The sequence below is a fragment of the Acidipila sp. EB88 genome (assembly GCF_003858395.1).
Taxonomy (GTDB): domain Bacteria; phylum Acidobacteriota; class Terriglobia; order Terriglobales; family Acidobacteriaceae; genus EB88.
This window is the reverse complement of the sequence record NZ_QWEV01000005.1, coordinates 2,247,461-2,478,146: the sequence shown is the minus strand read 5'-3', so window position 1 is coordinate 2,478,146 and position 230,686 is coordinate 2,247,461. Positions and strand designations below refer to the sequence as shown.

General features: G+C 63.9%; 177 protein-coding genes, 3 tRNA genes and 1 pseudogene (2 of these 181 cut by a window edge). 107 read left to right on the top strand and 74 right to left on the bottom strand.

Annotated elements, in window-relative coordinates:
• Positions 1-1,141: the 3' portion of a phosphoglucosamine mutase gene (gene glmM / locus D1Y84_RS10865; RefSeq protein ID WP_124848520.1), read on the top strand. Its footprint begins 215 nt before the window's first position; only the last 1,141 of its 1,356 coding nucleotides appear in the window; its start codon lies off the left edge, out of view; the stop codon is at positions 1,139-1,141.
• Between the two features lie 59 nt (positions 1,142-1,200).
• Here the strand turns inward: glmM and polA are convergent, their stop codons facing one another.
• The 3 genes from polA to D1Y84_RS10850 are packed head-to-tail and all read right to left on the bottom strand — an operon-like array spanning position 1,201 to position 5,872.
• A complete protein-coding gene (polA, locus tag D1Y84_RS10860; protein WP_124848519.1) occupies positions 1,201-3,978 on the bottom strand; it encodes a DNA polymerase I in 2,778 nt (925 codons plus the stop codon).
• Positions 3,979-4,022: 44 nt separating this feature from the next.
• Complete coding sequence (gene queA, locus D1Y84_RS10855; protein WP_124848518.1) at positions 4,023-5,135, bottom strand: tRNA preQ1(34) S-adenosylmethionine ribosyltransferase-isomerase QueA; 1,113 nt, start codon at positions 5,133-5,135, stop codon at positions 4,023-4,025.
• A gap of 5 nt (positions 5,136-5,140) precedes the next feature.
• The gene (locus tag D1Y84_RS10850; protein WP_124848517.1) at positions 5,141-5,872 is read right to left on the bottom strand and encodes a lysophospholipid acyltransferase family protein; all 732 of its coding nucleotides are present in this window, start codon (positions 5,870-5,872) and stop codon (positions 5,141-5,143) included.
• 146 nt (positions 5,873-6,018) lie between these two features.
• On the opposite strand from D1Y84_RS10850, the gene recG reads away from it, so the two are divergent.
• Positions 6,019-8,397, top strand: coding sequence for an ATP-dependent DNA helicase RecG (gene recG / locus D1Y84_RS10845; protein ID WP_124848516.1), 2,379 nt, complete (start codon positions 6,019-6,021; stop codon positions 8,395-8,397).
• Between the two features lie 112 nt (positions 8,398-8,509).
• On the opposite strand, the gene D1Y84_RS10840 is transcribed toward recG, so the two are convergent.
• Positions 8,510-8,818 (bottom strand): hypothetical protein, encoded by a 309-nt coding sequence (locus D1Y84_RS10840; protein ID WP_124848515.1) that lies wholly within the window; start codon positions 8,816-8,818, stop codon positions 8,510-8,512.
• Between the two features lie 386 nt (positions 8,819-9,204).
• Between D1Y84_RS10840 and D1Y84_RS10835 the strand changes: the two genes are divergently transcribed.
• The 6 genes from D1Y84_RS10835 (at position 9,205) to D1Y84_RS10810 (ending at position 16,915) form a co-directional block, all read left to right on the top strand.
• Complete coding sequence (locus D1Y84_RS10835; protein WP_124848514.1) at positions 9,205-9,654, top strand: glyoxalase/bleomycin resistance/extradiol dioxygenase family protein; 450 nt, start codon at positions 9,205-9,207, stop codon at positions 9,652-9,654.
• A 231-nt stretch (positions 9,655-9,885) separates the two neighbouring features.
• Positions 9,886-10,272: a holo-ACP synthase gene (acpS, locus tag D1Y84_RS10830; protein WP_124848513.1), complete on the top strand. Its 387-nt coding sequence runs from the start codon at positions 9,886-9,888 to the stop codon at positions 10,270-10,272.
• 168 nt (positions 10,273-10,440) lie between these two features.
• A complete protein-coding gene (locus D1Y84_RS10825; protein ID WP_199726390.1) occupies positions 10,441-11,517 on the top strand; it encodes an MlaD family protein in 1,077 nt (358 codons plus the stop codon).
• 306 nt (positions 11,518-11,823) lie between these two features.
• Positions 11,824-13,899, top strand: a complete 2,076-nt coding sequence (locus D1Y84_RS10820) for a M13 family metallopeptidase (RefSeq protein ID WP_124848512.1) — start codon at positions 11,824-11,826, stop codon at positions 13,897-13,899.
• 175 nt (positions 13,900-14,074) lie between these two features.
• A complete protein-coding gene (locus D1Y84_RS10815) occupies positions 14,075-15,469 on the top strand; it encodes a hypothetical protein (RefSeq protein WP_124848511.1) in 1,395 nt (464 codons plus the stop codon).
• Positions 15,470-15,619: 150 nt separating this feature from the next.
• A complete protein-coding gene (locus D1Y84_RS10810) occupies positions 15,620-16,915 on the top strand; it encodes a beta-propeller fold lactonase family protein (protein ID WP_124848510.1) in 1,296 nt (431 codons plus the stop codon).
• A 218-nt stretch (positions 16,916-17,133) separates the two neighbouring features.
• Here the strand turns inward: D1Y84_RS10810 and D1Y84_RS10805 are convergent, their stop codons facing one another.
• Complete coding sequence (locus D1Y84_RS10805; protein ID WP_233581344.1) at positions 17,134-18,336, bottom strand: acyltransferase; 1,203 nt, start codon at positions 18,334-18,336, stop codon at positions 17,134-17,136.
• Between the two features lie 121 nt (positions 18,337-18,457).
• Positions 18,458-19,162, bottom strand: a complete 705-nt coding sequence (gene pyrH, locus D1Y84_RS10800) for a UMP kinase (RefSeq protein WP_124848509.1) — start codon at positions 19,160-19,162, stop codon at positions 18,458-18,460.
• 111 nt (positions 19,163-19,273) lie between these two features.
• Here pyrH and D1Y84_RS10795 point away from each other — a divergent pair, with 111 nt between their 5' ends.
• Positions 19,274-19,987 (top strand): methyltransferase domain-containing protein, encoded by a 714-nt coding sequence (locus D1Y84_RS10795; protein ID WP_124848508.1) that lies wholly within the window; start codon positions 19,274-19,276, stop codon positions 19,985-19,987.
• A 67-nt stretch (positions 19,988-20,054) separates the two neighbouring features.
• The gene (locus D1Y84_RS10790; protein WP_124848507.1) at positions 20,055-21,116 is read left to right on the top strand and encodes a type III polyketide synthase; all 1,062 of its coding nucleotides are present in this window, start codon (positions 20,055-20,057) and stop codon (positions 21,114-21,116) included.
• Positions 21,117-21,140: 24 nt separating this feature from the next.
• On the opposite strand, the gene D1Y84_RS10785 is transcribed toward D1Y84_RS10790, so the two are convergent.
• From D1Y84_RS10785 to D1Y84_RS10745, 9 genes are all read right to left on the bottom strand, one after another.
• Complete coding sequence (locus D1Y84_RS10785) at positions 21,141-22,541, bottom strand: MFS transporter (RefSeq protein WP_233581343.1); 1,401 nt, start codon at positions 22,539-22,541, stop codon at positions 21,141-21,143.
• A gap of 34 nt (positions 22,542-22,575) precedes the next feature.
• Positions 22,576-23,082 carry a DUF421 domain-containing protein gene (locus D1Y84_RS10780; protein ID WP_124848505.1) on the bottom strand — a complete coding sequence of 169 codons (507 nt, stop codon included), beginning with the start codon at positions 23,080-23,082 and terminating at the stop codon, positions 22,576-22,578.
• Between the two features lie 2 nt (positions 23,083-23,084).
• Complete coding sequence (locus D1Y84_RS10775) at positions 23,085-23,642, bottom strand: hypothetical protein (protein ID WP_124848504.1); 558 nt, start codon at positions 23,640-23,642, stop codon at positions 23,085-23,087.
• Positions 23,643-23,667: 25 nt separating this feature from the next.
• Positions 23,668-24,111, bottom strand: coding sequence for a DUF421 domain-containing protein (locus D1Y84_RS10770; RefSeq protein ID WP_124848503.1), 444 nt, complete (start codon positions 24,109-24,111; stop codon positions 23,668-23,670).
• Positions 24,112-24,254: 143 nt separating this feature from the next.
• Entirely contained in the window at positions 24,255-24,851 is a 597-nt protein-coding gene (gene tsf, locus D1Y84_RS10765; RefSeq protein ID WP_124850072.1) for a translation elongation factor Ts, read from the bottom strand.
• A 205-nt stretch (positions 24,852-25,056) separates the two neighbouring features.
• The gene (rpsB, locus tag D1Y84_RS10760; protein ID WP_124848502.1) at positions 25,057-25,983 is read right to left on the bottom strand and encodes a 30S ribosomal protein S2; all 927 of its coding nucleotides are present in this window, start codon (positions 25,981-25,983) and stop codon (positions 25,057-25,059) included.
• Positions 25,984-26,138: 155 nt separating this feature from the next.
• Entirely contained in the window at positions 26,139-26,534 is a 396-nt protein-coding gene (gene rpsI, locus D1Y84_RS10755; protein WP_124848501.1) for a 30S ribosomal protein S9, read from the bottom strand.
• Positions 26,535-26,542: 8 nt separating this feature from the next.
• Complete coding sequence (gene rplM / locus D1Y84_RS10750; protein ID WP_124848500.1) at positions 26,543-26,995, bottom strand: 50S ribosomal protein L13; 453 nt, start codon at positions 26,993-26,995, stop codon at positions 26,543-26,545.
• Positions 26,996-27,367: 372 nt separating this feature from the next.
• Entirely contained in the window at positions 27,368-27,595 is a 228-nt protein-coding gene (locus D1Y84_RS10745; protein WP_124848499.1) for a hypothetical protein, read from the bottom strand.
• 369 nt (positions 27,596-27,964) lie between these two features.
• On the opposite strand from D1Y84_RS10745, the gene D1Y84_RS10740 reads away from it, so the two are divergent.
• The 5 genes from D1Y84_RS10740 to D1Y84_RS10720 all read left to right on the top strand — a co-directional run bounded on the left by D1Y84_RS10740 (position 27,965) and on the right by D1Y84_RS10720 (position 34,360).
• Positions 27,965-28,237, top strand: coding sequence for a hypothetical protein (locus D1Y84_RS10740; RefSeq protein ID WP_124848498.1), 273 nt, complete (start codon positions 27,965-27,967; stop codon positions 28,235-28,237).
• 263 nt (positions 28,238-28,500) lie between these two features.
• Positions 28,501-28,587 (top strand) — tRNA-Leu (locus D1Y84_RS10735).
• 553 nt (positions 28,588-29,140) lie between these two features.
• A complete protein-coding gene (locus D1Y84_RS10730) occupies positions 29,141-30,589 on the top strand; it encodes an MATE family efflux transporter (protein WP_124848497.1) in 1,449 nt (482 codons plus the stop codon).
• Positions 30,590-30,755: 166 nt separating this feature from the next.
• Positions 30,756-31,103 (top strand): carboxypeptidase-like regulatory domain-containing protein, encoded by a 348-nt coding sequence (locus D1Y84_RS10725; RefSeq protein WP_124848496.1) that lies wholly within the window; start codon positions 30,756-30,758, stop codon positions 31,101-31,103.
• A 14-nt stretch (positions 31,104-31,117) separates the two neighbouring features.
• Positions 31,118-34,360, top strand: a complete 3,243-nt coding sequence (locus D1Y84_RS10720) for a TonB-dependent receptor (protein ID WP_124848495.1) — start codon at positions 31,118-31,120, stop codon at positions 34,358-34,360.
• Between the two features lie 100 nt (positions 34,361-34,460).
• Here the strand turns inward: D1Y84_RS10720 and D1Y84_RS10715 are convergent, their stop codons facing one another.
• Entirely contained in the window at positions 34,461-36,047 is a 1,587-nt protein-coding gene (locus D1Y84_RS10715; RefSeq protein ID WP_124848494.1) for a glycosyl hydrolase family 39, read from the bottom strand.
• A 99-nt stretch (positions 36,048-36,146) separates the two neighbouring features.
• Positions 36,147-39,677 carry a carboxypeptidase regulatory-like domain-containing protein gene (locus D1Y84_RS10710; protein WP_124848493.1) on the bottom strand — a complete coding sequence of 1,177 codons (3,531 nt, stop codon included), beginning with the start codon at positions 39,675-39,677 and terminating at the stop codon, positions 36,147-36,149.
• Positions 39,678-40,087: 410 nt separating this feature from the next.
• Between D1Y84_RS10710 and D1Y84_RS10705 the strand changes: the two genes are divergently transcribed.
• The 10 genes from D1Y84_RS10705 (at position 40,088) to kdpC (ending at position 55,035) form a co-directional block, all read left to right on the top strand.
• Complete coding sequence (locus D1Y84_RS10705) at positions 40,088-42,271, top strand: glucoamylase family protein (RefSeq protein WP_124848492.1); 2,184 nt, start codon at positions 40,088-40,090, stop codon at positions 42,269-42,271.
• Positions 42,272-42,611: 340 nt separating this feature from the next.
• A complete protein-coding gene (locus D1Y84_RS10700; RefSeq protein WP_124848491.1) occupies positions 42,612-44,636 on the top strand; it encodes a DUF3857 domain-containing protein in 2,025 nt (674 codons plus the stop codon).
• On the top strand, positions 44,620-46,587 hold the full coding sequence (locus tag D1Y84_RS10695; protein ID WP_124848490.1) for a transglutaminase family protein: 1,968 nt from the start codon (positions 44,620-44,622) through the stop codon (positions 46,585-46,587). The genes D1Y84_RS10700 and D1Y84_RS10695 overlap by 17 nt, the downstream gene beginning before the upstream one ends.
• A gap of 186 nt (positions 46,588-46,773) precedes the next feature.
• On the top strand, positions 46,774-48,318 hold the full coding sequence (locus tag D1Y84_RS10690) for a YdiU family protein (RefSeq protein ID WP_124848489.1): 1,545 nt from the start codon (positions 46,774-46,776) through the stop codon (positions 48,316-48,318).
• A gap of 147 nt (positions 48,319-48,465) precedes the next feature.
• Positions 48,466-48,861, top strand: coding sequence for an MGMT family protein (locus D1Y84_RS10685; RefSeq protein ID WP_233581341.1), 396 nt, complete (start codon positions 48,466-48,468; stop codon positions 48,859-48,861).
• A 113-nt stretch (positions 48,862-48,974) separates the two neighbouring features.
• On the top strand, positions 48,975-50,420 hold the full coding sequence (locus D1Y84_RS10680) for an outer membrane beta-barrel protein (RefSeq protein ID WP_233581340.1): 1,446 nt from the start codon (positions 48,975-48,977) through the stop codon (positions 50,418-50,420).
• A 115-nt stretch (positions 50,421-50,535) separates the two neighbouring features.
• The gene (kdpF, locus tag D1Y84_RS18930) at positions 50,536-50,622 is read left to right on the top strand and encodes a K(+)-transporting ATPase subunit F (protein WP_124850070.1); all 87 of its coding nucleotides are present in this window, start codon (positions 50,536-50,538) and stop codon (positions 50,620-50,622) included.
• Complete coding sequence (kdpA, locus tag D1Y84_RS10670; RefSeq protein WP_124848487.1) at positions 50,622-52,385, top strand: potassium-transporting ATPase subunit KdpA; 1,764 nt, start codon at positions 50,622-50,624, stop codon at positions 52,383-52,385. Before kdpF ends, kdpA begins: the two co-directional genes overlap by 1 nt.
• 17 nt (positions 52,386-52,402) lie before the next feature.
• Positions 52,403-54,448: a potassium-transporting ATPase subunit KdpB gene (gene kdpB, locus D1Y84_RS10665; RefSeq protein ID WP_124848486.1), complete on the top strand. Its 2,046-nt coding sequence runs from the start codon at positions 52,403-52,405 to the stop codon at positions 54,446-54,448.
• Between the two features lie 8 nt (positions 54,449-54,456).
• Positions 54,457-55,035, top strand: a complete 579-nt coding sequence (kdpC, locus tag D1Y84_RS10660; RefSeq protein ID WP_124848485.1) for a potassium-transporting ATPase subunit KdpC — start codon at positions 54,457-54,459, stop codon at positions 55,033-55,035.
• Positions 55,036-55,116: 81 nt separating this feature from the next.
• Here kdpC and D1Y84_RS10655 read toward each other — a convergent pair whose 3' ends face one another.
• Entirely contained in the window at positions 55,117-55,632 is a 516-nt protein-coding gene (locus D1Y84_RS10655; protein WP_124848484.1) for a transposase, read from the bottom strand.
• Between the two features lie 105 nt (positions 55,633-55,737).
• Here D1Y84_RS10655 and D1Y84_RS10650 point away from each other — a divergent pair, with 105 nt between their 5' ends.
• The 3 genes from D1Y84_RS10650 (at position 55,738) to D1Y84_RS10640 (ending at position 59,453) form a co-directional block, all read left to right on the top strand.
• The gene (locus tag D1Y84_RS10650) at positions 55,738-56,124 is read left to right on the top strand and encodes a hypothetical protein (RefSeq protein WP_124848483.1); all 387 of its coding nucleotides are present in this window, start codon (positions 55,738-55,740) and stop codon (positions 56,122-56,124) included.
• Between the two features lie 86 nt (positions 56,125-56,210).
• Positions 56,211-58,505, top strand: a complete 2,295-nt coding sequence (locus D1Y84_RS10645) for a TonB-dependent receptor (RefSeq protein ID WP_124848482.1) — start codon at positions 56,211-56,213, stop codon at positions 58,503-58,505.
• A 144-nt stretch (positions 58,506-58,649) separates the two neighbouring features.
• Entirely contained in the window at positions 58,650-59,453 is an 804-nt protein-coding gene (locus D1Y84_RS10640; protein WP_124850069.1) for a ZIP family metal transporter, read from the top strand.
• 13 nt (positions 59,454-59,466) lie between these two features.
• On the opposite strand, the gene D1Y84_RS10635 is transcribed toward D1Y84_RS10640, so the two are convergent.
• Positions 59,467-59,856, bottom strand: a complete 390-nt coding sequence (locus D1Y84_RS10635) for a Fur family transcriptional regulator (protein WP_124848481.1) — start codon at positions 59,854-59,856, stop codon at positions 59,467-59,469.
• A 107-nt stretch (positions 59,857-59,963) separates the two neighbouring features.
• Between D1Y84_RS10635 and D1Y84_RS10630 the strand changes: the two genes are divergently transcribed.
• Positions 59,964-60,251, top strand: coding sequence for a hypothetical protein (locus D1Y84_RS10630; protein ID WP_124848480.1), 288 nt, complete (start codon positions 59,964-59,966; stop codon positions 60,249-60,251).
• A 92-nt stretch (positions 60,252-60,343) separates the two neighbouring features.
• A complete protein-coding gene (locus D1Y84_RS10625; protein WP_124848479.1) occupies positions 60,344-63,115 on the top strand; it encodes a TonB-dependent receptor in 2,772 nt (923 codons plus the stop codon).
• A gap of 75 nt (positions 63,116-63,190) precedes the next feature.
• On the opposite strand, the gene D1Y84_RS10620 is transcribed toward D1Y84_RS10625, so the two are convergent.
• Genes D1Y84_RS10620 through ribH form a run of 3 tightly spaced genes read right to left on the bottom strand, consistent with a single transcriptional unit; the run spans position 63,191 to position 65,213 of the window.
• Positions 63,191-63,820 (bottom strand): hypothetical protein, encoded by a 630-nt coding sequence (locus D1Y84_RS10620; protein WP_124848478.1) that lies wholly within the window; start codon positions 63,818-63,820, stop codon positions 63,191-63,193.
• Between the two features lie 35 nt (positions 63,821-63,855).
• A complete protein-coding gene (gene nusB / locus D1Y84_RS10615; RefSeq protein WP_124848477.1) occupies positions 63,856-64,308 on the bottom strand; it encodes a transcription antitermination factor NusB in 453 nt (150 codons plus the stop codon).
• The gene (gene ribH, locus D1Y84_RS18715) at positions 64,305-65,213 is read right to left on the bottom strand and encodes a 6,7-dimethyl-8-ribityllumazine synthase (RefSeq protein WP_124848476.1); all 909 of its coding nucleotides are present in this window, start codon (positions 65,211-65,213) and stop codon (positions 64,305-64,307) included. The genes nusB and ribH overlap by 4 nt, the downstream gene beginning before the upstream one ends.
• 145 nt (positions 65,214-65,358) lie before the next feature.
• Here ribH and D1Y84_RS10605 point away from each other — a divergent pair, with 145 nt between their 5' ends.
• From D1Y84_RS10605 to cmk, 6 genes are all read left to right on the top strand, one after another.
• Positions 65,359-66,288, top strand: coding sequence for a YihY/virulence factor BrkB family protein (locus tag D1Y84_RS10605; RefSeq protein WP_124848475.1), 930 nt, complete (start codon positions 65,359-65,361; stop codon positions 66,286-66,288).
• Positions 66,289-66,335: 47 nt separating this feature from the next.
• Positions 66,336-67,847 carry a pyruvate kinase gene (pyk, locus tag D1Y84_RS10600; RefSeq protein ID WP_124848474.1) on the top strand — a complete coding sequence of 504 codons (1,512 nt, stop codon included), beginning with the start codon at positions 66,336-66,338 and terminating at the stop codon, positions 67,845-67,847.
• 35 nt (positions 67,848-67,882) lie between these two features.
• Positions 67,883-68,134 carry a hypothetical protein gene (locus tag D1Y84_RS10595; RefSeq protein WP_124848473.1) on the top strand — a complete coding sequence of 84 codons (252 nt, stop codon included), beginning with the start codon at positions 67,883-67,885 and terminating at the stop codon, positions 68,132-68,134.
• Positions 68,135-68,255: 121 nt separating this feature from the next.
• Positions 68,256-70,256: a DNA mismatch repair endonuclease MutL gene (gene mutL / locus D1Y84_RS10590; protein ID WP_124848472.1), complete on the top strand. Its 2,001-nt coding sequence runs from the start codon at positions 68,256-68,258 to the stop codon at positions 70,254-70,256.
• Positions 70,257-70,335: 79 nt separating this feature from the next.
• A complete protein-coding gene (locus D1Y84_RS10585) occupies positions 70,336-72,975 on the top strand; it encodes a hypothetical protein (RefSeq protein ID WP_124848471.1) in 2,640 nt (879 codons plus the stop codon).
• Positions 72,972-73,751, top strand: a complete 780-nt coding sequence (gene cmk / locus D1Y84_RS10580) for a (d)CMP kinase (protein WP_124848470.1) — start codon at positions 72,972-72,974, stop codon at positions 73,749-73,751. The genes D1Y84_RS10585 and cmk overlap by 4 nt, the downstream gene beginning before the upstream one ends.
• An 8-nt stretch (positions 73,752-73,759) precedes the next feature.
• Here cmk and D1Y84_RS10575 read toward each other — a convergent pair whose 3' ends face one another.
• The 6 genes from D1Y84_RS10575 to nadA all read right to left on the bottom strand — a co-directional run bounded on the left by D1Y84_RS10575 (position 73,760) and on the right by nadA (position 80,304).
• Positions 73,760-75,475: a DUF4097 family beta strand repeat-containing protein gene (locus D1Y84_RS10575; RefSeq protein ID WP_124848469.1), complete on the bottom strand. Its 1,716-nt coding sequence runs from the start codon at positions 75,473-75,475 to the stop codon at positions 73,760-73,762.
• Complete coding sequence (locus D1Y84_RS10570; RefSeq protein WP_124848468.1) at positions 75,472-76,671, bottom strand: B-box zinc finger protein; 1,200 nt, start codon at positions 76,669-76,671, stop codon at positions 75,472-75,474. Before D1Y84_RS10570 ends, D1Y84_RS10575 begins: the two co-directional genes overlap by 4 nt.
• A complete protein-coding gene (locus D1Y84_RS10565; protein WP_124848467.1) occupies positions 76,668-77,447 on the bottom strand; it encodes an anti-sigma factor in 780 nt (259 codons plus the stop codon). The genes D1Y84_RS10570 and D1Y84_RS10565 overlap by 4 nt, the downstream gene beginning before the upstream one ends.
• A complete protein-coding gene (locus D1Y84_RS10560) occupies positions 77,447-78,313 on the bottom strand; it encodes an RNA polymerase sigma factor (RefSeq protein ID WP_233581339.1) in 867 nt (288 codons plus the stop codon). Before D1Y84_RS10560 ends, D1Y84_RS10565 begins: the two co-directional genes overlap by 1 nt.
• A gap of 124 nt (positions 78,314-78,437) precedes the next feature.
• The gene (locus D1Y84_RS10555) at positions 78,438-78,905 is read right to left on the bottom strand and encodes a Fur family transcriptional regulator (RefSeq protein ID WP_124848466.1); all 468 of its coding nucleotides are present in this window, start codon (positions 78,903-78,905) and stop codon (positions 78,438-78,440) included.
• 181 nt (positions 78,906-79,086) lie between these two features.
• Complete coding sequence (gene nadA / locus D1Y84_RS10550) at positions 79,087-80,304, bottom strand: quinolinate synthase NadA (RefSeq protein ID WP_124848465.1); 1,218 nt, start codon at positions 80,302-80,304, stop codon at positions 79,087-79,089.
• A gap of 252 nt (positions 80,305-80,556) precedes the next feature.
• Here nadA and D1Y84_RS17940 point away from each other — a divergent pair, with 252 nt between their 5' ends.
• From D1Y84_RS17940 to D1Y84_RS10530, 4 genes are read left to right on the top strand one after another with little or no spacing between them, the layout of a single operon-like run.
• Positions 80,557-81,069 (top strand): twin-arginine translocase TatA/TatE family subunit, encoded by a 513-nt coding sequence (locus D1Y84_RS17940; RefSeq protein WP_158615425.1) that lies wholly within the window; start codon positions 80,557-80,559, stop codon positions 81,067-81,069.
• Positions 81,062-81,874, top strand: coding sequence for a twin-arginine translocase subunit TatC (tatC, locus tag D1Y84_RS10540; protein WP_124848463.1), 813 nt, complete (start codon positions 81,062-81,064; stop codon positions 81,872-81,874). Before D1Y84_RS17940 ends, tatC begins: the two co-directional genes overlap by 8 nt.
• 27 nt (positions 81,875-81,901) lie before the next feature.
• The gene (locus D1Y84_RS10535) at positions 81,902-82,870 is read left to right on the top strand and encodes a M28 family peptidase (protein ID WP_124848462.1); all 969 of its coding nucleotides are present in this window, start codon (positions 81,902-81,904) and stop codon (positions 82,868-82,870) included.
• On the top strand, positions 82,870-83,799 hold the full coding sequence (locus tag D1Y84_RS10530) for a TerC/Alx family metal homeostasis membrane protein (protein ID WP_233581338.1): 930 nt from the start codon (positions 82,870-82,872) through the stop codon (positions 83,797-83,799). Before D1Y84_RS10535 ends, D1Y84_RS10530 begins: the two co-directional genes overlap by 1 nt.
• Before the next feature lie 106 nt (positions 83,800-83,905).
• Here the strand turns inward: D1Y84_RS10530 and D1Y84_RS17935 are convergent, their stop codons facing one another.
• Together D1Y84_RS17935 and nadB are read right to left on the bottom strand one after the other, a co-directional pair.
• On the bottom strand, positions 83,906-84,061 hold the full coding sequence (locus D1Y84_RS17935) for a hypothetical protein (RefSeq protein ID WP_158615424.1): 156 nt from the start codon (positions 84,059-84,061) through the stop codon (positions 83,906-83,908).
• A gap of 101 nt (positions 84,062-84,162) precedes the next feature.
• Positions 84,163-85,902, bottom strand: coding sequence for an L-aspartate oxidase (gene nadB / locus D1Y84_RS10525; RefSeq protein ID WP_370245756.1), 1,740 nt, complete (start codon positions 85,900-85,902; stop codon positions 84,163-84,165).
• Positions 85,903-85,955: 53 nt separating this feature from the next.
• On the opposite strand from nadB, the gene aroB reads away from it, so the two are divergent.
• The 5 genes from aroB to D1Y84_RS10500 all read left to right on the top strand — a co-directional run bounded on the left by aroB (position 85,956) and on the right by D1Y84_RS10500 (position 90,860).
• Positions 85,956-87,197, top strand: a complete 1,242-nt coding sequence (gene aroB, locus D1Y84_RS10520) for a 3-dehydroquinate synthase (protein WP_124848461.1) — start codon at positions 85,956-85,958, stop codon at positions 87,195-87,197.
• A gap of 8 nt (positions 87,198-87,205) precedes the next feature.
• Positions 87,206-87,964, top strand: a complete 759-nt coding sequence (locus D1Y84_RS10515) for a ubiquinone/menaquinone biosynthesis methyltransferase (RefSeq protein WP_370245755.1) — start codon at positions 87,206-87,208, stop codon at positions 87,962-87,964.
• Between the two features lie 138 nt (positions 87,965-88,102).
• Positions 88,103-89,563 carry a cation-efflux pump gene (locus D1Y84_RS10510; protein WP_124848459.1) on the top strand — a complete coding sequence of 487 codons (1,461 nt, stop codon included), beginning with the start codon at positions 88,103-88,105 and terminating at the stop codon, positions 89,561-89,563.
• A 23-nt stretch (positions 89,564-89,586) separates the two neighbouring features.
• Complete coding sequence (locus D1Y84_RS10505; protein WP_124848458.1) at positions 89,587-90,060, top strand: OsmC family protein; 474 nt, start codon at positions 89,587-89,589, stop codon at positions 90,058-90,060.
• Positions 90,057-90,860: a PASTA domain-containing protein gene (locus tag D1Y84_RS10500; RefSeq protein ID WP_124848457.1), complete on the top strand. Its 804-nt coding sequence runs from the start codon at positions 90,057-90,059 to the stop codon at positions 90,858-90,860. Before D1Y84_RS10505 ends, D1Y84_RS10500 begins: the two co-directional genes overlap by 4 nt.
• 41 nt (positions 90,861-90,901) lie before the next feature.
• Here D1Y84_RS10500 and D1Y84_RS10495 read toward each other — a convergent pair whose 3' ends face one another.
• The 4 genes from D1Y84_RS10495 to aroC form a co-directional block, all read right to left on the bottom strand.
• A complete protein-coding gene (locus tag D1Y84_RS10495) occupies positions 90,902-92,437 on the bottom strand; it encodes a transcription antitermination factor NusB (protein WP_158615423.1) in 1,536 nt (511 codons plus the stop codon).
• A 98-nt stretch (positions 92,438-92,535) separates the two neighbouring features.
• Positions 92,536-93,507 carry a methionyl-tRNA formyltransferase gene (gene fmt / locus D1Y84_RS10490; protein WP_370245754.1) on the bottom strand — a complete coding sequence of 324 codons (972 nt, stop codon included), beginning with the start codon at positions 93,505-93,507 and terminating at the stop codon, positions 92,536-92,538.
• Between the two features lie 32 nt (positions 93,508-93,539).
• The gene (gene def, locus D1Y84_RS10485; protein ID WP_124848455.1) at positions 93,540-94,049 is read right to left on the bottom strand and encodes a peptide deformylase; all 510 of its coding nucleotides are present in this window, start codon (positions 94,047-94,049) and stop codon (positions 93,540-93,542) included.
• A 56-nt stretch (positions 94,050-94,105) separates the two neighbouring features.
• Positions 94,106-95,302: a chorismate synthase gene (gene aroC / locus D1Y84_RS10480; protein WP_124848454.1), complete on the bottom strand. Its 1,197-nt coding sequence runs from the start codon at positions 95,300-95,302 to the stop codon at positions 94,106-94,108.
• Between the two features lie 22 nt (positions 95,303-95,324).
• On the opposite strand from aroC, the gene D1Y84_RS10475 reads away from it, so the two are divergent.
• The gene (locus D1Y84_RS10475) at positions 95,325-95,852 is read left to right on the top strand and encodes an MmcQ/YjbR family DNA-binding protein (RefSeq protein ID WP_370245753.1); all 528 of its coding nucleotides are present in this window, start codon (positions 95,325-95,327) and stop codon (positions 95,850-95,852) included.
• A 36-nt stretch (positions 95,853-95,888) separates the two neighbouring features.
• Here D1Y84_RS10475 and D1Y84_RS10470 read toward each other — a convergent pair whose 3' ends face one another.
• Both D1Y84_RS10470 and D1Y84_RS10465 read right to left on the bottom strand, forming a co-directional pair.
• Positions 95,889-96,890: a 3'-5' exoribonuclease YhaM family protein gene (locus D1Y84_RS10470; RefSeq protein WP_124848452.1), complete on the bottom strand. Its 1,002-nt coding sequence runs from the start codon at positions 96,888-96,890 to the stop codon at positions 95,889-95,891.
• A gap of 1 nt (position 96,891) precedes the next feature.
• Positions 96,892-99,012, bottom strand: a complete 2,121-nt coding sequence (locus tag D1Y84_RS10465; protein WP_124848451.1) for a peptidyl-prolyl cis-trans isomerase — start codon at positions 99,010-99,012, stop codon at positions 96,892-96,894.
• A 306-nt stretch (positions 99,013-99,318) separates the two neighbouring features.
• Here D1Y84_RS10465 and D1Y84_RS10460 point away from each other — a divergent pair, with 306 nt between their 5' ends.
• The 3 genes from D1Y84_RS10460 to D1Y84_RS10450 all read left to right on the top strand — a co-directional run bounded on the left by D1Y84_RS10460 (position 99,319) and on the right by D1Y84_RS10450 (position 102,861).
• On the top strand, positions 99,319-100,443 hold the full coding sequence (locus D1Y84_RS10460; protein ID WP_124848450.1) for a catalase family protein: 1,125 nt from the start codon (positions 99,319-99,321) through the stop codon (positions 100,441-100,443).
• 149 nt (positions 100,444-100,592) lie between these two features.
• Positions 100,593-102,242 (top strand): S41 family peptidase, encoded by a 1,650-nt coding sequence (locus tag D1Y84_RS10455; protein WP_233581336.1) that lies wholly within the window; start codon positions 100,593-100,595, stop codon positions 102,240-102,242.
• Between the two features lie 70 nt (positions 102,243-102,312).
• Complete coding sequence (locus D1Y84_RS10450; protein ID WP_124848449.1) at positions 102,313-102,861, top strand: GNAT family N-acetyltransferase; 549 nt, start codon at positions 102,313-102,315, stop codon at positions 102,859-102,861.
• Positions 102,862-102,915: 54 nt separating this feature from the next.
• On the opposite strand, the gene D1Y84_RS10445 is transcribed toward D1Y84_RS10450, so the two are convergent.
• The 4 genes from D1Y84_RS10445 to D1Y84_RS10430 all read right to left on the bottom strand — a co-directional run bounded on the left by D1Y84_RS10445 (position 102,916) and on the right by D1Y84_RS10430 (position 104,992).
• Positions 102,916-103,503: a superoxide dismutase family protein gene (locus tag D1Y84_RS10445; RefSeq protein ID WP_124848448.1), complete on the bottom strand. Its 588-nt coding sequence runs from the start codon at positions 103,501-103,503 to the stop codon at positions 102,916-102,918.
• A gap of 127 nt (positions 103,504-103,630) precedes the next feature.
• The gene (locus tag D1Y84_RS10440; RefSeq protein WP_124848447.1) at positions 103,631-104,230 is read right to left on the bottom strand and encodes a YceI family protein; all 600 of its coding nucleotides are present in this window, start codon (positions 104,228-104,230) and stop codon (positions 103,631-103,633) included.
• Positions 104,231-104,399: 169 nt separating this feature from the next.
• Positions 104,400-104,885, bottom strand: coding sequence for a MarR family winged helix-turn-helix transcriptional regulator (locus D1Y84_RS10435; RefSeq protein WP_124848446.1), 486 nt, complete (start codon positions 104,883-104,885; stop codon positions 104,400-104,402).
• A gap of 31 nt (positions 104,886-104,916) precedes the next feature.
• Positions 104,917-104,992 (bottom strand) — tRNA-Ala (locus tag D1Y84_RS10430).
• A gap of 499 nt (positions 104,993-105,491) precedes the next feature.
• Between D1Y84_RS10430 and D1Y84_RS10425 the strand changes: the two genes are divergently transcribed.
• From D1Y84_RS10425 to D1Y84_RS10410, 4 genes are all read left to right on the top strand, one after another.
• Positions 105,492-105,710: a DNA-directed RNA polymerase subunit omega gene (locus D1Y84_RS10425; RefSeq protein WP_124848445.1), complete on the top strand. Its 219-nt coding sequence runs from the start codon at positions 105,492-105,494 to the stop codon at positions 105,708-105,710.
• A gap of 114 nt (positions 105,711-105,824) precedes the next feature.
• Positions 105,825-107,075, top strand: a complete 1,251-nt coding sequence (gene rho, locus D1Y84_RS10420) for a transcription termination factor Rho (protein ID WP_124848444.1) — start codon at positions 105,825-105,827, stop codon at positions 107,073-107,075.
• Between the two features lie 879 nt (positions 107,076-107,954).
• A complete protein-coding gene (locus tag D1Y84_RS10415; RefSeq protein WP_124848443.1) occupies positions 107,955-109,085 on the top strand; it encodes a hypothetical protein in 1,131 nt (376 codons plus the stop codon).
• An 80-nt stretch (positions 109,086-109,165) separates the two neighbouring features.
• The gene (locus D1Y84_RS10410) at positions 109,166-110,410 is read left to right on the top strand and encodes a hypothetical protein (RefSeq protein WP_124848442.1); all 1,245 of its coding nucleotides are present in this window, start codon (positions 109,166-109,168) and stop codon (positions 110,408-110,410) included.
• Positions 110,411-110,435: 25 nt separating this feature from the next.
• On the opposite strand, the gene D1Y84_RS10405 is transcribed toward D1Y84_RS10410, so the two are convergent.
• Entirely contained in the window at positions 110,436-110,828 is a 393-nt protein-coding gene (locus D1Y84_RS10405) for a YciI family protein (protein ID WP_124848441.1), read from the bottom strand.
• A 94-nt stretch (positions 110,829-110,922) separates the two neighbouring features.
• Between D1Y84_RS10405 and D1Y84_RS10400 the strand changes: the two genes are divergently transcribed.
• The gene (locus D1Y84_RS10400; RefSeq protein ID WP_124848440.1) at positions 110,923-112,290 is read left to right on the top strand and encodes an alanyl-tRNA editing protein; all 1,368 of its coding nucleotides are present in this window, start codon (positions 110,923-110,925) and stop codon (positions 112,288-112,290) included.
• A gap of 9 nt (positions 112,291-112,299) precedes the next feature.
• Here D1Y84_RS10400 and D1Y84_RS10395 read toward each other — a convergent pair whose 3' ends face one another.
• Positions 112,300-112,926, bottom strand: coding sequence for a hypothetical protein (locus tag D1Y84_RS10395; RefSeq protein WP_124848439.1), 627 nt, complete (start codon positions 112,924-112,926; stop codon positions 112,300-112,302).
• 303 nt (positions 112,927-113,229) lie between these two features.
• Here D1Y84_RS10395 and D1Y84_RS10390 point away from each other — a divergent pair, with 303 nt between their 5' ends.
• Positions 113,230-114,471, top strand: a complete 1,242-nt coding sequence (locus D1Y84_RS10390; protein ID WP_148092689.1) for a hypothetical protein — start codon at positions 113,230-113,232, stop codon at positions 114,469-114,471.
• Between the two features lie 48 nt (positions 114,472-114,519).
• Here D1Y84_RS10390 and D1Y84_RS10385 read toward each other — a convergent pair whose 3' ends face one another.
• Positions 114,520-115,347: a GAF domain-containing protein gene (locus D1Y84_RS10385; RefSeq protein WP_233581335.1), complete on the bottom strand. Its 828-nt coding sequence runs from the start codon at positions 115,345-115,347 to the stop codon at positions 114,520-114,522.
• A gap of 258 nt (positions 115,348-115,605) precedes the next feature.
• On the opposite strand from D1Y84_RS10385, the gene D1Y84_RS10380 reads away from it, so the two are divergent.
• A complete protein-coding gene (locus D1Y84_RS10380; RefSeq protein WP_233581334.1) occupies positions 115,606-117,201 on the top strand; it encodes a PAS domain-containing sensor histidine kinase in 1,596 nt (531 codons plus the stop codon).
• 25 nt (positions 117,202-117,226) lie between these two features.
• On the opposite strand, the gene D1Y84_RS10375 is transcribed toward D1Y84_RS10380, so the two are convergent.
• Both D1Y84_RS10375 and D1Y84_RS10370 read right to left on the bottom strand, forming a co-directional pair.
• Positions 117,227-118,786, bottom strand: a complete 1,560-nt coding sequence (locus D1Y84_RS10375) for a YifB family Mg chelatase-like AAA ATPase (protein WP_124848436.1) — start codon at positions 118,784-118,786, stop codon at positions 117,227-117,229.
• Between the two features lie 316 nt (positions 118,787-119,102).
• Positions 119,103-120,974 carry a M61 family metallopeptidase gene (locus D1Y84_RS10370; RefSeq protein ID WP_158615422.1) on the bottom strand — a complete coding sequence of 624 codons (1,872 nt, stop codon included), beginning with the start codon at positions 120,972-120,974 and terminating at the stop codon, positions 119,103-119,105.
• A gap of 356 nt (positions 120,975-121,330) precedes the next feature.
• Here D1Y84_RS10370 and D1Y84_RS10365 point away from each other — a divergent pair, with 356 nt between their 5' ends.
• The 4 genes from D1Y84_RS10365 (at position 121,331) to D1Y84_RS10350 (ending at position 128,290) form a co-directional block, all read left to right on the top strand.
• Positions 121,331-124,540, top strand: a complete 3,210-nt coding sequence (locus D1Y84_RS10365; RefSeq protein ID WP_124848434.1) for a hypothetical protein — start codon at positions 121,331-121,333, stop codon at positions 124,538-124,540.
• A 77-nt stretch (positions 124,541-124,617) separates the two neighbouring features.
• Positions 124,618-125,799 carry a sulfatase-like hydrolase/transferase gene (locus tag D1Y84_RS10360; RefSeq protein WP_124848433.1) on the top strand — a complete coding sequence of 394 codons (1,182 nt, stop codon included), beginning with the start codon at positions 124,618-124,620 and terminating at the stop codon, positions 125,797-125,799.
• A 75-nt stretch (positions 125,800-125,874) separates the two neighbouring features.
• On the top strand, positions 125,875-127,272 hold the full coding sequence (locus tag D1Y84_RS10355) for an L-serine ammonia-lyase (RefSeq protein ID WP_124848432.1): 1,398 nt from the start codon (positions 125,875-125,877) through the stop codon (positions 127,270-127,272).
• A 292-nt stretch (positions 127,273-127,564) separates the two neighbouring features.
• A complete protein-coding gene (locus tag D1Y84_RS10350; RefSeq protein WP_124848431.1) occupies positions 127,565-128,290 on the top strand; it encodes a 16S rRNA (uracil(1498)-N(3))-methyltransferase in 726 nt (241 codons plus the stop codon).
• A 208-nt stretch (positions 128,291-128,498) separates the two neighbouring features.
• Here D1Y84_RS10350 and dnaJ read toward each other — a convergent pair whose 3' ends face one another.
• The 6 genes from dnaJ to D1Y84_RS10320 form a co-directional block, all read right to left on the bottom strand.
• Positions 128,499-129,629 (bottom strand): molecular chaperone DnaJ, encoded by a 1,131-nt coding sequence (gene dnaJ, locus D1Y84_RS10345; protein WP_124848430.1) that lies wholly within the window; start codon positions 129,627-129,629, stop codon positions 128,499-128,501.
• Between the two features lie 2 nt (positions 129,630-129,631).
• Positions 129,632-130,252 (bottom strand): nucleotide exchange factor GrpE, encoded by a 621-nt coding sequence (locus D1Y84_RS10340; protein ID WP_124848429.1) that lies wholly within the window; start codon positions 130,250-130,252, stop codon positions 129,632-129,634.
• 234 nt (positions 130,253-130,486) lie between these two features.
• Complete coding sequence (gene hrcA, locus D1Y84_RS10335) at positions 130,487-131,563, bottom strand: heat-inducible transcriptional repressor HrcA (protein ID WP_124848428.1); 1,077 nt, start codon at positions 131,561-131,563, stop codon at positions 130,487-130,489.
• A 403-nt stretch (positions 131,564-131,966) separates the two neighbouring features.
• Positions 131,967-132,830: a TIGR03435 family protein gene (locus D1Y84_RS10330; protein WP_124848427.1), complete on the bottom strand. Its 864-nt coding sequence runs from the start codon at positions 132,828-132,830 to the stop codon at positions 131,967-131,969.
• A gap of 220 nt (positions 132,831-133,050) precedes the next feature.
• The gene (locus D1Y84_RS10325; RefSeq protein ID WP_124848426.1) at positions 133,051-133,518 is read right to left on the bottom strand and encodes a DoxX family membrane protein; all 468 of its coding nucleotides are present in this window, start codon (positions 133,516-133,518) and stop codon (positions 133,051-133,053) included.
• A 278-nt stretch (positions 133,519-133,796) separates the two neighbouring features.
• Positions 133,797-135,119, bottom strand: coding sequence for a hypothetical protein (locus D1Y84_RS10320; protein ID WP_124848425.1), 1,323 nt, complete (start codon positions 135,117-135,119; stop codon positions 133,797-133,799).
• 383 nt (positions 135,120-135,502) lie between these two features.
• Here D1Y84_RS10320 and D1Y84_RS10315 point away from each other — a divergent pair, with 383 nt between their 5' ends.
• Positions 135,503-137,746, top strand: coding sequence for a M13 family metallopeptidase (locus D1Y84_RS10315; RefSeq protein ID WP_158615421.1), 2,244 nt, complete (start codon positions 135,503-135,505; stop codon positions 137,744-137,746).
• A gap of 168 nt (positions 137,747-137,914) precedes the next feature.
• Here the strand turns inward: D1Y84_RS10315 and D1Y84_RS10310 are convergent, their stop codons facing one another.
• A complete protein-coding gene (locus tag D1Y84_RS10310; protein WP_124848423.1) occupies positions 137,915-138,895 on the bottom strand; it encodes a hypothetical protein in 981 nt (326 codons plus the stop codon).
• Between the two features lie 559 nt (positions 138,896-139,454).
• Between D1Y84_RS10310 and D1Y84_RS10305 the strand changes: the two genes are divergently transcribed.
• Positions 139,455-140,426 carry a DMT family transporter gene (locus D1Y84_RS10305; RefSeq protein WP_233581333.1) on the top strand — a complete coding sequence of 324 codons (972 nt, stop codon included), beginning with the start codon at positions 139,455-139,457 and terminating at the stop codon, positions 140,424-140,426.
• A gap of 105 nt (positions 140,427-140,531) precedes the next feature.
• Here D1Y84_RS10305 and D1Y84_RS10300 read toward each other — a convergent pair whose 3' ends face one another.
• The 3 genes from D1Y84_RS10300 to lptE are packed head-to-tail and all read right to left on the bottom strand — an operon-like array spanning position 140,532 to position 143,146.
• Positions 140,532-141,407 carry a transporter gene (locus D1Y84_RS10300; RefSeq protein ID WP_233581332.1) on the bottom strand — a complete coding sequence of 292 codons (876 nt, stop codon included), beginning with the start codon at positions 141,405-141,407 and terminating at the stop codon, positions 140,532-140,534.
• A 32-nt stretch (positions 141,408-141,439) separates the two neighbouring features.
• Positions 141,440-142,606 (bottom strand): DNA polymerase III subunit delta, encoded by a 1,167-nt coding sequence (holA, locus tag D1Y84_RS10295; protein WP_124848422.1) that lies wholly within the window; start codon positions 142,604-142,606, stop codon positions 141,440-141,442.
• A gap of 3 nt (positions 142,607-142,609) precedes the next feature.
• The gene (gene lptE, locus D1Y84_RS10290) at positions 142,610-143,146 is read right to left on the bottom strand and encodes an LptE family protein (RefSeq protein ID WP_124848421.1); all 537 of its coding nucleotides are present in this window, start codon (positions 143,144-143,146) and stop codon (positions 142,610-142,612) included.
• Between the two features lie 117 nt (positions 143,147-143,263).
• Between lptE and rpe the strand changes: the two genes are divergently transcribed.
• The 11 genes from rpe (at position 143,264) to D1Y84_RS10235 (ending at position 159,006) form a co-directional block, all read left to right on the top strand.
• Positions 143,264-143,971: a ribulose-phosphate 3-epimerase gene (rpe, locus tag D1Y84_RS10285; protein ID WP_233581331.1), complete on the top strand. Its 708-nt coding sequence runs from the start codon at positions 143,264-143,266 to the stop codon at positions 143,969-143,971.
• A 252-nt stretch (positions 143,972-144,223) separates the two neighbouring features.
• Positions 144,224-145,939 carry an outer membrane protein assembly factor BamD gene (gene bamD / locus D1Y84_RS10280; RefSeq protein WP_158615420.1) on the top strand — a complete coding sequence of 572 codons (1,716 nt, stop codon included), beginning with the start codon at positions 144,224-144,226 and terminating at the stop codon, positions 145,937-145,939.
• A gap of 87 nt (positions 145,940-146,026) precedes the next feature.
• Positions 146,027-147,970 (top strand): aminodeoxychorismate synthase component I, encoded by a 1,944-nt coding sequence (gene pabB / locus D1Y84_RS10275; protein ID WP_158615419.1) that lies wholly within the window; start codon positions 146,027-146,029, stop codon positions 147,968-147,970.
• Positions 147,971-148,159: 189 nt separating this feature from the next.
• A complete protein-coding gene (locus D1Y84_RS10270) occupies positions 148,160-150,931 on the top strand; it encodes a valine--tRNA ligase (protein ID WP_124848418.1) in 2,772 nt (923 codons plus the stop codon).
• 14 nt (positions 150,932-150,945) lie between these two features.
• A complete protein-coding gene (gene nadC, locus D1Y84_RS10265; protein ID WP_124848417.1) occupies positions 150,946-151,830 on the top strand; it encodes a carboxylating nicotinate-nucleotide diphosphorylase in 885 nt (294 codons plus the stop codon).
• 7 nt (positions 151,831-151,837) lie between these two features.
• On the top strand, positions 151,838-152,710 hold the full coding sequence (locus tag D1Y84_RS10260) for a biotin--[acetyl-CoA-carboxylase] ligase (protein ID WP_233581330.1): 873 nt from the start codon (positions 151,838-151,840) through the stop codon (positions 152,708-152,710).
• A 3-nt stretch (positions 152,711-152,713) separates the two neighbouring features.
• The gene (locus D1Y84_RS10255) at positions 152,714-153,598 is read left to right on the top strand and encodes a type III pantothenate kinase (protein WP_124848416.1); all 885 of its coding nucleotides are present in this window, start codon (positions 152,714-152,716) and stop codon (positions 153,596-153,598) included.
• A gap of 3 nt (positions 153,599-153,601) precedes the next feature.
• Positions 153,602-154,327, top strand: a complete 726-nt coding sequence (locus D1Y84_RS10250) for a hypothetical protein (RefSeq protein WP_124848415.1) — start codon at positions 153,602-153,604, stop codon at positions 154,325-154,327.
• Complete coding sequence (locus D1Y84_RS10245) at positions 154,324-155,760, top strand: class I SAM-dependent RNA methyltransferase (protein WP_124848414.1); 1,437 nt, start codon at positions 154,324-154,326, stop codon at positions 155,758-155,760. Before D1Y84_RS10250 ends, D1Y84_RS10245 begins: the two co-directional genes overlap by 4 nt.
• Before the next feature lie 19 nt (positions 155,761-155,779).
• Positions 155,780-158,515, top strand: coding sequence for a ComEC/Rec2 family competence protein (locus D1Y84_RS10240; protein WP_233581568.1), 2,736 nt, complete (start codon positions 155,780-155,782; stop codon positions 158,513-158,515).
• Between the two features lie 191 nt (positions 158,516-158,706).
• On the top strand, positions 158,707-159,006 hold the full coding sequence (locus D1Y84_RS10235) for a hypothetical protein (RefSeq protein ID WP_233581329.1): 300 nt from the start codon (positions 158,707-158,709) through the stop codon (positions 159,004-159,006).
• Positions 159,007-159,049: 43 nt separating this feature from the next.
• Here D1Y84_RS10235 and D1Y84_RS10230 read toward each other — a convergent pair whose 3' ends face one another.
• The 5 genes from D1Y84_RS10230 to D1Y84_RS10210 form a co-directional block, all read right to left on the bottom strand.
• On the bottom strand, positions 159,050-159,949 hold the full coding sequence (locus tag D1Y84_RS10230) for a DUF3108 domain-containing protein (protein WP_124848412.1): 900 nt from the start codon (positions 159,947-159,949) through the stop codon (positions 159,050-159,052).
• 31 nt (positions 159,950-159,980) lie between these two features.
• The gene (locus D1Y84_RS10225; RefSeq protein WP_124848411.1) at positions 159,981-160,559 is read right to left on the bottom strand and encodes an isoprenylcysteine carboxylmethyltransferase family protein; all 579 of its coding nucleotides are present in this window, start codon (positions 160,557-160,559) and stop codon (positions 159,981-159,983) included.
• Positions 160,556-161,761 (bottom strand): glycosyltransferase family 9 protein, encoded by a 1,206-nt coding sequence (locus D1Y84_RS10220; protein WP_233581328.1) that lies wholly within the window; start codon positions 161,759-161,761, stop codon positions 160,556-160,558. The genes D1Y84_RS10225 and D1Y84_RS10220 overlap by 4 nt, the downstream gene beginning before the upstream one ends.
• A 68-nt stretch (positions 161,762-161,829) precedes the next feature.
• Positions 161,830-162,897: a tetraacyldisaccharide 4'-kinase gene (gene lpxK, locus D1Y84_RS10215; RefSeq protein WP_124848410.1), complete on the bottom strand. Its 1,068-nt coding sequence runs from the start codon at positions 162,895-162,897 to the stop codon at positions 161,830-161,832.
• Positions 162,894-164,225: a 3-deoxy-D-manno-octulosonic acid transferase gene (locus D1Y84_RS10210; protein WP_233581327.1), complete on the bottom strand. Its 1,332-nt coding sequence runs from the start codon at positions 164,223-164,225 to the stop codon at positions 162,894-162,896. The genes lpxK and D1Y84_RS10210 overlap by 4 nt, the downstream gene beginning before the upstream one ends.
• Positions 164,226-164,352: 127 nt before the next feature.
• Between D1Y84_RS10210 and D1Y84_RS10205 the strand changes: the two genes are divergently transcribed.
• On the top strand, positions 164,353-164,979 hold the full coding sequence (locus D1Y84_RS10205; protein WP_124848408.1) for a hypothetical protein: 627 nt from the start codon (positions 164,353-164,355) through the stop codon (positions 164,977-164,979).
• 164 nt (positions 164,980-165,143) lie between these two features.
• Here D1Y84_RS10205 and D1Y84_RS10200 read toward each other — a convergent pair whose 3' ends face one another.
• The 5 genes from D1Y84_RS10200 to D1Y84_RS10180 all read right to left on the bottom strand — a co-directional run bounded on the left by D1Y84_RS10200 (position 165,144) and on the right by D1Y84_RS10180 (position 171,293).
• A complete protein-coding gene (locus tag D1Y84_RS10200) occupies positions 165,144-165,824 on the bottom strand; it encodes a radical SAM protein (protein WP_124848407.1) in 681 nt (226 codons plus the stop codon).
• Between the two features lie 51 nt (positions 165,825-165,875).
• Positions 165,876-166,253, bottom strand: a complete 378-nt coding sequence (queD, locus tag D1Y84_RS10195; RefSeq protein WP_124850056.1) for a 6-carboxytetrahydropterin synthase QueD — start codon at positions 166,251-166,253, stop codon at positions 165,876-165,878.
• Positions 166,254-166,357: 104 nt separating this feature from the next.
• Positions 166,358-168,040: an esterase-like activity of phytase family protein gene (locus D1Y84_RS10190; RefSeq protein ID WP_158615418.1), complete on the bottom strand. Its 1,683-nt coding sequence runs from the start codon at positions 168,038-168,040 to the stop codon at positions 166,358-166,360.
• A gap of 271 nt (positions 168,041-168,311) precedes the next feature.
• Complete coding sequence (locus D1Y84_RS10185; RefSeq protein ID WP_124848405.1) at positions 168,312-169,193, bottom strand: alpha/beta fold hydrolase; 882 nt, start codon at positions 169,191-169,193, stop codon at positions 168,312-168,314.
• Between the two features lie 117 nt (positions 169,194-169,310).
• Positions 169,311-171,293, bottom strand: a complete 1,983-nt coding sequence (locus D1Y84_RS10180) for an ATP-dependent DNA helicase (protein WP_233581326.1) — start codon at positions 171,291-171,293, stop codon at positions 169,311-169,313.
• 143 nt (positions 171,294-171,436) lie between these two features.
• Between D1Y84_RS10180 and der the strand changes: the two genes are divergently transcribed.
• The 11 genes and pseudogenes from der (at position 171,437) to D1Y84_RS10125 (ending at position 182,281) form a co-directional block, all read left to right on the top strand.
• On the top strand, positions 171,437-172,930 hold the full coding sequence (gene der, locus D1Y84_RS10175) for a ribosome biogenesis GTPase Der (RefSeq protein ID WP_124848404.1): 1,494 nt from the start codon (positions 171,437-171,439) through the stop codon (positions 172,928-172,930).
• The gene (locus D1Y84_RS10170) at positions 172,931-173,248 is read left to right on the top strand and encodes a helix-turn-helix transcriptional regulator (protein ID WP_124848403.1); all 318 of its coding nucleotides are present in this window, start codon (positions 172,931-172,933) and stop codon (positions 173,246-173,248) included.
• A gap of 135 nt (positions 173,249-173,383) precedes the next feature.
• Positions 173,384-174,133 carry an SDR family NAD(P)-dependent oxidoreductase gene (locus D1Y84_RS10165; protein WP_124848402.1) on the top strand — a complete coding sequence of 250 codons (750 nt, stop codon included), beginning with the start codon at positions 173,384-173,386 and terminating at the stop codon, positions 174,131-174,133.
• Positions 174,134-174,330: 197 nt separating this feature from the next.
• Positions 174,331-175,080 (top strand): SDR family NAD(P)-dependent oxidoreductase, encoded by a 750-nt coding sequence (locus tag D1Y84_RS10160; protein WP_124848401.1) that lies wholly within the window; start codon positions 174,331-174,333, stop codon positions 175,078-175,080.
• A gap of 223 nt (positions 175,081-175,303) precedes the next feature.
• Positions 175,304-175,897 (top strand): GNAT family N-acetyltransferase, encoded by a 594-nt coding sequence (locus D1Y84_RS10155; RefSeq protein ID WP_233581325.1) that lies wholly within the window; start codon positions 175,304-175,306, stop codon positions 175,895-175,897.
• 85 nt (positions 175,898-175,982) lie between these two features.
• The gene (gene trmFO, locus D1Y84_RS10150; protein ID WP_233581324.1) at positions 175,983-177,368 is read left to right on the top strand and encodes a methylenetetrahydrofolate--tRNA-(uracil(54)-C(5))-methyltransferase (FADH(2)-oxidizing) TrmFO; all 1,386 of its coding nucleotides are present in this window, start codon (positions 175,983-175,985) and stop codon (positions 177,366-177,368) included.
• Positions 177,365-178,071, top strand: a pseudogene (gene queC / locus D1Y84_RS10145) (7-cyano-7-deazaguanine synthase QueC). The gene trmFO and the pseudogene queC overlap by 4 nt, the downstream one beginning before the upstream one ends.
• A gap of 69 nt (positions 178,072-178,140) precedes the next feature.
• A complete protein-coding gene (locus D1Y84_RS10140) occupies positions 178,141-179,238 on the top strand; it encodes a carboxypeptidase-like regulatory domain-containing protein (RefSeq protein ID WP_124848400.1) in 1,098 nt (365 codons plus the stop codon).
• Between the two features lie 76 nt (positions 179,239-179,314).
• A complete protein-coding gene (gene glp, locus D1Y84_RS10135; protein WP_124848399.1) occupies positions 179,315-180,577 on the top strand; it encodes a gephyrin-like molybdotransferase Glp in 1,263 nt (420 codons plus the stop codon).
• Between the two features lie 37 nt (positions 180,578-180,614).
• Positions 180,615-181,142, top strand: coding sequence for a cyclic pyranopterin monophosphate synthase MoaC (gene moaC, locus D1Y84_RS10130; protein WP_233581323.1), 528 nt, complete (start codon positions 180,615-180,617; stop codon positions 181,140-181,142).
• Complete coding sequence (locus tag D1Y84_RS10125; RefSeq protein ID WP_233581322.1) at positions 181,139-182,281, top strand: mechanosensitive ion channel family protein; 1,143 nt, start codon at positions 181,139-181,141, stop codon at positions 182,279-182,281. Before moaC ends, D1Y84_RS10125 begins: the two co-directional genes overlap by 4 nt.
• A 122-nt stretch (positions 182,282-182,403) precedes the next feature.
• Here the strand turns inward: D1Y84_RS10125 and egtD are convergent, their stop codons facing one another.
• Together egtD and egtB are read right to left on the bottom strand one after the other, a co-directional pair.
• Positions 182,404-183,402 carry an L-histidine N(alpha)-methyltransferase gene (gene egtD / locus D1Y84_RS10120; RefSeq protein ID WP_124848398.1) on the bottom strand — a complete coding sequence of 333 codons (999 nt, stop codon included), beginning with the start codon at positions 183,400-183,402 and terminating at the stop codon, positions 182,404-182,406.
• 12 nt (positions 183,403-183,414) lie between these two features.
• Entirely contained in the window at positions 183,415-184,755 is a 1,341-nt protein-coding gene (egtB, locus tag D1Y84_RS10115; RefSeq protein ID WP_124848397.1) for an ergothioneine biosynthesis protein EgtB, read from the bottom strand.
• Positions 184,756-185,172: 417 nt separating this feature from the next.
• On the opposite strand from egtB, the gene D1Y84_RS10110 reads away from it, so the two are divergent.
• From D1Y84_RS10110 to D1Y84_RS10095, 4 genes are all read left to right on the top strand, one after another.
• Positions 185,173-185,787: a hypothetical protein gene (locus D1Y84_RS10110; protein WP_124848396.1), complete on the top strand. Its 615-nt coding sequence runs from the start codon at positions 185,173-185,175 to the stop codon at positions 185,785-185,787.
• A 346-nt stretch (positions 185,788-186,133) separates the two neighbouring features.
• A complete protein-coding gene (locus D1Y84_RS18155) occupies positions 186,134-189,436 on the top strand; it encodes a TonB-dependent receptor (RefSeq protein WP_199726388.1) in 3,303 nt (1,100 codons plus the stop codon).
• Between the two features lie 59 nt (positions 189,437-189,495).
• Complete coding sequence (locus D1Y84_RS10100) at positions 189,496-191,640, top strand: VWA domain-containing protein (protein ID WP_124848394.1); 2,145 nt, start codon at positions 189,496-189,498, stop codon at positions 191,638-191,640.
• A 166-nt stretch (positions 191,641-191,806) separates the two neighbouring features.
• Entirely contained in the window at positions 191,807-192,574 is a 768-nt protein-coding gene (locus D1Y84_RS10095; RefSeq protein ID WP_233581567.1) for a TIGR03435 family protein, read from the top strand.
• A gap of 92 nt (positions 192,575-192,666) precedes the next feature.
• On the opposite strand, the gene D1Y84_RS10090 is transcribed toward D1Y84_RS10095, so the two are convergent.
• Together D1Y84_RS10090 and D1Y84_RS10085 are read right to left on the bottom strand one after the other, a co-directional pair.
• Positions 192,667-192,849 carry a DUF5522 domain-containing protein gene (locus D1Y84_RS10090; RefSeq protein ID WP_124848392.1) on the bottom strand — a complete coding sequence of 61 codons (183 nt, stop codon included), beginning with the start codon at positions 192,847-192,849 and terminating at the stop codon, positions 192,667-192,669.
• Entirely contained in the window at positions 192,846-197,417 is a 4,572-nt protein-coding gene (locus tag D1Y84_RS10085; RefSeq protein ID WP_124848391.1) for a DEAD/DEAH box helicase, read from the bottom strand. The genes D1Y84_RS10090 and D1Y84_RS10085 overlap by 4 nt, the downstream gene beginning before the upstream one ends.
• A gap of 87 nt (positions 197,418-197,504) precedes the next feature.
• Here D1Y84_RS10085 and D1Y84_RS10080 point away from each other — a divergent pair, with 87 nt between their 5' ends.
• Entirely contained in the window at positions 197,505-198,149 is a 645-nt protein-coding gene (locus tag D1Y84_RS10080; protein ID WP_124848390.1) for an HAD family hydrolase, read from the top strand.
• Positions 198,150-198,259: 110 nt separating this feature from the next.
• Positions 198,260-198,335 (top strand) — tRNA-Ala (locus tag D1Y84_RS10075).
• 394 nt (positions 198,336-198,729) lie between these two features.
• Here the strand turns inward: D1Y84_RS10075 and D1Y84_RS10070 are convergent.
• Positions 198,730-199,491 carry a hypothetical protein gene (locus D1Y84_RS10070; RefSeq protein ID WP_124848389.1) on the bottom strand — a complete coding sequence of 254 codons (762 nt, stop codon included), beginning with the start codon at positions 199,489-199,491 and terminating at the stop codon, positions 198,730-198,732.
• Positions 199,492-199,753: 262 nt separating this feature from the next.
• A complete protein-coding gene (locus tag D1Y84_RS10065; RefSeq protein WP_124848388.1) occupies positions 199,754-201,256 on the bottom strand; it encodes a beta-glycosidase in 1,503 nt (500 codons plus the stop codon).
• 284 nt (positions 201,257-201,540) lie between these two features.
• On the opposite strand from D1Y84_RS10065, the gene D1Y84_RS10060 reads away from it, so the two are divergent.
• Positions 201,541-203,421, top strand: a complete 1,881-nt coding sequence (locus tag D1Y84_RS10060) for an alpha-L-arabinofuranosidase C-terminal domain-containing protein (protein WP_124848387.1) — start codon at positions 201,541-201,543, stop codon at positions 203,419-203,421.
• A gap of 431 nt (positions 203,422-203,852) precedes the next feature.
• Complete coding sequence (locus D1Y84_RS10055) at positions 203,853-207,281, top strand: carboxypeptidase-like regulatory domain-containing protein (protein WP_124848386.1); 3,429 nt, start codon at positions 203,853-203,855, stop codon at positions 207,279-207,281.
• 64 nt (positions 207,282-207,345) lie between these two features.
• Here the strand turns inward: D1Y84_RS10055 and D1Y84_RS10050 are convergent, their stop codons facing one another.
• A complete protein-coding gene (locus tag D1Y84_RS10050) occupies positions 207,346-209,136 on the bottom strand; it encodes a CRTAC1 family protein (protein WP_124848385.1) in 1,791 nt (596 codons plus the stop codon).
• Positions 209,133-210,332, bottom strand: a complete 1,200-nt coding sequence (locus D1Y84_RS10045) for a tetratricopeptide repeat protein (protein WP_124848384.1) — start codon at positions 210,330-210,332, stop codon at positions 209,133-209,135. Before D1Y84_RS10045 ends, D1Y84_RS10050 begins: the two co-directional genes overlap by 4 nt.
• A 140-nt stretch (positions 210,333-210,472) precedes the next feature.
• On the opposite strand from D1Y84_RS10045, the gene D1Y84_RS10040 reads away from it, so the two are divergent.
• The 7 genes from D1Y84_RS10040 (at position 210,473) to D1Y84_RS10010 (ending at position 222,788) form a co-directional block, all read left to right on the top strand.
• A complete protein-coding gene (locus D1Y84_RS10040) occupies positions 210,473-213,463 on the top strand; it encodes a VWA domain-containing protein (protein WP_124848383.1) in 2,991 nt (996 codons plus the stop codon).
• A 190-nt stretch (positions 213,464-213,653) separates the two neighbouring features.
• Complete coding sequence (locus tag D1Y84_RS10035) at positions 213,654-216,359, top strand: glycoside hydrolase family 3 C-terminal domain-containing protein (protein WP_124848382.1); 2,706 nt, start codon at positions 213,654-213,656, stop codon at positions 216,357-216,359.
• A gap of 202 nt (positions 216,360-216,561) precedes the next feature.
• Complete coding sequence (locus tag D1Y84_RS10030) at positions 216,562-218,373, top strand: MFS transporter (RefSeq protein ID WP_124848381.1); 1,812 nt, start codon at positions 216,562-216,564, stop codon at positions 218,371-218,373.
• Between the two features lie 110 nt (positions 218,374-218,483).
• Positions 218,484-220,415 (top strand): alpha-L-arabinofuranosidase C-terminal domain-containing protein, encoded by a 1,932-nt coding sequence (locus tag D1Y84_RS10025; protein ID WP_124848380.1) that lies wholly within the window; start codon positions 218,484-218,486, stop codon positions 220,413-220,415.
• Positions 220,416-220,548: 133 nt separating this feature from the next.
• Positions 220,549-221,196 carry a hypothetical protein gene (locus D1Y84_RS10020; protein WP_124848379.1) on the top strand — a complete coding sequence of 216 codons (648 nt, stop codon included), beginning with the start codon at positions 220,549-220,551 and terminating at the stop codon, positions 221,194-221,196.
• A 204-nt stretch (positions 221,197-221,400) separates the two neighbouring features.
• Positions 221,401-222,105: a sigma-70 family RNA polymerase sigma factor gene (locus D1Y84_RS10015; RefSeq protein WP_233581321.1), complete on the top strand. Its 705-nt coding sequence runs from the start codon at positions 221,401-221,403 to the stop codon at positions 222,103-222,105.
• Positions 222,102-222,788 carry a zf-HC2 domain-containing protein gene (locus tag D1Y84_RS10010; RefSeq protein WP_124848377.1) on the top strand — a complete coding sequence of 229 codons (687 nt, stop codon included), beginning with the start codon at positions 222,102-222,104 and terminating at the stop codon, positions 222,786-222,788. Before D1Y84_RS10015 ends, D1Y84_RS10010 begins: the two co-directional genes overlap by 4 nt.
• 17 nt (positions 222,789-222,805) lie before the next feature.
• Here the strand turns inward: D1Y84_RS10010 and D1Y84_RS10005 are convergent, their stop codons facing one another.
• Entirely contained in the window at positions 222,806-223,447 is a 642-nt protein-coding gene (locus D1Y84_RS10005) for an FKBP-type peptidyl-prolyl cis-trans isomerase (protein WP_233581320.1), read from the bottom strand.
• 108 nt (positions 223,448-223,555) lie between these two features.
• Between D1Y84_RS10005 and D1Y84_RS10000 the strand changes: the two genes are divergently transcribed.
• The 7 genes from D1Y84_RS10000 to D1Y84_RS09970 form a co-directional block, all read left to right on the top strand.
• A complete protein-coding gene (locus tag D1Y84_RS10000) occupies positions 223,556-224,008 on the top strand; it encodes a DUF1569 domain-containing protein (RefSeq protein ID WP_124848376.1) in 453 nt (150 codons plus the stop codon).
• 168 nt (positions 224,009-224,176) lie between these two features.
• Complete coding sequence (locus D1Y84_RS09995; protein ID WP_124848375.1) at positions 224,177-224,590, top strand: hypothetical protein; 414 nt, start codon at positions 224,177-224,179, stop codon at positions 224,588-224,590.
• Between the two features lie 53 nt (positions 224,591-224,643).
• Positions 224,644-226,338 (top strand): lipopolysaccharide assembly protein LapB, encoded by a 1,695-nt coding sequence (locus D1Y84_RS09990; RefSeq protein ID WP_124848374.1) that lies wholly within the window; start codon positions 224,644-224,646, stop codon positions 226,336-226,338.
• Between the two features lie 283 nt (positions 226,339-226,621).
• Positions 226,622-227,470: a ribonuclease III gene (rnc, locus tag D1Y84_RS09985; RefSeq protein WP_124850049.1), complete on the top strand. Its 849-nt coding sequence runs from the start codon at positions 226,622-226,624 to the stop codon at positions 227,468-227,470.
• Positions 227,467-228,363, top strand: a complete 897-nt coding sequence (gene lepB, locus D1Y84_RS09980; protein ID WP_124848373.1) for a signal peptidase I — start codon at positions 227,467-227,469, stop codon at positions 228,361-228,363. Before rnc ends, lepB (D1Y84_RS09980) begins: the two co-directional genes overlap by 4 nt.
• 59 nt (positions 228,364-228,422) lie before the next feature.
• On the top strand, positions 228,423-229,205 hold the full coding sequence (gene lepB, locus D1Y84_RS09975; RefSeq protein ID WP_124848372.1) for a signal peptidase I: 783 nt from the start codon (positions 228,423-228,425) through the stop codon (positions 229,203-229,205).
• Between the two features lie 58 nt (positions 229,206-229,263).
• Positions 229,264-230,686, top strand: the 5' portion of a protein-coding gene (locus tag D1Y84_RS09970; RefSeq protein WP_124848371.1) for an AsmA family protein. Its footprint extends 1,292 nt past the window's final position; 1,423 of the gene's 2,715 nt are visible here — the first part of the coding sequence; its start codon is at positions 229,264-229,266; its stop codon lies beyond the right edge, outside the window.

Here is a 230,686-nt window from a genome sequence, read left to right as displayed (position 1 = left end):
TCACAATGCCGGGATTATCACGACGCCCGCCATTGCGTATCTCGCTCGCAAGTTCGGCTTCTCCGCCGGCGTGGTGATCTCTGCGTCGCACAATCCATGGCAGGACAACGGCATCAAGATCTTCGGAGGCAACGGCTACAAACTGCCGGACGCGCAGGAACTTGCTATCGAGGCAGAGATCTTCGCGCGCCTTGCCGCCGGAAGCAGCATGGAAAACGCGCCGGACGGTCGCGACCTGCCGCCCACCGATGTTGTCTACCGGCACGACTACGAGGCATTTCTGCGCTCCGTGGTTCCGGGGCTCACGCTCGATGGTATGCACATCGTGCTGGATTGCGCGAATGGAGCTGCCTCGGCGATTGCCCCCGAGCTATTTGCCACCATGGGTGGCACAGTTTCGCTGACACACGCCGACCCTTCTGGCCGCAACATCAACGAGCAGTGCGGTGCGCTGCACCCGGCCGTGGTGGCGCGCGAGGCGCACGAGCGGCAGGCAACGCTGGGCATCACGCTCGATGGCGATGCGGATCGCTCGCTCTTCTCCGATGGCAGCGGCAATGTGTTAAATGGCGACGCGGTGCTGCTGGTCGCGGCGCGGGCCCTACAGGCGGAGGGCCGACTGGCCGGAAACGTGGTGGTCGCCACCACGATGTCGAACATGGGACTGGAGGCCGCGCTGGCACGCAGCGGCATTCGCATGCTGCGGGCACCGGTTGGGGATAAGTACGTTCTCGAGATGATGCAGCAGCACCAGGCGGCACTCGGCGGTGAGCAGTCGGGGCATATTCTCTTCCCGCACCTCGCGACCACGGGAGACGGTCTGCTCACGTCACTCGTGCTGCTCGATACCATCCAGCGCAGCGGCAAGACGATCGAGGCACTGGTGGCGGACCTGAAGACGTTTCCGCAGGTGATTGTGAATGTGCGCGTGCGCGAGAAGAAGCCACTTGACGGGATCCAGAGCGTGGCCGCAGCCATTCGCGAGGCAGAAGAGGCTTTGGCTGCCAACGGTCGCGTCGTGATTCGCTACTCCGGCACGGAAGCGCTGGCGCGCGTGATGATCGAGGCGGAGTCCGAAACGCTGATGCGCACGCATGCGGAAGCGATTGCGTCCGCGATCCGCACGGAGCTCGGCGTATAGCGGGTGTACTGAGCACAAGCGCTGCGTGTGCTCAGTACAAAAGTGCGACCACGCAACACCTACAGGTCGCGCCAGTTCGTTCCCAACTCCGCGTCGGCGACGAGGGGCACGCTCAATTCGATGACGTTCTCCATCTCGTGCTTGACCATGGCCCGGAGTTCTTGGGCTTCGTCCTCGGGCACATCGAAGAGCAGTTCGTCGTGGACCTGCAGGGTCATGCGCGCCTTGCGGTGCTCTGCGGCGAGTCGCTGATCGATGCGGATCATGGCGATCTTGATCAGGTCGGCGGCGGTGCCCTGCAACGGCGTGTTCACCGCAGTGCGTTCGGCAAAGCCTCGCAGGTTCGCGTTGCGACTTTGGATATCGGGAATCGGCCGTGAGCGCCCGAACAAAGTACGTACCAGCTGCTCTGCGCGCGTTTCCTCAAGTACCCGATCGATGTAGGCGCGTACGCCGGCGTATCGCTCAAAGTAGCGATCGATGTAGGTGCGCGCTTCCTTCTGATCGATGTTGAGGTTGGCGGCGAGACCGAACGGCGAGATGCCGTACACAATGCCGAAGTTCACGGCCTTGGCACGGTTGCGCGTTTCCTTGCTCATGGCTTCCGCCGGCACGCCAAAGACTTCGCTCGCGGTGAGCGTGTGGATGTCCTGATCGTTGCGGTAGGCATGCAGCAGCAAAGGGTCCTGCGAGAAGTGCGCCATGAGCCGCAGTTCGATCTGCGAGTAGTCCGCCGACAGGAGCAGGTTGCCGGGCGCCGCGATGAAGGCAGCGCGAATCTCGCGGCCCAGCTCCGTCTTAATCGGGATGTTCTGCAGGTTCGGGTTGGTGGAGGAAAGCCGCCCGGTTGCCGTGCCCACCTGGTTAAAGGTGGTGTGCACGCGGCCTTCGCTGTCGGCAAGCAGCGGCAGTGAGTCCACGTAGTTTGACTTGAGCTTGGCAAGCTGCCGGTACTCGAGCACGAGGCGCGGCACGGCATTGTGCTCTGCCAGCTCTTCGAGCACATCCTGCGCGGTCGAGATGACCTTGCCCTTGCCGTACTTCAGCGGCTTGGGCAGCTCCATCTTGTTGAACAACACATCGCCAAGCTGCTTGGGAGAGTTGATGTTGAAGCGATGGCCGGACTGCGCGAAGATCTCTTCGCCGACACGGTGCATCTCGCTCGAAAGCTTGCTGTCCATCGTGCGCAGTACATCGAGATCGATGCGCACACCGGCATGTTCCATCCTGAGCAGTACCGGCACGAGTGGACGATCGATGGTCTCGTAGATGTTCCTGAGGTTGGCCTGCTCCACGCCTTCTCGCAGCGTTGCCGCCAGTGTGTGGATCGCATGTGCTTGTTCCGGAAGTGCGGCGTCGCCTTGCTCCTGCAGCGGTCGCGGGCTGAACCGCGCTGCGACATCGGCCATGCGATGCGTGGAGTGCGTCGGATTGACCAGATAAGAGAACAGCATCAGGTCATCATCCGCACCGCGCAGCGTGATGCCGTGTTGCTCAAGAGTGCGCAAAGCGCCCTTAAGGTCATGCACTTGCTTCGGCACAGAAGGGTCTTCAAGCAGCGGGCGCACCGCATCGAGTGGAAGCAGCAGCCCCTGGTTTGCACCGGCCGATACCCCGACCCTGACTACCTTCGCCGCTACTGCGGGAGCCTGCTCGTCTTTCTCGGTGACCGCGTCAGGCGCTGCGGAAAAGTCGAACATCATGGTGCGCAGTTCGGGTTCGCGTTCCTCGGCGGCTTCTGTCTCGGCTTCGCTTACCTGCTCCGAGACCTGCTCCAGTTCACTGGCTTGCACAGCGAAGGCGAAACCGTGGGCGCGTGCCTCCGCGTCAAACGCGGCGATTTGCCCGGCGGTCGGCTCGAGCACGTACGCAACCGGGACGAGCGGCGCTTCCGGCGCGAGTTCCTTCAACAGCGTGGTGAACTCAAGCTCCGAAAACAGAGCTCTGCAGGCGGCCAGGTCGGGCGTTGTTGTGCGCATGCGATCGAGCTCGAGCTCCACCGGGACCTCGGTGTGAATCGTGACCAGTTCCTTCGAGAGCAGCACGGCTTCGCGGTTGTTCTCGAGCGACTCGCGGTAGGTCTTGCGCTTCACTTCACCTGCGCGATCGAGCGCAGCCTCGACGGTGCCGAACTGCAGGATGAGGTCAACCGAACCCTTGTCGCCAATGCCGGGAGCGCCAGGGATGTTATCGATCGCGTCGCCGCGCAGTGCCATCACATCGATCACGCGCTCGGGCGGAACACCAAGTGTCTCCTCCACCTTGGCCCGGTCCAGGATGAGGTTCTCCTTCATCGGGTTCAGCATTTTCACGTGGTCGTTGACGAGCTGCATCATGTCCTTGTCGCTCGACACGATGAACGCGGGAATGCCTGCTGCCGCCGCCTTGGAAGAGAGCGTGCCGATCACGTCGTCGGCTTCAAAGCCCTCGTACTGCAGGATAGGGATATGAAACGCCTCGAGTGCGCGGCGAATATAAGGCAACTGCTGCGCAAGGTCAGCGGGCATGGCTTCACGGTTTGCCTTGTAGCCGCCGTAATCGACCTCGTCGAACTGCTGCGTCTTGATGTTCCATTTGCGGATGGTCTTCATGGTGCTCGCGCGCTCATCGCGGAACACGGGCGCGCTCACGTCGAAGACCGCTGCGAAGTACTCCGGCGCGAAGTCCCGGCGCAGTTTGTTGATCATGTTCACAAACACGTAGGTCGCTGCCGTGGGCACGCCGTTGCGCGTCGACATGGGGCGTTGCCGCTGCATGACGTGGTAGGCGCGAAAAATGAAGGACATCGTGTCCAGCAGGTAGATCGGCGGCTTCGAGGCTGCGTCAGAGGGGCTCACAGTGCCAAGTCTACCGCTTTGCCGGGCCGGTTTTCGCGCGCGGCTTAGCTGAGGAACATGCAGTCGCCGTAGGAGAAGAAGCGGTATCGCTCGGCAACGGCGTGCCGGTATGCGGCCAGCACCGGCTTGCGCCCGGCGAAGGCGCACACCAGCATCAGCAGGGTGCTTGCGGGCAGGTGAAAGTTGGTAAGCAGCGCATCCACAATCTGAAACCGGTGCCCGGGCGAGAGGAAGATGTCGGTGGCGCCGGCGTGCGCGGCGAGCGGCGCGCCGTCGGCAACGCGAGCGCAGTGTTCCAGGGTGCGCACGGTGGTGGTTCCGGCTGCCACCACGCGCCGCCCGTCCTGCTTTGTGCGGTTGATGGCCTGCGCGGTTGGTGCGGGCAGCGTGTAGCGCTCAGAGTGCAGTTTGATTGCATCCAGTCGATCCACGCGCACCGGCTGAAAGGTTCCCAGCCCGACATGCAGCGTTACGTACACAATCTCGACCCCGCGCGCGCGGATCTGCTCCAGCACTTCGGGAGTGAAGTGCAGCCCTGCGGTAGGCGCAGCCACGGAGCCGCGCTCGGCCGCGTATACCGTCTGGTAACGCTCCCGGTCGGCCGCGGTCGTGACGCTCTGCTCGCGATGGATGTAGGGCGGCAGGGGCATCTGCCCGAGCGTGTCCAGCGCCGCGTAGAAGTCTGAGCCGGCGCCCGGCGAGACAGCAAAGCGCAGCACGCGCTCGCCGAACTCGCCATGCTCGAGCACCTCGGCCTCGAGCACCGGCGCGCCTTCAAACGGAAACACGAGGCGCTCCCCCCGCAGCACCTTGCGCCCGGGCCGGACCAAGGCTGTCCACTCGCCGGGGCCCTGCTCCGCGATGAGCAGGACCTCGATGCGCGCGGGCTGCTGGCCGGACTGCGCATGGCCTTTGAGCCTGCGGCCAAACAGGCGTGCCGGCAGTACGCGGCTGTTGTTCAGCACCAGCAGGTCGCCGGGCGCCAGTTGCTGCGGCAGATCGGTAAACTGCCGGTCGGCCACGCTGCCGGTCATGCGATCCAGCGTGAGCATGCGTGCCCCGGATCGCTCGGCCGGCGGCGCCTGCGCGATCAACTCCGGGGGCAGCGCAAAGTCATAGTCGCTGACCAGTGCCGGTTGCTCTGTATCGAGGCGCATGCTGCTCATCGTGCCCCCGCCGGGCCCAGGTTACCTGCGACCTCTGCCGGGTTCGCCAGCCAGAGCAAGGCCTGGGCACGTGCACGCTCCAGGGCTGCATCGAGCGAGGCGCGTGTTGCTTCGAGCGCAGCCACATCGGCTGTTTGTGCAGGCGCGGGTACGCTGCGCGCCCAGCTTACCGCCACCCGGCTGAAGGGCCGAGGGATTGCAAATCGGTCCCAGGAGCGCAGTCGCCAGGCGTACTCCGGCTCGAGATGGAAGCAGCCGATGGGGACGCCCGTGCGCTGGGCGAGCTTTACGGGGCCAAGTTTCGATGTGTGGATCGGCCCACGCGGACCGTCCGCGGTGAAGATGGCGAGGCCACCCTGCACCACCTCCTGCCGCAATGCCAGCAAGCCGGCCACCGCGCCGCGCGAACTCGAACCGCGCACGCTGCGAAAGCCAAGCCGGCCAAGGGTGCGCGCAATCAGTTCGCCGTCGAACGAGCGGCTGATCAGGATGCACGCGTTGTAACGGCGGAAGTACCAGCCGGCGCTGAAGGTGCACTGGTGCCAGAAGCAGTAAATGCCCTGCGCGGGGCATGGCGCGGGGCTGGCGCCTTCTTCGGCGATCACGTGAAAGCGCAGTGTCACGCCGATGAGCGCGATCCACCCGGCGACGAGGCGCGAAACCACGGCGAGCGCCAGGCGGTCGCGCAGCGAGAAGAACCGGGTATCGGCTTTGGGCGAGGGGCTCACCGGTTCATTCTAATTTCCAACGCGGGGAGGTTTGTGGAGGGCCTGCGTTCGGGCAGTCCCTTTTGGGAAACCGTCGCCCCGGTGGTTAAGTGCGAGCGCCGCTGGGCCACAATCGCCGGGGCGCAGTGCGATACGATCAAGCAGCAATGCCTCCTACCCCAGCCCTTTCCCTCGAAACACACGTGCAGTACGTCAAGGGCATTGGGCCGCGTATCGCCGAGTCCCTCAAGACCAAGAGCATTCTGACCGTAGAAGACCTGCTGCACCGCATGCCCTTTCGCTACGAGGATCGGCTGCACCCGGTGCTGTTTTCGGAGCTGCGAGTCGGCGAGATGGCGAGCGTCATTGGCCAGGTGCGCGGCAGCGTGCTGCTGCAGACCGCGCGCATGCCCATCTTTGAGCTGACCGTCGGGCAGAACCTGCAGACATTGAAGTGCATCTGGTTCCACGGAGCGTACCTGAGGGACAAGTACCAGCCGGGCCAATGGGTGGTGGTGTACGGCAAGGTAGAGGCCTCTCGCTCAGGCAATGGCCACAAGATGACGCAGCCGCAGGTGGAACTGCTGCCGGAGAAGGACGCCGAGAACCCCGAGGGTGAGCTGCTCGAGGTCGGGCGGATCACACCCATTTACGAGACGCTCGGCGGCAATCGGCTGCATACCAGGTGGCTGCGCAAGGTGATGCACGGCGTACTCCAGGAGCTCGGCGACCAGGTACCGGAGACGCTGCCGAAGGCGCTGCTCGAGCGGCTTGGCCTGCCGGAGAGAGCGCGGGCGTTGCGCGAGGTGCACTTCCCCCCACCGGGTACGCCCATGTCAATGCTCAGCGGCGCGCGCACCCCGGCGCAGCAGCGACTCATCTTTGAAGAATTGTTCTTCCTGGAGCTCGGCCTCGAGTTGAAGCGGCGCAAGGCTCGGGAACAGACCGGCATCGCGTTTGCAACCGATGAAAAGGTGCGCAAGGCCCTGCGCAACGTGCTGCCGTTTCATCCCACGGCGGCGCAGAAGAAGTCGCTGGCCGAGATTGCCGACGACATGCGCAAACCTGGCCCCATGCGGCGCCTGCTGCAGGGTGACGTCGGGTCGGGCAAGACGATCGTGGCAGTACAAGCCATGCTGATCGCCATCGAGAACGGCTACCAGTCCGCGCTGATGGCGCCGACCGAGATCCTGGCCACGCAGCACTACCTTGCCGCACGCAAGCTGCTGGACCGGGCTGCCGAACAGGGTGGCCGCACCTACCGCGTGGTGCTGCTGACCGGTTCGCTTGAGCCTGCGCAGAAACGGTGGAACCGGCAGCGCATTGCAAATGGTGACGCGGAGCTGATCATCGGCACGCATGCCCTGATCGAAGACAAGGTGGAGTTCGCCAACCTAGGACTGGTGGTGGTGGACGAGCAGCACCGGTTCGGCGTGATGCAGCGGTTCCGGCTGATGAAGAAGCCGGGTGCGGCTGAGCCGGACCTGCTCGCGATGACGGCTACGCCCATCCCCCGCACGCTGGCGCTCACCCTGTATGGAGACCTCGAGGTCAGCATCCTGGATGAGCTGCCTCCGGGACGTACCCCGATCCTTACCCGCCAGGTTCCGGATGAGCGCGCGGACGAGGTCTGGGAGTTTCTGCGTGAGGAAGTGGCCAAGGGCCACCAGGCGTACATCGTGTACCCGGTCATCGAAGGACCCAAGGACGACCAGCCCGAACTCGACTTTTCGCCGGAGGGTGCGGCTGCCGGCACAAAGGCTGCTCCCGCGAAAGCTGCAAAGCGCGCGCCTGCCAAAGCACCGGCGAAGAGCGCCGCGAAAGCCAAGAGCAAGGCCGCGACGTTGTTTACCGGGCTGGCGCCAGCCCCGGAGCACGGCGGCACAGCAACGAAGCAGGCGCAGGCACTTGGTGGGAGCGAGGGCAAGAGCAACCTCAAGTCGGCAACCGAGATGTACGAGGAGCTCCGCCATGGCCCGCTGCATGGACTGCGGATGGGGTTGCTGCATGGGCGACTCAGCGCCGATGACAAGGAAGTGATCATGCGGCGTTTCGCGCGTGGCGAGATCGACGTGCTGGTCGCAACCACCGTGATCGAGGTGGGCGTCGATGTGCCGAATGCGACCACGATGGTGATCGAGCATGCGGAGCGGTTCGGCCTTGCGCAGATGCACCAGTTGCGTGGCCGGGTGGGTCGCGGCAGTGCGCGCTCTTCGTGCATTTTGATGACCGGCGGCCGCGTCTCCGAGACCTCGGCGGAGCGGCTGGCGGCCATGGTGCGCACGCAGGATGGGTTCGAGCTGGCGGAACTGGACCTGGAGCTGCGCGGGCCGGGTGAGTTCTTCGGTACGCGCCAGTCCGGGCTGCCTGACTTCCGGGTGGCCTCGCTGGTGCGGGATCGCTCGGTGCTGGAGCAGGCCAAGCGGGAAGCGCGGGCCTTTGTGAGCAATGCCGACGCAGAAGCCACGCCCGCGGAGAAGGCAGCGGTATGGACCTCGCTGCGGGACACCTGGCAGCGCCGCTACGGTCTGGTCAACGCCGGCTAGGCTGGACTAGGGGATGACGGTCACCAGCGGGACACGATGTGAACCGAAGCAGCCGGATAGATGGGTCGACGCTTGCCGAGGCGCAGGGAGAAAGCGGAGGTTCGCGGGTTGATCAGGCGGCCTCCGAGAGCTTGCCCGCGGGAGCACCCAGAAAGCTTTCACCCTCCGCGCGGGCATACACGGACACGTTGATCCGTACCAGCGTGCCTTCGGCTTCCCCGCCCAGCTCCTGGGTGCAGTGGCAAAGGTCGGCAAGCTGCTGGTGTGCTTCCTGGCTTAGCTCGATTCCATTGGCGACCAAGAGACAGTAGACGTCCATGGCGTGCACCCGGGGGAACTCGAAGTCGATCTCGGCGCAGTGTTCGCTCACGGCTCCTTGGCGCAGCACAAATGCCCCGAGAGCAGCCAGGGCGTTACTCAAATGCTCCAGAAAGGATGAGGGTGCCGCTTCACAGGTAGCGGCCAGCATAAGGTTCCAATCCTGTGACGTCTCGATCCTTTGTTCTTGTTTCATGCAAGACACATCGGCGGTTTCCTGCGCAGCACGAGGGCCGTTTTGATTCCGCGCAAGCGCCTTGTAAGCGTTCTCACCCGGACGGGCAGGATGAGCTCTGGTTTATGTTCATAGGCGGCCGCAAGCCGGCGTTGCTGCCGCGCAGGCGGCAGCAGGTTCCCAAGCTTTCTGCTCAAAGAAGCCTGCCGGCATAGCGGGTGCGTTTACGCGATCTTCCCTTGCATCCGCTGCCGCTTCGTTTCAGAATGATCTCCGTTTCGTGCTTGCCGATGCAGCAACAATGGAGAGTAGCCATGACCGATCAGAACCCGGCCCCTGCCGGCTACCACAGCGTGCAGCCCTACCTCATTTTTGCCGACGCCCGCGCGGCGATCGACTTCTACACCCGCGCGCTCAATGCGACTGAGCGGCTTGTGATGAAAGAGCCTGGCGGCAGGATCGCCCACGCTGAAATTGTCCTGGGCGACTCCTGCGTCATGCTGGCAGACGAACGACCGGCCATCAGCGCCTACAGTCCGAAGCATTATGGCGGCTCCGCCGTCTCCCTGATGCTCTACGCTGCGGACTGCGACGCCCTGTACCACCAGGCGATCGCCGCCGGGGCCAACAGCGTGCGCGAGCCTGCGGATCAACCCTACGGCGAGCGCATGGCTTCCATCGTCGACCCTTTTGGATACCAGTGGCACATTGGGACCCACATCAAGGCGATGAGCAAGGCCGAGCTGGAACAACTGCAGTCCTAGGCATCCAGGCAGATGTACGGGCGTACGGCCCGGGGATCTGGTCGCTGCCTCCGCTGTTTTCCCCTGCTGTTTTCGCCTGTCGGCACATTGCCAGCCATCTCACCGGCCCGCATCCCCCTGCCCGTGATTGCACTGGACGTGCTGATCATTGCCGGCGCCACAGAGTGCCGAGGGGTATCCGCCCGCAGGCCCGAGACGCGCACCCTCTATGCTCAGGGTGGAGGATGCGCTGTGATTGTTGGACTGGGGATTGACCTGGCCGAGGTGCCGCGGATCCGGGCTTCGATGGAGCGCTACGGAGAGCGCTTCCTGGCGCGGATCTACACCGAGGCCGAGCGCCGCTACTGCGCCACCAAGCGATACCCCGAGCAGAACCTGGCTGCCCGCTTTGCCGCCAAGGAAGCTGCGGCCAAGGCACTCGGCACCGGCATCAGCCGGGGGGTCGGATGGCAGGACCTGGAGGTACAACGCACCCCGGGCCGGCCGCCGCAGATGGTGCTGCACGGACGCGCCCGGGTGCTGGCGGATGCGCTGGGAGTGGCGCGCATCTCACTCTCCGTAACGCACACCGATGCCTACGCGACGGCCGTCGTGATCTTCGAAGGCATGGCGCCCTGAAGCAAGACGAAACCCTGCAACGCGCAAGCCCGCATGGGCATCCTATGCGGAGTCTTGCAAGCGCCATTCCGGTTGCAGCGAGCACCCTGCGATTACCAAAAGCCAAGCAGCACACGTCATAGAAGCTGTGAGCAGGTATAACAGCGTTAGGGTCCCACGAGAGGTGCTGTGCCGAGTCAGCAAGAAGTTCATTGGTCGCAATTAAAGGTCGGAGTGCTGGTGTTTGCCGCGCTGGTGGCACTCACGGTGCTTATATTCCTCATGTCCGGCTCGAACGGTGGTGTGTTCAGTCATAAGCTCACCGTCCGGTCGTACTTTGAGAACTCTGCCGGCCTCAAGAATGGAGCAGCGGTCAACCTCGAGGGCGTGTCGATCGGCACCGTCAAGTCCATCCGCATCGCCCCGGAACGCAAGCTGACCCCGGTCGAAGTAGTGATGAAGATCTCGAGCAAGTACGCCGCGAACGTACGACAGGACTCCACCGCGAGCCTGGAGACGATCGGCGTGCTTGGCGACACCGTGGTCAATATCAGCAGCAAGGCAGCGCAAAAGCCTGAGATTGCCGAGAACGGCGAACTGCCGACCAACGAAACTCCCTCGCTCAGCGATGTCATCAAGTCCTCCCAGGGCACGATCGAGCAGGTCAACACCATTCTCGCGAAGCTCGACAGCCTGGTGGACTCGCTGAACACCGGCCGCGGTTCCATCGGCCAGCTGATCAACAACCCTGACCTGTACAACAAGGCGGTGGCCACAGTCGACCAGTTACAGGGACTCGTGAACTCCATCTCCAGCGGCAAGGGTTCGATCGGCAAGCTGGTAGCGGACCCCACGCTGTACAACCGCGCCAACGATGCGATTGCCCATCTGGACTCGGTGAGCGCGCAGATTGACTCGGGCCAGGGCTCGATCGGCAAATTAATCAAGGACCCCTCGCTCTACAACAACCTGCAGCAGTCCACCGCCAGCCTCAACCAGTTGCTGGCCGATGTGAATGCAGGGCGTGGCGGACTAGGGCTGATTGCCAAGGACCCGCAGTTTGCGAGCAAGCTCAGCGATACGGTGAACCGCCTGGACTCGATCCTGTCGCGTGCGGATAACGGCGAAGGCACGCTGGGTCAGCTGGTGCGCAACCCTGCACTGTATGACAACGCGAACGATATGCTGGGCAACGCAAACCACCTTGTCACGGCTATCCGCGAGAACCCGAAGCAGTACCTGACCTTCCACGTCAAGATTTTCTAGAAGTCGCTGCACAAGGGAGCGGGCGTCGCGTTCTCGACGACGACGCCCACTCGCCGGCGCTTCTGCTCAACGCCTCGCGACAACCTGCTCGACCTCCGGCCAACCGCCATGGTGAAGCGAGATACAGTCTCTGCTCAACCTGGCTCCTGCTGCAGTGCCGACTCGCCCTGTGAAGGTCGCGCTCCCCGCGTGCCGCGCGGTTGAGGACCAGTGTTTGTCGCGTATTCGACGATGTATCCCAAACTGTGGAATCAGGCAGCAACATGGTATTTTGCTAGGCAAGCTTTGCCTGTAATCAAGGAGCCTATGCGAAAGATCCTCTTCTCCCCCGCAGCTATTGCCCTCGTGGCTGGCTCGCTCTCCGCTCCTGCACAACAATCCACGTTTCTGCCCGCGGCAGATGCCGGCGCGGCACCCGCAGCCCCCAAGGCTCTTCGCTCCTTTGACACCACGGCGATCGACAAGACGGTGGATCCGTGTACTGACTTCTACCAGTACGCCTGCGGCAACTGGCGCCGCAACAATCCCATCCCGGCTGACTCGGCCCGATGGGGTACGTTCAACCAGCTTTCCGAGCGCAACAACTACCTGCTGTACACCGAATTGAAGCAGGCTGGGGATGCACCCAAGTCGCCCCTGCAGAAGCAGTACGGCACGTTCTTCGCAGCCTGCATGGATGTGGACCAGGCCAACCGGCTGGGCGCAAAGCCGATCGAGCCAAGCCTGATGGCCATTGATGCCATCAGCGACAAGCGGCAGATTGCTGCGTTCCTGGGCAGCAAGCAGTATTTCAGCGACGGCTTTTTCGGCTTCAACGACCAGCAGGACCAGAAGGACTCCACCAAGCAGATCGCGTCGTTGCGGCAGGGTGGATTGCTGCTACCTGACCGCGACTACTACCTGCAGACGGATGAGCGGCAGGTCAAGATCCGGACGCAGTACCAGGCGTTCCTGGTCAACATGTTCAAGCTGATCGGCGATGACCAGACCAAGGCCGAGGCCGAGGCCAAGAACGTGCTCGAGATCGAGACGGCCCTGGCCAAGGGAGCCATGCCGCGCGTGGAAATGCGCGATCCGGACAAGATCTATCACCCAATGGCAGTAGGCGACCTGAAGACGCTGACACCGGACTTCGACTGGACCGCATTCTTCGCGGGCGTGCAGCCCCCGGCATTCACCACCGTGAACGTGTTGCAGCCGGATTACTTCAAGACGATGGCCACCGTAATTGCCGACCAGCCGTTGCCGGCGTTGAAGAGCTACCTGCGCATTCATGCGGTAGCAGAGATCGCGCCGTGGCTCTCGAGCCAGTTTGACGAAGCCTACTTCGATTTCTTTTCAAAGACGCTGAACGGCCAGGCCGAGCAGCGGGCCCGCTGGAAACGCTGCACCGCGCTGACCGACCGGCAGTTTGGCGAGGCCGTCGGGCAGGACTGGGTGAAGCAGAATTTTCCGCCAGAGAACAAGGCCAGCATGGAGCAGCTGGTTGCAAACCTGAAGGAGTCACTCGGGGAAGACATCAAGCAGCTGCCCTGGATGTCGGACGCCACCAAGCAGGAGGCGCTCACCAAGCTTGGCACCTTCCGCGACAAGGTGGGCTACCCGGACCAGTGGCGCGACTACTCCGCGGTCGTGGTGACGCGCGGGGACTTCGCGACGGACCTTCGCGACGCCGAGAACTTCAACACCGCTTACGAGTTGAACCACATTGGCAAGCCGGTGAACGAGAAGGAATGGGGGATGACGCCGCCGACGGTAAACGCGTACTACAACCCGCCGATGAACGACATCAACTTCCCGGCCGGCATCCTGCAGCCCCCGTTCTACTCGCAGACGATCGATCCCGCGGTGAACTATGGAGCAATCGGCGTCGTGATCGGGCATGAGATGACGCATGGCTTCGACGACCAGGGCTCCCGCTATGACGGGCAGGGCAATGTGCGGAACTGGTTCACGCCGGACGACAAGGCCAAGTTCGACGCGCGTACCGACTGCGAGGTCAAGGAGTACGGGAACTTCGAGCCGGTACCGGGGCAGAAGCTGAACGGCAAGCTGACCCTGGGCGAGAACACGGCGGACAATGGCGGGATTCGCATCTCCTACCAGGCGCTGCAGAAGGTTCTGGCGGCCGAGCCCGAGGGGGAGCGCACGAAGAAGATTGATGGGTACACCCCCGATCAGCGCTTCTTTATTGCGTTCGCCCAGGTCTGGTGCTCCAACACCACGGACGCCTCGGCGCGTGTGCTGGCCAAGACCGATCCTCACTCGCCGGGCGAGTTCCGCACGAATGGCACCGTGCAGAACTTCGAGCAGTTTGGGAAGGCCTTTGGATGCCACTCTGGGCAGCCGATGATGCCAGCGAACTCCTGTCACGTCTGGTAAGCTCACTGGTAGCCGAAAGAACGCCGAAAGGGGCCGGCATAGCCGGCCCCTTTCATTTCTGGCGCCTCGCGTTCGCCGGAGCACAAGTGTTGATCCGTGCGGTTACAATGGGCTGGGACTCCAGTCCCCACCACCGTTTCCTGCGCCGTTTGGCCAGCAGGGATGAAGGAATCGCATGACGTTCCAGAAATTGAGCCGTGCCCTGCTGTGTGTAACGGGGGCCGTCGGCATGACTCTTGGCCTTACTTCTTGCTCCAACGATCGCACGGTCGGCTACGTATATGTGTTGGGCACCAGCGTCAGCGGCCAGACCGGCGTAGGCGCAATCGGCGCGTTCAAGGAAGATAACAATAACGGAAACCTGACGGCCATCGCCGGCGCGGCTGCCTCGATCTCCTCGGGTGGCGCGAACCCGATCCGCGCAGTCGTGCCGACGGGCAACCGCTTCATGTACGTCCTGAACCAGGGCACGGCCACGCAGGACACCTCCACCTCGAGCTCCACCTACCTGAGCCAGCTGTATACCAGCGCGAACATCTCGCTGTTCTCCATCGGCGGCTACGGGCAGCTCTCGCAGCAGCTGCAGTATGCCAGCCAGGGATACGGCAGCACGCGCATGGCGCTCAGTTCGGGTGGCAACTACCTCCTGGTTCTGGATCAGTTCGCCCCGGTCGGCATCTCCGGCGGTGGAGCGACTTCGCCCAACGCTTCGACTACGGCATCGACCAACTTCCCGTGCCTGGGCTCCGACAACCTGTACCACCCGGTGGGCGACATCTCGGTGTACTCGATTGATGCCTCCACGGGTCGCCTGCAGGTACAGCCGAACAATGTCAACACTGCCCTCACGTACTTCCCCGTGGGCTGCTTCCCGGTGGACTTCCGCGTGACGGCTTCCTACGTGTACGTGGTGGATGCCGGTTCGGTGACCACGCCGTTCCACACCAATGATGTGCAGACGGTGTTCGTGCAGGCGATCTCCGCCACTGGCCAGCTCACCAACACGCAGACCAACGTGCAGCAGATCTCAACCAACATGACTCCCAGCATCTCGGCGATCACCGGGGACAGCAGCAGCTATATCTACCTGCTGGATACGTTGAACAACCTGATCTACGACTACTCGATCGGCTCGAGCGGAACGCTGGTGGCGGTGAATGGTTCGCCCTTCCCGAACAACACCACCGTATCCGGCGGCGGCCCTGTGCAGTCTGTTGTGGACTCCACCGGCAAGTACCTGTTCCTGGCCAACGGCCAGAACGTGGCCGGTAATGCGAGTTCCACCACGACCTCCGCGGATGTCACCGGCTACAACATCAATGCAACCACAGGCGACCTGGACGTGGCCGTACAGAATGGCGGGTTCACGCTGGGCACGGTGTCCAGCCCGGTCTGCATCTTTGAAGACCCGACCAACCAGTACCTCTATGTTGCCGGCGCTGCGGACAACAGCATCACGGGCCGCATCATCGATCCGAACACCGGTACCCTCAAGGCTTTGAACAAGAACGCCACCGTGGGTACAGTGGGCACGCCTTCCTGGTGCCTCGGCATCTCGAGCGCACTTTAGCCCGTGCAGGGGCCGGGATTGGCAGCAATCCCGCCCCTGCCCTGCACCAGAGTGTGGCAGAACCCGCCACGCGCTTCTACAATCGGGGGCAAGCCCCTTTACCCAAACAGTTCCGCTGCATCGTACGGCGGCGCGGAGCGAAGGAAATACATGAAGTTGAAGCGATGGAGCCAGAGCATCCTGGCCGCAACGGCCTCGATCTGTGCTGGCACTGGCCTGGTTTCCTGTGGAACAAGCAACACGGTCGATTACCTGTATGCGACCTCTTCCAAGAGCGATCCGGGCGTCATCAATGTGTTCCGCGTGGACTCACAGTCTGGCGCACTCACGGCCATTCCTGAGAACTCGTACCCTGCCGGCCGGACTCCGGTGTCGCTGGCTGCGGACGCTGTCGGCAAGAACCTGTACGTCGTGAACTTCGACGACAATACGCTGGTGCAGTACGGAATCGGTACGGACGCCAAGCTGTATCCGCAGACCACCGTGAACCCCAGTGGTTCTGACCCGGTGGCTGTCACGGTGCACTCTGTTACGGACTCGAGCGGCAACCTGCTCTACAACCTGGTGTACGTGGTGGAAACGTACCAACCTGACTTCACGGCGCAGAGCACTGGTCCCGGCGCGCTTTATGTGTACAAGACAGATGCCAATGGAGTGATGTCGACCCCCGTGACGCAGACCGTAAACGGAGTTTCCAGCAGCTACGTGCCGCTTGGTAATGCTCCGACGGCTGTGAACGTGACAACCGACGGTCTGCAGGTTTTCGCCACGGACCTGCTGACCTCCACGCAAACCACCAACCCCGCCTGCCCCACTGCAGGATTGGGTGGTCTGCAGGCTTACAACCAGGTCGTGGACTCCAGCGGCAACCCGACTGGCGTGTTGACTGCCGTTACGGGCAGCCCCTTCTGCGCAGGCACGGCGCCTTCCGCCCTTGCCAGCCACCCCTACAGCACCTTCCTGTACGTGACGGACAGCGCACAGAACCAGGTCATCACCTACGGCATCAACAAGTCGGCAGCGCCGGGCGTGTTGACCAACCTGCCCAGTGGGCCGGTTGCAACGGGCACAACGCCTGACGGCATCGTGGTGGATCCTCGCGGTCTGTACGTCTACGTCACCAACAAGATCGGTGGAACGGTGCAGGGCTATGGCGTCAACCTGTCCACGGGTGGCCTGTCTTCACTGGCCACCAACGGCACAGGAACGACCGGCGCTTACCCGGGCTGCGTGATCGTCGAACCGGCACTGGGACGCTTTGTCTACACTGCGAACTTCGCCGGCAATTCGATCAGCGGCTTTATCCTCGACCCCAACACGGGTGGACTCTCCGCCACGCAAAACACCTTCTACGACACCTCTGGCCTGACCCAGTGCGTCGCGGCTGTTTCGCACGGCAACCATCCCATCATCCACGTGCAGAACGTTGCCGGATCCGGGTCCTAACCGGGAACTGCGACCAAGAGCAAAGAGGCCCGCGCACATGCGCGGGCCTCTTTGTTTCTGCGGATCATGGCTGGCTGAGCGCGAGACCTCGGCTGCTCTGGATATCACTGGCTGTCAAAGTCCCTGCTCAGTCATGAGCATCTGAGGTCAGGCAGCTGCAGGCTCTAAGCAGGAGGCAAAACGCGGGGCTGGCTTTCAGTGCACGTGTCAGAGAGTGGCTAAGCCATGCGCTTCCGGATAAATCGCTGCATCGGGCGTTCTATTAGCAGCAGCGCCGTGCCGGCCCCGGCAGCAAGCAGGCAGTAGCTCAGCCAGGGATCGAAGCGGATCAGCCCGGTCTTCTCGAGAAGCCCGGAGTCGTGGATCAGCGTCCACAGGTTGAAATGCAGGATGTACAGGCAGTAGCTGGCCTGCCCCAGCGCAACAAAGGGCGCAAAGCCGAAGATGCGGGAGAGCGGGTTGTGTCCAGCGAGCCCCAGGATGCCGCAGGCGAAGAGAGGCATCAGCAGCCCGTCATGCAGGAGCGGATACGGGATTGCCGTGCCGAACCGGAGCACGGCGTAGACGCCCCCGACCCCGCACAGCCCCAGCACGAAACGACGCCAGCCCTTGCGGCCCATGCGGCCATCGAGGTCAGCCAGCACCATCCCGAAGAGAAACGACGGCAGGTGCGGCGGCGGGCTGAACTTCAGGGCGCGGATCCAGTATCCATCCGTGTACCGACCGGCATGCAGCACCCCGTCCGGATGGAAGTGCAGGTACAGCGCGGGTAGCGACATGCCGGCGAACCAGAGAAGCATCAGCAGGAGCAGCGTGCCGCCCATGCTCTGGGGTCGCTTCCATCGGACAGCGAACGGAAATACCAAGTAAAAGAACGCCTCGGTCGACATCGTCCAGGCGGGCGTGTTCCAGAAGGTGGCGAGCGACGGCACCCAGCCCTGCAGCAGCAGGGGTGTGAGTGCAAGCCCTTCGAAGAACTCGGGGTGCGAACGGGCCGGCCACTCGGAGTGGAGCATGCCCAAGGAAAGGATCAGCGCGAAGGCGTAGACGGGGTACAGGCGCGACAGGCGCGCGACCCAGAACCGCCAGATATGAAGCTCTCCACGCTGCGCCCGGCCACTGTAGTTGTAGGAGAGGATGAAACCCGAGAGCAGCAGGAAGAACGAAACGGCGGTGTACCCGTTGTCCACGATGGGCGCAAAGGGGCCGAACCATTTTGGATTGGAGAAATGGAAGAAAACGATGTTGCAGGCGGCGAAAGCGCGCAGCCCGGTGAGCGCCGGCAGCCGATCCTGACTGACCCTCGGCTTCTCGCCGGGTGCGCTCGCGATCTGTTCTCTGGGGGCGGGGGAGGCCGTGGAGTCATCACCGCTGCTCAGCAGCGATGGCTTGGGAGGATGCTCTGTGGGATCTGCAGCCAATGCTTGCTCGCTCGCGTGGTGGGCGGACCTGGGGGAATTTACCGGCGACGCGCGCGGAAACCATGAGGCCGGAGCTGCGGAAACGATCCTGCCGCAGCCCGGCCTTAATCATGTTTTGGAATCAGCTGGTGACCAGGGAACCGATCTTTTCGCCCTGAACCACGCGACGGATGTTGCCGGATTGCCCCATGTTGAAGATGATCATTGGCATCTTGTTGTCTTTGCAGAGGCTGACCGCGGTCATGTCCATGACCTTCAGGCCGCGCTGCATGATCTCGGCGTAGGTGATCTCGTCAAACTTGGTCGCGGTCTTGTCGAGCATGGGATCGGCACTGTAGATGCCATCGACCTTGGTCGCCTTCATCAGGACGTCTGCCTTGATCTCCATGGCGCGCAGTGAAGCAGCCGTGTCGGTGGAGAAGTAGGGATTGCCGGTGCCGGCCGCGAAGATCACAATGCGTCCTTTTTCCAGGTGACGCACGGCGCGCCGGCGGATGTATGGTTCGCACACCTGGTGCATCTGGATAGCGGACATCACCCGGCAATGGGTGCCGGTCTTCTCGATGGCATCCTGCACGGCCAGCGAGTTGATCACGGTGGCCAGCATCCCCATGTTGTCGGCGGAGACGCGGTCCATTTCCTTGGCCTGCTCGGCAACGCCGCGGAAGAAGTTGCCGCCGCCCACTACGATGGCGACTTCGACGCCGCTTGCGTTCACTTCGGCGATCTCGCGGGCAATGGAGTGGACGAGCGTTACATCTACACCAAAACCGCGGCCTGCGGCCAACGCCTCGCCTGATAGCTTGAGCACTACACGCTTGTACATTAGCTTCGAGTATCGCATGACCCTCGCCGGCGTTACACCAAGCTTGTGGCGGCAAGGTGACTTCAGTTGCCTGCTCGAGCAGAGCGAACGAACAACCAACGTGGAGAAGATTTGAAGTTCGCACGCAAAAGCGCCGACGAATGGCTGGACGAGGATCACGGCAGCGCCCGCGAGGTAGCCAGCGCGCTTCGCTCGCTGCGCTTTGTGAATCGCTGGTTTGGGGGCGACAGGGTCCATCACCTGCTCCTGCGCGAGGCAGTCCGGGCCATGCCCTACTCTCCCGGACCCAGGCAGGAGGTGCACGTGCTGGAGGTCGCTGCCGGGCGGGCCACGGCCCTCGAGGCAGCATCGCGCCTGCTCGCCGCCGACGGCATCACGGTTCGGGCTACCCTGCTCGACCGGCAGGCGAGTCACCTGCCGGAGCACTGGCCGCGGAACCTGCCCAGCCCCATACCTCTGCAGGGAGATGCGCTCGCCATACCGCTGCCGGCGCGCAGCGTGGATATCGTGAGCTGCTGCCTCTTCCTGCATCACCTGGAGCCAGCCGAGGTTCTGGTTCTTCTCGGTGAGGCGCTGCGCGTCGCTCGTGTCGCCGTGGTGATCAACGACCTGGAGCGAACCCCCGCCCATTTTGTACTCGCCAAACTGTTTTCACTGGTCGATCCCAGCCGGCTGTCCCGCCACGACGGACCGGTGTCGGTGCGACGCGCCTACACGGCCGGCGAACTCGGGGCGATGCTTGCGCAGGTCGACGGTGCCAGGGTTCGCGTTCGGCGGCATTTTCTCTACCGCCTCGCCGGGATCATTTGGACCTCGCAGGAGTGATGTGGGGTCTGCGCTTGCCCCGCCGTACCCGGACACGTACCGTGGAGGCTGGTCGTAAGGAGTTCCCTTGAGTCGAATTGCTGCTGTCGCATCTGCCCTGCCTCCCCGCTATCACACCCAGCAAGAGGTATTTGAGGAACTCTCCCGCCACTGGAGCGCAGAGCTGGAGAACCCCGCGCTGCTGCAGCGTTTCCACCAGCGCGTCGGTGTGGACGGCCGCTATTTCGCGCTGCCCCTGCATGAGTACGCGGAGATGACGCGGTTCGGGCAATTCAACGCGGCATGGCTGCGCGTAGCCGAGGAGCTGGGCGAGCAGGCGATCAACACCGCCCTAGAGCGGGCGGGCCTGCAGAAGGAACAGATTGGCGCGTTGCTGACCGTTACGGTGACCGGGGTGGTGAGTCCCTCGCTCGACGCGCATCTCTGCAACCGCATGGGGCTTCCGGGCGATGTGCGGCGGACCCCCATCTTCGGCCTGGGTTGTGTTGCCGGTGCCGCGGGTATCGCCCAGGCGGACGACTACGTCAAGGCCTACCCGGACCGGGTTGCCGTTCTTCTCTCGGTGGAGCTGTGCTCGCTGACCTGGCAGCGGCATGATCTATCCGTTGCAAACCTGATCGCGAGCGGACTGTTCGGAGATGGCGCAGCCGCGGTGATCGTGGCTGGCGACGAGGTTGTGTTGAACAAGCCGGCAGGTCCGGCGGTGCTTGCCACCGCCTCCAGCTTCTACCCAGACACCGAAGAGGCAATGGGCTGGGACATTGGCGAGGAGGGTTTCCGGATCGTGCTGTCGCCCGAGGTGCCGGCGATCGTCCGCAAGCACCTTCCGCAGGACCTGGAGAGATTTCTCGCAGCGAACGGCCTTGAACGCGGGCAGATCACGTCCTGGGTGCTGCACACGGGTGGCCCCAAGGTGCTCGAAGCCATGGCAGAGGCGGCTGGCGTTACCCGGGAGGAGTGCCACCTGTCCTGGGAGTCGCTGCGCAAGGTCGGCAACCTGTCGTCGGCGTCAGTGCTGTTCGTGCTCGAGGACACCCTGCGCGAGCGCCGACCGCCTGCGGGAAGCTACGGCATCCTGGCGGCCATGGGGCCGGGCTTCTGCTCACAGCTGGTGCTGCTGGGCTGGTAACTCCGCGGCACGCGTCGGGCGGAGCTACCTGCTTTGCAGCGGCTTGGAAATGGCCTCAAGCGATTGGCCTGCGGCCTCCACCCCGATCAACAGCTCGCAGATAGCCCCGGCGATCATCAGCGTTGCACCCAGGGCGTACCCCCACGCTACGTTCCCGCGGGATCCGGAAGCGATCAGGAACCCGAAAAACACGGGCGCGGCGACCCCGCCGGCAAGCGTACCAAGCGCATAGAAAATGGCGATGGCGAACGCCCGTATTTCCAGTGGGAAGATCTCGCTGACCGTGAGGTATGCAGCACTTGCAGCAGACGATGCCACGAAGAAGATGACGCTGAAGCAGATGTCGAGTCCTCGCGCGGAGAGCATGCCGTGCACAAAGGGATAGATGGTAGCGAGGAGCAACAGCCCGGAGATGCCGTAGGTCGCAGCGATCATTGGCTTGCGACCGACCCTGTCAAATAGTGGGCCCAGCAGCATTGGCCCGAAGAAGCTGCCGATGGCGAATGGCAGCAGGTGCAGTGGCATACGGGCGTCTGTCACTCCGAAAAACTTCTTCACGATCAAGCCATACGTGAAGAACACCGAGTTGAAGAAGAAAGACTGCCCCACCATCAACACAAGTGCGAGCAGCGAGCGTTGCAGGTTCGCGCCAAGCATGTTGCGAAACACGTCGCCCCAGGGCGTGTAGTCGCGCACGGCAAGCTTCAGGGGAGCACCTTGCGGCTCCGAAAGCGTTGCGTGTCTGGCTACAGACTTTTCGATTAAGGAGACAACTTTTTCGGCCTCTTCGTCATGCCCGCGCAGCATGAGCCAGCGCGGACTTTCCGGCACGGCGAGCCGGAGAAACAAGACGCCGAAACCCAGTACAGCGGCGGTGGCAAAAGCCACGCGCCACCCGATGTGAGGCGGAAGCAGGTGCCCGCGCAACAGCTCAAAAGATGCGACAGATCCGAAGATAGCGCCCAGCCAGAATGTGGCGTTGACGATCAGGTCGACCGTGCCCCGCACTTTCCCCGGGATCAACTCATCCACTGCCGAGTTGATCGCCGCGTACTCGCCACCGATGCCGAAGCCGGTGAGTGCGCGGAACAATGCGAAGCTGAGGAAGTTCCACGACAGGGCCGTGGCAAGCGTCGCCAGCGAATAAGTGGCGAGTGTCACCAGGAAGAGCTTGCGGCGGCCTAACCGATCCGTCAGATATCCGAAGAACAGCGCGCCGAGGACGGCACCAGCAAGGTACGTGGTTGCGCCCGCCGTCACCTGGGGTGCCGTGAGGGCGAGACCGTTGCGGTCTTCAAGGATGCCGGCAAGCGACCCGGCAAGCGTGACCTGCAGCCCATCGAGCAACCAAGAGGTGCCGAGGGCGATGACGATTCTCAGGTGCCAGCGACTCCAGGGCAGGCGATCAAGCCTGGCAGGCACCATGCTTTCCACGGTTCGTTCGGAAGACTGTCCCTGATTACTCGCTGTGCTTGGACCCTGCATCGTTGCCCGCCGTTTCGATCTCTTCTTGACGCACCTTGGAATCAGACTCGGATAAGATGCTGATCGTGCCGACCCGCTCCAGCACTGCGTAGCGAATTTCGCTCATGTCGCGCATACCCCGGGTACGTGCCGCGGCCATGACATCGTCGTCCTTAAGACGCATGCCATCCATCGCCTGCGTGTGCCAGCGCCCACGATTCAGAAGCACGATTGGAACTCCATCCATGAAATGGCTGAGCCCGCTGAATCGTGCGCGCACCTGCGCAGTCAAGCGATGCATGAGGCCGATCGTGATAATCGCGAGGATGCAGTTGGTTGCGGATTTGTCATCGCCGACCGTTGCCGTAATGATGAGGCCACCGATCAGGAAGACGATCACAAACTCGAAAGGCGTGAGTTGGCCCCCGGGGCGACGTGATAGTACGCGCACAACGAGCAGCAGGAAGAAGTAGCCGAAGATGGCGTGCGTGATGGTGTACATGGTTAGGGCATCACAAAAATATCGAGGTTGAGATAGTCCTGCGCCGGCAGCGGCTTGTTGTCGGCATCGAGCAGGCGAATGGTAAGGTGCGACAGCCCGATGTCGGCAGGCTGAAGTGCGAAAGCAATTTCGCTCGGCACATCGTCTGCGGGAAATGTGTAGATCACGCCATCCTTCACCACTTCCGACTGTGACGGCGCCGGAATGACGCGCTGGTTGCCCAACCGGTCTACGACTGAAGAACTGACCCACACGTGCACTGTGCCCTTCCGCACCGATGCGGGCCCGAGTTGAATGGTCAGTATGGATGGAGTGGAGAAGCGCTCAATGCGCTCGTACTTAATGTGCATTGCACCGTCGGGAGTATGCTTTTGCGCTTTGGCAAGGGGGCCGCGACCGAACAGACCCGCTATATCGGCGAGAACAAGCAGGGCAAAAAATCGCCAGATCCACTTCTCAAAGCGCCACCAGCGCCGTTGAAAATCGAGGTCTTCGCCAACGGCAAGCTCGTTGTCAACCTTGGCAATCGAGTCTTCTACTGCGCGCGTTTCGGTATTCACGGTCAGGACCTTTCGCTGGGAAGCGCTACTTTGTGACAGCCGCGATCGTGATTTCGCCGTTTCGTTCCAGCACGGCGTAGTCAATCTCGCTGAGGGAGTACAGACCCTTGTCGCGCGCGGCGGTCATGACATCATCCGCCTGAATGAGCATGCCCTCCATGGCTTCCGTCTGCCACCGTCCCTTACGCAACAGTAGGATAGGGGAGCCATCCAGGAGCAGCGCGATACGCGGATAACGCTCCCTGAGCATGATCAGAAAGTAGTGCGAGATGCCAATTGTGAGGATCTGCGTAAACGCATTGGTGAGCGACCGGTCATCAGCAACAGTGAATGTAAGAGCCAGCCCGCCGATAAAGAAGATCAGGACGAACTCGAACGGGTTCATCTGCTTGCCGGGTCGGCGGCCAACGATTCGGACCATGAAGACAAGGAAGAAGTAGCCGAAAGCGGCCCGCAGGACAGCTGCCACGTGGTGCTCCTGTTTCTGCTCTATGGGCGTGATGCAAAGTGCACGCGTAAGCAGTGAGATGGATGTGGCACGCGGCGGGGTGCTTGGCACAAACAAAAGGCCCGGCATAAGCCGGGCCTTTTGATGATGCGATGAAGCAGGGACTACTCTGCGGAAGCGGTCGGCATGTCTTCCGCCTTGACCTGGGCCACGGTCCAGACCGGGTCGCCTACCTTGAAGCGTGCGAAGCGGCGCACGGTGATGTTCTCACCAAGCTTGCCAACCTTCTGCGCGATCATTTCCTTAATCGTGAGCGACTGCTCCTTGATGAAGGGCTGATCCAGAAGGCAGACCTCCTCGTAGAACTTCGACATCTTGCCTTCGACGATCTTCTCCACAACAGGCGCGGGCTTGCCCGTTGCGGCTGCCTGCGAACGGTAGATGTCCTTCTCGCGGGCCATGTCTTCTTCCGTAACATCTTCGCGACGAACGTAGCGCGGATCGGTCGCGGCGATGTGCATCGCGATGTCCTTCATCAGTTCCTGAAAGTCTTCCGTACGGGCCACGAAATCGCTCTCGCAGTTGATCTCGACCAGCACGCCGATCTTGCCGCCTGCGTGGATGTAGGTGCCCACGGCACCTTCGTTGGTGCCGCGCGAAGCCTTCTTCGCTGCGGAGGCCATGCCGCGCTTGCGCAGGATCACGAAGGCTTCTTCCATGTCGCCCTTCGACTCCTGGAGGCTCTTCAGGCAATCGCCCATCGGAGCGCCTGACTTTTCACGGAGCTCCTTGACCAGCTTTGCATCGATTTTCTCAGTCACTGCTGCCACCTTGGTTTCCTCTTCGTGCCGGGCCGTGGGCCTCGAGCGGTTGGAACTACCTGTTACCTGCTTTGATCCTTACGCGGCGAAAGCGTGGCGCCGGAAACCGGACCACGCCCTCGCTGTGCTTGCACTGTGCGCCTGGTTAGACGGTGCCTTCGGCAATGTCGGGCTCGGTGATCGCTCCAACGCCTGCCGGGGCCTTTCGGATACCGCCACCAAGGGCCGACTCGAGATCCACCACTTCGTTCTCGGCTTCTGCCTCGACCGGGCTCGACTCAGCAACGGGCTGGTCTGCGCCTGCTTCCAGGCTGCCGTCCTCAAACGTGGCCGCGGTAAACTGCGCCTCGGGCGATACGCCGGCAACATCCATAAACTGCTTGTCGTTCGCCATCTGCACGCCTTCGATCACGGAATCCGAGACCTTGGAGGTGAACAGGCGAATAGCACGCAGCGCGTCATCGTTGCCGGGAATCACGTAGTCGACCACGGTGGGGTCGCAGTTCGTGTCCACCACAGCAACCACCGGGATGCCGAGCTTGCGGGCTTCCTTGACAGCAATTGCCTCGGCGTTCGAGTCAACGATGAACAGGGCGTCAGGCAGACGCTTCATGTTCTTGATGCCGGCCAGATTCGCCTGCAGGTGCTTGCGCTCGCGCTCAAGCTTGATGACTTCCTTTTTGGTGAGCAGTTCGTAGCGGCCATCGGTCGCCATCTCGTCCAGTTCCTGGAGCCGCTTCACCGACTTCTGCACCGTGACCCAGTTGGTAAGGAGGCCACCCAGCCAGCGCTGGTTGATGTAGAACATACCGCAGCGCGTCGCCTCTTCCGCGATCGCATCCTGTGCCTGCCGCTTGGTGCCGACAAACAGGATGACCTTGCCCGTGGATGTCAGGTCGGTCACATACTTCGACGCTTCCTTGAACATCTTGAGGGTCTTCTGCAGGTCAATGATGTAGATCCCGTTGCGCTCGCCGAAGATGTACTCCTTCATGCGCGGATCCCAACGCTTGGTCTGGTGTCCAAAGTGAACGCCAGCCTCAAGCAACTCCTTCATGGTGATGGTTGCCAAACAGCCTCCTTTGTAAATTGCATCTCCGCGGAAAAGCCGGAGATTGATTCCCTAGTTTGCCGGGAGAATCACGTCCGAGATACCGGCTATGCCGGGTGAACACGTTACGGAGAATCCGGGCCGGACCGAGAACAACTCGACCAGGCCCGAGATATTTAGCGCTTCGAGAACTGGAAGCGGGCGCGGGCGCCCTTCTGACCGTACTTCTTGCGTTCCTTGATCCGCGCATCGCGGGTCAGGAGACCTTCCGTCTTGAGGGTCTTGCGCAACTCGACATTGAAGGCGAGCAGTGCGCGGGAGATACCCATCTTGACCGCATCTGCCTGGGCGCTTACGCCGCCGCCACGCACAGTCGTGATCACGTCGAAGTTGGCGATCAGCTCGGTCAGAACCAGGGGACGCTTGGCAGCGATCCGCTGCTGTTCCGTCACGAAGTACACTTCGTGCGCCTTCTTGTTGACTGAAAATTTGCCCGAACCGGGACGGAGAAATACACGCGCGATCGCCGATTTGCGGCGGCCTGTTCCGTAGTACTGCACCAAATCTGCCATGGGTATCCTTATGCCTTCTTGCCGAGCTGGGTATCGATTTCGAGGACCACCGGCTTCTGCGCCTGGTGGGGATGCTTGTCGTCGCGATAGACCTGAAGCTTGGTCGCCATCTGGCGGCCCATCTTGGTCTTCGGCAGCATGCCCTGCACGGCTTCTTCGATGATCTTTTCCGGGCGGCGCTTCAGGAGCCGCAGGAAGGACTCTTCGCGCAGACCACCGGGGAACCCGGTGTACCGGCGATAGACCTTCTTTTCGGACTTCAGACCGGTCAGGCGAACCTTTTCGGCATTGATCACGATGACATGGTCGCCCATGTCAATGTAGGGGGTGTACTTAGGGCTGCGCTTGCCGGCAAGGATGCTGGCAACCTCGGTGGCAAGGCGGCCCAGCGTTTTACCGGTGGCATCGGTCACGAACCACTTGCGATCGATTTCAAGCGCGCTTGGAATAAACGTCGACATCTCGTGCTTCTCCTCAAATCAAAACCTGCAGTGGATGTTCCCGCAGAAAACTGGGGAGTGCATCCACCGAGAACTCATGCTTGGGCTGTCCATCCTGAACCCGGCAAGCAACAAAGCGCCCTCCGATCCGTTTCCGGCATGAGGGGAGCACTGAACGGGCGAGCAGGCGCATGACCAGAATCCCTGGGCCCTGTAACCGGACCGTGCGTCGATCAGCGGACGCGGGGATAGCGCAAGAACATCAGATTAGGCGATTTCCACCTGTAAGTCAATCGGCACCGGCTTGTGCGAAGCCTAGCTTTGCCCGGCAAGGTGGCAGGCACTCGGCAACACTGCAGGGCCCTCGGGGAAAGGCCCCTGGGAGCAGCGCGTTTAGCCAACCGGGCTGAGCAGCGGCTCGATCGGGATCTGGGGCTTCAACTCTGGCATGGTGACATCGAGTGCCCGGCCTGCGGCCAACTCAGAGAAGACGTGGTTGGCAGTGTCCTCGGTGCGGGTGGAAACGATGTGGAGTTTGCGAACGGCAAGCATGGTCACGGTCGAAAGCAGATACCGATTTTCCATCTTGAGACCAGCAGCGTAGACCAACTCTGAGCGCATGTTTCCTCTTCTGGGGGCCAGAGCTGCGGCAGGACAAGCCCCGCCGGAGCTTATCCCCAACCTTTATCCTACCCCGCGGTTCGGCATTCCCAGGCTCGGACTTCGATTTCTTGGGGGCTTGTTTCCATTTCGAGCCAACAGTGGTTCCAAATCAGAACATGTGAGGAAAGCCTCGAAACACGTGCGCCTGGTCGCAGTGGACAGATGTCGGCTTGTCTGGGGGTCACCGACCCTGGTGCCGCTCGGCGGCTTTGCTTTGGAAAGCGGCAGGCTAGCCGCGTACCGGGAGAATCGGCGACCACCCCACTCTGCGGGCGGCCAGGTACGGGATAATAGGGCAGGTGTGGCGTTAAAGCAGGAGTGACAGCAATGGAAGAGCGCGATTTTTTCGATGAAAGACCGGAGCAGAAGAAGCACCTGCTCACGTGCCCGCACTGCGGCAAAGCGGATGAGTATGAACTGAGCTGGCTGGTACGCAGGAAAAAGGCGCAGCTGGGTCGGGGTGCGGATGAGCGGGATCGGGCAAGATTCGCCAAAGCCCAGTCCTACATGGTGCGACGCGACGACGTGACCGCGTGCAAGAACATACGCTGCCGAAAGCGGTTTGATGTGGCAGGGGTGCAGTCCGTGGCTTTTCTGTAAGCCCGTACTGCCGGCCCGCAGTCGCTTAGAACCGGACAGGGGAAGCGCGTTAAGCGCTTCCCCTTTCTGTCTCCGACCTGCACCAGTTCCTGGCCTACATACATTCCCTCCATGCGACCCGTCATGCCCGAGCCGCTTAGTTCGACTTACCCGAACCATGGCAAGCCTGCTTCGCTGCTGTCGCAAACGGACCGAGTGGCTAAGCGCCACGGCTACCCTTCTGGCCCCTGCAGCAGGCCTATGCGATACTGTGGGAACCGCACGCCGGGATGGCGGAACTGGCAGACGCAGCGGACTCAAAATCCGCCGAGGGCAACCTCGTGGGGGTTCGACCCCCCCTCCCGGCACCAACGTAGATATAGTTCGACGCACAGAATGACCTTCTCCTGGAGAGATGGTCTTTTTTTGTGGCCACTGGCTTCTGTGCGTGCAGGAGCGGTTGTGCGGGAGCTGTTCTCACTCGGAGCATCCCTGGACATTTTGCCAAATTAGGCCGTCAACCTGATGGCACTTGTGGGTGCTGTTCAACTCAGAGTCAGGGAAGGGCTGCGCAGGTTGACTCAAGCGGTCACCGCCGCTGCGGATGGGCATACGTCGTTTGCGCGGACGCATTCGGGCACAGCGTCTCGCCGAGCATCGGTCAACGCGCGAAGGGGTTCTGCACCGGTACGGCGCGCATGGTCCCTACTGATTGATGGATTTGGCCCAGTTGCTGCGGACCGTCGTTGATCTTCAAGGTTGCCTTCGCGGTATTTGCAGCAGTGCCGACTCTCCCTCTGCTTTCCGCTACAGCGCGCATACGGATTGAGCAGGCAGCGTCGTCGGCGGTTGTGATGCTGTGAAATGCGCATCCTTCCCTAACTGCCGCGTTGCTCATCGCAGCAGTTTAAATGGGCAGTACCCATGATGAGGACAACGCAGCCGGGTTCACGCAGTGCCGTCGCCACCACGGCGAGTCAAGATCGGACCGCGGAGACGGCGCGCACACTGCGCCTCGGTGGGCCGCTTGCCCTGGGCGAGCTGGGCTGGATGTCGACCTACATCGTTGACTCTGCCATGATCGGGCACATGCCGCACTCGGCTCTTGGGCTGGCGGCTTCCTCGCTGGGTAACACCATTTTCTATGCCATAGTGTTCTGCGCAATACGCTTTATGACGGGGCTGGAGACACTGGCCGCTCAGAGCTTCGGGCGGGGCACGCAGGAGGGTCGTGAAGAAAGCGTGCACCTCTTGGCACAGACGCTGTTGCTCGTCGGCGTCAGCACACCCATCGTGATGCTGCTTACGCTTGCAGCCATCCCGCTGCTCAGGCACCTCGGTATTTCGCCCGAGATTGTTGGCTCCACCAGTGCTTACCTGCATTCGCTCGTGTGGTCCACGGCACCGCTGCTGCTCTACATGGCCACTCGACGATACCTGCAGTCGGTCAATCACGTGGTGTTGATCGCGGTCTCCCTGCTTACAGCCAACCTGGTGAACGCTGTGGGTGATTACGCATTTCTGTTCGGGCATTTCGGCGTGCATGCGATGGGGCTGGCCGGCTCCGGGTGGGCCACATGCGTGGTGCGGGTGTACATGCTGGGACTGCTTGCCGTGGGCTTCCTGCTCACCTCGCGCAAGCTCCACACGCGACTGAGCCTGCGCCAGTTACGCCCCAGTCCATGGCGCCTTGGCCTGCTGTGGCGCATCGGCTGGCCCGATGCACTGGAGAACATAACAGACCTCGGCTTTTCCACGTATATGTCGATCGTATGTGCGCGCCTCGGTTCGACCCTGCTGGCCGCCCATAACATCGTGCTCGAGATCGATGCCTTCGTTTACATGGTGCCTCTTGGACTCTCGTACGCAACCATTGTGCGCGTAGGGCAGGCAGCGGGCGGCGGCAGCCTGGTCCGTGTGCAACGGGCAGCGAATGTCTCCTTCGCGCTGGGCTTGGGGTACATTCTGGTGGCTTCCCTGCTCTTCGCCGGCTTTCCTCACTACTGGACTTCGCGTTACACCAACGACGCGGCGGTGATTGCAGCGGCCGCGCCCATCTTCCTGATCTGCGGCTTTCTGCAACTGGGCGACACGGCCAACGTGCTTTTCTCAGCGGCGCTGACGGGGCTTGGTGATACGCGCACCCCGTTCCTTGCAAACACCGTTTTGTACTGGGTGGTCGGCATGCCGCTTTCCTACTTTCTGGCTTTTCATACTTCGTTCGCGTTGAAGGGCCTTTGGCTCGGCCGTGGAGTCGCAGCCGTACTGACTGGTGCCGTGATGGCCCTGGTCTGGCAGCAACGCATTCGCCACGCCACCGGCGACCGCCAGGCTTCTGGGTTGACGCTGCTACGCCCGATGCACGCTGAGTAGGGCTCTGTACCTGCGCGTCGGCTCAGTTGCAGGGCGCGGTTGAGCCGGCATTTCCTTTCCACTTCGCTTTGCCGCATCTTTACGCGCCGCATGTTAACTCGGCGCACCTTGACCAGTCTCATTTTGACTCCCCGTACCTTGTTCCTGCCGCACCTGAGGATTTCCCATGACGACGATTCGTTCCCGCAACCTGCTTCTGCTGCTGTTCCTCTTCGGAGCCGGTGTACTCTCCGGCACGGCGCAATCCACCCTTGGCAGTGTGAGTGGTCGCGTGGAGGACACAACCCGTGCGGCGCTGCCTGCGGCAACGATCCGGCTGCACCGGATCGAGACCAACAGCGACCGCACGCTCTTGTCTGCGGCGGACGGCTCCTTCAACGCACTCAACGTCGATCCAGGCACTTACGACATTGCTGTGTCACTCGCCGGCTTTGCGACCGACATCGAGCGTGGAGTCGTGGTGGACGCGCGCCAGCAGCTTCGCCTTGATCTCACCCTGAGGCCGGGGCCGTAAGCGAGACCATTCGGGTGGATGCATCGAATTCCGGCACACTCAACACGGCGGATGCGCAGATCTCCGCCGCGCTCACACCGCAGGCCGTGCTGGACCTCCCAGCGAATTACCGGGGTGCCGGTTCCACTTCCCCGCTGAACGTGATCCAGACACTGCCCGGCGTGCAACCTGACTCCGGGGCGTATCCACCGTCCCCGTCCGCATCTCCCGCGCCGGGTATTAAGTTCTCCCTGCAGGGTGGGCTGCCATCGCAGTCTGAGACCACGATCGACGGAATTTCAGCGCAGAACCAGACCACCAACAACATCCTTGGTGACGCATTCCCTTCTGCGGAATCCATTGCCGAGATCCGCGTGGACGGGGTGAACAACAATGCCGAGTATGCGCAGCCCGGCGAGATCACCACGGTGACCAAGGCAGGCACGGACGCGCTGCATGGATCTGCATTCTGGTACTTTCAGAACTCCGCGTTTGATGCCATCCCGTTCGGCACTGATCGCGCGAACAAGCCGAAGAAAGTGGCGAACGATTTCGGTGGCTTCGTTGGCGGACCCGTTCTGCTGCCGCATCTCTACAACGGGCGCGATCGTACGTTCTTTTTCGCGACCTATGAGGGACTACGCTTTCCGCAATCCACTGTTCTGCAGGCGCTTGTGCCTACTGTGCTGATGAAGCAGGGCAACTTCTCACAGGAGACCGCAGCGCTCGTAAATCCTTTCACCGGCGGCCTGTATGCGAACCAGGTGCTGCCGTCGATCAATAAAAGTTCCTCGGCCTTTCTGCAGTTTTATCCAGACCCAAATGTTGGCAGTGGCGGCAGTCTTCAGAACGCGATTGCCACCACGGGCTACAACTACCTGAGCACACGCCGCCGCGACATCGACTCGAACCAATACGACCTGCGCCTCGACCAGGCAATCGGCAGCAAAGGCAGCGTGTTTGCCCGGTTTACGTCTAAGAACATCGCACAGGTGCAGCCGGTTGATCTCACATTGCCGAACTCTTCGGCAATCGGCCAGTACCGCATCTTTGCCGCCGTTGCGAACTATGCCTTTTCTCCAAGGCTTGCGAATGAGTTTCGCTTCGGATTCACACTTGAACAGGATGGCTCCACGAGCCCTTACAACGGGGCAGCCGTGGTCAATGCGGCAGCGCTGAGTGGTGTTGGCCCCAACTTCCCATTCAACGGCATCAGCCATATCGGTTTCGATTCGCAACTGGCATCCATCGGCGAGCGGCTCGATTCGACCGAGCAGTCGAGGATCTTCCAGTACGTCGACAATGTCACGATGGTGCGTGCTGCGCACACGGTGCGACTGGGCGTGGATGTGCGCCACCTGGCCGCCATCACCCCCCTGGACTTTTCATCCTCCGATAACTACGGCAACTTCTACTTCACGCAGGCAAGCAGCTTTACCGGGCAGGAGTTTGCTGACTTCCTGCTGGGCGCGCCCTACCAGACGCAGATTGACAATGTCACCGCCAACAACAACGGCAACTCCGATGCGTACGCCGTGTATGCACAGGACAACTGGAAGGCCACGCCCAGGCTCAACATCACCTTCGGGCTGCGCTACGAACTGCATCCTGCTTTCTCCGACAAGGGCGGCAATATCGGCAACTTCGAACCATCCGCAGCGAAGTCCGGCACGTTGCTATACCCTGCGGGCTTTGCCGGAAACCTGGCCCCGGCGGAGCTTGCCAACCTCAACGCCTGCGCCACCGCGGGTGTCACCAACCCGTACGCAACGAATGGTGTCGAAAACGGGGCGCCATGCACACCCGTACTCTCCAACAAACAGGCGGGTTTGCCGCAAGGGCTGCGCACTTATCCCAAGCTGCGCTTTGAGCCGCGATTCGGTTTTGCTTACCGGCCATTCGGCAATGACCGCACCGCGATCCGCGGCGGCGCGGGCTATTACAACATCACGACTTCAGGCGCACTGTTCTACGCGTTAACAGGAACCCTGCAGGCAAATGTGCAGACGTTCAACAACGTTGAAACCGCAACCGGGCCGGCGTTCAGTTTTCCGGCGATCTCGACTGCTGGCACCAACAGTTTCGCCGGAGGCAACTTCGCGCCGGCGTATGGCTCCGTCAGCTTCAACTCGGCCGTCGACATCCATTGGCACGATCCATATTCGCTGCAGACAAATCTTTCGGTGGATCATGACTTCGGCCATGGCTTCGGTTTGCGCGTCAGCTACGTGGGGCTGCATACCTGGCATCTTGTGTGGCAGCCGGAGCTGAACATGCTGCCGCTCTCCACGAGCACACCCGCACAGAATCAACCACGCACAGCGTTTGCTTATCCCAACTTCTACTCCATCGCAGAACGTTCCACCGCAGCCCAGGCGGATTACCACTCCGGGCAGGTTGAGCTCTCGCACCGATTCAGCAAGGGCATGTCGCTGGACAGCGCCTACACCCTGGCGAAAAACCTTTCTGATAATCAGGGCACTGCCGGCGCCTTTGCGCAGCCGGGCAGCTTTGTCGATGAACAGGGCGGATACTACGCGACCTACACCGGGGACCGGCATCTCGATTACGGCAATGTAACCGGAACACGGCGCAATCGGTGGCTGACGACCAGCGTGTATGAACTGCCCTTTGGGCGCGGCAAGCACTTCCTCGGTGCGAGCGGGCACACGATGGACCTCCTCGTGGGCGGCTGGCAGGTCTCCAATATCTTTGTCTGGCAGAGTGGTCCATTCCTGACGGCATATCTCCCGGCCGGCGGTGCGGATCCGTCGGGCACCGGGGCAGGCTCGCTCTTTGGCAGGAATCAAAGGCCGGATCGCATTGCCAAAGGCAATTTGCCGCGTGGCGTGCGGACGCGCAACCAATGGTTCAACGCCGCCGCGTTCACGTGCCCAGGCGGAACCGGCCTGGGTGGAACCACCGGGGCCGCGTCTCTACAGAACGGCAACTGTGTGGTGGGCAGCGTGGTCAAAAACGCTCAGGGCAGCGTGGTTGCGCAGGTGGCACCGATCGGCCGCTTCGGTACCGAGGGCGTGGGCGACCTGACGGGGCCCGGCACCATCACGCTTTCCTCTGGCGCGAGTAAGTCGTTCCGCCTGACAGAGGCCTTGAGGCTGCGTGCCGAGGGGACCTTCACCAACATCCTGAATCACACCAACCTGGCAGACCCGCAACTGGATGTAACGCAAGCGAACTTCGGCCAGATCACGCAGGCGCGTGGATCTGATTTTGGTGGCAACCGCACAGGCCAGGTCACGATGCGGCTGGAGTTCTAACGCCGCGCAGGATAGACGCAGCGGGCTGCAACCACGTAGTCATGGAGCGCTCCGCTGCGCTACTGCGTGCGCGACAAGACGGCCGGACTACTGCAGCCTGCTACTTCACAAGAACGACAGCGAGGCCGTGCGGTGGCACGGCTATCTCCAGCACTCCACCGGCTAGGTGCCGCTGCTCCGGAGGCGCCATGGCCCCGGCTGCACGCAACTTGGCGAGCTGTGCAGCTGTTGGGTTCCCCTCGGGGCGCCCCATCGCATCATATGCGGCGAGTACGTTTCCATGCGTGTCATCCACCCGGAAGATCGTCACCGCGGCGGTAGGCGGAACATGCTGAAACTGCACGTGGAAGGTCTTTGGCGTGCCAGCGGATGTTGGCGGCGGGGTGTACGCCGCGCCCGTGCCCGTGGGTGGCGCGTAGTTCCAGAGTGCTGCGACTACGGAGCCATCATGACTTCTTGTTGCCAGCGCTGACTCCGACGAAAGGCCGTAGCGTGCATCACCCAGCTTGTGAAGCGCAGCAAAGGCATTGAGCGCCGGCTTGGGAATCGAGCCCGCCGCAATTAACCCGAAGCCGCCATAGAATGGCGTGTGCACCACACCCTGCTCTTCAAACACGTCCGAGAAGTCCCAGTAGGCCATCGTGTCGGTGAGTCCGTCGCAGAGGCGGATGGTGTTTGCAAGCCAGGGCCCTACAAACGTCGTGTCGCTCACGTTCGGCTCATTGGCGTAGCTGGGGCCGTACTCGGAGAAGATCAGCGGCATCTTTGGATACGCTGATTTCAGAATCTCCTCGTGCACCATCTTCACAGCGCGGTAGACCATCCTGTCCCGCGGCACATCCTCGTTGGTGTGCAGCACGTTATCGGCAGTGTCATTGCCGTACACGTGCGTCGAAACAAAATCGACGGGCACCTCCGCTGACTTTGTGTGCGCAAGGAAGTCACTCACCCATGCTGCCTGTGCGGTAGAAGGGCCACCGACCTGGAGGCGTGGCGAGACTGCTTTGAGCGCACGCGCCGTGTGGTCGTAGAGCTCGAAGTAGGTAGACTGCCTGGGATCGCCGCCCCAGAAATCAAGATTGGGCTCGTTCCATACTTCGAACTTCCAGCTTGCGACTTCATCAATCCCGTAGCGCCCCACAAGGTGCGCGGCGAATGCACTGAGCATTGCATCCCAGTCCGCGTAGTTCTTGGGAGGCGACACGATTGGGCGGTAGAAGAAAGACTGCGTCTTGTTGGGATCAGCAGCCATCTTCTTCGGCATGAAGCTCAACTCGATGAAGGGCTTGACGCCTTTTGCCAGCAGCCCGTCGTAGATTTCGTCGACGTAGAAGAAGTTGTAGGGAGAGCTCTTCTGCACCTTCTCCGCTGCGAGCCCGGGGTTCTGCACCACGCGATCCGGATCGTACACACCGACCTCATCCATCAGGATGCCGTGAAAGCGGATGGACTCGAAGTTGGTCGCAGCCTTGACGGTGCCTAGGTCATCCCGGTAACTCTCACGCAGTGAAAGTACCGCGCGACCGGACCCGAACGTCTTTTCCCAGAAGTGCAGAAACGGTGTCGTCGGCGCGCTGGCATCGATGGTGATCTGCTCCTGCGCAAGAGCAGCGAACCCGCCGGACACAACGGCGAATGCCACAAGCGGCAGAATCAGGCGGGCGAAGCGCTGGCGGGTGCGGATCATGCGGTGGGTTCCTTCTTCAAAGAAAGTGCGAGGCGCCGGGCGCGGGCAAATGGGGGATGCGCGAGCCGGTGCATCCCTCCTATGGTTATACCTCGGCGTCTAGAAGGAGAACCGCGCCTGCAGGTTGACGATGCGCGCGGAGAGACCTTTCTGCGCCTGCCCGAACGTGGACAGGAGGTAGTTGGTCACCATCGAGCTTGAGTCAAGATTGATCTGGTTGAAGAGATTGAAAGCATCCGCGCGAATTTCGATGTTCGCATTCTCGCCGATCACGCGCGCGCTTGGCAGCCCGAACGACTTGGTCACAGTTCCATCGAAATCCTCGTAGCCGGGTCCGGTGAAGGAGTTGCGGCTCACACCTGGCAACGTGGGCAGACCGGTGGCAAAGCCGTTCGCCTGCGCGACCGGAGCCACAGGATTGGCAAAGTACGCGGACGTGGTTCCCCCTGTGCCAAGCGAAGCGTTGAGCGGGAAGTTCGCGTTGAGCTTGCCGTCCTCAAAGGCGTCGTTGCCGGTGTGGTGCCCAGCACCGCCCAGAAAAGCCGCCGGGCGCAGGCTGCTGTAACCGCTGGCGGCATAGTACAGGTTGCCGCCAGGCACACTGTACGTCGGCGTATACGGGAAACCGGTGTGCAGGTTGTAGATACCGCTGATGCCGATACCACCCAGTGTCTTGTTGAGCAGCGTGTTGCCGTGGAACAGCACCGGCTGCCATAGGCCATACAGCTTCAATGCCTTGCCATAGTTGAAATCAGAGCGCCCCCACGCCAGTCCCGGCTGGTAGGGGTACGGGTCTTCGTAGTACGGACTCGACCCAGTGTCCATTGTCTTCGCGTAGTTGAACTCGGCATCGAACATGATGCCGTGTGACATCTGGTGCTTGAGCCCGAGCAGGAGAGAGTTATTGCTGGAGTGCCCGGTGTTGCCGTAGTAGTCGATGTTCTGCACCAACGGATTCTGCGCCTGCCCATACGCGAACGCATTCACATACGCGAAGTTCTGCACAATCAGGTGGCGCGACATGCTGCCCTGATAGCCGGCGGTCGCGACAAACTGGTGCCCGAGGTCGAACTGGGTATCGAGCGAAAAGTGCTCCGTGTAAACGGTTGGCTGCGTCGCCTGGTAGGCGGTAATGAACGCACCCCCGGCAGTCGGGAGATTGGCTGTGTTGAAACCGCCGATAGCATTCGGATTCGCCGGATAGCCAAAGAGTGAGTTCGAGTCGCTGGCAATGCCGTACACAATGCGCGGGTTAATTGCCGTGGGCGAACCGCTGTTGTAGGCAACAGCAAGCACGTTGGGCGGATTGCTGCCCGCATTGCCCGTGATCGCGACTTCGGTCTGGTTGAAGTTCAGGCCGAATCCGCCGCGTACCACGGCCTTTCCGTTGAACTTCGCAGGGCTGAAAGAGAAACCGAACTGCGGGCCGAAGTTGCCTTTCTGCGCCTGCGTAAGGTTGCCGCCCTGGTGCACATACAGGTTGGTGTACGCCGTTGCTCCCTCGCCGAGGACCACCCGGTTGAGGTTGTTTTCCTTGGACGATAGCGGGCCGAAGTATGCGTAGCGCAGGCCCAGGTTCAGCGTAAGATTGGGCCGCGCTTTCCAGTCGTCCTGCACAAAGAAACCGTACAGATCTTCGCGATCATCCTGCCGGTTGGTGGTCGGGGTTCCAGTTGCTGGATCAAAGCTGCCGCTCTCCGCATTGGGAGCGTCGTTCAGGAAGTCCCAGATGTTGTAGAAGGTGTAGCTCGGGCGCGCAGAGTAGGTCGGGTTGTTGAGGTAGTACAGCCGCGTCACATCGCCGCCAAACTTCACAGAGTGATTGCCGGCAATCTTTGTGGCGATGTCTTTGTAGGTGTACGTGTGCTGGTTGAAGTTGCTGGGCCCGGGCGCGCCGAAGAAGGCAAGCTGGTTGGTGCCTGTGATGTTGGCGAGTCCCCCGACCTGGGACTGCGGCAGGCCGAACGGCTCCTGCGGATTGGTCAGAATTTCGTTCCAGCGCCAGCCGGCATCGTTCGCGCGTGCCTCGTTCAAAAACGTGGGCGAGAACACGTGATTCCAGATCAGCGAGTACGCATCGTTTGTCTGCTCATGGTGGTAAAGGTTGTACGCGCGTACGGTACCGTCATAGTTCGTGGTAGTCAGTGGCACCCAGTAGATAGCAAATGCAACATGATCCTTCTTCGTCACGTCCGCATCCAGCCGGCCATTGAACTGGCTTGCAACAGTGGAGCTGGGATTGACCGTGTTGTAGAGCGCGACATCTGCCGTGTCGCCCAGCCCGGCGCCCACACCGGGATCCGTAACACTTTGCCAGGTAAGATCCTGTGTGCCGAGCGGCTGGTTCAGCGGCGTACCCAGGTTCAGGCCTTGCCCCTGTATGGTTCGACAGTTGATCCCCTCGGAGAACCCGGCCTGTGCGCAGGTCTGGTTCACGATCGAAGAGGCAGCCACTGCCGCCCCGGGAAAGGTGAGGTACTTGGACGCGATGCTGCCAGCAGGCGCCAGCGCACGGAAGGCGGCAGTCTCGTACCAGCCGGTGCTCGTGGTAGAGGCATTGTTGCGCTGCGTCTCGTAAGCGAAGAAGGCAAATAGCCGATCGCGCAAAATCGGGCCGCCCACACTTCCGCCGAGCTGGTTGGCACGCGTGGTGTCGCGCAGCAGACCGCGAGCCGCGGGCGTCCCGGGATTGAAGCTGCCCGGCCCGTTGTAGCGTTGATAGGCGTTGAGGCCGGGCCGGTTTGCGCGGAAGAAAAGGCTGCCGTGGTACTGGTTGGTGCCGGTCTTGGATGTGATCTGGATCCCCGCTCCACTGAAGCGACCATTCTCCGCGTCGTACGTGTTGGAGATGACTTTGACATTGCCGACCGAGTCTTCCGTCGGCGTGATGATGGAGGTTCCGCCCCAGACCGCGCTGACGGTGCTGATGCCATCGATCTGGATGCCGTTGGTCTCGGATTGACCGCCATTGGCATTTGCCTGTGGCCCGTTCTCCGTGGCAAAGATGCCGCTGCTGCTGGTGGTTCCGCCTGGGCTTGAGTTTCCGGGAAGGTTGGAGGTTCCGCCACCCGCCGCCTGTGCGCCATCACCGAAGACGCCGGGGGCCAGCTGCACCAGCTGAAACACATCGCGTCCCGCGGACGGAAGATGCTGGATTTGGTTGGCATCGATCGAGCCGCCGATTGCGGCCGTCTCTGTATCCAGTGCAGCAACCTGGTCGCCACGCACCGTAACACTGCTCGATGCAGCGCCGACCACCATCTGCACATTGACGGAGTTGGCCTGCTCTGGAATGAGTTGAAGATTGTTGATCACCTGCTGTTGAAAGCCGGGAGCGGAGGCTGAAAGCGTGTAGTGATCCGGGGCGAGCGCGTTGAAGTTATAGGTGCCGCTGCCGTTGGATACGGCGGTGAGCACCCTCGCTGTATCCGCGTCGGTGAGGGTCACGGTGGCGCCGCTGATCACGTTGCCCTTGGGATCACTGACCGTACCCTGAATGGAAGCGCGAAACTGTGCGTTGGCCGTGGTGGCCAGGGCCGCGCTTGCCACCGTGAGCAGCGTGACGCGCAGGGCGCACTGTTGAAGACGCTTTTTTGACTCGCTCAGTGTGAGATCACAAGGTACCGACATAACGCCTCCTGATCAGCGTTTGTGGCAGCAGCCCAGCACAGGCGTGTTCGGGCGCACTCCCGGCAAACGTCCGGTCGGATGGAAGCCTGCGCTCCCGAAGAAACGACTGTCAAATAGCCCGAGTAGCCTGGTCTTTGAACAACGCTGTGGGTCCCTGAGTCTGACCGGTTCGAACACGTTGCATGCTCGTCCACTTCGGCCGGCCGGCTGCGCACGGGCACATGCCTCGCGGCAACAGCAACATGCACGTTATGGCTCACTCGCATCGAGCTGCGGCTTTGGGGTGCGGACGAATCTGTCTCGCTCTTCTGCCTGTGTCCGCGCAGCACATTGCGCCACAGTGCCAACTACCTTGAAAGCCTGTTCAAGTCTGGATCCTCTACAGTAAAACTCTGTTTGGAAGGTGCGCCATGATCGAGCAGGCAAGAGTTTCGTGTTTGCTGCTTGCAGCAGCGTTTGCAGCCGCGCAGCCATGCTGGGCCGACCAGCATTATTCGCAAGAAGTATTCTTCGAGAACAGTCTCGCCGCGCATGCTTACCCCTACAGCAAGGGAACGGTGACAGCGCCCAGCATGTTGGCGCTCGTGGACGGCAAGCTGCCGGTCGAGAACCGCGAGTACATCAGCGGGCCGAATGCGCTGGCTCTCCAGTGGCTCTCGCGCGAAAACGGCGGCTGGGATACGCAGCTCGACGTGTACCAGTGGCGCAACCGCGTCATCGACTGGGCCGGCGATACCCTGTACGTGTGGCTGTGGAGCGAGCAAGGCATCCACAACAATCAGCTGCCGCAGATCGCGCTGGCAGATGTGGATGATGGCCACACGCTGCCAGTCTCCCTCGGTGCGTTTACCGCAAACCTCAAGGCCAGGCACTGGACACGTGTAGCAGTTCCGCTGGCGCGTTTCACAAGCGCTTCGCACAAGCCTTTCAGGGCACGCCGGCTCGGAAGCGTGATCCTGAGCCAGGGTGCAGCCGACGGGGTCTCCCACGTGCTGTATATGGATGACATACGGATCGAAGGCGCGCAGCACGCAGAACGGCCGAAACCGCCTACACGGCTCAGGGCTACCGGGTATGAACGGCACGTGCAGCTCTCGTGGAATGGATCGGAGCAGCGATCGGAGCACGACACGGAGGACCCCGCCGTTGCGCAGTACGTGATCTATCGCTCCATCGGGGGCGCGCCGTACAAAGCGATCGGAGTACAGCGCCCCGGCGTCAACCTGTACTCCGATTATGTCGGAGACCCGCACCTCTCCGCGACTTACAAGGTGTCGGCCCGAACGTCTACACTTGCGGAGTCGCCGATGAGCGCTGCCGCAGGGGCAAGCACACACCCGATGAGCGATGACGAACTCCTCACCATGGTGCAGGAGGCAAGCTTCCGCTACTACTGGCAGGCCGCCGAACCAGTCTCAGGGATGGCGCGGGAGTCGCAGCCGGGCGCGGACGACCTGATCGCACTCGGAGCGAGCGGCTTCGGCATCATGGCAATGTGCGTGGCTGTGGACCGTGGCTTCATCACGCGCACACAGGCGACGGATCGCCTGTTGCAGATCTCGCAATTTCTGTCACGCGCGGATCGCTTCCACGGCGTATGGCCCCACTTTCTCAGCGGAAGTACCGGGCATGCGGTGTCGCTGTTCGGGATCTACGACGATGGTGCCGATCTTGTTGAAACCTCTTTCCTAATGGAAGGGCTGTTAACTGCGCGGCAGTATTTTTCCGCAGATACTCCACAGGAGCGCGAGCTGCGCGCATTGATCACCAGCCTCTGGGATGGCGTGGAGTGGGACTGGTTCCGCGCGACCCCGAAGCGGGATGCGCTTTACTGGCACTGGTCGCCACGGTACGCCTTCCACATCGCCAACCGGCTGGAAGGCTGGAACGAGGTGATGATCACGTATCTTCTTGCGATCGCTTCACCCACACACGCAGTGCCCGCCAGCCTTTACTCGACCGGGTACACCCGGGAAGGAGGCAGCGAGCCGTACGGCATGCGCCACACTTATTTCAACATACCGCTGACCCAGGGTTATGGAGAAGGAACACCGGGCCCGCTGTTCTTTACACAGTACTCATTCATGGGCTACGACCCTCGTGGCGTGCATGATAAGTACTCCGAGTACTTCCAGAACAATCGCAACGAGTCCCTGATGAGCCAGGCGTATTCCGTAGCAAACCCTAACCACTTCAAGGGCTATGGCGCGGATAGCTGGGGGCTGACCGCGGTCGACGGACCGAAAGACCATTACGAGGAGTACAAACCATTTGTAACCGATGATGGTACCATTGCGCCCACCGGGGCCGTGAGCGCATACGCCTACACACCCGAGGCATCGCTTGCCGCGATCAAGCACTGGTATCGCGACCTTGGAGCCGAGACCTGGGACATCTATGGTTTTCGCGACGCGTTCAACCAGACCGCCGACTGGTACTCCGGCATCACGATGGGGCTCAACCAGGCTCCGCAGACAGTGATGATCGAGAACGGGCGAAGCGGGCTCATCTGGAAAAGCTTCATGGCGAATCCGGAGATGCGCCCGATGCAGCGCAAAGTCGGTCTGCAGCCCGATACCGGGGCATTCAAGTAAGCAGGGCCTACCTTGCCTTCCCGCCAGGTGCGCAGCTGGATGCTTTCGGGACGACCGCGTACCATGCGGCCTTGCCTTCCAAGATGCTGGAAGGTTACGCGCCTGGAGGTCACGGCGTGCATCCGGACCGCGAGCTGCTGCGCTGCGAGGGCGTCGCTCCTGTAGCTTGAGCCGGTGTGCGTCTCACCCCGAAGTGGCCCGGCACCGTCCATCCGGCAAGGCAGGCACGCCACCGGCCACTGCTCCGGTTTCATACAGACATCACCAAAGTGTGTTGCTGGATCAAGCGCACTCTGATAGCAATGGAGCGTCCTGACGGCGCGCTGGAGGTGCCGACATCATGCCTGTTCCATTTCTGCTCCGCACCAGTGCTGCGATCCTGAGCCTTTCTGCACTTCCTCTGTTGCCGATGGCACATGCCTCGAGCCTGCCGATGCCGACACCGCAGGAACTCAACATGCAGGCTCCCGCGGAGGATCCAGGAGCAAACGCCGTCTACCTGTCGTATGACGAGTCCGACAGTGACCAGACCAATGTCCATATCATCTCCGTGCGCCTCAAGGTGCTGACACAGGCAGGCGTTGAGCGATACTCCGACGTCCAGGTGGGCATGCTGGAACGGCGGTTCGGGGTGGAGGATGTGGAAGCACAGACGGTACACACCGATGGGCGCGTCATCCCCTTTACCGGCAAGCCATTTCAGAAAACAATGCATCGGCGCGGAGAGACCTACAAAGCCGTGGTGTTCAGCATGCCGGACGTGCAGGTGGGCAGCATCCTTGAGTATCGCTACCGCCTATCGTATGCCGATAACATCCTGTTACCGGCCCACTGGTACGTGCAGCAGGACGCCTTTGTGCTGCATGCGCACTACATCTTCCGGCCTTTTCAGATGAACGGTTCGAAGTACGTGACGGTGGATCATGATCAGATCGGTGCCGGGCTCTTCTATGTCAGTTCGCTGCCAAAGGGTGCGAAGTTCATTCCGAGTAATGGTGTGGGCCATGCTTACTACGAGCTCACCGCAGAGAACATCCCGGCGCTGCCCGATGAAGATGCCCTGCCGCCTACCCGGTCCTTCAGCTACCGCATGCTCTTCTACTACGCCGCACAAACCGAGGTGGATAGTTACTGGGCGAAAGAGGGCAAGTTTCTCAGCAAGGATATGAACACCTTTGCCGTTGCCGGGCCGAAGATGCGCGCCGACATCCCCGGCCTTTTCGCACCCGGCGATAGCGCGGAGGTGAAAACACGCAAGCTGTACCTGGCCGCGATGAAGATGGAGAATACGAACTTTACGCGGCAGCACACGCAGGAGGAGAACCAGGCACAGGGGCTGCACGCCGTCAGGACCGCGGAAGACATCTGGGTGCGGCAGCGCGGATCCGGCGACGAGATTGCCCTGACGTTCCTGGCCATGCTGCGAACCGCAGGCCTGCGTGCCTACGGCATGAAGGTGACCAACCGCGACCAAAACATCTTCGAGCCGCTGTTTATCGACACGTCGCAACTGGATGACACCATTGTGATCGCCAGCATCGACGGCAAGGAGGTATTTCTCGATCCGGGGCAACGGTTCTGTCCCTACGGACAGCTTGCCTGGAAACACAGCTGGGCGCGCGGCGTCCGGCAGACAGAGGATGGAACAGCGATCGCCTCGGCCGGAACACTCAGCTACAAAGACACGGTAATTGCGCGAACCGCGATCCTGGGGCTGCGAGATGACGGCGAAGCGTCGGGCACCCTGACACTGCTCTTCTCCGGGCAGGAGGCTCTTCGCATCCGGCAGCGGGAGACAGGCGAGGCGGTAGCCGACACCAAGCAGCGCTTCGAGGAAGAAGCACGCGCCATGCTGCCCGGGGGCATGCAACTGCATGTCATCACAATGGACGACCTCGACGATGGGGAAAAGCCGCTCAAGATCGTGTTTGGCATACGCGGACCGATTGGCACTGGGCATGGGCGTCGACTGATCCTGCCGCAGGCCTTGCTGCGCCAGAACGAGCAAGAGAGCTTCACCAGCCCGAGCCGGAAGAATGATGTGTATTTTCATTATCCGTATGTGTCAACCGACGTAGTGCAGCTAAGCCTGCCGGACGGCATCAAGCCGGAGGGAGTGCCGCCAGAGAAAAAAGCGCAGGCGCTTGACCTGCTGGCTTACAACGTCCATACCACCGTCACCGGCAGCAAGGTCCAGATGGTGCGCACCGTCGCGATGGGAGCCGTGCTGGTGCCGGTGGCACAGTACCCGAAACTGCGGGAGTTCCTGGGCGGCCTGCGCTCGGCAGACGAAGAACAGTTGTTGCTGGTGCAGCAGGCCACACCCACGGCAGCAGGCGGCGAGGCAAATGCTGCGGGCAGGTAAGCACTTCTGCCTGCTGGCAGGCTTTGCGCTGTCGCTGACTGCGCCTGCCCACGCGGCCAAGACGGTGCATGTGCCCGACTGGGTGCGCGAAGCGGCGCGGACGCCTCTGCCCACCCTGCGGCAGCACGATGCCGCCGTCGTGTTGCTCGATCAGAGCGACATCACTGTGGATGCGCACGGCCGCGCCACCGTTCATGAGCGCAAGGTCATCAAGCTGCTCACTGCTGCAGGAAGCGAATGGGCCACCTACCCGCTGTACTATGACGCGGCAGGCAAAGTCCGCGCGCTGCACAGCTGGACGATTGGCGCGGACGACCATGAGTATCAACTGGACGACAAGAACATGACCGACGCTTCGGCGGTCCCGAACTTCGCGGTGTTCGACTCTTCGCGCGTGCGGCTGGCGCAGGCCATCGATGCCGAACCCGGCGCGATCGTAGCGTTCGAGAGCGAGTTGGAGGAACCTCCATACATCACCGCTTGGCGGTACACGCTGGACGCATCCATTCCAAGCGTGGGGCACTCGGTCACACTGGCGCTCCCGGCGGGCTATCACTACTCCGATGGCTGGGCGCATATGGCGGCGGTGCAGCCCGAGCAGGTCGCACCCTCCACATGGCGCTGGCAGACGGGCCCGCGCGCCTCCCTTGATGAGGAACCCGGCGCGCCGCAGATGGGCGAGCTCTCGGCACGCATGATGGTTGCGTTTGCGGGGGGAGGGATTGCACCGTCCGATGGAAGCTGGGACGCGGTGGGGACCTGGTATGCCGCCCTTGCTGCCGGCCGCGATGGCTCCTCGCCAGCGATTGCGGCAAAAGTGGCGGAACTCACCGCGGGTAAACCCGGTTTTGCGAACAAGGTTCTCGCCCTCACCGGCTTTATGCAGGATGAGATCCGCTACGTAGCCGTCGAGATGGGCATCGGTGGATGGCAACCGCACCCGGCCGTGGATGTATTCCGCAATCGCTTTGGTGATTGCAAGGACAAGGCGACGCTGCTGACCGCGATGCTTGCCGATGCCGGCATCCGGGCCTATCCAGTGCTGGTGGACTTTGATCACCGCCTTGACCTGGCGATGCCGTCCCACTACGCCAACCACATGATCGTCGCCATCGAAGTGCCGGATGGCCTGCACGATCCTGCCTTGCAGACCGTGGCGGAGTGGGCGGGCAAACGCCTGCTGATCTTCGACCCCACCAATCCCGTCGCCCCTGCCGGGTCCCTGGAGCCGGAGCTGCAGGGCACCTACGGGCTGGTTCTGGCCGGCAAGGCCACTGCCCCGCTGCAGTTGCCCACGGTGCCCCCTGAGGACAACACGCTGTTGCGCACAGGCACGTTTGTGCTCGCCCCGGACGGAACACTGAGCGGCGACATACACGAGGTGCGACGAGGCAACACGGGTGACATTCTTCGGCACCTTTCGCTCGAAGGCGACGCGCGCAAGTTGCAGCAGCGAGCCGAGCAGGGGCTGCGGGAATCGTTCTCGCACTTCACTCTTGCCGACTTCACGATCGAACACGCCAGGGAAAGAAGCACGCCGCTCGAGGTCGATTTCCACGTAATGGCCGCGAGCTACGTGAAGCATGCCGGCGACCTGCTCCTGGTGCGTCCCGCGGTCACGGACAGCTACGCACCGCCCGGCATGAACGAGCAAAAGCCGCGTCTGTATCCGGTGGCGCTCGGCAAGGAAGAGGAAGTGCGTGAGGACTACACGATCCAGCTGCCTGGAAAGCTGCAGCCGGAGGATCTCCCGGACCCGGTGCATCTTGCCACCGACTTCGCGACCTTCGACAACTCCATGACGCTCTCCGACGGAGTGCTCCGCTATCGCAGCACTCTGCGCATTCGCAAGCTGGAGATTCCTGCGAGTGACTACGCAAAGTACCGGGACTTCTTCAGCAGGGTCACAGCGGCCGAACGGGATGAGGCACTGCTGAAGCCTGTGCCCTGACCCATGGCAAGCGCCCGTCTGCGCGGACCGGCAGGTTGGAGTAGCTCTTTCAGGACAACGTTGCAACCGCGGCGCACCGGCCAATGGCCGCGCCGGACTCTCTTCCCTCCCGGTCCTTAGCGTTGATCTTGAGCGTTGATCTTGCGGAATGCGGAAACAAAAGCAGCTGGCACACATCTCATCGGTATGAGCTTTCGTGAGACCAGCGCACCATCTTCTACGGAGAACCTCCACCCGGTCGCGGGGCCAGTCCGTTTTCACTTTCAGAACACGTATGCGCGCCTGCCTGAACGCTTCTATGCACGGTGCACCCCGACCGTGGTCGCGTCCCCCGCACTGATCAAAGTCAACTCCGGGCTCGCGCTCAGGCTCGGGCTTGACCAGCATGCGCTGGGCAGCGCTGAAGGCATTGAGATCCTGGCGGGGAACCGGCAAGCCGAAGGGGCAGAGCCCCTGGCGCAGGCGTACGCCGGGCACCAGTTTGGCTACTTTGTGCCCCAGTTGGGCGATGGTCGCGCCAACCTGCTGGGCGAGGTCATAGGAACCGACGGCGCCCGTTATGATCTGCAACTCAAAGGCTCGGGGCCCACGCCATTCTCGCGTCGTGGTGATGGCAGGGCAGCGCTCGGGCCCGTGCTGCGCGAGTACATCGTGAGCGAGGCCATGTCGGCCCTGGGCGTGCCCACCACCCGCGCGCTTGCAGCGGTCACCACCGGCCAGGGGGTGTACCGCGAAACCGTGCAGCCGGGCGCGGTGTTGTGCCGCGTCGCGGCCAGCCACCTGCGCGTGGGCACCTTTCAGTACTTCGCCGCGCAGGACGACGTGGAGGGAGTACGGCTGCTCACACAGTACGCAATCGCGCGCCACTACCCCGACGCGGCGCAGGCCAGCCGACCCACCAGCGCATTCCTCAAGGGCGTGATCGCACGGCAGGCGAAGCTGGTCGCGCAGTGGATGCTGCTTGGATTTATCCACGGCGTGATGAACACGGACAACACCTCGATCTCGGGCGAGACGATCGATTATGGCCCATGCGCCTTCATGGAAGGCTACGACCCGGCACAGGTATTTAGTTCTATCGATCAGCAGGGGCGGTACGCGTACAGCAACCAGCCTTTCGCGATGCAGTGGAACCTGACTCGCCTTGCCGAATGCCTCCTGCCGTTGCTTGCCGAGGAACATGGCAGCCAAGACGCAGCGCTCGCCTGGGCGCAGGGTGCGCTCTCGGCGTTCATGCCTCAGTTCGAAGCTGCGCGCAGGGAAGGATTCCGGCGTAAGCTTGGCCTTTTCTCTGAGCAGCCCGGGGATGCTGCGCTCGCCGAGGACCTGCTGACGCGTATGGCTGAAGCGCGGGTGGATTTTACCGCGCTGTTTCGCTTGCTGTGCGCAGCCGCTTCTGATCCCTACGCTGACAGCAGCGCCGCGGCCCTGTTTGCGGACCCGTCCAGCTATGACGCGTGGGCCGCAGTCTGGCGTCACCGGTTGGCTCAGGAGGACGTGCAGCCTGAAGCGCGTGCTGCGTCGATGCGGCTGGCGAACCCGGTGTTCATTCCTCGCAACCACCTGGTGCAAGAGGTTATCGAGGCAGCCGTGGATAAGGAGGACTACCAGCCCTTTGAACAACTGCTGGCACTGGTTTGCTGCCCGTACGAGGACAATGAGGCGATGGCTAAATTCGCAACACCCGCGCTGCCAGAGCAGCGCGTTCACGCCACCTTCTGTGGAACCTAGCGCACGATACTGAATGCGCTGAGGCATCGCGCTCAGCCACTGCAGGCATTGCAGTTGTTCTTGGTCGCGATCGCCCTTACCCGCCACCACAAGCGCGTGGTGCAGCGCGATTCAACGAGCCAAACGTCACAGGAAAGGGAGAGAGCCATGACGAGACACCAGCGCACCGTGGATCCCACGATGCTGTCTTTCAAGTCCAAGCGGCGCCTTTTGCAGCAGGGTGCTGCCGCGAACGAAGTACGCGATGTGTCGTTTCGCCGCATCATCCTGGCCATTCCTGCGGGTAGCGTCAGCACGTACGGAAAAGTCGCGGCAGCTGCGGGCTACCCTCTGTACCATCGCGCGGTCGCACGCCTGCTGCGCACCGATCCACCCGACCTTCTGCCCTGGCATCGCGTGGTGGGCGCGGGCGGCCAGATCAAAGTGCGCGGCGATGGCACGCGGGAGCAGCGCATGCGCCTCGAAATGGAAGGCGTCTCTTTTCGCGGAAACCTAGTAGCCATGGACCTGCACGAACACCACTTCCGCACCTGGGAGCTTTAACGGCTTCGTTGCGGTGGCCGTAGCGTCTTTACGACTTCTTTACAGATTCCTTGCAGGCTTCCTACACATGGAGGGGCTCTACTTGGAACTGTTGAGGTCGCTTGATGTTCCGCATGCTCGCTGTCGCTACGCTCTCCTTCTTTGTGCCACTTGCACACGCTGCAACATTGCCCGGTACTCCGTCTGCGCTGGATCAGCAGCAGCAACAGACCGAGACTCCTGCGCCGCCCGTCCCGCAAACAGGCGACTTCTTCAAACGTTGGCTTGCCGCTTATCGCGAAGACTGGCGCCCCACACAACCGTCGGCGCCGGCCCCTGCGCGCCGCGGCTATGCTGGCCCGCTTGATTCCACCCCATTCCCCAGCAGCGATTACTCGGTCGGAGGGACGCCTACCATCGGCGCCCCAGACACGCAATCCTACATGCTCATGCAAGCCGTCAACGGCAATCACAGCCGCACTAAGATCTATGGGTGGGCCAATGGTGGCTTCGATGTCAGCACGTCCAACAAGGGCGACGGAGCCAACTCCCCAGCAGCTTACTACTACAACCCGAACCGCATTATCCCCGACCAGGAAGTGCTCTATATCGAGCGCCTGCCGGACACCGTCCAGACGGATCACGTCGACTGGGGCTTCCGTGTAGCGCAACTGTGGGGCCAGGATTACCGCTACACCACGTCCAAAGGCATCTTCTCGCAGCAACTCCTCGCCGAGAACCGCGAGTACGGGTATGACCCGATCATGTTCTACGTGGACCTGTACATCCCTCACGTGGCGAAAGGCATGAACATTCGCGTGGGGCGGTACGTGTCACTGCCGGACATCGAGGCGCAGCTCGCTCCGAATAACTACACCTACTCGCATTCACTGCTCTACACAATCGACCCCTACACGCAGACTGGAGTGGTTGCCACCATCAAGCTCAGTGACCACTGGCTTGTGCAGGGTGGTCTCTCCGCCGGCAACGATGTGGCTCCCTGGGCGAAGGATGCAAAGCCAACGGCTACCGCGTGCGTGGATTACACCTTCGCCAAAGGCGGCGACGCACTCTACACCTGTGCCAACTCGATCAACAACGGCAAGTACGCTTACAACAATGTGCAGAGCTACTACGAGACCTGGTACCACAAGATCAATGCGAAGTGGCACACCGACACCGAAGCCTGGTACATGTACGAGCGCGACGTTCCCAACATCGCTGGCAACGTAGCGAATCCGATAGCTACCGAGACAGGAGCAAACGGCGCGTTCTGCTCTGCAGGCGAACAACGCTGCTTTGCGCCGGAAGCCGCGGTTGTGAACTATCTCGAACACGAGATCGATACGCACAACTACCTGTCCTTTCGCAACGAGTTCGTCAACGACATCAAGGGTCAGCGCACCGGATACGCGACGAAGTACTCCGAGCATCTCCTGAGCTATGGCCACTGGATAGGCTCCACGGTGTTGTTCCGCCCGGAGCTTCGTATCGAGCACTCCTACGACAAGGCCGCGTTCGATCTCGGCACCAAGACCACCCAGTTCATCGTCGCTGGCGATGTCACCTACCACTTCTAGTTCCACCCGGGGGCAGCCATGGCCGACCTAGCATTCATTGTTCTTTCCGCACTTTGTTTCGCAACCGCTTACGCCTACATTGCGGCCTGTGCACGCCTGAAAGGGACCTCGCCCCATGCTTGAGAACGTTCTGCTGCTGGCCATTGCTTTGGCTCTTCTTATCTATCTGGTCTACGCCATGCTGCGTCCGGAGCGCTTTTGATGACAACGAACGGGTTGCTCCAGATCGTTGTGTTCTTTGCGATCCTGCTGGTAAGTGCCAAGCCGCTGGGCGTCTATATCGCCAGGGTTTTCGAGCGCAAGCGCACCTGGCTTGACTTCGCTCTGGCTCCAATGGAACGCCTGCTCTACAAGGCCACCGGGATCGATCCTGAAAAGGAGATGCGCTGGACAGAGTACCTTGCAGCAATGCTGGTATTCAGCGCCGCGACGTTCGCGCTGACCTACATGGTGGAGCGGATGCAGCACATGCTTCCCTTCAACCCGCAGCACCTGGCAGGTGTCGCCCCGGCACTTGCCTGGAACACCGCGGTCTCTTTCACAACCAACACCAACTGGCAGTCGTACAGTCCTGAAGGCACGATGAGTTATCTGACCGAGATGCTGGGGCTTGCCTCCCACAACTTCTGGTCGGCTGCAGCAGGCCTTGCCCTTGCCATTGCCTTCATCCGCGGCATCGCACGGCGCGAGATGAGAACGCTTGGCAATTTCTGGGCGGATCTCACGCGAGGCACGCTCTGGGTGCTTGTTCCGTTGTCCTCAGTGCTTGCGATAGCGCTGGTTTCGCAGGGAGTCGTGCAGAACCTGAGGTCCTACGACACGGCTCATCTTGTAGAAACACAGAGCCAGACCGGGGCAGATGGCAAGATTGCAACAGTCACCACGCAGTCCATCGCACAGGGCCCGGTGGCTTCGCAGGAAGCCATCAAGATGCTCGGCACCAACGGTGGCGGCTTCTTCAACGCCAACAGCGCTCACCCGTTCGAAAATCCGACTCCCCTTACCAACCTCCTGCAGATGCTTGCCATCTTTCTCATCCCTGCAGCGCTCACAGTGACGCTGGGCCAAATGACCGGCTCGCCCAAACATGGCTGGGCTGTGTTCGCAACCATGTCCATGTTGTGGCTGGCAGGCACACTGCTCTGCTACCACGCGGAGTCGCAGGCAAACCCGCTCATGCATGGCGTGGCGCAGCAGCTCACAAGCATGCAGAGCGGCGGCAACATGGAAGGCAAGGAGGTCCGGTTCGGCATCGCCAACTCTGCCCTGTTTGCGACCGTGACCACGGATGCCAGCTGCGGTGCGGTGAATGCAATGCATGATTCGTTCACGCCCCTGGGCGGTCTTGTACCACTGGTCAACATCCTGCTGGGCGAGGTGATCTTTGGCGGCGTCGGCGCCGGCATGTACGGCATGCTGATCTTTGTGATTCTTGCTGTCTTTATCGCAGGACTGATGGTCGGTCGCACGCCTGAATACTTCGGCAAAAAGATCGAAGCCTACGACGTGCAGATGGCCATGCTTTACCTGCTGATCTTTCCTCTCGTCATCCTTGGCTTCTCTGCCGTGTCCGTGCTGGCGCCGGGCTTTGGCTTGTCGAGCCTCGCGAACCATGGGCCGCATGGGCTCTCCGAGATCCTCTACGCCTACACCTCGGCCACCGGCAACAATGGTTCCGCTTTCGCCGGCCTTAATGCGAATACTCCCTGGTACAACACGAGCCTTGGTATCGCCATGTTTGCCGGCCGCTTCCTGATGCTGATCCCGATGCTTGCTGTTGCCGGCAATCTCGCGGCGAAAAAGCGGGTTCCTCCCACGGCCGGCACGTTTCCGGTAACTACTCCGCTGTTCACAGTGCTTCTTACCGGTGTGATTGTGATCGTCGGCGCGCTTACCTTCTTTCCCGTGCTCGCACTTGGGCCGGTGCTCGAACACTTACTGCTGCATGCCGGCCGCAGCTTCTAGGCAGAAGGGAAAGAACCATGTCCGAAAGCAATCATCGCAACCAACGGTCCATATTTGACGCCCATATCGTGCGTCGCGCCAGCGTAGACGCACTGCGCAAGCTCAAGCCCACTGCCATGATGCGCAATCCTGTCATGTTTGTGGTGGAGGCAGGCAGCGCACTCACCACTGTGCTCTTCGTGCGCGATGCACTGGTGCACCGGGGCAACTTCTCGTTCGATCTACAGATCACTCTGTGGCTCTGGTTCACCGTGCTGTTCGCCAACTTTGCCGAGGCAATGGCAGAAGGACGAGGCAAAGCGCAGGCCGACGCGCTGCGACGCGCCAAGGCCGAAACAACCGCGTACCGCGTCACCAGGAGCGGACTTGAAGAGGTCGCGAGTTCCGCCCTGCGGCTCGGCGACCTGGTGCGCGTCGAGGCTTCCCAGATGATCCCGGGCGACGGCGAAGTAGTGGAAGGCGTCGCCTCTGTCGATGAGTCGGCGATCACCGGCGAGTCGGCCCCGGTCATTCGCGAGGCGGGCGGCGATCGTTCTGCGGTCACCGGAGGCACGCGTGTTCTGTCTGATTTCCTCACCGTGCGCATCACGTCCAACCCGGGCGAAACATTTCTCGACCGCATGATTGCACTGGTAGAAGGGGCGAAGCGGCAGAAGACACCAAACGAGATCGCACTCAACATTCTGCTCTCGGGGCTGACCATTATCTTTCTCCTCGCGGTTGTGACGCTGGAGCCTTTCGCCAGCTATGCGGGTGCGCCGCAAACCGTGTTCGTCCTGATATCGCTGCTGGTGTGTCTCATTCCCACCACGATCGGCGGACTGCTCTCCGCGATCGGCATCGCCGGCATGGACCGCCTGGTTCAGCACAACGTGCTCGCTACTTCGGGCCGCGCGGTGGAAGCAGCAGGAGATGTGAACACGCTGCTGCTGGACAAGACCGGCACAATCACGATCGGCAATCGACAGGCGTCGGAGTTCGTGCCTGCACCGGGCATCACCAACGAGCAACTCGCGGACGCAGCACAGCTCTCTTCGCTGCCCGATGAAACGCCCGAGGGGCGCTCTGTGGTGGTGCTGGCAAAGACGCGCTATGGCCTGCGCGGGCGAGAGCTTGCACAGCTTCATGCCGAGTTTGTTCCATTCAGCGCGAGCACACGCATGTCGGGCATTGATGTGGAAGGACGCAGCATTCGCAAGGGCGCCGTGGATGCGATGTCACGCTATCTCGAACAATGCGGCTCGTCCATGCCAGTGCAGGTGCGGGCATCCGTTGAGGAGATCGCGCGCAGTGGCGGCACACCGCTCGTGGTGGTGGAGAACGGCCGCGCGCTCGGCGTCATCCATCTCAAGGATGTCGTGAAAGGCGGCATGCGCGAACGATTCACACAGCTCCGCGCCATGGGCATTCGCACCATCATGATCACCGGCGACAATCCGCTTACGGCTGCCGCCATCGCGCGTGAAGCCGGCGTGGATGACTTTCTTGCAGAGGCGAAGCCCAAGGACAAGATGGACCTGATCCGCCGGGAACAGGCGGAAGGAAAACTCGTCGCGATGACCGGGGACGGCACCAACGACGCACCTGCACTTGCCCAGGCGGATGTGGGCGTGGCCATGAACTCCGGAACGCAGGCCGCGAAGGAAGCCGGCAACATGGTTGATCTCGATTCAGACCCAACCAAGCTCATCGAGATTGTCGGTATCGGCAAACAGTTGCTGATGACGCGCGGCGCGCTTACCACCTTCTCCATCGCCAACGACGTAGCGAAGTACTTCGCGATCATTCCGGCGATGTTTGCCGGGGCCTTCCCGGTGCTCAACACGCTCAACATCATGCGACTGCACTCGCCAGAGTCTGCCATTCTTTCAGCCGTGATCTTCAACGCGCTGATCATCATCGGGCTGATCCCGCTCGCGCTGCGCGGCGTCGGGTATCGCGCGCTCTCTGCTGCCGCATTGCTGCAGCGCAACCTGCTGATCTATGGTCTCGGCGGCCTCATCGTTCCATTTCTCGGCATCAAGCTCGTCGACATCGTAATCACCGCGATCCACCTGGCCTAGGAAAATCCATGCAGAAACTTGTGCGCACCGCCGTCTTGTACACCGCAATCACCTCCGTTTTTCTTGGCCTCGTCTATCCGCTTGCAATCACAGCCGTGGCACACCTTGTGTTTCCAAGCCAGGCTGCGGGGCAGTTGCTTCATAACAGCCAGGGTGAGCTTGTCGGCTCAGCCCTGATCGGCCAGCCGTTCAGTGGCCCGCGCTACTTTCACAGTCGTCCTTCGGCAGCAGGCGCCGGCTACGATGCCGCAGCCTCTTCCGGATCGAACCTGGCGCCTACAAACAAGGCGTTGATTGACCGCGTACAAAGCAGCGTCGCGGCCGAACAGGCAATGAACCACTCCGCAGCCGCCGTGCCCGTTGACCTTGTCACCGCATCCGGGTCGGGTCTGGATCCGGACATCACACCTGCGGCAGCGGAGTACCAAGTGTTGCGTGTGGCTGCCGCCCGCGCGATCGACCCAGCGAGGCTGCGGCTGCTTGTGCAGCAGCACACGACGCAGAGGCAATTTGGTTTGCTGGGCGAGCCGCGTGTGGCAGTGCTGCCGCTGAACCTGGCGCTCGATGCACTATTGGTGAGCAGGTAGCGAAAGAGCCTGCGTCGAGGCAGCGGTGAGGACTTGGCCGAGTCGCAAGCACGGGCATCCGCTTTGCCGCTGGGTATCGGGCTACGCCTGTGAGACGACGATCTGCGTGCGCGGATCGCTTGATGGTTCCACGGTGACCACACCTTCCGGCAGCCCTGCGTAGCGCAGAGCGCTGCTCCACGACCACTCGGTCGGCGCTTCCACCAGCCCCGCTTTGACCGGGGCCTGGTGCATGGTGCTCAGGAATCCCACAATCTGGTCCGGGGTGACCACGTGGAGGTCGCTGTAGCTTTTTTCCCACGCAGGTTCGTCCGAGCGCACCGAGGTGTTGTAGCGACGCTGGTAGCGCTGCCGCAGCGTCTGGATGATCTCGTCGACGGAATCCTTCTCCGGCTCCGTGAGCAGCATGTGGAACACAGACGGAAGCACCACGTACCCCACGATCGAGAACCGGAACTTCACACGGAGCTCTTCCAGGAGTTGGCAAAGCAGATCCCGATGCTTATCGACAGCGAGCTTGTGGAGATGGCGGTAGGACGCACAGGAGACAAAATGCAGCTCTCCCCTGCCGAGCACTGACTTGCGAGCCTTGGGCATGTCTCGATTGTATCGAGCCGCCAGACAAGTGAACGCGACGCTGGAGCGACCCGGGCACGACTCTCGCCTTGCCGAATCCCGGCAAATCCGGTTCAATCAAGCTGCTTGCGCAAACTTTTTTCCATGCTGCTCCTGCTGGTGTTTGGTCTCTCGTCCGCAGCGCCGCTGCTGGCGCTTGTGACCGCGCAGGAGGTGTCGGTTCCGGCATGCTGCCGCCGCGCAGGCGCTCACCACTGCCTCGAGAGCATGACGATGCGCCGCTCTCTGGACCCCGCGCAGGCACGCTTCAGCGCGCCCCCGATGCATTGCCCGTTCTTTCCGCAGGCTCTCAGCGCCAGCCACGCGCCAGTCCTGGCTGCCCCAGCGGCAGCCCTGCACGGTTCCATGCCGGCCATGGCGCCTGCCGGCGTCCAGCAGGCAGAGTGCCGCTGGCGGATCGCACGCGACCGCTCTCGGCAGAAGCGCGGCCCTCCTTCGCACAGGCTTTCCTGATCCTTTGAAGTAGCCACAGGCGCACGCCGCGCAGTGGCTTGTGCTTACGCACTGAATGGGTCTCTTCGAGACCGGGATAGATTGCGATGCGAAGTTTTGCCTCTCCATGCCTTGCGGCCACTTTTTTGGCCGTGTCGTTTATCGCGGTGCCAGGGGCGCATGCGGCCACGCTGTTTGCGCAGGTTTCCGGCCACGTGCAGGATCCGCAACATCACCCGGTGCGCGGGGCAGTAGTTGTGTTGCAGGCAGCGGATTCTGCTCTGATATTCCGCACGACCACCAACGCGGACGGCATGTTCGACGTGCCCTCTGTTCCCCTTGGCGAGTACACCGCCACCATTTCGCAGGCGGGCTTCCGCAGTGTGCAGGAGCAGTTCCACCTCACCTCGCAGACAGTCGCGACATTGCAGTTTGCGCTTACGCCCGGCCAGGTCACGCAGAGTGCCGAAGTGCATGAGCAGGCGGAGCACGCTGATACCGCAACGCCCACCACGCTGATCAGCCGCGCCGAGATTGCCGGCACGCCGGGAGCTGACCGCACCAACAGCATGGCCATGATCACCGACTACGTGCCCGGTGCCTACATGACCCACGACATGCTGCACATGCGTGGCGGCCACCAGGTAAGCTGGCTGATCGACGGAGTCAACATCCCCAACACCGATATCGCCAGCAACGTCGGTGCGCAGATGGATCCCAAGGACGTCGAGTACATCGAGGTGCAGCGCGGCAGTTACACGGCCGGCATCGGCGATCGCACGTACGGCGCATTCAACGTGGTGCCGCGCAGCGGCTTCGAGCGCAATGGCGAAGCCGAGCTCGTGCTGCAGGCTGGCAGCTTTCTGCAGACCAACGACCAGGTCAACTACGGCGACCACACCGGCCGCGCGGCCTACTACTTGAGCCTCAACGGCAACCGCAGCGATTACGGGCTGTCCACCCCGGTCTCCCAGGTTCTGCACGACGCGGCCAATGGTTACGGGGGCTTCGTTTCCCTGCTGTTCGACCAGACCCCGCGCGATCAGTTGCGCTTTGTGGGGCAGGCCCGCAGCGACTTTTTCGAGATACCGTACGATCCCGATCCGGACAGCTTCGGCAATCAGCAGTTCGACTCCAGCGGTTTACGCGATACGCAACGCGAGACCGATGCGCTGGCCGCTTTCACCTGGGTGCACACCAGCTCTCCGGCCACCGTGCTGCAGGTCTCGCCCTTTTTCCATTTCAATCGAGCAGCGTATGACTCCAGTCCGACCGACACGCCGGTCGCCACCACCTCCGGCCGTGCGTCGACCTACGGCGGCCTGCAGGCATCGATCGACAAGGTCGTGGCGAAGCACACGCTGCAGGCCGGCTTCTACTCCTTCGGCGAGCACGAGACCTACACGTTCGGCGCTATCTTCAACGACGGCAGCGGCGCGCTCCCGTTTCGAACGCCGGCACAAACCAACGGCGGCGTTGTGGAGGAGTACCTCTCCGACAGCTATCGGCCCGCGCCGTGGCTCACGCTCTCCGCCGGCCTGCGCCAGACGCATTTCGAGGCGGATGTCACTGAGGATGCCACGGCGCCGCGCATTGGCGCTGCCATCGAGATACCGAAACTTCACTGGGTCTTGCGCGGCTTCTACGGGCGCTTCTACCAGCCGCCGCCGCTGCTCACCGCCACCGGACCCCTGTTACAGTACGCGCAGAGCAACAACACGACCTTCGAGCCGCTGCACGGCGAGCATGACGAAGAGCACCAGTTCGGCGTGAAGATTCCTCTGCGCGGATGGAGTCTCGACATCGACACCTTCAAGACAAGGGTGAACAACTTCCTCGACCATTCCAACCTGGGCGGCTCGAGCATCTACTTCCCGGTCACCATTGACGGGGCGCTGGTTCGTGCCTGGGAGCTTTCGCTGCGCTCACCGCAGTTGTGGAAAGCCGCGCACGTCCATCTTGCCTACTCCAACCAGATCGCAGAACAGCGAGGCGCCATCACCGGGGGCCTGGTGTGCGCGCCGATTACCTCACCCGAGTGCGACGTCGAGCCGGGTTACACCCCAGTCGACCACGACCAGCGCAACACCCTCAACGTCGGTTTCGAGACGGCACTTCCGTGGAGCACCACGGTATCGACCAACGTCTACTACGGGTCAGGCTTCACGAATGGCGACCCGGACCCGGCCACTCCCTACCCTGACGCGTACCTGCCGCAGCACACCACCTTTGATCTCCGCCTAGGCAAAGCGCTGGGCGAGCAGGCGAGCCTTTCGGTCAGCGCCCTCAACGTGGCCAATCGCAGGGTGCTGCTCGACAACAGCGTTACGTTTGGCGGCTTCCACTACAACGATCCGCGTGAGATCTTCGCCGAGCTGCGTTACCGGTTTCACTCTCGTTAGCCGCTGGGTCGAAGAGCTTTCCAGTTGCCGCCCGATGTGCCATCCTAATTGAATGCGCATTCGCAACAAGCACACGCCGGGCAGCCTCGAGGGCCGTCTCGGCACCCACACTCAGCACGACCAGGATGTTGTTTTCCCGTGCTGATGCTCGGCACGGTTCTTGCCGTCCAGGTGGTTGCGGTCGCGGCCGCGTGGCTCCTGCGTTCGCGGGAGCAGCAGCTGCAGCGCCAGCTGCCCTACCTGCTGTCGCTGGCAGTCGGAGTGCTGCTTGCCACGGCGATCCTGCATCTTCTGCCCGAAGCAGTGGATGCGCTGGGCAATGGCCGTGGAACCTGGCTTGCGGTGGGTTTGACCCTGCTCGTGCTCTTTGCCGTGGAGCGCGTCTTCCACAGCTACGCAGAAGCCCCGGCAACGATACCTGCGCAGCAAGACCCGGCGCACGCCCCCGGCGCCGACTGCGCCCACCAGCCATGTGCCCACCTTGCGGGCGCCAAGCAGGGCATGCGCCCGCTCAACCTGATGCTGGGCAGCTGCCTCCATAGCTTCGTGGATGGCACGGCGATCGCGACTGCCTTTGCCATTCGCCCGAACCTGGGGCTGCTTACCGCGTTCGCCGTGGCCCTGCACGAGGTGCCGCACCGCCTGGGCGACGTAGCCGTGCTGCTGCACCTGGGCGTACCTGCGCCGCGCGCCATGCGCTTCGCCGTGGTTGCCGCCCTGCCCGCCGTTGCCGGGGCACTGGCTGTGCTGGCCCTGGGAGCAGGCGGAGCTTCAGTGTTTCGCTGGCTTCTGCCGGTGAGCGCAGGCAGCTTCCTCTATATCGCCGGGGTCAACCTGCTGCCCGAACTGGCCGAGGCCGCCACTCCACGCGCGGTGTACCTGCAACTGGTGTGTCTCTGCGCCGGCAGCCTTATCGTGATGCTGATTACCGGCTTGCACGCCGGCTAAAGAAAACCTGCCGTCAGGCTGGCGACTGGTTGCACGCCGCGCACAGGCCATAGAGAAATAGCTCATGGCCCGTCAGCGCGAAGCCACCTGGCAGCCCGGGAATCGGTTGCAGCGTGCAGCCTGGAAGGTCATAGATCCGGTCACAGCGCTCGCACTGAAAGTGATGATGGTGGCCCTTGCCAGCAACCTCGTAGCGCGCCGGCTCGCCGGGTATCTCAACAGGCGAAAGCCATGACTCCGCAATCAGTGCGTGGATGTTGCGGTAAATTGTAGCGACGCTGATGCCGCGCACATGCGCGGCTGCTTCCTGCAAGGCCTCTTCCGGAGAAAGCGGCCGGGCCGCACTCGAGAAAGCCGCACGGATTGCCTTTTTCTGCCGGGTGTCGCGTACCTGTATTGCCATACCGTTCTTATCTTATAAGCGCTGCGGCCTCCGCAATCCTTACTGCTATACTTTTCTCAATAAGCTTCCTCTCTGCCTCCGAACCCATGCGGCCCTATTCAAAACTCGTGAGGCTCCTGGTGCTCGGGCTGTGCTGCCTGCTGCTGGTGTTCCTGTCGGCAGAGGTGGTGCACAGCCACGCGACCGGCATGCCGGATGCAACGCACTGCCAGTGGTGTGTGGCTGCGCACTTGGCGTTGCAGGTGTTTGTGCTCCTCGCCGCAAGTCTCCGGGTGGTCGCGTTCGGCAGGGTTCGCCATGCAGGCGCTGTTCAAGGAGCGTGCGCCCCGCGCGATACGCCATGCATCCGGCCGCCACCCGCAGCGCCTGCTCGCATCGCCTGGTCTGCCGCTTAGCGCCGCACCCTTCCTGAAGCACGACCCGGGAACGTTGCAGTGGCCTCAAGCTTCACCCCCCGCTGTGTTCTCGCTGTTCCGGAGGAGTGCCCATGTTGTTTTCCAGGCGATTCGTGTCGCCACGTTTCCACAGCACCGCCATCGCTTTCGCGTTCGCTCTTGCAGCCCAAACAACCACGATGCTCGCGCAGAGTGCAAGCCACACAGGCAGCCTCAACGGCACCGTGTCCGACACCACGGGCGCCATTGTGCCGGGCGCATCCATTACGGTGACCAACCCGGTCAGCGGCTTCACCCGCACAACCACAGCGGATGCGAGCGGCGCTTTCAGCTTCAATAATCTGCCGTACAACAACTACCACGTGGTGATCACGGCACAGGGCTTCGGTGCGGTCACCCGGGATGCCTCGATCACCTCCGGCATTCCCGCCTCGCTCACGGCGCAGTTGCAGGTCGGGGTCGCCGCGCAAAGCATCACGGTGGAAAGCTCCGACCTGGTGGACACCGGTACCGGCATGCAGACCAATGTGGACCGGAACACGCTGGCCAAGCTGCCGCTTGAAAGTGCAACCTCCGGGCTTTCTTCGCTGGTGACGCTCACCACGCCTGGCGTTTCCGCGGACTCAAACGGCCTGCTGCATGGGCTCGGCGACCACGCCTCCAACACGTTCGCAATTGACGGGCAGTCCATCAGCGATCAGCAGAGCAAGGCATTCTCCAACCAGCTGCCTTCAAACGTGGTGCAGTCGGTGCAGGTGATTGATGGCGCGCCGCCCGCCGAGTACGGCGACAAGACCTCGCTCGTGATCCAGGTCACCACGCGCTCGGGCCTCGGGCTCACCAGGCCGACCGGCAGCATCACCACTTCGTACGGCTCGTTCGGCACCGCCACCGCGGGCATCGATCTTGGTTACGGCACGAGCACCTTCGGCAACTTCTTCGAAACAGACGGGCTCAACACCGGGCGATTTCTCGATGCGCCGGAGTTCTCGGTCATGCATGACCGAGGCAACGAGCAGAACATCTTCGACCGCATCGATCGCCAGTTCACCGCGGCCGACTCGATTCATCTCGACCTGACGTACAGCCGCTCGTGGTTCCAGACGCCCGACACGTTCGACAACCTGAACGCAGGCAAGCTCGATCCGCTGACCGGCGCGGCGCTTGCTCCCACCGATCAGCACTCCAAGATCGAAACGTTCAACATCGCGCCCACCTACACGCGTGTGCTTGGCAGCGACGCCGTGTTCAACTTCGCACCGTTCGTACGCAAGGACGCGTACAACTACTATCCGAGCCACGACGCCTTCGCCGACCTCGGCCCCGTAAACCTGCAGCGTGAAAGCATCGCGCAGCAGCGCACGCTGTTGAACACCGGTGTGCACTCGGATATCTCGGTCGCGCGCGGAGTCAATACCATCAAGGCCGGCGCGGTCTATGAGCAGACGTTCCTGCGTGAACACGACGCGCTCGGTGTTGTGGACCCGACGCTCAACGCACCCTGCCTCGACGCGGCCGGCGACCCGGTCAGCGGCTTTACCGATCCCGCGCAGTGTGCCGCGGCTGGCCTCCTGCCCAACACCGTGGCCAACCCGAACAGTGTCACCCCGTTCAACCCGGTGCTCGCGCCCTATGATCTGACCCGTGGCGGCACCAACTATCTCTTCAACGGGCACACCGATGTGAAGGAGCTGGCGCTTTACATCGAAGACCAGATCAAGGCCGGGAACTGGAACCTGAACCTCGGCATCCGCGGAGATCTTTACAACGGGCTTGCGGTGGCGCGGCAGGCCGAGCCGCGGCTTGGCGTGTCGTACAACGTGAAGCGGACGAACACGGTGCTGCGCGTCTCCTATGCGCGCACGCTGGAAACGCCGTTCAACGAAAACCTTGTGCTCTCGAGCGTGGGCTGCGGCGATGCCGTGCTGAACCCTTTGCTCGCATGTGCTCCCGGGGTCACCAACACAGTGGAGCAGCCGGGCTTCCGCAACGAGTTTCATGCGGGCCTGACGCAGGCCCTGGGCCGCCACTTTGTGTTCACCGGCGACTACATCTGGAAGTACACGCACAACGCGTTCGACTTCAGCGTGCTCGGCAACACGCCCATTACCTTTCCGATCGACTGGCATAACTCCAAGATTCCCGGCTATGCGATCCGCGCCGACTTACTCGACCTGCATAACCTCACCGCGTATGTATCCCTCTCGTCGGTGGCTGCGCGCTTCTTCAATCCGCAGCAGGCAGGGGCTGGCGCAACACCCGGCACCGCCGGCAGCAACCTGCCCTTCCGCATCGATCACGATGAAAAGTTCAACCAAACTACGCACCTTCAATACCAGATACCCGGCAAGTTTTCCCCGTGGTTCGGGTTTAACTGGCGCTACGACAGCGGCGAAGTGGCGGGAGCCGCACCCTGCTTCAACGACATCCCGGGCGCAAACACAGGCTGCGGCGCCACCAGCGTTGTAGGCCCCGGGGGACAGCAGTACGTGGTGCTGAGCGGTCTTACCGCGGACCAGCAGTTTGAAGCCGGGCTTAGCTGCAACGGGGTGCGCGCTACCCCATCGCAGGCTTTGCCTTCGCAGTGCCTCGCCACGCAACTGGCCTCTTCCCTGATCAGTATTCCCGCACCCAACACCGAGGATGACGACAAGAACCCTCCGCGCATCGCCGCACGCAACCTGTTCGACCTTTCTATTGGAGAGGATGACCTGTTTCACGGCGATCGCTACAAGTGGAGCGCCCAGCTTACCGGCATCAACATCGCGAATAACTACGCGCTGTACAATTTCCTGTCCACGTTCAGCGGCACGCACTACGTCACGCCGCGCGCGCTTACAGCGCAGGTCGGCTTGCACTTCTAACCTAGGCGGAACGAGAAACGGGGTGCGCCTGGTCAGCGCACCCCATTTCACTTGCACATCATGGTTATCGCGAAGTTACCGCAGTCCGTAGGGCCATTCGTTCACAACCACGTCCAGGTCATTCAACATCGCCATTACGGCTTCCACGTTGCGGCGCACCTGCGGCCGCTCGCGCTTCCCGGTCGCCGGGTCCTCGTCAACCGCCACGACGCGCCCATACTGCCAGCTGCTTTCAGGCAGAGCGGCAAGCGCCTCGGGTAGATCGATGAGCCGCAGCGTCAGTTCCCGCCGGCTGCCGTTCACCACCCGCAGCTTGCCGGTGAAGACGCTCTTGGGCTGTTTGGAAACGCTCTCGGCATCCGCATCGCTCAACAGAACGCGTAGCGTCAGGGTCTTGCGGCCCACGATCACGAACGGGTTGCCCCAGTTTTCCGAGGTATGCACCTGCAGGTAGCGGCCCTTGGAAGGCGGCGGCAACTGCGCGAGCTGACCCTCGGCTGCGCTGATGCCCTTGCGGGCCGCGATGGCATCGTCCGCCTGCTGCTGACGGACCGCGGCACGCTCCGCCGCGTCTGCCTTGTCCTGCTCGCTGGCATGCTGGGTGCAGCCGCCAAGCGTCAGCAGGGCTCCCATGGTGCATGCTGCCAGCACCTGCCTGTACATGGGGAGCATCGTTCGCCCGCGCCCGCTATCTACCTTACTCATCCTGCCTGCTTCGCCTGGTTGCCATGCCATGTCGGTTACGTGCGCTGCCGCTCTGTGGGTTGCCACGGTTCGCGGCGCGAGCGGGCCACGGCGTCCAGAACGCCATTCAGGAAATTGATGGACTCGGGCGCTGAGAAGCGGCGCGCGATCTCCAATGCCTCGTTGATCACGATGGGCGGCGGTGTCGCTGAGAAACCGAGCATCTCGGCGATGGCCATGCGGAGCACGCTGCGATCCACCGCAGGCATCCGTTCCAGCCTCCAGTTCTGCGCGTGCTTCGTGATCAGGTCCGAGATCTCCTCTTCCTTGACCGTGGCCACCCGGTATAGGTCCTCGGCAAAGCCACGCACGTCCGGCTCAACCGCATCGCGTGCTTCCCAGAAGCTCTTCCGCACCTGCTCCGGCGTCTGCTTGCCCACATCTGCCTGGAACAGCATCTGCATGGCGAGTTCGCGGCTCTTGCGTCGTTTGCCAGTGGGCGCGCTCACAGCGCGCTCCCTTGCACAGGCGCGGCCTTGATCTTGCGCTTCAACGAAACCATTTCAATCGCCGCCGAAGCAGCTTCAAACCCCTTGTTGCCGGCTTTCAGGCCAGCCCGGTCCAACGCCTGCTCAAGGGTTTCGCAGGTCAGCACGCCAAACGCATGCGGAATCCCCGTCTCCTGCTGGGACTGCCCGATGCCCCGGGAGACTTCGTTGTAGATCGCTTCGTAATGCGCGGTTTCGCCGCGTAGCAACACACCGAGCGTGATGATGCCGTCGATGCGGCCGGTCTCGGCCAGGGTGCGCGCCGCGTCCGGAATCTCCCATGCGCCGGGAACACGCACGATCTCGATATCCTCACGCCTGGCGCCGGAGCGGAGCAGTGCATCCAGCGAACCCTGCAGGAGCCGGTCCGTGATCACGGCATTCCAGCGCGCTACCACGATGGCAAAGCGCATGCCCGTCACAACCAGATCGCCTTCCATGGCGGCCGGTTTGCCCTTAAGCGGCTCGGCCCACTCCCAGAACGCTATCCGGATTCCGGGCACGGGCTCCGCAGTAAACAGTTCCGTTTTCCAAACGGTGGGCTCGATCCTGCTGAGCGTTGCCTGCAGGCTCTGGAGGGTCTCCGCTTCGGTCGCTCCCTCTGCCGCATGGGCGCGCAGCCATGCTTCCGCCGCGTCGCGTACGGCGCCAAGCGATGTCACCTCAATCAGCAGGTCGGCGGGGGTGTCCGCCGCGCCGTCGATCCACTCGATTGTTGCGAGTGGTGCGCGAAAGCTGGAGCCGCGGTTTGCACCATTGACCCAGCCTGGTCCAGGCTCAAAGCCAAGCGCCGCAAAAAAGCTGCCAAGCCGGTCGAATGCTGCGGGCGTGCTCGCCGAACGCAGGAGAGTAAGCCCCTTGATCATCCCTAAAGAATACCAGCAAGCCAGAAGCTAAACGAACGCCACGGCTGCCCGCGCTCCCAGCAACAGCAGGGCAAGAGCACCATGGTGCTCCTGCGAGGGCGGCATCCACTCGCTCGCGTCTCTTATTCACGGTAAGCTCTGTCATATGCTTGGAGTGATTCTCCAGGATCTTCGACGCGCTCTTTGGAAAGCCTTTGGCCACAATGCATTCACCATTGCCAAAGCAGCCGCGTATTCCCAGCTTTTAAGCCTGTTTCCTGCGCTGCTCGTAGCCGCCAAGCTCCTGTCCGCGACACCCACCAGTTCCGCGGTGCGGGATGATGTGCGCGCCCTGCTCTTCGACGTTCTGCCGTCGGACACGATGAGCCTGGCTGACACCTACTTCAAGCCGAACTCGCAGAACTCGCACCGCGTGGTGATCTCGGCCGGCATCGTGGCCGTGGCCGCGTCCATGGGCGTAATGCTCTCGCTGATGGAAGGCTTCCGCCGCGCGTATCGCCTGCCCCGCGGCCAGTTCGGCTTCTGGAAGGAGCGGATGGTGGCCTTGCTGCTGATCCCCTCCACCCTGCTGCCCATGTTGTTCGCTACCACCTTCGTGGTCTTCGGACACCAGATCGAACTCTGGATGATTGAGCACAGCGATCACGCCCTGCGCGACTGGGTTTTGCTGGCGTGGCGATTCGTGCGGTGGCTCATCGCGCTGGCCACCAGCGTGGCGGTGCTGCAGGTGATCTTTCACTTCAGCACGGCGGTGCGACCGCCCTGGCTCCGCACGATTCCGGGGGCGCTGCTTGCCACCACAACATGGTTTGGCTCTACCATGGCTTACGGCTGGTATGTCACCCGCTTCGCCGACTACTCGCGGGTCTATGGTTCGCTGGGCGCCGGCATCGCCACCATGGTCTGGCTGTATTTCGTTTCCATTGCGACCCTGGTGGGCGCAGAATTCAACGCACAGGTGTATCCCATGTGGGATGAACAGGGTGCCTCTACCATGGCCGAGGATGATGTGCTGGAGTATCCGGATAGTACTCCGGCTTTCCACCACCCGGACACCGGGCTTGCTGGAAGTTAGAACGACGTGAAGCACTTTGGAAAGCTAGACAGGATGGGACCGAGAGTATGACAGCAGCACAGATCCACAATCCGTTTTCCGCAACTGGCGAACTGCGCCGCGCCAAGATCGTTGCCACCCTGGGACCGGCCTCCAACACCGAAGCCACCTTTCGCACCCTGGTACGGGCAGGCCTCGATGTCGCCCGGCTCAACTTCTCGCACGGCACGCAGGCGGACAAGCAGATCCTGATCGACATGATCCGCAAGGTTTCGGAAGAAGAGGGCAAGCACATCTGCATCCTCGCCGACCTGCAGGGTCCCAAGATCCGCACCGGCAAGCTTGAGAACCGCACCCCTGTGCTTCTTGAGGCCGGGCAGATGCTGCGCATCACACCGCGTGAGATTGCGGGCACCAAGGACCTGATCGCCACCACGTTTTTGACCCTGGCCGAGAACCTCGAGTCCGGCGATCGCATCCTGCTGTCGGACGGCTTAATCGAGCTGCACGTGCTGCGCATCGATGGCGAAGACGTGGAGTGTACGGTGATCAACGGCGGCCTCCTGGGCGAAAACAAGGGCATTAACCTGCCCGGCATCGCAGCCAAGGTCCCGTCGCTGACCGACAAGGACGCCGAGGATCTCGAGTTCGTTATGGGCGCCGGGGTCGACGCGATTGCGCTCTCCTTCGTGCGCAACGCTGAAGATGTACGCCTCGTGAAGGACCGCATTACCGCATTCGGCGCAGACATCTGGATCATCGCCAAGCTCGAAAAGCCACAGGCCATCGACAATGTGGACGAGATCCTGGAGATTGCGGACGGCGTCATGGTGGCGCGTGGCGATCTGGGTGTGGAAGTGCCGCCTGAGAAGGTGCCGGCGATGCAGAAGCTGATCATCCGCCGAGCGGCGGAGTACCGCAAGCCGGTGATCACCGCCACGCAGATGCTCGAGTCGATGATCGACAACCCGCGCCCGACTCGCGCCGAGGCCTCCGACGTTGCCAACGCCGTCTACGACGGCACCGATGCCGTGATGCTTTCGGCCGAAAGCGCCGCCGGCAAGTACCCGGTGGAAGCGGTCAAGATGATGAGCAAGATCGTGCTCGAGACGGAAGCGCAGATGCGCGACCTGCCGCTCCAGTACCCGCTGCGCACCATGCATCATGCCTCCACGGTACCCGAGTCCATCTGCGAGTCCATGGCACACGCTGCCAATGACTTGGACATTCGCGCCATCGCGGTTTTTACCGAAACCGGCGGCACCGCGCGGCTCCTATCCAAGCGCATGCCCAAGCCTCCCATCTGCGCCCTGTCGTCGCAGCCCTCTGTGCTGCGCCGCATGAGCCTTCTGCGCGGCGTTTTCCCAATCGCCTGCGGCAAGGCAGCGACCACGGAACGCATGATCGAAACCGTGGAAAGCGCGCTCGAAGCCAGCCAGTTTGCGCGGCGGGGCGACATTGTCGGCATCGTTGCCGGGACGCGCACCAACTCCGGCTCCACCAACTTCATGCGGATGCATGTGCTCGGCGATCTGGTCGAGACTGCCCCCGCGGCGAAGAAGGAAGAAACGCACGCCTGAGTCACACGAGATTGCAGTCCCGAAATGCAGCGCCGATGGCGCTGCATTTTTGCTGCGGTTTACCCGGTTTGTTGATGGAGCGGGAAAGCCTCTTGGGTGCGGGGCTGTTACCTGCCTCGGCGCACGGAGAGTGGTCGTATGATCCCGCCATGACCATCGCTACCCTTCCGCGCACCCGCAACAACTCGCCCCTTCCGGGCTGGGCATGGCCGCTCGTCGGGCTTGTGGCCGGTTCTCTCCTGGTGGTCGTGATTCACGGCACCTGCTTCATCAAGCCGGACTGCTGATCGCAGGCGCGAAACGGCACCGCGGAACACGATCCGTCATGGCCGAGGCGGCACCACCGAACGCGAGACAACCACGCTGAGTGCGGCGCAGCGCCCCGGCGCCATCCGTTAAGCTGGAGCCATGGGCCGCATCCGCATCCTGTCTGACCAGGTCGCCAACCAGATCGCCGCGGGCGAAGTGGTGGACCGGCCCGCCTCGGTGGTCAAAGAGCTGCTCGAAAACGCGATCGATGCTGGAGCCACGCGCATCCGCATCGAGATTGAAGGCGGGGGCCGCAAGCTCATCCGCATGACCGACAACGGTCATGGCATGGGCAGCGACGATGCCATGCTCGCCTTTGAGCGGCATGCCACCTCGAAGCTTCGTACCTCCGACGACCTCCTGCAGATCGCAACCCTGGGCTTTCGTGGCGAGGCACTGGCCTCGATCGCCTCGATCAGCCGTTTGGAACTGCTGACGCGCGCCGACGATGAACCCAGCGGCACGCGCATCGAGATCGTGGGCGGCAAGCTCACGCGGGTCGAGGACGCGGGTGGGCCCGCCGGCACCACCTTTACGATCCAGGACCTGTTCTTCAACACCCCGGCTCGGCGCAAGTTCCTCAAGTCCGAGCAGACCGAGACCTCGCACGTCACCGCACTCGTCACCCACTATGCGCTGGCGCATCCTGACCGGCACTTCGAGCTGCTCTCGAGCACGCATACCCTGCTCAACGCGCCACCCGTGGCGAAGCCCGAAGAGCGGATCTACCAGATCTTCGGCCGCGACACGCTGGATCAGTTGCTGCCCATGGCTGCAGAGCGCCCTTTTGACCATGGCGGGCTCCCGGAGCCGCCGCCGTGGAAGCGCGACGAGCACTACGAGCCGCCCACGCCGGGCCACCTGCGCCTGTCGGGCTTTACCGCCAAGCCGGAGCTGCAGAAGCTCAACCGCAACTCCATCTATGTGTTTGTGAACCAGCGGCTGATTCGCGACCGCCTCATCCTCCATGCGATCTCGGAGGCTTACCGCAATGTCATGCCGCCGACCTCTTACCCGGTGATGCTCCTGTTTCTGGAGATGCCGCCGGCCGAGGTCGACGTCAATGTGCACCCAGCCAAGACCGAGGTCAGGTTCCGGCAGCCGTCGCTGATCCACGATTTCGTGCGGGACTCGATTCGCTACACGCTGATGAAAGCGCGCCCGGCGGCCTCGTTCTTGTCCGCGCTTGGCGCCAGTCCCACGGCAAGCCAGGCGTTGATGCCGGGGCAAAGCGAGCACGAGCACCTGACCGAGATCACGCCGCCGTCCGAGTACCTGGACTCCGAACCTCCATCGGCCCAGGCGGAAGCCGGATCTGCCGGGGCCCGTTCGTTCAGCGCGGGCGCGGAGCCATTCACGCTGGCCGCGCCCATTTTGCCGGCCGAAGCTGTGCACCTGCCGTTCGCAGCGGCGGCTGCCGCGCTGTCCGCGTTCGCGGCAGGAGCCGTGGGCCACACAGGGCCAAACGGGCAGCCAGTGCTGCCGCAGCAGGCCGAAGCCGAGCCCCAGGAGAACCTGAACGCGCTTGCCTCGCTCAAGCCGCTCGGACAGCTGCGAGAAAGCTTCATCCTCGCGACAAATGACGAGGGACTCTGGATCATCGACCAGCACGTTGCCCACGAGCGGGTTCTGTTTGAGAAGATCCTGCGCGAGCGTGCTGTCGAGAAGGTGCAGCGCCAGCGCCTCCTGATGCCCCTGCTGATCGATTTGCAGCCGCATCAGATGGTGCTGTTTGCGGGGATTGCCCGCGAACTGGAGCGCAACGGGTTCGAAGCGGAGCCATTTGGCCCGCGCACCATCGCGATCAAGGCAGCCCCGATCGGCCTCGAAGGTCGCTCGCTCGAGCGCATGGTGGCCGAGGTGCTCGAGCAGGCCGAGCACGAGCAGACAGAAAACCTCGAAGCGGCACGCACGCGCATCGCCGCATCGATCGCCTGCCATGCCGCAATCAAGGTCAATATGCCGCTTGATCCCGAGCGAATGCGGTGGCTTTTGTCTGAGTTAGGTAAAACCGAGCATCCAACGAGCTGTCCGCATGGACGTCCGATCGCATTGCGGTATTCTTGGAAAGACATCCAGCGGGCGTTTCAGCGCATTTAGCTCGCTCTTTCCGTTGCATTCGACGCTGCCCAGGCAGAAACAAAGAGCTCGCTGCCCGTATTGGAGCAAGGACCTTCTTTTGACAGCACAACAGCTCCAAGACGCGCGCGCTTCGGCATGGCGCCAGCAGGGCAATGCCCTGCTCACAGCCGAGGACGCCGCAGCATGGCTCCGCGAAGCCGGCTTCACGCTTTTTCTTCCTCGTACTGCGCAGATCAAAGCTCCTGCCGCCTCGTTTGTTGAAGCCACGCTCGGCGAAAACAATGCCACGCCCAAGCCTACTGCCATTGAAAGCGCGACGCACCTGTTGCGGCGGCTCCTGGCGTCAGGCGACGTACTTGCCCTGAACCTGCTCGGCATCCCCGGCGATCAGCCGGATTTCCTGGCTACCGAGGACACCCTGCCCTTCCTGTTTGCCCTGCGTGGCGACCGGGAGTGGAAGCGCGGACCGCGCGGCAAGAGCTCTCCCCTGGTTGTGGAGGTCTGGAAGATCCTGGACCGCGACGGCGCTGTGACCTCGGAAGAGATCACCACTAAGCTTGGACGGCACCTTACCGAGTCGGCGACATTGCGCGCCATCTCCGAGCTGTGGACCGCGCTGCGCGTCGAGCCGGTGTACTCCGAGGCCGAAGGCACCCGCTGGCAGCTGCTCGAAGGCAACCACGAGAAGGCCATGACCGCAGGGTCGGCGATGGCGCAGGGCATGGCTCTGTCCGCGCTGGTTTCGCTCTACCTGCAGACGGCGGTGGCTGCAACCGGCGACGAGATCGAGGCATATCTCTCGCCCGTGGCGTCGCGTTCCCGCATTCGCGAGGCAGTGCGCGGGCTGACGGCGACACGCCAGATCAGCATTCGCAACCTGGGTGCGCATGAGCACTTCTACGTGGAAGGAACGCTGCCTGCGTTCGCAGAACCCGCGACCGCGAGCTTTGCAGAGGATCGCGAGCAGGCCCCGGCCGCTTTCACCAATGCACCTGCTCCCAGAAGCTCTCCCCTTGCCGACATGCTGCCGGAGACCGAGGCGCCTGCAGCAGTTGTCGTGCATGGCGAAGAAGGCAGCTTCCGGATCGAGGCACTTTCCGACACAGAAACCGAGCAGGAGCGCACCATCGGCGAAGGGCGCAAGCGCTTCGTGGCACAGCGCAGTGGCAGCGCCGGCGACCGGCGCGGTTTTGGCGCGCGGCCCGGAAGCGAGCGTGGTGCGGATCGAGGCGGCGAGCGCAAGAGCTACGGTGCCGGTCGATCGAGCTTTGGCGATCGTAAGCAGTCCACAAGCCGTCCGTATGGCCCCGGCAAAACCTTCGGCGGCGAGCGCAAGCCATTCACGCGCACAGCCAGTGCGGGCGGCGATGCTGCTCCGGGTGAGCAGAAGCCGTTCCATGCGCAGGAGCCGTGGAAGGAAGATCATAAGCCGTTCACCCCGCGTGAAGGTGGCCGTCCCAGCTTCACAGGTGGAGGAGATCGCAAGCCGTTCACCCCGCGTGAAGGTGGCCGTCCCAGCTTTGGTGCTGGCGACCGCAAGCCCTTTACCCCGCGTGAAGGTGGTCGTCCCAGCTTCACAGGTGGAGGGGATCGCAAGCCGTTCACCCCGCGTGAAGGTGGTCGCCCCAGCTTCGGCGGTGGGGATCGCAAACCCTTCACCCCGCGTGAAGGTGGTCGCCCGGCGTTCGGTGGTGGCGATCGCAAGCCGTTCACCCCGCGTGAAGGTGGCCGTCCCAGCCTCGGTGGTGGCGATCGCAAGCCGTTCACCCCGCGTGAAGGCGGCCGCCCCAGCTTCGGTGGTGGGGATCGCGAGCCCTTTACCCCGCGTGAAGGTGGCCGTCCCAGCTTCGGTGGTGGCGATCGCAAGCCCTTCACCCCGCGTGAAGGCGGCCGTCCCAGCTTCGGTGGTGGAGATCGCAAGCCTTTCACCCCGCGTGAAGGCGGCCGCCCCAGCTTCGGTGGTGGAGATCGCAAGCCCTTTACCCCGCGTGAAGGTGGTCGCCCCAGCTTCGGTGGTGGCGATCGCAAGCCCTTTACCCCGCGTGAAGGTGGTCGTCCCAGCTTCACAGGTGGAGGGGATCGCAAGCCCTTTACCCCCCGTGAAGGTGGTCGCCCCAGCTTCGGTGGTGGGGATCGCAAGCCCTTTACCCCGCGCGAAGGTGGCCGACCCAGCTTCGGTGGTGGCGATCGCAAGCCGTTTACCCCACGTGAAGGTGGTCGCCCGGCGTTGGGTGGTGGAGATCGCAAGCCGTTTACCCCGCGTGAAGGTGGCCGCCCCAGCTTCGGTGGTGGTGATCGCAAGCCCTTTACCCCGCGTGAAGGTGGTCGTCCCAGCTTCGGCGGTGGGGATCGCAAGCCGTTCACTCCGCGTGAAGGTGGCCGTCCGGCATTCGGTGGTGGAGATCGCAAACCCTTTACCCCGCGTGAAGGTGGTCGCCCCAGCTTCATAGGTGGAGCCAGCACTCCGCGTCGCACCGGTGCACCGGGCACGGCGCCCAAGCGCTTCTCCCCGGAAGATGGTCGCCCGGCTCGGCCCGGCGCACCCGCGGGTGCCGGCAAGCCTGGCAAGCGCCCCCGCAGCACGCCGTTTACGTCCTCCGGCAAGCCACGCGCCGGCGTTGGCGCCACCGGACGGCCCGGCCCGCGCGCAGGTCGCCCCGGCAAGCCCGCGAGCGGCCGTAAACCAGGCGCGCCGCCTCGCAAGCCAGGAGGCAAAGGTCCAAGGAAGGACGGATGACGCAGCCTTCACAAAGCTCATCATCCGCCCCCTCGGCGGATCACGCGGTTACACAAACGTCGGGAGGCACGCCTCCCGACAACCGCATCCTGGCCATTGATGGGCCGGCCGGCGCAGGAAAAAGCACGGTAGCCGCCCGGATGGCGCAACGGTTCGGGCTGCTCAAGATCGAAACCGGCGCCATGTACCGCGCATTCGCCCTCAAGGCCTTGCAGAACCACGTGGACCTGGAGGACGAGCCGGCGCTCACCCGCCTGAGTCAGCACACCCGCATCGAGCTGCTTCCAGCCGAGACCGGCAACCGCGTGCTGCTTGATGGCTCAGATGTCACTGCGCAGCTCCGCACCACGGAGATTTCAGAAGCCGCATCGCGAGTCAGCGTGCACGGCCCGATCCGGGCGTGGATGGTCGACTTACAGCAGCAGCTTGGCGCGCGCATCCCGCAGGGCATCGTCATGGAAGGCCGGGATATCGGCACCGTGGTGTTTCCGCAGGCCAGCCTCAAGATCTATCTTTCCGCAACACCAGAGGCCCGTACCGAGCGTCGTTTAGCCCAGGAGCATGCCGGGGTCCAGGGCAGCGCGGCCGATGCAGCTAACCTGCTTGAAGCCATGCGCGCGCGCGACCTGCGAGACAGCTCCCGCGCGGAGAGCCCATTGCGACCAGCGGCGGATGCGGTGGAGATCGACTCCACCCGCTTGTCGCTCGACGAGGTGATCGAGCGTGCCAGCGCCCTGGTATGCGAGCGCTGGCAGATTACTCCACAGTTGCGCTAAGCCAGCGACTACTGAGCCACCGGCACCGGCGGCTCACCCTTGGTCTCGAGGTGCCGGATGTGGCCGGACCTCTTCTCCGTGCCGGGGAGATTGCCGGTATCCGGAGGCGTCGGCGGGGTGGGTGGAGTTGGAACTGCAATCCCCTCCCCGCTGGAGCGTTGGATCCGCAGGTCGCCGTGCAGCGTTGACAACTCGATGTGCGGTCCTCCCGCTCCGACCTGGCCGGCGATCTGCTTCCTGCCGCCTTCCACGCTTTGCGTCAGCGGGAACTCTGAGGACAGTTCATCGTCTTGTCCCGTCTGCCCATGGATCGAGAAACCGACGGCTGCAGGCACCGCAAGCGTGACATCCCCTGTATTGTTCTCGATGGTGACTGTACCCAGGGGCTTCCGCCCGGTCACCGACACATCGCTGTTGCTGTCGACGATCGTCGCATCCCCACTCAGTCCGGTGACCTCGACATCCTTGGAGCGCGTCTTGAGCTTGACGCCGCCACTCGCACCATCAATCTTCAGATTGTCTGAGTCCAGCGAGAAGTGGCCGTCCATATGAGCCAGGTCCAGATCCGTGCGGTGGGAGTGAAAGCCGACCGAGCCCTTGACCGTGTCGAGCTCGGTGTCGCCCATGAAATCACCATTCAGCGTCACCCTGCCGCCGATATCGGACGCGGTCACGTCATCTGCCCAGCCCTCGATGGCAAGGTCGCTGGTGAGCGCCCGGGCATGCACATCTCCGTGATCCATCTTCAGGCGCACGGGGCCGCCGAGGCTGTCCAGTGCAACGCTGCCATGGTCCTGGTTGACGGTAAGCGCCTTGCGCAAGCCAGAGACCGACAGGTCGCCGTGATGCGTGCTGACCGTGCACGCCGCGCTGTCCGGCACCAGGACCACGAGCTTCACCTCCACGCCTGACCGCTCGGGCACGGTCACGGTTGCCGATGAACCATGCACAGCCAGTACGGGGCGGGTGTTCTGGAACGCCTTGTCCTTGTCACGATCGGCGACGTGCGCCAGTTGGTGCGCCGTGACGTGGATCCTGTCATCCGTGGATGGCGAGATCTCCACATCTCCGCGTCCATTGTCGATCGTGATTGTGCCGTTAGCCACAAACGGCTCCTCCAAGGCAACATCGTTCTCGTGGGTCTCGCCCGTGAGAGACCAGTTCCAGTTCCAGTCGGGATCCCAGTGAAAGTCATTCGATGGAACAAACGAGGCCCAGCGCCCCAGCGCGCCGGTCGCGATCAGGATCAGCACCAGGATCACCAGTCCGCCGGAACGCCGCCGACGGGGGATATAGAAGCCGCCAGGGCCGAAGCGCTCGGCAGCCCGGCGGTTGAGCGATGTGTCCAGCGTGCGTTCCAGCAGGAGCAGCACACCGATGACGATCAGCAGCAGCGGCCACCACCGGGCGTACGCCTGCCAGAAGGTCGCAAACGGCAGCGAGTTCGCCATGATCAGCAGCAGCAGGATGCCGATCAGAATCTCCGACACGGCCAGTGTGATCGAGGGGCGCCGCACCAGCGGGGCGCCGGGCACGGCGTTGTATCCCTGCAACAGAACACTGCCAAAAACGGCTTCGCAGAACCGCAGCAGGCCCGCAACGATGAGATAGAGCGGCCAGCTCTGAGCGAAGTTGAGGATGCCCCACTGCGCCAGGATGGCGGTTACAGCGAAGCAAAGCAGGAACACTGGTCCACGAATACGACGGAACAAAAAGGGGTTCATCGCGCGTCCTCCTCACCACCGTTGTTGCCGGTGCGTTGATCGCTGCTTTGATCGGTACCCCGAAGCGGCTCCGGGGCGATGCTGAGCGAACTCCTGGTAAGCGAGGTAGTGGTATGAGGAGCTGGAGGCATGGGCGGCGAGGCGGGGTGGTGCAAAGCCGGGGTCTTGGCTCTGCGGATCAGGAGCCAAACCCCGAGCAGCAGCAGCAGCACGGGCCAGCCGCGGGTAATCCACTCCACCTGCAGCACACCCAGCGTACTGAGCAGAAAGAGCAGCCCCACGATGATGAGCACGATCGCCCCGATGGGCTCACCCCGGCGAGCGGGTGGTGCCGGCTCGCCGTACGGTGTAGGCATGGGTGTGCGCGACTGCGCACCAAACGTCGGCTCGAAAGGCTGGCTGGCCGGGGCACTCACCGGGGGCACATTCCAGCCGGCTGGCCGGTCGTAAGCAGCCCCCGGAGGAGCAGCACCCGGCGCAGTCCAGGCAGCCTGGCTGAAGCCCCCCTGCGCAGCCTGTCCGGACACATTGGCGTATGGATCCGACGATGCCGTACGCGGCGCGGAAGGGTCCTCGTCCGCTGCGAGCGGACGAGTGGGGGGCGCCGTGCTGGGTCGATAGCCGCCGGCCATGGGTCCACGGTAGCCGCCCGGCGCTCCGTGGAAGCCCTGCGGACCCAGACGCTGGCTCATGTCGAGAATGCCGAAAGGGTCCGGAAGCGGGCGGCCATCCCGGCGCGCCGCGGCTGTCTGTGCTGCGTCGAAGACCTGGTAGAAGATCCACGCGGGGATCAGGATGCCGATCAGGTCAAAGTGCTCGGTGGCGCCGATCAGGACGATAAAGATCACGACGTGCAGCAGGGCTTTCACAAACTGCCCGTTGTACATGGCGCCCACGCCCGGAATGAACCCCAGCAGTGCAGCCACCACCGGCTTGGGGCGACCCGAAGCATAGGGTGGCATGGGGGCGCCGGGCTGCGCCGCATACCGTGGGGCAGCCGAAGGCGGGATGGGCGTCCAGCCCTGCGCGCTGGAGGGCGTAGCGGCGGTTTGCCCGGCAGCGGCGTTGCGTGCTTCGAGGCACGGCTCACACAGGATCAGGTTGCCCGCATGGCGGGTGCATTCAGAACAAAGAGGCTTGCCGCAGTTCTGGCAAAAGGCGGTGGCCGTGCGCTCAGGGTGATTTGCGCAATTCATAGGGTGGTCCTTTCCTCGGCCTGGGAAACAAAGTCGCTATGGGCCAGGAGCGGAGTATCCGCCGCATCGCCTTGCGCGGTTGGCGTGCCTTTGCGCACGCCCTTGTTCTTTTGGATCTGGTCCAGCTGTTGATCAGCACTCTGGCGGAGGTCCTGCACTGTGGACTCCATCTCCCGCACCAGGCGCAGATTGTCGTAAAACGCCACTACCTGCTTCTTGGTATCGAAGAAGTGCCGTGACGCAATCGCGCCAATGGAGGACGGCGCGTGGATGGCACTGCCAAGGTCGGCTGGCCGGAATCCTGAAAATGAAAGCGTCAGCCCAATCGAGAAGAAGGCCATTGCCGCGGTCATCAGCACGCGCGCTTCCCTCTGCCCGCGCACGTGCCAGCCCGGCGCCGGCATCGCCATCACGTTCCCGCCCGGCATGGCCGATCCATCGACCACGAGGGGCAGAGCGTGTTCACCGCTCAGCGAGACAGGACCGGCGGCGGGGCCGGTGCGCGCCAGGATCTTGCCCAGCAGCGCCTCCGGCACGACTGGCGGCTCCTCGTGGAGCAGCTTGGCCCAGTCCCGACCCCGGGTGGTCTCTTCAAGCAACACCCGGCACGGTTCGCAGCTCTCCGCGTGGCGGGTAAACGCCGCGGCTTCCTCCGGCGAAAGCGTGCCGTCCAGCAGGTCAACCAGTGCTGCTTCCCAGCGCATGCAATCGAGGTCTTCCGCATGTTGCGGCTCTCCCTCTTTGCCGAATACGTCCGGTTTCCGGTTCGGGTCCATCAGCTCACCTGCTTTCCCTTGCGGCTCAACACGCGCGCAAGTTCGGCTCGTCCACGGCTGATGCGCGACTTCACGGTTCCTTCCGGAACCCGCAGCACCGTAGCGATCTCTTTGTAATCCAGATCCTGCAAGTCCCGGAGGATGACAGCCTCGCGCAGCTCCGGCGAAACCTGAGCAAGGGCAGCCTGCACCTCCTGCGCCAGCTCCCGCTGCAGCACATTCTCATGCGGGCCGGGCCGCGTATCTTCCAGCCGCACGCCGCCACGTTGCTCTTCGCCTGTTTCGTCCCACCCCGCATCGAGTGAGTCCGAGGCACGCTCAAGGCGCGAGCGCCGATAGTGGTCAACCAGGTGGTTGCGGGTCATGGTGGTGACCCAGACGGTGAGTGAACCGCGCCCCGGGTCGAAGCTCTTGAGGCTGCCGTACACCTTGAGGAAGATGTCCTGGCAAAGGTCTTCCGCGTCGTGCGAGGAGTTGGTGAAGCGGTAACAGAGGCTGTAGACCCGTCCATGATGGGCGCGCACAAGCTCCGTCCAGGCGAGTGAATCGCCCTGCAGGCAGCGCCCAACCACAACGATCCAATCCTGTTCCACCTGCCCCCTCGTACCAGATGCCCCGATCACGGCTCCCACGGGAAGGTGCGCGCCCGCAGCCTGCGCCTCATGCCCGCCCATCGAGCGGCGCACCGGTACCATCGCAGGCCAAAGTTTCGCACGGATGCGCTCGCTTCTGTTCTGGGCGGACACGGAAACCGGGGGGATCGTCTCGGAGTGCACCCGGGAGACCCGGTCCGCGCCCGGAAGTACACGGGCCAGACCCAGATCCCAGTTGCCGAATGGTGAAAGTGTACCGATTGCCGCGCTCATATGCAGCTATACGCAACCGCGAGGCAAATGGTTCCCGCAACAGGAGATGGCCACCGCGGAGGGCGGTGTACCAAACGCGAGCTGCAGCATCGCGCGGGCCGCAGCATTGGCTGCTGCCGATTCTCTACTGGATGGCTGCGGGTTGCCGGGTCACAGACACGGGCGTGGCCTGCTGGCAATCCTTGCAGATTCCCAGAACATCGACCGCCAGCCGCTCCACCACAAACCCGCCCGGCAGCTCTGTCGGTGTCGCCGACAGACCCAGAAGCTCGGGGTCGATGTCGTGAATGGTTTTGCAATGCGTGCACAACAGGTGGTAATGGCGGCTGTGGTTGGTCTCGACACGCATGGAGCCGTGATGCAGGGAGACCTGCTTGAAGATGCCGGAGTCAATGAACAGATGCAGGTTCTTGTACACCGTTGCCAGTGAGATGGAAGGAATTCGCCGCTTTACGCGCGCATACACTTCCTCGGGACTGGGGTGTCCCTCGACCGAGCAAAGCACGTCGTAGATCACCTGCCGCTGGTGGGTCACTGCCAGGCCAGCCTGCTCACAGACCTTCCTGAACTGGTTTGCCTCGCTGTGTGCCATCAACTCATTAGGCTAACGGCAGCAGCAGGCAGCGTCAATCCGAAACGGGCCGCCTCGGCTCTCTGCCGATGGAGTCGAAAGGGATACACCCGCCTGTACCGCAAAGGGGCCCGCAACAGCAAACGCGCCCCCGGGGAGCGCGTCTGCCGCAATCGATGACCAATGCTGTACGAATCCTTCGCTACACCTTGACGTCCAGCATGCGGTCGAGCGCCACCTTGGCCCAGTGCTTCACATCATCCCGCACGCTGATCTGGTTGACCACGCGGCCTTCGATGAGGTTCTCCAGCACCCAGCAGAGGTGCTGCGGGCTGATCCGGAACATCGTGGTGCACAGGCAGCCGGTGTCATCGAGCGTGATGATCTTCTTGCCCTGCTCCGCGAAGCGTCGAGCCAGCCGGTTGACCAGGTGGATCTCGGTGCCGATGGCGAAGGTGGAGCCGACGGGAGCCTGCTCGACCAGCTGGATGATGCGCTCGGTGGAGCCCAGGGCATCCGCTTTCTGGCAGACCTCCCAGCGACACTCGGGATGCACCACCACCTGGATGCCGGGGTACTTGGCGCGGACCTGATCGACATGGTCGGGCAGAAAGCGCTGGTGCACGGAGCAATGCCCCTTCCAGAGGATGACCTTGGCCGCCTTCAGCCGGGCCGGGGTGAGGCCACCATTTATCTGATATGGGTCGTAGACCACCATGTCGCTCAGCGGAATGCCCATGGCATGGGCGGTGTTGCGACCCAGGTGCTGGTCTGGCAGGAACAGGATCTTCTCTGCCCGCTGGAATGCCCACTCAAAAGCCGACCGGGCATTTGATGAAGTGCAGACCAGGCCGCCGCGCTCTCCGCAGAAAGCCTTGATGGCTGCCGTGGAGTTCATATAGGTGAGCGGGAGGATGCTGCCCGGGATGACAGCCCCTGCAGGAGCACTGCCGGCAGCGAGCGACGCATCCGCCGCGCTGGACGCGGTGAGGCCGGAGGCAAGCAGCGCATCCCAGCAGTCTTCGACCTGGCCGATCTCGGCCATGTCGGCCATGGAGCAGCCTGCATTGATGTCAGGCAAAATCACCTGCTGGTCCGGACGACCCAGCACATCGGCGCTCTCTGCCATGAAATGGACGCCGCAGAAGACCAGGTACTTCGCAGCGGTTTCGGCAGCAATCTTGGACAACTTGTAGCTGTCGCCGGTGTAGTCGGCGAAGCGGATCACCTCATCGCGCTGGTAGTGGTGTCCGAGCAGAATGGCGGTTGAGCCAAGCTTTCGTCGGGCCGCGGCGATGCGGTCGTCCATCGAATGATCCGGGAGGACGAGATAGTTGTCGAGAGAGCAGGCCTCAGCCGATGTATTTTGCACAGGGGCGAGGTCGAGGACTTCTGGTACGTCTTCAATCAGTGCACTCACAGGTGGTTCCGCCTTCAGCTCGCGAGGGCGAGCGGGGATGTTGAAAGCATTTCCGGCTGCAGAGGCTTCGCGTGGATCCAAGCCCCGGGGATGTTGCCGCCTTACGTAACAGATGCAGCAGCGGGCAAGACGATACTTTGCGACGTACGCAAACTTGCGGCTGGCTCCTGTTACGAGGAGTTTAATACAGGGTCGATACCATGTGGGGCTGCCTCTCGGGCGCCTGCCGCTATCGGGTATGATCGTAGGGCGATGAACCTTGGCGAACCAATCTTCATCTTCATACTCGCGTTCATCCTGCTGGGACCCAAGAGGACGTCTGACCTGGCACGCCAGGTCGGCAAGTTAATGGCCGAGTTCCGCAAAGCCTCCAACGACTTCAAGTACCAGTTCAACGAAGAAATGCGCGTTGCCGAGCAGTTGGAGCAGCAGAAGAAGCAGGAAGCGGAGCGCGCGGCGCTGGCTGCATCCGCCGCCCCGGCCGCCCTGCCGGCAGGCTCCGACGAGAACACGATCCTGCCCCCGTTGGCCGCCGAGGTACCCGGCAGCCCTGCGGCAGCCGATGAAGCATCGGTCACGGTGCCGTACGCTATCTCGGCGATCTCGGCTACCACGGGCGAAGAGCATTCGATTGAAGACCATCCGCTCCTGCGCGTGGACGTGATTCCACCCATGGACGGCTCGCCCACAGACCAGACCTCCACCACGAGCGAAACGCCTACGGAAAACAAGCAGGAACTCCAGCAGGGCGCGCACCATGGCTGATGCCGCCGAGGCCGTAGACCGAGCCCGTACCGCCGTGACCGAGCGGGTGGAACTGCCGGGCATGAGTCTGCTCGAGCACCTGAACGAGCTGCGCAAGCGTTTCGTCCACAGCATCGTCGCCCTGGTGCTTGGCTTTTTTGTCGCCTACGGCTTTCACGAGCGCATTTTCGTCTTCATGCAGCAGCCCATTACGGTCGCGCTGAAGCGGCACCACCTCGATACGCAACTGGTGTACCACAACCCAGTCGACGGCTTTAACCTCTACCTCAAGCTGTCGTTCATGGTCGGGGCGATCCTGGCAGCGCCGTACATCCTGTTCCAGATCTGGCTGTTTATCTCGCCGGGGCTCTACAAGCATGAGCGCCGCTACGTCTGGCCGTTCATGCTGGCCACGGTTTCGCTGTTTTTTGGCGGCGCGTTCTTCGGGTACCGGTTTGTGTTTCCCGGCTCGCTCGATTTCCTGCTCTCCTACAGCGACAAGTTCCGGCCACTGATCGAGATCAACGAGTACACAGGGCTGTTTCTCACGGTGATCCTGGGCCTGGGCGCCACCTTTGAGCTGCCCATCCTGGTGATGTTTCTTTCGCTGTTCGGCATCGTGAGTCCGCGATTCCTCTGGACCAACATCCGCTACGCGATCCTGATCATCTTTGTGATCGCGGCGATCATCACCCCGACACCGGACATTATCATGATGTGCCTGTTCGCTTCGCCCATGCTGGTGCTCTACCTGGTCAGTATCGGCGTGTCGTACATGGTGCACCCGGGACGTCGCCGTCGCGCGCTGGACTCGGCCGCCAAGTAGTACCCGGTTCTCAGGAGGATCGTTCGCATGCTGTGTGTCAATGGGAAAGTGCTGAAGCGGGTGCGTTCGAGCGCGTTGGCGTTGCTGGTTGGGCTGGGCGCGGGCTGCATCGCTCTGCCGGCACAAACGACCACGCCGCACGCAACGTTTGACGGAGCCAAGGCACTGGCCTACACCCACAGCTTTGTGACCGAGACGGGCCCGCGCTTCAACGGGAGCCCGGGGCTGGCAAAGGCGCAGAGCTTTCTCAAAAGCTACTTCGCCAAGGACCAGCTGCAGGACGACACCTTTACCTCCACCACGCCGGCCGGCCCGCAGCTGATGCATAACTTCATCGTGCGATTTCCTGGCAAGCGTGACGGGGTGATCGTGCTGGCTACGCACTACGAGACCAACTACTGGCTCAGGGACATTCCGTTTGTGGGCGCCAACGACGGCGGCGCCACGACCGGTCTGCTGATGCAGATCGCAAGCGACCTCCGCGCACACCCGCCCCAGGGCATGAGCGTCTGGCTGGTGTTCTTCGATGGCGAGGAGTCGGTGGGCTCGCAGTGGACCGACGCTGACTCGCTCTATGGCTCGCGGCATCTCGCGGCCAAGTGGCAGGCGGATGGCACGCTGAGCAAGGTCAAGGCATTCCTGCTGACTGACATGATCGGCGACAAGAGCCTCGACATCCAGCGCGATACCAACTCCACCCCATGGCTCGTCGACACGGTGCAGAAAGCCGCGGGCCAGACCGGCAATGGCGCGTACTTCTTCAAGGAAACCAACACCGTCAGCGATGATCACATGCCGTTTGTGAAGCGCGGCGTGCCCTGCGTCGACATCATCGACATCGACTATGGCCCGAATGACAGCTATCACCACACCGCCCAGGACACCCTGGACAAGCTCAGCGCGCACAGCCTCACAATCTCAGGCACGGTGATCGAGCAGACCATCCGGCTGCTCGACAATGGCGCGTCATCCGGCAGTCCTGCTGGCACACGCTAGTGGAACGCTGGACGCATCTGCAATTTGCCGGGGCGTCTCTCGGCTTCTGGCTGAGCTTCCACGCGGTAGTGGCCGTATTGTTGCTGGTCGATCTCCTGATCCTGGGCCGCGCCAAGGAGGCGAGCCGGCAGTCAGGCGTGCGGCGTGCCTGGGCCTGGACGGCGGTGCTTGCGGCGGTAGCTTTCCTGTTCGCCATCTCCGTTTCCAAGCAGCAGGGACACCAGAGAGCCATCGAGTTCGTTTCGGGATACCTCGTCGAGGGGTCTCTCTCGATCGACAACCTGTTCGTGTTTCTGCTGTTGTTTCGGTCGCTGCGGCTTACGGTTGAAGACCAGCGGCGCGTGCTGCTGTGGGGCGTGCTGGGCGCGATCGTGTTGCGGGCGATGTGCATCTTCGCCGGCGTGGCGCTGCTGGAGCGCTTCACTTGGGTTGAGTATGTTTTCGGCGCGATCCTGCTGTACGCCGGAATCCGGTTGCTTAAGGCAAAGCATGGAGACCAGGGAGATCACCAGCAGCCAGGCCCGATCAAGTGGCTGCGGCGCCGGATTGACCAGAGCGACAGCGGGGTTTTGGAAGGCTCGGCGTTTCTGCTGCTGGTCATCGCGGTCGAGGCGACCGACCTGCTGTTCGCGCTCGATTCGATCCCGGCGGTGCTGGCCATCACGCGCGACACCTTCATCGTGTACACGTCCAACATCTTCGCGATCCTGGGATTGCGTTCGCTGTACTTTGGCCTGGCAGGCATGCTGGACCGGCTCCGCCTCCTGCATTACGGCCTGGCCGTGATCCTGATTTTTGTGGCGGCCAAGATGCTACTGGTGCGCTGGATTGAAGTGCCGGCGTCGATCTCGCTGCTGGTGATCCTGGTGATCCTGGGCGTCTTCGCCGCGGCATCCTTCCGACCTGTGGCGCACCCGCCGCGCGGCTGAACAGCTACACGCCGGTCTTGAGACGGCAGGCACGCGCGGATATGGGAACAGCAGCAACCGGCTTGCGGCCCTTGCATACTTAACTCAACAACCGGAAGCGACGCTGCTAGCGCCAGGCTTGACTGCTCTGCACAATGTCGCGCGCCTTCAGAAGCGGGATGCCGGTGGCCTGCGACAGAACGCGCATAGAGTCGATCTTGCTCAGGCCGCCGTTTCGCAGAAAGCGCAGCACGCTTTCATGATCATCGCCGATCTGCAACATGGCTTCCGCCTGTTGGGCGAGCGCCTGCTGCTCAGGGAACTTCCATCCGCTTTCCAACTCAGAACCTCCGGCGCTCAAGCGCCCTACCTGCAGTCGTTCGTTTACAGCACTCGCTCCGCAAAGCGCACGGGCTCGTCACCCACACACACGGAGTGCTTCGAGAAGTTCTGATCGTCCCGCTGCGGAAAATCGTTGCGGAAGTGCGCGCCCCGGCTTTCTTCCCTGGCAAGAGCGGCACGGGTAATCAGCCGGGCAAGCACGAGCAGGTTGGCCAGCTCGGTCGCTTCGCGGCTCGACGAGGCGTCAATCGGGCGCGCACGCAGGGCGAGTTCATCGATACAGGTGAGCGCGCGGTTGAGTCCGGCGGCATCGCGCAGCAACCCGGCGTCCCGCCACATCTCGGCCTGCAGGGTGCGCCGAATGGAGGCGATGGAGGCAGCGTCCGGGCGCAGCGGGTCAGCACTGGCCTGGACTCCGCCGCTGGCCTGGACTCCGCCGCTGGCCGGCGCAACGTGCGTTAGGTCGAGAGGCGGCTCGGCCAGCATGGCTTCCGCCGCGCGCGCCCCGAATACCAGCCCTTCGAGCAGCGAGTTGCTGGCCAGGCGATTCGCACCATGGACCCCGGTGCAGGCCACCTCGCCGGCGGCAAACAGCCCGGGCAGCGTGGTGCGTCCGTGCCGATCCGTTTCCACGCCGCCCATCAGGTAGTGCGCGGCTGGTCGGACCGGAATCAGGTCGCGGCTGAGCAGAAGCCCGTAGCGGGCGAGGAACGCCGAGATGCCGGGAAACCGGGCCGCGAGTTCAAGCTCAGGCTGCGCCTGGGCGAGATGCCGCAGGTCCAGATAAACGGGCCGACCAACTCCCGGGGGTCCGCCCGCGGGGGATGGAAGCGGCATGCCTTCGCGCGTGATCGCCCTCGCCACCACATCCCGCGGAGCGAGCTCCAGGAGGGGGTGGTAGCGCTCCATGAAGCGCTCGCCCTGATCGTTGCGGAGCCAGGCACCTTCGCCGCGCAGCGCCTCGGACAACAGGAAGCGGGGCGCGCCCGCGAGCGAAAAGGCGGTGGGGTGGAACTGATAGAACTCCATGTCGGCGATGGCGGCCCCGGCACGCCAGGCCGCCGCAATGCCGTCGCCGGTCGCGACCGATGGGTTGGTGGTGTCGCTGTACACCTCGCCTGCGCCACCGCTCGCGAGCAGAACGGCCCGGGCCAGAACGGTGAGGCGGGCTCCATCGCGATGCAGCAGGCGAACGCCGATGACCCGGCCATGATCGTTCTGTACAAGGTCGGTGCAGGTACACCAGTCCATCAGTTCGATGGCCGGCTCGGTTTGTGCACGGGCCAGCAGCGCCCGGCCGATCTCGGCGCCGGTGGCATCGCCATTGGCATGCAGGATGCGGTGACGGCTGTGCGCCCCTTCGCGTGTTCGCTGGAGCTCGCCCGTGGCCGCGCTGCGGTCGAAACTGGTTCCCCACTGCAACAACTCCCCGACGCGGGGTGGGCCTTCGGCGACCAGGATCTCCGCGGCTTCGCGATCCACCAGGCCATCTCCGGCAGAGCGGGTGTCGGCCCAGTGCTCGGCGATGTCGTCGGCACCGCTCATCGCGACGGCGATGCCGCCCTGCGCGTAGCTGGTGTTGGATTCCCCGAGCTGCTCCTTGGTGATGGCGAGCACGCGGCCATGCCCGGCCAGAGTAATGGCCGCGCGCAGACCGGCGATGCCGGCACCGATGACAAGAAAGTCGACTTCTTTGGTCTCAACCATAGAGAAAGGGATACGGCTCAGCGAGGCAGCTTCGGGGGTCACGCCAGCCGGGTTTGCATCGGAGGATCGGCCCATAGCTTTTAGAGCTCCGAGAGTGTGCGCAGGGTGCAGGGTACGATGAAAGCAGCATGCGCACGATACCGGTAGACACCCCTTCCGCCCACTACAAAGTGTATGTGGGCCCGGCCTTGTTGCCTACTCTGGCACGGCGCGTCGCCCCGTACACCCGAGGCCGCGTCTTTGTACTGACCTCGCCGCCTGTCTGGGCGCTTTGGGGAGAGCGGTTTCTCGCGTCGTTCCGCCAGACACACAAGCCCGAGCAACAGCCTACGATCCTGTTCCTGCCGCCCGGTGAGCAGGCGAAACGACTTTCCGAAGTGGAACGGCTGCTGGAAGAGCTCGCGCGCGCGGGGGCCGACCGGTCTGCGCTGCTGATTGCGTTTGGCGGCGGCATCGTGGGCGATGTTGGCGGCTTTCTGGCGGCGATCTACATGCGCGGGCTCCCCTACGTGCAGGTGCCGACGACGCTGCTCGCGCAGGTGGACTCGTCGGTTGGCGGCAAGACCGGCGCAAACCTGGCTGCCGGCAAGAACCTGGTGGGTGCGTTTCACCATCCGCAGGCCGTGTTTGCCGATGTGGACCTGCTGCAGACGCTGCCGTCCAACGAGCTGCGCGCGGGGTTGATGGAGAGCGTCAAGGCCGGCATCATCCGTGATCCGAAACTGTTCCGGTTGCTGGAGCGGCGTGTTGGCGACCTGCTCGCCGCCGCGCCGGACCCTGCGCTATTGACCGAGGTGGTCGCGCGCTCGGTTGCCATGAAGGCCGGGGTCGTGGGCGCTGATGAGCGCGAAGGCGGCCTGCGCATGATCCTGAACCTCGGCCACACCATCGGCCATGCCATCGAGGCGGTCACGCGCTACCGCGTCCTGCTGCATGGAGAAGCCGTGGGCTGGGGCATGCTGGTGGCCATCCGGATCGCCGCCGCACGCGGACTGATGCGGGTTGACGAGCAGAACCGCGCGACGGCGCTGATCCACGCGTGTGGTCCACTGCCCGGCTTTAAGGCAAAAGCAGCCCAGTTGCTGGAAGCCGCTGGTCGGGACAAGAAGAACGCTGGCAGCACGCGCCGATTTGTTCTGCCGACGGGTATCGGCGGGGCCGTGATCGTGGAAGACGTGGGCGACCAGGAACTGCTGGAAGCCGTGGAAGCGGTGCTGGCGCTCGTTGCGGACGCGCTTCGCGGCGGTCCAGCGCGGGGCGGCTCCGATGCTTCCGCTGTGAGCGCACCGACGAAGCCGAAGAAGCCTGCCGCCGCACCAGTCCCGGGCAAACCCCACGTGCGCAGCAGCCGTGTCGGGGTCCGTCCATGAGCCGGGCTTTGAGCGGGGCAAAGTCGAACACGGGCGCACGGCCACAGGGGGCCGCGAGCGAGCAGGATGCCGCGGCGGCGGTGCAGGCGATGTTTGACGCGATCGCTCCCCGCTACGACCTGCTGAACCACGTGCTCTCACTTAACATTGACCGGCTTTGGTGGTGGCGCACGGCGCGGCGGTTCCGCACGGTGCTGCGGCGCGGTGACGCGCGGGTCCTGGACCTGTGCTGCGGCACCGGCGATATGACCATGGCACTGCTGCGGCATCGCCCGAAGGGAGCAGTGCCGGTGCTGGCGGCCGATTTCTCGCACGGCATGCTGGTGCGCGGAGCCCGCAAGTTCACCCGCCATGGCGCCGTCGCGATCGAGGCAGATGCGATGCAACTGCCCCTTGCGGATGGCTCGCTCGACCTGCTCACCACGGCATTCGGCTTCCGCAACCTCCGCAACTACCAGGCAGGGCTGGCCGAGTTCTATCGCGTGCTTGCGCCCGGCGGCCAGCTCGGCATCCTGGACTTCGCGGAGCCCGGAGGCTTGCTTGGCGCGCTCTATCGCTTCTACTTCCGGCATGTGCTGCCCAGGATCGGAACCCGCATTTCGGGTGCGAGCGGTCCGTATGCCTACCTGCCGGCCTCGGTAGGCGGGTTCCCCGCGCCTCCCGCGCTGATGCAGCAGATGCGCGAGATCGGCTTCGGCGAGGTCACCTGGACACGCTACAGCTTTGGGATCGCCGGGCTGTACGTGGCGCGCAAGCCGCGCGCATAAGCGCTCGGCAGCGCAGGTTCCAAATCTCTCTCATGCACCTGGCAGCCGCGCCGGGGCAACGCCAGTGCTTGACGCCGTTCGTGCGACGCGGCGTGGTCCGCACCTCCAACGGGAACGACCCGGGTATACCTTAGGGAGATGAGTGCGCAGCTGACAGCACCGGGTGCGGCGGAAAAAGCCAGGCAACTTGCCAGCCGGCAGGCCAGCCACGACAAGGCTGCGGTCGCCATGCTGTCGGCGCTTGCCGCCCTGGTGGTGACGCTGCTGAAGCTCACCACGGGCCTGCTCAGCGGTTCGCTCGGCGTGCTTTCCGATGCGGCGCATTCCGGCCTGGATCTTGTCGGGGCCGGGCTCACCTATATGTCGGTGCAGATCGCCGACAAGCCTGCCGACGAAGACCACCCGTATGGGCACGCCAAGGTCGAAAACCTTTCCGCATTCGTGGAAGTGTTCCTGATGCTTGCGTCCTCGGTCTGGATCGGGGCGGAAGCGATCGAGCGCATGCTGCGCCACAAGACCGGGGTACGCGACGTGGGCTGGCCCATGGCCGTCCTGTTGCTTTCAATTGGCGTAGACCTGTGGCGGTCCCGCTCGTTGAAAGCGGTGGCACTCCGCACCAAGAGCGCAGCGCTTGAGGCCGACGCGGCACACTTTTCCTCCGACATTTGGGCCAGCGCGGCCGTTCTGCTGGGTCTTGCGCTTTCGTGGGGCGGCATCCGCTTCCACGTGCCGTCGCTGCGCTATGCCGACTCCGTCACCGCGTTGCTGGTCTCGCTGATGATCCTGCTGTTTGCGTGGAACGTGGGTCGCCGCACGGTGAGCACGCTGGTGGACGCGACCCCCCGCGATACACGCAGGCATGTGCTGCACGAAGTGCGGCAGGTGGATGGCGTGCTTGCCGTGGATCAGGCGCGGATGCGCAGCGCGGGCGGCTCGCACTTTGCCGACCTGACGCTGTCGATGTCTCGCCAGCTCACCTTTCAACGCACGGAGCAGCTGGTAAAGGAGGCCACCGCAGCGGTACAGCGTGTGCTTCCGGATGCCGACGTGGTGATCCGCACGGTACCCCGCGAGACACAGACCGAGAGCATCTTCGACCGGGTGCGCGCCGTGGCGCTGCGCAACAACGTGGTGTTGCACGATGTGTCGGTGCAGACGTATGGCGAGGGCTTCCGGATCGAGCAGCACATCGAGGTGGACGAGGATCTGCCACTGCTGCAGGCACACAGCTTTGTGCGGCGGATCGAGGACGAGATCTGCACCGAACTGCCCCGCGTGCTGAGTGTTCTGACACATATTGAGAGCGAGCCGGCAACGATCGAAAAGCCGGAGATGCGTGCCCAGGACGTCGCCATGGAAGAGCAGTTGCGCCATGCCGCGGCGCTGCTACCTGAAATACTCGACGTGCACGAGGTGGTGGTTCGCCGGATGGGCGATCGCTTCCAGCTTTCGTGCCACTGCACCATGCCGGACAATCTCGCGATGCACCGGGTGCACCAGGTCATGACCGTGCTCGAGGATCGTTTCAAGAGTGACTGTCCCGAGGTCGATCGGGTGCTGATTCACCCCGAGCCGGTGACCGATAACCACCATCACTAAACAAGGACAGGAACCGACAGGCAATGAAAGCAAGTGCGGAGTGGCTGGGCGATACGCAGTACAAAGGCCGGAGCGAAAGCAATCACACCCTGCTGTTTGACACCGATGCAGCCCACACCCAGGGGCCCTCGCCGATGGAGGCAGTGCTGACCGCGCTGTGTGCCTGCACCTCGGTCGATGTGGTGGGTATTCTTGCGAAGAAGCGGCAGCCGCTCGGCTCGCTGCTGGTAAGTGCGGAGGCAGAGCAGGCCAGCGAAGCGCCACGCGTTTTCACCAGGATTCACGTGACCTACACGGTGGGTGCTCCGCAGCATGGCGTGATGCCCAGCCGCAAGGCCGTGGAGGATGCGGTGGCGCTCTCGAAGGAGAAGTACTGCTCCGTTTCGATCATGCTTCAGGAGGCGGTTGAGATCACCTCGTCGATCGCGTATCTCGATCCACCCGAAGATGAGCTGGCTGACGAAGCAAGCGCCGACGAGGGTGGCGGCGGCGATTGATCGCTTACTTCCGCTTCGCGCTGATCGCCATGCTGCTGGCCGTGATCGCGGGCGTCTCGGCGATTGTGACGATGCAGTTTGCGGTGCATCGCGCCGAGGTGGCGGTGCCCGACCTGAAAGGCCTGTCGCTGGACGCTGCCATCAGCAAGGCTGCGGAGCGCGGTCTGGACGTATCAGTGACGGAGCGGTTCTACTCGACGGCACTGCCGGCCGGGCGCGTGCTGCTGCAAACACCCGGCGCCGGTGCGAGTGTTCGCCGCGGCTGGAACCTTGCGGTCGCGGAGAGCCTGGGTGCGCAGAAGATCGCCATTCCTGACGTGGTGGGCAAGAGCGAGCGCGATGCGCTGCTGTTGATCCGGCAGCAGGGGTTGGAGCTGGGCGCGGTGGCCCACCTGCCCGATGCACGCGTGCCGCCCGGCAGCGTGCTGGCCCAGGACCCCGCCCCGGAGGCAAAAGGCGCGGAACGGCCAAGCATGAGCCTGCTGGTCGCAGCGCCGCAACCGGCAGATGCGCCCGCCTGGGTCATGCCGGACGAGCAGGGGAAGCCCTACGCTGAGGCAGCCGAGGCGCTGAGCAAAGCCGGTCTGCAGGTGGAAAGCGCTGCGGGCGCGCCACCCGGTGCGCAGATCACGCTGAGCCCGGCGACTGCCGCGGGCACAGTGGTGGTGCAGGCTCCGCCTGCCGGCGCGCGGATCGATGCGAGCACGCACGTGGTGTTGTGGGTAGCCGGCGGCAGTGCGCCGGGCAGTTCGCCCGGGACTGCCGCGGCCGTCGTCACGGCTGGCACGCCCGGGCGCTGAGCCCTGGGGTTCCGGGCTTCGCTTACAACTGAAGAACCAACCTAGGCGATGGTGAGCAGCGCAGCAAAGAAGCCGTCACAGGGGTGCACGCCCGGGATGGTGCGCAGGTAATTTCCGCTCAGGGCTGTCTCCAGCAGGCGGGCATGACCGGCTTCGTGCAATCTGCCGAGTTGAAGCAGCTCATCCAGTGCTGCGGAGATGGGCAGGACCTCTGCGCCGGGCACACTGGCCAGCACAGCCGCGACGACCTGCTCGTTCTCCTCCGCTTCAAGCGAACAGGTGGAGTACACAAGGCGGCCACCCGGGCGCAGTGCCCGCAGGGCAGCCGAGAGGATCGAGCGCTGGCGCTCAGCCTGCCGGCCCAGCGCCTCCTCGTCGAGCCGGTGGCGGATCTCGGGATTGCGCGCGAGCGTGCCGGTGCCGGAGCACGGCACATCGCAGAGAATCGTATCGAAGTTCTTGTCCGGCACCACCATGGAAGCGTCGCCCGCGACGAAGCGCACCTGCTCGCGGCCATCCGCGTTCCACGGCAAACGGCGCTGCATGATGCGGAGGCGTGGCGCGCTGACATCCATGGCCGTGATCGTGGCGTCGGCGTTGCGCTCGGCGAGGATCGCGGTTTTGCCGCCGGGAGCGGCGCAGGCATCGAGAATGTTGGATCCACCCTGCAGCGCGGCGAGTTCGCCTACGAGTTGGGAAGCTTCGTCCTGTATCCGCGTGCCGGCTATGGCGGCGGGGTCACCCCGGAGCACGTGGCGCACCATGGTCAGAAAAGCTCCCGGCTCGGTGGAGGTGTGGCTGCTCGGCTCCGTACCTGCTGGTAGCAACGAGGCAGCCGGCGACTCGGCACGTTCTGACGAGGTGTCGCTCTCTGTCTCGGCCGGCAGAGCATGGCCCGGTTCGGGAGTAGCATCCGATATCAGCGAAAGATCCGCTGGCGTCGGCAGCACGGCTTCACTCTGCACCGGAGTGCCTGCCGCGCCTGCCTGGAGCATGCGGATGGAGGCCGGCGGCGGCTGCTGCCCGAAAGCGCAGACGGCCTGGGCTGCGCTCGGGCCGAAGCGCTGCGTCCAGCGGCTCACCAGCCACCTGGGGTAAGCGGCCGCGGGATCAGTTCTTAGGCTGCGCAGGGTAAGCTGCTCTCGCTGGATGCGCCGCAGCACGGCGTTGGTGAGGCTCGCCATCTGTGTCCCATCGGCCTGCTTGGCGAGCTCCACGCTCTCGTTGATGGCGGCATGCGGCGGGATGCGATCCAGGAATAACAGCTGGTAGACGCCCAGGCGCAAGGCGATGATCACGCCGAAATGCATGTCGGACTCGGGATAGCGAAGGCGCGCCGCGATCTCGCGGTCCAGCACGAGCTGCCAGCGCAGCACTCCACGCACCAGTTCGGTTGCGAGGTCCCGATCCTGGCGCGAAAGAGCCTCTACGCGCGGGGAGCGAAGCTGGTCATCGGAGTGCGCGGTGCCCCGCTCCACGGCGAGCAGCACGTGCGCTGCGGCGATACGGGCGGGCGCGATCAGCGACGGCTTGGCAGGGCCGGGCGCGGAGGAAGACAAAGGAGACTGTTCAGGCATGGGCGTCATTTCACTTCTTGGTATGGGCAGGAACTACGTGTAAGGGATCCGCGTGCGGTGGAGGGGACGCACACTCGCAGGGGAGAAAACGAGAGCAATCAGGCGAGACGCATGCCGAGGAGCTGCGGGTGTCCCCGGAAAAAGTCAGCCGCCGCAGTGCTCCGCTTGCCTTCAAGCTGCACCTCCGCAAGGACCACGGCTGTTCCCTGAGCACAGACCAGGAGCACCTGGTCGCGCTGCGCAAGGATTTCGCCCGGCGCTGCATCCTGCAGAGCGAAGCCATAAGCGTCCTCTGCAGGCAGCATACGGGTGATGCTGAACTTCTTGCTATCGAGCATGGCCCATGCGCCCGGCCACGGGTAAAAGCCGCGCCACCGGTTGTACACCTCGGCCGCAGGCAGGCTGCAGTCGACGCGGCCGTCTTCACGGGTAAGGATCGGAGCGTGCGTTGCGTGGGTATGGTCCTGTGGCTGTGGGTGGAGGGTGCTTTCGGCCAGTCCAGCCAGGGTGGAAAGCACAAGAGGCGCACCAAGCGTCGCCAGCTCCGGGAACAGTTCGGCAGCCGTTGCGTTGTTCGGGATCGGCAGCTCTGCGCGCTCAAGCATCGGGCCGGTATCGAGCCCTTCCTCAAGCAGCATGGTGGTCACGCCGGTGCACGGCTCGCCACGGGCGACGGCCCACTGAATTGGTGCAGCGCCACGGTATTTCGGCAGCAGCGAACCGTGGAGGTTGATGCAGCCGAGCCGCGGCAGCTCCAGCATCCACAGGGGCAGGATGCGCCCGTAGGCCACCACCACGATGGCGTCAGGAGCAAGCACTTCGAGGTGGGCGCGCAGCTCCGTGTTGTTGCGGATCTTGGACGGCTGATCCACGGGAATCCCATGCGCGAGCGCCCATTGCTTCACAGGCGAGGCGAGCAACTGCATGCCGCGGCCGCTGGGGCGATCGGGCTGCGTCAATACAAGCTGCACCTCATGCCCGGCGGTGCTGAGAGCCTCCAGCGTAGGCACGGCAAACTCGGGCGTGCCGCATAAGACCAGTCGCAATGGCGCGCTGCTCGCGCGCGCCATTGTGTCGCTGGCTTCTGGAGTGTGTAAGGGCTCTACCAATCGCCGTCTCGCTGCAGCTTGCGAATGCGGCGCAGCAGGAGGTCGCGCTTCAAGGCAGAGACGCGCGCGAAAAACAGGATGCCGTGCAGGTGGTCGATCTCGTGCTGGAACGCACGGGCCAGCAACTCTTCCCCGTCCAGCTCAAACCACTCGCCGCTGGCATTCTGCGCGCGCACGCGCACCAGCGCGGAGCGAGAGACCTTCTCGCGGATGTCGGGCAGCGAAAGGCAGCCCTCTTCCTCGTACTGGCGGCCTTCGCGCGAGATGATCTCGGGATTGATCAGGACGATGCGATCGTCCGGGTTCTTGTTGAAGGACAGGTCAATAATGGTGATCTGCCGGGACACGCCGATCTGCGGCGCGGCAAGACCGATGCCTTTGGCCGCGTACATCGACTCGAACATGTCATCGACCAGGCGCTGCAGCTCGCTATCGAACTCGGTCACCTTGTCGGCGACACGCTGCAGCACCGGGTCAGGGTACTTTACGATTTCTCGAATCATTTTCTTTTCAGCTCTTGCTAGCGCCCTCGAAAAAGAAGGGGGAGGATGCAGTGCGTTCAGTACGCGCGGATCTGGTCGATGTACCCGTTGTAGTTGCGTTTCAGCTCGCGCAGGGAGTCGCCGCCAAACTTCTCCAGCAGCAGCCGTGCGAAGGCCAGGGCCACCATCGCCTCTGCCGCGACCCCAGCCGCCGGGACCACGCAGACATCGGACCGCTCGTACGCTGCCTTGGTCTCTTCCCTGCCCGCGTAGGTCACGGATGCGAGAGGCCGCCGCAGGGTGGAGATCGGTTTGAGATACCCGCGCACCACGATGTCTTCTCCGTTTGAGATGCCGCCTTCCACGCCGCCGGCGTTGTTGCGCTCGCGGGTGAAGCGTGTGTGGCGTGCCGGGTCCTCGGCTTCGCTGCTGTCGAGTCCCGCATAGCTGATGGCGTCGTGCACCTCGGAACCGAGCGACTCGGCAGCGGTGACGCCCCGGCCAAGCTCGACTGCCTTGACTGCCTGCAGGCTCATCACTGCCTGCGCGAGGATGCCGTCAAGCCGTTCATCCCAGTTCGCGTAGGTGCCGATACCTGCTGGCGCCCCATGGATAACCACCTCGAAGACGCCGCCGATGGAATCACCGGTACGCAGTGCCAGATCGACCTCGGCCTTCATGCGCGCTTCGGCTTCCTCATCGACGCAGCCGAGCACGACCTCCTGCTTGCGGGCAAGCGCGGCGATCTCCGGCCAGGTGGCATCGCGCTCAAGCTCGGCGCGGCCTACACGCACCACGTGGGAAAGGACCTCGATGCCGAGCTCTGCCAGCAGGAGCTTGGCAATAGCGCCGGCAGCGACCCGCGACGTGCTTTCGCGCGCCGAGGCCCGTTCGAGTACGTAGCGGGCGTCGGCGAAGTCGTACTTGAGCGAACCGGCAAGGTCCGCATGTCCGGGCCGCGGAGAAGCGACCGCCTTGTGCTTGGAAACGTCTCCGGCTTCGACCGGCAGGATCTCGCGCCAGTTTTCCCAGTCGCGGTTGGCAATGACCATCGAGATAGGCGCCCCGATGGTGGCGCCGTGGCGAACACCCGAAAGGATGTGGGCGGTATCGGTCTCGATCTTCATGCGGCCGCCGCGGCCGTAGCCCTGCTGGCGACGCCATAGTTCCCGATTGATCAACGCTGCATCGACCGGCACACCCGCGGGCATGCCGGAGACCAGCGCAACGAGGCTTTCGCCGTGCGACTCTCCTGCAGTTGCAAACCGTAACATATCGTCTTTGATTGTACCGGCGATGGCCGAGGGGCAAGCGTCTTGCCCGGTTCCGGGTGGCGTCGCATACTGCGGTATGCATCTGGAGCAGGCACGCGCGTTTCTGAAGCGACTCCCCTATGCAACTGAAACCATGCAGTGGGGCGCAAACCTTGTGTACTGGGCGGCGGACAAGGCCATCGGCGGCAAGATGTTCGCGCTGATCAACCTGGATACGCAGAGTCGCGCGGGAGCGGAGCGCTCACAGCAGCTGGCTGTTCATGGCCTGGTGCTCTCGTTCTACGCGGGGCCCGAGCGCTACAACGAGCTGCTGGAGAACGAAGGCACGGTGCCCGCCCCGTATCTTGCCCGGGCCTACTGGGTCGCGTTGGAGCGGTGGAATGTTTTCTCCACTGCGGAGCTTGAAGACTTGCTGCGGGCGGCCCATGCCGGAGTCGCCGCGAAGCTTCCTGCCCGTACAGGGCGCGTGCTGGCCATGCCGGCGGCTGAGCGCAAGAAGGCAATCATGGAAGCGCGGCGTCTGCGGGAGTCGAAAAGCAAACAGGCGTGATGGCGCGCGGCAGGAACGCTGTGGTCCAGAGCAGGGTCAGCCCTGCTTGTTCTCGCCTGCAAGGAAAGCGCGCGAATCCAGCAGCGGCCGTTCCATGGAGCGGATGTAATCCGTTGGCTCCCCGGCGCGTGCTCCATTTGCCACGGCCCGCTTGAATTCGCTTCGAAAGGTCTGCATCTTGGCTTCAAGGTCGTCGAGGTAGTGCAGGAGCAAGGCTTCGGCGGTCATCGGCAGCTTGGGAGAGCCGAACTCGAGCCGTCCATGGTGCGACAGCACCAGGTGAAGCAGCAAGGTCCGGAGACGCGGAGGAAAGTCGGGCAACTGTGCGAGCTTCTGGTCGATCATGCTGGCGCCGATCGAGATATGCCCAAGCAGCTGGCCTTCCACCGTGTAGGCGAAGTTGGTGCCCCAGCTCAACTCGTGCAGTTTGCCGATGTCGTGCAGCATGGCGCCGGCGAGCAGGAGGTCGCGGTTCACTTCCGGGTAGTGCCTGGCAGTGCTGTCGCATACGTCGAGCAGCGACACGATGTGCTCCAGCAGTCCACCAATCCACGCGTGGTGCAGGGCTTTTGCAGCCGGGGCCTCGCGCATGGCCGTGGCGATCGTGGGGTCGCCGAGGAACAGTTCGAGCAGTGCCCGCAGGTGCGGATCGACAAAACTGGCGACGTAGGCTGTGAGCCTGGACCACAGGTCGTCGATGTCAAACGAAGTCTTGGGAACGAAGTCGCCGAGGTCGTACTCCCCCGCGTCGGCCACAGGGTCCGCGCGTCGTACCCGATCCAGCTTGATCTGCAGCTTTTCCTGGTAGCGGGAGACAAGGCCGCGCACCTTGAGGATGTCGCCGGCTTCGAACTCACCGGCGTCGTCCTTGATCTCCCACATGCGGCCTTCGAGCTGGCCGGTGCAGTCCGCGAGCGTTATGCAAAGGTAGCCCGAGCCATCGGCCTTGGTGCGAAGCTGACGGCTGGCTGCTGCGAAGAACGCGGTCACAGTCTGGTTTTCGAAACGCGCCAGGTCGGTTGCGAAAAGCTCCTTCATGCTAGCGTTGCGGCTGCGTCGGGGGCTGCGTCGACGAGGGCGCCGGGGTCACCGGGTTGATCGGGTCGCCGCTGCCGGTTGGCGTGGTCTGCGTGCTGTGCGGAGCGTCGGAGCCCGGAGGGTTCTGGGGCGAGGGTTCCTTGTACGGCACGGCGGAAACCGGTGCCTGGGCATCGGACGTGCCGGCGTTCCTGGAGTTGTCGCCCGTGCTGAGCGTACCGCCACCCTGCGAGTCCGCGGGTACCTGGTTTTTCTTGGCGGCCTCGTCGGAGTAGCGGGTCTTGGTGGTCGGCTTGGGCTTGGGCGCGGGCTTGGTGGTGCCGGCCAGCCCAAGCGGCTTGCTCTGGACTGACTTGTCCGCGATCTCCTGGGAGTCAGGCGCAGGCGCGGGATAGGGATCAGCCTTGGCCAGGCGCTTCTTCTCCGCCTTCTGCTTCCGGGTCTCCACGCGGGACGAGAAGCGGGTCTTCTGCTTCTTCGCCTCGGGTGCCTGTTCCTCGGCTGCGCTCTCACCCGTGCCGTAACGCACGTTCTGACCCACAGCACCGGCAGGGGCGCCGGGCTGGCTCACTGCTGCTGTTTCCGCGTTAGAAGCATTGCCGTTTGCAGTGGAGGCGCCGGCGTCCTGCGCGCGCGTGTCAGCGGCTGGCAGCGTTTCGCGTGGCGCCTGGCCGAAGCGAACCTTTTCCCGCTTGCCGGGCTTCGCCGTCTTGGCGCTGGCTGTCTGCGTGGTTGTTGTCGGGGTGGTAGTCGTGGCAGGAGCAGCGGCCGTATTGCCTGGGGTCGCTGCCGCGCCGTTGGTGCCACTGGCCATCGCGGCGCCGGGCGTCGCTCCGACTGCCGGAGTCGCGGCATTCTGGCTGTTTACATCCGCCAGGGAAGGCACGCCGACCGGGGGCGCAGGCTGCGCCGCGGGAGCCGGTGCGGACTTGGCGCGCAATACGGAGTTGCGGGTGCGACCGCGACCGGCAAAGCGGGTGCGCTCCTGCTTCTTCTTCTTTTTAGGCACCGGCGGCTGGTATGCGCTGAAAATCGGCCGCGTTTCGTTGCCACTGGAAGAGGCATCCACAAAGCCGGGCTTGATGTCGATATAGGCTTCTTCGCGCAAACGGGTGAGGTAGGAGCGCAGGGCGGGCTGCATCTTCTGCATGCCGATCGCGTCCTCCACCTGCGGCTGCACCGCCGAGAAAGGCTGCTGGCCCGCATCGGTGTGCGCGTTCACCTTGAGAATCACGAACCCCTGCTTGGTGCGGATAGGCGCGGTGTACTCACCGGTTTTGAGCGAGAAGGTGTCGTCCTCGAGCACCTTGGGGAGCTGCCCGCGCTTATAGTCGCCAAGCTCGCCACCCTGCGCAGCGGTCGACCCTCCCGAGCTGGCCTTGGCCAGCTCGGCAAAGTCCTTGCCGCCCTTGAGCTGGGTTTCGAGGTCGTCGGCTTTGCTCTGTGCCTTGGCTACGTCCGCTGCGTTGTCGGCATCGGCGGTCGGCACGAGGATCTCGCTGAGCTTGACCTGCTCAGGCGTCATGAACTGGTCTTTGTGCGCGTCGTAATACTGCTGCTCATCACCCTGGGTGATGGAAATACGGCGGCCCACCTCGTCGCGGATCACCTGCGAGGTAATGACGCGATTCTGGATGCTGGCCTTGAAATCGGCGAAGGACACACCCTGCTGTTCGGCAGCCTTTTCCAGCGCTTCCATCGAGTCGAGGTTGTTCTGCTTGCGCAGGTCATCAAGCTGGCGGATCGTTTCGGCTTCGCCGGTGATGCCGAGCTGTTTTCCCTTGGAGAGCAGCAGCTGGTTATCGATCAGGTCGCGCAGCAGCTGCTTCTTCTGGTCTTCAAGCTCAGAAGGAGACATGTTGCGCTGGCGGGCCTGCGACTCAAGCTCCTGCTCGGCACGCGCAAAGTCGGCAGAGCTGATGACCTGGTCGTTGACGCGCGCGACGATATCCGCCACGACGGTGCCATGGTAGGGAGACTCAGGGGCGGCAGCAGCAGCATTCTTGCTGACGGGCGAAACAGACTGCGCAAGGGCAGGCCGGCTTGGAACCACAACAGCAGCAAGCGCGATGGTGGCAGCGGCGAGCAGCGAGGCCTGAAACAGAGGAATCCGAGAAATCATCAATATAAGGTCTCAACGAGCCTCTGGCGGCCGGCACAGAGAAGTTGCGAGCACAAGCGGCACACAGGCGTAGTGATGATTGTACTCGTGGAATCGACGGAATGTCAGACCCGGGATGTGGCGGCAGGGAAAGGGGTTGTGCCAGAGGCCGAAGCGCGGTCGACGAGCGCTTTCCTGGCAAGCCCCACAGATCTGCCCGGATGCCCCTGCCTGGGCGGGCGGTCGCAGACACAGGGTACAACTGCCCGGCTGGGCATCGCATCAGGTGCAATACGAGCCGAGTCTTACCGGCACGGGAGGACCCGCATGTCTGCTGATGCACCTGCTTATCTCCGCTACAGCGCTGACGTTGAGACGATCGATCCCCATGAGCCGGTGATTTTCGACGAGCTCTCTCGCACCATGCAGCACATCACCCGCACCATGGCCAGCCGTTATCGCCACGCCTACCGCCCGGTGCATGCCAAGTCGCACGGCGTTGTGGTGGGTACACTCGAGGTGCTCGCGGACCTGCCTGAGCACCTTCGCCAGGGGCTGTTTGCCGAGCACCGCAGCTTTCCAGCGATCCTGCGCTTCTCGACCAATCCCGGCGACCTGCTGGCCGACAATGTGTCCAGCCCACGCGCAGTCGCGATCAAGATTTTGAATGTGGAAGGCGAGAAGGTCGCCAACCATGCCGGCAAAACGACCCAAGACTTCGTGGCGATCAACGGCGAGGCCTTTACCGCGCCCGACCCTGCGGGTTTTCTTGAGCAGATCAAGCTGTTCGACAAGACGCTGGAGACGCCCGAAGGCCTGAAGCACGCCGCGTCGGTCGCCGCGCGGGCTACCAATGCCGTGCTCAAGGCGGTGCATCTCTCGTCGGCAACGCTGGAAGGCATCGGCGCACCGGCCACCCACATCCTGGGCGAGACGTTTTCGATCCTGACCCCGGTGCGCTTTGGCGATTACGTGGCCAAGGTGAGTTTTGCACCCGGCTCTGAGAACCTGCGCAAGCTGACCGGCACCTCGGTGGATCTGGAGTCGGACTACAACGCACTGCAGGAGCTGATCAAGAAGTTCTTCCGGCATGAGGACGCTGTCTGGGATGTGCGCGTGCAGCTCGCGCTTGCCGAGGACCCGACGCTTTCAGACAAGAAGAAAAAGTTCCCGATCGAGAAAGCCGACACCGCCTGGGACGCGGAGCAAAGTCCGTGGCAAACCGTGGCGCGCATCCATGTGCCGGCGCAGAACTCCTATTCGGATGCGCGGCAGCTTTTTGTAGATGAACAGCTTTCCTTCAGCCCGTGGCATGCCCTGCTCGCTCACCAGCCGCTGGGCGGAATCATGCGCGCCAGGCTCAAGGCGTACGAGGAGGCTGCAAAGTTCCGGGCACAGCGCAATGCGCGTGCCACCGTGGAGCCTGCTTCCATCGACGAGGTGCCGAGCTAGCAGCGCAGGGGTGACACAAGCCGGCTGGACAAGGCGCATTCCCGGTCCGCGTCTGACCCCAACGTTTCACTGCATCGCGGCTGGACAGGCGGCACAGACCGCTGCTTGATATACTGCAGTGACGTAGAAGAGGCCTCGTCGATACATCTATGTCTCTACAAATGACCCCGGGCACCCGCCGTACCGCGTTTTCTCTCGTTCTTTTCTTCACGGCGTGCGGCTTCGGCGGCATCGTCGCCAGCCGCAGCATGCACGCACAGGGTGGCAACGGCGACGGGGACTTCCGCGATTCGCTCAAGCAGTTTGCCGCGGTGTACAGCACGGTCAGCGAAAACTACGCAGATCCGTTTACGGGCGACAAGCCGAGCGATGCAATCTATGACGGCGCCATCCCCGCGATGCTGCGCACGCTTGATCCGCACTCCAACTTCTTCGATCCCAAGTCGTACAGCAAGCTCCTTGAGGAGCAGCGCGGCCGGTATTACGGCGTCGGCATGATGATCCAGCCGCAGCTGATCGGGGACAAGCAGCGGACTGTGGTGCTCAAACCCTTCGCCGGCACTCCCTCCTATAAAGCGGGCATCCACCCGGGCGACATCATCACGGCTGTGGATGACAAGACCACGGACGGGTTGAACTCGGATGACGTTGTCGGGCTGCTCAAGGGCGACAAGGGCACCCATGTCAAGGTGACGGTGGCGCGCGCCGGCGCTACGCCCGGCAATGCAGAGACCCTGAGCTTCGACCTGGTTCGCGCCGAGATCCCGAACAACTCGGTCGATCTGGCCTACCAGATCCAGCCCGGCCTGGGCTATATCCACATCAAGGCTGTCCAGGAGACCACCGGCAAAGAGGTTTCCGATGCGCTCGACAGCTTTGGTGACGTCAAGGGACTGGTGCTCGACCTGCGAGACAACCCGGGCGGCCTGCTGAACCAGGCCGTGGCGGTATGCGACCAGTTCCTGCAGCGCGGGCAGACGATCGTCTCGCAGCGGGGCCGTGCTTACCCGGAGCAGCTTTACCGGGCAAACCACGGCAATGGCGGCAAGAACTATCCGATTGTCGTGTTGACCAACCATGGAACGGCTTCAGCGGCTGAGATCATTTCAGGCGCGCTGCAGGACCATGATCGTGGACTGATCCTGGGTACGACCACCTTCGGCAAGGGCCTGGTGCAGACCGTGTACCAGTTAAGCGAGAACACCGGCCTTACGCTGACGACCTACCACTACTACACGCCCAGCGGCCGGTTGATTCAGCGCAACTACGAAGGCGTTTCGCTGTACGACTACTACTCCAACCACGGCAAGCCGCAGGATCAAAAGGATCGCGAGGTCAAGCAGACCGACTCGGGACGAACCGAGTACGGCGGCGATGGCATCGCACCGGATGTTCCATTTGAAGAGCCGAAGCCGGTGCATGTCCAGCGCGTCTTGCTGGCGCACTATACCTTCTTCGACTTCGCGCAGCGCTACCTGGCTAAGCACCAGGTAGCCAAGGATGCGCAGGTCACGCCGGCGATGGTGGATGAGTTCAAGCAGTTCCTGCACGAGCGGAACGTGGCGTACACGGATGCGGAACTGAACCCGGTACTGGACTGGGTCAAGGCCAGCATCCTTGCCGAACTGCTGAACACCGCTTACACCGAGGAAGATGGCGCCCGGGCACGCGCCCAGTACGACCCGGAGATCAAGAAAGCGGTTTCCGTGATGAACCAGGCAGCGCAACTGGAGCAGGCAGCCGAGCAGGCGGCGGCAGCCAAGCAGGCGGCGCACAGCAACCTACCCTCCACAATGTAGGTCGGACAGATTGCAGGCAGAAGGGTCGGGCTATGCCCGGCCTTTCTGTTTTCCTGCGGGAGTGCAGCAGATGGAATCAGAGTTTCGTTTCGCCATGGAGTCTGACGTCGCCGCCATCACGTCTCTGGTCAACGTCGCCTACCAGGTGGAGAAGTTTTTCAAGATCGGCGAGCGCACCCACGAGGGGGAGATCCGCGGCCTGCTTGCGCGTGGCCGCTTCCTGCTGTTTGAAAACGCCACCGACCTGGTGGCCTGTGTCTACCTCGAAGTGCGTGGCGAACGAGGGTATGTGGGCATGCTGTCTGTGTCGCCGGCACACCAGCGACAAGGCATTGCCGCGCGCATCATGGCCGCGGGAGAAGAGTTCTGCCGCGAGATGGGATGCCACTTCATGGATCTATCCGTGGTCAACCTGCGCACAGAACTGCCGCCCATTTATGCCAAATTCGGCTACCAGGTCACGGGCTCGGCGCCATTCCCCGCGGACGAGATGCCAGTGAAGCTTCCCTGCTCGTTTGTGCTGATGTCCAAGCCGCTCATGGAACAGGTATCCGCCGGCACGGATGCACCAGTTGGCCGGGAGGGTGAAGCACCCTCCGGCATGGTGACGCGCAGGTAAGTAAGTGGCATAAACGGCCGTGGCTGAGAAGCCCACAGCCGCCCTCGCCCACGCCTAATGGTTGCTGGCCGTTCCCTTGCCACCGTGCTGGTGCCCGCTCTCATCCTTGGTCGAGCTGTTGGCGATACTGATCACGCCGCACGCCTCGCGGGCGCCTGCGTTTCCTGCCGGGTCTGACTTCATATCGTCCGCGCCCATGTGAACCATCAGCGAGGTGCCGCCATTGGCAAACACCGAGTTTGCGGCATGCGGATCAAGCGTGATGTCTTTGGTGGTGAAGTCCTTCTTGACCATGCCATCGTCCCCGACGTTCAGGTTGAGGGGCAGGTCACCCGCGTGGTGGCCCATGGCATTGTCAATGCCGTGCTGCTTGCCGGTCGGGTTGAAGTGCGGACCAGCCGACTTGAAGTCGGGCGTGTCGCACTTGGCGAATTGGTGAATATGGATGGCATGCACGCCGGGGTTGAGGTTCTTGAAGTCCACCTGGACCTTGACCTCGTTCTTGCTGCCGATCAGGGTCGCTTTACCGGCATCCCTGCCATCGGTTGTTTCCATCTGTACCGTGACGCTTTTAGGCGTCTGCTGTGCGTGTGCGATCCCTGTGCCGACCAGCACCAGCAGCCCTGCCATCGCAATTTTCATGTCATTCTCCTCGGCGAGCATCTGTGCTCCCGCTTTCCCGAGCTGAGATGCACAGACAAGCCGACCGGAGCAGATTGCTGCCCCGGCGGCTGATCGATAGGCTCGCTCCCCCGGATTGCTGGGGCGCTTATTCCCGGCCAGCCTCGATGCTGATCGAGATTTTCACGTCATCACCCAGGGCGGCATCGCCGGACTTGAGGGTGCCGTTCCAGTTCAAGCCAAAGTCCTTGCGGTTGAGCGTGGCGGTCGCTTCAAAGCCGCGTGCATGCGTCTTTCCGTCCATGCCGAGCTGCTCCTTGCTGGGTGCATCGACCTTGAGTGTGACCATCTTGGTGACGCCGTGGAGAGTCAGGTTGCCATCCACGTCAAACCCATCACCATCCTTCTTCACCGATGTGCTCTTGAAGGTCATGGAGGGGTACTTGGCCACGTCGAAAAAATCAGCAGACTTGAGGTGCGTATCGCGCTGCGCGACACCCGTGTCTACGGTGCTGATATCGATCTTGGCTTCCACTGTGGACTTGGTCACATCCGAGGGGTCATAGACGATGGCGCCTTCGATGTTGCCGAAGCGTCCATGCACGTTCGAGATCGCCATGTGGCGGATCGAGAAATCGGCTTCGGAGTGTGCCTTGTCGATCTTGTAGGCAGCAGACTGGGCGTGAGCCCCCATGGCGATCATGGCGATTGGAGCCAGGAGCAGGGTGGCGGTGTGGCGAAGGGTCATGTGGATCTCCTGCAGATTTAGGTTTGTTCCAAGCAGCGACGCCTCTGCGCAGCAGAAAGCAAGGGCTGACTGCATGTTATAACGCGCTTTTGATGCTGCCGAACACACGCAGGATTCTAAGCAGAGGCGCACAGCATCGTCATTGAGGAAAAGCGGCGACAGCATCGGGTCACCGCTTGGCGGCGGGGCAGTGCGCGGAGGTACGAGCGACCTCAAGCAGGCGGATCAACGTCTGGACATCTGCATCAGGCATGTGGGCCAGTCGCTCATCCGCCACGAGATAAGACGGAGTATCCAGTTCGGCAAGGATGGCCATGCCACGCTCGGTGATCGTTGCAGTCACCATGCGGCGGTCCACCGTGTCGCGCACTCGCAGCACCAGGCCGGAGCGGACCATGCGTTCAAGGAGTCGGGAAACATCCGGAACCTGTGTTACCAGCCGGTCGGCCACGTCGTTCCGGGACAGACCCGTATTGCCTGCGCCTCGGAGAATACGCAGCACGTTGTACTGGGTGAGGGTAATGCCGTACAGGCGGAGGGACTGCTCCCAGGCGTGCATTAACACAGCAGACGTCCGGGCAATCTGGAGCACAAGCTCCTGACGCAGGCTTTGAAAGGGCTTGCTCTGCCTGAGCTCGTCTTGGAGGCTGCCCATATGGATGTGCCTTGTCCGGGGAAGGTGATGATGGTGGAGCTGAGCGGGATCGAACCGCTGACCTCCTCGTTGCGAACGAGGCGCTCTCCCAACTGAGCTACAGCCCCATCAACCACGCGGGTGCGGGTGCACCGATGGGAACGAATTTGATAGTAGCAGGAGGTTGCGCTGAAGCCAAATTGCCCTGCGCCCGGTGCAGATTCATACGGCGATGCGGGTACGTTATGCGGCACATTTCTTCTTTTCCATAGAGCGGCGGCCAAAATCTATGAAAAAAGGTGTTGACCTGCCATTTCGATAGCGCTACCTTGGCGATGCAGCTTGTGGTTTTGCTCGCGCGCCACTGTTCCTACCCTTCTTTCAGGCTCTTCTTCTAGTTTTATGAAGCGGCGGGGAGGGCAGTACACCAGGGTCATACCACCAGCTCAAAACGGTGACACAAGCGCGCGTCGGCTTTGCTAAATTCGCGTCTAACAAGCAGTAGTCCAGTTATCGCGCAAAGTAGAGCAGCTCGCACTGTAGTCGCCAACATTCGCGCTTCTGCGTTGCCGTGCATGTGGATAGGCAGGCGCCGGTCCGGATGAATTTATCGAGGAGTTTTTGAGCATGCGCTCTGATCTGATTTTTGGGGCATTGGCCCACCTTGAAAACCGCTATCAGCTCTGTCAGCTAGCCTCCAAGGCCACCCGCAAGCTGCACAAGCCGAACACCCGTTTGCAGGACACAACCAACGAAGTCCTGTTACGCTTCCATGAAGAGAACCCCGCGTCGGAGAAGTTGACCTCTCTGGCGGAACAAGACGACCAGCAGCGCCGCGCAGCTTAAGCGCGGCCTGTACCACCTCTCCTCTCCCTTCCTGCACTGCCCCCTTCCTGCGATAGCCTGTGTTTTCTTCCGGCGCGCCCCGTTTACCCCCTTCCCAGTACTGCCCAGGTGACAATGACCATCCTTGAACTGAAAGAAAAGAACATCACGGAGTTGAGCCGCATTGCGCGCTCGCTCGACATTCCCGGTGCCAGCGGTCTTCGCAAGCAGGACCTGATCTTCAAGATTCTGCAGGCGCAGAGCGAAAAAGAAGGCAATATTTTTGCCGAAGGGGTCCTCGAAATTCTGCCGGACGGCTATGGATTTCTGCGTTCGCCTGACTACAACTACCTGCCCGGCCCGGATGATATTTACGTTTCGCCTTCGCAGATCCGCAAGTTCGACCTGAAGACCGGCGACACGATCTCGGGCAACGTACGCCCCCCGCATGAGGGCGAGAAGTATTTTGCACTGGTCAAGATCGAGGCGATCAACTTCGAGTCGCCGGAAGAGACACGCAACAAGATCCTGTTCGACAACCTGACTCCCTTGTATCCGCAGGAGCGGATCAAGATGGAGACGGTGCGCGAGTCAATTTCGGGCCGCGTGATGGACATGCTGACGCCGATCGGCAAGGGGCAGCGCGGGCTGATCGTGGCGCCGCCACGCACCGGCAAGACGATGCTGCTGCAGGCGATTGCGAACTCCGTGACGTCGAACCACCCGGAAGTTGCGCTGATCGTGCTGCTGATCGATGAGCGGCCGGAAGAAGTCACGGACATGCAGCGGTCGGTGAAGGGCGAAGTCATCTCGTCCACGTTTGACGAGCCCGCGGCGCGCCACGTGCAGGTTGCCGAGATGGTGATCGAAAAGGCGAAGCGGCTGGTGGAGCACAAGCGCGACGTGGTGATCCTGCTGGACTCGATCACGCGACTGGCGCGCGCCTACAACACGATCGTCCCGCCGTCGGGCAAGGTGCTGTCGGGTGGTGTGGACTCGAATGCGCTGCAGCGCCCGAAGCGGTTCTTCGGCGCGGCCCGCAACATCGAGGAAGGCGGCTCGCTGACGATCATTGCGACGGCGCTCGTGGATACCGGCTCGCGCATGGACGAAGTGATCTTTGAAGAGTTCAAGGGCACGGGCAACATGGAAGTGATCCTGGACCGCAAGCTGATCGACAAGCGGGTGTTCCCAGCCATCGATATTCAGCGCTCGGGCACGCGCAAGGAAGAGCTGCTGATCACCAAGGAAGACCTGAGCCGGGTGTGGGTGCTGCGCAAGGTGCTGAACCCGCTGTCGCCGACCGAGGCGATGGAACTGCTGGTGGACAAGCTCGGGAAGACGCGTAACAACGCCGAGTTTTTGCATAACATGAGCTCGTTGTAGCGGTCAGGTGAAGTTACAGGACGGGGGCAGAGCGCCAGGCGCTCTGCCCCTTTTTGCTGCCCGGAAAAGGGGCGCTGGAGGGTCAACGACGTGGGTGCCGCGGAACGCGATCAGAGACGCGTTCGGAGACGGTTTCAGGGTTTTTTTGGCGTGCATTTTGCGTGCATGGTGAAAATGCGAATTTATAAATATGCAGTGATTTTGCGATCGGTGCATAAGTATGCACGGAATAACGCGCAGATAGTGAAGTAGTGATTTTGCGGTATGCATATTTATACCTGGCGCAGAATTAGCGCCTGGACTGGTATCGTGTGCGCTGCCGGTACCGGAGAGCCTTTTCGGGCTTCGGCAGGGCCCTGTGGCGCTTCAGAGTGGGTACTGGGGAGATTGTCGATCGGCTGGACTTTTTGATGGCATGGATTTCCGGTTCGGGAAAGTGACCTGGAAGTGGCCGGCGGTGGCGTTGGAATAGCTGAGATCTGAGCGGGCAGCAGGACGGCAAGACCGCCTGCGCGGCTGGCGGTCTCTTCGGGACAAGTGCCCGTTTGGAGAAGTGGGTAGGTTGGGATGATTTCCACGTTCCAGGTGCGAGACACAGGGCACCCGGTTTTGTTGGGAAGGCGGGTGAGGGGCTGGATGGGGCGGGTTGGACGGCAGTGAGGTGGATTGTGGCGGGGCAACGAAGTAACACAAATGGGTAACCTTTTCGGCCGCACCATGATAGTGTCCCTTTTGTAAGTTGCATGGGCTTGCGGCATCGGCTCGGAATGCGCGGGCAGATGCGATGGCGTCAGGCTTTCCGGATCGAGCTGTACCCGACCTCACGTTCAGCAAGGTGTGCCGATGTTTTCTGCTCCAGCCTCCCTCTTAAAGACCCTCGTGAAACCCGCAAGCCTGGCGCTGCTGCTTGGCGGGGCCGCTTGCGCCTTCGCGCAGGGCAACCCCGGCGACAACCAGTATGTTGTGTTTTCGCCTGCAACGGTGGTGAGCACGGAACCGTTCACGCTGTCAGAGCGCTCGCCCAACGTGCCGAACGGGCAGGCTGTGCTTGTGCAGTTGACCACGTATAACCCGGCGCAGCCCCTGGCCGCCACCACGCTGGTGGGGCAGTGCAAGCTGTTGCAGAGCAATGGCGGTGCCAGTTGCGTGCTGGGCCGCGCGCCGGCCGGGACATACCTGCTTTACGTGAGCGCCGCCAATGGCGGCACACAGTACCTGAACGTGCAGGAAGCCCTCACGATCGCGGCGCCGGGAGCGAACCGCAACGCGGCGCTGCAGGGACAGTATGCGTTCCTGCTCACCACGCCGACGGTGGGCGACCCTTCGCAGGCCTCGGCCTCCGCAATGGCGGGAAGCTTTACCGCGGATGGGCAAGGCCACATCACAGCGGGCGTGATGGATCAGAACGGCGCTGCCGGGACGGAGACTGCGGCGCCCCTGACGGGCAGCTACCAGCTGGGGGCCGATGGCACAGGTAGTGTGACGCTGCAAGGGCCGAGGGGAAACATGAGCTTCACCCTATATGTGCCGGTGCCGCAGGCCGCGGGCAACGTGGCGGTGGCGACGCTGGTTTCGGCCAAGGGCAGCGCGTTTGCGGGGAGCGGCACACTGGTGAACCAGAGCGGCACGCTGCAGAGTGCCACAGCGGTGAACCCCGGCTTTGGGCCCAGCCTTGGAGCGTCGTACCAGTTCACCGCGGATGGAGAGGCGTTTCCGCAGTGGTTTCCGCTGTCGACGGCGGGGCAGTTTCGCTTCAGCGCGAACGGCACGCTCCAGAGCGCGGGCAAGCTGCTCGTGAATGGGACCGCGGCGGACTATGCGGGGGTTGCGGGCACGTATACGCCGGTGGACGCGACCACGGGACGCGCCACCATGACGCTGGCCTCGCCCGGCCAGCCGGTGATCGAGTATGCGATCTACGAGACGGCGCAGCAGGGTTTCCTGTTCCTGTCGCTGTCGCCACACACGGCCAACCCGCTGATTGAAGGCACGGCCACGGCGAACCAGTAATGGGCCCGCGCGTGCGGGCATCGAGCAACAGGGCAAGTGGAACGCCAACAATCGGCAGAGTGGACGCGAGGGTGGGTGGCATGATCAGCAGGAAATGTGGTGTGTACGGGTTGGCGGCAGGTGGGATTGTGGTGCTGCTTTGCGGGCCGGGCGCGCGGGTCGAGGCGCAGTCCTCGACGTATTCGGTTGCGGCCTCGCCGCTGCCGGCGGTGGTGGGGCAGCCACTGACGGTGACGGCCATGGTGCCGCTCACCGTTGCGGATGGCACGCACTTTGTGGTGACGGCGAGTGGGCCGCGGGTCAGCGTTTCGCAGCCGCCGGTGGACCTGTTTACGGCAGAGGGCGTGTCGCTGAATCACAGGGTTTCGATCGCGATCCCGGCGCCGACGATAGCCGAGGTGCTGGCGATCCAGCTGACGCAGGCGGTGGATGCCACGTTCGAGTCGGTGGAGCTGCCGGCACTGAACTTTTACCACCCGCTGCCGCTGGCCGCGCTCGGGACCGGGCAGCTCAACCTGCTGGTCGCGGCTGCGGGGCAGAGTGTGAGCCCGAACAGCGCGTTCACGGGAGAGTACTCGTTCCTGTTTCGCGGACAGACGCCGGGCGCGGCAGGCGTCCCGACGGGTGCGGCAGCGATTGGCACCTTTTTCGCGGATGGCAAGGGCGGGATCAGCAACGGGCAGCTGTTTTTGAAGAGCGTGTCGGGGTACAACCTGCCGGGCAACGGGCTGCAGGGGACGTACCAGATCGATGCGACCGGCCGGGGCTCGATGCAACTGGCGAGCCTGGACGCCGAGAACCAGCCGGTGAAGCTGGGGTTCGACTTTTTTGTGCCGCCGGGGCAAGCGGGGGTGGTGCTGCAGAACAGCAGCCTGATCCCGACAGGCGGGGTGACGGGCAGCGGGGAGATCTCGATGGCGGGCAGCTTCTTCCAGGCGTCGGCACCGAGCGCGGAGGCTTACCCGGTGCTGTCGGCGAGCACGCAGTTTTTCGACGAGGTGGCGGGCGAGGACCGGTTCACGCCGGGGGCCGGGTCGATGGCGTTCAACGTGACGGGGATGACGGGCACGGCCACGGTGCACACGGGAGCGCTGGCGACGGGTGAGCCGGATGGATTTTCAGGGACGCCCTACCTGTGTATCGGCTGCACGGGCCTGGGCGGGACGAACGTGTTTCTGTACTCGCAGGGCACGGGCACGGCGGCAGGCGCAGTGACGGAGCTGGTGGGCGTGTTTGGCTCGAAGCCTTCGGGAGGCGTGCTGTACTTCCTGTCGATCGACCCGGAGCCGGCGGCGAACCTGGTGGTGGGCACGGCGCAGTACTAGCGGGAGCGAGCTCCCTCACCCGCGACTAGCGGCGGGTGGGGAACTCGATCTTGAGGGTGTCGAGCGAGGGCAGGATCGCGGGCAGGATCTGGGCGTTGACGCGACCCGCGAGGACGGCCGGGTCCTGGTTGGCGAGAGCGAGGGCGGCCGCGGCATCAGCGGCTTCGAGGATGGAGAACCCGACGATGTCGCCTGCGGCGGTGACTGGACCGGCGAGCTTGTAGCGGCGCCACTCGATCTGGTCGCGCAGGAAGGCGAGCTGGGCGGGCATGAGGGTTTCGGCGCCTTCGGGCTCATCCCATTTGGGGCCCTTGACGAGGAAGCAAAGGAAGTAGGGCTTGAGGTTGCGCGGGATATTGGCGGGCCTGGAGTCCGGCGTGGGGCCGGTCTGGTCGGTTGGGAGAATCTCTTCTGGCACGGGCACCCCTTCCCTGCCGAGGATACCTCAGTCACCGGGACGCGGGTGCGGAGGCGTGCAAACGTCGGGACGAAGTCAGTACACTGGCGAGACCATGCCGATTGCAACACGCCTTTACCTAGAGGATTCCGGGCTGCTTGAGTTTCGCGCCCGCGTAACGGATATACGCGAGTACGCCCGCAAGGACGGCGTGCAGGTGTGGCAGATCGCGCTGGACCGGACGGCGTTTTACCCGATGGGTGGAGGGCAGCCAAGCGACCGCGGGACGCTGCGGGCCCGGGCCCGCTCAGGTGCGGAGCTGGCGCTCACGGTGGAAGACGTGAGCGAGGACGACGCGGGCGAGGTGTGGCACACCACAAGCAAGCCGGTGCTGACGGGCACCGAAGTCGAGGGGTCAGTGGACTGGCCGCGCCGGCTGGACCATATGCAGCAGCACTCGGGGCAGCATTTGTTGTCGGCAGTGCTGTGGGAGGGCTGGGGACTGCAGACGGTGAGCTTCCACCTGGGTGAGCAGGACGCGACGATCGACGTGGCGAGCGAGACGCCGGAAGCGCTCGCAGGCGAGCTGGCAGCGGTGGAAGAGCGGGTGAACCGGCTGATTGCAAGCGACCTGCCCGTGAGCAACCGGGTGGTGAGCCAGGGTGAGGCACAGCATTTGCTGGAGAGCGGCGCGGTGCGCAAGCTGCCGCCGCGCGAGGGGGAGATTCGCCTGATAGAGATGGCCGGGGTGGACCTGAACGCCTGCGGTGGAACCCATGTACGCGCCCTGGGCGAGATCGGTGGGCTGCTGCTGCGCGGGGTGGAGCGCGTGAAGAAGGCGGTGCGGCTGCACTTTGTGTGCGGGCTGCGCGCGGTGCGCGCGGCGCGGGCGGACCAGCAGGAGCTGGAGGCCGCGGCCGGGGCGCTGTCGGTGGGGAGCCTGGGCGTCAAGGAAGCGGTACGGCGGCTGCAGGCAGAGAACAAGGCGCTGTCGAAAGAACGGCAGAGGCTGCGCGAGGATGTGACGACGCGGCACGCGGTGCAGCTCGCGGTGGAAGAGCGGATCGAGGACGGTTTAAGGCTGGTGTGCCGGAGCTTTGCGGATCGCGATGCGGAGTATGTAAAGCTGCTCGCGATGCGGCTGATGCAGGCGGTGCCACACACGGTGGCGGTGCTGGTGTCGACGGCGGAGGAGCCTGCGACGCTGGTGGTGGCGTCGAACCTTGTGTCCGGTGCGGTGGCGGGTCGAGCGGGACTGGGTGCAGGAGCGGATGCGGCTGCGTCGGGCCGGAGGGCTGGGAGCGCGCGCGTGCCTGAGCAGGAAGAGGCGTTGGCCTGGCACTGTGGCGAGTTGTTGCGCGCGGTGCTGACACCGCTGGGGTTGCGTGGCGGCGGCACGGCGGAGCTTGCGCAGACGCAGGTTTCCGGCGAGATGGTGGCAGATGTGGCCGAGGCTTTGCGGATGCGGCTGGTGGGTGGGTAAAGATTGGCCTCAGAGCATTGGGCGCAGGACTTGTGGGGTACGGTCCTGCAGGTACTGAGTCCAGCGGTCTGCTTCTGCGGGGCCGCCTCGCTGCCAGACCTCGTCCAGGAGGAACGCATGGAACTCGGAGCGGACTTGAAGCGGCGTTAGCCTCGTCCAAGGATATCGATCGAGCAGGAGCATGGCTTCCGAGATGGAGCGCGTCATGCCCTCGGTGAGGTCTCGCTTGTCAAGATGGGCGAGCGAGGGAGTTGCGGCGGCCTTGCTGAAGCGTGTCGTGACCTTCTCGGGAAGATCTTCAAGCAGGGCCGTCTCATCGATGCTCAGCCAGAAGAGCCACCAACCTCCGGCTTTGTCCCGGTTTCCAAGCAGCGAAATGGTGCCGCCTTCCCCGCCGACCTCGAGGATAGTCGCACCTCTTAACCGGTCGAGCAGGGCGGTGGACTTAGCAATCCCGGCCTTGAAGAAGGACCAGTGCACGCTGCTGTACACGTTTGAGGCGGTGCTGCAGTGATACTGAGCGTATCCCCACGGGTTTTGTTCCTGAAGTTCAACGAGGTAATAGTTCAGTTCCCGAAGAACCTCTTGAACGATCGCATCTCGATCCGGGTGGTCATGGGCCAGCACCACCTGCACGTTGACTATGCCTCGCACAGGAGCACCTACAAGCACGACTACAGGATTGTTCTCCGATGCGATGTCCGGGGAATTGTGACGCAGCTTGAAGTGCTCCCCTGTGCAGTCGACCGGACCTTCGACCCACTTTCTAAACTTGGCTGGTCTACCCATACGCTCCCTGTAGGCCTGTCCGACTACGCAAGACTAATGGATCATCCGTCCAGCTAAGAGTGCCGCTATATCCTGGCGCGATCACGCAAGTAACACTTTATGGGTACCATCTAGCCTACTCACTCCTAACTTCAATTTATGCTCAGCACTATGTCAAATCAATCGCAGTACGGGCAGACTTTTCTCATCGACGCACTCGGTTCGCCGGCTGTTGGGCTCACCCGGGTCCCATTCGAAAGGGGTGCTGGAGAGAATGCCGCGTATAACGAAGCGTGGCTTCAACGGTTGATCATGCAACAGCCCAGCCTATTGCCGGCTGGGCAGATCGAAGAGGGGTTTGCGGACCTGGTGCCAATCTGCATGGAACTTCCTGTGAAGGGAGGATCACTGGACAACGTGCTCGTGACACCCGGTGGCGACATAGTGCTGGTGGAATGCAAGTTATGGCGGAATTACGAGGCGCGCCGCAAAGTTGTCGCGCAGATCATTGACTACGCCACACAGGTTTCCAAGTGGTCATACATCGACCTGGAAGAAGCGATTAGCCGCTCAACTTATGTCGGGGCCCTGCAGGAGAGTGGTCGAAACAGTCTCTACGAGCGCGTTTCGGCTGTAGGTGAGATAGAAGAAGCAGAATTTGTAGATCGCGTTTCGCGCAACCTTCGGCTAGGGCGATTTCTGCTGCTGATTGTGGGCGACGGCATCCAGGAGGGGGTTCGCGGCATGAGCGAGTTTCTGCAGCAGCACGCCGGGCTGCACTTCACGCTTGGCCTTGTAGAGATCGCGTTGTTCCGACTCACGACAGGAGGTTACGTGGTGCAACCGCGTGTGTTCGCCAGAACTACGAACATCGATCGCGGCATTGTCACGATTCATGATGCCCGCATCGAGATAAGTTCACCGAGCGCGCTAAGTACGTCGACGGCAACCTCTACGCGGAAGATGCCGATCACGAAGCAGCATTACCTTGAGGGTGTCGAGCATGTGTTCCCGGGTATAGGAACAAACCTGAACGCGATGATCGACAAACTCCCCGCAGCGGATGTGGATCCTGAGTTTGGAGCGAAGTCGATTATTCTCCGCTGGTATGGAGATGACATCAGGGGTTGGAATCTTGGCACCATCGTGAGTTCTGGCGAGGTGTGGTTCGATTACCTGTCGGTACGCGCAAGAGAAAAGGGATTGGTCGAGCAGGCCCGCCAATACTTAGCGGAGGTCGCAGCGCTTATTCCGGGAGCGTCTGTGAGAATCCCACCGGCCGGCAATGCGCAGGTTGTCAATATCGATGGGAAGACGATCAAGGTTGATGCGCTGGTCGCCGATACCAGGCGGCTGGAGGGATGGCTGCGGGCGATTGCGCGCTTTCAGCAGGCGGTGGCGCAGGCAGCTTGAGCGTGGCCCGAGTTGCCGGCCGGTTGGCGTGCGCGAGTTACGAGCAGATTACCGGTGTGCGGCTTGTTCGGTCTGGGCGATGCCGGGCAAGCAGGCAAAGCCGTCGCCGCTGAGGGCGGCGGTGCGCTTAGGGAGCTCGAGCAGGGATTTGACCAGAATGGAGAGGCGATTGAAGTCGGTTTCGAGGCGAAGGGCGAGTGAGCGCTCGTCGCCGATGCCGCTCGCCTGGCGGGCCAGGAAGAGAACATTGGTAAGGCACTGAAGGGGATTGTTGATCTGGTGAGCCAGGTCGTTGGCCATGGCGGCGGCGGCGCTGGCGCGCGCGTGAGCGATGAGCTTCTGCTGCTGGCGCTGCTGCCGAATGCCCATGGAGGCAAAGTTCGCGAGGATCTGCATGAGGCGAAGGTCCTCGCTGTCGAAGGCTTCCGCGTGGCTATGGGAAATGATGAAGATGGTGCCGCGCATCTCCTCTGCCTGCCAGGGCAGAAGGATGCCGTCGGTGACGGGCGCGGCTTCGACGCCGAGGATGTCGAAGAAGCGGTGGTCGACGCGGAACAGTTGCGGGCGGTTGCGCTCGAGACACACGGTGCAGGCGCTGGGAGACCGGGGAAGCATCGCGTCAAGGAACCGGCTGTACTCACCTGCGGTGGCAACCCACTGGTAGTGGTGCTGTTGGGTTCCGTCTTCGCGCTCGATGGAGATGCCGGCACTGTCGGCGCCACAGAGATAGACGGCGGCGTTGACGAGTTCCTGGAGGATGGTTTCCGGCTGCTCGACGAAGGTGGTGGCGAGCTTTTGGAGGCGCTGCAACTGAGTGGAGCCATTGCGCGCATGCAGTTTTCTGCCGGCAATCAGGGACTCGTCCGCGAGATCCACAACTTCTAAACCGACTGCGTCGAGTTCTGCTACCGAATGGTCCATGCCGTACATAGTTTACGTGTCCCGGGTCGCTGCCAGACCACTCTAAAGCAATTTAGGGGCGGCGACATTCCCGAAGGAGTGAACTTTTGGGGTAGGTTTGACGGGGTAGTGACGGCGGGGTGCCCGTGTTTTCGCCGTGACTGTATCGACCTGAATGTTCTGCATCCTACTGACCCAGACCCGTAAAAGTGTAGCAAGCTGGAATTCAGGTGTGTGACCGTGCTTCCCTCTTTCTCCGTTCCGCAAGCCGAGAACTCCCCGTTGCCCAGCCCGATCATGGGCACCGGCCTGATGCCGGAGATGGTGCGCCAGTTTCGCTGGGAGCAGACGCCCCTCGGGGCGATTGAGCACTGGTCCCCGACGCTGGTGGCCAGTGTGAACCAGATGCTGTTTTCGCCCACGCCTGCGATTCTCGCGTGGGGCGACGCCCTGGTGATGCTTTACAACGAGGCTGCGATTGCCGCGCTGCAGGGCATGCACCCGCAGGCACTGGGTGCGCCATACCGCGAGGTCTACAAGGAGGTCTGGCACCTGGTAGGTCCGGATATGGAGGCCTGCTTTTACCGGGGTGCGACGGTGGTGCGCGAGAACATGCTGATCCCGCTGAGCCGGAACGGGGTGCCGGAGGATTGCTGGTTTACGTATTACCTGATTCCCGTGTTCGAGGATGGCAGGGTTGCGGGCATTTACGACCCGTACCAGAACAACACGGAAAAGGTGCGGGCGCAGCAGGAGTTGCACGATACGCAGCGGCAACTGCAGCAGGTGCTGGATGCGACCACGGACGCTGTGTTCAGCCTGGACCGGCAGTGGACGTTTACGTACCTGAACAGCAATGCAAGGCGGCTGCTGTCGCCGTATGGCGAGCTGATCGGGCGCAACCTTTGGGAGACGTTTCCGGATGCGCAGTATGAGGGTTCGCCGTTTGTGCTGGAGTACACGCGTTCGATGGAGCAGGGAGTTGCTGGCGAGTTTGAAACCTACTACCCGAAACCGGAGGGCTGGTTCCAGGTGCTGAGCCGGCCTGCGCCGGACGGGATCACGGTGTTCTTCCGGGACATTACGGCGAGCAAGAAGTCGGCCGATGCGCTGATCGAGAGTGAGAAGCTGGCGGCGGTGGGACGTTTGGCGTCGTCGATTGCGCACGAGATCAACAATCCGCTGGAGGCGGTGACCAACCTGATCTACCTGGCGACGATCAGCGACTCGTTCGAGGAAACGCGCGGGCTGCTTGTATCGGCGGATCGGGAGTTGCAGAGGGTGGCGCAGATTGCGAGCCAGACGCTGCGATTCCACAAGCAGGCGACCAAGCCGACGGCGAACGTGCCGGCCGACCTGCTGGGCGGCGTGGTGGCGATTTACCAGGGGCGCGTAGCGGAGGCAGGGATTGCAGTGGCCTGGCGCCAACGGGAGAGTCGCACGATCCTGTGCTTTGAAGGGGAGGTCCGCCAGGTACTGAGCAACCTGGTGGGCAATGCCATCGATGCGATGGGCGGCGACGGCGAGGGGCACCTGCACCTGCGCGCGCGGGAGGGACATGACTGGCGCACCGGACGGAAGGGCGTGGTGTTCACGGTGGCGGACTCCGGGCTGGGCATGTCGGCGGGAACGCTGGCGCGCATCTTCGAGGCGTTTTACACGACCAAGGGACTGACGGGAACGGGGCTGGGTTTGTGGGTGAGCCAGGAGATCGTACACCGGCACGCGGGACGGCTGCGGGTGCGCTCTTCGCAGCGGCGGGCGGGTGGTGTTGCAAGCGGTACGGTATTTACGCTGTTTCTGCCGTTCGAGGCGGTGAGCCGGTCGTGAGCCTCGGGTATCGGCTGCAGGGCGGTTAGTTCCAGTAGGAGCGGTCGAGGGTGCGGTACTGGATGGCCTCGGCGATATGCGGGACGGCGAGCTGGTCGGCTCCTTCGAGGTCGGCGATGGTGCGGGCGGTTTTGAGGATGCGGTCGTGGGCGCGGGCGGTAAGGCCCTGCTGCTGCATGGCGCGCTCAAGCAGACGCTCGGCCTCGGGCGGCAGCGCGCAGAAGGCACGGATCTGGCGGGAACCCATGTGCGCATTGCTGTAGGTTTTCTGCTTTGCCTCGGTGAAGCGGGCGCGCTGGCGCTCGCGCGCGGCGAGCACGCGGGTGCGGATGGCGAGGGAGCTTTCGGCCGGGGTGGTGGAGCGGAGCTCGCGGTACTGCACGGCAGGGACTTCGATGTGAATGTCGATGCGGTCGAGCAGCGGGCCGGAGACCTTGGCGACGTAGCGCTGGATGATGGGCGGGGTGCAGTGGCACTCGCGGGACTTGTCGTTGAAATAGCCGCAGGGGCACGGGTTCATGGCGGCGGCGAGCATGAAGCGCGCGGGGAATGAGAGCGACATGGCAGCGCGGGAGATGACGACATTGCCGTCTTCAAGCGGCTGGCGCATGACCTCGAGCACGTTGCGGGGGAACTCCGGAAGCTCGTCGAGGAAGAGCACGCCATTGTGCGCAAGGGAGACTTCGCCGGGGCGCGGCACGGCGCCGCCGCCGATGAGGCCGGCGTCGGAGATGGTGTGGTGCGGGGAGCGGAACGGGCGCTCGGTGACCAGGCCTGCGCCCTCTGCGAGGACGCTCGCGACGGAGTGAATTTTGGTGGTCTCAAGGGCTTCGTCGAGGGTGAGCGGCGCGAGGATGGTGGGCAGGCGCTTGGCCAGCATGGTCTTGCCGGAACCGGGCGGGCCGATCATGAGGATGTTGTGGCCGCCGGCGGCGGCGACCTCGAGTGCGCGCTTGGAGCCTGTCTGGCCACGGACATCGGCGAAGTCGACGTGGAACTGCTGCTCTTCGCTGAGCAGCTGCCTGGCTTCGACCTGCAGAGGGGCTGCCTGGATGGCGCCACTGGCGTGCTCATTGAGTAACTGGCGCACGCAGTTGAGCGACTCGGCGGGGTAGACGGAGACGCCGGCGACAACAGCGGCTTCCTGCGCGTTGGCGCGGGGCACGATCAGCGTGCGGATACCGCGGTCACGCGCCAGGATCGCGATGGGCAGCATGCCGGGCACGGGGCGCAGCATGCCGTCCAGACCGAGCTCGCCGATCAGAAGAACATCCTGCATGTTTTTGAGCTGCATCGCGCCGGACGCGTGGAGGATGCTGATCGCGATCGCGAGGTCAAAGCCGGAGCCTTCCTTCTTGAGGTCAGCCGGTGCGAGATTGATGGTGATGGATGTGGGCGGGATCTGGAAACCGGAGTTCTTGATGGCGGCGCGCACCCGCTCGCGTGACTCGCGCACGGCGGAGTCGGGCAGGCCGACCATGTAGAAGCGGTCTTCCATCAGCTTGATGCCGGAGAAGTCGACCTCGACGTCGATGAGGTGCGCGTCGATGCCGTAGACGGCAGCGCTGAGGGTTTTCGCGAGCATAGGTTTTCAGGATTTGCGAGCTGAGTTTAGCACCGGGGTTGTGGCGGATTGTGCGGGAAAGCTGGCGGGCTGGTGACCTTGGGCATCGCGGGGCTTAGGCGCGGCAAGACTCCCTGCGCGGTTTGAGCACGGCAAGACCCCCTGCGCGGGAGGCGGTCACTTCGTGACGGGTGGGGCCGTCGGGTGGGCCTCCCGTTGGTCGGCTTGTGGGGATCTGGATAGATAGAGATAAGGCTGCATGCAACTGCGGCGATTGCTTATCAGGAAAACAGGCGCGCACTGAACTGTGCGCGCTGCTTTGCGGATGGGTTGCTTGTTACTTTGCCTTGCTGCCCAGCCACGCTTCGCGGAACTGTTGCTGTTGCGGGGTGAGTGGGGTACCGGTGCGTTCGACCGGGACAAACTCGAGGTCGGTTGGGTCAGCAAGGATGGCAGTGGTGTGCACGTCCTGGCCGCGGCGCCGGAGGTGGATCGCGACGGAGTCGCCGGCCTTGTGCGCGCCGAGGGCTTTCTGGAGGTCTTCCGGTGTGGCCAGCGGGGTGTTGGCGAGGGCGAGCAGTTCGTCGTCGCGATCGATGCCTGCGTTGTAGGCCGGGGTGCCGATGAGGGTGGAGTCGGCGACGAGCAGGGCGTGGTCGGCTGCCTTGAGGCGCATGCGCCCGAGGGTGGGCGGCCCGTCTTGTTTGCGCAGCACAAAGCCTGCGCGCAGCAGAAGGGGCGCGTAGTCGACCTTTTCGGTGCCGGCCATGTAGCGGCGGACGAAGTCGGCAGCAAAGGCGGGATCGTGGCTGACGGTGGCGAGTTGTGTCTCAACGTCGGCGATGGTGTAAGGGTGGCCGACGAGGCCGGGCGCAGGACCACCGGGCTTGCCGTAGGCGTGCCACATGGCGCGCATAAAGTCATCGAGCGTGATGGCGGAGTTGGAGCGGGCGCGCAGGGTGAGGTCGAGGCCGAGCGCGGTGACATCGCCGTAGGAGTAGTAGGAGACGAAGTCGTTGGTCCAGTACTTGGGAAAGTCATCGGAGCTGCCGTCGACCAGCGGGGCGAGGCGGCTCATGTCCATGGCGGAGCGGTACGAACTGCCGGGCGTGCCGAGGACATAGGTGAGGTCGTCGGCGAAGGCACCTAAATCGTTAGCAGAGGTGATGCCGCTGCGCAGCAGGGCGAGGTTGCCGTAGTACTGCGTAAAGCCCTCGGCGAGAAACATTTCTCCGGACATGTTGGTGTCGCGGAAGGAGAAGGGTTCTAGGCCTTCGGGACGGATGCGTTCGACGTTCCAGTTGTGGAAGTACTCATGCGCAACGGTGGAGAGGGAGAGCTGGTGGCCGGTCATGACGGTGCTGTTGCGATGCTCCATCCCGTCGCCCGAATCCCAAGGCAGCGCGTCGGCAAGAAAGGTGTAGTAGCCGGGCTCGTAGGCGGGGAGCTCGCCAAAGATGGCCTGCTCTTCGCGCACGAGTTTCTGCACGCTGGCGAAGTAGGCGTCGAACTCGGAGTCAGAAGCCTGGGAGTGTGCCACGACACGGATGGTTTCGGTTTTGCCGGAGGGCACGAGCGGGGGCACGGTAAAGGTGCGCATGCGGAAGTTGCTGAGCTCGACGGGCGAGTCCATGAGGTATTGCAGGTTAGGCGCGGTGAAGGTGTGGGCGTCGGCAGAGGGATAGAGCTGTGTGGCGATCTTCCAGTCGGAGCCCTGCGGCAGCGCGAAGGTGAGGCGGGTTGGGTCGTCGTCGAGAGCGGGGGCGTACATAAGGACCGCGGGAAAATTGAGATGGGCGTGGGTGGTGTCGACGGCGAAGAAGGTGCCATCGACACGGTCGCCGAAGAGCTTGTAGGAGACGTGCACGGTGCCATCGGGATTGGGCACGGACCAGTTGCGCGGATCGGTCTTTGTGGCTGCGAGGGGATGGCCGCTGCCGTCGGTGAAGTGCTCTTCAAAGATGTTGGAGGCGAACTCAAAGGCGGCGTAGCGACCAGGCGAGGCGCGGCTCACGGTGAGCGTCAGCGGTTTGATGGGCACGTTGTGGAAGGTGGCTTCGACCTGCATGACGTGGTGCACGGCATCGGGAAAGGAGAAGCGGTACTCGGTGGAGGACTGTGACTGTGCGGTGGCGGAAGCGGCCACGAACAGTGCGGCGGCGAGAAGCGCCAGGCGCGGGGCGGGAAAGGTTCCGAAGCGGTCGGTCACGGTGTGGTGATGATAAGTGGTGTGGGCGCGATTCGAAAAGAGATGTTGCGTGGTTTGAGTGCGCAGGGCCGCTTGCATAGATGGCTGGGCGTTGCGCAACGGCGAGCGTGCCAAGGTGCACTTTGGAGTTGCGCGCGCGCAGTACGAATACAGGACACCGCGTACAAACACGCCGCCGCGGCGATACACTGCCACACACGAGACGTGGCGCCGGGCTGACGGTGGTGGATCGAACCAGGTCCAATCACGGCGCCGATGCCTCCGTGCCCTGCATGGACTTTACTGAAAGATCTCGCTGAGAGCGTATGCCTGTATCTGTTGCTGTGCGTGTTGCTGTGCTGAGGGATTCACTGGCCGTGATTCGGCGACTGTGGCTCGTATCGCTGCTGCTGTTGCTGGCGGGCTGTGGCGTGGTGCGCATTCCGCGTGTCGACAACAGTGCGCCGGACTTTGCGATCGCGGTGACACCGACGGCGTCGACCGTGGTTGCCGGGACGGCTGCGCCGGCGGAGAGCTTTGTGCTTACGCGCGTGAACGGGTTCACTGGTGCTGTGACGGTGACAGGCGCGGCGCCCGATGGCATCACCTGCGCGCCGGCCGCGTGCAGCGTTGTGATCGCGGGCAACGCGGCTGCGAATGCGCTGCAGTTTGCAGTGCCGGCGGGGACGGCGGCCGGCCAGGTGACGGTGCAATTTACGGCGACGTCGGGGAGCCTGAGCCACGTGGTGACCACAAAGCTGTTGATCACGGCGAGCGGTTCTGCGCCCATGCCGCCGCCCGTGTCGACGCCACCGCCCGGGACGACGCCGCCGCCCACGGTGGCCAATGCCTGTGCTGCTCCACTTCCCCAGAAGCAGCCGGCGAACAGCGCCTCGGGCTTTGTGGCGACGGGGAGCCCGGCAAACCCGACCGTGGTCTTCGATGCGCTGCACAACCAGATCCTGGCAACGGACTTTCCGCGCAATGGGATCGACGTGTTGTCGCCGGAGACGATGACAGTGGTGGCGCGGCTCCCGCTGCCGCAGCCAATGGGACTGAGTCTCAGCGCGGATGGCGCCTCGGTGGTGGTGGGGACGCGCACGCATTCCTTCTACGTGGTGTCGACGGCGAACCTTTGCGTGACGGGGCGGGAATATCTCGCGCCCAGCGTTGTGCCGTATGCAAACCTGAGCCCAATGCTGCCGGCGGCGCTGGCGGATGGGTCCATTCTTTTTGTTGCGCAGGACGCGGAGAGCACGGCCTCGAGCGTGGTGCGGTGGATCCCGGGAACAGGCTTTGTGCAGCCGGCGGGGCTGAGTTCTCTTGCGTACTCTGCGCGGGTGGTGGTGCCTTCCGGCGACCGGGAACATGCGTATGTCGCGGGTGCGGACAGTAATGGCTACTACGGCCGCTTCGATGTGAGCAGTGGAGCATTTACGACGCAGGAGGTGGCGTATGGTTCAGAGCCCAATGTGCTGGCGGTGAACCAGGATGGAAGCCGCGTGCTGATCAAGAACAGTTGCTGCCTGCTGGAGATCCTGGACGGCAACTTCAGCGTGGTGGCTTCGCAGAATGGCCTGATGGATGTGGCGGCGTATGCGTCGCCGGACTTCTCGCACTTTTATGCCACCGCTTCTGAACAGAATTTTGTGAGCGTGCTGGATGCCACGCTGCAGGCGGTGAACATCGTGCCGTTTTCGCTTGCGCAGGACTTCGGCGACGTTGCGTTCGCGGGTGCGGACGCGATGCAGCGGCTGATGCTGACGACCCCGCTGGGCTTGTTCCTTGTCAACACGGGCACAACGCAGCCGGCGCCTGCCGGCTCAACACAGTTGCCGGCAGTGCGCGTGGGACCGACCGGAAACGGAGCGATGGTGCCGGACACGCCCGAGGATGGGTTGAGCACGACGCTGAACGGTGCAGGCTTCACGGCATCGCCAGCGATCTCGTTCCTAGAAGGCGCGAGCGCCGTGGCTGTGCCGGGCGCGATGACCACGTCGGTGAACACGATCAGCCTCGCGGCACCAACGCTTTCCGGTGGATGCCATGACGTCGAGGCAGTCTTCGCCACGGGCGCGGTGATAATTGCGCCCGTGGCTTACTGTTATGCGCCGGCAGTGGATGTTGTGGATGGAGATGCGGGGCCGACAACCGGCGGCGCGACGCTACGGCTGTATGGGCGTGGCTTCGGGAGCAGGCCGACGGTATCGGTCGGCGGGGCGCAGGCCACAAATGTCACCGTGACGGATCAGTATGGCTTGGCGGCCCCTTACGATACGGCGGAGGTGACGGTGGTGGTGCCGCCCGGCGTGCTGGGCGCGGCAGACGTGGTGGTCAGCTCGGCCACCGGATCGCTGGCGCTGAAGGGTGCCTACACGTACGCGCAGCGCGACGATGTTGCGCTGCCTGCCGGCGCGCAGCCGGGGCAGATGATCTTTGATGCCGCGCGGCAAAGGGTGCTGGTGACGGATGCGGCGCACAACCAGCTGCTGGTGTATGGGCCGGGCTCGGCGGGATTGCAGCAGAGTATCGCGACGGGGCCCGGGCCACAGGCGCTGGCACTGACGCCGGATGGCGCGCGGCTGCTGCTGACAACACTGGGCGACCGCAAGGTCTCGGTGCTGGATGCGGGGAGCTTTGCCACGTTGCAGCAGTACGTCGTCCCGACCAGCGGGCCGGGATCGCTTGGCGTGGCCGCACCGCTGGGTCCGCCGAATGAGGTGGTAGCAACGGCCAGCAACCTCGCGATGTTCAAGACAGAAGCTGGGTACCTGCAGGGTCCTGCGGGGCCTTTCAGCGAAGCCAGGGTGGGCACCTTCGACATGGGTGCGAATGGCCGTTTGAGTTATCCCGCGGCCCCGGGATTTAACCCGGGGGGCGAGGATTTTTCACTGACGGCGAGCGCGGATGGCGCGTGGGTGCTGTTCGCCAACCAGCTGCTGCAGGTGGCCACCGGGACGTACGCGACTCCGGACCTGACCACGGGCACGATAGGCGACGTGGCGCTCTCGTCCGATGGGTCGGTGGCGGCGATCGATGCGGTGATGCTGAACAGCCAGGCGGAGTGGCAGACGATGCTCTCGGCACCGGCGCCGATCGCGAGCGGCGTGTTCACCGAGAGCTTCTTCGGGGGCATGCAGTTCAATGCGTCGGGCTCGCTGCTGTATCGAGCCGCGGCCGACCATGTGCGCGTGTATGACACGGCGCACGGCATCCTGGCGCGCACCGTGGAGGTACCGGGCGGTGGGGTGACAGGCTCCTACACGCAGCGACTGCTGGCGGTGGACCCGGCGGGGCAGCGGATGTTTGTGGGCACAGCTGCCGGGATTTCGACGTTCACGTTTGCGTCGGATCCACTGACGGTGAACCGGGCCGTAGTGACAGGCGCGCAGCTGGCGATCGCGGGCAGCGGGTTCCAGGCGGGGGCGACACTCGCGATCGACCTGGAGCCGATCGCCTGCAGGGTAGCGAGCTCGCTCAGCCTTACGGCCGCGTTGCCGGCGCTGGCGGCAGGCGTGCACAGCGTCACGGTTACAAATCCTGACGGGCACAGCTACACGTTGACGCTGGCGTTCCGTTTGCCCTGAGCGCGGCGCCTGAACATTCATCGGCGTGCGGGTGGTTTCGCGGTAGGCTCATCGGCAGCAGCGATGAGGAGCGCGGGATGATGAAGAGTACAGGGTGGGCGCGGGTGTGGTCATGGGTAGTGGGTGCGGCTTGCTGGGCGGTGGTGATAACCACGGGCACAGCGCAGGCCCAGGCTGCAGCGCACGCTCAAGGTGCAGCGCATGCACCGGCGCGCAACGTGGTGCTGGTGATGACGGATGGGCTGCGCTGGCAGGAGCTGGTGCGAGGCGCGGACAGTGCGCTACTCACGCCATCGCGCTACTACGATGGCCGCAACGTGGATGCATTGCAGCGGGAGTTCCTGGCGCCGACGCCCGAGGCAAGGCGCAGGCAGTTGATGCCGTTTGTGTGGGGCACGCTGGTGCCCGGAGGCGTGTTGTGGGGCGACCGCGATGCGGGATCGGAAGCGGCAGTAACGAACGGTTTCAACTTCTCGTACCCGGGTTACTCGGAGACATTGACGGGCCATGGGGATCCGCGCATCGATTCGAATGACAACAAGCCCAACCCGAATGTGACGGTGCTGGAGTGGCTGAACCAGCAGCCGGGGCTGGAGCACCAGGCGGCAGCGTTCGGAGCGTGGGCGGTGATCAACGGGATCGTGAACAAGGAGCGCTGCGGGTTCCCGGTGAACGCGGGATGGGATGCGCTTGCAATGGAGCCGATGACGCCCGAGCTTTCGCTCGTCAACGACTGGAAGCGCGACTCGCCGCGCATCTGGGATGACGAACCCTTTGACGCGCCGGTGATTGAGACAGCGCTGCAGTATGTGAAGCAGAAGCATCCGCGCGTGCTGTTTGTGTCGCTGGGCGAGACGGACGACTGGGCGCATGGCGGCAATTACGGAGAGTATCTCCTGTCGGCACATCGCGTGGACCAGTATCTCGAACGCTTGTGGAACGCGCTGCAGGCGATGCCCCAGTATCGCAACAACACCACGCTGATTTTTACGACGGACCATGGGCGCGGCGCGGAGGGCGATGGCTGGCGGTCGCATGGGCAGAAGCTGCCTGAGTCAAAGGAGATGTTTATCGCGATGATGGGTGCGGGGGTTGCGCGCGTGGGCGTGGCAACGCACGTGGCGCCGGTGACACAGAGCCAGGTGGCGGCGACGATGGCAAAGCTGCTGGGCAGGGACTGGAACGCGGCAGAGCCAAAAGCGGGGCTGCCGCTGCCGCCTGTTACGAGCGATGCGGTGGTGCACGCGGACGTGCACTAGGAATGAGAAGCGAGCTCTCGTGAGCGCGCCATCAAAAACGCCAGCAATCGCCTGGGCAAGACTAGAATCGAGGAAGTGAAAACAAGCTTCTTTGACCTGTTCAAACCTGGCATCGGTCCTTCGAGTTCGCACACGATGGGACCGATGCGTGCCGCGCGTACGTTTGCGCTTGAGCTTGAGCATGCAGGCATGCTGCCGCGTGTGCGCCGCATTGCCGCGGAGTTGTATGGCTCGCTGGCACTGACAGGCAAGGGCCATGGTACGGATCGCGCGGTGCTGCTTGGGCTGCTGGGCGAAGAAGCCGCAACGACCGACCCGGACGGCGTGGACACAAAGCTTGCCGAGATTGCCGGGAGCGGGACGCTGCGACTGCTGGGCAAATGCGCTGTGCCGTTTGTGATGGCGACGGACCTGCGCTTCTTTATGGACACGATGCTGCCGCCGAACGCGACGTCACAACACCCGAACGGCATGCGGTTTGTTGCCGAGGATGATGCGGGCGCGGTGCTGCTGGCGGCAACGTACTTTTCGATTGGCGGCGGGTTCATCGTGCACGATGGAGAAGACCTCAACGCGACGCCGATGATGACCACAGCGACACTTCCCTTTCCGTTTGCGAGCGCGGAGGAACTGCTGGCGATGGCGGAGACAGAGGGTCTCACGATTGCAGAACTGATGTTTGCGAACGAGTGCTCGCTGCGCCCGGCGGAGGAGGTGCGTGCGGGTGTGCTGCACGTGTGGGCGACGATGCGCGCGTGCATGGATCGGGGCATGGCGATTGAAGGAATTTTGCCTGGAGGATTGAACGTGCGGCGCAGGGCGGCGCGGCTGCAGACACGTTTGCGCGAGCGCGTGGAGCAGGGATTGAAGGCAGACCCGCTGGCCCCGCTGGACTGGGTGACGGTGTATGCGATGGCGGTGAACGAGGAGAATGCGGCGGGCGGTCGCGTGGTGACAGCGCCGACAAATGGCGCGGCGGGCGTGGTGCCCGCGGTGGGTCGCTACTATCTCGACTTCATTGAAGACGCGGGCGAAGACGGCATTGTGCGCTACCTGTTGACGGCCGCGGCGATCGGCGTGCTGTACAAGGAGAATGCTTCGATCAGCGGCGCGGAGGTTGGGTGCCAGGGCGAAGTAGGCGTGGCGTGTTCGATGGCGGCAGGTGGATTGGTTGCGGCGCTGGGCGGAACCAACAACCAGGTGGAGCATGCCGCGGAGATAGGCATGGAGCACAACCTTGGCATGACGTGCGATCCGATTGGCGGGCTGGTGCAGATTCCGTGTATCGAGCGCAATGCGATGGGCGCGGTAAAGGCGGTGCAGGCGTGCCGCATCTCGATGCACGAAGCGGACGGGCACAAGGTATCGCTGGACCAGGTGATTCGCACGATGTATCTGACGGGACTCGATATGCAATCGCGCTACAAGGAGACGTCGCTTGCGGGGCTTGCGTTGAACATCATCGAGTGTTGATGGAGGATGTGCAGCGTGGGTGCGCGGTGAGAAACGAGCGTGTTCTTCACAGCGGTGCAAATATTTTTCGCTTTTCGCTTGACAGTGTTTTTCGCTCTCTCTATATCTTGCGTTAACTGCAGCGTGAAGTTGCGGGAGCAGACGCACCAGGGAGAATACAACCAGAGGCAGCCACCAAGAGCAGTCCGCAACAGGCAACACCGAGGGGAGACGCCAAGCGCGTTTCCCTTTTGTGTTTGTGGCGCGATGCGGAGTGAGCTGCGTGTGGCGTGTTGCTGCGAGAATACGAAGTATGGCGCGTCGACGATGGATAGCGGACCAATGGAGTGAAGGCAGAGCAGAGCTTGTGGGCGCGCAGGCGCGGCACCTTGCCAAGGTGCTGCGTGCGGAGCCGGGCATGCGTTGCGACGTGGTGGCGGACGGCCGCGTGTGGTCGGCGGTGTTGGACACAGTGAGCGAAGAGCGCGCGGCATTTGTGCTGGAGCAGGAGCTTGCGGGGGATGCGGCGCTTCCACTTACGCTGCTGCTTGCGGTGTTCAAGTTTGACCGGCTGGAGTGGGCGATTGAGAAAGCGACGGAGCTGGGTGTGCAACGCATAGTGCCGGTGGTTGCACGGCGCACGGAGAAACACCTGGCGCAGGCAGCGGCCGCGCGCGTGGAACGATGGCGCAGGATTGCGCATGAAGCCGCGAAGCAGTCGCGGCGCGCGGACCTGCCGGAAGTGCACGAGCCGGAGTCGTTGAAGGCAGCGCTTGCGCGCACGTGGACGGGCACAAGGCTGCTGCTTGCAGAGAGCGAGCGCACCATGATGCTGAGCGATGCGCTGCTCGCGCTTACATCCGGGAACACAGAGGCGGGCGTGGTGATGGCCGTCGGGCCAGAGGGTGGATGGACCGCGGATGAGGAGTTGCTGTTTGCGAAGCACGCGTGGCAGCCGGTGAGTCTTGGTCCGCGGATTTTGCGCGCCGAGACCGCGGCGATTGCAGCGACGGCGGTGGTGGCTTCTGCGTTGTTGTAAGTGCTTCAGGCCAAGACCCCCTGCGCGAGAGGCGGCCACTTCGTGGCGTTTTGCGCTTTACTTTCGGGGCGCGTAATACTGGCCTGCGGCTGACGGGAGCAGAGAATGATTGAGTACAGAAGGCGAGCATAGACAACAACGGTGCGGCTCGTGAGAGCTGCACCGTTGTTGTTTGTGGAGTTGTTGGTGGGGGCTTCGTCTCGGCGGCTTAGGAGAGGATTTCCTTGAGCTTGGTAAAGAGTGAGCGCGAGGTGGGGGCGTTCTCGATGGCGACACCTTCGCCAAACTGGCGGAGTAGTTCGCGTTGTTCGCGGGTGAGCTTCTTGGGTGTTTGCACCGCGACTTCCACGATGAGATCGCCACGGCCGTGCTCGTTGAGATAGGGAACGCCCTTGCCACGCATGCGGAACTCCTTGCCGCTCTGCGTGCCTTCGGGAACCTTCATGCGCGTGTCGCCTTCAAGCGTGGGGATGGTGATCTCGTCGCCGAGTGCGGCCTGCGTGAAGGAGATGGGCACGATGCAGTGCACGTCGTTGCCGTCGCGCTCGAAGAAGGAGTGCGGCTTGACGGTGAGCACGATGTAGAGGTCGCCCGCGGGGCCGCCGAAGCGACCGGCATCGCCACCGCCCTGGTAGCGGATGCGTGTGCCTTCTTCAACGCCGGCGGGGATGGAGACGCGCACGGTGTGCAGCTTCTCGGCGCGGCCGTCACCGTGACAGTTGGGGCATGGGTCGGAGATGACCTGGCCGGTGCCGCCGCAGTGGGTGCAGGTGCGCGCGACGGAGAAGAAGCCCTGCTGGAAGCGCACCTGTCCACGGCCGCCGCACTGGCGGCAGGTAGTGGGGCCCTTGCTGGACTTGGTGCCGGTGCCGACGCACTCTTCGCATGGCTCCATGCGCTTGACGGAGACTTCGATCTCCTTGCCGAAGATGGCCTCGGTGAAGTCGATGGTCTGGTCATAGCGGAGATCGCGGCCGCGCTGCTGGCGTGAGCCACGTCCACCGCGTCCGCCCTGCTGGCCAAACATTTCGCCGAAGATGTCGCCGAAGATGTCGCCGATGTCCTGCGCGTTGGTGAAGGGGCTGCCGCCGCCAGGGCCTGCGGCGCCGACGCCTGCGTGACCGTAGCGATCGTAGGCAGCGCGCTTGTCGGGGTCGCTCAGGACCTGGTAGGCCTCGGAGCACTCCTTGAACTTTTCTTCGGCGGACGGATCGCCCTGGTTGCGGTCGGGGTGGTACTGCATGGCAAGCCGGCGATAAGCGGTCTTCAGCTCAGCATCGCTGGCAGTCCGAGAGACGGTGAGTACTTCGTAGTAGTCGAGTTTGGTCACAGTAGCGATCGTTATGCCTGCGTCTGCTGCGGGTTGCTTACGATGCGGACAAGAGCGGGCCGCAGCAAACGCTCCTTGATGCGGTAACCGCGTCGTACTTCTTCATAGACCTGGCCATCGGGCAGCTCGGTGCTTTCGACCGAACCAAGGGCTTCGTGCACGCGTGGATCGAAAGCGACGCCGGCGGTGGCGACCGGAAGAACGTTGAGGGTGCGGAAGGCTTCTTCCATCTGCTTGGCGATGAGTTCGACGCCGGAGCGAAGCTGCTCCGCGGTGCCGTTGGACTTGAGGGCGAGCTGGAAGTTGTCGAGCACGGGCAGAAACTGCTCCACGGCGTTGCCGGTGGCGTACTCGCGGAACTCGGAGCGCTCCTTGTCGGCGCGGCGACGGGCGTTTTCGAACTCGGCCTGCAGGCGGGCGAGTCGGTCCACCAGGGCATCGCGCTCGGCACGGAGGCGCTCGACTTCTTCGTCCGAGGCGTCGAGCGTAGTGGCGGGATGCGCGGCGGTGCCGGCCGTGTGCTCGTGGCCCTCGATGCCTGTGGTGAGGTCGTCGGCGGGGTCGGAGACAGGATCGGTGTTCTGGATGGTTTCGAGCAGTTCTTCAGAGGTGTCGGGGCGGGTCTGGCTCATGAATGATTCCTCAGATTCAGCTGGGCCCACGTTGCCGCGAAGCCGGTCGATTTGTTCGCGGAGGCGGCTCTGCAGAGTGGGGCGCATGCCTTATTTTCCCATAGCTGGTGGTACGGGGCTGCTTGCGAGGTGGAACCCGGGTGGTGCCTGGAACACTTTGGGATCAGTTTGGGACTCGCTCTGGGATCTATTCTGGGGCGCGCGAGGCGGCCGGGATGGTGGTTGCGGCGACGCCTAGGGCTGCGGAAGCTGCAGGATGCGGTCGGAGAGTTGCGCGATAAAGGCCACGGCATCGATGGTTTTGCCGTACTCCACGCGGGTAGGAGCGATCACCGCGAGGGTGCCGGAGTGGTCGCTGCCGAGGCGGGTGGGCGCGCCGATGAGGACGAAGTTGGAGAGTTCGGGCAGGTCGGGCATGTCGGCTTCGAGGCCGACCACGACCTGCACGGTCTGCTGGCGGGCATCGACGTAGGCGCGCAGGAGAGTGGCGAGGCGCTGCTTTTCTTCAAGCGCGGAGAGCATTTGCCGGAGCATGGAGCGGTCCATTTCGCTGGAAAGCAGGTTGGCGACGCCGCCGATGAACAGGGTGCTGTCGCCGGTGTGCTGCAGGGCGCCGCCAGAGCAGAGCTCTTCGACGGAGCGGAGCAGGCGGTCGTACTCGCTTTGCTCGGCGGTGAGGCGTGCGTCGAGTTCGGCCCGGATGCGATCGACGGACCAATCGCGGAAGTTGTGATTGAGGTAGCGGGCAGCGGCATCGAGCTCGGCCATCTCCATCTCGCGGGGCAGATGCAGGACGCGGTTGAGCACGACACCGGCGGTGGTGACGAGCACGGCGAGGACGCGGCCGCCGCCGAGGCGCGAGAAGTGGATGTGCTCGAGCGCGTGCGACTCGGAGGCGGCGAGCAGGGCGATGCCGAGGCCGCTGGAGATGGAGGCGAGCACCTGCGAGGTGCGTTCCAGGAACTGGTGGGCGGAGGAAACGCCGGAAAAGGAGTCCTCGATCTCGGCGCGGTGCGCGGAGGAAAGGCCGCGGGGCGCGGCGCCGGGCTGGGAGCCGAGCTGCTCGACGTAGAAGCGAAAGGCGAGCGGCGTGGGGATGCGGCCGGCGGAGGAGTGCGCCTGATCGAGCAGGCCGGCGTCGCCGAGCGAAGCCATGACGTTGCGGATGGTCGCGGCGCTCATGCCGTCGCGGTCGACCCAGAGGCGGGCGAGAGCCTGCGAGGCAACCGGCTCGCCGGTGACGATGTAGGCCTCGATGATGGCCAGGAGGACGAGACGTTCCCGCGGGCTGATACGCAAGGTGCTGAGCATAGGTTGGGCGACTCGGAACCGCTCGCTTTGCGGTGTATCTTTGCGGCCGGGTGGCGTGCTCCGGGCCGGAAAGGTGGGGGCGCGGGCGAGTGCGGTTCCTGATTGTCTATGGATGCCGGCGTGGGGTCAAGGGTGCAGGGGTGTTTCGGGGCATGAAATATGGCGTTGGTCATGGTTCGCGTGGTTGGCTGGGTGGCGACGGGTGGCGTAATGGAAGTTGTAGGCGGCGGTGTTCTGGCTGCAATGTGCCTAGGCTGGTCAGCTTAGGTAGTGGCTTTGGGGGGCGCTGTCGGAGCCTGGCCTGCTGGCAAGGTGGCCGGGGGTCGGGCTCTCGTCCCTTGCTTGCTGCGCTCCAAGGTGGTGAAGGCGGAGGGCTCTTTTGCGAGAGGGGTGCTGTCGCGTGCTAGTCGGCATTGGGAAGCCTGGCATCAACGATGAAAATGTCATTTACAGGAGCCCTGGTTTTTTCAAGGCGCAATCCTAATTCCTCCTTCAGGGCAGACCAGATAGACAAGGAAGAGCTGCCGCTACTCTGGCCATCTTGTGCATCGCTTCTACCGCCTGGTTGTTCGACGGCACTCCCGGGAGCTTCATCAACAGACCATTGCAAGTGGATGTCGTACTTGCCGTTCAAATGCGTATTGTCCTGCACTTCACGACCGAATCGTTCTGCGAGTTCTGTCGCCAACACGCCCAAGGTCTGCCCTTTGAGATCGATCATGTTGGGCTCGACTCTGACGGTTCCTCCATCAGCAGCGGTCAGAGGATCGCTCGGTGCCAACCTGGGCCCACCCTGTGCTATCAACAGGCTATAGACCGGAAGCACTCTCCACTCGCTCTTGACTGCAACACCGAATCGATCCGCCAATAGCGAGCGTGCCATTTCATGGAGTTCCTGAACCCTCTTAGGGGGAGTAAGAAGATGTATATGTGCAACGCTTTCTCGGCTTTCCCTGGCCATGATGTCGTAGAGATTTGTGGTCACCCAAGAAGGTCCACCCTGTACTTGATCAGGCCTTACGCCATACGCATAGGCCAGTAGGTCTTTCACCGTGACTCCCGTCATTGAGAAAGTGCCGGGCTCGATACGAAATGAGCGATAACCTCCGGGTCTGCCCGGCTTGACAGATGCAACCTCAAACTTGGCGTAAGTGGCAGGGTTGATCGCTTCCGACTGCTGAGCGCGTCCTGTGGGAAGAGAGACCCACATCAACATCAAACTCGAGATTAGAGCCAAGCTGCGAATCACTTTCGATGGAGTGTACATAGACGGCTCTAGTGCCTCCTCACGGATCTGGATCCTGAGCGTACTTCATACGACGCTGCACCGACGGTCCCCGTGATCAAGGAAGCGCTTAGGACGTCAGTATTGCGTGCGTCTGTTACAAAGAGGCGCAGCAAAAAGGCTTACTGGAAGGACGTCCCGCGTTGAGCATGCTGTCGGGCAGGTTGCTCCGTTCTCTTAATTGCAGGCAACTGCAACTGCGTCAGGTGCGCTTGGCGGGCAGGCCCCAGCCGGCGACGAGCAGGAGCACGATGTAGGCGGCCTGCATGGAGGTGCGCAGCGGGACCTCGGGCATGGTGAGGCCTCCGACGGTTTTGCCGGCGACGTACACGTTGGCGGGGAAGATCGCGATCATGAAAACGGCGAGCGACAGGGCGGCGGCGCGGCGGGTGGAGGGGAGGAACAGGCCGGCGGCACCGAGGAGCTCGGGCAGGCCGGTGACCACAATGAGCCAGGGTTGCTGCGGCAAGGGCGGCGGCAGGAGGCTGGTGAACACCGAGGGGCGCGCCAGGTGCACGATGCCGGAGGCGACGAGCGGAGCTGCGGCGATGCAGCGCACGACGAGGCCGATACGCGGGGAGAGTGGGCGAAAGCGGCGCGTGAGAAAGAACGCGGCGGTGACCGCGGCGAGCGTGAGTACGGGTGGGATGGAGCGGAAGGGTGGGAACATCGCTGGGCTCTCCTGCGGGTGAGATGCCGGCGGAGTGCGGGCGTGTGCGGGCTGGTTCTGTCGCGGAGTGATTGGCGCCTAGAGACAAAGCGTTGGGGAAGCGCGCGAGCGTGGGTGCGGGGCTTGGGCGTGTGGTACTTGGGCGCGTGGTGCTGGCCGGATGGGCTGTGCCGCGCGGTGGCGATCGTGCCGAGCGCTGTTCCCTGCCCTGCTTCCCTGCCCTGCTTCGTTGCCGGCGGGCGGCCTGCATGGGCTTGCGGCGGCGGCGCTCTCTCCGGCTACTTGGAGGATGCGGTGACGGCGGGTGGCGGGGCGGCGCTGGGGAGCGGGTAGAGCTCGATGGCGCCCTCGCGGAGGATGGCAAGGGTGTTGCCGTCGGGGGACAGCGAGAAGTTTTCGCCGGCAGTGAGGATCGGCGTAGCGTCGAGCACGGTGTCGAGCTTGCCGGAGGCGATGGAGAAGACGCCCACCGGTTCGCCGAGGATGGAGCCATCTTCTACGGGGTCCAGGGTGGCGAGATCGTGGTTGACCTCGATGGAGCCGTAGGCGAAGCGGTTGCCGGCATCGCTGTAGGCAAAGGTGCCCCAGACGAAGCGCGACTGCCAGACCTGCTCCCAGAGCTTGTGGCCGTGGAGATCAAAGGCCTGCACCAGGTGGTCGGAGGAATAGGGCAGGCAGCTTTGCGCAAGGAACACGCCGGGGCTGACCGAAAGCAGCAGCGGCTGACAGGTGCTGGTGACGCTGTTGAGGTGTTCGGGCTCCTGGCCGAAGCGGGCAAACTTGACGTCCCACAGCTTGCCATTGCCCTGCGCGACGCCGAGGTAGCCGTCCTGTACGAGCGTGAACGCGAGCGGGCGATGCACCACGCCGAGGCGCGTGGCAGAGTGACGGGCCACGTCGATGCTGAGCAGGGTGTACTCCTTGCGTCGCTGCGGAAAGCGAGTTTCGGCATCGTTGGGGTCGGGGTTGCCGGTGCTGCCGGTGCCGGCGCTGGAAGAAGCACTAGGGGAGGGACCCAGTGTCGGACCGGGACCGAGAGTAGGCCTGCTGTGGGGCGGCGTATCGCCGAGGGCGTTCTGCTCGTCGTCCTTGACCTCGTTGGCGTACTGGACGATCAGGGTGGAGTTATCGGGCGAGAGCTGCACGGAAGCGAGCTTGCCTTCGGGGTGCAGGTAGGTGGAGAGCACGAGCGAGCTGTCGCCGATGTAGAGGGTGTCGCGCTGACGCATGAGGAAGTGGCCATTGCCCAGCACCCAGAGGTAGCGCTCGCGGTCGTGGAGGCGCCAGGTGCCCTCGGCGGTAACCTTGCCGGTGGGCAGGGAGAGCACGAGTGCGTGCACGGTCTGGTCCTGGTCTTCGAGCGGCTCGTCGGGCTCGCGGCGCATGAGTTTGGCGCTGTGGAAGGTGAAGAGCAGGTGGTCGGCGTCGAGGTAGTCGAGGGTGGCGGAGGGGATGCGATAGGGCATGAAGAGCTTGCCCGGGGGGACGAAACCGAGCGGCTCGACGGGGATGCGGACGGAGGGGTGGACGCTGGAGGGGGCGGGTTTCTCCGAGACCTTGGCGGGCGTCTTCTCCGGTGCGGGCGGCTGGGCCGCCTGCACCGGATTGCCGGCGAGGCAGAGGGCAAGGCCCGCTAATGCGGCGCAGAGGAGCCGCGAGACGCGGCGGCGGCGAGCGGACGCGTGTGGGGCGCGCGGCGTGAACGTGGAGCATAGCCCGGACGCGGCCGGCGAGAGCTCCGAGGAATCTGAGCGGGATTGCAGAGACTTTTCGCCTCGTGGCTCCGGCAGCGCCGCTGGTTGCACCATGCTTGCTATTGTGCAGCAAGGGGCTGGCAGGTGAATATCCATGGGTACGCCCTGTTCGACCCCATCGAGCAGATTCCTGGAGTCGCCCCGGCTTTGCTCCGTCCTGAGAGCAAATCGGACGCACCCTGCTGACATGTCGCGAAGCGCAAAGGCCTGATCATTCCATGAAGCATTCTTTGAAAACACACAGCGGGATTTCGTTGACACAAACAGCCATGGCTGCCGAGAAGGGCCATGCAGCGCCCCGCTCGAGACGTACGGGAGCACAGCGACTCCTGCTGGGTGCGGGACTGCTGGGCATCGCTGCGATGGGATTGCCGGCGGGTGCCGGCGGGTGGGGCGTGGTACGGGCGCAGAGTGCCGTGCAGACGGCCGGCGTCAAGGGGACGGGGGATCAGAACGGTTCGCCGAAGCCTGCGCCAGCCGCACCGGCGCTGCATGACTTTGACCCGGCGCTGCGGGATACCACGGCGGACCCCTGCACCGACTTTTACCAGTATGCGTGTGGAGGGTGGCTCAAGGCGCACCCGATTCCCGCGGACCGTGCGGCGTATGGGCGCGACACGGAAACGACGGACCAGAACGAGCAGGTGCTGCGAACGATCCTGGAAAAGGCGGCGAGCGGGGGTGCCGCGCGTACGGCGAACCAGCAGAGGATCGGCGATGCGTACGCGGCGTGCATGGACACGGACGCGATCAATGCGCTGGGCACAAAGCCGCTGGCGGAGCTGCTGGCCGCGGTCGACGCGGTGAAGCAAAGGGACCAACTGCCGGCGCTGCTGGCACAGTTGCACACGAAGGGAGTCTCAGGGTTCTTCCAGTTTGGATCGCAGCAGGATTTTCGCAACGCCACGCAGCAGATTGCCACGATTGCGCAACCGGCGCTTGGGCTGCCGGAAAAAGGCTACTACGACCGCACCGATGGCAAGAGCGCGGAGCTGCGCACGCAGTATGTGGAGCACGTGCGGCGGACATTTGTGCTGATGGGCGAGCCGGAGTCGCAGGCCACGGTGGATGCCGGCGTGGTGCTACGCATGGAGACCAAGCTGGCGGCGGCCTCGCTGTCGCGGCTCGAGATGCGGGACCCGACCAAGCTGTACCACCGCACGCCGCTGGTGCAGTTTGACGCGAACTCGCCCGAGCTGCGGATGGGCACGTTCCTGGAGGCGATGCATGCACCCGCGGTGCAGTCGTTGAACGTGCAGGAGCCGGTGTACTTCCTGGAACTGCATGACTCGCTGGAGGCGGCGAGCCTGGAGGATATCAAGACGTTTTTGCGGTGGGTGGTGGTGCGCTCGGTGCCGGGCACGGCGCTGCCGCAGCCGCTGGATGATGAGGCGTTCGCGTTTTACGGCAAGGTGCTGTCGGGCGTGCCCGAGCAGGAGCCGCGCTGGAAACGCTGTGCGGAGCGGGTGGACAGCGAGGTGGGCGAGGCGCTGGGCGAGGAGTATGTCAAAGCCAAGTTCAGCCCGGAGGACAAAGCGCGCACCGGCGAGCTGACGCGCGCGATCGAAACGGCCGCAGAGCATGACATCGACGCGCTGGCATGGATGAGCGCCGCGACCAAGACCGAGGCGAAGCGCAAGCTGCACCTGGTGACGAACCATATCGGCTACCCGGATACGTGGCGGGATTACTCCTCGCTGGCGATGGTGCGCACGGATGCATTTGGCAACGCCCTGCGCGCGAATGCGTTTGACGTGGCGCGGGATGTGCGCAAGATCGGGCGGCCGGTGGACCGCGGCGAGTGGGAGATGACGCCGCCGACGGTGAATGCGTATTACAACCCGCAGATGAACAGCATCAACTTCCCTGCCGGGATTTTGCAGCCGCCGCAGTTTGACCCAAGCCAGGACGACGCGGTGAACTATGGCGCGGCAGGCGGCACGATCGGGCATGAGCTGACGCATGGCTTCGATGATGAGGGGCGGCAGTTTGACGGGCAGGGCAACCTGCGCGACTGGTGGCGCAAGGATGATGCCAAGCAGTTTGCCGAGCGCGCGGAATGCGTGGTGAACGAGTATGACGGCTTTGTGGCGGTGGCGGAGCCGGGCACGCCTGAACTGCATGTGAATGGCAAGCTGACGCTGGGCGAGAACCTGGCGGACCTGGCCGGGCTGCGGCTGGCGTATCTCGCATACATGGACAAGGCGAAGGAGGCGGGCGTGTCGCTGTTGACGCCGGGGGATGCGAGCTATGGCGGACTGACGCCGGTGCAGCAGTTTTTCGCGGCGTATGGGCAGAGCTGGTGCGAGAGTACGCGGCCGGAAAGCATGCGTGAGCGCACGGAGGTGGATCCGCATGCGCCGGAGAAGTACAGGGTGAATGGTGTGGTGGAGAACATGCCGGCGTTTGCGGAGGCGTTTCAGTGCAAAGCCGGGGCGGCGATGGTGCCGGTGAAGCGATGTGCGATCTGGTAGGTGGGGTGGGTGCGGGCTCGGCGCGTCCGGCGTGGAGAACAGCTTTTTCCGATGATTGCTGCCGTTCATCCGACACGCAGTGCAGCAAGACCTTGACCTCCTGAACGACGAAAGCGAAAGCCGGAGCCAGGTAGCTCCGGCTTTGCTTTGTTCGGCTGCAGGGTGGTTCTACTGGGTAGCAGCTCCACTCAGCAGGATGGTGCTGACATGGGGATCAAGAGACATCATGAAGAAGTGAGCGGCGTCCACGCGGTAGAAGGCGTAGCTGGTGGCAGCGCCTGAGGTCACAGAGGAGGCGTTGAGCGTGAGAATAGCGCGTCCATTCGCGTCCGCACTGCCGTAAGAATCGCTTGTGGAGCGGATCGCTCCGGAAAATCCAGTGCTTGGGATCACAGCTGTATCAAACGTTTCTGCAGGTTCGAAGTTGAATGTGCCTGTGGGTGTGCCCATTCCGTTTTGGTCGATAGTGAAAGACCCTGTCGCCGATACCGGAAACGCGTTGCCTGCAGCGGAAACACAGGAGCTTGCACATGGAGACTCTCCGGTGAGCGCAAGCTCATAGCTTAGATTTTGCAGGTCGTTGAAAATACTAAAGGACGTGGGGTCTTGCTTTGCAATCACGCCTGTTCCATAGACGGGCCCACGCGGCAGGATGGTGAAGACGGCGTTTTGCAAGGGATTTGTTCTTGGGTTGCCCGTGAACTGAAACGCGATCTTGCCGATACTGCTTTCGAGCACGATTGAACCTTGCCCGGGATAGTTCGCGTAATGCCCGGTGACTGCGAGTTGCTGGAAGTTGCCGGTGGCCGCGTTCAGATCTACGACACCAGAGCTGATGTTTCCTTTGCCGTCAAGGGTCATGCTGCCAGCGATTGCTGCCTTGCTTGCTGCGCCGCCGGATGAGGTAGCGGTGTTGCCCTGCACCAGAAACGCATACTGCCCGGTCAGAGAGGCTTCGTCCCCAGTTGGCCCCACTGTTAAGTACAGGGGGTACGGAGGGAAACCAGCAGCGTTGAAAGTGATGACGTAGCTTCCTGCGGCCAGCCCGTTGGAAGTGAAAACCGCCTGACCACTGCTGTTGGTCGTGGTGCTGCCGGATAAGAGTATCTGGCCGGTTGCATTTGCGAGTGAGTAGGCAACCTGAACCACACAGGACGCTGATGGTGCCCGCGAGAAGCCGAACTGAAACGTGAATGGCTGATCTGTAGCTATAACGCCCGGGGCGAAGCTTCCGCCGTACCTGCTCGAGGCACACGTGCTTTGCGCCCCAGCGTGCCGGGGAGAAAGAAACACGCTGAAGCAGGCTAAGCTGAGCAGGCCTGCAACAAGGACGAAACGAGAGTTCTTTAACGACATTGCTGGCTTCCTTTGGAATGCCCTGTTAAGTTGTCCGGCGAAGTCGCCTGCCATGCGGACGGCTTTCACGGAGCAGGTGAATAAAGAACGCTAAGCGCCTCGTCAACATGCATCCAGAGAGGCTCTTCATTATCCATGACATTTCTACATAGTCCCGCGAAATCGAGGTAGTTTTTACAGGCTTACTCGACAACCCAGCCAAAATCGCGGTCGGCGGGTGCGGACGGGTTGGACGAGGCGGCGCTGCCCTGCGCGTCAAGAGCATCGGGGTGGGATGTGGGTGTGGCCTGCCGGGAGTATCGGAGCTACGCAACCGGAGGCGACTATCGTCGCGTGCGAGAGTAAAGACAGCATGGCAGCTGGCACGAGCAACCTACGGCAACAGCAGTACGGGCAGAAACGCAGCATGGCGGCGCTGGGGTATGCGGCGTGTGCGCTGGCCGGGGCGCTTTGGAGCACGGGTTTTTTGTTTGGCAAGATCGCGCTGGGCGCGATGAACTCGACGCACATGGTGCTGTACCGGTTTTTGTTTGCGTCGCTGGCGCTGCTGCCGGTGTTGCGGCGTCCGCAGTTTACGCGGCCCGAGTGGGCGCAGCTGCTGGCGGCCTCGCTGCTGGGCGTGCCGGTGCAGTTCCTGACGCAGTTTTACGGGTTGTCGCTGACGACCGTTTCGCACGCGGCGCTGATGGTGGGGACGATGCCGGGGATCCTGGCGCTGGGTGCGACGATCTTTGCCGGGGAACGGCTGCCGCTGCCTGGATGGCTGGCGCTGGCGGGCTCGAGCGCGGGCATCGTGCTGATTGTGCTGAGCGGCGGGCATGCGGCCGGCGGGCATGGAACGGGTGCAGGCCCGACGCTGGAAGGTGACCTGCTGGTGGTGGTGTCGCTGCTGCTTTCGCTGGGGTGGCTGCTGTGGAACAAGGCGCTGGTGCGGCGGCACTCGGCGCTGCAGGTGACGGCGTGGGGCCTGCTTGCCGGGACCGCGATGCTGGTGGTGTGGGTGCTGGGTCGGGACGTGCTCGGCGGCAGGCCGCTGCCGCCGGTGCGCGGGGTTTCGGCGGCGGCCTGGTGGTCGCTGGTAGCGAGCGGCGTGCTTTGTACGGCGGCCACCAGCGTGCTTTGGAACTGGGGCATGCGGCATGTGCCGGCGTCGAGGGCGGCGGTGTTTTTGAACATCGAACCGGCGCTTGGTTCGGCGCTGGGGATCTGGCTGCTGGGCGATCACCTGGGGGCAATGGCGTGGGTGGGCGGCGGGCTGATCCTGGTGGCCGCGGTGGTGCTGACGCGGCTGGAGCCGGGGGATGTTTCGCTGGTGCTGGAGTAAATAGGAGGCAGGGCGGGCAGACCGCCTGCGCGACTGGCGGCCACTTCGTGGCGGGTGTACCTGAAAGGCATAAGAGCCTGGCCGCGGGCCACCTGCCGGGTGAGGTTAGTGCGGCCTGGGGCGCAGGAAGTTGGTGTTGACATCCTGCTCGTTGGGCTTGGTGTCAGGCTCGGCATGGACGCGCTTGCCAAAAACCAGGCCGACGGTGGTGCCGATGGAGGCGGAGTGGTTGCTGACGCCGAAGCGCAGGCCGCCATCGAGTCCGAAGTTCTGGGCGTACTGGTGGTAGAAACCGCCAAAGATGTAGGTACCGGGCGGGGTGTTGGAGGCGGCGACGTTTTGCGCAAAGGCCTCGGCGTAGAGGCGGGTGCTTTTCTGCTCGTGGAAAGAGAGCGCGAGGGACTGCTGGCCGCCGTAGACGCAGCCTGTACTGGATTGGCAGCCGGACTGGACGATGGACGCGTTGAGGATCACGTCGATGTCGCCGTTGGGGCCGTAGTGGTGGTTGGTGAGGAAGATCGCCTGCTGGCCGTAGCTTTGCAGTGCGTCCTGGTTTGCGGTGGGCAGTTCAGCCTCGTACTGCACGGCGAAGCCCGGCATGGGGCGGTGGTAGTGCTCCTGCCGGAGGACGACCTTGCCGCCGAGGGAAATATCGCCGGTGCCGTTGGTGGAGTCGGCTCCCTGCTGCTGGTGCTGGAAGGATGACCAGCCGAAGTCGAGGCGCAGGCGCGGCAGGACCGAGTAGAAGAAGTTGGTGGCGACGGTCTGCTGGTTGCCGGGGGTGCTTTGCGGGTAGGCGTCGTAGCCGGTCTCGACCTGGAGCACGCCGGGGCTCTGGATGGTGACGGCGTTGGCGATGGTGGGCCGGGTGGGGTTGAGGTTGTAGTCCTGCGCGTAGGCAGAGGGCGGCAACAGTGCCGCAAGGGCACCGGCAGCAACAAGGGTCAGGGCGGCTACGGTTTGGAGTGAGGCTTTACTCAAGGGAGAGGCTTTCGGTTGCAGGGGCTGGCTGCTCAGTTTTCTACCTGCGGATGGTGGAGGTTGGGGGCGGCGAGCTCGAGCACGAGGCGCTCGAGGACAAGCTTCTTGTCGACGGGAGAGGAGCGCACGGCGGCATCGGCGCGGGCCACGGCCTGGATGGAGCGCATGAGCTCTTCGCGGGTTTTGTAGCGGCGGGCCTGCCGGATGATGTCGTCGACCGCGAACGGGGGCGGGCGGAAGCCCTGCCAGAGCGCGCTCCAGATGGAGCGGGAGTCGCGGACGTTTTTCTCGACGATGACGAGCATTTGCCGGAAGGTGCGGGCGAGCATGTAGAGGTGGCCGATGGCCGCGTCTTCGCCGCCGTCGGAGGCGTTGAGCAGTCCGTCGAGCAGGGCCAAGGCGCGGGTGGTTTCACGGCGCGAGATGGCGTCGGTGAGCTCGTAGAGCGAGCGCTGCTTGGCGGAGTCGACCATGAGCTCGACGTCGGAGTGGGTGATGGCGGCGAGGCCGGTGGTGTAGAGCAGGAGTTTTTCCCACTCGTTGGCGATGGCGAGCATGTCGGCGCCGAGCGCATCGGCAAGGGCGCGGGCGGCCTCGGGCGCGAGCTGTTTGCCGGCGGCTTTAGCCTGGGCGAGGAGCCAGCGGGTGGCGTCGTCTTCGTCGGCACGTGCAAGCTCGACGATGCCGCACCACTCGCCCAGGGTTTCGCGGATGCGTTCGTAGCGGGTCTTGTCTTCGTAGTCCATGCGGCGCACGTCGGCGGCGATGCGGATGTGGTCGGCGACGAAGAGCACGACGGCGGAAGGGTTGGGGCTGCGGAAGTAGCGGTCGATGGCGGCGAACTCGTCTTTTTTGGCGCCGCGGCCGTAGAGGCTCTTGAGATTGCGCACGAACAGGAGCTGGAACGGTGCCATGAGCGACGGGCTCTGAGCGCGGTCGAGGATGTCGAAGATCGAGGTCTCGGCGAGATCAAGGTCGTGCAGGCAGAAGTCGCGAAGCTCGGGCGGAACGAAGCGGGTGATCAGGGCCTGGCGGCAGCGCTCGTAGTGGAAGGCCTCATCGCCGACGAAGACGTAGCCGGGACGCAGGGTGTCGCCGGCAACCTCGGCAAGGAAGCGGTCGGTGGAGGCGAAGCCGGCGCCGGGCTTGCCGCTGGGGGCCAGAGCGGATGCGGCGGACACAGATGGGCCGGGGGGCATGGGCTAGAAGCTCTCCGTGACGTCGGCGACGAGGGCATCGGCGAAGTCGCGCGACAGTCGCTGCATGGCGGCCGAGTCTTCCTGGATAAAGGACGCGAGGTCCTGGGAGGATTCGTACTGCTGGCGGAAGAGGTAGCTGTTGTTCTGGTAGAGGACTTTGCCGTTGCGGTCCACCAGGGTGACGCGGGCGGTCACTGTGATTTCGTAGGACGAGGACTGGTTGGTGGTGGAGTCGTAGGTGAGCGGGTAGACGGTGAAGGCGAGGATGTCGCCGCGCAGGATGGCGTCGGCGTTGCCGGGGTCGTCGGTGGTGATGGTTTTGAAGGCGGTGCGGCTTTGCAGCTCGCGCAGGACCGCGCGGGTCATGGTGATCTCGGCGTGGTAGACCTGCGTGTGATTGTGAAAGATGGGGACGTCGATGAGGTGGGCTGTCGCGGGGAGGTGCGTCGCGGGGCCGGCGGCGTGGTAGCCGCAGCCGGCGAGGGGCAGCAGGGCTGCGAGCAGGAGAAGGATTCGCTGGGAGATGGGCGCGGGAGCCATGCCTCGCTATTGTCGCAGAGGGGTAAGACCGCCTGCGCGGCTTGCGGCCACTTCGTGGCGGGTGGACTTGAACGGCATGCGCCGAGGGGGTTCCGACCGGGCACTGGCTGGTACACTGTGGGCATTGTGACTGCCTTCCCTGTGGAACTGGTGCCCTCGATTCTTTCCGCTGATTTTGCCCGGCTGGCCGACGAGGTCCATGCGGCGGAGCGTGGCGGCGGGACTGCGATCCACGTCGACGTGATGGACGGGCATTTCGTCCCCAACATAACGCTGGGGCCGCCGGTGGTGCAGTCGCTGCGCAAGCACACGAAGCTGCCGCTGGACTGCCACCTGATGATCGAGAACCCCGACAACTTCATTCCGGCGTTTGCCGAGGCGGGGGCGAACTGGATCAGCGTGCATTACGAGGCATGCCGGCACCTGCACCGCACGATCCAGCTGATTGGCCAGCACGGCATGGAGCCGGGCGTGGTGCTGAACCCTGCGACGCCGATCGACCTGCTGATCCCGGTGCTGCCGATGCTGCACCACGTGCTGATCATGAGCGTGAACCCGGGGTTCGGCGGGCAAGAGTTTATTCCGTACTCGCTGCAGAAGCTGCGCGACCTGCGGGCGCTGCGGAACCAGATGGGACTGCGGTTCCGGATTGAAGTGGACGGCGGCGTAGGGCACGACACCATTGCCGAAGTCGTAGCGGCGGGAGGCGAACTGCTGGTGGCGGGCTCGGCCGTGTTTGCACAGGGCAACGCGGAGCAGGATGCGCGCAGGTTGCTGGACGCGGCGCGCACGGCGGAGCACTCCGCACGCGAGCTGCACGCCTGAGCAGGTCGGACCGGGAGTGAGGGGCTGGGCCTGCAATGAGCGAGGCGTCGGCCGGCGGGACGGATTTAGAGTGACTGTGCCGGGGTGGAAGGCTGCTGCATACGCCTCGCCGGGGCGCAGCAGCAAGAAGCCGAGCACACAGCGCGACAAGTGCGCATGCCGCGCAGTAGCATAACGAAAGATCAGGACGAGCGCGCCCGTTTGCTGTTCGGGATTGTGATGCAAAGGGTGCGGCTCCCATCGAGGGTTTGGATGTCATTTTTTACGCGTACCGCGCCGGTTCTGGCACTCGGGCTCTGCTTTGTGCTGGCCCCCGCGAGCCATGCCGCCAAGAAGAAGAAAAAGAAGCAGGTTGACCTGAGCGCCAACCCGATTGCCGATGTGAACTCGAAGCAGCCCGATAAGGAGCTGTACGACAAGGCGATGGTGGCGATGAAGAAGGGCAAGTACGACATTGCCCGGCTTGACCTGCAAACCCTGATGAACACGTACCTGGACTCTGAGTACCTGATGCGCGCCAAGCTTTCGGTCGCTGACACCTGGTACAAGGAGGGCGGCACGGCGGCGATGGCGCAGGCCGAGCAGGAGTACAAGGATTTCGAGACGTTCTTCCCGAACGTGCCGGAAGCGGCCGAAGCGCAGATGCGCATTGGCGACATTTACTACTCGCAGATGGACAAGCCGGACCGCGACCCGCAGAACGCGGAGCATGCCGAGACCGAGTACCGGCAGATGATTCAGCAGTACCCGGACTCGTCACTGGTGCCGCGGGCGAAGCAGCGCCTGCGTGAAGTGCAGGAAGTGCTGGCGCAGCGGCAGTTCGAGATTGGCACGTTCTACACGGGCCGCGAAAACTGGGCGGCCTCGATTGCGCGCCTGCAGACGGTGGCGGATAACTACCCGTTGTTTTCGCACTCGGACCAGACGCTGATCACGATGGGCGATGCCTATGCGCAGCAGGCGGCGATGGTGCAGAACCTGAAGCTGCCCCAGGCAGCCAAGACGGCGCTTGAGAAGGCCTATAACGATCGCGCGGCCCAGGCGTGGAACCGCGTGGTGACGCGCTACCCGATGGCGCCGCACGTGGAAGACGCCAAGGATCGCCTGATCGCTGCCGGACGGCCGGTGCCTGAGCCGAACGCGGCGGAGATGGCCGAGAGCGAGGCGGAGGAAGGCAGTCGCAACCCGGTGAAGCTCAAGGACCGCGCACTGCTGCTGATCTCGCATGGCCCTTCGACGATCGAGAGCGTACGCGTGGGCGAGCCGAGCATGGCGGATGCGCCGGCGACGCTGGCCCCGGATATCCAGAAGCAGAACGTGGACAACTTTGCGCTCGCGATGAAGGGGCAGCCGATCCCGGCGCCTGCACCGCTGGGCACCCCGCGCACGCAGCTTGCGGCAAACACCGCGGCCCCGGCAGGCGCCAACGATGCCGGCAGTGTTTCGGCCGCACCGATCACGATGAACAATGTGCCGGAAACCGGGGGCACGGGCGTGACGGCCGAGGTGGTTTCGGCACCCAACAGCGCACCTGCCCCAGGGCCGAGCGATGCGGCACCCTCCAGCAACGACGCGGCCCCGGCCGCAGCCGGCAGCGCAGCGCCGGGAGCGAGCGGTACGCCTGAGAGCACGCGCAACCTGACACCCACGCCGCCGGATGGCACGGCAACCGGAGCGGCAGCCGTACGTGGCAACACGCCGGCTGGCAGCAACCCGGACGCGGTGTACGGCCTGACGCAGCCGGTGGGTGGATCGAGCGCTCCGGCGCCGCTGCCGCCGATCGACAAGCCCGCGACGGCCCCGGACCAGATCAACGATGTGAAGTCTTCCGGACAGCCACAGGTAACGACCGGTACGACCAGCGGCAAGCCGACCAAGAAGAACCCGAAGCCGGCATTCGACAAGGGTGACGAGTCGTCGAGCAAGCACAAGAAGAAGAAGGGCCTGGACAAGCTGAACCCGCTCTAAACGAACGGGCAAGGCTGTGGGACCGGGTGGGCCGCGCTTGAACAAAGCGCGGCCCACCTTCGTTTGGGGATGAAAGGGCGTGTGGGGATGATGGAGCGGTTTCGCGAGATCGCGGCGCGGGAGCGAGGGGCGATTCTGCTGGAGGCGGCGCGTGAAGCGGATGTGGTGACCGCCGGGTCGGCGGCCGCAGCCGGTGGGCTACGGGAGAGCCTGTTCTTTCGGGAACCGGTGGAGTGGCTGGAGGTGTGGCGGCTGGAGGAGTTGCCGGCGCTGTTTGCAAGGTTGGAAGCGGCGAACGCGGACGGACTCTGGGCGGCCGGGTACCTGGCGTACGAGTGCGGGTACCACTGGGAGCCGACAGCGACGGTTGCCAGTGGGAGCGAACCCGTGGGCGATGGGCTGCCGCTGGCGGCGTTCGGACTGTATCGCCAGCCCGCGCGGTTTGTCGGGGAGGCGCTGCCGGCCGGCGATGGCGGGGAGCACGCGCGTTTGCAACGGTTTGTGCCGTTCTCCATGGACGAGGCGGCGTTCGCCGGCAAGGTGGAGCAGGTGCAGCGCTGGATCGCGGCGGGGGACACCTACCAGGTGAACCTGACGGGACAGGCGGAAGCGGAATGGCACGGCGGCGTGACGCCGCTGTTTCGGCACATGATGGAGGCGCAGCCGGTGCGGTTTGGCGCGCTGCTGCATGGGGGCACCCATCAACGCCCGTGGTGGGTGCTTTCAGCATCGCCGGAGCTGTTTTTCGAGCTGCGCAAGCGAAGGATCCGGGTGCGTCCGATGAAAGGGACGGCGCGACGCGGCGCGGATGCCGCTGAGGACCAGGCGCTTGCGGCGGAACTGGCTGCGGACCCGAAGAACCGGGCGGAAAACATCATGATCGTGGACCTCCTGCGATCGGACCTGGGACGGGTCGCGGAGACGGGAAGCGTGCGGGTGGAGCGACTGTTCGAGGTGGAGCAGTTCGCTTCCCTGCTGCAGATGAGCTCGGAGGTTTCCGCCACGTTGCGGCCGGAGGTGGACAAGTACGGGTTGTTTCGCGCGCTGTTTCCTTCGGGGTCGATCGTGGGCGCGCCCAAGGTGCGGACGATGCAGCTGATCCAGGAGCTGGAGCAGGCGTCGCGCGGGGTGTACACGGGGGCGATCGGCTTTTTTGCGCCGGATGGGGACGCGGTGTTCAGCGTTGCGATCCGCACGGCGGTGGTGCGGGACGGGGCGTTTCGGATGGGGCTGGGCGCAGGGATCACGTGGGACTCGGAGGCCGGGGCGGAGTACCGGGAGTGCCTATTGAAGGGGGCATTTCTGCGCGGGGTAAGTGAGAGTGGCGTGGGCGGGAGCGTGGAACCGGGACGCGGGCTGGCGCGGGCGGTGACAGCCGGCCGGATGGCTGAGGACGCGGGTTGGATCGAGGGCCTGATCGAGACGATGCGCTGGGAGGCAGGAGCGTGCGCGTTGTGGCCGTTGCACCTAGCGCGGCTGGAGCGGTCGGCACGGAGGCTCGGGCTGCGCTTCGACCAGGAACGGGTGGAGCAGGCGGTGCTCGCGGAGGCAGCGGCGCTTTCCTGCGATGTTGCATGGCGGTTGCGGCTGGTGCTTGCGGCCGATGGCGGGCTGCGCTTGTCCCACGCGGCGCTTGAGGCGGGCGAGGAGGGCCAGTTGCGGCTGATGCTGTGGCCGCAACGGGTGGACTCGGCCGACCCACTGCTGCGGCACAAGACAACGCGGCGGGGCCTGTATGACGCGGCACTGGCGGGCGCGCGGGAGGCGGGGTGTGTGGACGCGGTGCTGGTGAATGAGCGCGGCGAGGTGTGCGAGGGCGCGATCCACAACGTGTTTGTGCGGCATGGCTCGCTTTGGCGTACGCCGCCGGTGGAGGCGGGGGTACTGCCGGGAGTGTTTCGGGAGCACCTGCTGCGCACGATGCCGGGGATTCGCGAGGAGCGGTTCGGGGTGGAGGCGCTGCGGGCTGCGGACGAGATCTGGATCACCAACGCGGTGCGCGGGGTGCGGGTGGCCGTGTTTGCCGGGTGAGGGTGGTCGAGGACTGGACGCGCGGGCTGCTCTTGATTGCCTTGCCGGATTGCCGGGATCGATGGTTTGCCCGGTGACGGGCAGCGGCGGCGTGGCGCCGGGCGTCAAGCCAGAGGCGGGGGGCCGCATGCTATCGTCAGGAGTTAGCTGCCCGGCTGCTGTGCACCGGACCGCACACCCTTAAAAATCATGCCTCAAGAACTTGCCAAGACATACGACCCTGCTGCCATAGAAGAACGCTGGGCCAAGCGCTGGGTTGACGACGACCTGTGGCGCCAGCCGAGCCCTGCTGATGCTGACACAGCCCGCGATGCATTCACCATGCTGCTGCCGCCGCCCAATGTAACGGGACGCCTGCACATGGGGCACATGCTGAACCAGACCGAGATGGACATCCTGGCGCGGTGGAACCGCATGCGCGGCAGAACCACCTTGTGGGTGCCGGGCACCGACCACGCGGGCATCGCCACGCAGATGATGGTGGAGCGCCAGCTGGTGAGCGAGAAAACCTCGCGGCAGGAGCTGGGCCGCGAGCGCTTTGTCGAGCGTGTGTGGCAGTGGCGCGAGGAGTATGGCGGCGCCATCCTGGACCAGATGAAGCGGCTGGGCGCGAGCGTGGACTGGTCGCGCGAATACTTCACGATGGATGCGGGGCTTTCCACTGCCGTGCGCGAGGCGTTTGTGCGCCTGCATGAGCAGGGGCTTATCTATCGCGGCAAGTACATCGTGAACTGGGACCCGGTGCAGCAGACGGCTGTTTCGGACCTGGAAGTGGTGCACGAAGACCGCTTGGGCAAGCTGTATCACGTGCGGTATCCGCTGGCCGACGGAACGGGCTCGGTAGTGATTGCGACGACGCGGCCGGAGACGATGCTGGGCGATACGGCGGTTGCGGTGAACCCGCAGGACGCGCGGTACGCGGCGTTAATCGGCAAGATGTTGAAGCTGCCGTTGACGGATCGCGAGATCGCGATCGTGGCGGATGACTGGGCCAACCCGGAGTTTGGCACGGGCGCGGTGAAGGTGACGCCCGCGCATGACCCGAATGACTTTGCAATCGGCGAACGGCACGGGCTGCAGCAGCTCACGATCATGGATGCCGAGGCGCACATCGACCTGCCGGGTTCGCCGTACCACGGGCTGGACCGGTACGTGGCGCGCACGCGCATCGTGGAAGACCTCGAAGCGGCGGGGCTGCTGGTCGAGATCAAGGACCACGCGATGTCGATCGGGCTGTCGCAGCGCACGGGCGCGGTGATTGAGCCGCGGCTTTCGACGCAGTGGTTTCTGAAAGTGGAGAAGCTGGCAGAGAAGGCGATTGCTGCGGTGGAGACGGGGCTCAACGGCGAGCCGCCCGCGATCAAGTTCACGCCGGAGCAGTACCGCAAGACGTACATGGAGTGGATGCGTAACATTCACGACTGGTGCATCTCGCGGCAGTTGTGGTGGGGTCACCGTATTCCGGCGTGGCACTGCGGCGCATGTGCGCAGATCACGGTCGCGCGCGAAACGCCGGGCGCGTGCGCGCACTGCGGAAGCGACCGGCTGGAGCAGGAAACCGACGTGCTCGACACGTGGTTTTCTTCGGGACTGTTGCCGTTTACGGTATTCGGCTGGCCGGAGAAGACGGCGGATCTCGCGGCGTTTTACCCGACGCAGCTGCTGGTCACCGGCTTCGACATCCTGTTCTTCTGGGTTGCGCGGATGGTGATGTTCGGCTGCTGGTTCATGGGGCAGGAGCCGATCGTCGAGGGCGGCATTTCGCATGAGCGCACGCTGGCCGAGTCGGTGCCGTTTCGCGAGGTGTACATCCACGCGCTGGTGCGCGACGCCGAGCGGCAGAAGATGTCCAAGACCAAGGGCAACGTGCTGGATCCGATCGAAGTGGTGAAGCAGTACGGCACCGATGCCGTGCGGTTTACGCTGGCGGCGATGGCTTCGCCGGGCACCGACATTGCGTTCTCCGAGGCGCGGACTGAGGGGTATCGCGCGTTTGCCAACAAGATCTGGAACGCGGCGCGGTTCATCTTCATGAACGTGGAGCGGGCGGCGGAAGCCGGCGTGACAGTGGACCTGACAGCATTGGCCACTGCACCGGTTGCAGATGCGGACCCTGGTTTCTTGGAAACGCAGTGGATCACGGCGCGGCTGGCACAGACCGCCGCCGCGGTGGATGCGGCTCTGGGGCAGTATCGCTACGACGATGCGGCCAACCTGGTGTACCAGTTCTTCTGGGGCGAGCTCTGCGACTGGTACCTGGAGATCGTGAAGCTGCGCTTGCAGTGGACGGTGGACGCGGATGCAGTGGCGGCGCGCGCTGCGCTGCAGACGCTGGTGGCTACGTTTGAAGCGTCGCTGCGGTTGCTGTCGCCGTTTATGCCGTTTTTGACAGAAGAGCTTTGGCACGCGGTGTATGACGGCGCGCCGCCGGCGAAGTCGATCGCGCTGTGCGCGTATCCGTCCGGCAGTGCCGATGGTGCCGAGGTATGCGCGCAGATGAGCGACGTGCAGGAGCTGATCACCTCGGTGCGCGCGTTACGCAAGGAGCTGGGCGTACCTGAGAAAGAAACGGTGCCGGTGCAGGTACGGGCAAGCGAGCATGCTGCCGAGTCGCTGCGTGCGGCGCGGGCCATTGTGGAGCGGATGGCACGCGTATCCGCGATTGCGTTTGTGGCGGCGCCGTTGTTGGGAACAGGCGTGCGCTCGACCACCGCGTTTGATGTGCAGGTGGTGTACGAGAAGCAGATCGACGTGGCGGCGGAGCGGGAGCGGCTGGAGCGAGAGCTCGCGAAGCTTGAGAAGGAACAGAGCGGCGCCGAAGCGAAGCTGGGCAACGAGAGCTTTCTTGCGAAGGCCCCGGCGCCGGTAATCGACGGCATCCGGCGACGCGCGGCGGAAGTGTCGGAACTGCTGGCGAAAACCCGCAGCGGTCTCGAGGCGCTCGCATCGAAACAGCAGTAGCGGGAGTGGAACGAATGGACTGGAAATCGAGACGCATCGACGCGATTGTGGAACAGGCGCTGGTGGAAGACAAGGCGACTGATGATGCCACGACCCTGATCACGATTGATGCCGGGTTGCGGGGCACGGGCACGGTGATGGCGAAGCAGGACTGCGTCATTGCCGGGCTGGGCGTGATTCCGCGGGTGCTCGCCGTGTTTGCCCGCCTTGAGGGGCGGAGCGAAGCGAGCTTCGAGGTGGTGAGCCACCCGGAGATCTTCGACAGCGTGCGCGTGCGCAAGGGGCAGTCGCTGGCGGTGATCCGCACCACGGCGCGGACGCTGCTCTCGACCGAGCGCGTGATCCTGAACCTGCTGCAGCGCATGAGCGGCATTGCCACGTTGACGCGGCGCTACGCGGATGCGGTGCAGGCTACGGGCACCACGGTGATCGATACGCGCAAGACCGTACCGGGGCTGCGCGTGCTCGATAAGTACGCGGTGACCTGCGGCGGCGGCGAGAACCACCGGCTGGACCTGTCGGACGGCATCCTGATCAAGAACAACCACATTGCGCTGGGCGGCGGCGTGGCCCGGGTGCTGGCGAATGCGCACAGGCTGCGCAAGGCCGGGCAGGTGATCGATATTGAAGTGCGCTCGTTTGCGGAACTGGACGAAGCGCTGGAGCATGGAGCCGAGTCGCTGCTGCTCGACAACATGACGCCGGATGAAGTGAAGCGGGCGATCGGCGTGGTGCGGGAGCGTGGCTTGAAGATCCCGATCGAAGCGTCGGGCGGGATGACGCTCGAGACGATCGGCGCGTATGCGCAGGCAGGGCCGGACTACATCTCGGTGGGCGCGCTGACGCACTCGGCAGTGGCGGTGGACCTGAACATGCGGATCACAGCGGAGCTTGGCTGAAGTGGGCGTGGCGACAGAAAAAGGTGTGACGGTGAGCGGCGTTCCGGCGGACGCTTTCGATCTGCAGGCATTGCGACTGGACCTTGCGGACACCTGCTGGACGGCTATCGAGCACTTCAACGAAATCGCCTCCACCAACACGCACGCGATGCGCGCGGGGGTGGATGGCGCCGAGCATGGCACCGTGTATATCGCGGACGCGCAAACAGGCGGCCGCGGGCGTGGCGCGCATGCCTGGGCATCGCCTGCGGGCAGCGGGCTGTATGTGAGCATGCTGCTGCGGCCTGCGCTGGCGCCCGGCGATGCGTTGTGGCTTTCGCTCGCGGCGGGCGTGGCGGCGCAGGCGGCGGTGCGATCCGTCGCCGCAGACAGCAAGCGGGGCTTAAAAGTGGGCCCGGACCTGAGGGTGGACCTGCGCTGGCCGAACGACCTGCTGGTAGGCACGCGCAAACTGGGCGGGGTGCTCACCGAGATGCAGGCCGAGGCAACGCGGGTGCGCTTCGTGGTGGTCGGCATCGGCATCAACGTGCACCAGCAAAGCTTTCCGGCTGAGCTGGCGACCGGCGCGACCTCCCTTGCAATTGAACAGATAGCGACCACTCGGCAGCGACTGCTGCTCGCGTTGCTGCGCGCGGTGCACCACGAAGTGCAGGCACTCACCGCGGTGACCGCGGAAGCGCGCACCCTGGCACAGCAGCAGTTACGCATACGACTCGAACAAGGCTCGAGCTGGATGCGGGGCAAGCGTGTGCATGTGGGCGAGGAGAACGCGTACGTGGGAACGACCGAGGGGCTGGATGCGCGCGGGTTCTTGCTGGTGCGCACCGATGCGGGCGAACTGCGGACCGTGCTGTCGGGCGGCGTGCGCGCGGCGGAGTAACGGATGCTGCTGACACTCGATGTAGGCAACACAAACACGGTGCTGGGCGTGTTTCGCGGGGCGGAACTGCTGGCGCACTGGCGCGTGACCACGCACAAGACGCAGACGGTGGACGAGTATGGCGTGCTGTTTCGCAACCTGTTTGCGATGCGCGGCATTGCGGCGGACGAGGTCAGCAACATCGTGATTTCGTCGGTGGTGCCGCCGCTTGATTCCACACTGCGCCTGGTGGCGGAGCAGTACTTTCGCTGTACGCCGCTGCTGGTGGAGCCGGGTGTGCGCACCGGGATGCCGCTGCTGGTGGACAACCCGACGGAGGTCGGCGCGGACCGCGTGGTGAATGGCGTGGCGGCGTTTGCGCGGTTTGGCGGCGCGTGCATCGTGGTGGATTTCGGCACGGCGACGACATTTGACGTGGTGTCGCCGCGGGGCGAGTTTCTTGGCGGGGCGATTGCGCCGGGCCTTGGCATCTCGGCCGATGCCCTGTTTGCACGGGCGGCGCGGCTGGGCCGGGTGGAGCTGCGCAAGCCGGCAAAAGCAATTGGCACGAACACGGTGACAAATCTGCAGAGCGGCATGTTTTTCGGATACCTGGGCCTGGTGGACGGGATTCTCGAGCGGATGGTCGCGGAGCTTGCAGCGGATGGAGTGACACCCGTGATTGTGGCGACGGGTGGGCTGGCGCACCTGATTGCGCCGGAGTCGCGCTTCATCAAGGAAGTGGACGAGATGATGACGCTCGAGGGGCTGCGACTGATCTTTGAACGCAACGAGCGTAGGCAGGATCGCGAAGGCGGCAGCCGTGTACGCGTGGCGGACAGCGACCGGCGCACAGGGCAGAAGCCGGCGCTATCGCCGGGGCGGCAGCGCACTGACGGGGCGGAGTAGCGTTTGCAGAACTACTACAACTACTTCACCGAGGTGGAGGAGCGGTTTCAGCAGAGGCGTGGTTCGCTCTTGTTGCTCTCCACCCTGGACTGGGCGCTGATCGAAACGTGGCGCGATGCCGGGGTGCCGCTCGAAGCAGTGCTGCGCGGCATCGATGCGGCGTTCGACAAGCATGAAACCAAGCAGGCCAAGGGACGAGTGCGGCGCGTCAACGGCCTGGCATGGTGCGCGCAGGCGGTGATGGAAGCCGCGGAGCAGATGCGCGAGGCGTCGATGGGCGCGGCCAAGGTCGAGCCTGCGGAGAGCACCGGGTTTGAGGGTGAGCCGGTGGCGCGGCACCTTGCGGGTTGCGTGGAGGAGCTGACGGCAGCGGCAGCGGTGGCGCACGAGCGGGCACTGCCGGAAGCGGCGGGGAAGCTGGTGCTGGAGACAGCGGAACGGCTGCAAACGCTGGAGCAGCAGGCGCGCGCCGGGGCAATGGACGTGGAGGCGCTGGAGCAGACGCTGCGGACGCTGGAAGAAAAGCTGCTGGCGATGCTGCTGGCGACGCTACCGGAAGAAGAGTTGAGCGGGCTGCGGGCGCAGGCGTCTCGAGAGATCGCGCCGTACCGGAGCCGCATGCAGGCGTTGCAGATCCGGCAGATTGAGCAGCAGTTTCTCGAGAAGCGGCTGCTGGAGCGGTACGCGCTGCCGCGGCTGAGCCTGTTCTACATGCGGAGCGATGGATGAAGCTCCGGATTGAAAAAGCGATCTATGGGGGCGCGGGGCTGGGGCGCGTGGACGGCAAGGCCGTGTTTGTGCCGATGACGCTGCCGGGCGAGGTGGTCGAGGCCGAGATCCAGCCGGGCCGGGACAAGGGTTCATTTGCCGAGGCTGCGCTCCTGCACGTGCTGGAGCCGGCCGCGGAACGGGTGGTGGCGCCGTGCCCGTACTTCGGGGCGTGTGGAGGCTGCCAGTACCAGCACGCGGAGTATGCGACGCAGCTGGAGATGAAGCGGTCGATCCTGCTCGAGACACTGGGGCGTGCGGGGTTGCGGGATGTGCCGGAGGTGCGGTTGCACAGCGCCGAACCGTGGGGCTATCGCAACCGGATCCGCCTGCACGTGGACGCGGCGACGCATGCGCTGGGATACCGGAGACGGGCGTCGCGGGTGCTGCTGGTGGTGGACCGCTGCCCGATTGCCGCGCCGCTGCTGGAGCGTTCACTGGCGGCGTTGCAGGCGCTGTTTGCGGAGCAGCAGGCGGGCACGTGGTGCGCCGAGGTGGAGCTTTTTTGCGATGGCGCGGGCGAGGCGATGGTAATGACCCTGCGGCTGCGAGCCGGTGCGCGCGCGGGCGAGGCAGAACTGCAGCGGCTGGCCGGTGGGCTTGGCGAGCAGGTGCCAGCGCTGGTGGGCGCCGGGTTGTTGCAGGCGGCCGCGGAGCGCGCGGGTCGGGAACCGGTAGCGGCGCGCGGGCAGCGCACGCGCGCGAAGGCACAAGGCCGCATGGCGCCTGCACGCGAGAACCGTGCGGAGCCAGCGGAGGACGTGGATGGTGAAAGCCCGGAGGGTGCGCTCGTGCGGAGCTGGGGTGAGCGCGGCTTGCGCTATCAGGCGGCCGGGCATGCGTACGAGGTGAGCCTAGGAGCGTTTTTCCAGGGAAACCGTTTCCTGGTGGACCGGCTGGTTTCGCTCGCGACCGACGGCGTGGCCGACGAGCTGGTGTGGGACCTGTTCGCGGGTGTGGGATTGTTTTCGGTGGCGCTGGCGGAGCGGTGCGAGCGGGTGGTCGCGGTGGAGGGTGCGCCGGTTTCGTCGGCGGACCTTAGGCGGAACCTTGGACCGGGCCCGACCGGCCAGGACGTCCGGCAGGCGCGGCATCGTGCGGTGGAGTCGAGCACGCTCGGGTTCCTGGCGCGCGAAGGCGCGGGCGGCGCGGCGAAGCGGCCCGGGCATATCGTGCTGGACCCGCCGCGCGCCGGGCTTGGGATGGAGGCGGCGCGACTGCTGGCCGGGGTGCGTTCCCAGGGCGTTACCTACGTTTCGTGCGACCCGTCGACGCTGGCGCGGGATCTGCGGGTGCTGGTGGATGCTGGGTACACCATCTCCCAGTTGCACCTGGCCGACATGTTCCCGCAGACGTTTCACCTGGAAACGGTGGTGAAGCTGCAGCTGCGTTAGGTGTGCCTGGGCCTTGCTTATGGCCACACCTGCGATCAGCCCGGCCTGGCACCCGACGGCGCGCGAACCGGCGCGCGACCACGCTGGCCCCACGCGCGTGCAGGCCGGGGTTCCCTTTTCGACGGCACCGGCATTGATGCCGGCTTGCGCACTGGCGCTCGGCGTCCTGCTGGCCGCAATGCGCTGGATCACCCCTGTCTGGCTCCTGCTGGCGCTTGCGCCGCTGGCTGCGCTGGTGCTGCTGGCAGCCTGGCGGGCGCCGCGCGTTCTGCTGCCGGCTATGGGGGCGCTGTTCCTGGTGCTGGGCTGCCTAGCAGCGGAGCTGCAGCGGCCGGTGGATCCGCAGCAGCAGCTTGCGACGCTCGCGGCCAGCGCGGAGCCCCGGTTGATCACGGGCGAGGTGGTGCGGGTGGAGACGCCGCGCCACGCCACGTATGAAGCCTTTTTTCAGCACACGACCCGCGAAGAAACTACCCGTCGCGTGGACCTGCGGGTGCGCAGCGTGGTGGACGCGCTGGGGCGAAGCGTGCCGCTCGCGGGCGGCGTGCGGGTGACGCTGTACACGGACGCGAAGCTGCCGCTGCCGGCGCTGCGGTGCGGCACACAGGTGCAGGCGCCGATCGTGCTTCGCGCGGAGAGCCACTATGGCGACCCGGGCGTGTGGGACGCGGGCGCCTATCTCCATGAGCAAGGCATCGGTGCGTTTGGCACGGTGGACGCCGCCAGAGTGCGCCTTTTGACGGTGGGCCGGGCCAGCGTGGCCTGCCGGCTGCACAGCTGGCAAAGCGGGGCGAGCGAGCGCGTGATGCAGCTGGCCGCGCTGCCGGCGGCCCGGAAGCTGCCGGATTTCCTGCGGGTTTCTTCCGAGGACGCCAGCATGCTGACGGCGATGCTGACGGGCGACCGCGCCTATCTTCAGCAGAGCACGCGGGTGGGATTTGAGCGGACGGGCTCGTTTCACCTGCTGGTGGTGTCGGGGATGCACCTGGCGATCTTTTCGTCTGTGGTGATGCTGGCTGCGCGGCGGCTGCGCCTGCACCGGGTGGCAGCGACCACGGTGACGCTGGGTTTGTCGCTGGGCTACGCGGTGTTTACGGGGTTCGGGCAGCCGGTGCAGCGCTCGCTCGGGATGGTGGCACTGTACCTGGTGGGGCGGCTCGTGTTTCGCGAGCGGCATGCGCTGCAGGCGCTCGGATTGGCAGCGCTGCTGCTGATCGCGGTGAACCCGCGTGCCCTGGGCGGCTCCTCGCTGCAGATGACGCTGCTGACAGTGGTGGCGATCGGAGGGGTGTGTGCGCCGCTGGCGGAGCGCACGTTTGGGCCATATCTGCACGGAGTGCGCGAGCTGTGGCTGGTGCCGCTGGACGCGGCGATGCCGCCCAGGGTGGCGCAGCTCAGGGTGTCGCTCCGGATGCTGGCGGGTCACCTGGCACCAGTCGCAGGCGGCAGGCTGGCGCGGCGGGGCATGCCCTGGTTGGTGGGAGTGCTGCTGCGCATGCTGGAACTGCTGCTGGTTTCGGCGGTGATCGAGCTGGTGATGGCGCTGCCGATGGCGATGTATTTTCACCGGGTCACGGTGCTGGGGCTGCCGGTGAACTTCCTGATTGTGCCATTCTTGGGGCTGCTGCTGCCGGCGGCGATGGTGTGTTTCGCGGTGCTGTGGGTCGCGCCGGGGCTGGCGGTAGCGCCGGCTGCGGTGGCGGCGGCGCTGTTGCACACGGTGCTGGGCATTGTGCACATGTTTGCCAGCATCCCGTTCGGCGACTACCGGTTACCTGGCCCGCCGGCGCCACGGGTGGTCGTGTGGGTGCTGCTGCTTGCCTGCTCGGTGTGGCTGCTGCGAGGTCGCAGGGGGTGGACGCTGCCGGCTGGCGCGGCGCTGTTGGCCTCGGCGGCGGTGCTGGCGGTAGCCCCGCAAGCGGTGCGGCATCCCGCAGGCGTGCTCCAGGTTTCCGCCATTGACGTGGGACAGGGCGATTCCCTGCTGGTGATCACGCCGGACGGCAAAACGATGCTGGTGGATGCCGGGGGGCTGGTGGGTGCGGCGCCGGACTCGCGCTTCGACATGGGCGAGGAAGTGGTGTCGCCGGCGCTGTGGGCGCGCGGGATCCGGCGGCTGGACGCGGTGGCGATCTCCCACGCGCACGAGGACCATATCGGCGGCATGGAGGCAGTTCTGCGCAACTTTCAACCCCGCGTGTTGCTGGTGGGCAACAATCCTGTGTCGGCGCACTACGCGGCGCTGCTCGCGCTGGCGCGGGACGAAGGAATCCCGGTGGAGCAGCACCGGCAGGGTGACCGGTGGGGCCTTGGCGATGCAGTGGAAGTAAGCACGCTGTGGCCTTCGCGGGCCTACCAGCCAAAGGCTGCCCCGGGCAACAATGATTCGCTGGTGCTGCGGCTGCGCTATGGGGGAACCTCGGCGCTGCTCGAAGGGGATGCGGAGGCACCGGCGGAGGTCGGGATGGTGGAGGCGGGGCTGGGGCACGCCGACCTGCTCAAGGTGGGCCATCATGGGAGCACGTCGTCGAGCACGCCTGCATTTTTAAAGGCGGTCTCGCCGGAGTATGGGGTGATCTCGTGCGGGCGCCGGAACTTCTACGGGCACCCCAAGGAAAAGACGCTGGAGAAGCTCGAGGAGGACCATGTGCGGACCTACCGGACGGACCTGCTGGGCGAGGAGGATTTCATGCTCGATGGCAGGGCAGTGCATGCAAAGCCCTGGGTCACGGCAGACACAGCGGCGCGGTGGTGAGCGGCGCGGTGGAGTGGATGTTTGTTGCAACAGGGGCGGGTTGGCAGGGCTCTCCCCGCGCTCGGGAGGTCGTTTGCCAGGATGGAAGCTGGTCGGCATATGCGAGTTTTAGCCCGAAAGCCTCTGGGCATGCAGAAGCGTGTGGGCGTACCATCACCGCACATGCGGCAACCGGCAGAGGAGCAAACGGCATGGGGGCAGAGCCAGGGAGCGACCCAGCGGCAGGCAGAACACAGACAGACGCGCGGCGGGCAAGGGTGCAGGAGGAGTGGCAGGAGCAGCAGAACCTGAGGCGACTGCAGGTGATGATGCAGTTTCTGCTGGCCAGCATTGCCCAGGATCGGACCATGACCGTGGACGAAGCAGCCCAGCTTGTGGCGCACACGCGCAACGCAGCCCTGCGGATGTTTCCCGGGCGGGAGATGGCCTATAACCTGTTGTGCCGGCCGAAGATTCAGCGGGCAATGCGGGAGCGGTTCCAGATCCAGTAGGGCGGATTCGCAGGGGCGGCTGGGTCCGCTGGCTACCGGCTGGCTACCGGTTGTCGAGGCTGGTGAGCCGGAAGGTGATGGTGCCCCAGAAAAGGCGCGCGCGCATCTGCACCGGGATGTGGCGCTGGTCGTCGGAGTACCAGATCCACAGCTTGCCGCGGTTGCGGATCGCGCCGGTGTCAGCAGTGACCTGCACGCGCACCGTGTGATACGTGGTGGTGGGCGTGCGCACGGTTTCGCGTGCCTCGGTGTGCAGGGTGGTGAGCGTGAAGTGATTGCCGGCCACGACCGGGAGGTGCACAGTGCTGCCGGGGTCGAGAGACTGCGAGCCCGTGTAGTAGATGCCGGAGAGCATGTCAGTCACGCAGGGGGGCAGGTCGGCGGTCTGCTGCAGGTGCACGCGGGAGACGAGGTTGCGCTCGTCGTAGGTGGTGACGTGGTGCGCCGGGTCGATGTGCTGCTCGGAGTCGATTTGGCGGCGGCCTTCCATGAGCTGGCGGGTGAAGCTCTGCGAGCAGCCGGTGGTGCGGTCGAAGCTTGACTGGAAACGGTCAGAGACGCGGAACAACAGGTTGATGGCGCCCTGCGAGTCGCCGGTCACGGAGATGCGCTCAAGCGGGCCATCTGTCTCAAGGTGCACGGTGGCGGTGCCGGCAGGGAACACGCGCCAGTCGACCGCGTAGGTCAGGGTCTGGCGCTGGGGAAAACTCCAGCCGGCGGATGGTGCGGGAAAGCTCGCGGATGCCACCGTAACGGGCGGGATGGCTGGCCGGGGCGTGGCCGGGCCGGGTACAGCCGCAGGCCGGATCGCGTAGGCCGAGCCAAAGGCTGCGCAGAGGATAAGAGCGGCAACGGCGAGCCGGGCAGCGCCCGGGCCGGACTGGGGTACGGGTCCGGAAACAGCTGTGTGCTGAACCCAGGCACGAGAAAACCACGATGGCATGCGCATCCTGTCTGTGTCGTCTCCCGAAAAGCTAGCGCCCGTGCTGGAACGAGAGGCGGAGGATGAGTGCGAGATAGAGTGCGGCGACGCCCATGCTGGCATTGTACTCGCGGTGCTTGCGGTAGAGCGCCGGCGCGAACCGGCCACGCTCGGCAGCGGAACGCAGGGGTGCACGCCAGGGAACGAGGCGCGGGACGCGAGCGGCGTAGTGGTCAAAGCCCGGGAACTGCGCGCGCAGGAAGCTTTCCTCACCGCGGATGACGGGCACGTAGATGATGGCGAACAGCAGTGCCAGCAGGGCCGCCAGCAGGACGGAGCGGGCGCCGAGCGCGAAGCCGAAGGCGATCAGCATGGAGCCGAGATAGAGCGGGTTGCGCGTCCAGGCATAGGGGCCGGTGGTGGTGAGCTCCTGGTTCTTTTTGACATAGCCGGAGGCGTAGCCGCGCAACAGGAGGCCGGGCAGCACCAGGAGCAGGCTCCACGCGAGCGAGTGCCAGGCCGGGGTGGCGAGCAGCAGGAAAACCACGGCGAAGGCGAAGCCGAGGGGGACGCGGATGCGCTTGGCGATGCGCTGCCAGTGGATGGGGCTGGTTGCTGCCTGGGTGGTCATGGGGCCAATCCGACGGTGTTGCGGGTGAGTGGGTCCAGGTGGTCTGTGGTGTTTGCAGACGCGTTCGTGGCGGGTTGCGGGGGTATGCCGGCATTGCCCTGTGCCCCGTGCGCACCGGATGCTGTTCCGGAGCCGAATAGGAGTTCGAGCGCGGCTTCGGCGACGGGCTCGGGCTGGATGCGGAGCAGGCCGGCCTCCGGATCGCGGTGCCGGGTGTGATCGCGGCGGCTCCCCGGGTCGCGCAGCACGCGGAAGTGGGCGTGAAAGGGCCCATTGCGCGCCGGATCTGTGGGTCCGAAGATGCCGACGGTAGGCTTGCCGAGCGCCGCAGCGAGGTGCAGCGGACCGGTATCGCCGCCGATGGCGAGGGTGACGCGCCGCGTGAGCTCGATGAGCTGGCCGACGGTGGGCGCGAGCAGCAGCGGCTCGACGCCAAGGGTGTGGAGCTCGCGGGCAAGCGCCTCCGCTAGGCCGAGCTCGCCGGGCGCGGCGTTGATCACGACCCGTGCGCCACTGTGCTCGGCAACCAGGGCGGCAGCGCGGGCGTAGCGGTCCGCCGGCCAGCGCTTGGCGCCCCAGCCGGCACCGGGGTGCAGCAGGATGGAGAGCGGGAAGTCGGCGGGGACGCCCTGCTCGGAGCACCAGCGCGCTGCAATGGCGTCGTGCGGCAGCAGGGGCAAAGCGAGCGGCAGTGGGTCGCCGAACAGGGCGCGGACGACGTCGGCGGACTGCTCGATGACGTGGATGCCGCGGGAGGGGATGCGCTCCTTGAACAGGTAGCGGGCAAAGGGCTCGCGGGGCTCGGCCTCACCGAGCAGGCGGGGGGCGTGGGCCCAGCAGGCGATCACGGCGGAGCGGATGGCGCCCTGGAGGTCGAGCGTGGCGTCGTAGTGGCCGGCGCGCATGGCCGAGCGGGTGCGCAGGATGGACAGCGCGGTGGCCGGGTGCAGGGGCCGGCGGGACCACTCCTTGGCCGGGACGAGATGGATGTGGTCGACCAGGGGCTGGGCGGGGCTGAGCGCGACATCAGGACCAGCGGAGTCGGCGGCGAGCAGGGCGCGCCAGCGGGGCTCGACGGCCCAGTCAATCGAGAGGCCGGGGTGCGCGGCACGCAGCGCGGTAACAGCCGGCAGGGCATGGAGAATGTCACCCATGGCGCCAAGGCGGACGATCAGAATGCGCGGCTGGGTATCTTGTCGCAAAAGTTAGTTTCGCATACGCGGAGCCGGTGGAATGGTTGCGGCGGGGACGGCAAGGTTGCGGGCAGGGCTTACGGGCAGGCCTGCGGCGGCCCGAGCAGGCGCAGCAGCGTGGTGGCGGCAGCGGACGGGTCGAGGATCTCGGCGCGCAGCGGCACGGCCAGCAGTGGCGGCACGGGGGATCCGGTGCGTGGGTCAAGCCGTTCGAGGATGGCGCGGGCGCCGGTGCTGAGCCGGACCAGGTCCTTCTCGGTGGTGAGCAGCGCAGCATGACCGGAGGATGCCCGGGCGAGCCGCGCCAGCTCCGAGGGTCGGAAGCGGTGATGGTCGCGGAAGCGGAAGGTGCGGGCGAGGACGATGCCCTGCGCGCGGAGGGAGCGGAAGAACTCCTCAGGATGGGCGATGCCGCAGAAGGCGGTGACGGGCCGGCTGCGATCGAGGCTTGCGGGAATGGTGAGGCTGCGGCGGACGCGCCAGATGGGCTGGTTGAAGCCGGCGGAGCGCAGCAGGTGCTCGCTGTGCTGGTCCTCTTCGCGCAGCACCAGGATGTGTGCGCGATGGAGGGAGCGGACGGGTTCGCGCAGGCGGCCAATGGGGAGCAGGCGGCTGTACAGGTCGGACGGGTGGATCACGATGATGTCGACGGCGCGCTGAAGCCGGCGGTGCTGGAAGCCGTCGTCGAGCAGGTGGATGGCGGCCGGGTGTGAAGCCGGTTGGGCTGGTGGACGGGCGGCCTGTTCCTGCTCGGCGAGCAGGCCAGCGGCGTAGCGGGAGGCGCCTACGTACACGGGCGCGCCGGTGGCCTGCGCGATCAGCAGAGGCTCATCGCCGAAGCGGGCGGCGGAGCCGGAGAGCTGGACCCGCTCGACAGCGGCGGAGGAGCGACGACCGTACCCGCGCGAAAGCACGTCCACCGCGATGCCTTGCTGGTGCAGGAGCTCGGCGAGAGCAATCACGATGGGGGTTTTGCCGGCGCCGCCTATGGAAAGATTGCCGATGCTGACCACGGGTCGCGTGAGCGCCTTGGGCTGGAGCCAGCCGCGAGCATAGGCGTGGTTCTTCGCGGAAATGGCCAGGGCATAGGGCAGCTGCAGGGGCAGCATCCACGGCGACCAGGGTGACGCCATGGGGCGCGTCATGCGCCGGTTCCGAGGGCTGGTTGTGGCTGCAGGAGGGGCAGCAGCGCAGACAGGACGCGGCTGGTAGCGCCGGAGGACGCGGCGCACACGGCGCGGGCGCGCTCGCCAAGGGCGGCGGCCTGCGCGGGGTCGGCGAGCAGGTGCGCGATGGTCTGTTGGATCTCCGGCAGGCCGGCGATGCGGATGGCGTCGGCGGCGCGCAGGGTCGTGACGATCTCGAGGAAGTTGGCGTAGCCGGTGCCGATGACGACCGGCTTGCCCAGGGACGCGGGCTCGAGCGGGTTGTGGCCGCCCGCGTGGAGAAAGCCGCCGCCGACGATGGCGACCTGGGCCAGGGCGTAGAGCGGGGCGAGTTCACCGACGGAGTCGAGCAGCAGGAGGGTGCCGGGAGCGATGGGCTGCGGGTCGCGGCGCCAGAGGGAGAGTGGCGACCAAGGCCGGCCAGAAGCTTGGAGCAGGGCGGCGACTTCGTCGAAGCGCTCCGGGTGGCGTGGGGCAAGCAGGGTCACGGTGTGTTCAGGGAGCAGGGGCAGCAGCAGGGCTTCTTCGCCGGCGAGCGTGGAGCCGCAGACCAGCACCGGCGCGCCGGCCTGGATGGCCTGGCGGAGCTGATCGAGCAGCGGCGTGGGAAGTGGCGGCGGCAGGTCGTACTTGAGGTTCCCGATAGCGGAGGCCGCCGGGGCTCCGAGTGCGCGCAGGCGCTGGGCGTCCCGGTCAGACTGGGCAAGTACCAGGGACAGGGTGCCGAGCAGCGGGCGCCACAGGGCCGCAAGGCGCTGGTAGCGCGGCCAGGAGCGGTCGGAGATGCGGGCGTTGATCACGGCGACGGGGACGCCGGTGCGCGCGGCTTCGATGAGGAAGCGTGGCCAGAACTCGCTCTCGACCAGCACCACGAGCGAGGGGCGCAGGAAGCGGAGCCAGGCGCGGACGGCAAACGCGAAGTCCGCAGGGTAGTAAAAGACGGAGTCGGCGCCGAAGCGGGCGCGGGCGATCTGCTGGCCGGTGCGGGTGGTGGTGGAGACGTAGCAGCGGGCGTGGGGCAGCGCGGAGCGCAGGGCGGCGACGAGAGGGACGGCGGCGAGCACTTCCCCGACGGACACAGCGTGGATCCAGAGCGTGACTTCACCGGCCGCGGGCGCATGGAGGCGGCGGCGCGGGATGCGGCCCAAGCGTTCGGCAAAGCCCTCGCGGTACTTGCCGGCGGGGCGCAGCTCGCGGAGCCACCAGGGCGCCGTGGCTGCGAGCGCAAGCACGAGCGCCGCGCTGTAAAGCGTGAGCAGCGGGGTAGTTACCGATGGTAAAAGGCGCGGTGGGGGAGTTCTGTTCACGCTGGAGTCTCGTCCGATCATAATGGTCAGGACTACGGTCAGGACTCATCCCCAAACTGCCGGGACTGCGGCTCTTCCCTGCCGTGCTTTGCTGCGTTCACTCTTTTTGCTTCGAGGTCGCCCTGCCATGCTTCGCCGATTTGCTACCTGTGCCCTGCTCGCCGCCACGCTGCCCGCGCTCGCCGAGAAGAAGATCGATCCCGCCACGAGTGCCGGGCAGTACGCCGCGCATGCCACGCAGGAAGGCATCACGATTGCCGCGGATCCGTACGACCGGCTGCCCAAAGAGGACGTGTTCCGGGTGGACTACCTGAAGTACAACTTCATCCCGATCCGCATCGTGGTGACCAACGACACGGCGCTGCCGATCTCGCTCAACGATGTGCGCATCCTGCTGCTGCCCGCGGAGAGTGGCAAGATCAACGCGGCGGAGCCGGAGGATGTCGAGCGCCGGGTAGAGGGCGCCGCGCGGCGGGGCACGACGATCCCGATCGGGCCGTTGAAGATACACAAGCAGGGCAAGGCTGCCGATTCCAAGGTGGAAGCGGATTTTTCGGAGCATGAGTACTCGGCACTGGCGGTGGAACCGCACACAACGCGGGCTGGTTTTCTGTTTTATGACGTGCAGGGGCTGGGGCAGCATCCGCTAAACGGGGCGAAGCTGGTGTTCCGGCAGGTGCGGGACAGCAGTGGCAAGGAGATGTACGCGTTTGAGGTGCCGCTGGATGCTTACCTTGCCAAGGCGCCGCAGTAAGAGCGAACGGCTTAGGACGGGGTAAGAGCCAGACCGCCTGCGCGGCTGGCGGCCACTTCGTGGCGGGTGGTTCGTGGGGTTCGAGGTGCGGGCCTGGGTGGTTCCCACGTCTCGGAAGCGAGACATGGGGCACCCGGTTTTCGTCGGTGTTGAGCCGGCAGGAGCTAGACGCCCTTTTTCTGCGGTTCCCAGATGTACTTGTGGATCTGAAGGCTGAGGCGAGCGGGCACGGCGTCGGCGAGCATCCAGTCGACGAGCTGGCGCGGGTCCAGGGCGCAGTTGGCGGTGGAGCGCTCGAGGCTCGGAGCTTTCTTGAAGGCGGGGGAAAACAGCACGTGGCCGGCGCGGGTGTGGAGGCTGTGCTCCAGCGTGAAGTCGCGGGCGAACTCGTAGTCGGCGCGGTCGCTGATCACGAACTTCGCCTCGTCGCGCGCGGTAAGCGTGTCGAGGTTGTCGAGGCGGAAGCGACCGCACTCGCCGGAGGCCGGGCACTTGACGTCGACGATCTTGTGGACGGCCGGGGGCACGTCGGACAGGGGGCGTTCGCCGCTGGTCTCGATCATGAGCTGGTAGCCGTCGGCCAGCAGGCGTTCCATAACGGGGATGAGTTCGCGCGCCTGCAGCAGCGGCTCGCCGCCGGTGAACTCGACGAGGCGCACGGGCGCGAGGGCCTCGACGGCGGCGATCACTTCGTCGGCAGACTGCTTGTAGCCGCCGGTGAAGGTGTACTCGGAGTCGCACCAGGAGCAGCGCAGGTTGCAGCCGGCGAGCCGCACAAAGATGCAGGGGACGCCGGCGAAGCTCGATTCGCCCTGGACGGACTTGTAGGTTTCGATCAGGAACATGGTTTTTGCTCAGGGTGCTACGGCATGGCGGCTGAACCGCTTGGCACGCGGCTACGCGTAGTAGGTCGCGGCGGAGGTGTCGGTTTCGTAGATGGTGCAGTCCTTGACCTGGACACGGCCGCCGGTGAGCCCGCTGATGTGCTTGCTGGTCTCGTCGAAGAAGTACTTGGCGAGATTTTCGGCCGAGGGATTAATGGTGTCGAAGGGCACGAGCTCGTTGATCATGCGGTGATCGAGGTACTCGACGACAGGGCGCAGCACGTTCTTGAGCTCTTTGAAATCGAGCAGAAGGCCGGAGTGGTCAAGCTCTTTGCCGTGCAGGGTGACGCGCACCTTGTAGTTGTGGCCGTGGGGATTTTCGCACTTGCCGTGGTAGTTGCGCAGGTAGTGGCCGGAGGAGAATCCCGCGTCGACGGTGACTTCAAACATAAAGGTCGTGCCCTTTCGATGATGCATCGGAGGGCAGCAACGCCCAACTCCCGTCCATTATAGGTGGGCAGGGGTCGGGCATCGCGGGTTGCGTCGCGGTGGGCTTACTGCGCGGCGCCGCAGCTCAGCGAGCGGGTGGCCACGCCGGTGCCGGCGGCGAGGCGGGTGACGGTTGTGCCTTCAAGCCCGTACTGGCCCGCGAGCTGCACCTCGTCGCCAAAGTAGCCCAGGAACTGGCAGGCGGTGGGCTGGCTGGTGGACTGCTGGGTTTCGGCGACGTAGAGCGGGTAGCCCAGGGCGGCGGTGGCGTAGGCGGGCAGGTCGAGCCCGAGGACGGCGAGGCCGAGCTGCTCGATGGGATCGGGCTGCGTGTACTGACCGACGCCAGTTTTGAAGGACATGTAGAAGGTGGGGATGAGGTGCTGGCCGGTGGGGCAGCCGGCATCGAGCGTGACCTGCGAGGTGTTGCCGGTGAGGTCGGTGCACACGTCGAACTGCGCGCCGGAGGCGTTCTGGGTGACGCTGAAGTCGTTGTCGGTGCCGAGGATCACGGCGTAGGTACCGTCGTTCAGCTTCGGGCCGATGGTGAGGCCTTCGATCTTCTCGGGCACCTTGATGCCGGCGGAGACCAGCGTTGCGGCCACGTCGAGGTAGAGGGACTTGCTGACGGGCTGCACGCCCGCAGGCGGGGTGTTGGTGCCGGCAAGCGAGATGCCCGAGATGTCAGTGGCGCCGTCGAGGTCGATGAGGTACACGCGCTTGGTCGAGACGGTGGCGGCGCCGAGCGGGTCGCCCACGCCGAGGCCGCGGTTGTCGCGCTCGTCGACCGCGATGCGGTGGTTGTCGAGCATGGTCATGGAACTGACGCCGATGCTAGCGCCCTGCTGCGCGGCGGTGAATGGCGAGTTGGGCACGCGCTCATTGATGGTGCTGATGGACTCGAGCGGATAGAGAAATTGCGCGTTGCTGGTGCCGGAGGGGACGTCGAAGCGGACGATGCGGAGGTTGCGGCTGTACAGGCCGGGCTGCGTGCAGCCGTTGGGGCAGCTGCCCTCCTGCGCCATGGGGTCCTGCAGCATGGCGTAGAGGGTGTTGCCGTCGGGGCTGATGGCCAGGGCTTCATAGCCACGGTTGGCGACACGGCCGGCGGTGACGAGGTCGATGGCGGAGTAATCGGGCTGGCCGTTGAGCGTGGGCAGCACGTTCTTGGGCTGCGTGAACGCGCGAACAAAGGTGCCGTCGGCGCGGAACTCGAAGATGGACGGGCCGTACTCGTCAGACACGTAGAAGTGGCCGGAGGGCGCGACGACAAAGCCTTCGGGATCGTGGGAGCGGCCGAGATTGGTGCGGGTGCCGTTGAGCGGGTCAGTGGTGGGATCGATGCCGTTGAAGTGCGCGGGACCCGTGATGCCGTTGAAGGTGACGCCAGCCGGAATGGTGAACTGGATGGTGTCGAGGAGCTGGAAGTTGCCGGCCGCGCCGGTGTTGGGGTCGATGGTCAGCTTGAACTTCTGCACGCGCGTGTCATATGCGATGGTGCCGCCGCCCGGGCCGCGGTCGGCAACGCCGTAGAACACATCTTCAAAGCGGTCGTAGTAGAGATCGGAAAAGAAGCCGCCGAGGCGGTTGGTGTTGGCGCCGGCCGTGGCGCCGTTGAGCGGGGAAAGATCGGGCGTTTCGCCGGGGATGGTGGCAAAAGAGGCGAGGGTCTGGGCGTGGAGTGGCATTGCGGCGCAGGTGGTGAGGCAGGCGGCGACAAGGGTGCGGCGTACGGCGGACACGTTCATGGCGGGCTCCGGGGCGACTCGTGAGGACTTGTGCAAACGTCCCCGAGCATAGGTGTGCCCGGTGCTGTTGCCGATGAACGCGCGGTGAAAAGAGTGGGGATTCGAGCGGGTGTGTGGGTCGCTCAAAGAGGCGCGCCTGCGCTTGCCAGATCGAGAGGCACTGCTTGTACCCGTGGTGGCTGAGCAGGAGCGGCGCCTCTGTGCGGAGGAGCAGGCGGCCGAGCCGCGAACTGCGAACATCAGCTTCCATTTGCGCGGCCGCAGTGCAGCTCTAGGTCAGGTGTTGAGCCAGAAAACCCAGCATCGCGCCGGCGATCTCTTCGAGGTGCGTTTCGAGTGCGAAGTGTCCGGTGGGGAGGAAGGTGACGGTCGCCTCGGGGAGGTCGCGCTGGAAAGCTCTGGCGCCGGCGGGGATGAAGTACGGGTCGTGCTCGCCCCAGATGGCCAGCAGCGGTGGCTGCGCGCTGCGGAAGTACTGCTGGAACTCCGGGTAGCGCCTGACGTTGTCGGCGTAGTCGAGGAAGAGGTCGAGCTGGATGTCGACGTTGCCGGGACGGGCGAGCAGGGCAGCGTCGAGCGTGTAGCCTTCGGGCTTGATCAGCTCCGGGTGCTGGATGCCGACGGCGTACTCGCGGCGAATGCCTTCGGCGGTGAGCGCGCCGCGGATGGCGTTGCGGTGCTCGAGCGTGGGTTCGCGCCAGTAGCGCTGGATCGGCTGCCATGCGTCGCCGAGTCCTTCTTCGTACGCGTTGCCGTTCTGCGAGACGATGGCGGCCACGCGCTCGGGGGCCATCAGGGCGAGTCGCCAGCCGGTGGGGGCGCCGTAGTCGAAGACATACAGGGCATAGCGGGCAAGGCCGAGCGCCTCGGTGAATGCGTGGATCGTCATTGCCAGGGCGTTGAACGTGTAGTGGTAGTCACGCTCGGCAGGAACCTCGGTGAAGCCGAAACCGGGCAGGTCGGGAGCGATGACGCGGTAGCGATGGGCGAGACGAGGGATGAGTTCCCGGTACTGGAAGGACGACGCAGGAAAGCCGTGCAGCAGGAGCACCACGGGGGCGTCGGCCGGGCCTGATTCGCGGTAGAAGACGCGTACGCCGTCTGCCTCAACGAAATGGTGCGCGGTGAAAGGAATTGCCGGAGTTTCGGTCATAGATGTTGCCTCGCGATTCTGCTGTCTGATTCGGGCGGACTGCCGCCGGTCGCAGGAATTGCCAGGCCGCGGCCGCGGGATCGCTGATGTGCGCACACGCAGGTGCCGGGAAGCTTGCTACTTCGCGGGTGCCGGGGTGGCGAAGAAGCTTTCGACCTCGGCGATGTCGGCGGTGATGCGGTAGGCAGGGAGGCTCTCGAGGAAGGCGGCGCCGTACTGCTTGCGGCGGATGCGCGGGTCGAGCAGAACCAGCACGCCGCGGTCATCGAGCGAGCGGATGAGGCGGCCAAAGCCCTGCTTGAGCGTGATCACGGCGGAGGGGATCTGGTAGTCGAAGAAGGGCTTGCCGCCCGCGGCCTCGATGGCGCGGGTGCGGGCCTGCACGACGGGATCGGACGGCACGGCGAAGGGCAGCCGGTCGATGATGACGCAACTCAGTGCTTCGCCCTGCACGTCGATGCCCTGCCAGAAGCTCGAGGTGCCGAACAGCACGGCGTTGGGGGTCTGGCGAAACTCCTCGATGAGCGCCTTGCGCGGCGCGGTGCCCTGCAGCAGCAGCGGCCAGCCGACCTCGGCGAGCAGGCGGTCGTAGACGGAGCGCATTTGCGCGTAGCTCGTGAAGAGACAGAAGGCGCGGCCCTGGGTGGCCTCGAGCACGCGCTTGATGGTGCGCACGGCCTCGTCGGTAAAGCCGGGGTCACGCGGGTCAGGCATGGTGGGCGGCAGGTAGAGCAGCGCCTGCTCGGCGTAGCGGAAGTGCGAAGGGACGATCAACTCCTTCGCGTGCTCGAGGCCGAGGCGGGTGCGCAGATGCTCGAACTTGCCCTGCACCGTGAGCGTGGCGGAGGCGAGCACTACGGTGGGGAAGGCTTCAAAGAGCACGGAGCCGAGCAGGCCGGAGACATCGATGGGCGTGGCCTGAAGAAAGGTGTTGTAGCTTGCTTCCCTGCCCCGGCCCCCGCCGCGCCGTTCGAGCCAGAAGACGGTGTTCTTGTCTTCGGCTTCCATGAGGAACTTGAGGCGGTCGTGCAGCTCGTTGGTGCGGCGCTTGAGGCCCGGGGCTTCCTCGACGTTGCGCATGCGTTCGAGTTCGCCTTCAAGCAGGTTGAGCGCGTTGAGCATGCCGAGGTAGAGCTCGCCGTGTTCTTCCAGGAACTCTTCGCGGTCGGAGAACTGCGCGCGGCCTTCGCCGCCGATGGGCAGCGCGGCGAAGAACATGCGGGAGCGCTCGCGCAAGACCTCGGCGGCGACCTTGGGGCCGTGCGAGATGGCATGCTTGGCGCGCAGCATCAGGTCGAGATCGCGGGCGAGCTCTTCAAAGCGGATATTGGAAAGCTGCAGACCGAAGTAGGCGGAGGCGACGTCCTCGAGTTCGTGCGCCTCGTCGAAGATCACCACGTCTGCCTCGGGAAGGATGCCGGCGTCGGGCGCGTTGGCGACCTGCTGCTTAATGGCGAGGTCGGCGAAGAAGAGGTGGTGATTGACGATGATGAGGTCGCTCTCGGAGGCTTTGCGACGCATTTCCGTGATGAAGCAGCGTTCGAAGTCCGGGCAGGTCTGGCCGAGGCAGGTTTCGGAGCGGGCGTCGAGCTTGGTCCAGAGCGGGCTTTGTTCAGGCAGGGCGTCGACCTCGGCGCGGTCGCCGGTCTCGGTGGTCTTCTCCCACTGCCGGATGGCGTGGAACTGCTGGATCTCCTGCAGACCGCTAAGGATGGGCTCGTGCTCAAGCGCGTACAGCTTGCGGCGGCAGAGATAGTTGGCGCGGCCCTTCATGTAGCAGGTCTTGAGCGGGCCGAGAAGAGACTCGAGGAACGGAATGTCTTTGAAGAAGAGCTGTTCCTGGAGGTTCTTGGTGCCGGTGGAGACGATGACGCGCTTGCCAGAGCGCAGCGCCGGCAGGAGGTAGGCGAGGGTTTTGCCGGTGCCGGTACCTGCCTCCGCGATGAGGTGGCGCTTCTGCTCGATAGCTTCTTCGACCGCGTGCGCGAGCTCGAGCTGGCCGCGGCGGAACTCGTAGGGGAGCGCGGACTGCGCCAGAACGCCGCCGGGCGAGAAGAAGCTGTGCAGGGTCGGCAGCTTTTTAGTGGGAGTTTCAGGCACGATAGGTTGTTTTGGGCAGACTCTTCCTATAATAGAGCTTTGCCCGTTCTTCGCCTCCACTGCGCACGGGCCGGAGGCACCAGAGTCACGCGTGAGAGTCCAGCAGCGAGCGATTCGCAGCGGGCCGCCGTGAAGCACACATCATGAGTCCAAAAAAACAGCACCGCCGCCCCAATCCGCTGCCCCACACCGACGAAGCCCTGGGCATGCCCCTGATCGTGATCTGCGGCCGCCCCAACGTGGGCAAGTCCACCCTGTTTAACCGCCTTACGGGCACACGCCGCTCGATTGTGGGCGATGAGCCGGGCATTACACGCGACCGCATTTACGGCGAGGTGCACTGGGCCGGGCGTGTGGCGCGGCTGGTCGACACGGGCGGCATTGTGCCGGACGACGAGGCGCTGATCCCGAGCGAGATCTTTACGCAGGCGCGAACCGCCTTTGAAGAAGCATCGGCGATCATCATGGTGGTGGACGGCCGCACCGAGCTGGCCTCGCCGGACATGGACCTGGCGCAGTTGCTGCGGCGGCTGAATAAGCCGATGTTCCTGGCGGTGAACAAGATCGACTCGCAGCAGCAGGATGCGGCGGCCGAGAACATGCGGCAGCTGGGCATTCCGAACCTGACGGCGGTCTCGTCGGAGCATGGCCACGGCATCGGCGACCTGCTGGAAGAAGTGTTCAAGGTGTTGCCGCATGCGCCGCTCGCGCCTGAGCCGGAGTTCCCGGTTGTGGACGAGGACGAGGAAGAAGGCGCGGAAGATGACGCCGGGATCCCCAAGCTGCAGCGTACGCATGGCGAGTACGAGCAGCGCGAGACGCGGGTGGCGATTATCGGGCGGCCCAACGTGGGCAAGTCCACCATGCTGAATGCGCTGACCGGCGAAGAGCGCGCGATTGTGTCGCCGATCGCCGGGACGACGCGCGACGCGGTCGATGAGGTGATCGAGCACAACGGCAAAAAGATCCGCATCATCGACACCGCGGGGATTCGGCGCAAGGGCAAGACCAACTTGCTGGCCGAGAAGCTCTCGGTGATCATGGCGCGGCGCCACCTCGAGGCGGCCGATGTGTCGCTGCTGGTGATTGACGCGGAGCAGGGCGTGACGGCCGCGGACGCGACGATCGGCGGCTACGCGCACGAGTCCGGGCGATCGGTGATCATCGTGGTGAACAAGTGGGACCTGCTGACCACGGCGCGCACCGACGGCAAGCCGCATGCGGACCGCAAGGTATACGAGCAGCAGGTGCGCGACACGCTGAAGTACCTGGAGTATGCGCCGCTGGTGTTTATCTCGGCGTCTGAAGGCAAGGGCATGCAGCGGGTGCTGGAGACGATCGAGCGCGTGGCCTCGGAGCGGCGCAAGCGCGTTACCACCGGGCAGATGAATCGCTTCCTCGACAAGGTGGACTTTGAGCGTGCCACCGTGCCGATGAACAAGCGGCTGCGGATCTTCTACATGACGCAGGCCGGCGTGGCGCCGCCGACGTTCATCCTGTTCACCAACCGGGACGTTGAATTGCACTTTTCGTACCAGCGGTTCTTGACCAACCAGATTCGCGAGGCGTTCGGCTTTGAGGGTTCGCCGATCTGGTTCAAGGTAAAGGCGCGCAATGCGGAAGAGAAGGACAAGTAGATGGCAGACGAGCCAGAGCGCACGCGTCCTGCGAACACACTCGACGAGAAACAGATGTTGCTGATCGCGCGTGCCCTGGCTGACCCTCGCCGCTACTCCATTTTGAAACAGATGGCCTGCCAGACTGGGCCGTGCACCCCGTGTGCTTCCATGCGCGATTGCCTGGAGATCAGCCCGGCGACGCTCTCGCACCACATGCGGGAGCTGCGCCTGGCAGGGCTGGTGTCGGAGTCGCGCGAAGGCCGTTCCGTGAGCTACGAACTGTGCCGCGACGTGGTGGAGTCGTACACGGGCACGCTGCACCGCGACTTGCTTTGAGTTCTTCTGCTGTGCCGCACTTGCCGAACTAACCTGTGTTCGCTGCTCACGAAGTGAATCCTCGGCCACTCTTCGCGTATCTATTCGATGGTTGTCAAAGCATTGAAGAAACGCAGCAGGACGAGGAGAAACACAATGGGCAAGCTTACGGGCAAGGTAGCAGTGGTTACGGGTGCTTCCAAGGGTATCGGCGCAGGCATTGCCGAGGGATTTGCAGCCGAGGGTGCGTCGGTTGTGGTGAATTATGCCTCGAGCCGCGAGGGCGCCGACAAGGTCGTCAAGGCGATCACCGACAAGGGTGGCAAGGCAATCGCGGTCCAGGGCAGTGTCGACAAGCTGGGGGACGTGGAGCGCTTGTTTGCGGAGACGGAGAAGGCATTCGGACCGGCAAACATCCTGGTGAACAATGCCGGCGTGTACGCGTTCTCGCCGCTTGAGGGAATTACCGAAGCGGAGTTCCACCGCCACTTCAACATCAACGTGCTGGGATTGCTGCTGGCTTCGCAGGCGGCGGCAAAGCATTTTGGTGAGAACGGCGGCTCGATCATCAACGTGGGCTCGATCATCAGCGACACGACCCCAGCAAACTCCTCGATCTACACGGCCACCAAGGGCGCGGTGGATGCGATCACGGCTGTGCTCGCCAAGGAGCTCGGCCCGAAGAAGATTCGCGTGAACTCGCTGAACCCGGGGCTGGTGGTCACGGAGGGCACGCAGACCGGCGGCGTGATCGGCAGCGACTTTGAGGGCGAGATCGTGAAGAACACGCCGCTTGGCCGCGTGGGCCTGCCGGACGACATTACGCCGGCCGCGGTGTTTCTTGCCTCGGACGATTCGAAGTGGATCACGGGCGACCTGCTCAAGGTCGGCGGCGGCGCTTACTAAGATCTGCCGAACGAGACGCGTCGCGCCCTGATAAAAGGCGAGTCCATCGGCCCGTCTTTTGTCTGCTCGTTGTGCTGTTGCCTAGAGCTTTTCTGAGTGTTAAAACTTCGTCGCGAAGTGAGTCGTCTCCCCTGCTTCGCGTATCTGTTTTCGAAGCTAAGCAGGCAGTGAAACCAGGCAGCAAGGAGGAGAGCAGAATGGGCAAGCTAACGGGCAAGGTAGCCGTGGTGACGGGCGCTTCCAAGGGCATTGGCGCAGGCATTGCAGTGGGCCTGGCCGCGGAAGGCGCGGCGGTGGTGGTGAACTACGCCTCGAGCCGCGAGGGCGCGGACAAGGTGGTCAGGATCATCACCGAAAAAGGTGGCAAGGCGGTGGCGGTGCAGGGCAATGTGGAGAAGGCTGCGGACGTGGAGCGGGTGTTTGCGGAGACCGAGAAGACGTTCGGCCCGGCCAATATCCTGGTCAACAATGCCGGCGTGTATGCGTTCTCGCCGCTCGAGACGATCACGGAAGACAGCTTTCACCGGCACTTCAACATCAACGTGCTTGGATTGCTGCTGGCGTCGCAGGCGGCAGCGAAGCACTTCGGCGAGAACGGCGGATCGATTATTAACATCGGCTCCGTGGTGAGCGACATTAAGCCGCCGAACTCCGCGGTGTACACGGGCACCAAGGGCGCGGTGGATGCAATCACCGGCGTGCTGGCCAAGGAACTCGGACCGAAGAAGATCCGCGTGAACGCTCTGAACCCGGGGCTGGTGATCACGGAAGGCACACAGGCAAGCGGGATTGCCGGCACGGAGTTCGAGGAAAGCACCATCAAGACGACGCCGCTCGGGCGCGTTGGGCAACCGGACGACATTACGCCGGTAGCCGTGTTCCTGGCCTCGGATGACTCGAAGTGGGTCACCGGCGAACTGCTCAAAGTAGGCGGCGGTCTCTACTAGGCCCTGGCCGGGCTGGCAAAGGCGCTACGCGCCACGCGGTGGTGCGGGCGCTGGCGGCCCTCTCGTTGGTCATGGGGTGGTTTTTTGAAGATATTGGAGTCGTGGGGGATTTGTGTCGCCTGTTCAGAACACAAGCCGCTGCGACTCCTTTCGTTTCTGAGGTGAGCCGCCACGGAGTGGCCGCCAGCCGCGTGGGCGGTTTTGTTCTCTTTATACTGAGAGTGTGCCTACGTCCATTGTGATTCGAGCGGCTGTGCCTGCGGATGCGCCGTTGATCCACGCCATGATTGTGGAGCTTGCGGTGTACGAGCGCGAGCCCGAGGCTGTTGCCATCAGCGAAGCCGACCTCCTGCGGGATGGCTGGGGGGAGCATCCGCGCTTTACCTGCCTGGTAGCCGAGGACGAGGCCGGCGTTGTGTGCGGCTTTGCGCTGTACCATCCGACTTACAGCACGTGGCAGGGCCACTCTCTGTACCTGGAAGACCTGTATGTGCGGGCAACGCATCGCGGACGCGGCGTAGGGACGGCGCTGCTGGCCGAGGTGGCGTCGGTCGCGGTGGCGCAGGGGTGCGCGCGACTGGACTGGCAGGTGCTGACGTGGAACGAGCCGGCGATTCGCGTGTATGAGCGGATCGGCGCGGTGCGCATGGAAGAGTGGCGCAGGATGCGACTCTCCGAGGACGGACTGGCCGTGCTGGCGGCGCAGGCGATGCCCAGGGCTGCGGGTTCGCAGACGGGTACGCCGGAAGAAAACGACAGCGAACGTTCAAGGCAACAGGCAGTGATACACGCACGTGGGACAGGCGGCACATTGTGAGCGGCATCGGAAGCGGTGCGCGTATCCGGAGCGAACGTTCAAGGCAACAGGCAGTGATACACGCACGTGGAACAGGCGGCACATTGTGAACGGCATCGGAAGCGGTGCGCGTATCCGGGTGATTGGTGGTGGACTGGCTGGACCAGAGGCTGCGCTGACGGCGGCACGGCTGGGCGTCGCGGTGGACCTGTACGAGATGCGCCCGGTGCGGCAGACGCCCGCGCACCAGACAGCAGAGTTTGGTGAACTGGTGTGTTCAAACTCGCTCAAGAGCGAGAGTCCGGGCACGGCGCCGTGGGTGCTGAAGCAGGAGATGCGGCGGGCCGGGTCGGCGCTGCTGCGCTCGGCCGACGCGACGGCCGTGCCGGCTGGGCATGCGCTGGCGGTAGACCGGGTGGAGTTTTCTCGGCACATTGCCGAGGCGATTGCGGCGGAGCCCCTGATCACGGTGCATCGCGAAGAGGTGACAACGCTGGATCCGGAAGACGGGATCACGGTGGTAGCGAGCGGGCCGCTGTGCTCGGATGCGCTGTCGGGCGAGGTGGCGCGGCTGACGGGCAAGGATCACCTGGCGTTTTACGACTCGATCTCGCCGATTGTGGATGCCGAGACGATCGACATGGACCGCGTGTACATGAAGGCGCGCTGGGACAAGGGGTCGGCCGACTACATCAACTGCCCGATGAACCGCGAGGAGTATGACCGATTCCTGGATGCGCTGCTGGCGGCCGAGCCGGCCGAGACGAAGGAGTGGGAGAAGCTGCCGTACTTCGAGAGCTGCCTCCCGATCGAGGAACTGGCGCGGCGCGGGCGGGATACGCTGCGCTTCGGGCCGATGAAGCCGGTGGGCCTGCGCGACCCGCGCACGGATACGAACCCGTGGGCCGTGGTGCAGCTGCGCAAGGAGAATGTGCGGGCGGACTCGTACAACCTGGTGGGGTTCCAGAACCACTTGAAGTATGCCGACCAGGGGCGGGTGCTGCGGCTGATTCCCGGGCTCGAAAATGCGAAGTTCCTGCGCTGGGGGCAGATCCATCGCAACACGTATATCCACTCGCCAAGCGTGTTGACGGAGAACCTCAACCTGCGCGCGTACCCGAACGTGTTTTTCGCGGGGCAGATTTCGGGAGTCGAGGGGTATACGGAGTCGATCGCGACCGGGCTGCTGGCGGGGATTTATGCGGCGGCGGCGGCAAAGGGACAAATGGCCGAGCCCGCGCCACGGGGAACCGCGCTGGGCTCGCTGGTGCACTACATCACGCATGCCGAGGCGAAGACGTTTCAACCCGCGAATATCACGTTTGACCTCCTGCTTCCGCTTGATGAAGCGGTGCGCAAGCAGGTGCGCGACAAGAAGGTGCGGCACCAGATGCAGTGCGACCTGGCACTGGAGCAGTTCGACGGGTGGTGGCAGAGGCTTGGCGCGCCCGCGGAGAGCGAGCGGGCAATGGCGGAAGGGGTGCCGGCATGAGCGAAGAGAAACCGCGGGCAATTGTTTCACTGTCGGGTGGCATGGACTCATGCGTGTGCGCGGCACTGGCGGCGCGTGACTACGAGGCCTGCGCGCTGCATTTTTCGTATGGGCAGCGGACGGAGGCGCGGGAGCTTGAAAGTGCGCGCGCGGTGGCAGAGGCTGTCGGCATCACGCGTTTTCTGCACCTGCGGCTGGACCTGTTCCGCGCAATCGGCGGCTCGGCGCTGACGGACGCTTCGATCGCGGTGCCCGATGCGCCGACAGAGACGGACATTGGCGCCGATGCGATCCCGGTGACGTATGTGCCATTTCGTAACGCGCACTTTTTGAGCGCCGCGGTGAGCTGGGCGGAAACCATCGATGCGCGCACCGTGTTTATCGGTGCGGTGGAGCAGGACAGTTCGGGTTACCCGGACTGCCGGCCGGCGTATTACGAGGCGTTTCAGCAACTGATCCGCACCGGAACGAAAGAAGGAAACATCCAGATTGCGACGCCGCTCATCCACCTGAGGAAGCGCGAGATCATCCGGCTCGGAGTTGAACTAGGCGCTCCGCTGCATGTAACGTGGTCCTGCTACCAGGGGAATCGGCAGCCTGTGGCGTGTGCGACAGCTGCGTGCTTCGTCTGCGTGCGTTTGCCGAGGCAGGTGTGCCGGACCCGATCCCCTACATCACGCGCGAGCGCGCAACAATTCGGTAGATGGGCTATGGCGCGCAACGAGGCGCGCAGGGTAAGGGGGCGGTTGCCGCGCCCCGGAAAGAGGAAACAATGAACCGTCGTTCCACACTCCCGGCAATGGCTCTTTTCGCCAGCCTTGCCACGCTTCCGTTCACCGCGGCATTTGCGCAGGGCGACACGGCCAATGGCAGCATCCACGGCCACATTCAAGACCCGGTGGGTGCCGCAATCGGCGGCGCGCAGGTGCTGGTGACGACTGACGGCAAAACGCCGAAGTACACCTTTACTGCCGACGCCAATGGCGATTACAAGGGCACGGGCATCGCGCCGGGCACCTACATCCTGGACCTGCAGCAGGGCGGCAAGCCGATCGACCAGATGATGAACATCAAGATCGATGCCGGTACCGACCAGGCTGAGAACTTCGATCTGAGCCGCGCCGACTATATCGCCAAGATGACGCCGGAACAGCGCAAGCAGATGGAAGAGGTCAAGAAGCAGAATGCCGAGGCACTCAAGAACAACTCGGTGGTGAAGACCCTGAATGCCGATCTGCAGAAGGCCCGCGAAGACATCAAGGCCAAGAACTATGCCGAGGCGGACGAGCTGATGACCAAGGACGCCGCGGCGAAGCCGGATGCCGGCGTGATCTGGCTGGAGCTGGGCAATGCGCAGCTGGGCGAAAAGAAGTACCCGGATGCGACGACCTCACTGCAAAAGGTGATCTCGCTCGAGAGCGCAGCGCCCAAGCCGAACGTCGACCTGATTGGCGCGGCCAACAACGGGCTGGGTGAGGCGCTGGCCTCGCAGAGCAAGATTCCGGATGCGACGGCAGCATACGACGCGGCAGCCAAGGTGGACCCGGCCAAGGCCGGGATGTACTACACCAACGAGACGATCGTTTTGTCACGCTCGGGGCAGAATGGCGACGCGGTGGCGGCGGCAGCGGACAAGGCGATTGCCGCAGACCCGACCAAGCCGATCCCGTACTACCTGAAGGGGCAGGCGCTGATCGCCAAGGCAACGGTGGACCCGAAGACGCAGAAGATCGTGGCGCCCCCGGGCTGCTCGGATGCGTATCAGAAGTACCTGGAGCTTGCGCCGGATGGGCAGTTCGCGGCTGACGCCAAGAACATCCTGACGAGTATGGGTGAAACGGTAAAGACGAGCTACAAGGCCAAGAAGTAGCTGGCTGTTGTAGGCCGAACGAGGGGCGTGCCGCTGCGGCGGTCGCCCCTTTTTCTATGCACTGTGGAGGCACAGAGTGAGTGTTGCTGCAAAACCATTGCCGTACCAGGAGGCAGCCGCCATCGTGCGGGAGCAGGCCGGGCGGCTTGCCGCACAAGGCAGTCGCGGGCGGGAGGAACTGTCCCTGCTGGAGGCGCAGGGTCGGGTGCTGGCACAGGACCTGGTCGCCGACCGGGATCAGCCACCGTTTGCGCGCTCGACGCGGGATGGCTTCGCGGGCCGGGCGGCGGAGTTTGCGCAGGCCGGCCCGCTCGAAGTGGTGGGGCTGCTGCGCGCGGGTGAATGCTGGACCGGCGGCGCCGTGCCGGAGCGTGGCTGCGTGGAGATCATGACCGGGGCGCCGGTGCCGGCCTTCGCAGACTGCGTCGTAATGGTCGAGCACGTGGAGCGCCGGGGGACGGAAATTGCGCTGGAGGCCGGTCGCGTGATCAAGGCGGGCGAGAACGTGGTGCCCGCGGGAGCGGAGGCGAGCGCCGGGGCGGTGGTGCTGCCGGAAGGCACACGGCTTACTGCGCACGGTGTGGCTGTGGCTGCCTCGTGCGGCTATGCGCAGGTTGCGGTGTGGCGGAGGCCGAGGGTGGCGATTCTCTCGACCGGGGACGAACTGGTGGAGCTGGGCGAGCAGCCGCTGGCGCACCAGATCCGCAACTCCAATTCGTGGACGCTGGCTGCGCAGGTGCGTGCCTTGGGCGGCGAGCCGGTGCTGGCGCCCCCGGTGCGGGACGATGCCGCGGCTCTGGAAGCGGCGATCCGGACGGCGGCAGCTACGTGCGACCTCGTGGTGCTTTCGGGCGGCGTGTCCATGGGCAAGTACGACCTGGTGGAACCGGCACTGGAAGCGCTGGGCGGGCGCTTCCTGTTTACGGGGGCGCGCATTCAGCCGGGCAAGCCGGTGGTGTTCGGCCTGCTGGAGGGCAGCGGGCAGGCGGCGCTTCCCTTCTTTGGGCTGCCGGGAAACCCGGTGTCGACAATTGTGTGCTTCGCCTTGTTTGTGGCGCCGGTGCTGGCGGCGCTTGCGGGGGAGCGTGGCTACGCGCCGCGGTTTGTGCAGGCGCGGCTGCGGGGGCGGCTGGAGTGCAAGCCGGGGCTCACGCGTTTTTTGCCGGCGCAGCTCACGCATGCCATCGAGGGTGGCAGCGTTGAGGTAGTGGCATGGCAGGGCTCGGGCGACCTGGCGGCGACGGCGCAGGCGAACTGCTTCGCCGTGGCGCCGGAACCCGAGGGGCAGCAGGGTGGCGTGCTCGTGGAGGGCGCAATTGTCTCGGTGCTGCTCGCCTGAACAAAGTGGTTGCCGGGCGCTGGGATAGGCTGGTGCCATGGCGGATTCGACAAAAATGACGGACGGCAGCGAACGGCTGTCGCACTACGATGCCGAAGGCACGGCACGCATGGTGGATGTAAGCGCGAAGGTGGCCACGCGGCGTGAGGCAGAGGCCGAGGCGTTTGTGGTGCTCTCGCCCGCGGTGCTGGCTGCGCTGCCGAGTAATCCCAAGGGCAATCCGCTGGAGGTCGCCCGGTTTGCCGGGATCCAGGCGGGCAAACGCACCAGCGAGCTGATCCCGATGTGCCACCCGCTCCCGCTTTCGTTTCTGGACGTGGAGGCGCGCATCACGGATGCGGGTGTGCTGATTCGCGCGACCGCCGCGACAACTGCTAACACCGGGGTCGAGATGGAAGCGCTCACGGCCGCTGGGGTGGCGGCGCTGACCGTGTATGACATGTGCAAGGCGCTCGACAAGGGCATCACCATCCAGAACCTGCAGCTGGTGCGCAAGACCGGCGGCAAGAGCGGCGACTACCAGCGCGCGACCGGCACGGTTGCGCGCGCGGAGCCCTCGCAGTGAGGGAAGCCCCGCATGCGGCACCGGCTGTTTCCAATGTCGCCTCGCTGACGCCGCACCATGTGCAGTTGATCGTGGCGACGGTGGTGATCTGTTTCGCGATCACGCTGGTGATGGCGCTGCATGCGATCATCTTCAGGCTGCTGGGGCGCTTTCGACATAAAGAAGTGGAAGCCTCGCCGCTGCTGCGCATCGTGACGCAGCGCATCCGCAGGCCTGCCCTGTGGGTGACGCTGCTTGCCGTGATGCAGGCAGTGCTGCCGCTGTTTCCGATCGAAGACCCGCTGCTGGGCACGCTGCGCACGGTGCTGTGGGTCATCTTCTTCCTGGTGATCGGCTGGGTGATGGTGTCCGGCGTGTACCTGTTTGAAGAAGTGTTTCTGCTGCGCTACGACGTGGGCGTTGCGGACAACCTCAAGGCGCGCCGGGTGCGTACGCAGTTGCAATTGCTTCGCAGGATGGCGATCATTCTGCTGCTGGTGATCGACGTTGGGTTGATCCTGTCGCTGTTCCAGAACTCGCGCCTGTGGCATTACGGCGCGGGGCTGCTGGCCTCGGCCGGGCTGGCCAGCCTGGTGCTGGCGACGGCAGCGAAGTCCACCGCGTCGAACCTGCTGGCAGGGCTGCAGATTGCACTGACGGAGCCGATCCGACTGGATGACGTGGTGATTGTGGAAGGTGAGTGGGGCAAGATCGAAGAGATCACGACGACGTACGTGGTGGTGGCGATCTGGGATTATCGGCGGCTGGTGGTGCCACTCACGTACTTCATCGAGAAGCCTTTTCAGAACTGGACGCGTGAGCATGCGGACCTGATGGGCACGGCGTTTCTGTACGTGGATTACTCGGTACCGGTGGACGCGCTGCGCGAGGAGTTCTTTCGCGTGCTGGAGGAGCAGCCGCTGTGGGATCGCAAGATCAAGGCGCTGCAAGTGACAAATCTTTCGGAGCAGACGATGGAGATCCGCTGCCTGCTGAGTTCGCGCAATGCGAGTGACCAGTTCGACCTGCGCTGCATTGTGCGCGAGGCGATGATCGGGTTTATTCAGCGGGAGTTTCCCGAGGCGTTTCCCCGGACGCGGTTCAGTGCAGTGGGTGGAAAGATGCCAGCGCTGCCGGGGGAGTCTGCGCGCGGGGGTTAGGGCTGTTGTGAGCTTTGCGGGTGGGGCGTTCGCGGTGAGCGAAGCTCTACCGACATCTCAGACGCGCGATATGGGGCACCCGGCCTAGTCGGGGTGCCCGAATGGAGCGGGCGAACGTCCAGCTAGATGGCTTCGGCGAGGTAGACGCCGAACCAGCCCTGGGCGTCCTTCCATTCCTGGCGCAAGGCGAAGCCTGCTTCGTGCAGGATGGAAAGCACCTGCTGATCAGTGAATTTGTAACTGCTTTCGGTGTGAATGGTTTCGCCGGCGGCAAAGTGCACGGAGATGCCGAGGGACGGGATCTGGACGGTTTGCGCGCGCGTGCTGCACAGGTGCATTTCGATGCGGGACTTCGGCGCGTTCCAGCGGGCTTCGTGCCGGAAGGCATCCACGTCGAAGTTGGCGCCAAGCTCACGATTGATGCGGTGCAGCACGTTGCTGTTGAAGGCTGCGGTGATGCCCTGCGCGTCGTTGTAGGCAGCGAGCAACAGCGGTTCGGCCTTGTGCTGGTCGGCGCCCAGCAGCAGCTGGTCGCCCGGGGAAAGCTCGGCGCGCACGGCACGCAGCAGGGTGGTGGCGTCGGCAGGTTCGAAGTTGCCGATGGACGAACCGATGTAGAGCACGAGCCTGCGCATGCCGGGTGCATCGATGCGGCCAAGCCCGTCGGTGTAGTCGCCCACGCGGGTGTGCACGTGCACGTCAGCCAGGGTGCGTTCGAGATGACGCTTGGCTTCGACGAGTGCGCTTTCGGAGACGTCGATCGGGTAGTACTCGACGCTGCCCTGCTGCGCGGCGGTAGCAGAGAGGAGCAAACCGGTTTTGGACGCCGTGCCCGCGCCGAGCTCGATCACGGCCAGCCGCTCGCCACTGGCGGCACGGGCCACTATTTCGGGGGCGTGCTGGGCGAAGATGCTGCGCTCAGTGCGTGTGACGTAGTACTCGGGCAGGTCGGTGATCTGCTCAAACAGCGCGGAGCCCCGCTCGTCGTAGAAGAGCCAGGGGCTGAGCGTCTTTGGGTCGTGCGTCAGGCCCGCCAGTACCTCGGAGCCCAGAACCGTGTTGCGTTGTGTTGCCTGCGTAGCCGGGGATAGATCGAAGAGCGATGTCTCAACAGAGGCCATGTAGGAGAACTTTCACTGGTGCCGCGCCAGACGCACGCCGGAGAACTGCCAGCGTGTGTGCGGGGGAAAGAAGTTTCGGTAGCTGGCGCGGATATGCGAGAGCGGTGTTGCCACCGATCCGCCGCGCAGCACCATCTGGTTGCTCATGAACTTGCCGTTGTACTCGCCGAGGGCGCCGGGCAGGGCGGCGTAGCCGGGATAGCCCAGGTAGGCGCTGCCGGTCCACTCCCAGACATTGCCGAGCATTTCGCGCAGGGCGCCTTCGCTGCCGTCTTCGGGCAGCGAAGCCAGGGGATGCAGTGAGTCGCCTTCGAGCAGCAGCGACTTTTCGGGCGTGGCGGCAAGGTGGCTTTCGGCCGCCGCTACTTCCCATTCCGCCTCGGTGGGGAGCTGCATGCCGGCCCAGCGGGCAAAGGCATTGGCCTCGAAGTAGGAGATGTGGCAGACGGGCGCGGCCAGCAGGTTGCGGAGCGGCTGCTCGCCGCGCAGGGTAAAGACAGTCCACTCGGCCTCGCCGGACTCGCGGTGCCAGTATAGCGGCGCTTCCCACTGCTCGCGCTGCACGGTGTCCCAGCCTTCGGAGAGCCAGAGCTCGGAGCGGGTATAGCCGCCGTCTTCCATGAACTGGAGGTACTCGGCGGAAGAGACAGGGCGCGAGGCCAGGTCGAAGGCATCGAGCCAGACACGGTGGCGCGGCTCCTCGTTGTCAAAGCAAAAGCCATCGCCGGTGTGGCCGATGGCGCGGAGGCCCTCGGCAAAAGGCACCCAGTTCTGGCTGCCCAGCTGCCGGAGGATGGAGCGGTGCGCTTCCGGCAGGGCGCCGTCGCGGTAGGCGGGCCGCAGCGGATTGCTCCAGAAAGCGTTTTTGATATCGGTCAGCATCAGCTCGCCATGCTGCTGCTCGTGGTGCAGGCCGAGCACGAGGCGGCGTTGCGCCTCCTCGGGCGCGTCACTTGAGAACAAAGCCTGCAGGCCGGCATCGACGTGGGCGCGGTACTCCAGGATGGAGGCGATGCCGGGCCGCGAAAAAGAGGCGCGCAGCTTCTTCTGCGGCTGGGCCGAGACGGCGTTGTAGTAGCTGTTGAAAAGCCAGAGGAAATCCGGATGAAACGGCTTGTAGCCGGGCAGGAACTCGCGCAGCAGGAAGGTTTCGAAGAACCAGGACGTGTGCGCGAGATGCCACTTGGCGGGACTGGCCTCGGGGCAGCTCTGCACCATCATGTCTTCCGGAGTAAGCGGCTCGCAGAGCGCCAGGCTCTGCTGCCGCACGGTACAAAGCTGGGCCAGCAACTGAGCTGGCCGGGAAGCGAAAGCGGCGGCGGAGGAGGCCGAACCACTGGTGACGAGTGCCATCGTTGCTTCTCCTCGCACGGCCGATGTGTGAGATCACAGGGGCTTGCGGCGTTTGGTGCGGCCGGCGCTGGTGCTCCTTACTTAGCAGCATGGATCGGGCCCGGCGTTGCCTTGTGAGTATGGCTAATTTGAGACCGGGTGTACAGGTCCGGCGCTGCTGCCTCCTCCCAGGAGGCACTGCGGGATTTGATTCCCGGCAGGGTCGCGGGATCCATTCTCTGGCGCGGTTTGCCTGGGTTGCCGGGCTGCGGCATGCGCGATTACGCGCCGTGGGTTTGTTGATGCCTTGCGATGGTTTGGAAAGCGAGTCTTTTCAGCACTCGCCCCGTCTCAACACACGAGTAGTTTGGAGGGATGCGCAATCTGTTGAGGAGCTGTGGGCGGTGGACATGGGCACCAGGGGCGTTTTGCCGGGGCGTGGCTGCGCTGCTTGTGGTGGTCACCGGCGCGTGTATCGCGCGGGCGCAGGAGGATTCAAACTTCGATATTGCCGGGCTGCAGGCGATCCGGGGCACCGTGGCCCGTACCAGCGGGTCCTCGGTGTTTGTGAAGGTGCATGACGGCACGGTGTACCAGGTGGAGACCGGCGCCAACACGCACTTCGTGAAAAACGGCGCCGGGGTGTCGGGCAACATGGCGCATGCCGGAGACACGGTGCTGGCGGGTGGCGAGCTGGACAGCAAGAAGCACACGCTGGGCGCGGTGTTTGTGGCGGTAGTGGACGCGGCGGAGCTGGCCGAGCTGGACCAGCGGCGCGCGGAATGGGGCAAGACCTGGCTGGCCGGCACGGTCACCGCCAAACATGGAACGGAGCTGGTGATCAAGAGGCCGGATGGAGTGGTGAACACGGTGGTGGTGGATGAGGACACGTCGTTTCGCAAGCGCCACCAGAGCATCACGCTGCCTGACATCCAGGTGGGTGACGGCATGACAGCGACGGGCACTTCCACGAAGACCGCGTTTACGGCCAAGGTGTTGACGGTGGTGGATGCTGCGGAGATCCGGGAGTGGTCGCGGTTGAAGGACCAGTAGTGCTCGCACCAGCAGTGCTCGCACGAGCAGGTTTAAGCAGGAAAGCTGTACCCGAATGGGCAGGAGCGTGGGGTTGAGGCGAGTGTGGAAGCGGCGAGTTGGCGGGGTAAGGCGGCGCACCACGGTCGCGGCAGTGCTGTCTGGATTGGCATGGCACGCGGCGTGCGCGCAGCCCTGGAAGCATGCGCTGCCGCAGGCGACGGGCGGGTCGCAGGCTGGCAGCGCACCCGCGCAGCCAACCGGGGGTGCCCCGGTGAAACCGGAGGCCCCGACGCCGGGCGCGGCCGGTGCGACAGGAAACGGCCAAAGTACGGTTCCGGGGTCCGCGTCGGGATCGGCTCAGAGCATGGCGGCGGGGCCAGCAGCAGGGGGCGGGAGCATCCACGGCACTGTCACCTCCGGGGCGACGGCGCTGCCAGGGGTGGCCATCACCGCAACCAACACGCTCACGGGCACGCGGTATGCCACGGCTTCGGCAGCGGATGGCTCGTTCCGGCTGGCGGTGCCTGAAAACGGGCGCTACGTGCTGCGTACCGACTTTGCGGCGTTCGCGGAAACCACGGCCGAGATCCGCTTTGGCAGCGGCGCGGACAGCAAGCGCGACGTGTCGCAGAATTTTGCGCTGCAGTTGCTGTCGCGGGTGCCCGCGCAGGCAGAGGACCGAGGTGCGCTGGGTGCGCGGCCCGGCCCGGGTGGCGCAGGCGGCGCAGGGCGACGTGCTTATGGTGGCGGCGGGGCGGGCGGAGGATCGCAGTTGCTGGGACTGCTGGGTGCGGCGGCTTCGCTCGATGCGGGCGGGTCCGGTGGAACCACTTCCCTGCCCTCTCTGACGGGCAACAGCGACTTCTCGTCCGACTCGGTAGCCGTGCAGGGGCAGGGCAACAATGGCGGCAACAGCTTCGCCGGGATCGACCTCGATGCGGTCCGGCAGCGCGCGGAGAATGATCCTTCGCTGGGCGGCGGAGCGGGTGCGGGGGGCGGATTTGGTGGAGGCGGTGGCGGGTTTGGCGGGGGTGGGGGTGGTTTTGGAGGAGGAGGCGGTGGCGGTGGATTTCGCGGCTCGTTCCGGCACTTCAACCCGAACCAGCCGCATGGAGCTTTCTTCTGGAATGGGTCCAACTCTGCTTTAAACGCGAAGGACTTCGCGCTCAATGGCCAGGAGATCGGCCAGCCGGACTACGGCGCCAACAACTTCGGGCTGACGTTCGCGGGGACGCCGTATATTCCGCACCTGATCGAGCACGACAAAAAGGACTTCCTGTTTTTCACGCTGAGCGGTCAGCGATCGTCCACCCCGTTTGACCAGTACGGCACGGTGCCGACCGCGGCTGAGCGCGCGGGTGACTTTTCTGCGCTGACCACCACGAGCGGCGTGCCGATCACGATCTATGACCCCACAACCGGGCTGCCATTTGCGAACAACACGATCCCCACAACCCGGGTCGCGCCGCAGGCAACAGCGCTGCTGAACTACCTGCCATTGCCCAACCTGCCGGGCAACTCGCGCAACTATCAACGACTCACCAGCGCTGAAAGCAACACTACGCAGATCGGCCTGCGATTTATCCACTCGTTCGGTTCCGCAAGCGGAGGCTCGCCGCTGGGTGGGCTGGTGCGGCAGTACATGGGCATGTCACAGGGGCTGCAGCAGAACATTAATGTGAACTTCAACTACGCGCACAGCACTTCCGACAACCTCGACCTGTATCCGGACCTGGGTGGCAAGACCGCGAGCAACAGCCGGTCGGTGCAGGTGGGTTACACGTTGAGCCAGGGCCGGCTGTCCAACAACCTCGCGCTGACGTGGAACCGGGCTTCCACCAACGTGAGCAACTACTTCACCAACGTGAATGATGTTGCGGGCGCGGCGGGGATCCAGATCTTTGGCGGGGAGCCGGTGAACCCGCTGTCGTTCGGGCTGCCGGATGTGACGCTGAACCAATTCACGGGTTTTACTGAGCAGCAGCCTTCGTTCCAGATCAACCAGACGCTTGGGCTGGCCGAGAGCAGCACGTGGACGCACAAGAAGCACAATGTGCGCTGGGGTGCGGACATCAAGCGTGTGCACCTGGATCTGCTGGGCAGCAGCGGCGTACTCTCGACCGGCAGCTTTACCTTTACGGGCCTGTTTACCGAGCAGCCCGGCAGCAGCGCGGTGACCGGCGTGGGCAATACGGCGCAGGACGGGATTCCGCAGAGCGGCTCGTCGCTGGCCGACCTGCTGCTGAGTGCGCCGCAGCAGACCAGCCTGCAGGCGCCCTACGAGAAAAGCTATCTGCGCGAGAACGTGTATGACGCGTATCTGCAGGATGACTGGCGCGCGCTGCCCTCGCTGACGCTGCTGGCCGGGGTTCGCTGGGAGTACTTTTCGCCCTATGCGGAGAAGAACGACCGGCTGGCAACTCTGGACCCGGGAAACAACTTTGCATCGGTAGCGACGGTTACGCCGAACTCAATCGGGCCGTATACCGGCGCGTATGGCCGCACACTGATTAACCCGAAGCGCACCGACTTTTCGCCGCGGCTCGGCTTTGCATGGCGTGCCGCGAAGAACACCGTGGTGCGCGGCGGCTACGGCATTAACTATGCCAACGGGCAGTACAACAAGTTTGTGCAGCAGTTTGCATTTCAGCCGCCGTTTGCGGATGTGCAGGTGAACGAAACAACGAGCCTGGGCAGCCTGACGCTTGCCGATGGTTTTCCAACGCCGCAGACCGAAGGCAATTATTCCGTGAACAAGAACTACCGGCTGCCGTACATCCAGGTGTGGAACCTGAGTGTGCAGCGGACGCTGCCTGACAATATCCAGTTGAACGTGGGCTATAGCGGGTCCAAGGGTACGCGGCTTTCGATCGTGGATGCGCCGGGACGTACGGCCACGGCTTCGCTCAGCGGCGTGCTGTATGACTACGAGGACTCAGTTGCGTTTTCAAACTTCAACTCACTCGCGGTGAGCCTGCGCAAGCGCCTGCAGAAGGGTTTGAGCCTGCAGGCGACGTATACGTACTCGCACTCGATCGACAACGCGACCTCGGTGGGCGGGGTGGGCAACGCGGTGGCGCAGAACTGGCAGAACCTGTTGGCGGAGGAGTCGAACTCGAGCTTCGACATCCGCAACAAGGTGGCGGGCAACTTTGTGTACGAGCTACCGTTCGGCGCGGACAAGACGTACTTTACCGTTGGGCGGCTGGCGAAGCTGACAGAAGGCATCTCGGTTTCGGGCACGTACTCGATCAGCAGCGGCTCGCCACTTACCCCGAGTTACGAAGCCTCGGTGTCGGACGTGGCGCGCGGCAGCACGGGCTCGCAGCGACCCGACCGGGTGCCGGGTGTCTCGCTCACGCGAGGCGCAGGCAATGTTGATGAGTGGTTTAACACGGCCGCGTTTACACAGCCTGCCGGTACGTATGGAAATGCGAGTCGCTACTCGATCGAAGGACCGGGCACGATCTCGGTCAACAGTTCACTCGCGAAAACCGTGTCGTTTGGCGAGACGCGCTCCTTCGAGATGCGTGCGACGGCGAACAATGTGTTCAATACGGTGCAGTACTCCGGGGTGGACACACAGCTTGGCTCCGGCTCATACGGGCAGGTGACCAGCACGGCGGCGATGCGGCAGTTCACGTTCCTGGCGCGGTTTCGATACTAAGTGGACAGACGAGGCCAGCGAGCATGACGACGCCTGAGGAGAAGCAAGGAATGAGCGGGATGCTGCGTTTCAGCAGAGTATGCGGCACACGATCCCACTGGCTGGCTGCGCTGCTGCTGGGCGTATCACTAATGCCTGCGCCATTGCTTGCGCAGGGTGACACCACTGCCGCGGCGCCCGGCTTTACGCTGCGAGTGCAGACCGACCTTGTGCTGACCGACGTGGTGGTGCGCGACCGCAAAACAGGCGCGCCGGTGCGCGGGTTGACGCGCGATGATTTCACGATCCTGGAAGGCGGCAAGCCGCAGCGGCTGGTCTCCTTTGACGCGCAGGATGTGGACCAGGCGCTGCGGCTGCCTGGTACCTCGACCCTGAGCGGGCGCGCGGGTGCGCCCGCTGCGACCGCGCTGGGCGCGAGCGCAACGCAGCAGGCCGCGGCGTTACGCGACCATCGGCTGATTGTGCTGTTCTTTGACACGACCTCGCTGCAGCCGGATGACCTGGAGCGCGTGCAGCAGGCAGCGCGCGACTATGTGAACAAGTCCATGCAGAATGCGGATCTGGTGTCGGTGGTTTCGCTTGGCAACACGCTTTCGCTGGACCAGGACTTTACCGCGGACAAGCAGCTATTGCTCCGCGCGATCAACAGCTACTCCGGCGGTGGCAACCAGGGGTTTGGAGCCGGCGCGACCAGCACCACCAACCAGGTGGAAGACACCACGGCGTTTACCGCCGACGAGAGTGAGTACAACGACATCAACACGGACCGCGAGCTGTTCGCGATTGCCGCGATTGCGCGTGCGCTTGGGCCGATCAACCAGAAGAAGTCGCTGCTGTACTTCTCAGGCGGACTGCAGAGAGACGGCGTGGAGAATCAGGCTTCGCTGCGCTCGACCATCAATGCCGCGGTGCGCAACAACCTGTCCATCTACAGCGTGGATGCGCGCGGGCTGCAGGCGATCTCGCCACTCGGCGATGCGAGCACCGGCTCGCTGCGGGGCAATGCTGCTTACACCGGTGGTGCACTGCAGAACAACCTCGATGCGAACTTCAACTCGCAGGAGGTGCTGGCGACGCTGTCGAGCGACACGGGCGGCAAGGCTTTCTTCGACAACAATGATTTTGCGCCGGCGTTTGAGCAGGTGCAGAACGATACGGCGAGTTATTACGTGCTGGGCTTCCGCTCGACGAACACGGCCCGCGACGGCGCATATCGCAAGCTCGAGATCCGCGTGAACAGGCCGGATGTGAAGATCTCGTATCGGCCGGGTTACTACGCGCCTGCGGACTTTCGCCACTCCAATGGCGAGCAGCGGGAGCGCGACCTGGAAGCAGCGTTGAACAGCGATCTGCCGGAGAGCGACATGCCGGTGTACCTGGAGCCGTTCTTCTTCCGCGATGCAACCGGGCGTTACAACATGCCGGTGTCGCTACTGGTGCCAGGCTCGCAGATTCCGTTCAACAAGGGCGGCGATCGCGACAAGGCCACGCTGGATGTGATCGGCAACGTAAAGGACGCGAAGGGGCACGTGCTGCAGCAGGTGCGCGACACGGTGAAGCTCGCCATCTCGCAAACGGAACAGGTGACGCGCAAGAACATCGAGTACTCGACGGGCTTTACGCTGCCTGCGGGCACGTACCACCTGAAGTTTGTGGTGCGCGAGAACGAAGGCGGCAAGCTTGGTTCATTTGAGACAGACGTGCGCGTGCCGGACCTGAGCAAAGCGCCGCTGCGCATGAGCTCGGTGGTGCTGGCCTCGCAGCGTGTTGCGCAGACCGGCAAGGAACACCGTATCGACAACCCGCTGGTGTACGAAGGGCAGCAGTACATTCCGAACCTGCCGCATGTGTTTACGCGCGACCAGTCGGTGTACTTCTTTTACGAAGTATATGACCCGGGCAAGTATGCAAAAGTGCTGGCGACCGATGCGGCGGCAAGCAGCCCGGCGGCCAAGGAAGCAGGCAGCATGCACGTGCTGACCAGCATTGAGTTGCTGCGCGGCAACCAAAAGGTGTTTGAATCACCGCTGGTGGAAGCACGCACCGTCAACATCGCGGGCCGCAATGCCGTTGCGTTTGCGTTCACCGTGCCGCTGGCGTCACTCAGCGATGGCACGTATACCTGCCAGGTGAATGTGATCGACGATGCGGGCGGAACGTTTGCGTTCCCACGCACGGCCCTGCTGGTCAAAGGCGGCAAGTAGAAGTTTGCATGGCCGATGCACAGGATGCAATTTATGCTGAGGCGACCGCGAGGACGCCTCAGCGCCGTCTCGGTCACATGCTCATAGACTGCTTCGCACCGGGAGCTCTCACATGCCATGGCCGCTTGTACGCGCAGCTCTTGTGGCTGCATTGTGTTTGCCTCCTGTGACAGGAGCGCAGGTCGATCACCAGCAGACGCACACTTCGCTGAAGTTTGAAGTGGCCACGGTCAAGCCGGTCGATCGAAGTTCCGGACCCGTACAAGTGGGAGCCGAAGTCGACGCGAACGGGGTCGTTCGGCTTAACGGATACAACCTGAAGGGGTTGATCACAGCAGCCTACGGGGTGAGCTTCTGGCAGATCGCCGGCACCCATGGCTGGATGGACTCTGCCGAGTACAACGTGGTGGGTAAACCACCCGAAGCTTTGCAGCGGACAGGGCTCGACACGCGGCATACGTTGTTCGACCTGGCGGACCCGCGCATGCGTGAGATGGTGCGGGCGCTTCTGGCCGATAGATTTCAGCTCAAGCTCCACGAGACAACGGAGATCGGCAAGGTCTACTTCCTGAAGCGCAATGGCAAGCAGCTGGCGCTGCATCCATACAAGGCACCCGGGTCGGGTGATTCGTCCGGACGCAACGGGGTTGGTGGTATCGGCTTCACGGATGCCTGGACACTATCGAACATGACGATGCAGGATCTCGCCGATTACGCAAGCACGTACGTGGTACAGAGTGCCGTGATCGATCAGACCGGCCTTTCCGGAGCCTTTGACTTCCATGCCGAACCGGAGAGCTGGGAGGCGCACGCAGCGGACAGACATGGCTCCTTTCTCAGGTTGTTAAACACGCTGGGCCTCAAACTCGAACCTGGCCAGGGTGAGATCAAGAGGCTGGTCGTCGACCACGCAGATGTACCGTCTCCCGATTAGTGCGGGCTTATAGAGAGATAGCAGCTGGCACCTTGCGAGAGCTGTGCGTTGCCTCGTGTGTTTTGGAGAGCAGCGACTCAGGCCGCGGCGCCTTAGTCCCCGTCGCGCTGTGGAGAGGCCTCGGGAAGCGGCTGCCCCTCTTCATCGTAGGGGCAGTGCCGGCAGCCGGAGCCGCAGCAGAAACCGCGCTTGAGGTGGAAGGTTGCCGTGAACACGCAGAACGGACCGTCCATGTAGTAGTCGGGATCCTGCTCGCCTGCTTCGTTGTCGCTCATGGCTGGGGCCTGTGCTCGGGCGTGGCCGGCGCAAAGAAGGCTGCCTGCTCGTTCTTGAGGTCGTGCGAAGCCTGGGCGCTGATGGCGGCTGGGGGCGCCGCGCTGAGGCTGGTGAGCGTTGCATGCGACCAGCAGAGCGTTTTACCTGCCACGGCCGCAACGCGCTCGCCGGGTATGACAATGCCGAGCAGGTTCAGCGGATCTGCTGCAGCTACTGTGACAGATAGGTCGAGCCGCACGCCCTGCTGCCGCACCTCGCGGAGACTCTGCAGTGCCTCGGGCAGGGCAAACTGTTCGCCGGAGAAACCAGAAAGAAAGCGGCCGCCACGGACTTCGCCGCGTGCTTCCATCCGCCGCAGCATGGGAAGAAGCTCGCGCCACTTCGGTATGTTGGCTTCGCGCTCCAGCACGTCGCGGAACACCACGCCATAGCGTTGCAGCAACATGCAGCAGGCAGAGGCGAGCTGCGCCTCGTGACGCTCGGCGGCGGCGCCCCGGGCGCGTGCAGGATCGACGGCAGCGACAGTGCCGGTGGTTGCAATCCATGGCTGCTCCGGCTCGCCACACAGCAGGCTCCAGCGGCCGGCGGCATGACGGGCCGCGCGCTTGGCCCCAGGCGGTGGCGCATGCAGTTGCTTGCGGCGCGGATCGATCAACAGGCGAAGGCTGTCGAAGCCGTCGGCCGTGACTAACCCCGCTGCCACTAACTCCCACAGTGCACGGTCGAGGTCTACGGAAGGAACCGCAAAAGCGCGCAGAAGGTCCGAAGCGAACATGGCGCCGCGCTGTGCAATGCAGGCGCGCACTGCCAGGGCAAGCTCGCTCAGGCAGCAGGCAAGGTTCTCGTCGGGCACACGCGCGGTAGTGAGTGCTGCGTCGAGCCACAGCGCTTCTTCGCGCAGGAAGAACGTGATGGGCGCCATGCTGGTCGGGATCACCCGGCGCGGACCGCCACTCTCAGCAGCGAAGAATGCGGGATGCGGCGACAGGCGGCCCCAGCCGACGACGCCCGCGCCGCACAGGGCATCGAGCCAACGGGGATCGTAGTTCGCCACGCGCATGGGCAGCAGGGTTCGCTCCCACTCGACTGCAGGCGCCTCGAAGCCTTCGAGTCCGCGGAGTGCTTCGACAAGGCCCGCCTCCCCGGCAAGCTGGGTTTGCGGCGCAACGTGCTGCCAGCCGAGCAGCCACTGCATGTACACCGCGGGCGTTGCGGGTTCGACCTGCTTGCGCAGGGCACCGAGTGTGCGCTTGTGGATGCGCTGCAGCAGGCGGCGATCGCACCACTCCACCGCGTGGTCGGCAATGAGCTCACCGGGCGCAGGCGGGTACTCGAAGACGCCGCGCATCAGGGTGCCGGCTACTTCAAGCCGAAGCAGTTGCTTCCAGAGCTCGGCAGCAGGCACATGGAGCATTGCTGCCAGCGCGTGCGCCGAGGCGGGTCCAAGCAGCGTCAACCAGCCCTGCGCGGAGCGCCGCAGGACTTCTTCCGCGGGCTCTTCCGCAGCGGCCACCACCGGCAGGGCGCGCTCAAGCATCAGGCTGGGAAACAGGGTACGCACCCAGGGGAGGCGTTCTGCGGTGACCCAGAAGCGCGTGCCCTCGACCACGGCAACGGCAGCGCGCGCACTGGCAACGAGGCGTGCAAAGAGCGTGGGCCACAGGTCGGATGAGGCCTGGATCGCGCTGCGCGTGTATTCGGCTGCGCGGTCAAGCACAAGCTCTTCCGGCACCAGGATCAGCAGCTGCAACTGGTCGTGCAGTTCGTGCTCGTCGCGAATGTCGGGCCACTGCTGCGCTCGCACTTCTGCGATGGCATCAGGGGACAGACGCCCCGCCTCGCCCAAGACGCTGTCGGGCACAGTGCGGCGCAGCGACACGGCGCGCGTGCGGCGCTCTTCAAGGTCTGCGTCGTCGAGGAAGGCATAAGGGTTGGCGTTGATCAGTTCATGCGCGAACTGCGAGGGAGTGGTGGTATCCACGGCAAGACAAGTGATCTCGCCGGTGCGGATTTGTGCGAGCACCCGCGTGAGACCTTCAAGATCCATCGCCTCCTGCAGCGTGTCTTTCATGACCTCGCGCACAAGCGGATGGTTGGGGATATCGATGTCGCCTTCAATGTTCTCCTGGCAGGCGGCGACCTGGGGAAAGACGTTGGCGAGCAGGTCTTCGCCACGGGTGCGCATCACTTGCGGCGCAACCTTCTTGCCTTTCTGAAACCGCAACAGTTGCAGAGAACGGCAAGCGTCCCAGCGCCACCGCGCCTTGAAGATCGGCGAGGTCAGGCAGGCCTGTTGCAGCAGCTCCTGCACCGTCTGCTCGGTGAGGAACTGGAAGACGTCGCTCAGCGGGAACGAGTGCTGCTCAGCGAGCGAGATGTTGAGGCCATTGTCAGTGGCGGCTGCCTGCAGTTCGAAGTTGAAGCCACGGCAGAAGCGCTTGCGCAGGGCGAGGCCCCAGGCCTTGTTGATGCGGCCCCCGAACGGCGCATGCAGGATCAACTGCATGCCGCCGCCTTCGTCGAAGAAGCGTTCGGCCACGATGGTCTGCATGGTAGGCACCGCGCCAAGGATGGCACGGCCCGCGACGATGTAGCCGATCAGTTGTGCGGCTGCGCTCTCGTTGAGGCAGCACTGTTCCATGAGCCACGCGGTGGTGGCGGCGACCTCTGCATCTGTCTGCGAGATGTACCCGGGCTGAACGCCGCGTGTGCCGGTGTCGATCGCTTCGCGCAGCGCGCAGACGAAGGTGGAAAGCTCGAGCGTGCGCTGCGGGGCTTCGCCGGTCCAGAAAGGCACGTTGGGCGGCTGGCCGTGCGCGTCTTCAACCAGCACACGCCCCGCTGCTTCCACCAGCGTGATGCGCCAGCTGGTGTTGCCGAGCAGGATCACGTCGCCGGGCGAGGAGTCGATGGCGAAGTGCTCATCGAGTGTTGCGATGGGAATGCCCTCGGGCTGGGCGATGACCTGGAAGATCGCGGTGTCGGGGATGGTGCCGCCGTTGGACACAGCAGCAATGCGCGCGCCGCGACGCGCCTGCAGGTGGCCATGCACACGGTCGCGCAGCACGTACGCGCCCCAGATGCCGCGACTGCTGGCAATGCCTTCACTGACGAGGCAGAGAAGTTCCTCGAAGGTTTCGCGGGAAAGCTCGCGATACGGGTACGCACGCCGGGCGAGTGCGAAGAGCGCTTCTTCTTCCCACGGTTCAGCGGCACAGCAGGCGACGATCTGCTGCATCAGCACATCGAGCGGCTCGTGTGGAATCTCGAGGCGGTCGAGCACCCCGGAGCGCATGGCCTGCACCAGTGCCGCAGTCTCGAGCAGATCATCGCGCGTGGTGACAAAGAAGCGGCCTTTCGGCGTGGCGCCCCGCCAGTGGCCAGCGCGGCCGACGCGCTGCATGGCGGGGGCAATAGCGCGTGGTGAATTGATCTGGCACACCAGGTCGATGGCGCCTATGTCGATGCCCAACTCGAGCGATGCGGTGGCGACGAGCAGCTTCACTTCGCCGGCCTTGAGCTTGCGCTCGGCCTCGAGGCGCAGCGCACGCGAGAGCGAACCGTGGTGGGCCGCGACATGCTCCGTGCCGATGCGCTCGCTGAGCTGGAACGACAGGCGCTCGACCATGGTGCGCGTGTTGACGAAGACCAGGGTGGAGCGGTGCTCGAGCGCAAGCTCGGCAAGCCGGTTGTAGATGGACTCCCAGATCCCGCGCGATGCAACGGAGCTGAGTTCTTCATCCGGGATCTCGATGCCGAGATCGAGCACGCGCCTTTGCCCCACGCTGACGATCGAGACCTCGTCGCCGCGACCGGAACCTGCGAGAAAGTCTGCTACGAGCGAGAGCGGGTTCTGCGTGGCGGAGAGGCCGATGCGCTGCGGCGGCGTGGAGCGGCCACACACCATGTCCCCGGGTGACAGGCGGTTAAGCCCGCATACCAGCGCGTCGAGACGCTCCAGTGTGAGCACGAGGTGTGCGCCCCGTTTGTCATCGGCGATGGCGTGGATCTCGTCGACGATGATGGTGCGGACACCGCGCAGGTTGTTGCGGCTCTTCTCCGAGGTCATCAGGATGTAGAGCGACTCGGGCGTGGTGACGAGGATATGCGGCGGACGGCGCAGCATCTGCTGCCGGTGTTTGGGCAGGGTGTCGCCGGTGCGCACGGCGGTGCGGATCTCGCCGCACAAGTAGCCACGCTCGATGGCAAGAGCCTGGATCTCACGCAGGGGGCCGTCCAGGTTCTTCTGTACGTCGTTGGAGAGCGCCTTGAGCGGCGAAACGTAGAGGACCTCGGTGGTTTCGCCGAGGCGACCCTCGATCGCCTTGCGCAGGAGCTGGTCGATGGCAACCAGAAAGGCAGCGAGCGTTTTGCCGGAGCCGGTCGGCGCGGAGATCAGGGTGGTTCTGCCGGCGACGATGGACGGCCAGCCCTCGATCTGCGGCTCCGTTGCGGAACCGAAGCGGGCGAGGAACCACTCGGCCACCACGGGGTGCGCCCAGCGCAGGGACTCTGCCACTTCGCTTGCGACCGCGGGCAGCGTGGCATCAGGAAAGAGCGGCAGCATGGGCTGATTTTACCCCTCTCTTCCCCACTTGTTCGCCTGTGCGCCCGCGGCTTCTGTTGAGCGGGCCGCGCTGGCTACAATCGGGGCATGTGTGAAGTCCTGCCCCAAGCACTCTCCGCGGAAGACCGTGCGCGCCGTATCCGTTTGATCGTGTTCGACGTGGACGGCGTGCTCACCGATGGCGGCATCTGGCTATTCCCCGCCCCTGCCGGCGCGGTACGCACCACCACGGAGCACGCGGAGGCGATGGAAGCCAAAGGCGGTTACGCCATGCACTCGGTCAACATGCTGGAGGCCAAGGGCTTTCACGCGCATGATGGCTCGGGCGTATCGCTGGCGCGGCTTGCAGGCATTGAGTGCGCGATCATCACCAAGCGCATTTCGGAGGCGGTGGCCCTGCGCGCGCGCGACATGCGCCTGAAGCATGTGTACCAGGGCACGGCCAACAAGATCGCGGCGGTGGAGGAGATCCTGGCGCTTGAGGGCTGCACGATGGAGCAGGTGGCCTACCTGGGCGACGACGTGATCGATCTGCCCGTGATGCGCGTGTGCGGACTGGCCATGGCGGTCGCCGACGGGCGCCCGCAGGTGCGTGCCGCTGCGCACTGGGTTGCGCCATCGAAGGGCGGACGAGGCGCGGGGCGCGACGCGATCGACTTCATCCTGGAGGCGCAGGGCGTGCTGGATACAGTCATTGAGCAGTACATCGCGGAGCGAAATCGCCCGCAGTGAACGGGGTTGTTTCGCGGCTTGAGGGATGCGAGACGGGCGCCGCTGGCGGGGTGGAGTTGACGAAGCGGCGCTACACGGGCAGAATAACTCTTGTACCCCTTCGCAAGAGTGGGCCTGTGGCGCAGCTGGGAGCGCGCTTCCATGGCATGGAAGAGGTCATCGGTTCGATCCCGATCAGGTCCACCAAAATCACCCAGGAAATTAAAGTCGCTCAAGGAAGCAGTCTTCTTCCCGCAGCGGCTTTTGTTGTTTGTGCCATGCAGGGTTAACTTCTAGCCGTGTCACAGGCAGCTTGCGTCTGCTGTTGTCCGCCAGCGCGTTTTCCCTCGGCTTCTGCGACTTCGTGCCGATTGCGGCACGCAAACAGTGACGACCTCGGAACCATGCTTTCTGTAGCAGAGGCCGGAGCAGAACAGCGCCTGCGTACTCTGTGGAAAGGTCCGCAGGCGACGCGTGATTGCTGTTTGCCCAGCCGGCTTCTTCGCTTCCTTCGCAATCAAGAATAGCGGCCCGGCGGGGCATCGAGTGGACGGCTCACTGTGAACACGTGCCCGCACCCCATCGCGTGTGCGTCCCCGCCCTATCGAAGCGGCGGCGGATACACCGGGTAGACCGTGCGAAACATTAGCCCGTTGCGCAGGATTACAACCGGTGGTGGCGGCGCCAGGTAAACCGGCGGTGGCGGGGCGGGCCGGTAGTAGATGGGCTGCGGTGGAGGTGGCACGAGGGGCTGCGGCGGCGGCTCATACGTGGCCGGAGCCCGGTGCATCAATCCCGAAGGGTCGCGCTCGGGCTCTGGGGTTGCCGGCACCTGGATGTCGTCCATGACTTTCAGAGTCAAACGCGTTTCGCCCTTCAACACGGGGCGCGGACCACGCCGAGGCAGGTTGATCAGGTCGATCGGCCAAAGCACGGGGATCAGCCACTCGACCGTGTCTTTCACGGGGTGGCCCTTGCCGTGAATGCGACCATCCCGATCCACCGGGTAGCCGGGCACATAGACGACCTTGGCATCGATCGGCACAACGGTGTCCGGCTGGATCACCATGCGATCAAAGCGCAGCTCCATCCATCCCTTGCCGACCAGGTGGCCCGGGTCCTTGTAGTCCTCGAAGCGGCCTTCCAGGTAGCTGTCGTACGGCATCATGGAGCGGCCGTAGCGCTCCATTGGGCTGACCTGGCAGAGCACCGGGTCGCCAATGGCGGTGGTCTTGGACGAGAGTCGCGGCTCGGAGACGGTGCACTGGATCAGCGAGCCGGCTGGGATCAGGTGTTCGGCGGCCTGTGCGGTAAGCGAGGCAGCACACAGCAACAGCGTCAGGGCATGCGGAATGCACTTCATGAGATACCTCCCAGCGAGACAAGCCCACCCGGGAACCAACGGCGCCCGCCGGCTGCCTCCGAAAGAGCAGCAAGAACAAAAGGGAAGACTAGCCTGCAGGCCAAAGACGTGCTGACCCTGGGTGCCCATCATGCAACGTTCCGGGCAGGACGTCAAAGAAAAATAATGGTCGTTTTTTCGTACACCTCAAACGTCAGACGGCACGCCCGAATGGAACGATGGCCGACGCGCCAACCGGCTCGCAGCGCCCACGCCGACTAAGTCAGGCCGGCTTGATTGAGAGCGTACTGATGGAATCTGGCGGAAGCTCGGCGGTGAGGGTCTGCGCGTTGCACTGCACCTGCACAACCTGCGACGTGGAAAGCTCGTTGCGCATCATCGCGATGGCCGAACCATCCGGGTTGAGATAGAGCAGCGCGTCGTCCAGGGTGCCGGTCGCTTCGAGCCTGCGTGCGCCTCGGTCGACAAAGTGGGCCAGGTGCTTCAACAGGTAGTAGTCAGGGTTGTAGTGAAAGGTGCGGGCTGCGCGGTCAACCGTGACAAGCGCATTCTGCGACCAGCCCCACGTGCTGAGGCCGCCTTTTTCCAGCGCGATGTTCCAGTACATGTAGGCACTGGCGCCCGAGCGCAGGTAGTGCTTCATCAACCGCCAGCAGTAGCCGGTGTAACTCCAACTGTTGGAGCCATCGCCGCACTCCTGCTCGGACTGGTAGACGAGCAGCGTAGGGAACCGGTGATGGATCGCGGGCAGGGCGTTCTTGCCTGCCCACTGCACCCCAACCCCTTTGAGAAAAGGCGCTGCCTTCGGGTTGGCCATCGCGGTTTCGAGCAGCGCCGGGTTGCCGCGCTCAAGGGTGCCGAAGAAGATGTCAACGCCACGCTTCTGCATCTCGGGCCCGAGATACCCGATGAAGCGAGCTAGTCCTTCAGCGGTCCAGGTGCAGCTGGGAAAGTTCTGCGCGGAGTTGAACTCGTTCTGCGGCATCACCATTCCGACCGTGATCTTCTCTGCGCGGTAGGCATCGATGAAGCGGCCGAAGTAGCGCGCGTATGCCTCCAAGTAACGCGGCTCCTGAAAGAACATGTCCTCGCCCTCGCGACCCACCTGGTCGGTGCGAATGCCGTTGTCTTTCATGCCCGGGCGCGCCTGGGCTTCGGCGTAGAAGTGGTTGCGCTTCATCCAGCTCGGTGGCGTCCAGGGAGAAGCCCAGAGACGCAGCCCCGGCTGGTAGCGTTGCGCGGCGTGAATGAAAGGCAGCAGCGTCTTTCGATCGTGCTCGATCGAGAAATGTCGCAGCTCGAAGTCGCCGTCTGTTTCGTCGTAGCTGTATGCTTCGGTCGCGAAGTCGTTGGCCGCGATGGGCATGCGGCAGTAGTTGAAGCGCGCCCCGGCGTGGGGGTCGAAGAGCTCGCGCATGACGCTGGCGCGGTCCTGTTCACTGAGCGCGTTCAGTGCTGTCCAGCCGAGCTCGTTGAAGCAGGCTCCGAAGCCCTGTATCGGCGGGCTGGTCTTGTCGACGCTTGCCGGATCGATGTTGAGGTTGAGCATGTCCCAGCGAAACGTGGGCTTGTAGAGCTGGCCTGTTTGCCAGGCGCTTTGCGCCGTGGTCGTGCGGAAGCCAAGCCGGTCGTCGTGGAGCGGCTCCAGCGCGGGAAACTGCGCACGGGCTGCGGGCCAGGGTGCGAGCGCGGCCAATGCCGCCCCGCTACCGATGTGCGCGGCGCTGCCGATCAGTTGCCGTCGACTCCAGTGGGTTGGCGCCATGCTCACCGTTTGTTCCGTGTGGCGATCAGCGGCGAGCATACCACCGTGCCCATGCGTCGCGCACACGATGCACGATGCGGGCCAGGTATACGTGTTGGAGCAGCCCGTGTAGTTGGAGCGGCGCAATTACAACGCATCGCAGGGCGCGAGGTCTGCCTCCTGATGTATGCTGCTGCACCATGGAAGTTCCACGGGAAGCTACAGGGGCACACTTCGCAGGAAGCAGTCTGCGCTCTGCCTCGCGCTGGGCATGCCGGCTCGGCGGCTGTGGTGCCTTGCTCGCGATGGCAGCGACTTTCGCCGGGGCACAGGGCGCCGCTGCACCCGCACAGCTTCACGTCAATGTCGCTCACAATGTGTCGTCCGTTAGCCCCACGCTGTATGGACTGATGACCGAGGAGATCAACCACTCCTATGAGGGCGGACTCTACGGGGAGATGGTGCAGAATCGCTCCTTCCACGCTGACTGGGAAGGCGAGCCGCCGTGGGACCTCGTGCGGCATGGCGACGCAGTAGCCACGCGCTCGCTGGATTCTTCGACGGGGCCGAGCACGGCCCTGAGCTTCAGCATGAAACTTGCTGTGTCGTCGGCCTCCCCCGGCAACGAGGCGGGCCTCACCAATCCCGGGTTCTGGGGCTACGGGGTGAAGCCCGGCACCACGTACTCGGGTTCGCTCTATGCGCGGGTGGACGACGCAGGCATTGGCCCGATCACCGTACGCATGGTGAACAACGCCACAGGCGAAACAGCCGCAGAGGCACAGGTGAACCTGCTGGCCGGGCCGTGGCAGCGCTACGCATACAAGCTGGTGACTAGCCGCACGGTGAAGCCATCGATCGCAAACCATCTCGAGTTCACGGTAAGTCACGCGGGCACGGTGTGGCTGCAATCGGTCTCGCTGATGCAGCCGACGTTTCACAATCGCCCGAACGGAAATCGGATCGACCTGATGGAGCGCATGGCAGCGATGCACCCTGCGTTTCTGCGACTCCCGGGCGGCAACTACCTGGAGGGTGCCCGGCAGAAGGACTGGTACGACTGGAAGAAGACGATTGGCCCTCTGATTGACCGGCCTGGACACCCCAGCCCCTGGTTCTATTGGTCGACGGATGGGTTCGGACTGCTGGAGTTCCTGGAGTGGTGTGAGGATCTCAAGGTTGAGCCTGTGCTTGCCGTGTATGCCGGGTTTTCACTCGACGGCAGCCATGTGGCGACCGGCAAGGACATGGAGCCCTATGTGCAGTCGGCGCTGGACGAGATCGAGTATGTGACGGGGAACATCAGCACGAAGTGGGGCGCGGAGCGTGCGCGCGACGGCCACCCCGCGCCCTTTCCCCTGCACTATATCGAGATTGGCAACGAGGACTACCTCGACCATTCAGGCAGCTACACGGCACGCTTTGCACAGTTCGCAGAAGCAATCCGCAGGCGCTACCCGCAGTACAAGCTGATTTCGACGGACGGCAACAGCGAGTATGCAACCCGGGTCAACGCAGATGTCTCGGACGAACACTACTATAAGTCGCCCTCGGACATGATGGACCTGGCCCACCACTATGACGCCGCTCCGAGGAACGGCCCGAAGATCTTCGTCGGCGAGTGGGCGACGCGCTCCGGCTCACCTACCCCCAACTTTGGCGACGCACTGGGTGACGCGGCCTGGATGACGTCAATGGAGCGCAACAGCGACCTGATCGTGATGGCAAGCTATGCGCCATTGCTCACCAATGTAAGCCCGGGCGGCATGGAGTGGCCAACGGACCTGATCGGCTTCGATGCCGGAACCACGTATGGCTCGCCCAGCTACTGGGCGCAGTGCCTGTTCGCCGCGCACCTGGGCGAGCACACCGTGGAAAGCTCGGTCGCCGGAGTGGGACCTCGTTTCTTTTATTCTGCGACGGTCAGCGCCCAGGCGAAGGTGCTGCACCTGAAACTGGTCAATGCGTCGACGGTGAAGCAGCCACTTGCCTTGCGCCTGGAAGGGGTGCAGGGTGCACACATTGCCCGGATCACCTCGCTGCACGCGGCAACCATGGAAGCGACGAACTCGCTGAGCGATCCGCTGGCGATTCACCCGGTGGAGTCGGTCGCCACGATCGCAGGCAGCGCGTGGGAGCACACGGTACCAGCGCTTACGATCGAAGTGGTCGATATTCGCTACTAGCGCGCAGTACTTAGCTTTCCTGGTGGTGCCAGGAGCGATCCTGACTTGCAGCGACGCGACGAGCAGGCTGTTGGTACGCATGCGTGCGCGAGCCTGGACGTACGGAACTGCGCGACTTCCCGTTCGATTCCGGAGCATTGCCGCCGGCGTATACACCGTCTCCTTCACCGGCCGCAACGACCTAAAGTTCTACTTGACAGTTTTTCTGAACTGTCACTATAAGCTTGGTCGACTCAAAACGGCCGCCTTGTCGAATTCAGAATTGCTGCCTTGCAGTATCCGATAACGCCTTTACTGGTTGGTACGACGCAGACGACGGGAAAGCGTTTTCTCGAACACAAAGCAGAGCGAATGAGACGGGAGATGAGCAGCGCACACAAGAGCGCTCGCCGGCGTTGCCTCACCTGAAGCGCAAGTTATGGAGGCTCCACATGCGTCGCATCCAGCTCTTCTCTCTGAAACTCCTGTTGGCGTTCTGCTGTGCTTTTGCACTAGGCGCGTTCGCGCAGGAAAACGCTACGGTTACGGGAACCATTAGTGACTCCACGGGAGCGGTCGTTCCAAACGTAGCCGTCACACTTACCAATCCTGCCACCAACCAGACACGCGAAACACAGTCCAGTTCCTCCGGATCGTACGTGTTTGACAACCTGGCGATCGGCAACTACACGCTGTCTGCGACGGCACCGGGATTTCAACGTTTTTCCGAGACCAATATCGTGGTCAACGTGGCGCAGACCCTCAAGGAGGACGTGTTGCTCGTGGTGGGCAGCGCGGGCCAGACCGTGACGGTGCAGGCGAACGCGCTGCAGGTGCAGACGGAAACGAATGAACTGAGCAACCTGATCACCGGGCAGCAGGTGGTGCAGCTCGCAACTAACGGGCGCAACGTGACAGCGCTGGCCGCGCTCGGCCTGGGCGTCTCGAATACCCTGCCGGCATTTGCGGGCGTCAACGCACTTACTTCTGCCAATGGGCTTAGCTTTAACGGTACCCGCACCAGCCACAACATTTACCTGCTCGATGGAGGCGAACTGAACGATCGCGGCTGCGGCGGCTGCTTCAGTTCCCTGCCGTCCATGGATGCGCTGGCCGAGTTCCGCACACTCTCTTCGAACTACGGTCCGGATTACGGTCTTGGCTCGGGGGGCACCATCACGATGGTGCTCAAGTCGGGCAGCCATGACTTCCATGGTGAGTTGTGGGAGTTCAATCGCAACGAGGACTACGACGCGAATAACTACTTCAGCAACCTGGCCGGCCAGCAGCGGCCGGAGTTTCGCCTGAACGAGCCCGGCGGCAACATCGGCGGCCCCGTGTGGATTCCAGGCGTTTACAACAAGTCGCGCGATCGGACCTTCTTTTTCGTGAACGAGGAGTGGCGCCGGCTGATCCAGGGCACCACGCCCACGACTGCCAATACCATCGCTGCCAGCAACTTCGCCGTAGCCGGACAGAACCTGACGTACACGGTTCCCGGCGGGGGCACGACGCCGATCGTTCCTGTAACTACCGACCCCGCCAAGCTGGCACTGTATGCCGCCGACGGACTCACAGCGGGACAGCCCTTTCCCGCTGCCGGCACCGGCCAGGTGGTGATCCCATCCAACCTCTTCGACCCCAATGCTGTGCTCGAGTTAAACGCCGGGACGTTTCCACGACCGAACTTCGGCACCAGCCAGTTTGTCTCATCGGTGCCAGCACCAACCAACGTGCATGAAGACGTGATCCGCATCGATCACAAGATCAACGAAAAACTCCAGCTCATGGGGCATTACCTCCATGACTCTGTAACGCAGAACATCTTCCCGCCGCTGTGGGGCGACAGCAGTTATCCCACGGTGGGCACGCTGCTGCAAAACCCATCCTGGTCGTCGACCATCAAGCTGACGCAGGTGCTGTCACCGACGCTCTTGAACGAAACAGCGTTTCTGTACAGCGGCAACACCATTCACCTGAGTCCGCTGACCACTCCCGGCAACTCGTTTACCCAACCTTCGGGCTGGTCGGCCACGACGTTCTTCCCTTCCTCCAACAACGCCGGCCTTCGCCTGCCCGAGATCGACCTGGGAGCGCCCTACGGCACCAACTGGAGTTCCAACTACTTCCCGTGGAAGAACTCCTACGAGGGCTACCAGACGCGCGACGATCTCTCCTGGAACAAGGGCAAGCACCAGATGAAGTTCGGCTTCACGTGGCTGCATGATCCGAAGAACCAGCAACTGCAGGCGAACACCCAGGGCACGGCTGTGTTCAGCCCGAGCACGTTCTCCCAGGACTCGTATATCAACTTCATCCTTGGCGACGCGGCAAGCTTTACGCAGTTGAACTACCTTGCAGGCAAGCATTGGGTCAACGACAACTACGGCTTTTACGCCAACGATAACTGGCACATCATCCCCAAGCTGACGCTCAACCTTGGCATCCGCTTCGATGCGCTGCCGCATGCGTTTGAGCGCTTCAATCAGTTCGGCAACTTCAACCCGAACAACTACAACTTTGGCCTGGGCGACCCGGTCAATGCAGATGGCACCCTGAACCCGGCGTCGCTGCAGTCTGTGAATGGTGGGCTGTTCTACCTGAACGGTATCCAGGAAGCCGGTGTCAACGGATTCCCACGTGGCGTGGTGCAGAACAACTACGGCACCTGGCAGCCGCGCATCGGGTATGCCTATGACATCAACGGCGACGGCAAGACCGTGTGGAGGGGTGGCTTTGGCCTGTTTTTCGAACGTGTGCAGGGCAACGATGTGTACAACGCCGCGCTGAACCCGCCGTTCGCCTACCAGCCTTCGGCGACCAACGTGTACTTTTCCAATCCAAACACCAGCGCGCTTACGGGAGCCACAACGTCCCAGGCGTTTCCATCGACGCTGACCAATCTTTCCTACATCTATCCAAATCCGGCAACGGCAATGTTCAGCATGGGCGTGCAGCGGCAGTTGGCTCCGTCCATTGTGGGCGTGGTGCAATATGCCGGCTCGCTGGGCTGGCACCAGAGCGATGATCGCTCGATCAACACGCTGCCGCTGGCCAATCTCACGGCCCGGCAGGGCGTCGCGAACGGCACGCTCAATGCGAACCTGTACCGCAACTACCCGGGCTACAGCACGATCACGCAGGAGGAGACCACGACCAACTTCAGCTACCACTCGCTGCAGGTTGGCCTGAACATGGTGAACAAGCACGGGTTCACGGTGAACCTGGCGTATACCTACTCGCACGAGATCGATGACGTCAGCACCGATCTGACGCAGGTCTCCAACCCGTACAACATCGGCTATGACCGCGGCTCCGGTTCCTTTGATCGTCGCCACGACTTCAATGCCAACTACATCTACGACTTCCCCTTCTTCCTGCACAGCTCGAACGCGGTGGAACGCATGGCACTGGGCGGCTGGTCTATCTCGGGCATTACGACCGCCGAGACGGGTACGCCGGCACCGATCACTTACAACGGACCCGACGTGCTTGGACTTGGCGGCGGCACGACCAACCGTCCAAACCTGGTCGCACCGGTGCAATATCCGCATACCCGGCTCGCCTGGTTCAATAAGGCCTCGTTCGCGAGCCCCGTGGCGCCTTGGGTCAGCGCGGCAAACGGCAACGAAGGCTTTGGCAGTGCAGGCAAGGACGCCGTGGTAGGACCGGGCCTGTACAACACCAACCTCTCCCTGTTCAAGTCAATCAACTTCCGAGAGCGCGGTCCTTCGCTGCAGATACGCTTTGAAACCTTCAACACCTTCAACCACACGGAGCCAAACGCGATCGACCAGGGGACCAACGACGGGAACTTTGGACAGGTGACCTCGACCTACGATCCGCGTACCGTGCAACTCGGCGCAAAGTTTAGCTTCTAAGCTGGCACGCCGTCCACCGGCAAGGGCGCTGCGGCAAGTTCCGCGCAGCGCCCTTGCTGTTTTGCTATGCGAGGCTGCTGCGCTTTGCGGGCGTAAGCGTGGTGTTCACGATGCCGTGTGCTTCGGTTGCGGTGATCAACTGGTTTGCCTCGAGGTTGGTGTAGTGCTCCACCAGTCCATTGGTCCAGCGGATCTCGAGATCGGCATGCGCATTGGTTCCCAGCCCGAAGTGAAGGCGGCGGTCGTTCGCGGAGTAAAAGCTGGATTGCGCCATCACGGCCTGCGCCTGCACCTTGCCGCCGTACTTAACAATCACGGTGGAACCAATCGCGCTTCGATTGGTCCGGGTGCCGACAAGCAGAACCTTGAGCCACCTGCCTTCGCCGGCAACATCGTTTCGCAGCAGCGAAGGGGCTTCGTTGAGATTCACAATGACCATGTCGACATCACCGTCGTTGTCGAAGTCGCCAAGTGCAAGCCCGCGGCTGCAGTGCGGCGCAGCGATGCCGGGGCCGGCCTCTTCAAACAGTTCTTCAAACCTGCCGTCGCCGAGGTTGCGAAAGATCAACCGCGGCGTGCGTAGAGGGTACTCGGCAAACTCCATTTCCACTTCCGGATACACCGAGCCCGTGGCGACCACCAGGTCGGGCCAGCCGTTATTGTCGAAGTCGGCGAAGCCGGTGCCCCACGAGGTGTAGCGCGTTTCCACGCCGAAACCCGCGGGGAGAGTCACATCGGTGAAGTTGAGCGAACCTTCGTTGCGGTACAACACATTGGTGTCATCAGCGAAATGCGTTTTGAAGATATCTAGATTGCCGTCGAGATTGTAGTCGCCGACAGCAACGCCCATGCCGGCCTGCTCTGCTCCGTCTGCACTGAAAGCCACCCCAAGCTCCGCGCCCTCCTCGGTGAACCTGCCGTCACCCTTGTTGTGGAAGAACAGGCTCGGCGTGGAATCGGAAGCGACGTACAGGTCGGTCCAGCCGCTTCTGCCGAAGTCCGCGGCAACTGCAGTCATCGCGTAGGTTCTTGACGCAGCGGCGATCCCGGTGGGGGTCGAAACATCGCGAAAGGTGCCATCGCCATTGTTGCGGTACAGGTAGTTGCGCGGCATCGGCAGACCTCGCGGGCCGCAGTTCACAGCAACGCCCTTGAAGTTGCAGTAAGGATTGGCGCCAGGTTTGGGCAGCGCATCCAGGTGCAGGTCAACGTAGTTGGCGACGAAGAGATCGAGATGCCCGTCGCGATCATAGTCAAGAAAGGTGCAGCCGGAACCCCAGCGCGTTGCCCCTTGGTAAAGCAGGCCAGCCTGTTGCGTCACATCGGTAAAGGTGCCGTCGCCATTGTTGCGGTACAGCACATTTTGCCCGTAGTACGTGATGAAGATGTCTTCAAAACCGTCGTTGTTGTAGTCGCCGATCGTGACACCGCTCGACCAGCCGGTGCGTCGCAGACCAGCCTTTTCAGTCACATCGGTAAAGGTGCCGTCTCGATTGTTCTTGTAGAGGCGATTGGTGGCGTCGGGTGGCGCCAGGTCCATGCGCGTGCCGCCCAGCACAAAGATGTCCAGCCATCCATCGTTGTCATAGTCCAGGAAAGCCACGCCGCACCCGACCGTTTCAACGATGTACTTTTTCTGCTTGAGTCCGCCATACACAACGATCGCGGTAAGCCCCGCCTGTTCGGCCACATCTGTAAAGTGAGCTTGAAAAGGCAGCCCGCTCGCCTTGCCGCGTGGCAACGGTTTGAGGTTGCGGGAAGCGACGCCCTGTGCTGCTGCGGCTGTGGAAACGGCACACCCGGCGGCCATCCACAACATCTCCCGGCGAGACACCTGCGCTCGATTGTGCTTCATCGCACCTCGGGTTCGTGGGATCCGGGCGCCCCGGCACCGGAGATCTTCTGGATCAGGGAATCATCGGTCCTGGTGTGCAACTCCTTAGTCCGTGCGAACTCGGCGGATGCCTTTTGCTTGTCGCCCTGCTGCATGTAGATACGCGCCAGCCGGTAATGCGCATCCGCCTGCGCCGGGTCCAGCTTCACCGCGTGCTCAAAGGCAGCCACGGCCTCCGCGTTGTTCTTTCGATCGGCCGAGATACACCCCAGATCGAAGTAGGCCAGTCGAAGCTGATCATCCAGGGCAAGAGCTTTTCGGAGCAAGGGCTCGGCGGCGTCTGGGTCATTGGTGCGGAACAGTATGTCACCGAGGTACGCATAGGTCTGCGCGAAGCCGGCGTTGTTGGTCATCTCGGCTTTGAACTCGGGTACGGCTTTCTCGTAGTCAGCTTTTTTGTAGTACAGGTAGCCCAGCTCAAAATGCAGCACGGGCTCCGTGGGCGCGAGGCGTCCCGCAGCGTCGAGTTCTGCGATGGCGTCTTCCGTCTTGCCCATTCCGTCGAGTGCCTCAGCTAGCAGCATGTGCGCCTGCACCGCATCCGGGTTAACAGTCAACATATGCCGGTACTGCTGCATGGCGCAGTCGTACTGCCTGCTCCACAAGCAGCTTTGCGCCAGCACACCCTGCAGTTCCATGTTTGTCGGGTCAGCCAGGCTAGCGGTCTGCAGGTACCCTGCCGCTTTGGCGTACTGTCGCAGGCCGAAGTAACTCATGCCGAGCAGGAGGCCGCTGCGGTTGTCAGAAGGATTCTCAAGCGCCGCCGAAGTGAACGCCGGAATTGCCTGCGCAAAGTGCCCTTGCTTGAACTCGGCCACGCCCAGATTGAACGAGGCGTCGGACTGTTGGGGCCGCAGCTTCAAGGAGGTGCGGTATTCAATGGATGCCTCGGCTAACCTGCCCTGCTGTGCCAGTGCGATTCCCAGCGCCTTGTGTGCGGAAGCATCGGCAGGCTCGAGCCGCGTTATCTCGCGCCAGGCGAGTTCCGCATCGTGAAACTGGCCCGCCTGCAGGAGGGCGGCCGCGCGCTGGGTGCGTTGATCCTGCGCATGCAATGGGTGAGCCGCGCAAAAGAGCAGTGGCAACAACAGGAGCGCCCCGACCGTGTGCTGTCGCCGTGGTGCCTGAGCAAGCCGGGTTTTGCGTGGCCAGATCACGTCGAGTGATTATCCACGAAAGCCTTGTACAAGTGCTACAGCCACGTATTAGGTTGAGTTTCCAGCAGCGCTGCTGCGGGTAAGCGCACGCACACCAAAGAAGCAGCACGCGTTTAGACGGCGGCCAAGGAGAACCGGCGATGCGCAGAGTACGGGTAGCGGCCTTGTGGCTGTGGATCCTCACCCTGCCTTGCCTTGTGACAGCACAAAACACGGTGGAGCATTTACAAGGAGTGCTGGCCGCGCAGGGTAGCAAGTCCGACGCGGACATCGCGAAAATGCTGGCGGCTGTAGCCCTTTCCGAACGCCTGAGCCCTGCAGCGCTCGCGCATGTGCAGGCGCAGGCGCCGGGCCCAAGGAGCCGACAGGCGCTGGAAGTGCTTGCGGACACGTCGGCGTTTCTGCCACTGCCTGGTGCAGAAACGCCGGCCATTGCCTCGCCTGATCTTGCGACGCAGCGGCAGATCCTTGCGTTGACCGTGAACTATGTTTTGAAAACAGTGCACCAGTTACCGAACTTTTCGGCACAGCGCGTAACCACAAGCTTCAACAGCGCTCCCTGGGAGCCGGGCACAGGCGGTGCAGACCTACCCGGAGCACGGCAGCTGACCCTGCTTGGCACGCGCCGGGCAGAGGTTTCATACCGTGACGGAGGCGAGCTGGTGCATACCGGCGCGAACGACTCGGCAGAGGCGGAGCAGGGTCTCACCACCGCGGGCGAGTTCGGACCGATCCTCAACACTGCGTTGCTGGATGCGGGGCGAAGCAAGCTTGCCTGGAGCCACTGGGAGCGGAGCGCCCTGGGCATCCAGGCGGTGTTTCGTTACGCGGTGCCCGCCGCGCAGTCGCATTACGACGTCAAGTACTGTTGCACCTGGCGCCAGAATGGCGATCGCGTTTACTTTGACCGCTTCACCGGCTACCAGGGCGAGATGGCGGTCGATCCTGCGAGCGGCGCGGTGCTGCGGCTCACCCTCGTGGCCGACCTGAAGCCTACCGATCCCATTCGGCGCGCGGCCATCCTGGTCGAGTATGGGCCCGTGGTGATCGGCGGGACGACCTATATCTGCCCGACGAAAAGTGTCGCCCTATCGGTCGGGTTGGAGATCCGCAATCTGCAGCAAGGCTCTGCCAACAGCCTGGGACTGCTGCAGACTTCGCTCAATGACGTGGTGTTTGAGCAGTACCATGTGTTCCGCGCGGAGGTTCGCGTGCTCGCGGCCGGCGACGCGAGCGCGCATGGCCCTCCTTCCAGCTCCACTGCGCCGGCTGACTTACCCACGGCATCGGCGGGGCCTTCGGGCGAGAGTGCACCGGCGGCGAATAGCAGCGCTTCAACCGGCCTCCCGGTGACCAGTGCAGCGGGGCTGCCCACGCTTTCCGCTGTGAGCTCTCCAGGGGCGAGCACCCCAGAGGTGAGCGTGACAGGCACAGCCGTGATGCCGGCTGAAGCACCCTTGCAGCCAACTTCCGACTTGTCCTCACGCAACCGGGTGGAGACGCGTTCGCAAGGGAGCGCGCCGGTGATCGCGATCGCGGTGATGGCTTCCGACAGGAAGGGACGGCCGGTCACAGATCTCACCGCGAACGATGTGGAAGTCTACGACCAGGGGCGCAGGCAGCAGGCGCAGACGATTGCTGCAGAAACGATCCCGGCGGCACTTGCGACGGGTACCGCGGCAGCTCGGGTCGCCCCCGGGAACACGGGCGTTGCGCGCGCGCCCGCAGCGTACTCAAACAGCAACAGCGCCCCGCAGGGTACAGCCTTTCGGGCGGCGAACAGCGACCTCACTGCGTTGTTGTTCGACGTAGCGGGCCTGCGGTGGGCAGAGCTCGAGTCTTTGCGCGCGCAGATCCTGCGGGCACTCCCGGCCCTGCCCGCCGATGAGGCGGTGGCGCTTTACGAGGTGCGTGGGCAAACGTTCCAGGTTGTGCAGGAGGGCACACGAGACAGGGCGCTGCTGGCGTCGCGCCTGCAGCAGTGGCTACCACGGATGCAGGATCTGCTCCGCACGCAGCAGGCAGAAGAGCCTGATCAATTGGGCGCCGACGAGCATAGCGTGGGCACAGGAGCGACTGCACAGGCACTGAGCCGCGAAGTGCACGCACTGACCGCCGTGTGCTACCTGGCACATACGCTTGCGAGAACGCCAGGGCGCAAGAACCTGGTCTGGATGACGCACCCGCATGAGGTCGCGACGAGCCAGGGCAGCAGTGAGCTTGTGAACAACCTTGTGCCCCTCGCGGAGCAGGCACTGCATGATGCCGAGGTGACGCTCTATCCTCTCGATGCTGCGGCGTTAATGGCGGAGCCTGGCACAGGCAGCGTACTCGCGGGGATGCAGGCTGATGCGGGGCCGCGCACCGCGCAAGTCACGGAACCACAACAAGGGTCCGGCAATACCGCACAAAGCACGGGGAGAACGCAGGCTGCAGCGGCGGCGCCGGCAAGCGAAATGGAACAGGCAGCAGGGCGAGCAGCAATGCATGCTGTGCTGGAGCGGCTCGCGCGTGCCACCGGTGGCCGCGCACTTCGCAAGGGAGCACTGCTCTCCGGAGAACTGCCGGCGATCATCGCGGAAGGCCGGGCCGTGTGCTGGTTCAGCTTCACTCCCGATCTCGCTGCAGACAACGCGGCGCACGAACTCGCAGTGAAGCTCTCGAGCCGCCATGGTGTGACGCTGCGCTACCCTACGGGTTACCGAGCGGTGCCCCTGCCACAGACACGGCGACAGCGCTTTGACGAAGCGGTGTGGCAGCCTGGCGACACCGCGGGCATCCTGCTGCGTGCGGTGCCTGCTCCCGATGCTGGAGGCGGCAAGCTCGTGCTGTCGATCGCAACCGCAAGCGTGTCGTTCCGCATGCAGGACGAGCGCTGGACAGACAAGCTCGATATCTTCCTGGTGGAGCGGGATGAGGCAGGGTGGCAGGCCAGGATCACCGGGCAGACGCTGCAGCTTGCATTGAAAACAGAAACATTGCAATCGCTGGCTGCGAGCGGGATCCGGTTTGACCAGGCGTTGGGCATGCACCACGACTCGGCATCCGTGCGGGTGGTGGTTGTGGATGAGAACTCCGGCAACGTGGGCACTGTGACGGTGCCGGCGTACTCGCTCACGGCGGAGCCCTAGCAGGCACGCGGCCCGACATATATCTGCCGTGCAGGCTTGTGTGCTACGGGAGCCGGGGTTTAGAGTCGGGTGGCTCAACAGCAGCCGTGTCTCTGGCCTGGTGGCAAGGGCTTGCCACGTGCTCGCAAGAAGAGCCTGCGGCCTGCGAGCGCTGGCCGTCCACCTCTGATACGAACGGAAGTGATCTGTGATGAGACGTTTCCCTGTTGCTGGATTTTGCGGCATCTGCCTGGCGCTGCCCCTTGCTGCCGTCGCGCAGTCGAATCAGCCTATGTATCTCGACTCCTCGCAACCGGCAGCGGTGCGGGCGCACGACCTTGTCTCCCGCATGACCCTGGACGAGAAGGCCGCGCAGCTTGAAGACTGGGCCACGGCGATACCGCGACTCCACGTGCCCGATTATCAAACGTGGAGCGAGGCACTGCACGGCGTCGCCAACTCTGGCTATGCCACGGTGTTTCCACAGGCCATTGGCATGGGGGCAACGTGGGACCCGGCATTGGTGAAACAGATGGGCGACATTATCTCGACAGAAGGCCGCGCAAAGTTTAACCAGGCCCAGCGAGAGAACAACCATCGCATCTTCTACGGCCTTACCTTCTGGTCACCCAACATCAACATCTTTCGGGACCCCCGCTGGGGACGCGGGCAGGAGACCTACGGCGAGGACCCTTACCTGACGGGCCGCATGGGTGTGGCGTTTGTGCAGGGCGTGCAGGGCGATGACCCGGAGCACCCCAAGGCTGTGGCGACGAGCAAGCACTTTGCCGTGCACAGCGGTCCCGAGTCCACCCGTCACATCGCCAACGTGGATGTAGCCCCGCGCGACCTCGAGGAAACGTACCTTCCGGCTTTCCGCTCCACCGTGGTCGATGGCCATGTGAAGTCGGTGATGTGTGCGTACAACGCGATCGACAACACGGCGGCCTGCGCCAACACCATGCTGCTCAAGGATCACCTGCGGGATGCGTGGGGATTCAAAGGCTTCGTCGTGTCGGACTGCGCCGCGATTGTGGATGTAACGAACGGCCACCACAACGCACCGGACATACTGCATGCTGCGGCGATCTCGATTGAAGCCGGCACGGATCTCTCCTGCAGCATCTGGGCGCCGGGTTTCAACACACTCGCCGATGCTGTACGCAAGGGAGTGGTCAAGGAGGAGTTACTCACGCGCTCCGCCGAGCGGCTGTACACCGCGCGCTTCGAGCTAGGTTTGCTGGACAAGCCGGGCACCAGCGCCTTTGACAGGATTCCATACAGCGACGACGCGTCGGATGCGCATCGAGCAGTGGCGCTCAGGGCCGCGAAAGAGTCGATGGTGCTGCTCAAGAACACCGGTGCGCTGCCGCTCCGGCCCGCGGTGCGGAGCATCGCGGTGGTGGGTCCCACGGCCGCGCTGCTTACCTCGCTTGAAGGCAACTACAACGGCACATCGCTCAACGCGGTGTATCCACTGGATGGCATCGCAAGGCAGTTCCCGGGTGCAAAGATCCACTACGAGCAGGGCGCGACACTGGCCGACGGCTTCAGCGTGCCTGTACCCCGCACCGTGTTCGGCACCGGCTTGCACACCGAGTTCTTTGCCACGCCCGACTGGAGCGGCCAGCCCGTCGCCAGCCGCACAGAGCTGGATATCCAGCATGACTGGCGCGACGCGATGCCGGTGCCGCAGTTGCAGACGCATGACTACTCGGTCCGCTGGACCGGCACGATCACCCCGCCGGCTCCTGGCAAGTACACCTTTCTTGTCGAAGGCGGCTCGAACTTTCCTTACTCGCCGAAGGAGCGGTACCAGTTCAAGCTCGATGGCAAGGAACTGTCCAGCGGCGACTTCGCAGCGGGCAAGCTCGACATGGGCGGGATAAGCAGCACCGCTTCCGGCGCTTCGCCCACGGCGCCGCCTGTGATGACGGCAACCAAGCCGGCCCGGATCGAGGTGAGCTTTGCCGACACCAGGCCGCACGCGTTCAGCCTGGAGTACAGCCACTCCGGAGACCGCGCCGGCGGTGGCGCGACGCTGCGCTGGGAAGCACCTGCGGAGGCGCAGCTTGCCGAGGCTGTGACCGCGGCGAAGGAGTCCGACGTGGTGCTCGCCTTTGTGGGGCTCTCGCCGCAGCTTGAGGGCGAAGAGATGCCCATCAAGATCGACGGGTTCAATGGTGGCGACCGCACCAGCATCGCGCTGCCGGCGGCCCAGCAGAAGCTGCTCGAAGCCGTGGCTGCAACGGGCAAGCCGGTCGTGGTGGTGTCGCTCAGCGGCAGCGCCATCGCGCATACCTGGGCAAAGGAGCATGCCGCGGCGGTCCTTCAGGCGTGGTATCCCGGTGTCGAGGGCGGCACGGCCATTGCGCAAACACTCGCCGGCGTGAACAACCCGGCCGGGCGGCTGCCGGTGACCTTTTACGCAGACACGCAGGACCTGCCAGCGTTTACCGACTACTCGCTCAAGAATCGGACCTACCGCTACTACACTGGCACGCCGTTGTGGGGATTCGGCTACGGGCTGAGCTATGCCAGCTTCACCTATGGCAAGGCCAGGATATCCGCGCCAACCGTGGAAGCCGGCCAGCCGCTTACAGCCACCGTGACGGTTACCAATACCAGCAAGCTCGCGGGAGAAGAGGTGGCGGAAGCGTACTTGAAGACGCCGCAGCCGGATGGACCACGGCATGCGCTGGCAGGCTTCCAACGCGTCGCGCTGGGGCCTGGCGAGAGCAAGGAGGTTTCGATCACGCTGGCGCCGCGCTCACTTTCCAGCGTGGACAACCAGGGACAGCGCTCGATCCTGCCCGGCACCTACCAGCTGACCGTGGGCGGTGCGCAGCCGGCCGAGGCCAGGAGCAAGTCAGAAGCTTCATTCCAGGTAAATGGCACGATGCCGCTGCCGAAGTAACCACGCCCCGCACGGGAGCGAGTGGAGCACGGGGCAGGGTGCTGCCGGCATCCTGCCCCTGCCGAGCCCGTGACCTTCGTTGAGACCGGCTGTCAGAAAGAGCGCGCACGAGCGGCAAGGTTCGTTTCGGCCAGAAGATAGCCAGAGTTTTGCGCAAAGAAGGTGACTTCCGGCGCAAGCTTGTGAATGATGAAGGGTATCCATGGCAAACAGCACCCCTTCCTCTCGCCCCCGCCGGTTCAGCCACCACACCTACAACCGCCTGCTGCTGTTTATCGCCGGGCTTGGCGGCCTGCTGTACGGCGTGGACGTTGGCATCATCGGCGGGGCACTGCCGTACCTGGAAGCCACCTCGGGCCTGAATGCCGGGCAGCTTTCGGTGATCGTGGCCGCGGTGCTGCTGGGCAGCGTGTTTTCGACGCTGTTCGCCGGGACGCTGGCTGACCTGTTCGGGCGCAAGCCGCTGATGACGCTGAGCGGCCTGCTGTTTATCGCGAGCATTCCGATCATTGCCCTGTCGCATGGGTATGGGCCGCTGTTCCTGGGTCGCCTGCTGCAGGGCATCAGCGGCGGATTTATCGGCGTGGTGGTGCCGCTGTACCTTGCGGAGTGCCTCGCGCCGGAAACACGCGGCAAGGGCACCGGCATCTTTCAATGGCTGCTGACGCTGGGCATCTTCGGGGCCGCGGTGATCGGCATTTACTACAGCTACCGCGTGGGCGCGGTAGCACGCATCGCGGGGCCAGCTGAGCTGTTCCACTTCAAGGACCAGGCATGGCGACGCATCTTCTGGGTGTCGATGCCGCCCGGGATCCTGTTTGTGGTGGGCACCTTGTTCGTAGCCGAGTCGCCGCGCTGGCTGGTGCGGCGCGGCCAGCCCGAGCGCGCGCGGGCGTCGCTGCTGCGCTCCACCACTCCGCACGAAACAGAAACAGAGCTGGCGCAGATACAGGCGCTGCATATGGCCTCGCAAGGAAAAACCGCGGCTACCGAGCACAAGGGCAGCCTGCTGCAGCGGCGCTACGTTGTCCCTTTCGTGCTGGCCTGCGTAATCCTGATGTGCAACACGGCCACCGGCATCAATTCGATCGTCGGCTACAACACCGGTATCCTGCTGCAAAGCGGGTTGTCTGACCTGAGCGCGCACTGGGGCTACGTGCTGTTTACCGCGGTGAACTTCGGCATGACGCTGGTGGGCACGAGCCTGGTGGATCGCAAGGGACGACGGGCGCTGCTCACTGTCGGCACCATCGGCATCGTGGTCTCTATGCTCGCCGTAGGCCTCCTGTTCCGGCAGGCCGAGGGTTCCACGGTGGACTGCCGCGCGGCGGTGCAGGCACGGGTCAGCCCGGCGCAGGATCTCGATCTGCACTTCAACGCGAACGAAGCCGCACAGCTTCTGAACCAGGGCGGAAGTCCGCAGGCATTGGTCTCGCCCGAGCATGTCTCGCTAGCGGTGATCTACTCCTACGGCGGGTTTACCGGCGCGACCACGTTTGTGCGTTCAGACGACACGGCGGCGGCACCGATCCATATTTCGCGTGAGGGCACGGTGCCTTCGTCCGCGGTGGAGGCGTTCTTCAAGAATCCCTTTGCCGATCGCAATGCCGCACGAACCGCGCCGCTGCACATTGAGCGCGCGCTGGTGGGGCAGATCCCCACGGCCAACCACGGGTGGCTGGTGGCCGCAGGGCTTTACCTGTTCATGGCGTTTTACGCGGTGGGCCCCGGCGTGTGCGTCTGGCTGGCCTTGTCAGAACTGATGCCGACGCGGATCCGCTCGGTCGGCATGAGCATCGCGCTCGTGCTCAACCAGGTGGTGTCGACCCTGCTGGCGATCCTGTTTCTCCCCGTGGTCAGCAAGTACGGCTACTCCACCATGTTCTTCCTGTTTGCGGGTTTCACCATGGTGTATGTGCTGACCGCGGTGCTGTTCCTGCCGGAGACCAAGGGCAAGTCGCTCGAGGCAATCGAGCAGTACTTCAGCGGCAACAAGCGGGCGCTCGACGCATAAGCGCAAGCGGGTGGCAGGATCGGCATTGCGAATGCCAAGACGGAGCGGCAGCTTCTTCGCTATGCTGATCAGGCCCGGCCACCCCACCCTGTTCGCCCCGAGGACCCTGCATGAAGCGTTGCACCCGCTGTTCTTCCACGGCTTTGCTGGCCGCCCTGTGCATGACTGTTCCGATGTCCGGCCATGCGCAGGCGCAGCCCTCCACGCTCACGATTGATGCGGGCGCGGCCCGGGCGAAGAGCAGCCCAACCCTGTACGGGTTGATGACCGAAGAGATCAACTACTCCTACGACGGCGGTTTGTACGGGGAGCTGTTGCGAAACCGCACGTTCCGCAGCAGCTGGTCGGGCGTGGAGCACTGGACACTTTCGCAGCAGGGCGATGCCCGCGCGTCCATGACGCCGGACCAGGCCACGGGACCAAGTGCCGCGCTGCCCACCAGCGTGAAGCTGAGCGTTGCTTCGGTGAGCCCCGGCGCGGGCAATGCCGCGGGCATCGCGAACGAAGGCTACTGGGGCATTGCCGTGCGGCCGCACACCACGTACCAGGCGTCTTTCTACGCCAAGGCGGCCAAGCCGGGCAGCACCGTCACGGTGGCACTGGTCAGCGACGACACCGGCAAGGCCGTGGCCGAGCAAACGGTCCCGGGCGTCGGCAGCGACTGGCAGAAGTACAGCACCACACTGCAGACCGGCGAGCTTGTGACTTCCGAACGCTACCACTTTGTGCTGTCCGTGGCCGAGCCCGGCACCTACTGGTTCGGACTTGCCTCGCTGTTCCCGCCGACATACAAGGGGCGCGTGGGCGGCAATCGCATCGACCTGATGGAGAAGCTCGCCGCCATGCACCCGACGTTTCTGCGCATGCCCGGCGGCAACTATCTCGAGGGTGACCACATTGCGGAGCGCTTCGACTGGAAAAAGACGATCGGTCCCATGGTGGACCGGCCCACCCACCAGGGCCCTTGGAGCTATCGCAGCTCGGATGGCATGGGCCTGCTGGAGTTCCTGGAGTGGTGTGAAGATCTTGGCATCCAGCCGGTGCTGGCGGTCTACGGCGGGTACTCCCTGCAACAGGAGCACGTGGAACCCGGCGCGGCGCTCGCTCCCTATGTGCAGGATGCTCTGGACGAGATCGAGTACGTGACGGGTGCGGCGACGACGCGCTGGGGTGCGGAGCGCGCCAAGGACGGGCACCCGAAACCGTTCACGGTGCACTATGTCGAGGTCGGCAACGAGGACAACTTCGATAAGTCGGGCAGCTACGACAAGCGGTACGCGCAGTTCTACGACGCGATCAAGGCGCAGTATCCGCTGCTTTCAATCATCGCGACCACTGCCGTGAAGGGGCATGCGATGGACGTGGTGGACGACCACTACTACAAGACCGCGCAGGAGTTTTTCGACGACGTGCACCACTACGACAAAACCGACCGCGACGGCACCAAGATCTTTGTGGGTGAGTGGGCCACGCGCGAAGGGCTGCCCACGCCGAACTTCGGCGCGGCGCTTGGCGATGCGGCGTGGATGACGGGCATGGAGCGCAACAGCGACGTGATCGTGCTGAGCTCCTACGCGCCGCTGTTCACCAACATCAACCCGGGCGGGCTGCAGTGGGACACCGACCTGATCGGCTACGACGCCATGCGGTCCTACGGCTCGCCGAGCTACTATGCGCAGGTGCTGTTCGCGCAGCACCATGGTGACGAGATTCTCCAGAGTGCGTTCGCGGACGGTGCCGAGCCGTTGCGGGTGTTCCAGTCGGTGACGCGCGATTCGCGCAGCGGTACGCTCTACCTCAAGCTGGTGAATGCCAACACCACGGCGCAGTCGGTACACCTGGATCTCCATGGCGCAAAGCAGGTGGGTACGACGGGCCACATGTACATGTTGTCCGCCCCATCGACCGCGGCAACCAACACCATCACGGAACCGACCCGCATTGTGCCGGCCGAGCATGATGTGCAGGGGCTGGGCGCGAGCTTTGAGCTGGTGCTGTCGCCCTTGTCGATCAACGTGCTCGAGGTCCCGAGCAGCCGCTGACCTCCCTGTTTCGTCACGAACTGCGGCGAAAGCGAGTGGCATGCGAAGCAACGCGCATGCCCCGGTTCTCGCCGCACAAGGCAGTGCCAGCACAGCAAACGTCGCAAAAACGTATGCTGAACACGGACAAACCATGCGCAGCTTCCTCTTGATCGCCCTCGTTCCCGCTCTTTGCGTCTCCCCTGCGCTGCTCTCCGCCCAGGTGGCGACGCCCGCTGCAACCGCTTCCAGCATGCTGTCCCCGGCGCTCGGCACCCTGCGCCAGAGCCTCGCCGCAGTGCATCTCGACAAGTGGAAAGCGCCCGGCGGGGTGCGCGAAGAGGCCAACAGCAACATCGCGTCCATCACCCGCGACCTGGACGGCACGCTGCCCGGGCTGCTGGCCACGGCGGATGCCGCCCCCGGCGTGGTGTCGCAGAACCTGCCCGTGTTCCGCAATGTGGACGCGCTGTACGATGTGCTGCTGCGCGTGGTGGAGACCGCGGACCTGTCCGCACCCGACACCGACACGGACCGGCTCCACACCGCGCTGAGCACGCTCGAAGACGCGCGCAGAAACTTTGGCGACCTGTTGCAGGGTGCAGCGGTGGCTCAGGAGCAGCAGTTGGCCAGCACCACCGCGCAGCTGCGGGCCCAGGCGGCGGTAAGTGCGCCCCGAGCAGCGGTAGCACCCACCATGGTGACCGACGGCGACAAGACCACGGCAACGGCCACCCACAAGAAAAAAGCAGTGAAGCCGAAGCCGGCCGCGCCAAAACCGACCACGCCCCCAGCGCAGTAGGCCAGTCGGGGGTTGCCCTGGTTCCTGGCGGCGTGACCGTAGGCGGCAGCGGGAAGATTTTTCCAGGAACCGTGCAAGCCGTACCGGTGTCTGCCCTGAAAGCAGGCATTTCGCGGCAACGACCCAGATTCCGCTCCGCCGGGACTGTTCGGTCACGCAGGCGCCTGCTAAGGTGGAGGCAACGGCGTGCACGCAGGAGCGGCTTTGGGCAATCTAGCGAGTGCGATTGGGGGAGTTCGTCCTGAAGAAGCCTCCATCCTCATGGAGCTGAAGGCCGGCTCTGAGGAAGCGTTTGCTTCGCTGATCGCGCAGTATCACCAACCTATCTACAGCCTGGTTGCCCGCACCATGCGCAACCCGTCGGACGCACCCGACCTCGTGCAGGAGATCTTCATCAAGGTCTACCGCGGGGTCCGCGGCTTCCACGGCGACTCCAGCCTGCGCACCTGGATCTATCGCATTGCCATCCACGAAGTCTCGAACCAGCGCCGCTGGTGGCGACGCCACTGCGAGCGCGAGGTTCCGCTCGACTGCGAGTGCGCCTCCGAAGACGGCGAAGGATTGTCGCTGCTGGAAACGCTGGCATGCGGCGGGGACTCACCGTTTGACGCCGCCGCCCAGGCCGAACTGCGGGAGCGGGTGGAGATTGAGCTGCGCGAGATCCCTGCGGCCTTTCGGACCGCGGTGGTCCTGCGCGACATTGAAGGCTTCTCCTACGAAGAGATTGCGGAAATTCTGGACGTCCAGCTCGGCACCGTGAAGTCGCGCCTGATGCGGGGACGTGCGCACCTCAAGGTGCGGCTCGCGCCATTTATGAACGCACGCCGCCCTGCCGCCTCGGTAGGCAGCGCGCGTGGTACGGGCAAAAGCCTGGCATCTGGCAGAGTCGCGAAGGGAGGCGGCCAATGACCATCCTGCTCTGCACTGAAGTCGAAGAACAGTTTTCAAGCTACCTGGATGGCACCCTTTCCGGCGTTGCCATGGCCGACATGGAGGAGCACCTCCGGCACTGCGCCCCCTGCACGCACAGCTTTGCGGAGTGGCGCGCCACGGTGGACGTGCTGGGCACCCTGGGTCCAGCCAAGCCGCCGTCCATGCTGGCTTTGCAGCTTCGCGTCGCTATCTCGCAGCAACAGGCGCGCACCCCGCGCGCCATGCTGGCGAAGCTCCGCATGACCTGGCGCAACAGCTTCGCCCCGCTGGCCGTGCAGGCGTCGGCCGGCCTGGCGAGCGCGGTGCTCATGCTGGGTGCACTGCTTCTGCTGGTCGGCACCCTGGCTGCGCCCGAACCCGCCGCGGCCCGCGATGAACCGATCGGCATGGCTTCGCCGCCGCGGCTCTTGTATGCGTCCCTACCCGACGGCTCTAACCCGCTCGGGACCCTAGACGGTTCGGTGGTGGTACGGGTTTTTGTGGATGCCGCCGGGCGCGTGTACGACTATCGCGTTCTCTCCGGCGTAGAAGACAAGCGGTCGCAGTCCGCGCTGGCGAACGAGATGATGTGGAGCGTGTTTGTGCCCGCGCACGTCTTCGGGGAGCCCGTGCGCGGGTCGGTGATCCTGTCGCTGGCGGGCGTCTCGGTCCCTGGCTAACGCTGTAAGTTCGCTGTTCAGCGATTTGGCGAACCAGCCGGATTAGGCGGGGTTGCCGGCGCAGGCGGCTGCGGAGGCTCAGGCGAGTCACCGGCCGCCACCAGCTCGATGTCGAAGATCAGGTCGCTCTTCTCCGGGATCGCCGGTGGATGTCCCATGTCTCCATACGCCAACTGGTACGGGATAAACAGGCGGCGTTTGCCGCCGACCCGCATACCGGTGAAGCCCTGGTCCCAGCCTGGAATGACGCGATGTGCCCCCTGCTGGAAGGTGATGGGCGTGCCGCGATCGAGCGACGAGTCAAACTTGGTGCCATCCGACGCAAGCCAGCCCGTGTAGTGGACGGTGAGAGGTTCGCCCGCGACCACCAGTGCGCCCGTGCCGATCGTGGTGTCCACATAGCGCAGCGCAAATGCCGTCTGGACCGGACCGGTCGCGGGAGCAAGCCCGGCGGGTGTGACGGGATCGGGCAGCGCGGGCGGGCAGGGTTTCGCCGCGGGTCTGGCAGCCGTGGTTTTTGCGCGGGGGTGGTGCACGGAAGTGGCGGACGGGGTTTTGGAAGTCTGGGCCGTGGTTGTCTGGGCCGGGACCGCGGGCGCAAGGCAGGCCAGCGCGAGGCCAGCGAGCAGAACAGCAGTGGTGCCATGTACGCGCATCATCAACAGGCGTTCTCCTGCCGTCCATACTAACCAGTTCCTGCCGGCTCGTTGCGATGCCGGAGAAGAGCTCGTGTGCCGGGCGCGGAACGTGCTATTTGTTGCATCGACATGCGAACCCTGGCGAACCCGGCGGACCTGGCTGAGATCGTGCAACGACTGCACTTGGTGGTTGCGGATGACCCGGCCCTGTGGGGTGTGATGAACGCGGCGGAGATGCTCTGCCATCTGCGCGGGGCCTTTCGGGTCGCCATGGGAGAGATCGAGGCGGCGCCAGTCGAAGTACCCATGCCGCGGGCCGTGCTGAAGTTCGCGGCGTTATGGACAGAGATACCCTGGCGCAGGAACTTCGCAACGGTGCCGGCACTCAAACGCGGCACAGCCGTGATGCAGGCGGGTCCGTTTGAGAGCGACCGGGCCGAGGTTCTGTTGGAGATGCGACGCTTCTGCCAGCCGGAACAGCGCCGCGTGGATCACTCCTTCTTCGGGCCCATGTCCCCGGTGGACTGGATGCGGTGGGGATACCTCCACACGGATCATCACCTCAGGCAATTCGGGCGCTGAACGACAGGCCAGGAGATGTCGGTCGGCTTCCTGATAACCTAATAGTTGGTTCAATCCTGGACGTACGGCGCGCACGCGCAGGTGCCGGCTGCGGTTCTGGTTGTGCTCTCTCCGCGTGGAGCTTACGCTGTGTTCGGCGCAACGTTCTTTCCTGGTGGAGCATTCCCCATGGCGGCTGCAAACGACGCATTCAATGCTCTTGGTCCTTACCAGGGCAGGACCGAGGGGCACTCACGGATCATGCTCGGGTTGGCCCTGCTTCTCTCGGGCTGGTCCGGAATTCTTCCCTGGGCGTTTGCGCTCCGGATCCTGCTGCACGCCCACCATCGTGCGGACTCCCTTTCCGCAGCGCTCGTGCTGGCCGGGGCGCCCAGGCTGCCGTGGCTACTGCTCTTCGACTGGTTCGGGCTTATTGGGGCATTTCATGCCATCGGGCTGTATCGATCGCTCGGCAAGCGCATCCGGGTCGGCGGCCCGGATGCGGACTACCTGGACCAGGTCCGCATGCGGCTCGCCTCGCTCTGCGTGAGCGGCGCATTTCTCTTCTTCTGCCTGATGGTGCCCGTGGGCCGCGCCGTTTGACCCCTTGTTGCCAGCCTGCATAGACTTGGGCCTAGGCTTCGGCCACCCAAATCATGCCATCTCTTCGAGCTTTCGACGCCCTTCGCACCACCTGCCTCACGCTGATCCTGTGCTTGCCACTGGCCCTTACGGCGCAGGCGCCAAAAACTGTAAGCGATGGCAAGGCGCAGCAGGCGCAACGCACGCCCAAGCCGCCTGCGCTGGTGGACCCGACAGGACCTGCCGTGTCGCTCGAGTCGAGCGAGGCTCTGTTTGATGTCGCAGTCGCGCTGAATGCCTGCGGTTATGACGCGGGCCTCGCCCAGTCAGACCCGATCCGGCAGCGGGTGCGAGATGCGGTCAACCAAGCGGCGCGGCAGTCCGCCGAGGCACGCGATACCCGCGACAAGCTGTGTTCCTTTATCAACGGGCACCGCCTGTACGAGGGCTCCCGCGATCTGGCCCAGTATGTCTCGCTGGCGTTGTATCTCACGCCGCCGCCCGAGCTTTCGCCTTCCGTGGAGCTGGCGGATATGCCGCCCGATGCGACCCAGGTCGTGGAGATGCTGCCAATTTTGCGCCAATTTGCTGAGCAGGTGCAGCTCCATTTGATCTGGCTGCGCTTTCACCCGGAGTACGAGGCGGAGGTCACCAGACTGCACGACCCGCTGACACACATGATCCTGGACGCCAATATCTACCTCAAGCTGCCGACCAGCACTTACACCGGTTCGCGTTTCCTGGTGGTGCTGGAGCCGATGCTTGACCCCGGGCAGACCAACGCGCGTGTTTACGGAACGGATTACGTGGTGGTGGCGTCGCCGGTAAATGGCACGATCAATCTGCATGACGTGCGCCACACCTACCTGCACTACGACGTGGAGCCGCTGCTGTATGCACGCGCCAGTTCCATGGATCGCCTGCTGCCACTGCTCAAGACGGTGCGCGAAGCGCCGCTCGAGTACCAGTACCGCGCCGACATCGTGTCACTCGTGATCGAATGCATGATCCGCGGGATCGAGGCGCGCACCATGGACACCGGCGTCACGCTGTTCGTGATCCCCGCGGATGCTGCCCGTGCCGACGTGCCAAGGCTGCAGCACCAGCGCGATGTGTCGCTGCAGCAGGCGGAAGCGGTGCGCCAGGCGGCGGTGACCAAATCCATGCGCGAAGGGTTCGTGCTTACCCAGTACTTTTACAACGAGCTGGGCACGCTGGAGCACAACCCGGAAGGCCTCAAGGAAGCGGTCGGTCCCATGGTCTTCGGCATGGATGTGGACGTGGAGGTGCATCGCGCCAAGCAGATCAGCTTCGTGGAGCAGGCACCGGGCGACGTGATCCGCATGCCGGTGAGCGACCGCGGACTGGACCACGCGGAAGCCCAGCTCAAGGCGGGCGATGCCGAGGCAGCCAGCAAGCTGGCAATGCAGGCGATCAAGGACCACACGGCCGACCCGGCCCGCGCCGACTACTTGCTGGCGCTGACCTGGCTGCTCAAGGGCGACATGGACTCGGCAGCGAACGACTTCCGCGAGACCATCCGGCTGTCGCAGGACCCGCACCTGCTGGCCTGGTCGCACATTTACCTGGGCCGCATCGCCGATGTGCGGGACCAGCGCCCGGATGCCCTGGCGGAGTATAAGACCGCGATGACCGTGCGTGACGGCCAGCAGGACACGCTGCAGGCTGCCCAGAAGGGGATTGCGCAGCCCTATGCGCTGCCCCACACGGCAACTCCGGACGGCGACAGCCCGTCCAAACCGGAATAGGCCGGAGTGAGCTCAGCCCTGGCCTGGTTGCCGCCAGCACGTGACCCTGCACCGCAAGCGCGGTCCTGAACGCTGGTGACCATTGTCTTCCTGAACGCAGGCAGCGGCCCGGGGGTGCGGCGTCATCCTCTACAGTAAAGAGAGGGCTGGAAGCGCGGGCAATGCCCCGTGCGCCGGTCCCGTTCAAACACGCGACTGTTGCAGACTCTGGGCAATCGCGGGACAGGGAGCCTTGCCGGAACACACCACAAGTGCTCGCAGCCGCTCCTCGGCTCGCCCCGCTGTGAACAGGCTGGAGGCGCAGCTTGGCTATGCCTTCACCCAGGGCGCACTGCTGGAGCAGGCCCTGACGCACAGTTCCCTCCGCCACGAACTGCAAACCAACGGCCCAGCCGCCCCCCGGGCAGGCGCCGGCACCGCGCCCACCGACAATGAGCGGCTCGAGTTTCTTGGCGACGCCATCGTGGGCATGCTGGTAGCCGAGATCCTGTTCAAGCGCTTCCCGAGTCTCCGGGAGGGCGAGTTGACGCGCATGCGGGCCGCGCTGGTAAGCCGCAAACACCTGGGCGAAGTGGGCGAGACGCTCCAGCTTGGCCAATGGCTGCGCATGGGGCGCAGCGAGGAGCGCAACGGCGGTCGCACCAAGGCGGTGCTGCTGGCAAACTGTGTCGAAGCCATCACTGCGGCGCTCTACCTGGACAGCGGCGAACTGCCGGTGGCTGCCGGATTTGTGGAGCGGCATATCGTAGGGCCGCTGGCGGACACGTTGTTCCAGAAGCTGAAAAGCAACCACGCGATCGGGGACTACAAGTCCGCACTGCAGGAATTTCTGCAGGCGCGCGGCTCCGGGCAGCCGGAGTACCAACTCCATGCGGAGACCGGGCCGGACCACCGCAAGCGCTTCCTGGTCGAGGTTCGCACCGCGCCCAGCGACCCGGACGGCGGCCGAGCCCTGGCCCAGGGAAGCGGCAGCACCAAGAAAAAAGCAGAGCAGGAAGCCGCACGGCGGGCCTTTCGCAAATTGGGCGGCGAGCCAGCCCCCAACGCCTCGGAGGAAAGCGAGGCCGAGCGGACCGACGACGAGAACCCAGCCCGGGCGGTACGGCTTGAAGCATCTGGTGGACCGGTATGAGCAGTCCCCTGCCTTCCGGCAGCGCAAGGGAGCAGCGCGCTGAGAACCTGCCCGGAGTGGACGCGCCGGCGGAACCACCCCGGTTTCCCGCTCCCGTTGAGGCGCACCTGCAGCAAGCACCGGCCGCCGCCCCCATAGCCGCAACGCACCCCGGAGCGCACGCCGAACATTTCCCGTTGCCTTCCATTACGGACACCCTGCGTTCGCTGCTGTCGATGATCGTGGTGGCACTGTTTCTGCTGACCTTTGTGGTGCAGCCGTTTCGCATCCCTTCCGAGTCGATGGAGCGGACACTGCTGGTTGGCGACTTCCTGCTGGTGAACAAGCAGAGGTTCGCACCGGCGAGTCCATTCAACTGGCTGCTGCCTTACCGTGCGCCCGAGCGTGGCGATGTAGTGGTGTTTCGCTTTCCGCTCGATCCCGAGGATTACGTGGTGAAGCGCATCATCGCGATGCCGGGCGATCGCCTGCACCTGCAGCAGGGCGTGGTGTATCTCAATGAACAGCCCCTGCGCGAGCCTTACGCGGTGTTTGAGTCGGCATACCGCGACAACTACCGCGATAACTTCCCGACCGGCACCTACACCGACCCTGGCGTCGACACCCACTGGTGGATAAGCATGCGTGCGCGGCTGCAGAATGGCGACGTGGTGGTCCCGGGCGACAGCTACTTTGTTATGGGCGATAACCGCAACCACAGTCGTGACAGCCGCTACTGGGGATTCGTGCCGCGCTCGGCGATCCTGGGCCGCCCCTTTGTGATTTACTTCTCCCTGCGTGAGCCTTCGGCCACCGATATGCCTTCGCTGCCGGATGATAAACTCGGGAACGATCCCGTCAACAGCGTGGTGGGTTTCGCCCGCTGGGACCGCATGTTCCGGATCGTTCGCTAGGCATCTCCACAGCACCGGCAAGAGCAGCTGCCGCAACAAAGAAGGACAGACTCCACGCCATGGCAACGACGGTCGAAGAACAGCAGCAAACACCCCCTACCAGCGTACATACCGAGGAAACAACGCTGGAGTTCATCGCGTCGATCTGCGGTGTGCTCGTGTTTGGCCTGTTCGTTCTCACCTTCGTCTTCCAGAACTTCGTAATCCCCTCCGGTTCGATGCTCAAGACGCTGCTGATCGGGGACCACGTGCTGGTGGACCGCGTCACGCTGGCGCCGCGCGCCGCGTATGCGCCGTTCGTGCACTACCGCAATGTGCAGCGAGGCGACATCGTGGTGTTCTGGAAGCCCGGCGAGCCCGACCTGTTCCTGGTAAAGCGCGTCGTCGGTATCCCGGGCGACCACCTGCACCTGCGCAATGGGGTCGTCTACCTCAATGGCAAGGCGCAGAAAGAACCGCAGACGCAGAAAACCAACGACCAGATCTACTCGCCGTACCGGGATGACTTTCCGGCGATCGCGCCCCCGGATGGCTACGGCATCACCGCGAGCTGGTCGGCCGAGCTGCCCACCCATATCCAGGGTGAAGATCTCGTGGTGCCCGCAGACGACTACTTCTGCATGGGCGACAACCGGCCCAACTCGCTCGATAGCCGCTATTGGGGTTTTGTGCCACGCGCCAACATTCTGGGCCGCCCCCTGTTTGTTTACTGGTCCTTTATGACGGACGAGAGCCAGGGCGACAAGACCGGCGCGGGCGACCAGGTGGCATGGCTCGAACACATCGTGCTGCACTTCTTCGACCAGACCCGCTGGAGCCGCACGTTCCACCGGGTACAGTAGCGTGCCGGCACTACCCCCGGCCACGCAGGCACAGCACCCGCCGCAAGCTACGCCTGCCATGAAGCGGGGCCGCGGCCGCGAGACGGTGTTGCTGCTGGTCTGCATCCTGCTTCTGCTGCTTGCAACCATTCCGCCGCTGATCAACCTGGGCCGGTTCCAGCACCGCATCGCCGGCGCGATCAGCCGCTCCATCGGCCGCCCGGTGAGCATGGATGCGATCTCGCTGCGCCTGCTGCCGTGGCCTGCTTTTTCCCTGGACAACCTGGTGGTTGCGGAAGACCCGGCCTTTGGCGCCGAGCCCTCCCTGCGCGCTCCGTCCGTGTTGGTAGAGCCGCGCCTGGCGTCGCTCTGGCGCGGTCGGTTCGAGCTGTCCCGCGTGGAGCTGGCCGATGCCAGCGTAAATCTGGTGCGCCTGGACAATGGCCGCTGGAACATCTCGTCGGTGCTGCTGCAGGCCTCGCAGATCGCCAACGCGCCCACGGCGCAGGCGCACAGCAGCGCCGCCCCGCGCTTCCCGTTTATTGAAGCAACAGGCACACGCATCAACTTCAAGCAGGGCTCGGAAAAGCGCCCCTACTCGCTGCTGAACGCCAACTTCTCCATGTGGCTGGCCGAACCGACTGCCTGGCAGATCAAGCTGGAAGCGCAGCCGGTGCGCACGGACCTGGACCTTTCCCTTGCCGATACCGGGCTGCTCGAGGTGAGCGGCGAGGTGCACCGTGCCTCCGCGTTCGGGCGCATGCCGCTTGAACTCTCAGCCGAGTGGAGCCATGCGCCGCTGGGGCAGCTCTCCCGCCTGCTGCTGGGCCGAGATGCCGGCTGGCGCGGCGACATCGACGCCACGGCGAAGTTCCAGGGCGAGATTGACCACCTCATCGTGCGCTCGCACCTGCTGATCAGCAACCTGCACCAGCAGGACTTTACGCCGGTGCAGCCGTTCACCGTGGACGCAACCTGCCAGGGCAGCCACAACAGCGACATTGCCGTGGATGGCTGGACGTGTCGGTGGCCGCTGGGCGAGGGCGCGCTGCTGCTCACGCACCAGGCAGCCGAACAGGCTGCAGACGATGCGACCCCAACAGCACCAACGGCTCAAACAGCTGCTGCGGGAACACAGCCGGGTCGTGGTGCGCTCACACTAAGCGCCCAGCATGTGCCGGCAAGCTTCCTGGCGCAGGCCCTTGGCCTGCTGCTGCCGAACGCGCCGCGCGCACAACGCTTTTCGGGCGCGGTCGACGGTTCGTTTCAGTACGCGCTGCTGGCGCATCAACTCACCGGCATGATGGCGGTTCCGGCGCTCAGCATCGCGGAAGCGGCACCTGGTGGCGCACCCCTGGTGATCCGGGATGTTGCCCTGCGCGCCGCGCCTACGCAGGCACCTTCCCTGCTGGTGAGCGCCGCGCCTGTCTCCCTGGGTGTTGCGGCACAGCCGCTTTCGCTTTCCGCGGAACTCTCGAGGGACGGCTTTGCCGTTCACGCTA

Coding starts and splice junctions, on each gene's coding strand:
- tatC (WP_124848463.1), top strand. CDS start 81,062: ATGGCTGATGCCGCCGAGGCCGTAGACCGAGCCCGTACCGCCGTGACC.
- D1Y84_RS10005 (WP_233581320.1), bottom strand. CDS start 223,447: ATGATGCGCGTACATGGCACCACTGCTGTTCTGCTCGCTGGCCTCGCG.
- nadB (WP_370245756.1), bottom strand. CDS start 85,902: ATGGGCCGATCCTCCGATGCAAACCCGGCTGGCGTGACCCCCGAAGCT.
- D1Y84_RS10040 (WP_124848383.1), top strand. CDS start 210,473: ATGCGCAGAGTACGGGTAGCGGCCTTGTGGCTGTGGATCCTCACCCTG.
- D1Y84_RS10010 (WP_124848377.1), top strand. CDS start 222,102: ATGACCATCCTGCTCTGCACTGAAGTCGAAGAACAGTTTTCAAGCTAC.
- D1Y84_RS10465 (WP_124848451.1), bottom strand. CDS start 99,012: ATGATTTCTCGGATTCCTCTGTTTCAGGCCTCGCTGCTCGCCGCTGCC.
- mutL (WP_124848472.1), top strand. CDS start 68,256: ATGGGCCGCATCCGCATCCTGTCTGACCAGGTCGCCAACCAGATCGCC.
- D1Y84_RS10350 (WP_124848431.1), top strand. CDS start 127,565: ATGGCGCGTCGACGATGGATAGCGGACCAATGGAGTGAAGGCAGAGCA.
- D1Y84_RS10560 (WP_233581339.1), bottom strand. CDS start 78,313: ATGAGCGCGGCAATCGGTACACTTTCACCATTCGGCAACTGGGATCTG.
- D1Y84_RS10090 (WP_124848392.1), bottom strand. CDS start 192,849: ATGAGCGACAACGAAGCAGGCGAGCAGGATCCCGACTACTACATGGAC.
- D1Y84_RS10050 (WP_124848385.1), bottom strand. CDS start 209,136: ATGAAGCACAATCGAGCGCAGGTGTCTCGCCGGGAGATGTTGTGGATG.
- D1Y84_RS10255 (WP_124848416.1), top strand. CDS start 152,714: ATGCTGCTGACACTCGATGTAGGCAACACAAACACGGTGCTGGGCGTG.
- D1Y84_RS10820 (WP_124848512.1), top strand. CDS start 11,824: ATGCGAAAGATCCTCTTCTCCCCCGCAGCTATTGCCCTCGTGGCTGGC.
- D1Y84_RS10070 (WP_124848389.1), bottom strand. CDS start 199,491: ATGAAGTGCATTCCGCATGCCCTGACGCTGTTGCTGTGTGCTGCCTCG.
- D1Y84_RS10190 (WP_158615418.1), bottom strand. CDS start 168,040: ATGAACGTGTCCGCCGTACGCCGCACCCTTGTCGCCGCCTGCCTCACC.
- pyrH (WP_124848509.1), bottom strand. CDS start 19,162: ATGTACAAGCGTGTAGTGCTCAAGCTATCAGGCGAGGCGTTGGCCGCA.
- D1Y84_RS10025 (WP_124848380.1), top strand. CDS start 218,484: ATGAAGCGTTGCACCCGCTGTTCTTCCACGGCTTTGCTGGCCGCCCTG.
- D1Y84_RS10410 (WP_124848442.1), top strand. CDS start 109,166: ATGATCAGCAGGAAATGTGGTGTGTACGGGTTGGCGGCAGGTGGGATT.
- D1Y84_RS10535 (WP_124848462.1), top strand. CDS start 81,902: ATGCTGTGTGTCAATGGGAAAGTGCTGAAGCGGGTGCGTTCGAGCGCG.
- holA (WP_124848422.1), bottom strand. CDS start 142,606: ATGCCCCCCGGCCCATCTGTGTCCGCCGCATCCGCTCTGGCCCCCAGC.
- D1Y84_RS10680 (WP_233581340.1), top strand. CDS start 48,975: ATGCTCGCTGTCGCTACGCTCTCCTTCTTTGTGCCACTTGCACACGCT.
- D1Y84_RS10205 (WP_124848408.1), top strand. CDS start 164,353: ATGCTTCGCCGATTTGCTACCTGTGCCCTGCTCGCCGCCACGCTGCCC.
- D1Y84_RS10030 (WP_124848381.1), top strand. CDS start 216,562: ATGGCAAACAGCACCCCTTCCTCTCGCCCCCGCCGGTTCAGCCACCAC.
- rpsI (WP_124848501.1), bottom strand. CDS start 26,534: ATGGCAGATTTGGTGCAGTACTACGGAACAGGCCGCCGCAAATCGGCG.
- kdpA (WP_124848487.1), top strand. CDS start 50,622: ATGACAACGAACGGGTTGCTCCAGATCGTTGTGTTCTTTGCGATCCTG.
- D1Y84_RS10690 (WP_124848489.1), top strand. CDS start 46,774: ATGAGCTTTCGTGAGACCAGCGCACCATCTTCTACGGAGAACCTCCAC.
- D1Y84_RS10625 (WP_124848479.1), top strand. CDS start 60,344: ATGTTGTTTTCCAGGCGATTCGTGTCGCCACGTTTCCACAGCACCGCC.
- lepB (WP_124848372.1), top strand. CDS start 228,423: ATGGCAACGACGGTCGAAGAACAGCAGCAAACACCCCCTACCAGCGTA.
- D1Y84_RS10730 (WP_124848497.1), top strand. CDS start 29,141: ATGATGAGGACAACGCAGCCGGGTTCACGCAGTGCCGTCGCCACCACG.
- D1Y84_RS09995 (WP_124848375.1), top strand. CDS start 224,177: ATGGCGGCTGCAAACGACGCATTCAATGCTCTTGGTCCTTACCAGGGC.
- D1Y84_RS10815 (WP_124848511.1), top strand. CDS start 14,075: ATGACGTTCCAGAAATTGAGCCGTGCCCTGCTGTGTGTAACGGGGGCC.
- D1Y84_RS10140 (WP_124848400.1), top strand. CDS start 178,141: ATGAACCGTCGTTCCACACTCCCGGCAATGGCTCTTTTCGCCAGCCTT.
- D1Y84_RS10635 (WP_124848481.1), bottom strand. CDS start 59,856: ATGGCAATACAGGTACGCGACACCCGGCAGAAAAAGGCAATCCGTGCG.
- D1Y84_RS10240 (WP_233581568.1), top strand. CDS start 155,780: ATGGCCACACCTGCGATCAGCCCGGCCTGGCACCCGACGGCGCGCGAA.
- D1Y84_RS10305 (WP_233581333.1), top strand. CDS start 139,455: ATGGCAGCTGGCACGAGCAACCTACGGCAACAGCAGTACGGGCAGAAA.
- D1Y84_RS10655 (WP_124848484.1), bottom strand. CDS start 55,632: ATGCCCAAGGCTCGCAAGTCAGTGCTCGGCAGGGGAGAGCTGCATTTT.
- D1Y84_RS10340 (WP_124848429.1), bottom strand. CDS start 130,252: ATGAGCCAGACCCGCCCCGACACCTCTGAAGAACTGCTCGAAACCATC.
- D1Y84_RS10685 (WP_233581341.1), top strand. CDS start 48,466: ATGACGAGACACCAGCGCACCGTGGATCCCACGATGCTGTCTTTCAAG.
- hrcA (WP_124848428.1), bottom strand. CDS start 131,563: ATGCTCAGCACCTTGCGTATCAGCCCGCGGGAACGTCTCGTCCTCCTG.
- D1Y84_RS10605 (WP_124848475.1), top strand. CDS start 65,359: ATGCTTGGAGTGATTCTCCAGGATCTTCGACGCGCTCTTTGGAAAGCC.
- D1Y84_RS10475 (WP_370245753.1), top strand. CDS start 95,325: ATGGCCGAGGGGCAAGCGTCTTGCCCGGTTCCGGGTGGCGTCGCATAC.
- D1Y84_RS10225 (WP_124848411.1), bottom strand. CDS start 160,559: ATGACCACCCAGGCAGCAACCAGCCCCATCCACTGGCAGCGCATCGCC.
- D1Y84_RS17935 (WP_158615424.1), bottom strand. CDS start 84,061: ATGTTGCAGATCGGCGATGATCATGAAAGCGTGCTGCGCTTTCTGCGA.
- D1Y84_RS10230 (WP_124848412.1), bottom strand. CDS start 159,949: ATGCCATCGTGGTTTTCTCGTGCCTGGGTTCAGCACACAGCTGTTTCC.
- D1Y84_RS10445 (WP_124848448.1), bottom strand. CDS start 103,503: ATGAAAATTGCGATGGCAGGGCTGCTGGTGCTGGTCGGCACAGGGATC.
- D1Y84_RS10065 (WP_124848388.1), bottom strand. CDS start 201,256: ATGGCGCCAACCCACTGGAGTCGACGGCAACTGATCGGCAGCGCCGCG.
- D1Y84_RS10810 (WP_124848510.1), top strand. CDS start 15,620: ATGAAGTTGAAGCGATGGAGCCAGAGCATCCTGGCCGCAACGGCCTCG.
- D1Y84_RS10450 (WP_124848449.1), top strand. CDS start 102,313: ATGGAATCAGAGTTTCGTTTCGCCATGGAGTCTGACGTCGCCGCCATC.
- pabB (WP_158615419.1), top strand. CDS start 146,027: ATGATGGAGCGGTTTCGCGAGATCGCGGCGCGGGAGCGAGGGGCGATT.
- egtD (WP_124848398.1), bottom strand. CDS start 183,402: ATGGCCTCTGTTGAGACATCGCTCTTCGATCTATCCCCGGCTACGCAG.
- kdpB (WP_124848486.1), top strand. CDS start 52,403: ATGTCCGAAAGCAATCATCGCAACCAACGGTCCATATTTGACGCCCAT.
- D1Y84_RS10715 (WP_124848494.1), bottom strand. CDS start 36,047: ATGATCCGCACCCGCCAGCGCTTCGCCCGCCTGATTCTGCCGCTTGTG.
- D1Y84_RS10000 (WP_124848376.1), top strand. CDS start 223,556: ATGCGAACCCTGGCGAACCCGGCGGACCTGGCTGAGATCGTGCAACGA.
- aroC (WP_124848454.1), bottom strand. CDS start 95,302: ATGTTACGGTTTGCAACTGCAGGAGAGTCGCACGGCGAAAGCCTCGTT.
- kdpF (WP_124850070.1), top strand. CDS start 50,536: ATGCTTGAGAACGTTCTGCTGCTGGCCATTGCTTTGGCTCTTCTTATC.
- D1Y84_RS10745 (WP_124848499.1), bottom strand. CDS start 27,595: ATGCGCTCAGAGTTGGTCTACGCTGCTGGTCTCAAGATGGAAAATCGG.
- D1Y84_RS10185 (WP_124848405.1), bottom strand. CDS start 169,193: ATGACCGAAACTCCGGCAATTCCTTTCACCGCGCACCATTTCGTTGAG.
- D1Y84_RS18155 (WP_199726388.1), top strand. CDS start 186,134: ATGGCGGCGGGGCCAGCAGCAGGGGGCGGGAGCATCCACGGCACTGTC.
- D1Y84_RS10440 (WP_124848447.1), bottom strand. CDS start 104,230: ATGACCCTTCGCCACACCGCCACCCTGCTCCTGGCTCCAATCGCCATG.
- D1Y84_RS10425 (WP_124848445.1), top strand. CDS start 105,492: ATGCGCTCTGATCTGATTTTTGGGGCATTGGCCCACCTTGAAAACCGC.
- D1Y84_RS10270 (WP_124848418.1), top strand. CDS start 148,160: ATGCCTCAAGAACTTGCCAAGACATACGACCCTGCTGCCATAGAAGAA.
- D1Y84_RS10165 (WP_124848402.1), top strand. CDS start 173,384: ATGGGCAAGCTTACGGGCAAGGTAGCAGTGGTTACGGGTGCTTCCAAG.
- pyk (WP_124848474.1), top strand. CDS start 66,336: ATGACAGCAGCACAGATCCACAATCCGTTTTCCGCAACTGGCGAACTG.
- D1Y84_RS10725 (WP_124848496.1), top strand. CDS start 30,756: ATGACGACGATTCGTTCCCGCAACCTGCTTCTGCTGCTGTTCCTCTTC.
- kdpC (WP_124848485.1), top strand. CDS start 54,457: ATGCAGAAACTTGTGCGCACCGCCGTCTTGTACACCGCAATCACCTCC.
- D1Y84_RS10035 (WP_124848382.1), top strand. CDS start 213,654: ATGAGACGTTTCCCTGTTGCTGGATTTTGCGGCATCTGCCTGGCGCTG.
- D1Y84_RS10700 (WP_124848491.1), top strand. CDS start 42,612: ATGCCTGTTCCATTTCTGCTCCGCACCAGTGCTGCGATCCTGAGCCTT.
- D1Y84_RS10570 (WP_124848468.1), bottom strand. CDS start 76,671: ATGAATTGCGCAAATCACCCTGAGCGCACGGCCACCGCCTTTTGCCAG.
- def (WP_124848455.1), bottom strand. CDS start 94,049: ATGATTCGAGAAATCGTAAAGTACCCTGACCCGGTGCTGCAGCGTGTC.
- rho (WP_124848444.1), top strand. CDS start 105,825: ATGACCATCCTTGAACTGAAAGAAAAGAACATCACGGAGTTGAGCCGC.
- D1Y84_RS10325 (WP_124848426.1), bottom strand. CDS start 133,518: ATGTTCCCACCCTTCCGCTCCATCCCACCCGTACTCACGCTCGCCGCG.
- queA (WP_124848518.1), bottom strand. CDS start 5,135: ATGCGCCTCGATACAGAGCAACCGGCACTGGTCAGCGACTATGACTTT.
- tsf (WP_124850072.1), bottom strand. CDS start 24,851: ATGGGCGATTGCCTGAAGAGCCTCCAGGAGTCGAAGGGCGACATGGAA.
- D1Y84_RS10555 (WP_124848466.1), bottom strand. CDS start 78,905: ATGGCACACAGCGAGGCAAACCAGTTCAGGAAGGTCTGTGAGCAGGCT.
- aroB (WP_124848461.1), top strand. CDS start 85,956: ATGCGCACGATACCGGTAGACACCCCTTCCGCCCACTACAAAGTGTAT.
- D1Y84_RS10620 (WP_124848478.1), bottom strand. CDS start 63,820: ATGAGTAAGGTAGATAGCGGGCGCGGGCGAACGATGCTCCCCATGTAC.
- D1Y84_RS10245 (WP_124848414.1), top strand. CDS start 154,324: ATGAAGCTCCGGATTGAAAAAGCGATCTATGGGGGCGCGGGGCTGGGG.
- recG (WP_124848516.1), top strand. CDS start 6,019: ATGCCTCCTACCCCAGCCCTTTCCCTCGAAACACACGTGCAGTACGTC.
- D1Y84_RS17940 (WP_158615425.1), top strand. CDS start 80,557: ATGAACCTTGGCGAACCAATCTTCATCTTCATACTCGCGTTCATCCTG.
- D1Y84_RS10085 (WP_124848391.1), bottom strand. CDS start 197,417: ATGCTGCCGCTCTTTCCTGATGCCACGCTGCCCGCGGTCGCAAGCGAA.
- D1Y84_RS10575 (WP_124848469.1), bottom strand. CDS start 75,475: ATGAACCCCTTTTTGTTCCGTCGTATTCGTGGACCAGTGTTCCTGCTT.
- D1Y84_RS10170 (WP_124848403.1), top strand. CDS start 172,931: ATGGCAGACGAGCCAGAGCGCACGCGTCCTGCGAACACACTCGACGAG.
- D1Y84_RS10375 (WP_124848436.1), bottom strand. CDS start 118,786: ATGCTCGCGAAAACCCTCAGCGCTGCCGTCTACGGCATCGACGCGCAC.
- D1Y84_RS10060 (WP_124848387.1), top strand. CDS start 201,541: ATGGCAGCGACTTTCGCCGGGGCACAGGGCGCCGCTGCACCCGCACAG.
- D1Y84_RS10020 (WP_124848379.1), top strand. CDS start 220,549: ATGCGCAGCTTCCTCTTGATCGCCCTCGTTCCCGCTCTTTGCGTCTCC.
- bamD (WP_158615420.1), top strand. CDS start 144,224: ATGTCATTTTTTACGCGTACCGCGCCGGTTCTGGCACTCGGGCTCTGC.
- queD (WP_124850056.1), bottom strand. CDS start 166,253: ATGTTTGAAGTCACCGTCGACGCGGGATTCTCCTCCGGCCACTACCTG.
- D1Y84_RS10710 (WP_124848493.1), bottom strand. CDS start 39,677: ATGTCGGTACCTTGTGATCTCACACTGAGCGAGTCAAAAAAGCGTCTT.
- D1Y84_RS10200 (WP_124848407.1), bottom strand. CDS start 165,824: ATGTTCCTGATCGAAACCTACAAGTCCGTCCAGGGCGAATCGAGCTTC.
- D1Y84_RS10505 (WP_124848458.1), top strand. CDS start 89,587: ATGAAAGCAAGTGCGGAGTGGCTGGGCGATACGCAGTACAAAGGCCGG.
- D1Y84_RS10330 (WP_124848427.1), bottom strand. CDS start 132,830: ATGTACACTCCATCGAAAGTGATTCGCAGCTTGGCTCTAATCTCGAGT.
- D1Y84_RS10400 (WP_124848440.1), top strand. CDS start 110,923: ATGCCGATTGCAACACGCCTTTACCTAGAGGATTCCGGGCTGCTTGAG.
- D1Y84_RS10695 (WP_124848490.1), top strand. CDS start 44,620: ATGCTGCGGGCAGGTAAGCACTTCTGCCTGCTGGCAGGCTTTGCGCTG.
- D1Y84_RS10360 (WP_124848433.1), top strand. CDS start 124,618: ATGATGAAGAGTACAGGGTGGGCGCGGGTGTGGTCATGGGTAGTGGGT.
- der (WP_124848404.1), top strand. CDS start 171,437: ATGAGTCCAAAAAAACAGCACCGCCGCCCCAATCCGCTGCCCCACACC.
- D1Y84_RS10645 (WP_124848482.1), top strand. CDS start 56,211: ATGCGAAGTTTTGCCTCTCCATGCCTTGCGGCCACTTTTTTGGCCGTG.
- D1Y84_RS10565 (WP_124848467.1), bottom strand. CDS start 77,447: ATGGACCCGAACCGGAAACCGGACGTATTCGGCAAAGAGGGAGAGCCG.
- cmk (WP_124848470.1), top strand. CDS start 72,972: ATGACGCAGCCTTCACAAAGCTCATCATCCGCCCCCTCGGCGGATCAC.
- D1Y84_RS10100 (WP_124848394.1), top strand. CDS start 189,496: ATGCTGCGTTTCAGCAGAGTATGCGGCACACGATCCCACTGGCTGGCT.
- D1Y84_RS10495 (WP_158615423.1), bottom strand. CDS start 92,437: ATGCCTGAACAGTCTCCTTTGTCTTCCTCCGCGCCCGGCCCTGCCAAG.
- D1Y84_RS09990 (WP_124848374.1), top strand. CDS start 224,644: ATGCCATCTCTTCGAGCTTTCGACGCCCTTCGCACCACCTGCCTCACG.
- D1Y84_RS10640 (WP_124850069.1), top strand. CDS start 58,650: ATGCTCGGCACGGTTCTTGCCGTCCAGGTGGTTGCGGTCGCGGCCGCG.
- D1Y84_RS10780 (WP_124848505.1), bottom strand. CDS start 23,082: ATGTACACCATCACGCACGCCATCTTCGGCTACTTCTTCCTGCTGCTC.
- D1Y84_RS10460 (WP_124848450.1), top strand. CDS start 99,319: ATGTCTGCTGATGCACCTGCTTATCTCCGCTACAGCGCTGACGTTGAG.
- egtB (WP_124848397.1), bottom strand. CDS start 184,755: ATGGCACTCGTCACCAGTGGTTCGGCCTCCTCCGCCGCCGCTTTCGCT.
- D1Y84_RS10160 (WP_124848401.1), top strand. CDS start 174,331: ATGGGCAAGCTAACGGGCAAGGTAGCCGTGGTGACGGGCGCTTCCAAG.
- D1Y84_RS10080 (WP_124848390.1), top strand. CDS start 197,505: ATGTGTGAAGTCCTGCCCCAAGCACTCTCCGCGGAAGACCGTGCGCGC.
- D1Y84_RS10835 (WP_124848514.1), top strand. CDS start 9,205: ATGACCGATCAGAACCCGGCCCCTGCCGGCTACCACAGCGTGCAGCCC.
- rplM (WP_124848500.1), bottom strand. CDS start 26,995: ATGTCGACGTTTATTCCAAGCGCGCTTGAAATCGATCGCAAGTGGTTC.
- lpxK (WP_124848410.1), bottom strand. CDS start 162,897: ATGACGCGCCCCATGGCGTCACCCTGGTCGCCGTGGATGCTGCCCCTG.
- fmt (WP_370245754.1), bottom strand. CDS start 93,507: ATGGCGCGCGCGAGCAGCGCGCCATTGCGACTGGTCTTATGCGGCACG.
- D1Y84_RS10455 (WP_233581336.1), top strand. CDS start 100,593: ATGTCTCTACAAATGACCCCGGGCACCCGCCGTACCGCGTTTTCTCTC.
- D1Y84_RS10595 (WP_124848473.1), top strand. CDS start 67,883: ATGGCGCTGCATTTTTGCTGCGGTTTACCCGGTTTGTTGATGGAGCGG.
- D1Y84_RS10705 (WP_124848492.1), top strand. CDS start 40,088: ATGATCGAGCAGGCAAGAGTTTCGTGTTTGCTGCTTGCAGCAGCGTTT.
- D1Y84_RS10785 (WP_233581343.1), bottom strand. CDS start 22,541: ATGGTGCCTGCCAGGCTTGATCGCCTGCCCTGGAGTCGCTGGCACCTG.
- nadC (WP_124848417.1), top strand. CDS start 150,946: ATGGACTGGAAATCGAGACGCATCGACGCGATTGTGGAACAGGCGCTG.
- D1Y84_RS10510 (WP_124848459.1), top strand. CDS start 88,103: ATGAGTGCGCAGCTGACAGCACCGGGTGCGGCGGAAAAAGCCAGGCAA.
- D1Y84_RS10390 (WP_148092689.1), top strand. CDS start 113,230: ATGTCAAATCAATCGCAGTACGGGCAGACTTTTCTCATCGACGCACTC.
- D1Y84_RS10235 (WP_233581329.1), top strand. CDS start 158,707: ATGGGGGCAGAGCCAGGGAGCGACCCAGCGGCAGGCAGAACACAGACA.
- moaC (WP_233581323.1), top strand. CDS start 180,615: ATGGCGGATTCGACAAAAATGACGGACGGCAGCGAACGGCTGTCGCAC.
- lepB (WP_124848373.1), top strand. CDS start 227,467: ATGAGCAGTCCCCTGCCTTCCGGCAGCGCAAGGGAGCAGCGCGCTGAG.
- D1Y84_RS10055 (WP_124848386.1), top strand. CDS start 203,853: ATGCGTCGCATCCAGCTCTTCTCTCTGAAACTCCTGTTGGCGTTCTGC.
- ribH (WP_124848476.1), bottom strand. CDS start 65,213: ATGATCAAGGGGCTTACTCTCCTGCGTTCGGCGAGCACGCCCGCAGCA.
- D1Y84_RS10740 (WP_124848498.1), top strand. CDS start 27,965: ATGGAAGAGCGCGATTTTTTCGATGAAAGACCGGAGCAGAAGAAGCAC.
- D1Y84_RS10435 (WP_124848446.1), bottom strand. CDS start 104,885: ATGGGCAGCCTCCAAGACGAGCTCAGGCAGAGCAAGCCCTTTCAAAGC.
- D1Y84_RS10470 (WP_124848452.1), bottom strand. CDS start 96,890: ATGAAGGAGCTTTTCGCAACCGACCTGGCGCGTTTCGAAAACCAGACT.
- lptE (WP_124848421.1), bottom strand. CDS start 143,146: ATGGCTCCCGCGCCCATCTCCCAGCGAATCCTTCTCCTGCTCGCAGCC.